The 224,326-nt window shown below is 72.5% G+C and carries 203 protein-coding genes and 3 pseudogenes (1 of these 206 cut by a window edge); 88 read left to right on the top strand and 118 right to left on the bottom strand.

All coding sequences use genetic code 11. The features are described 5' to 3' along the window. From moeZ to ACZ4U4_RS07975, 12 genes are all read right to left on the bottom strand, one after another. Positions 1-205, bottom strand: partial view of an adenylyltransferase/sulfurtransferase MoeZ gene (gene moeZ / locus ACZ4U4_RS08030; RefSeq protein WP_467870209.1) — the start only. Its footprint begins 974 nt before the window's first position; only the first 205 of its 1,179 coding nucleotides appear in the window; it begins with the start codon at positions 203-205; the stop codon falls past the left edge of the window. A 75-nt stretch (positions 206-280) separates the two neighbouring features. Beyond that, on the bottom strand, positions 281-1,096 hold the full coding sequence (locus ACZ4U4_RS08025; protein WP_467870207.1) for a spherulation-specific family 4 protein: 816 nt from the start codon (positions 1,094-1,096) through the stop codon (positions 281-283). Then, the gene (locus ACZ4U4_RS08020) at positions 1,084-2,034 is read right to left on the bottom strand and encodes an NAD-dependent epimerase/dehydratase family protein (protein ID WP_467870204.1); all 951 of its coding nucleotides are present in this window, start codon (positions 2,032-2,034) and stop codon (positions 1,084-1,086) included. The genes ACZ4U4_RS08025 and ACZ4U4_RS08020 overlap by 13 nt, the downstream gene beginning before the upstream one ends. Before the next feature lie 194 nt (positions 2,035-2,228). Continuing rightward, positions 2,229-3,770 carry a hypothetical protein gene (locus tag ACZ4U4_RS08015; protein WP_467870201.1) on the bottom strand — a complete coding sequence of 514 codons (1,542 nt, stop codon included), beginning with the start codon at positions 3,768-3,770 and terminating at the stop codon, positions 2,229-2,231. Continuing rightward, on the bottom strand, positions 3,767-5,356 hold the full coding sequence (locus ACZ4U4_RS08010) for a glycosyltransferase (RefSeq protein ID WP_467870199.1): 1,590 nt from the start codon (positions 5,354-5,356) through the stop codon (positions 3,767-3,769). Before ACZ4U4_RS08010 ends, ACZ4U4_RS08015 begins: the two co-directional genes overlap by 4 nt. 264 nt (positions 5,357-5,620) lie before the next feature. Further along, positions 5,621-7,492: a dipeptide ABC transporter ATP-binding protein gene (locus tag ACZ4U4_RS08005; RefSeq protein ID WP_467870197.1), complete on the bottom strand. Its 1,872-nt coding sequence runs from the start codon at positions 7,490-7,492 to the stop codon at positions 5,621-5,623. Next, positions 7,489-8,478, bottom strand: coding sequence for an ABC transporter permease (locus ACZ4U4_RS08000; protein WP_467870194.1), 990 nt, complete (start codon positions 8,476-8,478; stop codon positions 7,489-7,491). The genes ACZ4U4_RS08005 and ACZ4U4_RS08000 overlap by 4 nt, the downstream gene beginning before the upstream one ends. After that, positions 8,475-9,431, bottom strand: coding sequence for an ABC transporter permease (locus ACZ4U4_RS07995; RefSeq protein WP_467870192.1), 957 nt, complete (start codon positions 9,429-9,431; stop codon positions 8,475-8,477). Before ACZ4U4_RS07995 ends, ACZ4U4_RS08000 begins: the two co-directional genes overlap by 4 nt. A gap of 11 nt (positions 9,432-9,442) precedes the next feature. Next, complete coding sequence (locus ACZ4U4_RS07990; RefSeq protein WP_467870189.1) at positions 9,443-11,191, bottom strand: ABC transporter substrate-binding protein; 1,749 nt, start codon at positions 11,189-11,191, stop codon at positions 9,443-9,445. 194 nt (positions 11,192-11,385) lie between these two features. Continuing rightward, a complete protein-coding gene (locus ACZ4U4_RS07985) occupies positions 11,386-11,478 on the bottom strand; it encodes an Ms4533A family Cys-rich leader peptide (protein WP_342667934.1) in 93 nt (30 codons plus the stop codon). A gap of 284 nt (positions 11,479-11,762) precedes the next feature. Continuing rightward, positions 11,763-13,202, bottom strand: a complete 1,440-nt coding sequence (locus ACZ4U4_RS07980; protein WP_467870186.1) for a DUF3152 domain-containing protein — start codon at positions 13,200-13,202, stop codon at positions 11,763-11,765. 6 nt (positions 13,203-13,208) lie between these two features. After that, positions 13,209-14,216, bottom strand: coding sequence for an alpha/beta fold hydrolase (locus ACZ4U4_RS07975; RefSeq protein ID WP_467870184.1), 1,008 nt, complete (start codon positions 14,214-14,216; stop codon positions 13,209-13,211). A 189-nt stretch (positions 14,217-14,405) separates the two neighbouring features. Between ACZ4U4_RS07975 and ACZ4U4_RS07970 the strand changes: the two genes are divergently transcribed. From ACZ4U4_RS07970 to ACZ4U4_RS07955, 4 genes are all read left to right on the top strand, one after another. Then, positions 14,406-14,621: a hypothetical protein gene (locus ACZ4U4_RS07970; RefSeq protein WP_467870181.1), complete on the top strand. Its 216-nt coding sequence runs from the start codon at positions 14,406-14,408 to the stop codon at positions 14,619-14,621. 148 nt (positions 14,622-14,769) lie between these two features. Then, positions 14,770-15,411, top strand: a complete 642-nt coding sequence (locus ACZ4U4_RS07965; protein ID WP_467870178.1) for a TetR/AcrR family transcriptional regulator — start codon at positions 14,770-14,772, stop codon at positions 15,409-15,411. Positions 15,412-15,529: 118 nt separating this feature from the next. Continuing rightward, on the top strand, positions 15,530-15,757 hold the full coding sequence (locus tag ACZ4U4_RS07960; protein ID WP_467870176.1) for a DUF3107 domain-containing protein: 228 nt from the start codon (positions 15,530-15,532) through the stop codon (positions 15,755-15,757). Positions 15,758-16,108: 351 nt separating this feature from the next. Then, the gene (locus ACZ4U4_RS07955) at positions 16,109-16,378 is read left to right on the top strand and encodes a hypothetical protein (RefSeq protein ID WP_467870173.1); all 270 of its coding nucleotides are present in this window, start codon (positions 16,109-16,111) and stop codon (positions 16,376-16,378) included. A gap of 74 nt (positions 16,379-16,452) precedes the next feature. Here ACZ4U4_RS07955 and ACZ4U4_RS07950 read toward each other — a convergent pair whose 3' ends face one another. Continuing rightward, positions 16,453-17,190 (bottom strand): ferritin-like fold-containing protein, encoded by a 738-nt coding sequence (locus ACZ4U4_RS07950; protein WP_467870170.1) that lies wholly within the window; start codon positions 17,188-17,190, stop codon positions 16,453-16,455. A gap of 327 nt (positions 17,191-17,517) precedes the next feature. Between ACZ4U4_RS07950 and ACZ4U4_RS07945 the strand changes: the two genes are divergently transcribed. From ACZ4U4_RS07945 to ACZ4U4_RS07935, 3 genes are all read left to right on the top strand, one after another. Continuing rightward, positions 17,518-19,686, top strand: coding sequence for a DEAD/DEAH box helicase (locus tag ACZ4U4_RS07945; protein ID WP_467870915.1), 2,169 nt, complete (start codon positions 17,518-17,520; stop codon positions 19,684-19,686). A gap of 155 nt (positions 19,687-19,841) precedes the next feature. After that, positions 19,842-20,693 (top strand): alpha/beta fold hydrolase, encoded by an 852-nt coding sequence (locus tag ACZ4U4_RS07940; RefSeq protein WP_467870167.1) that lies wholly within the window; start codon positions 19,842-19,844, stop codon positions 20,691-20,693. Positions 20,694-20,935: 242 nt separating this feature from the next. Further along, entirely contained in the window at positions 20,936-21,091 is a 156-nt protein-coding gene (locus ACZ4U4_RS07935) for a hypothetical protein (protein WP_169750032.1), read from the top strand. Between the two features lie 83 nt (positions 21,092-21,174). On the opposite strand, the gene ACZ4U4_RS07930 is transcribed toward ACZ4U4_RS07935, so the two are convergent. The 4 genes from ACZ4U4_RS07930 to ACZ4U4_RS07915 all read right to left on the bottom strand — a co-directional run bounded on the left by ACZ4U4_RS07930 (position 21,175) and on the right by ACZ4U4_RS07915 (position 24,293). After that, a complete protein-coding gene (locus tag ACZ4U4_RS07930) occupies positions 21,175-21,780 on the bottom strand; it encodes a MarC family protein (protein WP_345086491.1) in 606 nt (201 codons plus the stop codon). Positions 21,781-21,906: 126 nt separating this feature from the next. Continuing rightward, positions 21,907-22,761 (bottom strand): PHP domain-containing protein, encoded by an 855-nt coding sequence (locus ACZ4U4_RS07925; RefSeq protein ID WP_467870164.1) that lies wholly within the window; start codon positions 22,759-22,761, stop codon positions 21,907-21,909. 152 nt (positions 22,762-22,913) lie between these two features. Further along, positions 22,914-23,552: a DUF6758 family protein gene (locus ACZ4U4_RS07920; protein WP_467870162.1), complete on the bottom strand. Its 639-nt coding sequence runs from the start codon at positions 23,550-23,552 to the stop codon at positions 22,914-22,916. Positions 23,553-23,675: 123 nt separating this feature from the next. Continuing rightward, on the bottom strand, positions 23,676-24,293 hold the full coding sequence (locus ACZ4U4_RS07915) for a suppressor of fused domain protein (RefSeq protein WP_467870160.1): 618 nt from the start codon (positions 24,291-24,293) through the stop codon (positions 23,676-23,678). Positions 24,294-24,865: 572 nt separating this feature from the next. On the opposite strand from ACZ4U4_RS07915, the gene ACZ4U4_RS07910 reads away from it, so the two are divergent. Together ACZ4U4_RS07910 and ACZ4U4_RS07905 are read left to right on the top strand one after the other, a co-directional pair. After that, a complete protein-coding gene (locus tag ACZ4U4_RS07910; protein WP_467870158.1) occupies positions 24,866-25,978 on the top strand; it encodes a magnesium and cobalt transport protein CorA in 1,113 nt (370 codons plus the stop codon). Positions 25,979-26,024: 46 nt separating this feature from the next. Then, positions 26,025-26,564, top strand: coding sequence for a hypothetical protein (locus ACZ4U4_RS07905; protein ID WP_467870156.1), 540 nt, complete (start codon positions 26,025-26,027; stop codon positions 26,562-26,564). Positions 26,565-26,613: 49 nt separating this feature from the next. Here the strand turns inward: ACZ4U4_RS07905 and ACZ4U4_RS07900 are convergent, their stop codons facing one another. Next, complete coding sequence (locus ACZ4U4_RS07900; protein WP_467870153.1) at positions 26,614-27,393, bottom strand: hypothetical protein; 780 nt, start codon at positions 27,391-27,393, stop codon at positions 26,614-26,616. A gap of 295 nt (positions 27,394-27,688) precedes the next feature. Here ACZ4U4_RS07900 and ACZ4U4_RS07895 point away from each other — a divergent pair, with 295 nt between their 5' ends. From ACZ4U4_RS07895 to ACZ4U4_RS07885, 3 genes are read left to right on the top strand one after another with little or no spacing between them, the layout of a single operon-like run. After that, positions 27,689-29,014 (top strand): magnesium transporter MgtE N-terminal domain-containing protein, encoded by a 1,326-nt coding sequence (locus ACZ4U4_RS07895; protein ID WP_467870151.1) that lies wholly within the window; start codon positions 27,689-27,691, stop codon positions 29,012-29,014. After that, complete coding sequence (locus ACZ4U4_RS07890; protein WP_467870149.1) at positions 29,004-29,579, top strand: DUF1003 domain-containing protein; 576 nt, start codon at positions 29,004-29,006, stop codon at positions 29,577-29,579. The genes ACZ4U4_RS07895 and ACZ4U4_RS07890 overlap by 11 nt, the downstream gene beginning before the upstream one ends. A 43-nt stretch (positions 29,580-29,622) precedes the next feature. Beyond that, the gene (locus tag ACZ4U4_RS07885) at positions 29,623-30,783 is read left to right on the top strand and encodes an Mrp/NBP35 family ATP-binding protein (protein WP_467870147.1); all 1,161 of its coding nucleotides are present in this window, start codon (positions 29,623-29,625) and stop codon (positions 30,781-30,783) included. Between the two features lie 75 nt (positions 30,784-30,858). Here the strand turns inward: ACZ4U4_RS07885 and ACZ4U4_RS07880 are convergent, their stop codons facing one another. From ACZ4U4_RS07880 to sigE, 5 genes are all read right to left on the bottom strand, one after another. After that, positions 30,859-31,500 carry a hypothetical protein gene (locus ACZ4U4_RS07880; RefSeq protein ID WP_467870144.1) on the bottom strand — a complete coding sequence of 214 codons (642 nt, stop codon included), beginning with the start codon at positions 31,498-31,500 and terminating at the stop codon, positions 30,859-30,861. A gap of 179 nt (positions 31,501-31,679) precedes the next feature. Further along, the gene (locus ACZ4U4_RS07875) at positions 31,680-32,156 is read right to left on the bottom strand and encodes a sec-independent translocase (protein WP_467870913.1); all 477 of its coding nucleotides are present in this window, start codon (positions 32,154-32,156) and stop codon (positions 31,680-31,682) included. A 113-nt stretch (positions 32,157-32,269) separates the two neighbouring features. After that, positions 32,270-34,057, bottom strand: a complete 1,788-nt coding sequence (locus tag ACZ4U4_RS07870; RefSeq protein WP_467870142.1) for a S1C family serine protease — start codon at positions 34,055-34,057, stop codon at positions 32,270-32,272. 1,010 nt (positions 34,058-35,067) lie between these two features. Continuing rightward, a complete protein-coding gene (locus tag ACZ4U4_RS07865; RefSeq protein WP_467870139.1) occupies positions 35,068-35,961 on the bottom strand; it encodes a zf-HC2 domain-containing protein in 894 nt (297 codons plus the stop codon). Further along, complete coding sequence (sigE, locus tag ACZ4U4_RS07860; RefSeq protein ID WP_467870136.1) at positions 35,958-36,725, bottom strand: RNA polymerase sigma factor SigE; 768 nt, start codon at positions 36,723-36,725, stop codon at positions 35,958-35,960. The genes ACZ4U4_RS07865 and sigE overlap by 4 nt, the downstream gene beginning before the upstream one ends. Before the next feature lie 165 nt (positions 36,726-36,890). On the opposite strand from sigE, the gene ACZ4U4_RS07855 reads away from it, so the two are divergent. Then, the gene (locus tag ACZ4U4_RS07855; protein ID WP_467870133.1) at positions 36,891-37,574 is read left to right on the top strand and encodes an O-methyltransferase; all 684 of its coding nucleotides are present in this window, start codon (positions 36,891-36,893) and stop codon (positions 37,572-37,574) included. A 219-nt stretch (positions 37,575-37,793) separates the two neighbouring features. Here ACZ4U4_RS07855 and ACZ4U4_RS07850 read toward each other — a convergent pair whose 3' ends face one another. Continuing rightward, the gene (locus ACZ4U4_RS07850) at positions 37,794-37,961 is read right to left on the bottom strand and encodes a DUF3117 domain-containing protein (protein WP_003985072.1); all 168 of its coding nucleotides are present in this window, start codon (positions 37,959-37,961) and stop codon (positions 37,794-37,796) included. Between the two features lie 333 nt (positions 37,962-38,294). On the opposite strand from ACZ4U4_RS07850, the gene chcB reads away from it, so the two are divergent. Beyond that, a complete protein-coding gene (chcB, locus tag ACZ4U4_RS07845) occupies positions 38,295-39,095 on the top strand; it encodes a 2-cyclohexenylcarbonyl CoA isomerase (RefSeq protein ID WP_467870131.1) in 801 nt (266 codons plus the stop codon). A 53-nt stretch (positions 39,096-39,148) separates the two neighbouring features. On the opposite strand, the gene ACZ4U4_RS07840 is transcribed toward chcB, so the two are convergent. Further along, on the bottom strand, positions 39,149-39,760 hold the full coding sequence (locus ACZ4U4_RS07840; RefSeq protein ID WP_467870128.1) for a DNA-3-methyladenine glycosylase I: 612 nt from the start codon (positions 39,758-39,760) through the stop codon (positions 39,149-39,151). Continuing rightward, positions 39,757-40,257, bottom strand: a complete 501-nt coding sequence (locus ACZ4U4_RS07835; RefSeq protein WP_467870125.1) for a DivIVA domain-containing protein — start codon at positions 40,255-40,257, stop codon at positions 39,757-39,759. Before ACZ4U4_RS07835 ends, ACZ4U4_RS07840 begins: the two co-directional genes overlap by 4 nt. 161 nt (positions 40,258-40,418) lie before the next feature. On the opposite strand from ACZ4U4_RS07835, the gene folP reads away from it, so the two are divergent. After that, positions 40,419-41,279, top strand: a complete 861-nt coding sequence (gene folP, locus ACZ4U4_RS07830) for a dihydropteroate synthase (RefSeq protein ID WP_467870123.1) — start codon at positions 40,419-40,421, stop codon at positions 41,277-41,279. A 43-nt stretch (positions 41,280-41,322) separates the two neighbouring features. On the opposite strand, the gene ACZ4U4_RS07825 is transcribed toward folP, so the two are convergent. Then, the gene (locus tag ACZ4U4_RS07825; RefSeq protein WP_467870120.1) at positions 41,323-42,081 is read right to left on the bottom strand and encodes an LOG family protein; all 759 of its coding nucleotides are present in this window, start codon (positions 42,079-42,081) and stop codon (positions 41,323-41,325) included. 102 nt (positions 42,082-42,183) lie between these two features. Beyond that, on the bottom strand, positions 42,184-43,275 hold the full coding sequence (dapE, locus tag ACZ4U4_RS07820) for a succinyl-diaminopimelate desuccinylase (protein ID WP_467870118.1): 1,092 nt from the start codon (positions 43,273-43,275) through the stop codon (positions 42,184-42,186). A 41-nt stretch (positions 43,276-43,316) separates the two neighbouring features. Between dapE and ACZ4U4_RS07815 the strand changes: the two genes are divergently transcribed. Together ACZ4U4_RS07815 and ACZ4U4_RS07810 are read left to right on the top strand one after the other, a co-directional pair. Further along, complete coding sequence (locus ACZ4U4_RS07815) at positions 43,317-44,270, top strand: VldE C-terminal domain-containing protein (RefSeq protein WP_467870116.1); 954 nt, start codon at positions 43,317-43,319, stop codon at positions 44,268-44,270. A 316-nt stretch (positions 44,271-44,586) separates the two neighbouring features. Next, a complete protein-coding gene (locus ACZ4U4_RS07810; protein ID WP_467870114.1) occupies positions 44,587-45,033 on the top strand; it encodes an ATP-binding protein in 447 nt (148 codons plus the stop codon). Between the two features lie 75 nt (positions 45,034-45,108). On the opposite strand, the gene dapC is transcribed toward ACZ4U4_RS07810, so the two are convergent. After that, positions 45,109-46,203 carry a succinyldiaminopimelate transaminase gene (gene dapC, locus ACZ4U4_RS07805; protein WP_467870111.1) on the bottom strand — a complete coding sequence of 365 codons (1,095 nt, stop codon included), beginning with the start codon at positions 46,201-46,203 and terminating at the stop codon, positions 45,109-45,111. 149 nt (positions 46,204-46,352) lie between these two features. After that, positions 46,353-46,673 carry a ferredoxin gene (gene fdxA / locus ACZ4U4_RS07800; protein ID WP_004950253.1) on the bottom strand — a complete coding sequence of 107 codons (321 nt, stop codon included), beginning with the start codon at positions 46,671-46,673 and terminating at the stop codon, positions 46,353-46,355. 138 nt (positions 46,674-46,811) lie between these two features. On the opposite strand from fdxA, the gene ACZ4U4_RS07795 reads away from it, so the two are divergent. Together ACZ4U4_RS07795 and ACZ4U4_RS07790 are read left to right on the top strand one after the other, a co-directional pair. Beyond that, positions 46,812-47,822: a GNAT family N-acetyltransferase gene (locus tag ACZ4U4_RS07795; RefSeq protein ID WP_467870108.1), complete on the top strand. Its 1,011-nt coding sequence runs from the start codon at positions 46,812-46,814 to the stop codon at positions 47,820-47,822. Next, positions 47,819-48,664, top strand: coding sequence for a transglutaminase family protein (locus ACZ4U4_RS07790; RefSeq protein WP_467870911.1), 846 nt, complete (start codon positions 47,819-47,821; stop codon positions 48,662-48,664). Before ACZ4U4_RS07795 ends, ACZ4U4_RS07790 begins: the two co-directional genes overlap by 4 nt. Positions 48,665-48,745: 81 nt before the next feature. On the opposite strand, the gene ACZ4U4_RS07785 is transcribed toward ACZ4U4_RS07790, so the two are convergent. From ACZ4U4_RS07785 to ACZ4U4_RS07750, 8 genes are all read right to left on the bottom strand, one after another. Further along, on the bottom strand, positions 48,746-49,351 hold the full coding sequence (locus tag ACZ4U4_RS07785) for a response regulator transcription factor (RefSeq protein ID WP_467870105.1): 606 nt from the start codon (positions 49,349-49,351) through the stop codon (positions 48,746-48,748). Positions 49,352-49,415: 64 nt separating this feature from the next. Continuing rightward, positions 49,416-50,636 (bottom strand): sensor histidine kinase, encoded by a 1,221-nt coding sequence (locus ACZ4U4_RS07780; protein ID WP_467870909.1) that lies wholly within the window; start codon positions 50,634-50,636, stop codon positions 49,416-49,418. A 61-nt stretch (positions 50,637-50,697) separates the two neighbouring features. Next, positions 50,698-51,435, bottom strand: coding sequence for an ABC transporter permease (locus ACZ4U4_RS07775; RefSeq protein WP_467870102.1), 738 nt, complete (start codon positions 51,433-51,435; stop codon positions 50,698-50,700). Then, entirely contained in the window at positions 51,432-52,400 is a 969-nt protein-coding gene (locus ACZ4U4_RS07770; RefSeq protein ID WP_467870099.1) for an ABC transporter ATP-binding protein, read from the bottom strand. The genes ACZ4U4_RS07775 and ACZ4U4_RS07770 overlap by 4 nt, the downstream gene beginning before the upstream one ends. 129 nt (positions 52,401-52,529) lie before the next feature. After that, the gene (locus ACZ4U4_RS07765; RefSeq protein ID WP_467870096.1) at positions 52,530-54,659 is read right to left on the bottom strand and encodes a hypothetical protein; all 2,130 of its coding nucleotides are present in this window, start codon (positions 54,657-54,659) and stop codon (positions 52,530-52,532) included. Positions 54,660-54,877: 218 nt separating this feature from the next. Then, entirely contained in the window at positions 54,878-55,357 is a 480-nt protein-coding gene (locus tag ACZ4U4_RS07760; protein WP_467870094.1) for a DUF6113 family protein, read from the bottom strand. Beyond that, positions 55,354-56,325 carry an N-acetyl-1-D-myo-inositol-2-amino-2-deoxy-alpha-D-glucopyranoside deacetylase gene (mshB, locus tag ACZ4U4_RS07755; RefSeq protein WP_467870091.1) on the bottom strand — a complete coding sequence of 324 codons (972 nt, stop codon included), beginning with the start codon at positions 56,323-56,325 and terminating at the stop codon, positions 55,354-55,356. The genes ACZ4U4_RS07760 and mshB overlap by 4 nt, the downstream gene beginning before the upstream one ends. 318 nt (positions 56,326-56,643) lie before the next feature. Then, positions 56,644-56,838: a hypothetical protein gene (locus tag ACZ4U4_RS07750; RefSeq protein ID WP_030287173.1), complete on the bottom strand. Its 195-nt coding sequence runs from the start codon at positions 56,836-56,838 to the stop codon at positions 56,644-56,646. Positions 56,839-57,112: 274 nt separating this feature from the next. On the opposite strand from ACZ4U4_RS07750, the gene ACZ4U4_RS07745 reads away from it, so the two are divergent. The 7 genes from ACZ4U4_RS07745 (at position 57,113) to ACZ4U4_RS07715 (ending at position 67,511) form a co-directional block, all read left to right on the top strand. Beyond that, a complete protein-coding gene (locus ACZ4U4_RS07745; RefSeq protein ID WP_467870088.1) occupies positions 57,113-59,293 on the top strand; it encodes a prolyl oligopeptidase family serine peptidase in 2,181 nt (726 codons plus the stop codon). A 464-nt stretch (positions 59,294-59,757) separates the two neighbouring features. Then, positions 59,758-60,792, top strand: coding sequence for an ABC transporter permease (locus ACZ4U4_RS07740; RefSeq protein WP_467870086.1), 1,035 nt, complete (start codon positions 59,758-59,760; stop codon positions 60,790-60,792). 101 nt (positions 60,793-60,893) lie between these two features. Next, positions 60,894-62,693, top strand: a complete 1,800-nt coding sequence (locus ACZ4U4_RS07735; protein ID WP_467870083.1) for an ABC transporter substrate-binding protein — start codon at positions 60,894-60,896, stop codon at positions 62,691-62,693. A gap of 114 nt (positions 62,694-62,807) precedes the next feature. Continuing rightward, positions 62,808-63,779, top strand: coding sequence for an ABC transporter permease (locus ACZ4U4_RS07730; protein ID WP_467870081.1), 972 nt, complete (start codon positions 62,808-62,810; stop codon positions 63,777-63,779). Between the two features lie 11 nt (positions 63,780-63,790). Then, complete coding sequence (locus ACZ4U4_RS07725) at positions 63,791-64,852, top strand: ABC transporter ATP-binding protein (RefSeq protein ID WP_467870078.1); 1,062 nt, start codon at positions 63,791-63,793, stop codon at positions 64,850-64,852. 12 nt (positions 64,853-64,864) lie between these two features. Beyond that, positions 64,865-66,022 carry an ABC transporter ATP-binding protein gene (locus tag ACZ4U4_RS07720; protein WP_467870075.1) on the top strand — a complete coding sequence of 386 codons (1,158 nt, stop codon included), beginning with the start codon at positions 64,865-64,867 and terminating at the stop codon, positions 66,020-66,022. 178 nt (positions 66,023-66,200) lie between these two features. After that, the gene (locus ACZ4U4_RS07715) at positions 66,201-67,511 is read left to right on the top strand and encodes an SUKH-4 family immunity protein (RefSeq protein ID WP_467870072.1); all 1,311 of its coding nucleotides are present in this window, start codon (positions 66,201-66,203) and stop codon (positions 67,509-67,511) included. Between the two features lie 112 nt (positions 67,512-67,623). Here ACZ4U4_RS07715 and ACZ4U4_RS07710 read toward each other — a convergent pair whose 3' ends face one another. Genes ACZ4U4_RS07710 through ACZ4U4_RS07690 form a run of 5 tightly spaced genes read right to left on the bottom strand, consistent with a single transcriptional unit; the run spans position 67,624 to position 73,369 of the window. Further along, on the bottom strand, positions 67,624-68,793 hold the full coding sequence (locus ACZ4U4_RS07710; protein WP_467870069.1) for an ABC transporter ATP-binding protein: 1,170 nt from the start codon (positions 68,791-68,793) through the stop codon (positions 67,624-67,626). Continuing rightward, positions 68,780-69,820 (bottom strand): ABC transporter ATP-binding protein, encoded by a 1,041-nt coding sequence (locus tag ACZ4U4_RS07705; protein WP_467870066.1) that lies wholly within the window; start codon positions 69,818-69,820, stop codon positions 68,780-68,782. Before ACZ4U4_RS07705 ends, ACZ4U4_RS07710 begins: the two co-directional genes overlap by 14 nt. A gap of 11 nt (positions 69,821-69,831) precedes the next feature. Beyond that, positions 69,832-70,806: an ABC transporter permease gene (locus ACZ4U4_RS07700; RefSeq protein WP_467870063.1), complete on the bottom strand. Its 975-nt coding sequence runs from the start codon at positions 70,804-70,806 to the stop codon at positions 69,832-69,834. Then, entirely contained in the window at positions 70,799-71,722 is a 924-nt protein-coding gene (locus tag ACZ4U4_RS07695; RefSeq protein ID WP_467870060.1) for an ABC transporter permease, read from the bottom strand. The genes ACZ4U4_RS07700 and ACZ4U4_RS07695 overlap by 8 nt, the downstream gene beginning before the upstream one ends. A gap of 18 nt (positions 71,723-71,740) precedes the next feature. Further along, on the bottom strand, positions 71,741-73,369 hold the full coding sequence (locus ACZ4U4_RS07690) for a peptide ABC transporter substrate-binding protein (RefSeq protein WP_467870058.1): 1,629 nt from the start codon (positions 73,367-73,369) through the stop codon (positions 71,741-71,743). Positions 73,370-73,749: 380 nt separating this feature from the next. Here ACZ4U4_RS07690 and ACZ4U4_RS07685 point away from each other — a divergent pair, with 380 nt between their 5' ends. Next, complete coding sequence (locus tag ACZ4U4_RS07685) at positions 73,750-74,442, top strand: class I SAM-dependent methyltransferase (protein ID WP_467870055.1); 693 nt, start codon at positions 73,750-73,752, stop codon at positions 74,440-74,442. An 84-nt stretch (positions 74,443-74,526) separates the two neighbouring features. Here ACZ4U4_RS07685 and ACZ4U4_RS07680 read toward each other — a convergent pair whose 3' ends face one another. From ACZ4U4_RS07680 to ACZ4U4_RS07650, 7 genes are all read right to left on the bottom strand, one after another. Further along, on the bottom strand, positions 74,527-75,588 hold the full coding sequence (locus tag ACZ4U4_RS07680) for an ABC transporter ATP-binding protein (protein ID WP_467870052.1): 1,062 nt from the start codon (positions 75,586-75,588) through the stop codon (positions 74,527-74,529). Then, positions 75,581-76,615, bottom strand: a complete 1,035-nt coding sequence (locus ACZ4U4_RS07675; RefSeq protein WP_467870049.1) for an ABC transporter ATP-binding protein — start codon at positions 76,613-76,615, stop codon at positions 75,581-75,583. Before ACZ4U4_RS07675 ends, ACZ4U4_RS07680 begins: the two co-directional genes overlap by 8 nt. A gap of 11 nt (positions 76,616-76,626) precedes the next feature. After that, a complete protein-coding gene (locus ACZ4U4_RS07670) occupies positions 76,627-77,538 on the bottom strand; it encodes an ABC transporter permease (RefSeq protein ID WP_467870046.1) in 912 nt (303 codons plus the stop codon). Beyond that, positions 77,531-78,454, bottom strand: a complete 924-nt coding sequence (locus ACZ4U4_RS07665) for an ABC transporter permease (RefSeq protein WP_467870044.1) — start codon at positions 78,452-78,454, stop codon at positions 77,531-77,533. The genes ACZ4U4_RS07670 and ACZ4U4_RS07665 overlap by 8 nt, the downstream gene beginning before the upstream one ends. A gap of 180 nt (positions 78,455-78,634) precedes the next feature. Beyond that, the gene (locus ACZ4U4_RS07660; protein WP_467870041.1) at positions 78,635-80,260 is read right to left on the bottom strand and encodes a peptide ABC transporter substrate-binding protein; all 1,626 of its coding nucleotides are present in this window, start codon (positions 80,258-80,260) and stop codon (positions 78,635-78,637) included. Positions 80,261-80,722: 462 nt separating this feature from the next. After that, complete coding sequence (gene typA / locus ACZ4U4_RS07655) at positions 80,723-82,627, bottom strand: translational GTPase TypA (protein WP_467870038.1); 1,905 nt, start codon at positions 82,625-82,627, stop codon at positions 80,723-80,725. A gap of 242 nt (positions 82,628-82,869) precedes the next feature. Next, entirely contained in the window at positions 82,870-84,888 is a 2,019-nt protein-coding gene (locus ACZ4U4_RS07650) for an ABC transporter family substrate-binding protein (RefSeq protein ID WP_467870035.1), read from the bottom strand. A gap of 394 nt (positions 84,889-85,282) precedes the next feature. Between ACZ4U4_RS07650 and ACZ4U4_RS07645 the strand changes: the two genes are divergently transcribed. Next, positions 85,283-85,576: a hypothetical protein gene (locus tag ACZ4U4_RS07645; RefSeq protein WP_467870032.1), complete on the top strand. Its 294-nt coding sequence runs from the start codon at positions 85,283-85,285 to the stop codon at positions 85,574-85,576. Positions 85,577-85,631: 55 nt separating this feature from the next. Here the strand turns inward: ACZ4U4_RS07645 and ACZ4U4_RS07640 are convergent, their stop codons facing one another. The 6 genes from ACZ4U4_RS07640 to ACZ4U4_RS07615 all read right to left on the bottom strand — a co-directional run bounded on the left by ACZ4U4_RS07640 (position 85,632) and on the right by ACZ4U4_RS07615 (position 92,789). Next, entirely contained in the window at positions 85,632-88,172 is a 2,541-nt protein-coding gene (locus ACZ4U4_RS07640) for a SpoIIE family protein phosphatase (RefSeq protein WP_467870907.1), read from the bottom strand. A gap of 284 nt (positions 88,173-88,456) precedes the next feature. Beyond that, entirely contained in the window at positions 88,457-88,918 is a 462-nt protein-coding gene (locus ACZ4U4_RS07635) for an ATP-binding protein (protein WP_467870904.1), read from the bottom strand. A gap of 171 nt (positions 88,919-89,089) precedes the next feature. Continuing rightward, complete coding sequence (locus tag ACZ4U4_RS07630) at positions 89,090-89,548, bottom strand: (deoxy)nucleoside triphosphate pyrophosphohydrolase (protein WP_467870029.1); 459 nt, start codon at positions 89,546-89,548, stop codon at positions 89,090-89,092. 40 nt (positions 89,549-89,588) lie between these two features. Continuing rightward, entirely contained in the window at positions 89,589-89,768 is a 180-nt protein-coding gene (locus tag ACZ4U4_RS07625; RefSeq protein WP_467870026.1) for an SPOR domain-containing protein, read from the bottom strand. 242 nt (positions 89,769-90,010) lie between these two features. Continuing rightward, entirely contained in the window at positions 90,011-91,762 is a 1,752-nt protein-coding gene (locus ACZ4U4_RS07620) for an APC family permease (protein ID WP_467870022.1), read from the bottom strand. Positions 91,763-92,036: 274 nt separating this feature from the next. Beyond that, positions 92,037-92,789: a GntR family transcriptional regulator gene (locus ACZ4U4_RS07615; protein WP_467870019.1), complete on the bottom strand. Its 753-nt coding sequence runs from the start codon at positions 92,787-92,789 to the stop codon at positions 92,037-92,039. 169 nt (positions 92,790-92,958) lie between these two features. Between ACZ4U4_RS07615 and ACZ4U4_RS07610 the strand changes: the two genes are divergently transcribed. Continuing rightward, the gene (locus ACZ4U4_RS07610; protein WP_467870017.1) at positions 92,959-93,711 is read left to right on the top strand and encodes a PIG-L deacetylase family protein; all 753 of its coding nucleotides are present in this window, start codon (positions 92,959-92,961) and stop codon (positions 93,709-93,711) included. 87 nt (positions 93,712-93,798) lie between these two features. Here ACZ4U4_RS07610 and ACZ4U4_RS07605 read toward each other — a convergent pair whose 3' ends face one another. Beyond that, positions 93,799-94,059, bottom strand: coding sequence for a PLD nuclease N-terminal domain-containing protein (locus ACZ4U4_RS07605; protein ID WP_467870015.1), 261 nt, complete (start codon positions 94,057-94,059; stop codon positions 93,799-93,801). A gap of 387 nt (positions 94,060-94,446) precedes the next feature. On the opposite strand from ACZ4U4_RS07605, the pseudogene ACZ4U4_RS07600 reads away from it, so the two are divergent. Together ACZ4U4_RS07600 and ACZ4U4_RS07595 are read left to right on the top strand one after the other, a co-directional pair. Further along, a pseudogene (locus tag ACZ4U4_RS07600) lies at positions 94,447-94,673 on the top strand (type II toxin-antitoxin system Phd/YefM family antitoxin); the annotation flags it as partial. A gap of 160 nt (positions 94,674-94,833) precedes the next feature. After that, positions 94,834-95,754, top strand: coding sequence for an AIPR family protein (locus ACZ4U4_RS07595; protein ID WP_467870013.1), 921 nt, complete (start codon positions 94,834-94,836; stop codon positions 95,752-95,754). A gap of 43 nt (positions 95,755-95,797) precedes the next feature. On the opposite strand, the pseudogene ACZ4U4_RS07590 reads toward ACZ4U4_RS07595, so the two are convergent. Together ACZ4U4_RS07590 and ychF are read right to left on the bottom strand one after the other, a co-directional pair. After that, positions 95,798-95,998: pseudogene (locus ACZ4U4_RS07590) on the bottom strand (type II toxin-antitoxin system Phd/YefM family antitoxin); the annotation flags it as partial. A 193-nt stretch (positions 95,999-96,191) separates the two neighbouring features. Then, complete coding sequence (ychF, locus tag ACZ4U4_RS07585) at positions 96,192-97,280, bottom strand: redox-regulated ATPase YchF (RefSeq protein WP_467870011.1); 1,089 nt, start codon at positions 97,278-97,280, stop codon at positions 96,192-96,194. Positions 97,281-97,710: 430 nt separating this feature from the next. Between ychF and ACZ4U4_RS07580 the strand changes: the two are divergent. After that, a pseudogene (locus ACZ4U4_RS07580) lies at positions 97,711-98,004 on the top strand (DUF6542 domain-containing protein); the annotation flags it as partial. Between the two features lie 58 nt (positions 98,005-98,062). On the opposite strand, the gene ppgK reads toward ACZ4U4_RS07580, so the two are convergent. Then, the gene (gene ppgK / locus ACZ4U4_RS07575; RefSeq protein ID WP_467870009.1) at positions 98,063-98,947 is read right to left on the bottom strand and encodes a polyphosphate--glucose phosphotransferase; all 885 of its coding nucleotides are present in this window, start codon (positions 98,945-98,947) and stop codon (positions 98,063-98,065) included. Between the two features lie 169 nt (positions 98,948-99,116). Then, positions 99,117-100,202, bottom strand: coding sequence for a 4-hydroxy-3-methylbut-2-enyl diphosphate reductase (locus ACZ4U4_RS07570; protein ID WP_467870007.1), 1,086 nt, complete (start codon positions 100,200-100,202; stop codon positions 99,117-99,119). Positions 100,203-100,320: 118 nt separating this feature from the next. On the opposite strand from ACZ4U4_RS07570, the gene ACZ4U4_RS07565 reads away from it, so the two are divergent. From ACZ4U4_RS07565 to ACZ4U4_RS07550, 4 genes are all read left to right on the top strand, one after another. After that, positions 100,321-101,790 carry an APC family permease gene (locus tag ACZ4U4_RS07565; RefSeq protein WP_467870005.1) on the top strand — a complete coding sequence of 490 codons (1,470 nt, stop codon included), beginning with the start codon at positions 100,321-100,323 and terminating at the stop codon, positions 101,788-101,790. 161 nt (positions 101,791-101,951) lie between these two features. Beyond that, positions 101,952-103,199, top strand: coding sequence for an exodeoxyribonuclease VII large subunit (xseA, locus tag ACZ4U4_RS07560; protein ID WP_467870003.1), 1,248 nt, complete (start codon positions 101,952-101,954; stop codon positions 103,197-103,199). A 10-nt stretch (positions 103,200-103,209) separates the two neighbouring features. Beyond that, a complete protein-coding gene (locus ACZ4U4_RS07555; protein ID WP_467870001.1) occupies positions 103,210-103,512 on the top strand; it encodes an exodeoxyribonuclease VII small subunit in 303 nt (100 codons plus the stop codon). 214 nt (positions 103,513-103,726) lie between these two features. After that, entirely contained in the window at positions 103,727-104,320 is a 594-nt protein-coding gene (locus tag ACZ4U4_RS07550; protein ID WP_467869999.1) for a malonic semialdehyde reductase, read from the top strand. Between the two features lie 101 nt (positions 104,321-104,421). Here the strand turns inward: ACZ4U4_RS07550 and ACZ4U4_RS07545 are convergent, their stop codons facing one another. Then, a complete protein-coding gene (locus ACZ4U4_RS07545) occupies positions 104,422-104,958 on the bottom strand; it encodes a DUF4245 domain-containing protein (RefSeq protein ID WP_467870901.1) in 537 nt (178 codons plus the stop codon). Positions 104,959-105,162: 204 nt separating this feature from the next. Between ACZ4U4_RS07545 and glpX the strand changes: the two genes are divergently transcribed. Beyond that, complete coding sequence (gene glpX, locus ACZ4U4_RS07540; RefSeq protein ID WP_467869997.1) at positions 105,163-106,194, top strand: class II fructose-bisphosphatase; 1,032 nt, start codon at positions 105,163-105,165, stop codon at positions 106,192-106,194. Between the two features lie 92 nt (positions 106,195-106,286). Here glpX and ACZ4U4_RS07535 read toward each other — a convergent pair whose 3' ends face one another. Together ACZ4U4_RS07535 and ACZ4U4_RS07530 are read right to left on the bottom strand one after the other, a co-directional pair. Then, on the bottom strand, positions 106,287-106,646 hold the full coding sequence (locus ACZ4U4_RS07535; protein WP_467869995.1) for a WhiB family transcriptional regulator: 360 nt from the start codon (positions 106,644-106,646) through the stop codon (positions 106,287-106,289). 282 nt (positions 106,647-106,928) lie between these two features. After that, the gene (locus ACZ4U4_RS07530; RefSeq protein WP_467869993.1) at positions 106,929-107,750 is read right to left on the bottom strand and encodes a DUF1707 SHOCT-like domain-containing protein; all 822 of its coding nucleotides are present in this window, start codon (positions 107,748-107,750) and stop codon (positions 106,929-106,931) included. Between the two features lie 283 nt (positions 107,751-108,033). On the opposite strand from ACZ4U4_RS07530, the gene ACZ4U4_RS07525 reads away from it, so the two are divergent. Both ACZ4U4_RS07525 and ACZ4U4_RS07520 read left to right on the top strand, forming a co-directional pair. Then, a complete protein-coding gene (locus ACZ4U4_RS07525) occupies positions 108,034-109,731 on the top strand; it encodes a fumarate hydratase (protein ID WP_467869991.1) in 1,698 nt (565 codons plus the stop codon). A 341-nt stretch (positions 109,732-110,072) separates the two neighbouring features. Continuing rightward, positions 110,073-110,714, top strand: coding sequence for a hypothetical protein (locus ACZ4U4_RS07520; protein ID WP_467869989.1), 642 nt, complete (start codon positions 110,073-110,075; stop codon positions 110,712-110,714). A gap of 74 nt (positions 110,715-110,788) precedes the next feature. Here ACZ4U4_RS07520 and ACZ4U4_RS07515 read toward each other — a convergent pair whose 3' ends face one another. After that, the gene (locus tag ACZ4U4_RS07515) at positions 110,789-110,866 is read right to left on the bottom strand and encodes a 50S ribosomal protein bL37 (protein ID WP_370443954.1); all 78 of its coding nucleotides are present in this window, start codon (positions 110,864-110,866) and stop codon (positions 110,789-110,791) included. Between the two features lie 223 nt (positions 110,867-111,089). Between ACZ4U4_RS07515 and ACZ4U4_RS07510 the strand changes: the two genes are divergently transcribed. The 8 genes from ACZ4U4_RS07510 to ACZ4U4_RS07475 all read left to right on the top strand — a co-directional run bounded on the left by ACZ4U4_RS07510 (position 111,090) and on the right by ACZ4U4_RS07475 (position 122,271). After that, complete coding sequence (locus tag ACZ4U4_RS07510; RefSeq protein WP_467869987.1) at positions 111,090-112,745, top strand: APC family permease; 1,656 nt, start codon at positions 111,090-111,092, stop codon at positions 112,743-112,745. Continuing rightward, positions 112,742-113,764, top strand: coding sequence for an acetamidase/formamidase family protein (locus ACZ4U4_RS07505; RefSeq protein ID WP_467869985.1), 1,023 nt, complete (start codon positions 112,742-112,744; stop codon positions 113,762-113,764). Before ACZ4U4_RS07510 ends, ACZ4U4_RS07505 begins: the two co-directional genes overlap by 4 nt. Positions 113,765-113,908: 144 nt before the next feature. Beyond that, entirely contained in the window at positions 113,909-114,841 is a 933-nt protein-coding gene (gene hemC / locus ACZ4U4_RS07500; RefSeq protein WP_467869983.1) for a hydroxymethylbilane synthase, read from the top strand. A 143-nt stretch (positions 114,842-114,984) separates the two neighbouring features. Next, positions 114,985-116,406: a class II fumarate hydratase gene (locus ACZ4U4_RS07495; protein WP_467869981.1), complete on the top strand. Its 1,422-nt coding sequence runs from the start codon at positions 114,985-114,987 to the stop codon at positions 116,404-116,406. A 121-nt stretch (positions 116,407-116,527) separates the two neighbouring features. Beyond that, positions 116,528-117,259: a cytidylyl-2-hydroxypropylphosphonate hydrolase gene (gene fomD, locus ACZ4U4_RS07490; RefSeq protein WP_467869979.1), complete on the top strand. Its 732-nt coding sequence runs from the start codon at positions 116,528-116,530 to the stop codon at positions 117,257-117,259. Between the two features lie 220 nt (positions 117,260-117,479). After that, on the top strand, positions 117,480-118,163 hold the full coding sequence (locus tag ACZ4U4_RS07485; protein ID WP_467869977.1) for a class I SAM-dependent DNA methyltransferase: 684 nt from the start codon (positions 117,480-117,482) through the stop codon (positions 118,161-118,163). An 85-nt stretch (positions 118,164-118,248) separates the two neighbouring features. Next, positions 118,249-120,552: a SpoIIE family protein phosphatase gene (locus tag ACZ4U4_RS07480; RefSeq protein ID WP_467869975.1), complete on the top strand. Its 2,304-nt coding sequence runs from the start codon at positions 118,249-118,251 to the stop codon at positions 120,550-120,552. A gap of 255 nt (positions 120,553-120,807) precedes the next feature. Next, positions 120,808-122,271, top strand: coding sequence for a catalase (locus tag ACZ4U4_RS07475; protein ID WP_467869973.1), 1,464 nt, complete (start codon positions 120,808-120,810; stop codon positions 122,269-122,271). A 69-nt stretch (positions 122,272-122,340) separates the two neighbouring features. On the opposite strand, the gene ACZ4U4_RS07470 is transcribed toward ACZ4U4_RS07475, so the two are convergent. After that, positions 122,341-124,635 carry a transglycosylase domain-containing protein gene (locus ACZ4U4_RS07470; RefSeq protein WP_467869971.1) on the bottom strand — a complete coding sequence of 765 codons (2,295 nt, stop codon included), beginning with the start codon at positions 124,633-124,635 and terminating at the stop codon, positions 122,341-122,343. Between the two features lie 311 nt (positions 124,636-124,946). Here ACZ4U4_RS07470 and ACZ4U4_RS07465 point away from each other — a divergent pair, with 311 nt between their 5' ends. The 5 genes from ACZ4U4_RS07465 to ACZ4U4_RS07445 all read left to right on the top strand — a co-directional run bounded on the left by ACZ4U4_RS07465 (position 124,947) and on the right by ACZ4U4_RS07445 (position 130,095). Then, entirely contained in the window at positions 124,947-125,912 is a 966-nt protein-coding gene (locus ACZ4U4_RS07465; protein ID WP_467869969.1) for an SPFH domain-containing protein, read from the top strand. Further along, positions 125,909-126,190, top strand: coding sequence for a type II toxin-antitoxin system antitoxin (locus ACZ4U4_RS07460; protein ID WP_467869967.1), 282 nt, complete (start codon positions 125,909-125,911; stop codon positions 126,188-126,190). Before ACZ4U4_RS07465 ends, ACZ4U4_RS07460 begins: the two co-directional genes overlap by 4 nt. 177 nt (positions 126,191-126,367) lie before the next feature. Next, on the top strand, positions 126,368-127,054 hold the full coding sequence (locus tag ACZ4U4_RS07455; protein WP_467869965.1) for an ABC transporter ATP-binding protein: 687 nt from the start codon (positions 126,368-126,370) through the stop codon (positions 127,052-127,054). Next, positions 127,051-129,438 (top strand): ABC transporter permease, encoded by a 2,388-nt coding sequence (locus tag ACZ4U4_RS07450; protein WP_467869963.1) that lies wholly within the window; start codon positions 127,051-127,053, stop codon positions 129,436-129,438. Before ACZ4U4_RS07455 ends, ACZ4U4_RS07450 begins: the two co-directional genes overlap by 4 nt. A 132-nt stretch (positions 129,439-129,570) precedes the next feature. Next, the gene (locus ACZ4U4_RS07445) at positions 129,571-130,095 is read left to right on the top strand and encodes a PadR family transcriptional regulator (protein ID WP_030287975.1); all 525 of its coding nucleotides are present in this window, start codon (positions 129,571-129,573) and stop codon (positions 130,093-130,095) included. A gap of 28 nt (positions 130,096-130,123) precedes the next feature. Here ACZ4U4_RS07445 and ACZ4U4_RS07440 read toward each other — a convergent pair whose 3' ends face one another. Beyond that, positions 130,124-131,326, bottom strand: coding sequence for an RNA-guided endonuclease InsQ/TnpB family protein (locus ACZ4U4_RS07440; RefSeq protein ID WP_467869960.1), 1,203 nt, complete (start codon positions 131,324-131,326; stop codon positions 130,124-130,126). A gap of 152 nt (positions 131,327-131,478) precedes the next feature. On the opposite strand from ACZ4U4_RS07440, the gene ACZ4U4_RS07435 reads away from it, so the two are divergent. Next, a complete protein-coding gene (locus tag ACZ4U4_RS07435) occupies positions 131,479-132,168 on the top strand; it encodes an ABC transporter ATP-binding protein (protein WP_467869958.1) in 690 nt (229 codons plus the stop codon). Next, a complete protein-coding gene (locus tag ACZ4U4_RS07430) occupies positions 132,165-134,501 on the top strand; it encodes an ABC transporter permease (RefSeq protein ID WP_467869956.1) in 2,337 nt (778 codons plus the stop codon). Before ACZ4U4_RS07435 ends, ACZ4U4_RS07430 begins: the two co-directional genes overlap by 4 nt. A gap of 73 nt (positions 134,502-134,574) precedes the next feature. Here the strand turns inward: ACZ4U4_RS07430 and ACZ4U4_RS07425 are convergent, their stop codons facing one another. Next, the gene (locus ACZ4U4_RS07425) at positions 134,575-135,546 is read right to left on the bottom strand and encodes a hydrogen peroxide-inducible genes activator (protein ID WP_467869954.1); all 972 of its coding nucleotides are present in this window, start codon (positions 135,544-135,546) and stop codon (positions 134,575-134,577) included. Between the two features lie 284 nt (positions 135,547-135,830). Here ACZ4U4_RS07425 and ACZ4U4_RS07420 point away from each other — a divergent pair, with 284 nt between their 5' ends. Both ACZ4U4_RS07420 and ACZ4U4_RS07415 read left to right on the top strand, forming a co-directional pair. Next, a complete protein-coding gene (locus ACZ4U4_RS07420) occupies positions 135,831-136,385 on the top strand; it encodes a peroxiredoxin (protein ID WP_030287969.1) in 555 nt (184 codons plus the stop codon). Positions 136,386-136,396: 11 nt separating this feature from the next. Next, positions 136,397-136,930 (top strand): alkyl hydroperoxide reductase, encoded by a 534-nt coding sequence (locus ACZ4U4_RS07415; RefSeq protein ID WP_030287967.1) that lies wholly within the window; start codon positions 136,397-136,399, stop codon positions 136,928-136,930. A gap of 84 nt (positions 136,931-137,014) precedes the next feature. Here the strand turns inward: ACZ4U4_RS07415 and ACZ4U4_RS07410 are convergent, their stop codons facing one another. The 4 genes from ACZ4U4_RS07410 to ACZ4U4_RS07395 all read right to left on the bottom strand — a co-directional run bounded on the left by ACZ4U4_RS07410 (position 137,015) and on the right by ACZ4U4_RS07395 (position 142,327). Next, positions 137,015-138,526, bottom strand: coding sequence for an AI-2E family transporter (locus ACZ4U4_RS07410; RefSeq protein WP_467869951.1), 1,512 nt, complete (start codon positions 138,524-138,526; stop codon positions 137,015-137,017). Positions 138,527-138,663: 137 nt separating this feature from the next. Continuing rightward, positions 138,664-139,368, bottom strand: a complete 705-nt coding sequence (locus ACZ4U4_RS07405; RefSeq protein ID WP_467869949.1) for an aggregation-promoting factor C-terminal-like domain-containing protein — start codon at positions 139,366-139,368, stop codon at positions 138,664-138,666. A gap of 408 nt (positions 139,369-139,776) precedes the next feature. Then, entirely contained in the window at positions 139,777-141,114 is a 1,338-nt protein-coding gene (locus ACZ4U4_RS07400) for a PhoH family protein (RefSeq protein WP_467869947.1), read from the bottom strand. A gap of 433 nt (positions 141,115-141,547) precedes the next feature. Beyond that, entirely contained in the window at positions 141,548-142,327 is a 780-nt protein-coding gene (locus tag ACZ4U4_RS07395) for an isoprenyl transferase (RefSeq protein ID WP_467869945.1), read from the bottom strand. 143 nt (positions 142,328-142,470) lie between these two features. Here ACZ4U4_RS07395 and mgrA point away from each other — a divergent pair, with 143 nt between their 5' ends. Then, positions 142,471-143,508, top strand: a complete 1,038-nt coding sequence (gene mgrA, locus ACZ4U4_RS07390) for an L-glyceraldehyde 3-phosphate reductase (RefSeq protein WP_467869943.1) — start codon at positions 142,471-142,473, stop codon at positions 143,506-143,508. A 304-nt stretch (positions 143,509-143,812) separates the two neighbouring features. Here mgrA and ACZ4U4_RS07385 read toward each other — a convergent pair whose 3' ends face one another. Further along, positions 143,813-144,529, bottom strand: a complete 717-nt coding sequence (locus tag ACZ4U4_RS07385) for a prepilin peptidase (protein WP_467870898.1) — start codon at positions 144,527-144,529, stop codon at positions 143,813-143,815. A gap of 140 nt (positions 144,530-144,669) precedes the next feature. Between ACZ4U4_RS07385 and ACZ4U4_RS07380 the strand changes: the two genes are divergently transcribed. Next, positions 144,670-145,041 carry a DUF192 domain-containing protein gene (locus tag ACZ4U4_RS07380; protein WP_467869941.1) on the top strand — a complete coding sequence of 124 codons (372 nt, stop codon included), beginning with the start codon at positions 144,670-144,672 and terminating at the stop codon, positions 145,039-145,041. Between the two features lie 196 nt (positions 145,042-145,237). On the opposite strand, the gene ACZ4U4_RS07375 is transcribed toward ACZ4U4_RS07380, so the two are convergent. The 12 genes from ACZ4U4_RS07375 to ACZ4U4_RS07320 all read right to left on the bottom strand — a co-directional run bounded on the left by ACZ4U4_RS07375 (position 145,238) and on the right by ACZ4U4_RS07320 (position 155,563). Further along, positions 145,238-145,906 carry an OmpA family protein gene (locus ACZ4U4_RS07375; RefSeq protein ID WP_467869939.1) on the bottom strand — a complete coding sequence of 223 codons (669 nt, stop codon included), beginning with the start codon at positions 145,904-145,906 and terminating at the stop codon, positions 145,238-145,240. Between the two features lie 8 nt (positions 145,907-145,914). After that, on the bottom strand, positions 145,915-146,496 hold the full coding sequence (locus ACZ4U4_RS07370; RefSeq protein ID WP_467869937.1) for a hypothetical protein: 582 nt from the start codon (positions 146,494-146,496) through the stop codon (positions 145,915-145,917). A gap of 67 nt (positions 146,497-146,563) precedes the next feature. Beyond that, the gene (locus ACZ4U4_RS07365; protein WP_467869935.1) at positions 146,564-147,289 is read right to left on the bottom strand and encodes a pilus assembly protein TadG-related protein; all 726 of its coding nucleotides are present in this window, start codon (positions 147,287-147,289) and stop codon (positions 146,564-146,566) included. 41 nt (positions 147,290-147,330) lie between these two features. After that, positions 147,331-147,498, bottom strand: a complete 168-nt coding sequence (locus ACZ4U4_RS07360) for a hypothetical protein (RefSeq protein WP_467869933.1) — start codon at positions 147,496-147,498, stop codon at positions 147,331-147,333. A gap of 476 nt (positions 147,499-147,974) precedes the next feature. Further along, positions 147,975-148,868 (bottom strand): DUF5936 domain-containing protein, encoded by an 894-nt coding sequence (locus tag ACZ4U4_RS07355; RefSeq protein WP_467869931.1) that lies wholly within the window; start codon positions 148,866-148,868, stop codon positions 147,975-147,977. A 13-nt stretch (positions 148,869-148,881) separates the two neighbouring features. Next, positions 148,882-149,829, bottom strand: coding sequence for a type II secretion system F family protein (locus ACZ4U4_RS07350; protein WP_467869929.1), 948 nt, complete (start codon positions 149,827-149,829; stop codon positions 148,882-148,884). Next, positions 149,826-151,163, bottom strand: a complete 1,338-nt coding sequence (locus tag ACZ4U4_RS07345; RefSeq protein WP_467869927.1) for a CpaF family protein — start codon at positions 151,161-151,163, stop codon at positions 149,826-149,828. The genes ACZ4U4_RS07350 and ACZ4U4_RS07345 overlap by 4 nt, the downstream gene beginning before the upstream one ends. Further along, positions 151,160-151,666, bottom strand: a complete 507-nt coding sequence (locus ACZ4U4_RS07340; RefSeq protein WP_467869925.1) for a TadE family protein — start codon at positions 151,664-151,666, stop codon at positions 151,160-151,162. Before ACZ4U4_RS07340 ends, ACZ4U4_RS07345 begins: the two co-directional genes overlap by 4 nt. Beyond that, the gene (locus ACZ4U4_RS07335; RefSeq protein WP_467869923.1) at positions 151,663-152,082 is read right to left on the bottom strand and encodes a TadE/TadG family type IV pilus assembly protein; all 420 of its coding nucleotides are present in this window, start codon (positions 152,080-152,082) and stop codon (positions 151,663-151,665) included. Before ACZ4U4_RS07335 ends, ACZ4U4_RS07340 begins: the two co-directional genes overlap by 4 nt. Before the next feature lie 4 nt (positions 152,083-152,086). Continuing rightward, positions 152,087-153,433 (bottom strand): AAA family ATPase, encoded by a 1,347-nt coding sequence (locus ACZ4U4_RS07330; RefSeq protein ID WP_467869921.1) that lies wholly within the window; start codon positions 153,431-153,433, stop codon positions 152,087-152,089. A 13-nt stretch (positions 153,434-153,446) separates the two neighbouring features. Continuing rightward, positions 153,447-154,163 carry a Flp pilus assembly protein CpaB gene (cpaB, locus tag ACZ4U4_RS07325; RefSeq protein ID WP_467869919.1) on the bottom strand — a complete coding sequence of 239 codons (717 nt, stop codon included), beginning with the start codon at positions 154,161-154,163 and terminating at the stop codon, positions 153,447-153,449. After that, positions 154,160-155,563: a hypothetical protein gene (locus ACZ4U4_RS07320; protein ID WP_467869917.1), complete on the bottom strand. Its 1,404-nt coding sequence runs from the start codon at positions 155,561-155,563 to the stop codon at positions 154,160-154,162. The genes cpaB and ACZ4U4_RS07320 overlap by 4 nt, the downstream gene beginning before the upstream one ends. A 389-nt stretch (positions 155,564-155,952) precedes the next feature. On the opposite strand from ACZ4U4_RS07320, the gene ACZ4U4_RS07315 reads away from it, so the two are divergent. Further along, a complete protein-coding gene (locus ACZ4U4_RS07315) occupies positions 155,953-156,948 on the top strand; it encodes a chitinase (RefSeq protein ID WP_467870896.1) in 996 nt (331 codons plus the stop codon). 102 nt (positions 156,949-157,050) lie between these two features. On the opposite strand, the gene ACZ4U4_RS07310 is transcribed toward ACZ4U4_RS07315, so the two are convergent. Then, positions 157,051-157,968: a S1 family peptidase gene (locus ACZ4U4_RS07310; RefSeq protein WP_467869915.1), complete on the bottom strand. Its 918-nt coding sequence runs from the start codon at positions 157,966-157,968 to the stop codon at positions 157,051-157,053. A gap of 265 nt (positions 157,969-158,233) precedes the next feature. Here ACZ4U4_RS07310 and ACZ4U4_RS07305 point away from each other — a divergent pair, with 265 nt between their 5' ends. Further along, positions 158,234-159,184 (top strand): TIGR03621 family F420-dependent LLM class oxidoreductase, encoded by a 951-nt coding sequence (locus ACZ4U4_RS07305; protein WP_467869913.1) that lies wholly within the window; start codon positions 158,234-158,236, stop codon positions 159,182-159,184. A 48-nt stretch (positions 159,185-159,232) separates the two neighbouring features. Here the strand turns inward: ACZ4U4_RS07305 and ACZ4U4_RS07300 are convergent, their stop codons facing one another. The 4 genes from ACZ4U4_RS07300 to ACZ4U4_RS07285 form a co-directional block, all read right to left on the bottom strand. Then, on the bottom strand, positions 159,233-160,711 hold the full coding sequence (locus ACZ4U4_RS07300) for a GntP family permease (RefSeq protein ID WP_467869911.1): 1,479 nt from the start codon (positions 160,709-160,711) through the stop codon (positions 159,233-159,235). Between the two features lie 293 nt (positions 160,712-161,004). Continuing rightward, positions 161,005-161,415: a RidA family protein gene (locus ACZ4U4_RS07295; protein ID WP_467869909.1), complete on the bottom strand. Its 411-nt coding sequence runs from the start codon at positions 161,413-161,415 to the stop codon at positions 161,005-161,007. A 29-nt stretch (positions 161,416-161,444) separates the two neighbouring features. Next, complete coding sequence (locus tag ACZ4U4_RS07290; RefSeq protein WP_467869907.1) at positions 161,445-162,200, bottom strand: IclR family transcriptional regulator; 756 nt, start codon at positions 162,198-162,200, stop codon at positions 161,445-161,447. Next, on the bottom strand, positions 162,197-163,270 hold the full coding sequence (locus ACZ4U4_RS07285; protein ID WP_467870895.1) for a sugar kinase: 1,074 nt from the start codon (positions 163,268-163,270) through the stop codon (positions 162,197-162,199). The genes ACZ4U4_RS07290 and ACZ4U4_RS07285 overlap by 4 nt, the downstream gene beginning before the upstream one ends. Before the next feature lie 562 nt (positions 163,271-163,832). Here ACZ4U4_RS07285 and ACZ4U4_RS07280 point away from each other — a divergent pair. Both ACZ4U4_RS07280 and ACZ4U4_RS07275 read left to right on the top strand, forming a co-directional pair. Next, complete coding sequence (locus tag ACZ4U4_RS07280; protein WP_467869905.1) at positions 163,833-165,161, top strand: alanine racemase; 1,329 nt, start codon at positions 163,833-163,835, stop codon at positions 165,159-165,161. A 357-nt stretch (positions 165,162-165,518) separates the two neighbouring features. Continuing rightward, entirely contained in the window at positions 165,519-167,141 is a 1,623-nt protein-coding gene (locus ACZ4U4_RS07275; protein WP_467869903.1) for an N-acyl-D-amino-acid deacylase family protein, read from the top strand. Here the strand turns inward: ACZ4U4_RS07275 and ACZ4U4_RS07270 are convergent. Both ACZ4U4_RS07270 and ACZ4U4_RS07265 read right to left on the bottom strand, forming a co-directional pair. Next, positions 167,116-167,310 (bottom strand): DUF397 domain-containing protein, encoded by a 195-nt coding sequence (locus tag ACZ4U4_RS07270; protein WP_467869901.1) that lies wholly within the window; start codon positions 167,308-167,310, stop codon positions 167,116-167,118. The two genes, ACZ4U4_RS07275 and ACZ4U4_RS07270, sit on opposite strands and share 26 nt — an antisense overlap. A gap of 1 nt (position 167,311) precedes the next feature. Further along, a complete protein-coding gene (locus tag ACZ4U4_RS07265) occupies positions 167,312-168,166 on the bottom strand; it encodes a helix-turn-helix domain-containing protein (protein WP_467869899.1) in 855 nt (284 codons plus the stop codon). A gap of 109 nt (positions 168,167-168,275) precedes the next feature. Here ACZ4U4_RS07265 and ACZ4U4_RS07260 point away from each other — a divergent pair, with 109 nt between their 5' ends. Together ACZ4U4_RS07260 and ACZ4U4_RS07255 are read left to right on the top strand one after the other, a co-directional pair. Further along, positions 168,276-168,512 carry a hypothetical protein gene (locus ACZ4U4_RS07260; protein WP_467870892.1) on the top strand — a complete coding sequence of 79 codons (237 nt, stop codon included), beginning with the start codon at positions 168,276-168,278 and terminating at the stop codon, positions 168,510-168,512. Next, positions 168,509-168,643: a hypothetical protein gene (locus tag ACZ4U4_RS07255; protein WP_467869897.1), complete on the top strand. Its 135-nt coding sequence runs from the start codon at positions 168,509-168,511 to the stop codon at positions 168,641-168,643. The genes ACZ4U4_RS07260 and ACZ4U4_RS07255 overlap by 4 nt, the downstream gene beginning before the upstream one ends. Before the next feature lie 57 nt (positions 168,644-168,700). Here the strand turns inward: ACZ4U4_RS07255 and ACZ4U4_RS07250 are convergent, their stop codons facing one another. Next, complete coding sequence (locus ACZ4U4_RS07250; protein ID WP_467869895.1) at positions 168,701-171,163, bottom strand: P-loop NTPase fold protein; 2,463 nt, start codon at positions 171,161-171,163, stop codon at positions 168,701-168,703. Positions 171,164-171,425: 262 nt separating this feature from the next. Between ACZ4U4_RS07250 and ACZ4U4_RS07245 the strand changes: the two genes are divergently transcribed. After that, the gene (locus tag ACZ4U4_RS07245; protein WP_467869893.1) at positions 171,426-172,634 is read left to right on the top strand and encodes a pyridoxal phosphate-dependent aminotransferase; all 1,209 of its coding nucleotides are present in this window, start codon (positions 171,426-171,428) and stop codon (positions 172,632-172,634) included. Positions 172,635-172,944: 310 nt separating this feature from the next. Here ACZ4U4_RS07245 and ACZ4U4_RS07240 read toward each other — a convergent pair whose 3' ends face one another. The 6 genes from ACZ4U4_RS07240 to ACZ4U4_RS07215 form a co-directional block, all read right to left on the bottom strand. Beyond that, positions 172,945-173,667, bottom strand: coding sequence for a type I-E CRISPR-associated protein Cas6/Cse3/CasE (locus ACZ4U4_RS07240; RefSeq protein ID WP_467869891.1), 723 nt, complete (start codon positions 173,665-173,667; stop codon positions 172,945-172,947). Then, on the bottom strand, positions 173,664-174,533 hold the full coding sequence (gene cas5e / locus ACZ4U4_RS07235; RefSeq protein WP_467869889.1) for a type I-E CRISPR-associated protein Cas5/CasD: 870 nt from the start codon (positions 174,531-174,533) through the stop codon (positions 173,664-173,666). The genes ACZ4U4_RS07240 and cas5e overlap by 4 nt, the downstream gene beginning before the upstream one ends. Continuing rightward, positions 174,530-175,858 carry a type I-E CRISPR-associated protein Cas7/Cse4/CasC gene (locus ACZ4U4_RS07230; protein WP_467869887.1) on the bottom strand — a complete coding sequence of 443 codons (1,329 nt, stop codon included), beginning with the start codon at positions 175,856-175,858 and terminating at the stop codon, positions 174,530-174,532. Before ACZ4U4_RS07230 ends, cas5e begins: the two co-directional genes overlap by 4 nt. A 29-nt stretch (positions 175,859-175,887) precedes the next feature. Then, positions 175,888-176,439 (bottom strand): type I-E CRISPR-associated protein Cse2/CasB, encoded by a 552-nt coding sequence (casB, locus tag ACZ4U4_RS07225; RefSeq protein WP_467869885.1) that lies wholly within the window; start codon positions 176,437-176,439, stop codon positions 175,888-175,890. 13 nt (positions 176,440-176,452) lie between these two features. Beyond that, positions 176,453-177,976 carry a type I-E CRISPR-associated protein Cse1/CasA gene (locus tag ACZ4U4_RS07220; RefSeq protein WP_467869883.1) on the bottom strand — a complete coding sequence of 508 codons (1,524 nt, stop codon included), beginning with the start codon at positions 177,974-177,976 and terminating at the stop codon, positions 176,453-176,455. Positions 177,977-178,204: 228 nt separating this feature from the next. Continuing rightward, positions 178,205-178,384: a hypothetical protein gene (locus ACZ4U4_RS07215; RefSeq protein ID WP_467869881.1), complete on the bottom strand. Its 180-nt coding sequence runs from the start codon at positions 178,382-178,384 to the stop codon at positions 178,205-178,207. A 188-nt stretch (positions 178,385-178,572) separates the two neighbouring features. On the opposite strand from ACZ4U4_RS07215, the gene ACZ4U4_RS07210 reads away from it, so the two are divergent. Beyond that, positions 178,573-182,397: a cell envelope integrity TolA family protein gene (locus tag ACZ4U4_RS07210; protein ID WP_467869879.1), complete on the top strand. Its 3,825-nt coding sequence runs from the start codon at positions 178,573-178,575 to the stop codon at positions 182,395-182,397. Between the two features lie 143 nt (positions 182,398-182,540). Beyond that, complete coding sequence (locus ACZ4U4_RS07205; protein ID WP_467869877.1) at positions 182,541-182,969, top strand: SCO4983 family protein; 429 nt, start codon at positions 182,541-182,543, stop codon at positions 182,967-182,969. 171 nt (positions 182,970-183,140) lie between these two features. Here the strand turns inward: ACZ4U4_RS07205 and ACZ4U4_RS07200 are convergent, their stop codons facing one another. Then, positions 183,141-184,961 (bottom strand): phosphoenolpyruvate carboxykinase (GTP), encoded by a 1,821-nt coding sequence (locus tag ACZ4U4_RS07200; protein WP_467869875.1) that lies wholly within the window; start codon positions 184,959-184,961, stop codon positions 183,141-183,143. Between the two features lie 420 nt (positions 184,962-185,381). Here ACZ4U4_RS07200 and trhA point away from each other — a divergent pair, with 420 nt between their 5' ends. Continuing rightward, positions 185,382-186,128 carry a PAQR family membrane homeostasis protein TrhA gene (gene trhA, locus ACZ4U4_RS07195; RefSeq protein ID WP_467869873.1) on the top strand — a complete coding sequence of 249 codons (747 nt, stop codon included), beginning with the start codon at positions 185,382-185,384 and terminating at the stop codon, positions 186,126-186,128. A 5-nt stretch (positions 186,129-186,133) separates the two neighbouring features. Continuing rightward, complete coding sequence (locus tag ACZ4U4_RS07190; protein ID WP_467869871.1) at positions 186,134-186,787, top strand: TetR/AcrR family transcriptional regulator; 654 nt, start codon at positions 186,134-186,136, stop codon at positions 186,785-186,787. 82 nt (positions 186,788-186,869) lie between these two features. Here ACZ4U4_RS07190 and ACZ4U4_RS07185 read toward each other — a convergent pair whose 3' ends face one another. From ACZ4U4_RS07185 to ACZ4U4_RS07175, 3 genes are all read right to left on the bottom strand, one after another. Continuing rightward, positions 186,870-188,234, bottom strand: coding sequence for an amidase (locus ACZ4U4_RS07185; protein ID WP_467869869.1), 1,365 nt, complete (start codon positions 188,232-188,234; stop codon positions 186,870-186,872). A 62-nt stretch (positions 188,235-188,296) separates the two neighbouring features. Further along, entirely contained in the window at positions 188,297-189,301 is a 1,005-nt protein-coding gene (locus ACZ4U4_RS07180; protein ID WP_467869868.1) for a zinc-binding dehydrogenase, read from the bottom strand. A gap of 99 nt (positions 189,302-189,400) precedes the next feature. Beyond that, on the bottom strand, positions 189,401-191,458 hold the full coding sequence (locus ACZ4U4_RS07175; RefSeq protein WP_467869866.1) for a thioredoxin domain-containing protein: 2,058 nt from the start codon (positions 191,456-191,458) through the stop codon (positions 189,401-189,403). 151 nt (positions 191,459-191,609) lie between these two features. Here ACZ4U4_RS07175 and ACZ4U4_RS07170 point away from each other — a divergent pair, with 151 nt between their 5' ends. Both ACZ4U4_RS07170 and ACZ4U4_RS07165 read left to right on the top strand, forming a co-directional pair. Further along, positions 191,610-194,075 (top strand): hypothetical protein, encoded by a 2,466-nt coding sequence (locus tag ACZ4U4_RS07170; RefSeq protein WP_467869864.1) that lies wholly within the window; start codon positions 191,610-191,612, stop codon positions 194,073-194,075. A gap of 213 nt (positions 194,076-194,288) precedes the next feature. Further along, positions 194,289-194,588: a hypothetical protein gene (locus tag ACZ4U4_RS07165; RefSeq protein ID WP_467869862.1), complete on the top strand. Its 300-nt coding sequence runs from the start codon at positions 194,289-194,291 to the stop codon at positions 194,586-194,588. Between the two features lie 244 nt (positions 194,589-194,832). Here the strand turns inward: ACZ4U4_RS07165 and ACZ4U4_RS07160 are convergent, their stop codons facing one another. Continuing rightward, complete coding sequence (locus ACZ4U4_RS07160) at positions 194,833-195,081, bottom strand: RAMP4 family protein (protein WP_467869860.1); 249 nt, start codon at positions 195,079-195,081, stop codon at positions 194,833-194,835. Between the two features lie 4 nt (positions 195,082-195,085). After that, entirely contained in the window at positions 195,086-195,958 is an 873-nt protein-coding gene (gene mca / locus ACZ4U4_RS07155) for a mycothiol conjugate amidase Mca (protein WP_467869858.1), read from the bottom strand. Positions 195,959-196,087: 129 nt separating this feature from the next. Here mca and ACZ4U4_RS07150 point away from each other — a divergent pair, with 129 nt between their 5' ends. Both ACZ4U4_RS07150 and greA read left to right on the top strand, forming a co-directional pair. Further along, complete coding sequence (locus ACZ4U4_RS07150; protein ID WP_467869856.1) at positions 196,088-196,504, top strand: DUF4307 domain-containing protein; 417 nt, start codon at positions 196,088-196,090, stop codon at positions 196,502-196,504. Positions 196,505-196,725: 221 nt separating this feature from the next. Further along, positions 196,726-197,223, top strand: a complete 498-nt coding sequence (gene greA, locus ACZ4U4_RS07145) for a transcription elongation factor GreA (RefSeq protein WP_030287865.1) — start codon at positions 196,726-196,728, stop codon at positions 197,221-197,223. Between the two features lie 131 nt (positions 197,224-197,354). On the opposite strand, the gene ilvA is transcribed toward greA, so the two are convergent. Further along, complete coding sequence (ilvA, locus tag ACZ4U4_RS07140) at positions 197,355-198,614, bottom strand: threonine ammonia-lyase (protein ID WP_467869854.1); 1,260 nt, start codon at positions 198,612-198,614, stop codon at positions 197,355-197,357. Between the two features lie 359 nt (positions 198,615-198,973). Here ilvA and ACZ4U4_RS07135 point away from each other — a divergent pair, with 359 nt between their 5' ends. Then, the gene (locus ACZ4U4_RS07135) at positions 198,974-199,474 is read left to right on the top strand and encodes a MarR family winged helix-turn-helix transcriptional regulator (RefSeq protein WP_467869852.1); all 501 of its coding nucleotides are present in this window, start codon (positions 198,974-198,976) and stop codon (positions 199,472-199,474) included. A 106-nt stretch (positions 199,475-199,580) separates the two neighbouring features. Here the strand turns inward: ACZ4U4_RS07135 and ACZ4U4_RS07130 are convergent, their stop codons facing one another. Then, on the bottom strand, positions 199,581-200,741 hold the full coding sequence (locus tag ACZ4U4_RS07130; RefSeq protein WP_467869850.1) for a cystathionine gamma-synthase: 1,161 nt from the start codon (positions 200,739-200,741) through the stop codon (positions 199,581-199,583). Between the two features lie 136 nt (positions 200,742-200,877). On the opposite strand from ACZ4U4_RS07130, the gene ACZ4U4_RS07125 reads away from it, so the two are divergent. The 4 genes from ACZ4U4_RS07125 (at position 200,878) to ACZ4U4_RS07110 (ending at position 204,620) form a co-directional block, all read left to right on the top strand. Next, positions 200,878-202,017: a hypothetical protein gene (locus tag ACZ4U4_RS07125; RefSeq protein WP_467869848.1), complete on the top strand. Its 1,140-nt coding sequence runs from the start codon at positions 200,878-200,880 to the stop codon at positions 202,015-202,017. A 122-nt stretch (positions 202,018-202,139) separates the two neighbouring features. Then, the gene (gene msrA, locus ACZ4U4_RS07120) at positions 202,140-202,805 is read left to right on the top strand and encodes a peptide-methionine (S)-S-oxide reductase MsrA (protein ID WP_467869846.1); all 666 of its coding nucleotides are present in this window, start codon (positions 202,140-202,142) and stop codon (positions 202,803-202,805) included. 506 nt (positions 202,806-203,311) lie between these two features. Further along, the gene (locus tag ACZ4U4_RS07115) at positions 203,312-203,728 is read left to right on the top strand and encodes a hypothetical protein (protein WP_467869844.1); all 417 of its coding nucleotides are present in this window, start codon (positions 203,312-203,314) and stop codon (positions 203,726-203,728) included. 640 nt (positions 203,729-204,368) lie between these two features. Beyond that, positions 204,369-204,620, top strand: a complete 252-nt coding sequence (locus tag ACZ4U4_RS07110) for a S41 family peptidase (RefSeq protein ID WP_467869842.1) — start codon at positions 204,369-204,371, stop codon at positions 204,618-204,620. 110 nt (positions 204,621-204,730) lie between these two features. Here ACZ4U4_RS07110 and ACZ4U4_RS07105 read toward each other — a convergent pair whose 3' ends face one another. Next, positions 204,731-205,306, bottom strand: a complete 576-nt coding sequence (locus ACZ4U4_RS07105; protein ID WP_467869840.1) for a DUF5919 domain-containing protein — start codon at positions 205,304-205,306, stop codon at positions 204,731-204,733. Between the two features lie 281 nt (positions 205,307-205,587). On the opposite strand from ACZ4U4_RS07105, the gene ACZ4U4_RS07100 reads away from it, so the two are divergent. The 3 genes from ACZ4U4_RS07100 (at position 205,588) to ACZ4U4_RS07090 (ending at position 207,959) form a co-directional block, all read left to right on the top strand. Beyond that, the gene (locus ACZ4U4_RS07100; RefSeq protein ID WP_467869838.1) at positions 205,588-206,250 is read left to right on the top strand and encodes a hypothetical protein; all 663 of its coding nucleotides are present in this window, start codon (positions 205,588-205,590) and stop codon (positions 206,248-206,250) included. A 150-nt stretch (positions 206,251-206,400) separates the two neighbouring features. Further along, a complete protein-coding gene (locus ACZ4U4_RS07095; RefSeq protein WP_467869836.1) occupies positions 206,401-207,048 on the top strand; it encodes a GNAT family N-acetyltransferase in 648 nt (215 codons plus the stop codon). 146 nt (positions 207,049-207,194) lie between these two features. Further along, entirely contained in the window at positions 207,195-207,959 is a 765-nt protein-coding gene (locus ACZ4U4_RS07090) for a GNAT family N-acetyltransferase (protein WP_467870890.1), read from the top strand. A 36-nt stretch (positions 207,960-207,995) separates the two neighbouring features. On the opposite strand, the gene ACZ4U4_RS07085 is transcribed toward ACZ4U4_RS07090, so the two are convergent. After that, entirely contained in the window at positions 207,996-209,186 is a 1,191-nt protein-coding gene (locus ACZ4U4_RS07085; RefSeq protein ID WP_467870887.1) for a DUF2786 domain-containing protein, read from the bottom strand. Positions 209,187-209,529: 343 nt separating this feature from the next. Further along, complete coding sequence (locus ACZ4U4_RS07080; protein ID WP_467869834.1) at positions 209,530-209,943, bottom strand: MerR family transcriptional regulator; 414 nt, start codon at positions 209,941-209,943, stop codon at positions 209,530-209,532. A 120-nt stretch (positions 209,944-210,063) separates the two neighbouring features. On the opposite strand from ACZ4U4_RS07080, the gene ACZ4U4_RS07075 reads away from it, so the two are divergent. Next, positions 210,064-211,137 (top strand): alkene reductase, encoded by a 1,074-nt coding sequence (locus ACZ4U4_RS07075; protein ID WP_467869832.1) that lies wholly within the window; start codon positions 210,064-210,066, stop codon positions 211,135-211,137. Between the two features lie 76 nt (positions 211,138-211,213). Here the strand turns inward: ACZ4U4_RS07075 and ACZ4U4_RS07070 are convergent, their stop codons facing one another. Together ACZ4U4_RS07070 and ACZ4U4_RS07065 are read right to left on the bottom strand one after the other, a co-directional pair. Beyond that, positions 211,214-212,512, bottom strand: a complete 1,299-nt coding sequence (locus tag ACZ4U4_RS07070) for a L,D-transpeptidase (protein WP_467869831.1) — start codon at positions 212,510-212,512, stop codon at positions 211,214-211,216. A 344-nt stretch (positions 212,513-212,856) separates the two neighbouring features. Further along, complete coding sequence (locus ACZ4U4_RS07065; RefSeq protein ID WP_467869829.1) at positions 212,857-213,204, bottom strand: hypothetical protein; 348 nt, start codon at positions 213,202-213,204, stop codon at positions 212,857-212,859. Between the two features lie 107 nt (positions 213,205-213,311). Here ACZ4U4_RS07065 and ACZ4U4_RS07060 point away from each other — a divergent pair, with 107 nt between their 5' ends. Continuing rightward, complete coding sequence (locus ACZ4U4_RS07060; protein WP_467869827.1) at positions 213,312-213,650, top strand: hypothetical protein; 339 nt, start codon at positions 213,312-213,314, stop codon at positions 213,648-213,650. Positions 213,651-213,699: 49 nt separating this feature from the next. On the opposite strand, the gene hutH is transcribed toward ACZ4U4_RS07060, so the two are convergent. The 5 genes from hutH to ACZ4U4_RS07035 form a co-directional block, all read right to left on the bottom strand. Further along, a complete protein-coding gene (hutH, locus tag ACZ4U4_RS07055) occupies positions 213,700-215,238 on the bottom strand; it encodes a histidine ammonia-lyase (protein ID WP_467870884.1) in 1,539 nt (512 codons plus the stop codon). Between the two features lie 197 nt (positions 215,239-215,435). Continuing rightward, positions 215,436-216,680: a GGDEF domain-containing protein gene (locus ACZ4U4_RS07050; RefSeq protein ID WP_467869825.1), complete on the bottom strand. Its 1,245-nt coding sequence runs from the start codon at positions 216,678-216,680 to the stop codon at positions 215,436-215,438. 239 nt (positions 216,681-216,919) lie between these two features. Beyond that, a complete protein-coding gene (locus ACZ4U4_RS07045) occupies positions 216,920-217,708 on the bottom strand; it encodes an enoyl-CoA hydratase/isomerase family protein (RefSeq protein ID WP_467869823.1) in 789 nt (262 codons plus the stop codon). 128 nt (positions 217,709-217,836) lie between these two features. Further along, positions 217,837-219,099 (bottom strand): adenylate/guanylate cyclase domain-containing protein, encoded by a 1,263-nt coding sequence (locus tag ACZ4U4_RS07040; RefSeq protein WP_467869821.1) that lies wholly within the window; start codon positions 219,097-219,099, stop codon positions 217,837-217,839. A gap of 188 nt (positions 219,100-219,287) precedes the next feature. Beyond that, the gene (locus ACZ4U4_RS07035; protein WP_467869819.1) at positions 219,288-220,232 is read right to left on the bottom strand and encodes a biotin--[acetyl-CoA-carboxylase] ligase; all 945 of its coding nucleotides are present in this window, start codon (positions 220,230-220,232) and stop codon (positions 219,288-219,290) included. 130 nt (positions 220,233-220,362) lie between these two features. Between ACZ4U4_RS07035 and ACZ4U4_RS07030 the strand changes: the two genes are divergently transcribed. From ACZ4U4_RS07030 to ACZ4U4_RS07015, 4 genes are all read left to right on the top strand, one after another. Next, positions 220,363-221,952 carry an acyl-CoA carboxylase subunit beta gene (locus tag ACZ4U4_RS07030; RefSeq protein ID WP_467869817.1) on the top strand — a complete coding sequence of 530 codons (1,590 nt, stop codon included), beginning with the start codon at positions 220,363-220,365 and terminating at the stop codon, positions 221,950-221,952. Between the two features lie 32 nt (positions 221,953-221,984). Further along, positions 221,985-222,191, top strand: a complete 207-nt coding sequence (locus ACZ4U4_RS07025) for an acyl-CoA carboxylase subunit epsilon (protein ID WP_467869815.1) — start codon at positions 221,985-221,987, stop codon at positions 222,189-222,191. Between the two features lie 142 nt (positions 222,192-222,333). After that, on the top strand, positions 222,334-222,462 hold the full coding sequence (gene mmpB, locus ACZ4U4_RS07020) for a morphogenic membrane protein MmpB (protein WP_345089951.1): 129 nt from the start codon (positions 222,334-222,336) through the stop codon (positions 222,460-222,462). A gap of 143 nt (positions 222,463-222,605) precedes the next feature. Then, entirely contained in the window at positions 222,606-223,217 is a 612-nt protein-coding gene (locus ACZ4U4_RS07015) for a Maf family protein (RefSeq protein ID WP_467869813.1), read from the top strand. A 65-nt stretch (positions 223,218-223,282) separates the two neighbouring features. On the opposite strand, the gene ACZ4U4_RS07010 is transcribed toward ACZ4U4_RS07015, so the two are convergent. Then, a complete protein-coding gene (locus tag ACZ4U4_RS07010) occupies positions 223,283-223,738 on the bottom strand; it encodes a hypothetical protein (RefSeq protein ID WP_467869811.1) in 456 nt (151 codons plus the stop codon). 492 nt (positions 223,739-224,230) lie between these two features. On the opposite strand from ACZ4U4_RS07010, the gene ACZ4U4_RS07005 reads away from it, so the two are divergent. Further along, the coding region (locus ACZ4U4_RS07005) for a biotin carboxylase N-terminal domain-containing protein (RefSeq protein ID WP_281179312.1) at positions 224,231-224,326 on the top strand (96 nt) is incomplete at its 3' end.

The following is a 224,326-nucleotide window of genomic DNA, read 5'->3' as shown; positions in this document are numbered from 1 at the left end:
TGCCCAGGGTGCCCACGCCGGCCGCGGCCAGGTACATCAGGGCGGGCGAGCCCAGGCCGCCGGCGCCTACGCACAGCACCTTGGCGTTCTTCAGCCGCTTCTGCCCGTCCATCCCCACGTCGGGGATGATCAGGTGGCGGGAGTACCTGCGGACCTCGTCGACGGTGAGCTCCGAAGCGGGCTCGACCAGGGGTGGCAGCGACACGGAAGACCTCAACAAGGGGGTTGGTCGGTGTGGGTCAGTACGGTTGTTCTGTCCGTAACACTGCCACGCCCGTCTTCATTCCAAGACACCCGTTCCGATGCGCGAGACGAAATCGTCCCAGTAGCCGGGCAGCGTCTCCCAGGCGGTGCCGCCGCGGTCCTGCCGGTCGGTGAAGAAGACCGTTCCGGCGCCCTGCCAGCGGGCGATCCGCAGCGCCTCGTCGAGATGGGTGCACGGCAGACCGTGGACGAGGTGGCAGAACCGCTCGGGAGGGTGGTCGGCGGTCCACTCCGCCACCTGTGACCAGCGGTATTCGGTCCACGGTCCGGCGAAGGTGAGGAGTTGGTCGGCGGATTCGGCGTACCCGGGGTGCGGGTGGGTGCCGTGTCCGAAGACGAGGTGGGCGCCGTCCGCGAAGCCGCGCAGGGCGGCGGCGGTGCGGCGGGTGGCGGGCAGCTCCTCGCGGTCGACGGGGGCGCGGTCCAGCAGGAATCCGTCGGTCTTGTACCACTCCAGATAGCGGTGGGCGTCGGTGACCAGCTCCCCGAAGGGCCGGGTGCCGTACCGCAGATCGAGATGTCCCAACAGACGGACACCTGTCTCACGCAGCCGGGCCGCGACGGGCAGACAGTGCGGATCGGGACGCTCCCCCGGGCCCCGGGCGATGTCGAGGACCGCCCAGTGGACCGGGGCCCCCGGGGCGGGGCCGGGCGCCGTGCCCGCCACGCCCCGGAGGGTCTCCCGGGGGTCGGCGAACCCCCGGGAGACCCGCAGCAGTTCGTCCCACTCGGTGGGCGCGAGCAGCGGGTGGGCGATGCCCGGGACGCCGACCCCGAAGGGTCCGGCGCCGGTGGGGGCGCGGGTCGTGCCCGCGGTGGTCAGATGCGGCATGCGGCCTCCATCCAGATGTCGGCGAGTGATTCCTCCAGTCCGATCCGCGGCCGCCAGCCGAGCCGGTCGCGCGCGGTGCGGACATCGGCCTGCTGCCAGGTGCCGCAGCCGTCCGGGTAGGGGTACGTGGGCGGCGCGGCGCCGTGCTCCGGGGACGGGCCCGGGATGATCAACCGGGCGGGCGGCGAGTCCAGTTCGTGCAGGGCGCCGCCGAATCCGGCGACCCGGGCGAGGACGGACGCGGCCTCCCGCAGCCGCACCGCGCGGCCGGTGCCGATGTTGACCACGCCCTGCGCGGCGGAGAGCGACGCGGCGTGCACCGCCCGCGCCACGTCGCGGACGTCGACGAAGTCCCGCTGCACGCCGAGCCCGCCGAGCTTCAGCTCACCGTCGCCGGACTGCATGGCGCGGCGCATCGCCTCGGCGAGCCGCCCGAGCGGGGAGCCGGCGGGGGTGCCGGGCCCGACGGGTGAGAAGACCCGCAGCACGACCGCGTCGAGACCGGAGCCGAGGACGAGTTCGGTGGCGGCGAGCTTGCTGACGCCGTAGGGGCCGCCGGGGCGGGGCACGGCGTCCTCGGCGGTGGACGAGCCGGGCTGCGAGGGGCCGTACTCGGAGGCGCAGCCGAGGTGGACGAGGCGGGCGCCGCAGCCGCTGCGGCGCAGCGCCTCGCAGATGGTGGCGACGGCGACGGTGTTGTGCCGGGTGAGATCGCGGGCGCCGCCGCGGGTGGCGCCGGAGCAGTTGACGACGACGCCGGGGTGGACGGCGTCGAGGAAGCGGGTGAGCGCGCCGGGGCTGCCGCTGGCGAGGTCGAAGCGGACGTCGGCGTCGTCGCCGCGGCCCAGCACGGTCAGCTGGACGGCGGGGTCGGCGAGCAGGCGGTCGGCGACGTAGCGGCCGAGGTAGCCGTTGGCGCCGATGAGCAGAACCCTCATCGGGCGACCCCCTGGTGCTCATGGCGTGCGGTCGGGTGGACGTTCATGTGTCGTGCTCCTCGTCGGACGGGTCGGTGGTGGTGGTTCGGCCGCGGGCGGGCGGCCGCCGCGGGACGGCGGCCCGGAGGGGGTCGTGGTCCGCGCCGATGCCACGGGTGGGGCCCGGGAGGCCGGCGGGCGGGCTATTCGCCGGATCATGGCCGGGCCACCCCCGCATCCGCGGGGGCGAGGTGGGCGCGGGCCCCGGTGAGGGTGCGCAGGGCGTGGCCGAGCAGGGCGAGGGCGGCGGCGGTGCAGGCGACGGCCGGTACGGCGGCCGGGCCCGCGGCGGCGGTGAGCGCCTCCACCGGCCGGGCGAGCGCCGTGGCGCCCGGCAGCCGGGCGAGGAGCACGAGGGCCAGGGCGAGGGCTTCGAGGGCGGCGGCCGCCGCGGGTCCGGCGACGGCCGCGGTGCGGAAGCCGTGGACGGCGAGCAGCCGGGCGAGGAAGAGCAGCGTGCCCAGGGCGGTGGTGGCGACGAGGGCGGCGGGCGGGTCGGCTGGCCCGCCGGTGAGCTGGCGGGCGCCGAGCAGCAGGGCGAGCTGGACGGCGGCGTGGAGCAGGGTGGCGCCGAGCAGCGACGGGCGGATCCGGGAGGCGAGTTCGGCCAGTTCGCGGCTGACCGCGAGGCCGTGCCGGGCGCGCCGGGCGAACCACCGGGCGAGCACCGCGGCGGGCACGACGGCGCAGGTCAGGGCGAGCGCGGTGGCGGCGTCGGGGTGCGGCCACGGCGGCGGGAGGCCGGGGCCGCCGGAGCGGAGTGCGGTCAGCGGTGCGTCGCCGAGGAGGAGGGCGTGGCCGACGGTCCAGGCGACGGCGAGGACGGCGAGGACCGAGGGCCGCCCGGCGCGGCGGACGCGCAGCGGGCCGGCGCGCAGACAGAGCCGGAGCGCGAGGAGCACGAGAACGGCGCCCGCCGCGGCGATGGCGGGCCGGACGGGGACGGGCCCCGGGTGGCCGGCGGCGAGCGCGGCGAGGGTGGCCGCGCAGACCGCGCCCGGCAGTGACTGGAGCACGCCCCGTACGGCCGTCTCGCGCGGGGCGGGCTCCGGCGGCGGCACGGTGGCGGTGCGGGCGCGGGGCACCCGGGCGTACAGCTCCTCGGCGAGGGAGAAGACGTCGCGGTGGCGGAAGCGGGCGGCGGTGCGGTCGGTGAGTCCGTGTGCCTCGAGACCGGCGGCGATCTCCAGCGGGTCGACGGCCTGGGCGCACAGCCGCCGGTGATGGCGGATCAGGGTGCGGACGGGGTCGGCGGGTTGGGGGATGACGGGTTGGCGGGCGGCGGGTTCCGGGGGCGGGGCCGTCTCACGAGGCGGGTGCCCGGCGGCGGGCTCCGCCAGAGGCAAGGGCTCGACGGCGGGCTCCGCCAGAGGCAAGGGCTCGACGGCGGGCTCCGCCAGGGGCAAGGGCTCCGCCAGAGGCAAGGGCTCGGCGGCGGGTGCCTCCTCGGCCGGGTGGCCGGCGGGGTTCGTGCCCCAGGGGGCGTGCCCGGTGGCGGGGAGCGGCCTGGCGGGGGGCGCCTCCCGGGGCGGGTGGCCGGCCAACGACAGCGGCCGGGCCGGGGTCGTCTCCCGGGGCGGGCGTCCCGTGGCGAGGGGGCGGCGGGTGGCGCGCCAGGAGGAGGCCGGGCGGCGGGCGGCGTGGCGGGCGGGGGTGCGGGAGGGCTCGCGGTCCGGGGAGTCGGGGCTCGGGGTCATCGCGCCTCTCCTCTCGTGGCCGCCGCGCGGCGGCGCGGCCCGGCGGCCCAGCTCGGGGTGCGGTCGGTCGGGGGTGTGCGGGGGACGGCGGCGCCGCGGCGCCCGGGGAGATGGGTCTCGGCGGGGCGGGCGAAGGGGCGCGGGGTGCCGGGGTCGGGCTCCGGGTGGGCGTGGGCGAGGAGTTCGAGGTAGATGCCGCGGAAGGCGGTGAGGTGGCGGTCGACGGTGAAGAGTTCCAGGGCCCGGGCGCGGGCGGCGGCGCCGAGGCGGACGCGCCGGGCCGGGTCGGCGAGCAGGGCGAGGACGGCGTCGGCGAGGGCGTGCGGGTCGCCGGCGGGCACGACCAGGCCGGTGGAGCCGATGACCTCGCAGACCGCCCCGGCGTCGGTGGAGACGGTGGCCCGGCCGCTGAACATCGCCTCCACCAGGCCGTACGGGAAGCCCTCGCCGGCGCCGGAGAGCACCACGACGGCGGCGGTGGCGTAGGCCGCGGCGACGGCGGGCGCCCCGGGGGCGACCGGTTCCTCGAAGCGGACCGGGCCCGGGGTCCCGGGGAAGAGCCGGTCGGCCAGGGCCCGGCAGTGGGCGAGGTAGGCGGCGGCGTCCGGGGCGTCGCCGGGCCCGCCGACGATGCGCAGGACGGCGCCGGGGACGGCGGTGCGGACGTGGGCGAAGGCGCGCAGCAGTCCGGCGAGGTCCTCGGACGGTTCGACGGGGCCGGCCCACACCAGGGTGGCGTCGCTGTCGACCATGGCGTCGGATGCCTGGAGGAACGGCCCGGCGGGGACGCCCGGGGGGACGGTGCGCAGCCGCTGCGGCGCGGCGCCGCACCGCTCCTGCCAGCGGCGGGCGTGGGCGGTGCCGGGGGTGATGAGCGTGGCGCGGGCGTACGTCTCGGCGGCGAGGGCGCGTTGGAAGGCGGCGAGGAGGGCGCGGGCGGGGGCGCTGAGCGGGGTGGTGGCGCGGTCGAGGTAGTGGGCGCGCAGCCCCGGGCCGTCCTCGCTGACCAGGAGTGGGGTACGGAAGAAGCGTTTGGCCAGCAGACCGGCGAGGGCGGTGGGACCGGCGGCCGTGGCGTGGCAGAGGTCGACGGTGTCGAGGCCCGGGGCACCGTCGCCGTACCAGTCGAGGGAGAGCGGGCGCAGCGCCTCCCCGAGGTGTCCGGCGACCGCGAGGAGGTCGGGGACCCGGACGGCGCGCGCGGCGGGGAGTGCGCCGGGGGCGCGGCAGGCGCGCTCCAGCAGGCGCAGGGCGGCCTCGGAGCGGAGCAGGGCGGGCAGGTCGGCGCGGTCGCGGGCGAGGTCGGCGAGGCCGTGGAGACCGGCGGCGAAACGGTCCGCCTGGGCCTCGGTACCGACGGGTTCGGCGGTGAGGGCGGCGGCGAGGTCGGTGAAGTGGCGGGCGAAGCGGCGGCGGGCGGCGCGGTCCGGCGTGCGGCGGGCCGCGTCGTCGTACGAGGGGCCCGCGGGGAGGGCGAACTCGGTGAACTCGTGGCCGGGCAGGCCCTGGACGAGCCGGTCGTACCAGCGCGGGGTGCGACGTACCGCACCGGTGCGGGCACCCTCGGTGAGCAGTCCGATGCGCACGTGTCCACTCCTCTTCTCCGGCCTCGGCGGGTATGTCGTCCTCCGGCGGTACGGTGCGGGCCGCCGGTTGCGGAACGACGCTACGCAAAGGGCCCGGTGGCGCGGCGGACGGTTGTCCGTCGCGCCACCGGAAGGGGTGAACGGTCGTAACTTTCCGCCCCATAGGGCGTTCTGGTGCGCTATGCAGTGGGTCCGCCGGCGGCGGGTCCGCGGGGCGGCCGCGCCACCCGGTGTGCGGCACCGGCGCGCGGCACGACGGACGGCTCAGGCGCGGGCGCGCAACGCCCTTCGTTCGGCGGCCACTTGGGGATCGAGGACCGGTACGGCCGCCAGCAGGCCCTGGGTGTAGGGGTGTTGCGGGTGGTCGTAGACGGTGTCGGCGGGGCCTTCCTCGACGATGCGGCCGGCCCGCATCACGGCGACGCGGTCGCTGGCCGCGCGGACGACGGCGAGGTCGTGGGCGATCAGGACGATCGACAGGCCGAGATCGCGGCGGAGTTCGGCGAGCAGGTCCATCACCTGGGCCTGGGTGGTGACGTCCAGGGCGGAGACCGGTTCGTCGCAGACCAGCAGGCGGGGGCCGGGGGCGAGGGCGCGGGCGATGCCGACGCGCTGGCGCTGGCCGCCGCTGAACTCGTGCGGGTAGCGGTGGTACCACGCCGGGTCGAGGCCGACGCGGTCGAGGAGTTCGCGGGCCCGCCGGACGACGGTGGCGTCGTCGAGGCCGCCCGCCGCGCGCAGCGGGTCGGCGATCGACTCCCCGATGGTGCGGCGCGGGTTGAGGGAGGAGACCGGGTCCTGGAAGACCATCTGGAGTTCGCCGCGCAGCGGCCGCAGGGCCCGCTCCCCCAGTGCGCCGAGGTCGCGGCCCCGGTAGCGGAGGGTGCCGGCGGTGGGGTCGAGGAGGCGGACCAGCATCCGTCCGACGGTGGTCTTGCCGCTGCCGGACTCGCCGACGAGGCCGAGCGTCTCCCCCGCGGCGACGGTGAGGGAGACACCGTCGACGGCGACGGTGCGGTCGGCGCCGAGCAGCGTCCCCAGGGGCCCGCCACGGCCGAACTCGCGGCGCAGACCGTGCGCTTCGAGGAGCGGGGTGCCGGCGCCCGCGTCGTCCGTGGCGGGGCGCGGCGCCCGGACGGTGGCGGTGGCGGTGGCGGTGGCGGCCGGGCGTACGGGCCCGTCCGCGTCCCCGGAGCCGGCCGGGCGCCCGGCCGCAGGCCCACGGCACGCGGCACCGGCCCCACGCCCCTCCCCCTCGCTGTCCGCCCCGGCGCGCGCCACGTCCCCGCGCGCCGTCCCGATCCGGGGGACGGCGGCGAGCAGAGCGCGGGTGTAGGGCTCGCGGGGTGTGCCCAGGACCTCGGCGACGGGGCCGTGTTCGACGGCGCGGCCGCCGCGCATCACCAGGACGTCGTCGACGCTGCCCGCGACGACGCCGAGGTCGTGGGTGACCAGCAGCAGTCCGGTGCCGGTCTCGGTGCGCAGGGTGTGCAGCAGGTCGAGGATCTGGGCCTGGACGGTGACGTCGAGGGCGGTGGTCGGCTCGTCGGCGATGAGCAGCCGGGGCTCGCAGGCGAGGGCCATGGCGATCAGGGCGCGCTGGCGCATCCCGCCGCTGAACTCGTGCGGGCGGGAGCGGGCCCGGCGGGCGGCGTCCGGGATGCCGACCCGGTCGAGGACCTCGACGGCGCGGGCGCGGGCGGCGCGCCGGGAGACGCCGGGCCGGTGGACGCGGTGCACCTCGGCGATCTGGTCGCCGAGGGAGTGGTACGGGTCCAGGGAGGAGAGCGGGTCCTGGAAGATCATCGCGGCGGTGGCGCCGCGCAGGGCGCGCAGCTCCGCCTCGGGCGCCGCGAGGACGTCGGTGCCGGCGACGCGGACGGTGCCCTCGGTGCGGGCGCCGGTGCCGCGGTGCAGGTCGAGGAGGGTGGCGGCGACGGTCGACTTACCGGATCCGGACTCCCCCACGATGCCGAGGGCGCCGCCGGCCCGGAGGGTGAGCGAGAGTCCGTCGACGGCGCGGACGGCCTCGGCGCCGCCGGTGGCGGGGAAGGTGACCGTGAGGTCGCGGAGTTCGACCAGCGGTTCTGCGGTGGCCGGTGCGGTGACCGCTTCCTCGGTCGGCGGGGCGGTCATGTCAGCGTCACCCTTCGGTCGGCGAGTGCGTAGAGGACGTCGGCGACGGCATTGGCGAGGACGACGGCGGCGCCGACGCCCAGGACGGCGCCGACGACGACGGGGAGGTCGACGGTGCGGACCGACTCGACGGTGAGCCGTCCGATTCCGGGCAGCCCGAAGAGGGATTCGGTGAGCATCGCGCCGCCGAACATGGTGCCGAGGTCGACGGCGTTGAGGGCGACGACGGGCGGCAGGGCGCCGCGCAGAGCGTGCCGTCCCACGATCCGGCGCTCGCGCAGCCCGTAGGCGCGGAAGGTGCGGATGTGGTCCTCGGCGAGCGTCTCCAGGGTGGCGGAGCGGGTCAGCCGGGCGTACTTGGCGGACTCCAGGAGGGCGAGGGCGGTCCAGGGCAGCAGCAGGTTCCACGCCCACTGCTCGGGGTCCTCGGTGAGCGGTACGTAGGTGGGGAACGGCAGCCACTGGAGGGTGGCGCAGAAGATCATCAGCAGCAGGAGGCCGGTGATGAAGACCGGGGTGGCGGTGCCGGTGAGGGTGAGCACCGTCAGGACGCGTTCGGTGGTGCCGCCGCGGCGCAGTGCGGAGAGCAGTCCGGTGCCGACGCCGAGCAGCAGCCACAGCACCATGGCGCCGACCGCGAGCGAGGCGGTGACCGGCAGCCGGGAGGCGAGGAGCTGGGCGACCGGCTGGTCGTTCTGGTACGAGAGGCCGAGGCAGGGCGCCGGGCAGTGCAGAACGCCGGTGCCGGTGGAGTAGTCGCGGCCGGCCACCAGCCCCTGGAGGAAGTGCAGGTACTGGAGCGGCAGCGGTTCGCCGAGCCGGAGCTGGTCGCGGACCTGGGCGATCTGTTCGGCGTTGCAGCGCGGCCCGCAGGCGAGCTTGGCGGGGTCGCCGGGTGCGACGTAGAAGAGCGCGTAGACGGTGACGGAGAGCAGCAGCAGGACGAGGAGGGCGCCGCCGGTCCGGCGCAGGACGTAGGCGGTCATCGGGTGGCGCCCTTCGGCGGTCGGGCGGCGGCGCGGCGGGTGCCGACCGCGAGGCGGGAGCGTTCGCGCGGGTCGAGGGCGGTGCGGACGGCGTCGCCGAGGACGGTGCAGGCCAGCACGGTGACGAGCAGGCAGCCCGACGGCAGCAGGACGTACAGCGGGTCGGCGCGGAACCAGGTGGTGGCGGTGGAGAGCAGCTGTCCCCAGGAGGAGGCGGGCGGGGTGACGCCGATGCCGAGGAAGGACAGGGACGCCTCGACGACGATGTTGGTGGGGACCAGCAGCGCCGCGTAGGTGAGGACGGGGGCGGCGAGGGCGGGCAGCAGTTCGCGGCGGGCGATCTGCACCGGGGTGCGTCCGGCGAGGCGGGCCGCGGCGACATGGTCGCGCCCGCGCAGCGAGAGGGTCTGGGCGCGCACGATGCGGGAGGTGCCGCCCCAGCTCAGCAGGCCGATGACGAGGATCAGCAGCAGCGGGCGGGGGAAGCCGGCCGGGACGATCGCGGTCAGCGCGACGGCGAAGACCAGCATCGGCAGGGCGAGCAGCACATCGGTGAAGCGGCTGAGGACGGCGTCGAGGAGCCGTCCGCCGAGCCCTGCGGCGAGGCCGATGGTGACGCCGAGCAGCACCTGGACGACGGTGGCGCCGAGCGCGACGGAAAGGGAGACGCGGGCGCCGTACAGCAGGCGGGCGAAGAGGTCGCGGCCGGTGCCGGGTTCGACGCCGAGCCAGTGGTCGGCGCTGATGCCGCCGAAGGAGCCGTACGGGACGCCGCCGCGGGCGGAGTCGACGAGCTGGTCGTGGTACGTGGTGGGGTCCTGGCCCTCCAGCGCCACGAGCAACGGGGCGCCGAGGGCGAGGAGGGCGAGGGCCGCGAGCACGGCGGCGGCCACGACGGCCGAGGGGCGGGCGCGCAGCCGCCGCCATGCTCCGGTGGGGAGGGTGTCGCTCATGGTCCCGGGGCCTACTTGACCGCTACCTGGGAGATGTCGAGGACGCCGTCCCAGTCACTGATCACGACGTTGCGGATCGCCTTGCCGTGCAGCCGCTTGTAGACGGGGTGGAACAGCGGGACGGAGAGGGCCTTCTCGCCGATCCGGTCGTCGAGGGCGCCCCAGCGCGCGGCGGCCTTGTGCAGGTCGGTGAGCTTGTTGATGGCGTCGATCTCGTGGTTGACGGCGGGGTCGTCGAGCTGGGCGTGGTTGAAGTTGTAGGCGTCCTCGACGATCTGGCGGCCGTCGAAGATGGGGGCGAGGAACGGTCCGCCGGAGGGCCAGTCGGCACCCCAGCCGGCGAGGAAGAGGCCCGGTTCGTCCTTGAGGCTGTGGACGGTGTCCTTGTAGTCGTTGTCCTCCAGCCCCTTCAGCTCGACGGTGACACCGGCCTTCTTCAGCGCGTCCTGGACGGCGGTGGCGACCTCGGGGCTGGTCGCGAAGTTCTTGGCGGTGGAGTGGGTGAGGGTGATCTTCAGGCCGTGCGGATATCCGGCCTTCTTCAGCAGCTCCTTGGCCTTTTCCGGATTTCCGGTCCTGCCGGCCGGGAAGGGGTCGGCGCCGGTGTAGCCGAAGGTTTTCTGGTGGGGCAGGAAGGTGGTGGCCGGTTCGGCGAGGGAGGAGCCGCCGGCGGCGTTGACGACGCTGGTGCGGTTGACGGCGCAGGCGAGGGCCTGCCGCACCTCGGGCTTGTCGAAGGGCTTCACCTTCGGGTTGAAGGCGAGGTAATTGGTGTAGCCGAAGTGGCCGGTGCCGACGCGCTTTTCGAGTTCCTTGTCGCCGGCGATCCGGGCGAGTTCGGCGGGCCCGAGGTTGGTGTCGGTGGTGACGGCGGCGGCGTCCGGTCCGGAGCCGGTGGCCAGGCGCTGGTTGATGACGGCGGAGTCGAGACCGGAGCGGACGTCGACGGTGTCCGGGTAGGCGTGCCGTTCCTTGTCGGTCTTCTCCGACCAGTGCGGATTCCGCTTCAGCAGCAGATGTTCGCCGTCCCCGGTGTTCTTGACGACCTTGTACGGGCCGGAGGAGACGGGGTGTTCCTCGTATTTCGTGCCGGTGTCCTTGGCGCGCGGTACGGGCGCGAACTGTGTCTGGGTGGCGAGCAGCGGGAATTCGCCCTCGGGCTTCTTCAGATGGAAGACGAGGGTTCTGTCGTCGGGCGTCTCGATGGACTTCAGCCCGTCCTTGGACTTGTCCTTGTACGGGCCCTGGTATTTCTCGCCGCCGATCAGCCAGTCCCGCAGATAGGGTGCGCCGCCGGAGAGTTCGGCGGCGAAGGACCGCTCGATGCCGTATTTGATGTCGGCGCTGGTGATGGGCGTACCGTCCTCGAACTTCAGGCCGTTCTTGAGGGTGTACGTCCACACGGTGGCGTTCTTGCTCGGCCGTCCGGTGTCGGTGGCGAGGTCCGGGACGGCCTCGGCGCCGGCGGCGCCGTTCGCGCGCTTGCGGGTGGTGAGGGTGCGGAAGACGAGCGTGGGGACCTTGCCGCCGCCGGAGGTGTAGAGCCGGGCGGGGTCGAAGTCGCTCTGCGGCTCGGAGTTGAGGACGGTGAGGGTGCCGCCCTTGTGGGGCGTGGCGTCGGCACCGGCGTCCGCGGCGTTCTCGGGGCCGCAGGCGGTGGCGCCGGCGGCGAGGGTGACGCCGATCGCGGCGGCGACGACGCGGCGCGATCTGAGCAGCAGCCGGCGGGAGCGGGGGGAGGTGCGGGCCGTTTCGGCCATGACGGGTTCGCCTTTCGCAGCAATACCGCGCCCGGCTGCGGGGCGGCGGGCGGGCGCGGTGCGCACGAGGCCACCCCGGTGCGGGCGTGCGGGAGGGAGTCACACGGTTCGCGGGGAGGGGGAGGAACCCGGCCCGGGACCGTGGCCGCGCGGCGGAAGGGCCGGGGCAGGAGGGTCCGTGGCGCGGGCGGGCCTCAGCGACAGTCGATGTCGGCCACGGACTGCACGGACACGCCGATCAGCGCCAGCTCTATGGCGGCGGAGGCGGTGGCGTGACGGTGCGGCATGCGCAGAACTATTGAACGAATGGCCGAATTCTGGCAAAGGTGTCTCGCGATGAGAGACCGTGCATCTCACATACGGGGACGGCGCCCGTCCTAGGGGGTGTCTTTTCGATCTTCGTGGATCAGGGCGTGGCGTCTGGTGCCGTGCATCGCAAGGCGGAGCCCCTCCCGCGGACTGGGTGTCCGTGGGCGGGGCGACAACGCCGCGAGGTGCGGTGCCAGGCGCCACGACCCCACGAAGATCGGAAAGACACCCCCTGGGCGACGGAGCCGCCGCCCCGCTCCGCTCAGCTCTTCCCGGGATACGGCCAGGAGTTGGGGCGGCAGGTGGCGCCGTCCGTCGTCAGGAACTTCGTCTGCTGCATCATCACCGGCGCGAGCCCCCCGGAACGCGAACAGACCTCGTGGTTGCGGCCGAGCCGGTGGCCGACCTCGTGGTTGATGAGCATCTGACGGTAGGCCCACATCTTGTCCGGCCCGTACGTCTTCGCGCCCTGCGCCCAGCGGTACGCGTTGATCATCACGCGCGGGGTCGCCGCCGAGTCGCACGAGACGTTGTCCTCGGAGGTGTCCAGACCCGATTTGGCGCACCACGCGTCGGTGGTGCCGGGGCTGGCCAGCGTGATGACGAAGTCGGCGTCGCCGGAGGCCACCCGCTCGAAGGTCCGGGCGCCGCCGTGCGCCCAACTCCGGTCGTCGTTGAGGGTCTTGTGCACCGCGTCGGCGAACAGCTCACCGTCCAGCGGCAGCCCGGTCTCCAGGTCGACGCGGTAGCGGACGACGTGCCCGCGGCCGGGCGCCTTCGCCGCGCCGCCGACCGGGGTGAACTTCCCGGAGGCGGTCAGCTTCGCGTCGAGCGGGAACGGCTCGGCCATCCGCTGCGCGTACGAGGCGGGCTTGGCGTCCTGCGGCCGGTCCCCGGAGCGCGAGGCGCCCTCGTCCAGCGGGTCGGTGTGGTCGGGCCCACCGCCGGAGTTGGCGGTGGCGTCCGGCCGCTGCTCGGCGACCTGACCGGCCACCACCACGGCGAGCACGGTGGTCACCGCGGCGGCCGCGACACCGGTGAAGGTCCGGCCCAGCCCGCCCTTCTTCGCGGCGGCGGACGGCGGCGCCTCCGGCCCGCCGCCGGCGTTCGGCGTGCCGGTACCGGCGGGGCCGTTCGGCGTTCCGGCACCGGCGGGGGCGCCGCCGTCCGACGGCTCCGCCTCCCGCACGACCGCCACCGACCGGCCGGTCTCCGCCGGGCCGTCGCCCGGCAACGCCCCGGCGCCGGGCCCGCCCGGGACGTCCAGCGCGTCGAACGCCTCCAGATACTCCCGCCGCGGCCCCGCACCGGGGCGGACCTCGGCGGTGGCCGGGTCGGGCAGCCGCATGTCCGGCTCGGCGGCCGCGCGCGGGCGCGGCACCCGGGGTCCGGCGGCGGACGGCCGGGACGCGGCGCGGCGGACGGCGGGCGGCCCGGGCGCCGAGGCCCCCGGGACCGACGGCGGCAGCCCCCAGCCGCCGCCCGGCTCCCGCTGCTCGGGATGGCCGCCGCGCACCCCCTCGCGCGCGGGGCCCGGGTGGGCGGCGCCGCGCGGGCGGGCGGCGGGCTCCGCCGGGTGCGGGTGCTCGCCGTCGCCCGGTCCGCGCCGGCGGCGGCCGGTGCCCGGCCCCTCCGCGTGCGGCAGCGCCGTCTCCGTCGTGTCGTGCCCGTCCTGTGCCGCGCCTCGACTGTGCCGTCCCACGCTCCGTCAGCTCCTGCCCGTACCGGCCGCCGCCGTGTCGTCGATCAGTTCCCGGATGGCCCGCGCCACCGTCCGCGGGTACTCCATCATCGCCACGTGCCCGGCCTCGGGCAGCGTCATCAGCCGCGCCCCGCGGAACGCGGCGGCGGCCCGCCGCGCCATCCGGTACGAGACGAGTTGGTCGCGCCCACCGTAGACGAGGAGCGTCGGCGCCAGCACCCGTTCCGCCTGACGCCACAGGTTGTGCTGCCCGCCGAGGGTGTACGCGTTGACCAGTCCGCGGGCGGAGCGCTCCATCACCTCCCAGAAGTACGGGAGTTCGAGCCGCCGGGCGTACTCGTCGACCGCGTCGCGGAAGCCGTCCGGGGTGACGTTGCGCGGGTCGCCGTAGCAGAGCGCCAGCACCCCGCGGGTGCGCTGCTCGGGCGTCCAGTCGCGGGTGAGGCGGGCGAAGAGGCGGGTCGTGCCGGGCACCGCGAGCAGTGCCGTGGGGACCGCCGTCAGCTGCGGCCGCAGCTCCGGCAGGGCCGGGGAGATCAGCGTCAGGGTGCGGACGAGATCGGGCCGGGCGGCGGCCACCCGCGTCGCGGCGGCGCCGCCCATCGAGTTGCCGACGAGGTGGACCGGACCGCGCCCGGTCGCGTCCAGATACCGGATGACGGCACGGGCCTGAGCGGCGACCGAGTAGGCGCCGTCGTCGGGCGGCGGCGCCTCGCCGAAGCCGGGCAGGTCGAGCGCCTCGCCGTCGACCCGGTCGGCGAGCAGCGGCATCAGCGCCGACCAGTTCCGCGAGGAGCCGCCGAGCCCGTGGACGTAGAGCGCGGGCTCCCGCTCCGCCGCCGCGCCGGGGCCGGGCTCCGGCAGCGGCGCCGGGGTGCGCACCCCGAGCGTCAGCCCGGGGAGCGGCATCAGCCGCAGCGTCTCGGCCGCCTCCTGCGGCCCGGGTCGCCCGGGACCACCGGGCGGCACCGGGAGGGCTGCGGTCCGGGTGTCGGGCGACTCGGTCGAAGACATGCCGTCGATGTTACGAGATGATCACGCACGCACCGATGTGTTCGCGGTCACACACCGCATCGCGCTGCCGCGCCCGCTCTCCTAGGCTCGATACGAAGGGCGCGTCCCCGCCCGCGGCCGGGGATCCGGACCGTCCGGCCCGGGGCGAGGGAGGCGCAGCGCTTCCAGGACCCCTAGAGAGGGAGCAGCATGCCGGTCGATCCGAGCGACCCGGACACCTTCGACGACGAGAACGGCACCGCCTTCTCCGACGAGGCGCCGGAGGCCGACGCCCAGGAACAGCACGCGGACGTCGCGCCCCGCCGCGACGAGACGCTGTCCGGCGCCGACCTCGACGCCGCGAACGAGGCGGACCGCGCCGAACAGTCCCGCGTCGTGGAAATCAACGAAGACGAATACCGATGACCTGGGGTGTTATGTCACCTTCCCACAAGGGTGCGGACCGGATTTTCTCGGCTCCGACCGCCCACAGCCCGGTTACCCAAAAGTACGATGGCGGGCGCGGTGTGCCACCTTGCGCACGCCGCGTACGGAACGACTTCTGGGAGGCAGCGTGAGCGCCATCGAGCAGACCGAGGCGGCTCGCCCGCGGGGCACACGCCTGCCGCGCCGAGCACGGCGCAACCAGCTTCTGGGTGCGGCACAGGAAGTGTTCGTCGCGCAGGGCTACCACTCCGCCGCGATGGACGACATCGCCGAGCGGGCAGGCGTCAGCAAGCCGGTGCTCTACCAGCACTTCCCGGGCAAGCTGGACCTCTACCTCGCCCTCCTCGACCAGCACTGCGAGGCGCTGCTGCACTCCGTGCGCACCGCGCTGGCCTCGACGACCGATAACAAGCAGCGCGTCGCGGCGACGATGGACGCCTACTTCGCCTACGTCGAGGACCCGGGCGGCGCGTTCCGGCTGGTCTTCGAGTCGGACCTGACCAACGAGCCGGCGGTCCGCGAGCGGGTCGACAAGGTCTCGCTGGAGTGCGCCGAGGCGATCTGCGAGGTGATCGCCGAGGACACCGGTCTCTCGCGCGACGAGTCGATGCTGCTGGCCGTGGGGCTGGGCGGCGTCTCGCAGGTGGTGGCGCGCTACTGGCTGGCGGCCGACAGCAAGGTCCCGCGGGACACCGCGGTGGGCCTGCTGACCTCGCTCGCGTGGAAGGGCATCGCGGGTTTCCCGCTGCACGGCATCGAATCCCACTGACCGTGTTCGCTCCCGGCGTGCCCCGGGGGCGCCCTGCACCTCCCCGCACCGGGCTAATGTGTGCTGCGTACGGCGCGGCTGGCCGCGCACCCAACTGACCGTCGGAGGGACATCAGCCGTGGAGGTCAAGATCGGCGTGCAGCACGCGCCCCGCGAGATCGTTCTCGAGAGCGCGCAGTCTGCCGAGGAGGTGGAGGGCGCCGTCGGCGACGCCCTGAGCGGTAAGTCGCCGCTGCTGAGCCTGGTGGACGAGCACGGCCGCAAGGTCCTGGTCCCGTCGGACCGGCTCGCCTACGTGGAGATCGGCGAGCAGGCGGCCCGCAAGGTCGGCTTCGGCGCGCTCTGACCCCTGGGCGCCGCACCGGCGCCCGAGGCCACCGTCCACGGCGGCCGGGATTGCGATCCCGGCCGCCGTCGGCGTTCTCCGGGGGCCGCACCCGGGCGATCCGGGCCCCGCCCCTCCCCCGCTTCCGGCGCCTCCGGTTCCCCTTCCGTTTCCCGCCTTCTCCCCGGCGCCCGCCCGCTCCCCCGCCCGGAACGGTCCGCCCCTCCACGCCCACGTCCTTCCGCTCCCCCTCGCGTTCGGCGGAACGGAGGCATGAGGGTTGCTGAGCGTGGCTGATGGGTACCACCGCCTACGACCGATTTGTTCGTCCGGTCGGTCCGGTCGTCAGCCGTAACGCGGGAGGGAACACGCATGATCTGGGAAGCTCTGGGCGCCGTCGCGATCGGTCTCGCCCTCTCCTTCACCGCCACCCGCCGGCTGCCGGAACGGTTCCCCGTCCGCTCCCTGGCGCTCGCCACCGGCCCGGTCGCCGCACTCCTCGGCGCGCTGCTGACGCACTCGATCCTCGGCCCCGGCCACCCCGTCCAGACCCTCGCCGCGGCCGTCGGCGTCGGCGCCGCGCTCCTGTCGGTGCTGATCCGCCCGGCCCGCGGCGCCCTGCACGGCTCGGCCCCCGCCTGAGACCTCCGCACACGGCGCGGCCCCGGACCTCTTCAGGTCCGGGGCCGCGCCGTCGTCATGTCCGCGGTGCGCGCCTAAGCCGCCAGGCCCAGGGCCGCCATCCGCTTGGTGTGCGCCTCGGTGATCCGGGAGAACATCCGGCCGACCTCGGCCAGGTCGAAGCCGTCGGCGACGCCGCCGACCAGCATCGTCGAGAGCGCGTCACGGTCGGCGACCACCCGCTGCGCCTGCGACAGCGCCTCGCCCATCAGCCGCCGCGCCCACAGTGCGAGGCGCCCGCCGACCCGCGGGTCCGCCTCGATCGCGGCGCGCACCTTCTCGACCGCGAAGGTCGCGTGGCCGGTGTCGTCCAGGACGGTCAGCACCAGGTCACGGGTGTCGGTGTCCAGCCGGGCGGCGACCTCGCGGTAGAAGTCACTGGCGATCGAGTCGCCGACGTACGCCTTGACCAGGCCCTCCAGCCAGTCCGACGGCGCGGTCTGGCGGTGGAACTCGTCCAGCGCGGCGGCGAACGGCTCCATCGCCTCGTTGGGCTCCGCCTCGATGTCGGCGAGGCGCTGCCGCAACCGCTCGAAGTGGTGGAACTCCGCCGACGCCATCTTGGCCAGTTCGGCCTTGTCGTCCATGGTCGGCGCGAGCTTCGAGTCCTCCGCGAGCCGTTCGAAGGCGGACAGCTCGCCGTAGGCGAGGGCGCCCAGCAGATCGATCACGGCGGCGCGGTAGTGCGGCTCGGCGGAAGCCTCCGGCCAGTTCTGGGCGGCGATCCCGGTCGGTTCCGGCGCGTCGGCGGGGGCGGTGTCTGGCGTCTCCATGACCGGCACAATAGCCGCCGGACGGCCCCCGCAGCGCGGGGCCGCCGCCTCCCGTGGCGCACTCCGCCGGCCGGCCGGGAGCCCGCCCGGTCGGCGGCGCGGGCGGCTTGTTCCCTTTCTCACCCGGACAAGCCTTCGGATGTCCCGCTGCATCCGGGGTACAGTGGTAATGCGCCCGCCGAGTATCGGTGGGTCGTTCCACGCATGCGGATGCCCGGTCGGTGGCCCGATCGGCTCCAACCCGACCGCCCTCCCCCGCGGCGCGTACGCGACGTACGCATCAGCAGGAGGGACACCGCTCGCGGCAGGAGTGCCTGAGCGTTGGCAGTGGTCCCGCGCCGTCGGCTTTGCAACCCGGCCCGTACATCCCTCGTACGAAGCGCGGTACGACCCCCTTCGCCGCCTCGTGCCGCGTCTCACAGAAGAGGCAAGATTCTGTCTACGTTCCGAGAGCTCGGGATTTTCCCCGAGACCGCCGAGGCCCTCGAAGCCGTCGGCATCATTTCCCCCTTTCCCATCCAGGAGCTGACGCTCCCCGTCGCCCTCTCCGGCAGCGACGTCATCGGCCAGGCGAAGACCGGCACCGGCAAGACGCTGGGCTTCGGCCTGCCGCTGCTGGAGCGCGTCACCGTCCCCGCCGACGTCGAGGCGGGCCGGGCCACCCCCGAGCAGCTGACCGAGGCGCCGCAGGCGCTCGTCGTCGTCCCCACCCGCGAGCTGTGCCAGCAGGTCACCAACGACCTGCTCACCGCCGGCAAGGTGCGTAACGTCCGGGTGCTCGCCATCTACGGCGGCCGGGCGTACGAGCCGCAGGTCGAGGCGTTGCAGAAGGGCGTCGACGTCGTCGTCGGCACCCCGGGCCGCCTGCTCGACCTGGCCGGTCAGCGCAAGCTCGACCTCTCGAAGGTCCGCAGCCTGGTGCTGGACGAGGCCGACGAGATGCTGGACCTCGGCTTCCTGCCGGACGTCGAGCGGATCATCCAGCTGCTGCCGGCCAAGCGGCAGACCATGCTGTTCTCGGCCACCATGCCCGGCCAGGTCATCTCGCTGGCGCGCCGCTACATGTCGCAGCCCACGCACATCCGCGCCACCGCGCCGGACGACGAGGGCCAGACCGTCGCCAACACCACCCAGCACGTCTTCCGGGCCCACTCCATGGACAAGCCGGAGATGGTCGCGCGGATCCTCCAGGCCGACGGCCGGGGCCTGGCGATGGTGTTCTGCCGTACGAAGCGGACCGCCGCCGACATCGCCGATCAGCTCGCACGGCGCGGTTTCGCGTCCGGCGCGGTCCACGGCGACCTCGGCCAGGGCGCCCGTGAGCAGGCGCTGCGCGCCTTCCGCAACGGCAAGGTCGACGTCCTGGTCTGCACCGACGTCGCCGCCCGCGGTATCGACGTCGAGGGCGTGACGCACGTCATCAACTACCAGTCCCCCGAGGACGAGAAGACCTACCTGCACCGCATCGGCCGCACCGGCCGCGCGGGCGCCAAGGGCACCGCGGTCACCCTCGTCGACTGGGACGACATCCCGCGCTGGAAGCTGATCAACAAGGCGCTGGACCTGGCGTTCGACGAGCCGGAGGAGACGTACTCCACCTCCCCGCACCTCTACGAGCAGCTGCACATCCCGGCGGGCACCAAGGGCGTGCTGCCGCGCTCGGAGCGGACCCGCGCCGGGCTCGCCGCCGAGCAGGTCGAGGACCTCGGTGAGACCGGCGGCCGCGGTCGCGGTCGCGGCCAGGCGGCCACGGAGGAGCGCCCGCAGCGGACCCGTACGCCCCGCCAGCGGCGGCGCACCCGTGGCGGCGCGGCCGTCGACGGCGCGGCGGCCCCGCAGGCGGAGGCCGCGGTGGACACGGCGGAGGGCACCCCGGCCGAGGCCGACGGGCCCCGGCAGCCGCGCCGCCGTCGCCGGACCCGTTCGGGCAGCCGCCCGGCCGAGGCCGTGACGCCGGTCGCGGACGCGCAGCCCGCCGCGCCCGCCGCACCCGTCGCCGAGGAGGCGGAGGCCGCCCCGGCGAAGCCGCGCCGTCGCCGTACGCGCGCCGCCAAGCCCGCCGAGGCGCAGGCCGTGGTGGAGACCGTCGAGGCGCCCGCGGCGCCGGTCGCCGAGGAGGCCCCGGCCAAGCCGAAGCGCACCCGTAAGACCGCCGCGGCCAAGGCCGTGGAGGCGGTGGAGACCGCCGAGGGCACCGAGGCGCCCGCCAAGCCGAAGCGCACGCGGAAGACCGCGGCGGCCAAGGCTGCGGAGGCCGTGGAGGCCGCCGAGGGCGCCGAGGCTCCGGCGAAGCCGAAGCGGACGCGGAAGACCGCCGCCAAGGCCGTCGCGCCGGAGTCCGTCGCCGAGGAGGCGGAGGCCAAGCCGAAGCGCACCCGTAAGACCGCCGCGGCCAAGGCCGCCGAGTCCGCGGAGGCGGCCGAGGCGCCCGCGAAGCCGGTCCGCCGCCGCACCCGTGCGAAGGCCCCGGCCGCCGAGGCGACGCCGGAGAGCTGAGCCGCAGCACCCGTCCGACGGCCCGTTCCCGCCCCTTTGGCGGGGGCGGGCCGTCGGCGTGTCCGGGGCCGCCGGGCCCCGCCCACCGGGCGAACGCCGGGCCGCGGCGGCCGGTGCGCGTGGGTGTCCCCGGCGCGGGCCGATAGCCTCGGGTCATGAGCAGGCCGCCGACACTTACGCTGCCCCCGTGCGCCACCGCGCAGCGCCTCGTCACCGCGCGCGGGGAGTTCGCCGTGCACGACGCCCGGCCGGAGCGGACACCGCTCGGCACGGCGCTGCTGGTCCCCGGGTTCACCGGCAGCAAGGAGGACTTCATCGCACTGCTCGCGCCGCTCGCCGCGGCCGGATTCCGGGCGGTGGCGGTGGACGGCCGCGGGCAGTACGAGTCCCCCGGCCCCCGCGACCTCGCCGCCTACGGGCAGAGCGCGCTGGCGCAGGACGTGCTGGCGCAGGCCCGGGCGCTGGGCGGCCGGGTGCATCTGCTGGGGCACTCCTGCGGCGGGCTGGTGAGCCGGGCGGCGGTGCTGACCGACCCGGCGCCGTTCCGCTCGCTGACGGTGCTCAGCTCCGGCCCGGCGGCCATCGACCCGGCGCAGCAGGCCCGGGTGCGGATGCTGATCGATGCGCTCGGTTCGCTGGAGATGGCGGCGGTCTGGCAGGCGATGCGGGCGATGGACCCGCCGGAGGCGGCGGACGCCGGGACGCCGCCGGAGATCGGGGAGTTCCTGCGGCGCCGCTGGCTGGCGACCGTCCCGGAGCAGCTGATCGCCACCGGGCGGCAGATGCTGGAGGAGCCGGACCGGGTCGACGAGCTGGCCGCGGTGCCGCTGCCCAAGCATCTGGTGTCCGGCACGGTGGACTACGCCTGGCCGGTGCCGCTGATCGACAAGATGGCGGTGCGGCTGGCCGCCCGCCGCACGGTCGTCGAGGGCGCGGAGCACTCCCCCAACGCGGAGCGCCCCCTGGAGACCGCCGCCGCGCTGGCCGCCTTCTGGGGCGAGCACTGAGCCGACCACCGGGGTGCGCGCCCGGTGGCGGCCGATCGTCTGCCGTACGGAGCGGTGTCCGGGCCTGGTGACCAGCCCGGAATTCCCTCCTCACCTGCAAATACTTAGACCATCGAAAATTTTCCTTAGCGTAGGGAATGTTTGCAGGGGGCCAGGACGTTGGACACGTAGAAGCTCGGGCAGCGACGCCCGCGCTCGCATCCATCAGTTCTCCTCAGGAGGATCAGACGAAGGGAAGCCGTATGCGCTTCGAGATCATGCGCCTGGACGATGTCGACGGCACCGCCGTGGACAGCACCGTCGTGGACGCCGCCTCCGTCAACCGGATCGTGCAGCAGGCCGCCGCAATCGGCCAGCGCATCTACATCCGCCCGGCCGACACCGTCGCCGCCCGGTAACACCGACGCCGCCCCGCGCGGTACGCACGGATGCGCCCCCGTACGGAAGTGCCGTACGGGGGCGCGACTGCGTCCGGCGCCGGTCAGGCGCCCTGGACGACCTGGGTGACGCCGTTGATGATCTGCTGCACGGCGAGCGCGGAGAGCATCATGCCGGCGAGCCGGGTCACCAGCACCACACCGCCGTCCTTGATGACGCGGATGATCAGCAGCGAGAACCTCATCGCCAGGTAGAGCACCACATGGATCGCCACGATGGCGCTCCACACCGACAGCTGCGCGGTGAAGCCGTGGGCGTGCTGGACGGCGAGGATCACCGACACGATCGCCCCGGGCCCGGCCAGCAGCGGCATGCCCAGCGGGACCAGCGCGACGTTGACGTCCTTGGTCTGGGTGGGCTCCTCGGACTTGCCGGTGAGCAGGTTCAGAGCGACCAGCAGCAGGAGCAGACCGCCCGCGATCATCAGGGCGGGCGTGCTGATGTGCAGCCGGCCCAGGATCTGGCGGCCGAAGAGCCCGAAGACGGCGATGACGCAGAACGCGACGGTCGCCGCCTGCCAGGCCATCCGGCGCTGGACCTTGGCGGGCCGTCCGGCGGTCAGCCCGAGAAAGATCGGGGTGATCCCGGGGGGATCCATGATGACAAAAAGGGTGACGAAGAGAGTGCTGAAGGCAGCGACGTCGAACACGGTGATGTTGGCCTTGCGGTGGTGGTGGAGCGGAGAGGGATGCGCACCGGCACGGCGGCACGCGGGCGCACCGCACGGACGCGGGCGCCGGGGAGAAAGGGACCGCCGGGCTCCGGCGGTCAGGGGTCAGCCGCCCGCGCCGGGGACGGGGAAGGCGCCGGTGGCCCGGCGCACGATCTCGCCGTAGATCTCCGGGTCGGTGGTGTATTCGCCCAGCTCACAGGTCTTGTGACTGCCGTGGTAGTCACTGGAGCCGGTGGTCAGCAGCCCCAGCTCGGCGGCGAGGCCGCGCAGCCGGGCGCGGGTCGGCGCATCGTGGTCCATGTGATCGACCTCGATGCCGTCGAGACCGGCCGCGGCCAGCTCGACGAGGGCACTCTCGGGCACACAGGCGCCGCGCTTGACGGCGGCGGGGTGCGCGACGACGGCGACGCCGCCCGCACCCTTGATCAGCCGGAGCGCCTCGAACGGGTCCAGTTCGTGCTTGTCGACGTACGCGCGGCCGTCGTTGGCCAGCCACTGCGAGGTGAACGCGGCGGAGACGGTGGGCACGACGCCCAGGTCGACCATGGCGGTGGCCACGTGCGGGCGGCCCACGGAGCCGTCACCGGCGATGGCGGCGACCTGCTCCCAGGTGATCGGGACGCCCAGCTCCCGGAGCTTGGCGACCATGCCCTGCGCCCGCGGTACCCGGTCGTCGCGGAGGAGTTCCCGCTCGCGGGCGAACGCGGACTCCTGCGGGTCGAAGAGGTAGGCGAGCATGTGCAGCCCGGTGCCCGCGATCCGGCAGGACAGCTCGGCGCCGGTGACCAGCGTCAGCCCCGCGGGCAGCGCGGCGCGCGCCGCGGCGTGCCCGGCGACGGTGTCGTGGTCGGTCAGCGCGACGACGTCCAGCCCGCGGGCCGCGGCGTTCGTGACCAGCTCGGCGGGGGTGTCCGTACCGTCGGACGCGGTGGAGTGGGTGTGCAGATCGATGCGCACGACGCTGAACTCCCCCCTGCGCTACGGGACGGTGACCGGACGGCGCCCCGCACGGGCGCCGGAGGCGCGCCACAGGGCGTCCCGCCAAGGATACCGGGCCGTGGAAGACACCTTTCCGCCCCGAGAGGGACGTACGGGGGCCGGGCCCGGGCTCAGGACAGCAACCGCGGGGAGAGCGCCCCGCACGGCAGCAGATCGATCTCGGCGCCCGCCTCGCGCAGATCGGTGAGGACCAGCTCGTCGTACATCAGCAGACCGGACTGCTCGGGCCAGACGATCGCCCACAGCCAGAGCCCGCGGGCCTCCCCGGCGAAGACCACGCGGTCGGCCGGGGAGCCCTCGACGTGCCACATCGGGGTCGGACGGCCGGAGGCGAGGATCTTGGTGTGCGGGGCGGTGTCGACATCCAGGCCGGGGCCGGGGTCCGGGCCATCGATCCCGGCGTAGCGGGCGCCGAGGCCGACGCCCAGCTCCTCGGCGATCAGCAGGAGTTCGCCGGGGCCGCCGAGCGGACCGGGGCCGGAGCAGGCGACGGCGGTGGCGCGGCCGCCGCTGCGGTCGTCACCGGCGCAGGCCACCCCCGTGAAGAGCCAGCCGACCGGGAGCGGCCAGGGCATCCACACCGGGACCTGTGAGCGGTTCACGACGACGCCGAGCGCCTCGACGCTCGGCGGGACGACCGGCTGGAGCGGCTGCACGGTGTCGTGGACGGCGCACTGCCAGGAGTCGGAGAAGAGACCGGGCGCCCGGACGCGGCCACCGCACTTCGGGCAACTGGGTTCACCCCTCATAGGGATCCACGGTCCTCCAGCCGCGCGGCCGCGTCAAGGACGATCACCCGACCGGTCGGGATGTTCCACATGCCGGACCGGGGGCCGCCGGACGCCGGTCACCGGCCCCGGCGGCGGCCCGTCTCACGTCAGGTCCGCACCGCCGCGCAGCGGGTCCCGCAGGTCCGTGCCCTGCGCCAGCCACCGCTCCTGGAGCGCCTCCGCACCGTGCACCCGCTTCCACGCCGCCTCGTTGGGCGTCATCGGCAGCAGCGGCAGGAAGCGCACCGGCTCCAGCGGCGCGTCCAGCTCCAGATCCTCGACGAGGCCGCCGGACGCGGCGACCAGCACGGAGGTGAAACCGGCGCCCGGCCAGAGCGGTTCGCCGGTGTCCAGCGAGGCGCCCGGCGCCACGACGACGCCCTCGACCTGCGGCGATGCGGCGAGCACGGCGAGCGGCCGCAGCACCTTGTCGATGTCGGCGCGGCCCGGCCGCAGCGTGATCAGCAGCTCGGCGCGGGGCCCGGCCACCGGGTCGGCGAAGATCACCGACGGGGGCGCCCCCAGGCCCGGTGCGGCGCCGGAGGGGTCGGTCATCGGGTGGGCGGACATCCCGAGCGTCGCGTAGCGGACCACGCCGTCACCGGCGAAGCGCAGCACCTCGATGCGGTCGGTGCCGAGGAAGGTGACGGCGGCGCGGGCGTCCGGCTCGCCCAGGGCGGTGCGCAGCCGGGCTTCGACCAGCGCGAGAACGTCAGACATGGGGCGAGCATAGAGCGGCCCCGCGCGGCATCCGGAGGGGCCGTCCGGCAGCGCTGCGGTACGGCCCCGGGCCCGGCGGTCGGCCCGGACGCGGGCACGCCGGAAAACAGCGTGGATCGGCTTCGTATCGAACAGGCAAAGCGGCGCGGCGGCACCACGGGCGGCTGATAGCCTGCCATCTGGTCAGGGAATGACGTCGTCCCCCAGCGGGGACCGGCCGGAGGAGGTGGGGCTGCGGTGGATCCGAGTCGACCGTGCAGTACCGATAGTTCTCCTGTCATCCCTCTCGCGCAGCGAATCTTCTGATCGCCGAAGGCTTCCGTACCCCGCAGCCCAGCGGGAAAACCTGTGAAGTTCCTTCGCGTCGGACGGAGATGACGGAAGAGCGCCTTCGCCCCTCTGTTCCGTATCTCTCAGCGAATTCCTCGAATTCTCCGCGCGCCGTCAGTGCTCCGGCACGGAACGCTGCCCGCTTTGCGGACGTACGGCCGATGTCGCCTCGTACGTCCACGTTCCGGGTTGCGTTACGCCCCGCGCACGCCGCTGACGGCCGGCCCGTGAAGGAGCTTGCCATGTCGATGATCCGTGACCTGCGCGCCGCCGTCCGTCCCTCCCGCCGCCGTGACGGCGCCGCCCCCTTCGGCTACGAGAAGTCCGCCCCGTCCTGCGTGAACAGCGCCATCGTCGACTGCGCCGTCTACCGCGAGGGCCGCCGGGTGCAGGAGGCATGCACCCCCGCCGAGGCGATGGCGGCCGTCCGCACCGAGGGCGGTTTCGCCTGGATCGGGCTGCACGAGCCGTCGGAGGCCGAATTCGCCGGTATCGCCGCGGAGTTCGGGCTGCACCCGCTCGCCGTCGAGGACGCCGTCCACGCCCACCAGCGGCCGAAGCTGGAGCGGTACGACGACACCCTCTTCACCGTCTTCAAGACCGTCCACTACGTCGAGCACGCCGAGCTGACCGCGACCAGCGAAGTCGTGGAGACCGGCGAGGTGATGTGCTTCACCGGCCGGGACTTCATCGTCACCGTCCGGCACGGCGGCCAGGGCTCGCTGCGGGCGCTGCGCCACCGCCTCCAGGAGGACCCGGAGCTGCTGGCCAAGGGCCCGTCGGCGGTGCTGCACGCCATCGCCGACCAGGTCGTCGACGGGTACATCGCGGTCGCCGGTGCCGTGCAGGACGACATCGACGAGGTGGAGATCGACGTCTTCAGCTCGGGCGCCGGCCGGGGGGCGACCCGGGGCGGTGACGCCGGGCGGATCTACCAGCTCAAGCGGGAGGTGCTGGAGTTCAAGCGGGCGGTGTCGCCGCTGCTGCGGCCGCTGCAGCTGCTGAGCGAGCGGCCGATGCGGCCGGTCGACTCCGACATCCAGAAGTACTTCCGTGACGTCGCCGACCACCTGGCACGCGTCAACGAGCAGGTGCTCTCCTTCGACGACCTGCTCAACTCCATCCTCCAGGCCAACCTCGCGCAGGCGGCCGTCGCGCAGAACGAGGACATGCGCAAGATCACCTCGTGGGCCGCGATCTTCGCCGTCCCCACGATGATCGCCGGGATCTACGGCATGAACTTCAACAACATGCCGGAGCTGCACTGGAAGTACGGCTACCCGGCGGTGCTGGTGGCGACCGTCGCGCTCTGCTTCGGCATCCACCGCGGCTTCAAGCGCAACGGCTGGCTCTGACGACGCGGCCGGGCCCGAGACAAGCAGGCACATTAGGCTGACGGACATGACATCGACCCCGTCGCAGGCGCTCCAGGACCGCGCGCTCATCGAAGAGGCCACCAAGAAGTCCGGGCTGATCTGGGTGCGGGGGGCCACCGGCCCGTCCCGGGCGCTGTGGCATCTGTGGGTGGACGGCGCGGCGTGCCTGGTCGGGGACGGCGCGGGCGAGCAGCCGCTGGCGGATCTGGGGCTGACCGACGGCGCCACCGCGACGGTCACCGTCCGCAGCAAGGACAAGGGCGGCCGTCTCGTGGCGTGGCAGGCGCGGGTGGTGGAGACCGTGCCGGGCGGCGAGGCGTGGCGCACCGCGGTCGACGAGCTGAAGGGCAAGCGGCTCAACGCGCCGGACGCCGAGTCGATCCCGGAGCGCTGGGCGGCCGAGTGCCGGGTGCTGCGGCTGGAGCCGGTCGGCGGCGCCGAGCAGCGCCCCGGCGCGATGCCGGACGAGTCGCACGCCGTCCCGCCGCTGCCCTCCCCCGCGATCACCCGCCGGCCGGTCCCGGCGGCGCTGCCGAAGCTGCTGCGCCGGGGCCGTAAGGGCTGAGGGCGGAAGGCGGCGCCCCGCCCCTTACCGACGGCCGCGCCCGTGCCGCTCAGCCCTCCGACGCCGTCGAGACCTGCTTGCCGTAGTCGACGATCTGGTCCTGGGACGGCGGCTTGAGGGAGACGCCCTTGTCCCAGTCGTCGAAGCGGACCGTGCCCGCGTCACCGCCGCGCTCCAGGCGCAGCGGGTAGGGCGTGCCCTCCAGGGAGACGTCGAGGGTGCCGCCGGAGCCCGCGCCGCCCGCGACGCGGATGGTCTTCACCCCGCCGACGGTGGCGTGGTCGCCGGTGGCGAGCGTGCCGCGCAGTGCGAGCAGGCTCGCCAGCAGGGTGTCCTTGTCGGTGAAGCCGCTGAAGCGCTTGTAGACGGGGTCGGCGGCGGGCACCTTGACGTACTTGCCGCCGAGCTTGTCCGCCGCCGAGGCGTCGTTCTTGCCGCCGCCCGCCTTCTCCCCGGCCCAGAACGCGGCGTCCGCCTTGAGATAGAGCGCGTCACCGACCCGCAGCAGCGCGAACGTCGACTTGCGGGTGGTGAGTTGGCCCTTGGCGCCGGCGCCGGTGAGGTGCATGTCCAGCTTGTAGGTGGCGCCCTGGCTGACGAAGCTGCCGGAGAGGCGGACCGTCCCGGCGCTCTGCGCCGCCGCCCGCGCCTTCGCCTCGATCTTCTCGGCGGGCAGCTTGCCCACACCGTTCGTCCCGGCGTCCGGATCCTCGGCGCAGCCGGTCAGCGCCAGGGCCAGCCCCGCGCCCACCGCACCCAGGAGCGCCGTCCGCCCGATGCGACGGACGGCCACGGTGCGGGGGCCCGGTCCCGAGGGGGTTGCACTCACGTCGGCTTGCCTCCTGCTAGGGGGTGTCTTCTCGGTCGTCACGCGCCCGCCAGGGATTACGGGACAGCCCTTAGGGGTGACCTCGACAGCAGTACGGCAGCGTACCGGTCGTGCGGGGGCACTTCGGCGCCCCGCGGTCCGTCGCCGTACGGGCCGTTCTCCGGGGCGCGGACGAGCCGGGCGCGTTAGCCTGAACCCGGATTGACGCCTTTGTGCAGATAATCCGTCGTGCCCATGTCCGATGTCCCTGCTCCCGTCCCCCATCCGACCGGCCGGAGGAAAGGAGGCGCGCCGCATGGCGGTGGTGACTCCGCGGGTCTTCGTCTCGCACCTGTCCGGCGTCGCCGTCTTCGACCCCAACGGTGACCAGGTCGGACGCGTCCGCGATCTGGTCGCGATGTTGCGGACGAAGGGCAGCGGCAGCCGTGAGGGCCGCCCGCCCCGGCTGCTGGGGCTGGTCGTCGAGGTCGCCCAGCGGCGCCGCGTCTTCCTGCCGATGACCCGGGTGACGGGCGTGGAGTCCGGTCAGGTCGTCATCACCGGCGTGATCAACATGCGCCGCTTCGAGCAGCGTGCCTCCGAGACGCTGGTCCTCGGCGAGCTCCTCGACCGCCGGGTGCGGCTGGTGGAGACCGGCGAGGAGGTCACCGTCCTCGACATCGGCATCATCCAGCTCCCGGCCCGCCGCGACTGGGAGATCGACAAGGTCTTCGTCCGCCGCGGCAAAGGCGGTGCGCTACGCCGTAAGGGTGAGGCGCTGACCGTCGAGTGGTCGGCGGTGACCGGCTTCTCGCTGGAGGAGCACGGGCAGGGCGCGGAGAATCTGCTGGCCACCTTCGAGCAGCTGCGCCCCGCCGACCTCGCCGGGGTGCTGCACCATCTGTCGCCCAAGCGCCGCGCGGAGGTCGCCGCCGCCCTCGACGACGACCGGCTCGCGGACGTCCTGGAGGAGCTGCCCGAGGACGACCAGATCGAGATCCTGGGCAAGCTGAAGGTGCAGCGCCGGGCCGTCGTCCTGGAGGCGATGGACCCGGACGACGCCGCCGACCTCCTCTCCGAACTCCCCGAGGAGGAGAAGGAGCGGCTGCTGACGCTGATGCGCCCGGAGGACGCCGCGGACGTGCGGCGTCTGATGGCGTACGAGGAGCGCACCGCGGGCGGTCTGATGACGACGGAGCCGATCGTGCTGCGGCCGGACGCGACGGTCGCCTATGCGCTGGCCCGGGTGCGCGACCCTGACCTCTCCCCCGCGCTCGCCGCCCAGATCTACGTCTGCCGGCCGCCCGACGAGACGCCGACGGGCAAGTTCCTCGGTGTGGTGCACTTCCAGCGGCTGCTGCGCGATCCGCCGTTCACGCTGGTCAGCTCGATCGCCGACACCGATCTGCCGCCGCTGCCGCCGGACGCCACGCTGCCCGAGGTGACCCGCCATCTGGCGACGTACAACCTCGTCTCCGCGCCGGTCGTCGACGAGGGCGGCGCGCTGCTGGGCGCCGTCACCGTCGACGACGTGCTCGACCATCTGCTGCCGGACGACTGGCGGGAGACGGAGCTGCACGGCGAGGAGCCGGAGCCGCCCGCGGACGGCGGATGGGCGCGGGAGGTGGACGGTGGGGCCTGAGGAGCGGGACGGCGTCCGGGCGCGGGCGAACGGTTCGTCGGCGCTGCGGCGCGGGGCGAACGAGCGGCCGCGGGTCCGCCTCGACCAGCCGCGGGTGCCGAGGCGCACGCTGTTCCCGGAGTACGACCCGGACGCGTTCGGGCGGCTGTCGGAGAAGATCGCCCGCTTCCTGGGGACCGGCCGGTTCATCGTCTGGATGACGGTGATCATCATTCTGTGGATCACCTGGAACGTCACCGTGCCGGTCCCGCTCCGCTTCGACCAGTACCCCTTCATCTTCCTGACCCTGGCGCTCTCCCTCCAGGCGTCCTACGCGGCGCCGCTGATCCTGCTGGCGCAGAACCGTCAGGACGACCGCGACCGCGTCACCCACGAGCAGGACCGCGGGCGCAACGAGCGGTCGATCGCCGACACCGAGTACCTGACGCGGGAGATCGCGGCGCTCCGGCTCGGCCTGGGCGAGGTCGCCACCCGCGACTGGATCCGCTCCGAGCTGGCGGAGCTGATCAGGGAGCTGGAGATGCAGCGGCCGGACGGCGCGGAGCGTGACGAACGCGACCGCTGAACGGGCTTTCCGCCACCGGCCTACCCCGCCGTAATATCGGGGCATGGCTACCGACACGCCCCCAGGCGCCGCACCGAGCGAGGACGCGATCCGCGACGCGCTCGCGACGGTGAACGACCCCGAGATCCACCGCCCGATCACCGAATTGGGGATGGTCAAATCGGTGGACATCGCGGCGGACGGTGCGGTGGCGGTCGTCGTCTACCTCACCGTCTCCGGCTGCCCGATGCGCGAGACGATCACCTCCAACGTCCGCGAAGCGGTCGCCCGCGTCGACGGCGTCACCGGCGTCAGCGTCGAGCTGGACGTGATGAGCGACGAGCAGCGCAAGGAGCTGGCGGCGGCGCTGCGCGGCACCACCGCCGAGCGCGAGGTGCCGTTCGCCAAGCCCGGTTCGCTGACCCGCGTCTACGCGGTCGCCTCCGGCAAGGGCGGCGTCGGCAAGTCGTCGGTGACGGTCAACCTCGCCGCGGCGATGGCGGCGGACGGCCTGAAGGTCGGTGTCGTGGACGCCGACATCTACGGCCACTCCGTCCCGCGGATGCTGGGCGCCGACGGCCGTCCCACCCAGGTCGAGAACATGATCATGCCGCCGTCGGCGCACGGCGTGAAGGTCATCTCGATCGGCATGTTCACGCCCGGCAACGCCCCGGTCGTCTGGCGCGGCCCGATGCTGCACCGCGCCCTCCAGCAGTTCCTCGCCGACGTCTACTGGGGCGACCTCGACGTCCTCCTCCTCGACCTGCCGCCCGGCACCGGCGACATCGCCATCTCCGTGGCGCAGCTCGTCCCCAACGCCGAGATCCTGGTCGTCACCACGCCCCAGCAGGCGGCGGCCGAGGTCGCCGAGCGGGCCGGGTCGATCGCGGTGCAGACCCACCAGAAGATCGTCGGCGTGGTCGAGAACATGTCCGGGCTGCCCTGCCCGCACTGCGACGAGATGGTCGACGTCTTCGGCACCGGCGGCGGCGAGCGGGTCGCCGAGGGCCTGACGAAGACGACCGGCGCGCAGGTGCCGGTGCTCGGCTCCATCCCGATCGACGTCCGGCTGCGCGAGGGCGGCGACGAGGGCAAGCCGGTGGTGCTGAGCGACCCCGACTCCCCCGCGGGCGCCGCGATCCGCGCCATCGCCGGCAAGCTCGGCGGCCGGCAGCGCGGCCTCCAGGGCATGTCGCTGGGGATCACCCCGCGCAACAAGTTCTGACCCGCGGCGGGCCGCCCGCCGCACCGCCGAGGGGCGGACCGGAAACCTCCGGTCCGCCCCTCGGCGCAGCTGTGCTCAGCCCTCGTACGCGGCGAGGTCCTCGATCACCCCGAAGCCGAGGCCGTACGCGCTCATCCCCCGGCCGTACGCGCCGAGGTGCACCCCGTCCCCGCCGCCCGCCGACCCGGCCAGCACCCAGCCGTACGCGGACTCGCGGTAGCGGAACGGGGTCGGCTCGCCGTCGACCGGCAGCAGCAGTTCGCTCCAGCCCTCGCCGTCGAGGTCGTCCGCCAGCTCCCAGGCGAGCGCGGTCTGCTGGTCCAGCCAGTCCTGGCGCAGCGCACGGTCCATCGTCGTCGGCCAGGTGTGGGCGAGCAGCCCGGAGCCGGCCAGCCAGGCGGCGGTCGAGACGGAGGTGGCGTCCAGCACGCCGGTGCCGTCGCCGCTGCGCCGCACCGGGCGCCCGGCGACCGTCACCACGACGGTGAACCGTTCGTCCTTGGGCGTCTCGGTCTTTATCGTCGGCTCCTCGCCGTGCCCGGTCGCGCCGTGTTCGACGGTGCCGTCGGCGGCGGCGCCGACCCGCATCAGCCAGCGCGGCCCGGTGAACGCCTCATCGAGGCCGTACCAGGGGAAGGCCGCCAGCAGATAGCCGTCGACCTTCCGCCCCGCGTCGGCCGTATCCGACTGGGCCGTAGCCCGACTCACCGTCTCCATCTGCGCGGAGCCTCCTCGTTGCCCTGTGTCATGGGCGGCCCGCCCCCCTCAGGCGTCCTCACCCCGGACACCGGGAGCATAGCCAGTGACCGGGCGGGACAGAGCGCAAGGGCGTGCCCACGGCATGCGACATCCGCCCGGTGGGCGAGCGTGCGCACGACCGGGCGGAGGAGGAGGGCTCAGGTGGCGTCGGTGTCGAAGGGCGGACGCTCGCCCGGGGCCAGACCGCCGGAGGGCTTCTTCGAGAGGTCGACACGGCCGCCGGACGCCGGTCCGCCGTCCTTGGAGAGGTTCAGCCGCCCGCCGCCGGAGGAGGCGTCGTCGTAGCTGCGGACCGCGTCGGTGACGTCGGCCATCTCCTGCTTGAGGTCGAACCCCTCGCGGATCTCCTGGAGGTCCTTCAGTCCGTACTCGTCCTTCTCCAGGACGTGCTTGCGGACGAAGTTCTTCGGGCGCAGGTCGTCGAACTCGAAGTCCTTGAACTCCGGGCCCAGCTCGCTGCGGATGTCCTCCTTGGCACTGTCCGAGAACGCCCGGACCTTGCGGATGAAGCCCATCACGTCCTGGATGACCTTGGGGAGCTTGTCCGGGCCGAAGATGAGCACGCCGAGGATGACGAGAGCCACCAGCTCCAGGGGTCCTATGTCGAAGAACACCTTCAGCTCCTTGGTTGTCCGCAGCCGCTCATGGGCCCGGGGCCAGGCCACCCCTCACGGTACCTGGCCCCGCGCATCCCACGGGAGTCACCCGCGCCAACACCGTGCAAATCTCAGCCGGTGCTCGACGATCCGAGCGTGAGGTGGACGGTACGGTCCTTGCCGCCGCGGCGCACGGTCAGCGTCAGCGCGTCGCCCGGCCGGTGGCTGCGGATCTTGACGATCAGCTCGTCGCCGCTGTGGACGGGGGCGCCGTCCAGCCGGGTGATGACGTCCCCGCCCTTGATCCCGGCCTTGGCGCCGGGGCCGCCCGGGGTGACCGGGTTCCGGCCGTCCTTGGAGACGCCGCTGACCCGCGCGCCGTCGCCCGGGTACTCCATCTCCAGCGTGACGCCGATGACCGGGTGGGTGGCCCGGCCGGTGTTGATCAGCTCCTCGGCGACCCGTTTGGCCTGGTTGATCGGTATGGCGAAGCCCAGCCCTATGCTGCCGCCCTGGGTGGCGCCGTCGGGGCTTGCGCCGTCGGCCGCGCGGATGGCGCTGTTGATCCCGATCACCCGGCCCTCGCCGTCGACCAGCGGCCCGCCGGAGTTGCCCGGGTTGATCGGCGCGTCCGTCTGCAGCGCGTCCACGTAGGACACATCGCTGCCGTCGCCCTTCTCGCCGCCCGCCGTGATGGGCCGCTGCTTGGCGCTGATGATCCCGGCGGTGACGGTGTTGGCCAGGTCGTACGGTGCGCCGATGGCCACCACCGGGTCGCCGACGCGGACCGCGTCGGAGTTGCCGAGGGCGAGCGGGTGCAGCCCGGAGACGTTGTCGACCTGGACGACGGCGAGGTCGTAGCCGCTGTCCCGGCCCACCACGCGTGCCTTGGCGGTCTGCCCGCCGCTGAACGTCACCGAGATCTCGCCGCCGTCCCCGGCGGGCTCCACGACGTGGTTGTTGGTGAGGATGCGGCCCCGCCGGTCGAGGACGAAGCCGGTACCGGTGCCCTGCTCGGCGTTGCCCCGGACATGGAGCGTGACGACGCCGGGCAGCGCGGCCTGCGCGATCCCGGCGACGCTGTGCGGATCGCGGGGCGCGGGCGCCTCGTCGGCCTGCGGCAGGATGATGTCACCGGGCCCGCCGTGGCGTTCGACGTACACGCCGACGGCGCCGCCCACACCCCCGACGAGCAGCGCCAACACCACTGCACCGATGACGAGCGGACCGCGCCGGGCGCGCCGGGCCGGCGGCTGTACGGCCGGAGCGTGCTGCCCCGGCGGGCTCCACGGGTCGTACTGCTGCCAGGCGCCGCCCGGGTGCGCCGGGACGAGGCGGCCGTGGTCCCCGGACCCGTCGGGGTGCGGAACGGGCCGCTCGGGCGGCAGCGGTGCATCCGCCACCGGCAGCGCGGCGGTACGCGCCACCGCGGACCGCGGACCGCCGTCACCGGGCCGCGGCACGAACCCGCCGCCGTCTGTACCGTTCCCGCCCTGCGGATACGGCTGCGGGGCCACCGGCCGCTCGGCGGGGAGCGGCTGGTCGGCATAGGGGGCCTGCGGCGGCAGCGGCGGCGCGGCGGAGCCGTAGGCGGGCGCCGTACCGGGCTGCGGCGGCAACTGGGTGCCGTGCGCCGGGGTGGTCACCGGCCGCTGCACCGGCGGCGCGGGCGCCCACGGCCCGGGGTCGCCGTACGGCGGCGTGCCGTAGGGGTCCTTGGGATGACGCGGCCCCTCGGGAACGCCGGACGCCCCGGCCACCGGCGCGGGCGCCGCCTCGGCCGCGCCCTTGGTGAGCTGAAGCGTCGCGGGCTCGGCGGACGCCTCGGCCGGCGCCGCCTCGGCCGGGGCCGTCGCCACGGGGGCTGCGGCCGGGAGCGGCGCGGCGGCATCGGCCACTGCGGGGGCTGCCGCTGCCATGGGTGCGGGAGCTTCCGCCGCAGGAGCCCCAACGGCAGGTGTCGTCACCGACGCACGCGTGGCCGCCAGCGGCTCCGGCGGGGGCCACTCGTCGTCGGACACCGGCTGAGCTCTGGACGGGACGACCGGCTGCGGACCGGCGGGAGCCACACCCGCGGGCTGCGGACCGGCGGAAGCGGAAGCCTCGGGCTGCGGACCGGCGGAAGCAGGTGCCTCGGGCTGCGGACCAGAAGCAGGCGCCGCGGGCTGCGGGCCAGCGGAAGCAGGTACCTCGGGCTGCGGACTGGGAGAAGCAGGCGCCTCGGGCTGCGCCCCCGCGGAGGCCGGACCAGCAGGCTGCGGCACCGCGGGGGTGACCGGCTGCGGACCCGCGGCAGCCGCGCCCGCGGGCTGCGGCTCGGACGGCACCATCGCGGGTTGCGGACCGCCCGGGGCCGAAGCACCGGGTTGGGCTCCGGCCGCGGCACCGGACTGCGAGCCCCCCGCACCGGAGGCGACCGGCTGCGAGCCCACCTCACCGACCGGCAGCGGCTGCGGACCGGCGGCAGCCGGAGCCCCGGGCCGAGCCCCGTTCGCGACGCCCGGCTGCGGACCGGCGGAAGCCGGGACGCCGGGCTGCGGACCGGCGGCAGCCGGAACGCCCGGCTGCGGACCGGCGGAAGCCGGGACGCCGGGCTGCGGACCGGCGGCAGCCGGAACGCCCGGCTGCGGGCCCGTACCCGCCTCCGGCGGTGCGCCCGCGGCGGCGGGGACCGGCGGGGGCACGGCGCCGCCCTCGGCGGTCACCGGCTGGGGACCCGGTCCGGGGTGGGGCTGCGGGTCGGGGGTGCGCCCCGGCCGGCTCCACCACTTCAGCTTCGGCCCGGTGTCCGTACCGTCGTCCATGCTCTCCCCACCATTCGCCCGCACACCCGCGGGCCACCGCCACCTCGTGGACCGTGCGTGTGTCGAGCACACGCACCGCCCCGCAGCGATTCAACCAGTTCCCGGTGACAGAGCGCAGGCGGCGGTCAGCGCGGAGCAGCGGCAGGCGGGTGGAGAGCGGGGGTGGGAGGCACCGCGGAGCCGACCAGCGGGCGGAGCTCCCCGGCGACGGGGGTGTACAGGCCCGGGGCGCGGGCGGTGCCGGCGGTCGGCGGGGTCGGCTGCCCGGCGCCGTCCTGATCGGGCGGGGCTATCAGCGGACCGAACCGGCCGCCGGACGGTATCCGTACCGGGGGCGAGGGCGGCGGGGCGGCGGGGCCGTACAGGCCGGTGGGCCCGGGCGTCACGGAGGCGACCGGACCGGCTACGCCGCCGGAGGTCAGCAGTCCGGCGTCGCGGAGCGGGTTGCTGCCGGCGACCGGGGTGGCGCTGAGCGGGACGACGGAGGTGCCGGTGCCGTCCTGACGGCTCGGCGGGTCGATCGCGGCCTCCAACGGGAGGGTGCCGCCCAGCGCGAGGGCGGCCAGCGAGACGGCTCCGGCCGCGGCGAACGCGAACCGGCGGCGCGGCGCCGCCGGGCGCTCCCGCTCGCTCTCATGGATACGGAAGCCCCGCTGCCGGGGCGCGCGGAGCTCGCCCGGGTGCGCGCCGGAGGAGGGCTGGTAGCCGAAGCCGCCGCCGTCCACGTCGAACTCGGCGCGTCCGAAGGCGCCCAGGCCGCCGCCGGGGCCGTCCGGATCTCCTCCGGGCAGCCCCTGCAACCGCGCCAACAGCCCCTCCGAGGGGCCGGGTGGCGCGGTCTGCGCGAAGACGCTCTTGAGCCGACGCTGGGCGTCGGCCTCCGCCTTGCACCGTCCGCAGGTCGCCAGGTGCGCGAGCACCCGCTCCCGCGCGTCATGTCCCAACTCGCCGTCGACCAGGGCTGCGAGGCGGTCACCGAGATGCTGCTCGGCGGGGGAAGCACCGCCAGTGGGGCTCACGCGATTCCGACCTCCCCGGTGGACACCGCGGCCAGCGCCCGCTGCTCGCGCTCCTCGGCCCGCACCTGCGGGGAGCGGTGCTTGAGCGCCTTGCGCAGATGCGAGCGGCCGCGGTGGATCCGGCTGCGGACCGTGCCGAGCTTCACGCCGAGCGTCGCGGCGATCTCCTCGTACGACAGGCCCTCGATGTCACACAGGACGACGGCGGCGCGGAACTCCGGCGCCAGGGTGTCCAGCGCGTGCTGTACGTCGGCGTCGAAGTGGGTGTCGTTGAAGTGCTGCTGCGGCGACGGCTCGCGGCTGGGCAGCCGCTCGGCGGCGTCGTCGCCCAGCGCGTCGAAGCGGATGCGCTGGCGGCGGCGGACCATGTCCAGGAAGAGGTTGGTGGTGATCCGGTGCAGCCAGCCCTCGAACGTGCCCGGCGTGTACGTCGAGAGCGAACGGAAGACCCGGACGAAGACTTCCTGGGTCAGGTCCTCGGCGTCGTGCTGATTGCCGGTGAGGCGGTAGGCGAGGCGGTAGACCCGGGCGCTGTGGGTGCTGACGATCTCCTCCCAGCTGGGGGGAGTCCACGCCTGCGCATCCGCGTCTGAGGCGAAGGTCGCGGTAGGAGCGGAGTGGTGGGTGCGGAGACGGTCAGCGGTGTCGGTCACGGATTTCGGCTCGGCGAACGGCCGTCGTAGGCGTCTGCGCCCTCGGCGGTCACCCGTCGCAGCCGCACCTCCCCTGGTGGCTCTGGTGGTGTCCAGTAGAGCCCCTACCATATCCACCTCGCCCGTTAGCTCCGGATAAGCAGTTTTGACCTGCATTTGGTCCTGCTTCTGTGTGCGCTCCGCGTCTCCGTCGGTCTTCACCCGCGCATCCCCCCTGTCCCCCGTTAACGCCCGGTCCCATCTGCGGGTTCCCGCACGCAGCGGATACAGTCACCGTTGCGTCAACTACGGGGACAGGAGAGGGCCATTACCGGCAACCGGCAGACGGGCCTGGCATTCGCCGAGGCGTACGGCGCCGGGACCATCGACGACGCCACCGACATCGCCCTGCGCTGGTCCCGTACCTGCGCCCGCGACGCCGGAATCCCCACGGTGTCGACCGCCACCGGAGCCGCCCTGCGAATGCTCGCCGCCACCGCCGGCGCCAAGGCCATCGCCGAGATCGGCACCGGCACGGGCGTGTCGGGCATCTACCTCCTGCACGGCATGCGGCCGGACGGCGTGCTCACCACCGTCGATCTCGAACCGCAGCGGCAGACCTTCGCCAAGCAGGCGTTCCGCGAGGCGGGCTTCGCCGGGAACCGCGCGCGGTTCATCCCGGGCCGGGCGCTGGACGTGCTGCCGCGCCTCGCCGACGGCGGCTACGACCTGGTGTTCTGCGACGGCGATCTGGCGGAGTGCACCGACTATCTCGCGGAGGCGCTGCGGCTGCTGCGCCCGGGCGGGCTGGTCTGCTTCGCGGGTGTCTTCGCCGACGGCCGCACCGTCGACTCCGGCGAGCAGCCCGACGAGGTGCTGCGCCTGCGCGAACTGCTGCGCGCCGTCCGGGACAGCTCCGCGCTCGTCCCGTCGCTGCTGCCGGTCGGCGACGGTCTGCTGTGCGCGGTCAAACGCGGCTGACCCGCCCTTGCACCGGGCCGCCCGACCGCCCGCGCCCGCCCCGGGGCGCACCGTCACCGCTGATCCACGCCCCGCCGCCCGTACGATCGGCCGGCCGCCCCCGTACGACGAAAGGCCCCGGCGGGGAGCGCACGAGGCGCGCCCGCCGGGGCCTTGATCATCGGCTGGGGGTACCAGGGGTCAGCGCCCCGGGGAACCGCAGCAGTTCGGGCCGCCCTCTCAGACGGTGACCTTCTCCAGGGCCTCACCCAGGGCCTTTGCTTCGTCGGGTGTCAGCTCGACGACGAGTCGCCCGCCGCCTTCGAGCGGAACGCGCATGACGATGCCCCGCCCCTCCTTGGTCACCTCGAGCGGGCCGTCACCCGTCCGCGGCTTCATGGCCGCCATGCTCGTTCCCCTTCCTGAAACCAGCTCATCCTCAGCCGACCGCCGACGGCCGCATCTCGGCACGCGTCACCGGCATCGAACACATTGCTTCCAGGCCATTATCCCGCATCGAACGACCCGATGACCAACATCGGACAGCTTCCCTTCGGCAACGCGCTCCCCCAAACCGCCGCAATTCGGTGAGTGGCCTGCGATACTGCGCCACCCTGCGCACCTCGGGTAGCCCCCATTCTTTGACGTACGTCACATGCCGGGGGCCGATGATCTCCGGCATCCTGAGCGCTGACCGCCCCCGAAGGGCGGCGCCACCCGCGACGGAGGGACCCTTAACTCATGGCCGACAGCGTGCTCTACGACGTCACCGACGGACTCGCCACGATCACCCTCAACCGGCCCGACGCGATGAATGCCCTGAACATCGACGCGAAGGTGGCGCTCCGGGACCGGCTGCGGGACGCGGCGGCCGATCCCGCCGTCCGCGCCGTCCTGCTGACCGCCACCGGCCGCGCGTTCTGCGTCGGCCAGGACCTCAAGGAGCACATCGGGCTGCTCGCCGCGGACCGGGAGAGCGGCGACGGCGCCACCATGAGCACCGTGCGGGAGCACTACAACCCCATCGTCACCGCGATCGCCGGGATGCCGAAGCCGGTGGTGGCGGGCGTCAACGGCGTCGCGGCGGGCGCGGGCTTCGGCTTCGCCCTCGCCGCCGACCACCGCATCGTCGCCGACTCGGCGTCCTTCAACACCTCCTTCGCCGGGGTCGCGCTCACCGCCGACTCCGGGGTGTCCTGGACGCTGCCGCGCGTCGTCGGCCCCGGGCGCGCCGCCGACCTGCTGCTCTTCCCGCGCAGCATCGATGCGCAGCAGGCGTACGCGCTGGGCATCGCGAGCGAGGTGGTGCCCGCCGCGGAGCTGGCCGACCGGGCGGCGGCCGTCGCCCGCAAGCTCGCCGCCGGGCCGACCCTCGCCTACGCCGCGCTCAAGGAGTCGCTGGCCTTCGGCGCCGGGCACACGCTGGCCGAGGCGCTCGCCAAGGAGGAGGAGCTCCAGGCGCGGGCCGGTGCCTCCGAGGACCACCACATCGCCGTCGAGGCGTTCGTGAAGAAGGAGAAGCCGGTCTACCTCGGGCGCTGACCCGGGCGCGCCGCCCGGCCCGTCCCGGGCGGCGGGCGGGGCGGCCCCGGGGCTCAGCCCGTGGCCGCCGCCCGCTCCGTCGCCTCCCGGGCGTGGCAGTCGGCGAGGTGGTCGTTGACCAGGCCGCACGCCTGCATCAGCGCGTAGGCGGTGGTCGGGCCGACGAAGCGGAAGCCGCGCTTCTTGAGGTCCTTGGCGAGCGCCGTGGACTCCGGGGTGACCGGCAGGATGTCGGCGACGGTGCGCGGCGCCGCCCGCCCGGCCCGCTCGGGCGCATACGACCAGATCAGGTCGTCCAGCTCGCCGGGGGCCAGCTCGGCGGCGAGGCGGGCGTTGCCGAGGGTCGCGGCGATCTTGGCGCGATTGCGGATGATGCCGGGGTCGGCGAGGAGCCGCTCGGCGTCGGCGTCGGTGAAGCGGGCGACCTCGGCGATCCGGAATCCGGCGAAGGCGGCGCGGAACGCCTCGCGGCGGCGGAGGATCGTGATCCAGGAGAGCCCGGACTGGAACGCCTCCAGGCACATCCGCTCGAAGAGCGCGTCGTCACCGTGGACCGGGCGGCCCCACTCGGTGTCGTGGTACGCCCGGTAATCGGCCATCTTCTCGGACTCCATGCCCCAGGGGCAGCGCGGGACGCCGTCCGGGGCGCTCACCACACCCGTCATGACCGGCCCTCCGACTCCGGCGCCGCGGTGGCGCCACCGCGCGCACCCGGCTCCTCGCCGTCCGGCCGCGGCTGCTCCGGCGCCCGCACCGGCCGACCGCTTCCGTCGGCCTCCTCCGCCTGGCCGGAGTCCCGGTCCTCGGCGGGCGCCTCGTCCGTGGGCCCCTCGTCGCCCCGGATCAGGCCCGGCGCGCCCATGGAGGCGGCGTGGAAGCCGGCCAGTGCGGCCTCCAGTTCGGCGATCCGGGCGTCCCGCTCGGCGAGTTCGGCGCCGATGCGGTCGAGGGCGTCGTCGACGTCGTTCATGCGGTAGCCGCGGGCGGTGACCGCGAAGCGTACGGCGTCGATGTCGGCGCGGGTCAGCGGGCGTTCCTGGGGCAGCGGGTCGTACAGCTGCTCCGGCTCGGCGTCGCGCAGCCCGCCGCGCTCGCCGCCGACGACGACAAGAGTGACCACGGCGACCACCACGACCATGGCGATCAGCAGAAACCAGAACACGACCAACTCCCCGGAAGATGCACCTGCCCCGATCGTGCCATGCGGGGGTGACAGTCACCGTCCTTGCCGGCGGCGGCGCCGGAGGGGCCGGGCACCGTGGCGCCGCTGCCCGTCGCGGCGAGGACGTAAGGTCGCTGCCGGACCACCGAGAAGGAGTGAGAATGCTGCGGCTGGGGAATCGCGAGTTCGACGCGCACGAGCCGGTGATCATGGCGATCGTGAACCGGACCCCGGACTCCTTCTACGACCAGGGGGCGACGTTCCAGGACGAGGCGGCGCTCACCCGGGTCGAGCAGGCCGTCGCCGAGGGCGCCGCGATCATCGACATCGGCGGCGTCAAGGCCGGTCCCGGCGAGGAGGTCACCGCCGAGGAGGAGGCGCGGCGCACCGTCGGCTTCGTCGCGGAGGTGCGGCGACGCCACCCGGACGTGATCATCAGCGTCGACACCTGGCGGCATGACGTCGGCGAGGCGGTCTGCGAGGCCGGTGCCGATGTCCTCAACGACGCCTGGGGCGGGGTCGATCCGAAGCTCGCGGAGGTCGCCGCCCGGTACGGCGCGGGCCTGGTCTGCACCCACGCCGGGGGCGCCGAACCGCGCACCCGTCCGCACCGGGTCGCGTACGACGACGTGATGGCCGACATCCTGCGCGTCACGCTGGGCCTGGCGGAGCGCGCCGTGGAGCTGGGTGTCCGGCGCGACGGGATCATGATCGACCCGGGGCACGACTTCGGGAAGAACACCCGGCACAGCCTGGAGGCGACCCGGCGGCTGGGCGAGATGACGGAGACAGGGTGGCCAGTACTGGTCTCACTCTCCAACAAGGACTTCGTCGGCGAGACCCTCGACCGGCCGGTCAAGGAGCGCGTCCTCGGCACCCTCGCGACCACCGCCGTCTCCGCCTGGCTGGGGGCGCAGGTCTACCGCGTCCACGAGGTCGCCGAGACCCGGCAGGTGCTGGAGATGGTCGCCTCCATCGCCGGGCACCGGGCACCGGCGGTCGCCCGGCGCGGGCTGGCCTGACCGGCCCGGGCGGGGCCGCACCCCGGCGGCCCCGCGGGCGGCGTCACCGCACGCCCGGTCCGACTTCCTTCGTCACCAGCGCGACCGCTTCCTCCACGTCGTCGCTGAGGTGGAACAGCTCCAGGTCGCGCGGGGACGCCTTGCCCTCGGCGATCAGCGTCTCGCGCACCCAGTCGACCAGTCCGCTCCAGTAGGCGGTGCCGAAGAGGACGATCGGGAAGCGGGTGACCTTCCGGGTCTGGACGAGGGTGAGCGCCTCGAACAGCTCGTCCAGGGTGCCGAGCCCGCCGGGCAGGACGACGAAGCCGCGGGCGTACTTCACAAAGCAGGTCTTCCGGACGAAGAAGTACCGGAAATCGACCCCGAGGTTCACATATTCGTTCATGCCCTGCTCGAAGGGGAGCTCGATGCCGAGGCCCACGGAGGTGCCGCCGGCCTCGCGGGCGCCGCGGTTGGCCGCCTCCATGGCGCCGGGGCCGCCGCCGGTGATCACCGAGAAGCCGGCCTCCACCAGCGCCCGGCCGAGCTTCACGCCGGTCGCGTACTCGGCGGAGTCGCGGGAGGTGCGCGCGGAGCCGAAGACACTGACCGCGGGGCCGAGTTCGGCGAGTGCGCCGAAGCCCTCGACGAACTCCGCCTGGATGCGCATCACCCGCCACGGATCGGTGTGCACCCAGTCCGAGGAGCCCTCGGAGTCCAGCAGCCGCTGGTCCGTGGTGCTGTGCTGCACCTGGTCGTGACGGCGCAGTACGGGACCCAGCCGCTGCTCCTCGGGGGCCGCTGCTCCTTCGGGACTGGCCATGTCGTGCTCCCTCCGCTGACAGATCGTTGCGGCTTCAGCGTAGATCCCGCGGCGGGCGGCGCGGACCGGTGTGCCGCCCGGTCCGGCGCCGCCCGGGCCGCGTCAGCTGGTCAGCCAGGCGCGCAGCCGCTCCTCGCAGTGGCCGATGCGCTCGGCGAGGACGCGCTCGTCGCGCTTGTGGGCGAGCAGCGGGTTGCCGGGGCCGTAGTTCACCGCGGGGACGCCGAGGGCGCTGAAGCGGGAGACGTCGGTCCAGCCGAACTTGGGGCGCGCGGTGCCGCCGACGGCGTCCATGAACGCCTTGGCCGCCGGGTGGGAGAGGCCCGGCAGGGCGCCCGGGGAGTGGTCGTCGACGATGAACTCGTCCACCGGGCAGTCCGCGAAGACCTCCCGGACGTGCGCCAGCGCCTCTTCGGGGGTGCGGTCCGGGGCGTAGCGGAAGTTCACGGTGACGGTGCAGGCGTCCGGGATGACGTTGTTGGCGACGCCGCCCTCGACCCGGACGGCGTTGAGGCCCTCGCGGTACTCCAGACCGTCGATCATGGCGCGGCGCGGCTGGTACGCGGCGAGCTTGCCCAGGATCGGGGCGGCGGCGTGGATCGCGTTGGCGCCCATCCAGCTGCGGGCGGAGTGGGCGCGCTCACCGGTGGTGCGCAGCAGGACGCGGAGCGTGCCCTGGCAGCCGCCCTCGACCTCGCCGTCGGAGGACTCCAGCAGGACGGCGAAGTCGCCGGCGAGCCAGTCCGGGTGGGCGTCGGCGACGTGGCCGAGGCCGTTGAGGTGGGCGGCGACCTCTTCCTGGTCGTAGAAGACGAAGGTGAGGTCGCGGTTGGGCTCGGGGACGGTGGCGGCGACCCGGAGCTGGACGGCGACACCGGACTTCATGTCGCAGGAGCCGCAGCCCCACAGGTAGCCCTCGTCGTCGAGGCGGGAGGGGACGTTGTCGGCGATCGGCACGGTGTCGAGGTGACCGGCGAGCACCACCCGCTCGGCGCGGCCCAGCTGCGTGCGGGCGACGATGTTGTTGCCGTAGCGGTCGACCGTGAGGTGGTCCAGCGCGCGCAGGGCCTGCTCGACGGCGTCGGCGAGGTCCTTCTCGTTGCCGCTCTCGGACGGGAAGTCGACGAGCCGCGCGGTCAGCTCCGCGGCGTCGAGCGAGAGGTCGAGGGCGGGGTGGTCTGTGGAGCGGTCCATATCGTCAACCCTATCGGCCGGGCCTCCATTACCGTGGGCCCGTGCAAACCTCCCATCCTGCCCATCGGCGGCGTCCGTGGCGTACCGCCGTCGCCGTGGCCGCGTTGCTGGGTGCGGGGGCGTATCTCGCGGTGCAGCAGCTGGGTGCCGGGCCCGGGGAGCCGCGGTGCACGGTGGTGGCGGCGGACGGTGGGACGGCGTTGGAGCTGACCCCGGAGCGGGCGGCGAACGCGGCGACGATCTCGGCGGTGGCGTCCGCGCGGGGGCTGCCGCCGCGGGCGGTGGCGATCGCGCTGGCGACGGCGATGCAGGAGTCCGGGCTGCGCAACCTCGACCACGGCGACAAGGACTCCCTCGGCCTCTTCCAGCAGCGCCCCTCGCAGGACTGGGGCACCTCCCGGCAGATCATGGATCCGGTCTACGCCGCCGGGGAGTTCTACGCGCACCTGGTGGAGGTGCCCCACTACGAGCGGCTGCCGCTGACCGAGTCGGCGCAGCGGGTGCAGCGCAGCGGCTATCCGCTGGCGTACGCGAAGCACGAGGCGGACGCGACGCTGCTGGCGGACGCGTTGACCGGGCGCCGGGGTGCTGCCGTGTCGTGCGTGGTGCCCCGCCCGGCGAAGGGCGCGGACACCGGGGGCGCCGCGGGCGCGCAGGCGGCGGACGCCAAGGGCGCCACGGGGGTGCGGGAGCGGCTGGTGCGGGAGTTCGGCGCCGGGGTGCTGCCCGGTACGGACGCCAAGGGCGCCGGGGACGCGAAGGGTGCGCGCGGGCGGACGGTGACGGTGCCGGTGGCGCGCTCCGGGGACGGCGGGGCGCGCCGCGGCTGGCAGGTGGCGCTCTGGTCGGTGGCCCACTCCGCCGAGCTGGGCGTCGAACAGGTCTCCTACGCCGGACGGAAGTGGCAGGCGTCCGACGCCGCGGCGGGCTGGCGGCACGCCTCGGACGCGGGCGGTTCCGGCGCGGCGGCCGTACGGATCACCACCGGGCAGTAGTCCGGCACTTCCCTCCATCGGGGCACGCCCGTCAACCCCCGGCGCACTCCCGCGTGTTGCTCCACCACGGGTGACCGGAGAAGCCTGATTCCCTTACGTCACAAGGGTTGCGGCCGTATCGCGAGAGGCAGCCGAATGCGTATATTGCCCGCCTTTCGGCACGGCGGATTATGTGACGCGTTATCAATTCTTTACCGGACTTCACCGCAACCTTCGGAGGGCTGACGCGGTAGTCAGGGCGTCCGTCGGCCCGGCGGACTCGGCACCTCGGTGTCCAGTTGTCAGAAGTACGCGCCCCCTCCGTCGAAGGAGCACCATGTCCCTCCCCGTTACGCGCCGGATCGCCCGAGCCGCCCTGCTGGTCGCGGCGAGCGCGGCACCCGTGGTCGGCGCGGCCGGTGCCGCGACCGCCGCGCCCCTGCCGAGCGCGACCGACCTGGGCGGACTGACCACCCTGGACTCGCAGCACACCAGCGAGACCCTCGACACGGTCGCGCACGAAGGCGTCGGCGTGGTGAACGAGGCCGGTGGCGCGGCCGCGCAGGAGCTCGCCCCGGCGCTGGCGGACACCGCGGCTCCGGTGGTCCAGCGGGCCGCCCCGACCACCCAGCGCACCGCCGACTCCCTCGGGAACGTCCTCCGCACGACCGGCAAGGACGGTCTGTCGACCGACACGCTGCCCACCAACGCGGTGAAGGGTGTCGCCGGCAACCTCCCGACCCAGGGGAAGGGCCTGCTCGGCGGGCTCCCCGTCGGCGGCTGACGGTCGGCGCACCGGCGCCAGGCACGGCGAAGGGGCCCGGGGAGTTCACGCTCCCCGGGCCCCTTCGCGTACGTGCTAGCCGAGCCGGCGGACCGCCGCGTCGACGCGTTCGTCGGTCGCGGTGAAGGCGATCCGGACGAAGCGGTCACCGGCCGGTCCGTAGAAGTCACCGGGGGCGACGAGGATGCCGCGCTCGGCGAGGTGGCCGACGGTGTCCCAGCAGGGCTCGTCACGGGTGGCCCAGAGGTAGAGCGACGCCTCGCTGTGCTCGATGCGGAACCCGGCCGCCTCGAACGCGGTGCGCAGCGCGGTGCGGCGGCGGGCGTAGCGCTCGCGCTGCTCGGCGACGTGCGCGGTGTCGCCGAGGGCGGCGACGGTGGCCGCCTGGACGGGCGCGGCGACCATCATCCCGCCGTGCTTGCGGATCTGCAGCAGCTCACCGAGGACGGCGGCGTCGCCGACGAGGAACGCCGCGCGGTAACCGGCGAGGTTGGAGCGCTTGGAGAGCGAGTGCACCGCGACCAGGCCCTCGTGGGAGTCGCCGCAGACGTCCGGGTGCAGCACGGAGACCGGGTCGGCCTCCCAGCCCAGTTCGAGGTAGCACTCGTCGCTGACGACGAGGATGGCGTGCTCACGGGCCCAGGCGACGATGCGGCGCAGCTCGTCGGCGGTGAGGACCCGGCCCGTCGGGTTGGACGGCGAGTTCAGCCAGAGCAGCTTGATCCCGGCCGGGTCGAGGTCGGTCGGGTCGTCGTAGGCGACCGGTTCGGCGCGGGCGAGGCGGGCGCCGACCTCGTACGTCGGGTAGGCCAGGCGCGGGTGGGCGACCTTGTCGCCGGGGCCCAGGCCCAGCTGCGTGGGGAGCCAGGCGACCAGTTCCTTGGAGCCGACGACCGGCAGGACGTTGGTGTGCGCAAGGCCCCGGGCGCCGAGGCGGTCGGTGGCCCAGCCGGTGAGGGCGTCGCGGAGCGCGGGGGTGCCCCAGACCGTGGGATAGCCGTGGCTGTCGGCCGCGTCGGTCAGCGCCGCGCGGATCAGCTCGGGCACCGGGTCGACGGGGGTGCCGACGGAGAGGTCGACGATGCCGTCGGGGTGTGCGGCGGCCGTGGCCTTGTAGGGCTCCAGGCGGTCCCACGGGAAGACCGGAAGGAGGGAGGAGACTGCGCCCACGATGCTCTCTTTCTGGTGCGGGGTGACGTCGGGGACGTCGGCGCGGGGGCCGGGTCCGGCCACGGTATGCGTGCCGGACCCGGAAATGCGCGAAGGCCCCGTACGGCGTCGGTGCCGTACGAGACCTTCGGGGCGCCGCGGTGGACCGCTTACTGGTTCTGCGGCGGCAGCGCGGCGATGAAGGGGTGGTCGCGCTCGATCAGGCCGAGCTTGCTGGCACCGCCGGGCGAGCCCAGCTCGTCGAAGAACTCCACATTCGCCTTGTAGTAGTCCTTCCACTCGTCAGGGGTGTCGTCCTCGTAGAAGATCGCCTCGACCGGGCAGACCGGCTCGCAGGCCCCGCAGTCGACGCATTCGTCCGGGTGGATGTACAAGGACCGGGAGCCCTCGTAGATGCAGTCGACGGGGCACTCCTCGATGCATGCCTTGTCCTTGACGTCGACACAAGGCTGCGCGATGACGTAGGTCACGCTGTCGTTCCTCCTCGGTAGGGCCGGCGGACCGATTGGCAGGCCGCCGCAGGGCGCGCGGGAGCGCGGCGTCGTCGATGCCCGCACCTAGTATCTCCGTTCCCGGGCACGAGACGAACAAGAGGGGCGGGAAGAGCGGTGGAATTCATGACCGACGGTCGTGCTGAAGTTCGCATCACCCATGCTGACGTGGGCAAAAGGGTATCGGTCCGGCGCCGTACGGACGACAGTGCAGGTCAGTGGGCGTTCACGGACGCGGTCGGAACGCTCACATCCTGGACCGAGGGTGTGCTCATCATCACACGCAGGAATGGCGAGCAGGTCAGGATCGGGGAAGAGCTGCTGGTCGCCGCCAAGGTGGTGCCCCGGGCCCCGGCCCGGCGGCGGGGCCCGGCGGCGGACGTCCGGGAACTGACCGAGGTGGCCGCCCGCGGCTGGCCGGCCGTCGAGACCGAGCGTCTCGGTGGCTGGACGCTGCGGGCGTCCGGCGGCTTCACCCGGCGGGCCAACTCGGTGCTGCCGCTCGGCGACCCCGGCGTCCCGCTGGACGAGGCGCTGGCGCACACCGTCCGCTGGTACGCGGCGCGCGGTCTGCCGCCGGTCGTCGCCGTCACCACCGGCCGCCCGGACACCGCCGAGGAGCTGGCCGGCGAGCTGGAGCGGCGCGGCTGGACGGCGTCCGGCCACACCCTGGTGCGGACCGGTGCGCTGGCGCCGCTGGCCGACACCGGCGCCGACCTGAGCCGGGTGCGGCTGGCCCGGGAGCCGGACGCGGCCTGGCTGGCGCGCTACCACCGGGCGGCCGGGCCGGCGCCCGAGGCGCGGGCGGTGCTGACCGGCGGTCCGTCGGTCTGGTTCGCGACGGTGACGGGTGCGGACGGCGGTGCGGAGGCGATCGGGCGCTGTGTGGTGGACGGCCGGTGGGCCGGGTTCGCGGCGGTCGAGGTGGCGCCCGGGGCGCGGCGCCGGGGGCTGGCCCGTCTGGTGATGGCGGCGCTCGCCGCCCGTGCGCTGGACGAGGGGGCGTCGGCCGCGTATCTCCAGGTCGAGGCGGACAACGCGGCGGCGCTCGGACTCTACGACGGGCTCGGCTTCACCGACCACCACGGCTACCACTACCGGACCGCACCCGCGGCGGTGGCGCCCTGAGCGGGGCCGGGCCCGGCGGGTCCGAAGAGGCGGCGCGGGCGCGACGGCGGCGGTTCGCCGAGGAGGCCCGCGCCGAGCGGCCGGACCTGGTGCTGCTCTGTCTGCTGGTCGCGGCGGAGGGCGATCCGGCGCTGGACGAGGCGGGCATGGACGCCGTCCAGATCGAGCTGGACGAGCTGGCCGGGCAGCTGCCGTTCGCGCCGGAGGGCGGCCCGGCGGCGTGGGCCCGTAACGTCGGTGAACTCCTCGGCCGCCGCCTGGGGTTCGGCGGGGTGCCCGCCGACTACCGGCGGCTGGAGTCGTCACTGCTGCACGAGGTGGTGCGGCGGCGGCGCGGGCTGCCGATCCTGCTGTCGGTGGTGTGGACGGAGGTCGCCCGGCGGGCCGGGGCGCCGGTGTACGCGGTGGCGCTGCCGGGCCATTTCGTCGTCGGGTTCGGCGATCCGCACGGGGCGCATGTGCTGGCCGATCCGTTCGCCGGGGGCCGGTTGCTGTCCGAGGCGGAGGTGGCGGGCGCCGGGGCCGCCCTGGAGGCGCCGATGCTGCTGCCGGCCGATCCGCTGGAGATCGTGGCGCGGATCCTCAACAACATCCGGGCCTGGGCGCAGGCCCGCCCCGAGCACGGCCCGGTGGGCCTGTGGGCGGTCGAGCTGGCCCTGCTGCTCCCCAGCCATCCGGCCCGGCTCCGCCACGACCGCGCCCAGGCGCTGGTGAACTGCGGCCGCTTCCTGGAGGGCGCGGCCGAGCTGGAGGAGTACGCGCGGGTGGTCGAGGCGGTGGACCGGGCGACGGCGGAGACGGTACGGGGGCGCGCGGCGGAGATCCGGGCGATGCTCAACTGAGGCCGTGAGGGCGGGAGTTGGGGCAGAGGGCCGCTACGGTCCCGGCCCCCGTACGGCGGGGTCACCCGGACGCGTCCCCGCTCAGAGCCACCCCTTCTCGCGGGCCGTGCGGACCGCCTCGGCGCGGTTGCGGGCGCCGGTTTTGCGGATGGCGTTGGAGAGGTGGTTGCGGACCGTGCCCTGCGAGAGGTGGAAGTGGCGGGCGAGTTCGGCCTGGGTGCCGCCCTCGTCGGCGCGGATCAGGATCTCGCGTTCGCGGTCGGTGAGCGGGCTGACGCCGTCGGCGAGGGCGGCGGCCGCGAGCGCCGGGTCGATGACCCGCTCGCCGTCCAGCACCCGCCGGACGGCCTCCGCGAGGCGGGCCGCCGGGGCGTCCTTGACCAGGAACGCGGCGGCGCCCGCCTCCATGGCGCGGCGCAGATAGCCGGGGCGCCCGAAGGTGGTGAGGATGACGATCCGCACGCCGGGCAGCGCCGCGTGCAGGGCGGCCGCCGCGTCCAGACCGCTCATGCCGGGCATCTCGATGTCGAGCAGGGCGACGTCGACGGCGTGCTCCCGGGCCAGCTCGACGACCTCGTCGCCCCGGGACGCCTGGGCGACGACGCGGAGGTCGTCCTCCAGCTCCAGCAGCGCGGCCAGCGCCTCGCGGACCATGGACTGGTCCTCGGCGAGCAGCAGTCGGATCATGCGGCCAGCTTACGGGGAGCGCGGCGGCCGGCCGGGGCGAAGGCCGCGCCCGGGGCCGCCCCGGCTACCGCGCCGTGCCGGGGGCGGGCGGCGCCGCAGGGGTTTCGTCCGCCGGGCCGTCCCCACCCCCGTCGGGGGCGGCCTCCTCCTGTGGCACCGGCACGATCGCCGCGAGCCGGAAGCCCCGGCCGTCGCCCGGGCCGGTCTCCAGCCGGCCGCCGCTCAGCGCGAGGCGTTCGCGGAGACCGCCGAGACCGTTGCCGTCGACGGTGCCGCGGGCCGCGCCGACGCCGTCGTCCGCGACCGTCAGGCGCAGCGCGGGCGCGCCGTCCTGCTCCTTCTCCGCCGTGAGCCGCAGGGTGCAGCGCCGGGCGCCGCTGTGCCGGACGACGTTGGTGACGGCCTCCCGCAGCGCCCAGGCCAGCACGGACTCGGCCGCCTCCGGCAGCGGGCGGCCTTGCTCCAGGGCCTCGTCGGCGTCCACCGCGATCTTGGCGGTGCGCAACGCGGCGCGGGCCCCGGCCAGTTCGACGGCGAGGCGGGGCCTGCGGTAGCCGGTGACGGCCTCGCGGACGTCCACCAGGGCCTGTCTGCCGACCCGTTCGATGTCGGCGATCTGCGCCGCGGCGTCCTCGGGGCGGGCGGGCAGCATCCGGCCCGCCAGCTCGCTCTTGAGCGTGATCAGCGAGAGCGAGTGGCCCAGCAGATCGTGCAGGTCACGGGCCATCCGCAGGCGTTCCTCGTTGGCGGCGAGGCGGGCGACCTCCTCCCGTGCGGCGCGCAGCTCCTTCGTCGTACGGATCAGGTACTGCACGCCGATCATCGTGTAGCCGGTGCCGACCGCCGGGAGGCCGTACGCCAGGAGGTAGTAGCCGCGGACCTCCGGGAAGCGGAAGCCGACGGTCAGCAGGACGAGGGTGACGGCCGGGACGGCCCAGCGGGCGTGCTCCCACGGCAGGACGACGCCGGCGGCCACCGAGGTGAAGATGAACAGCACCAGCCAGTTGGCGCCGAGGTTCCAGGCGAGGGCGACGGAGAGCGCCAGCAGCGCGACGAGCAGCGGGTAGACGGCCCGCAGCGTGACGCCCCGCCACATGTGGCGGAAGACCAGCGCGAAGTAGAGCACCACGTACCCCGCGAGGCCGACGGCGCCCAGGATGCGGGTGGTGGGCGGGGCGGCGCCGGTGAAGAGGTCGGCGACCGGGCCTGCGAGGTAGAGCATCCAGACGCTGATCCACAGCGCCTTGGAGACCGCCTGCCGCCAGGTGCGGGACGGCTGCCCCATCCGGATCGGGTTGTAGTCCTCCGTCCCGCGCCCCTGTGTCCCGCGCTCCGTCGTCACGTCGTCATGCCTTCCGGGTGTCCTTGCGGTACAGCCAGGCCGCGCCGCTCACGAAGAGCGCCAGGTATACCAGGAGGACGGCGACGTCCTTCGGATGCGGTCCGCCGCCGCCCTCGATGGCGGTGCCCAGCGCGGCGTAGGCGTGGGTGGGGACGTACTCGGCGAGGTTCTGCACCCACTGCGGCAGGATCGTCAGCGGCATCCACAGGCCGCCGAGGAAGGCGAGGCCGAAGTAGCAGAGCATGCTGATCGGGCGGACCGCGTCGCCGGTGGCGAGGTAGCCGATGGCGACGCCGAGGGCGGCGAAGACGAAGCTGCCGAGCCAGGTGGCGAGGGCGATGGCTCCCCACTGCCAGGCGGCCAGTCGGACGCCCTTGACGAAGGCGCCGGTCAGCAGCGTCAGCACGATCGACGGCAGGCTGACGGTGGCCGCCGCGGCGATCTTGGCGCCGACGTAGCCGCGGCCGGGCAGCGCGGTCAGCCGCAGCTGGCGCACCCAGCCCAACTCGCGCTCCTTGGCGATCTGTTCGGCGTTGCCGAGGAGGACGGCGGTCATGGCGCCGAAGGCGGCCATCGCGACCATGTAGTACATCCCCATGTCCAGCTGCATCCCGGGCATGCGGTTGCCGCCCGCGCCGCCCGCGATGATCAGGTAGAGCCCCGGCGGATAGATCACCGAGAAGAACATGAACTTCTTGTTCCGCAGGGCGCGGCGGATCTCCAGCGTGATCAGGGTGGTCATCGTCCCGCCTCCCCGGCGGTGGTGGTGGCGTCGGTGGCGGCGGTCAGAGCGAGGAACGCCTGCTCCAGGCCGAGCCCGGCGACCTCCAGGTTCCGCGGGTAGAGGCCGAGGCCGTAGAGCGCGTGGACGGTCGCGTCGGCGTCGTGCGACTGGATGCGGACGGTGCGGCCGGAGACCTCCAGCGCGGTGAGGGCGGGCAGCGCGCGCAGCGCCTCGCCGTCCACGGTGCCGTCCAGGTCGAAGACGATCCGGCGGGCCCCGGCGCGGGCCTTGATCTCGGTGGCGGTGCCGTCGGCGAGGACGGTGCCGCGGTGCAGCACGATCACCCGGTCGGCGATGGCGTCGGCCTCTTCGAGGTAGTGCGTGGCGAAGAGGACGGTGCGGCCCGCCGCCGCCTGGGCGCGCATGGTGCCCCAGAACGCCTGCCGGGCCGAGACGTCCATACCGGTGGTCGGCTCGTCCAGCACGATCAGATCGCTCGCGCCGGCGGTGGCGAGGGCGAAGCGGACCCGCTGCTGCTGGCCACCGGAGAGCTTGTCGACCATGCGGTCGGCGATGTCGGTGAGGTCGGCGGCGCGCAGGATCTGATCGAGCGGGTACGCGCGGGGGTGCAGGTCCCGGACGAGGCCGACCAGTTCGCGGACCTTGACGCCCTGCATCAGGCCGCCGCTCTGCAGCATCGCACCGACCCTGCCCTGGGCGATGGCCCGCTGCGGGGTGGTGCCGAAGAGGGCGACGGTGCCGGAGTCGGGGGTGCGCAGCCCGAGGAGCAGGTCGAGGGTGGAGGACTTGCCGGCGCCGTTGGGGCCGAGCAGGGCGACCGTCTCGCCCGGGTGCAGCTCCAGGTCGATGCCGTCCACGGCGCGCACCGCGCCGTACCGCTTGGTGACCTCGCGGAAGCTGACCACAGGGGCCGGCTCCGTCCGGCGCCCGGCGGCCGGGGCGGTGGTTGAGGTTGTCGTCATGCCCTCAAGCATCGCGGCAGGAGGGGGGTCGGCGGCAGTGTCGGCTGTCCGCAGTCCGCCATGACATCTGTCATGGGCGAGGCCCCCGGAGCGCGCGCTCCGGGGGCCTCGATGCGGGGGTACGGGCTGTCAGCCCTCGCCGATGGTCTGCACCCGGTCGGCGGGCGTGGTGCCCTGGAGCGCCATCTGCACGGCGCTGGCCACCTCGGCGGGCGTGACCGGCTTCTTGCTGCCGTCGCCCTTGGTCAGCAGGACGCCGTTGAAGGTGTCGCCGTAGAGCGCCTTGAGGGCGTCCCTGTCGTAGTACGGGACGAGGCTGCCGTCGGGGGCCGGCCGGAAGGAGAGGAACTTCGGGATGGACTTCTCCGGGCTGAACGACACGGTGTGCGCGGCGTCCGTACGGACGGTGATCAGGCCGGACATCGCAGGCTCGGCGAACTGCTTGAGCGCCTTGTCCACCGCCTCCTTGGAGACCTTGGGCTCCTGGGTGGAGGCGGCCAGCGTCAGCGTCGGCTGGGCGCCGGTGGTGACGCGCTCGCGGTAGGCGTCGGCGACCTTCTTCTTGGACGCGGCGACGTCGACGGCCTTGTGGGGCTTGCCGTAGTGCGGCACGGCCCGGCCGCCGGAGAAGGTGATGCCGCCCTCGCCCGCCTCCGTACCGCCGGAGCCGCCGGCGACCTGCCGCAGCGCGATCTCCAGCTTCTCGTCGTCGGTGGTCATCGCGGGCTGCGCGGTACGGGCGACGCCGAAGAGCGAGCCGATGACGGAGACCGGGTTGTAGTCCCGGCCGGAGGCGCCCCGGACGGTGGCCTGCACATCGACGCCCAGGCCCGCCTTGACCGGATCGAGGCTCCGCTCGGCGCCGTCGACGGTGAGCTTCAGCGGCTCGTCGGTGCGGTCCTTGAGCGCCGTCTCCAGCTTCTTGACCGCGTCCTCCCTGGCCTCTCCGCCGATGGGCACACCGAGCGCGGTGGTGTTGTTGGGGACGTCGGCGTGGTCGAGGAGCAGCCCGGCGCCGTAGGCGACCGCGGCGAGGACGACGACTCCGGCGCCCACCAGGACCAGCTTGTTGCGGCCCTTCTTCTTCGGCGGGTTGATCGGCTCGGGGATCTTCGGCAGCGGCGCCGGGGCCGCTGCCTCGCCGTCCTTGCCGGACTTCGGCGGACCGTCGCCCGCCGGGACCTTCGGGATGCCGCCGACGAGCGTGTCGGCGGCGCCCCGGCCGCCGGAGCGGGGGCCGGAGCCCTTGGGGCCCTTGGCCGGTGCGGCCTTCGGGCCGCCGGCCGGACCTGCGGAGAGGCCGCCGGTGATCCCGGCCGGGGCACCGGGCCCGGCCGGCGCGGTCTCGCCCGCGCCCGGGTCGCTGAAGCCGGGCGGCAGGGTGACCGCGCTCTTGCCGCGGGCCGGCCCGGTGGTGGGACCGCTGGGCGCCTTCGCCGCAGGGGCGTCGAACGGGCTCAGGTCGGCGGCGGGCGCGTCGAACGGCGAGGCGGCGCCGGGCGCCGGGGCGTCGAACGGCGAGGGCTCCCGGGCCGGGCGGCCACCGCCGTCGAACGGCGAGAGCCCGAGCGGGTCGCCGCCGGACGGCTCGGCGCCGCCGGCCGGGGCGTCCGAGAAGTACGGCAGGTCGGGCCCGGACGGCGCGCCGCCCGCGTCCGGCGCACCGGGTGCGCGGTGCGAGCCGGTGGGGGACGAGGTGCCGGGCGCGGGGTGCGAGCCGGTCGTCGAGGAGACGTCGGGCGCCGGGTGCGAGCCCGTCGTGGACGAGGCGCCGGGCGCCGGGTGCGAACCCGTCGTCGAGGACGCGCTCTGGCCCTTGCGCGGGGCGAACCAGGAGCTGGTGCCGTCGCCGGAGCCGGACGAGGCGCCGGGCCGGGCCGCGGCGCCGCCGGGGCGCTGGGCGGCGGGTGAGCGGCGCGGGAGCCGGGGCGGGGCGCCCGCCTCGTCCGCCGCCGCGTCGGGAGTGGGCGCGCCGCCCTCTCCTGACGCACCGTTCGCTCCGGTCGTCGCACTCATGCCGGACTCCTCACCCACGGGCTTGCGCACGACGACGGGCGGGATGGGCCGCGAACCCGGAATGTTGATCTTGATGCGCGTCGTCAGCGTGGTCTCGGTCTTCTGCTCCTCCGGCTGCGCGGCGGCACCGGTCGCCGCCTCACCTTCTCCCCTGGGCGTGCCGTACGGCGGCGTTCCCGAGGGGTAGACGGCGTTGCCCCGGCCCTGGGGGCCGGAGGACGAACTGTCAGATTCACGACTCAAAGCAGGTTCTCCCGGTTGGCTCCGCCGCTCGTCAGAGGTGATCTCGGGTCTCGTCCCGGGGGGCGCCCCGAGGGCGGCGCGGCGGCGCGCACCACCATACTGGCCGCCGCACAGGGGTACTCGTGGAGCACGGCAGGACCACGACGACGAGGCAACCCCCGGCGCACGGCCAACTCACCCCGTGCGCCACGACATATGTCCAGGTATGGGCCCCGTGATCAGGCGGCCCGGCCGGGCGGTACGCCCAGCGCACGCCGCTGCGCCGCGGTGGCACAGATCACAGCCACCAGGATCCCGCCCAGCAGGAAGAGGTACGAGCCGAGCCCGGCACCGAAGAGAAAGTCACCCTCCGGACGGGTGGTGCCCAGCAGCAGGAAGACGGTGACGAGCCAGGCGGCGCCCGGCACCAGCACCCCGGAGACGGTCTCGGTGGCCCGCCCGCCGCCGTACAGCAGACCGGTGAGCCCGGCCAGCGCCAGCAGCAGTCCGCCGGGGAACCACGCGGCCTGCAGCAGCGCCCCGGCGGGCGCGACCAGCACCCCGCCGATCAGCAGCAGGACGTACAGCGCGATCCGGCCCGGCGTCACCGGCCGGGCCATCGCCGCCGCGGCGCCGCCGCCCGCGCCGGGCCCCGCGGGGCGCACACCGGAACCACCCGCGCGGGTCCGCGGTGTGCCGTTCTTCTTCTCCTCGCTCATGCGCCCGCCTCCCGGTGGCCGTCGGTGGAGTGCGCGCCGGTGGCGTCGCCGGAGACCCCCGCGAAGAGGTCGTCCTCCCGGCCGCCGGCCGCCGGGAGCGGCGTGCCCCGGACGAGCCGGTAGTACTCGGTACCGAAGAGCGGCTGCCCGAGGTCGTTGGAGAGGGCGAAGAACGGGCCGTCGACCGCGATCTGGGTGGCGTGCGCCCGCATCGCGGCGGTCTTCGCCGCGCGGTGCGCCTCCATGCCCGCGATCTCCGCGGTGACCTCGTCGTCCGCCACGACACCGGGGACGTCGTCGACGGCGGCGATACCGGGGAAGGAGCGGCCCGCGGCGCGCAGGGCCGCGAAGCCCTTCTCGACCTCCGAGCGCGGACTGCAGTTCCAGTAGATCTTTTCGATCGCACACGGTGCGCCGAGGTCGGGCCGGAAGGCGGCGTCGGCGGCCAGCTCCGCGGCGCGCATCGCGACCCGGTGGGCCTGGATGTGGTCGGGGTGGCCGTAGCCGCCGTCGGGGTCGTAGGTCACCAGGACCTGCGGGCGGACCTCGCGGACCACGGCGACGAGGTGGGCGGCCGCCTCGTCGACCGGCGTCGCCCAGAAGGCGCCGGGACGGTCGTTCTGCGGAGCGCCCATCATCCCGGAGTCGCGGTAGCGTCCCGCGCCGCCCAGGAAGCGGTGGTCGGTGACGCCGAGCGCGGCCATCGCGTCGGCCAGCTCGCCGACGCGGTACGGGCCGAGGGTGTCGTCCCGGTCGGGCGCCAGCTGCGCCAGCTCGGGCGGGATGACCTCGCCCTCCTCGCCGCGGGTGCAGGTCACGAGCGTGACGTGGGCGCCCTCGGCGGCGTACCTGGCCATCGTGACACCGTTGTTGATGGACTCGTCGTCCGGGTGCGCGTGCACCAGCAGCAGACGGCGGGGCCGGTCGGCGCCGGGGGGCGCGGGCGGGGTGGGGGCGGGCTCCGTCATGGGAACAGCCTACGAGCCCGGGCCCCGCGCCCGGCACACGCGCCCGGCGGCCGCGCCCACCCGGGTGCGGACATGCCGCCGCCCGGCCCCGGGGAGTGGTCCGGTGGCCGGGCGGGCGGCGCGGGCGGTGTTCGCAGGCCCTAGGGGGTGTCTTTCCGGTCTTCGTGGGTCAGGGCGTGGCGTCTGGTGCCGTGCATCGCAAGGCGGAGCCCTGCCCGCGGACTGGGTGTCCGTGGGTGGGGCGACAACGCCGCGAGGTGCGGTGCCAGGCGCCACGACCCCACGAAGACCGGGAAGACACCCCCTACGCGCTGTACGTCAGAATTTGATACCCCCGAGCATCCCGGCGACGTTCGTCGTCAGCTGCTTGATCGTCGGGGCCACGGACGAGCTGGCGAGATAGAAGCCCAGCAACATGCACACAAACGCATGCCCGCCCTTCAGCCCGGCCTTCTTGACCAGCAAGAAGACGATGATCGCCAGCAGCACCACCGCCGAAATCGAGAGTGCCACGGCGGTTCACCTCCAAGTACGCACGGACCTGACAGTTATGAGGGCGCCGAGCCGTCGTCACGGCCCAACTCCCACGTGTGCAAAGGGCTCTTTACCCCGTACCCACCACGCGCAAGGGATCATAACTTTCCGCGCACGCGCATATGTCGGTGCACGGGAGCAGACGAGGGGCGCACACCGAATTCGCTGCTGCGACGAGTGCCGTTCCGACCGCCGGACGGGCGGTGTCCCGAGTTCCGTCCGCGAGGTGGACGGACGCCATAGGCTCGGGCCCATGACCGGACAGCCTGCCTCCGTGCCCTTTCCGCGCCAGCACGCCCGTACGCAGCGCTTCACCCTGGGCGCTCCCCGTGGCTACACCGTCTCGCCGGACGGCGCCCGCGTCGTCTTCCTCCGCTCCGGCTCCGGCACCGACCGGACCCAGCGCCTGTGGGTCCTCGACGTCGCCGAGGGCCGGGAGTTCACCGCCGCCGATCCGCTCGCCCTGCTCTCCGGCGCCGAGGAGGAGCTGTCGGCGACCGAACGGGCCCGCCGGGAGCGCACCCGGGACGGCTCGGCGGGCGTCGTCGGCTACGCGGTCGACGCGGCGGTCGAGGTGGCGGCGTTCGCCCTGTCGGGCCGCCTGTTCGCCGCCGAGCTGCGGGCCGGCACCGCCCGCGAACTCCCCGCCACGGGCACGGTCGTCGACCCGCGCCCCTCCCCCGACGGCCGGTACGTCGCGTACGCCGCGGACGGCGCGCTGCGGGTGGTGCGGGCCGACGGCGCGGGCGACGGCGGCGACCGCGCGCTGGCCACCCCGGACGGCCCCGAAGTGACCTGGGGGCTGGCGGAGTTCATCGCGGCGGAGGAGATGGGCCGCCACCGCGGCTTCTGGTGGTCGCCGGGGAGCGACCGGCTGCTGGCCGCACGGGTCGACACCACGCCGGTGCGCCGCTGGTGGATCGCCGACCCGGCGCACCCGGACCGGCGGCCCGCCGAGGTCCCGTACCCGGCGGCGGGCACCCCCAACGCCGAGGTGACACTGGCCTTCCTGGGCCTGGACGGCTCCCGGACGGACGTGGTGTGGGACCGCGAGCGGTTCCCGTATCTCGCGCGGGTGCACTGGTCGGCGGCGGGCCCGCCGCTGCTGCTGGTCCAGAGCCGCGACCAGCGCACCCAGCGGTATCTGGCGGTCGACGAGGAGACCGGCGCGACGCGCACGGTCCACGAGGACACCGACCCGGTGTGGAACGAGCTGATCCCCGGCTCCCCCGCGTGGACGCCGGACGGACGGCTGGTGCGGGTCGCGGACACCCCGGACGGCGCGGAGCCGGGCGCCCGGCGGCTGTTCGCCGGGGACCGCGCGCTGACCGCGGCGCCGCTGCACATCCGCGCGGTGCTGGACATCGGCGACGACGACATCCTCGTCGCGGCGAGCGGCCCCGAGATGCACGACATCGGCGTCCACCGGGTGCGCCACCGCGGCGACGGTCCGGCGGCGGTGGAGCGGATCGGCGCCCGGCCGTACCCGACGGTGACGTCGGCGGTCCGCGGCGGCGACGTGGTGGTACTGACGCAGGCGAGCCTGGCGCGGCCCGGGGCCTCGGTCGAGGTGGTGCGGCTGGGCGCGGACGGCGCCGAGGAGCCCGTCGCGGCGATCGGCTCGTACGCCCAGCAGCCGGTGCTCACGGCGCGGCCACGGCTGGTTCTCGCCGGGGAGCGGGACATTCCGTGCGCGGTGCTGCTGCCGGAGGGCTACACGGAGGGCGACGGTCCGCTGCCGGTGCTGATGGATCCGTACGGCGGGCCGCACGGGCAGCGGGTGGTCGCGGCGCACCACGCCCATCTGACGTCGCAGTGGTTCGCGAACCAGGGTTTCGCGGTGGTCGTCGCGGACGGCCGGGGCACCCCGGGCCGCTCCCCCGCGTGGGAGAAGTCCATCTCCCGGCGGGTGGCGGAGCTGGCGCTCCAGGACCAGGTGGACGCCCTGCACGGGCTGACCGGCCGCTTCCCGCTGGATCTGACGCGGGTCGCGATGCGCGGCTGGTCGTTCGGCGGCTATCTCGCGGGGCTGGCCGCGCTGCGCCGCCCGGACGTCTTCCACGCGGCGGTCGTCGGCGCCCCCGTCACCGACCTGCGGCTCTACGACACGCACTACCAGGAGCGCTACCTGGGCCACCCGGACCAGGAGCCGGCGGCGTACGCGGCCAACTCCCTGCTCACCGACGAGGGACTGTCCGGGGCGCGGGAGCCGCACCGCCCGATGATGGTGATCCACGGGCTGGCGGACGACAACGTCGTGGTGGCCCACTCCCTGCGGCTCTCCTCCGCCCTGCTCGCGGCCGGCCGCCCGCACGAGGTGCTGCCGCTGTCCGGCGTGACCCACATGACGCCGCAGGAGCAGGTCGCGGAGAACCTGCTGCTGCTCCAGGTGGACTTTCTGCGGCGGTCGTTGGGCATCGCCGACGCGGGCTGACGGGAGCGGCGCCCGGACCGGGAGCGCGGTCCGGGCGCCGGTGCCGTACCGGCGTCCGTCCGCGTCCCCAGCATCGATTTTCGGCCACCGCGCGCGGGCGGCGTACGGCCGGTGACCCAGGATGTGCTGGGGGTGACGTTCGCCCACCGGACGGCCCGTGACATCCCCGTGGCCGTACGCAGTTCAGCAAGGTGCGTCCGCATACCGGTGAGGCGACGGTCAAGTTGCCGTCATGTTACGGCAATTGAACAGACTATGTCCCTTATTTCGCATATCTCTTTTGGGTGTCAAGCACGCCCTTGCGTCGATCTGCGCAATCTTCGCTCAAGAAGCGAACGACCTGCGCATCAGCCCACCCGATCCCCTTGACTCCGCCATAAATCACTTGCGAAAGTCCGCTCATCCAGCGGTGCGACCGGCGCCGCTTCACGTTCCAAGAGAACTCGGCGCGGGGGCACTTCGCGATGACTAGTCCATCCCAGACCGCGGCTGCACAGTCCGATTCCCCAGGGCTGGAGCCGGAGGGTCTGAAGAAGGAGAAGAACCGCAAGGGCGGTGAGCTCGTCGGCCGTTCCCCCGGCCAACTGATGTGGGCGCGGTTCAAGCGGGACCGCACCGGCATGTTCTGCGGCATCGTCGTCCTGGCGTTCTTCGTCATCTCGGCGCTCGCCCCGGTCATCGCCTCGCTGTACGGCAAGGACCCCTACACGTTCTACTCCAACAGCGACCCGAACCTCCTCGACGAGTTCGGCTTCCCGTCCGGCGCGAACGGCGGCGTCTCCGGCGACTTCTGGTTCGGCATCGAGCCCCAACTCGGCCGTGACCTCTTCACCCAGCTGCTGTACGGCATGCGGACCTCACTGGGCATCTCGGTCGCCGTAACGATTCTGGTGGTCATCACCGGCACCATCCTGGGCGTCACCGCCGGCTACCTCGGCGGCCGCACCGACTACTGGCTCGGCCGGGTCATGGACTTCCTGATGGCCTTCCCCAGCCAGCTGACGTTCGTGGCGTTCATGCCCGTCGTCGTGGCGCTCTTCGTCCCGCCGGGCGACGAGACCCCCACCTACATCCGGGTGGTGGCGCTGATCCTCGTCCAGTGGGCACTGGGCTGGATGGGTCTGGCGCGACTCCTGCGCGGTCAGGTCCTCTCGCTCCGCGAGCGGGAGTTCGTCGAGGCCGCGAAGATCACCGGCGCCTCGCCCTGGCGGATCATCCGCAAGGAGCTGCTGCCGAACGTCGTCACCCCGATCCTGGTCCAGAGCACCTACATGCTCCCGCTGTTCGTGACCGCGGAGGCGGGCCTGTCCTACCTCGGCGTCGGCATCATGGAGCCGACCCCCGACTGGGGCCGCCTCTTCCGCACCGCGGGCAACATCTACGAGAGCGACCCGACCTTCCTGCTCTTCCCCGGCGCCGCGATGGTCATCTTCGTTCTCTGCTTCAACCTGCTCGGGGACTCGGTCCGGGACGCCTTCGACCCCAAATCCGGGCGCTGAGCGTCCATTTGATGGGGGCCGCTGTCGCCCCCGCCGCCGGCTCGCACCGGATACGTCAGACAGCACATCTGGATACCAACTGACAGGCAGGTGCTTGGACCATGAACGCACTCTCCCCGCGCAGAGCACGCGCAGTCATAGTCGCTCTCGCGGCCGGCTCGCTCGCGCTCACCGGATGCAGCGCCGGCAGCAGCAACGACAAGGACAAGTCCCAGACGGACGCCGACGCGGCGTCGCAGTCGGGCACCGTCCCGCTGGGCACCGCGGCCGACTCCACCGGTCCGGCCAAGGAGGTCAAGGGCGCCCAGTCCGGCGGCACCATCCGCGTCTACCAGCGTGACAGCTACAACCACCTGGACCCGGCGCAGATGTACGTCAGCGACATGAAGTCGCTGTCGCAGCTGATCTTCCGCGGGCTCACCAGCTTCCAGCAGGACGACAGCGGCAAGCAGAAGGTCGTCGGCGACCTCGCCACCGACGCCGGGCAGATGTCCGACAACGGCAAGACCTGGAAGTACACGCTCAAGGACGGCATCAAGTTCGAGGACGGCACGCCGATCACCTCGAAGGACATCCGCCACACCATCGAGCGCACGTACGCGAAGTTCATCACCGACGGCCCCACCTACATCCAGCAGTGGCTGTCGGGCGGCGGCACCACCTACCGCAAGGCGCTGCCGGACGGCCCGTACAAGGGCGACCACCTGCCGAAGACCGTCCTGGACACCCCGGACGAGAAGACCATCGTCTTCCACTTCAAGCAGCCCCAGTCGCAGCTGCCCTACGCGCTGACCATGCCGGGCTACAGCGTGGTCCCGGACGGCGCCAAGGACACCAAGGACAACTACGACGTCAAGCCGGTCACCTCCGGCCCGTACAAGATCGCGTCGTTCAAGGCCGGCAAGTCCATGCAGCTGGTGCGCAACACCAACTGGGACCCGAAGACCGACGCGATGCGGCACCAGTACCCGGACGGGTACAACATCACCTTCAACCACCAGGCGTCGGACTCCACCAAGCGTCTGATGGCCGACCAGGGTGAGGCCAAGAACGCCATCAGCCTCACCAACGCGGTCGAGCCCACGACGACCAAGCAGGTGCTGGACAACCCCAGCGCCAGCAAGCGCCTGGTGCAGGGCTACCAGCCCTACGTGTGGCAGATGAACTTCAACATGGACCGCCTCAAGGACAAGAAGATCCGCGACGCGATCACCTACGCGCTGCCCAGCAGCCAGATCGTCCGGGTCAACGGCGGCAGCTACGGCGGCGAGGTCGCGGGCGGTCTGCTCGCCCCCACCGTCGCGGGCTACAAGAAGGGCTACGACCCCTACGGCAAGCTGTCGCACCCCAACGGTGAGCCGGAGAAGGCCGCGAAGCTGCTGAAGGAGGCGGGCAAGAAGGGCATGAAGCTCGTCTACGCCTACTCCAACACCGAGGCGCGCCAGAAGGAGGCCGTCCTCATCGAGGACGCGCTGAACAAGGCCGGCTTCAACGTGCAGAAGAAGGAGGTCGACGCGGCCTCCTGGTACCAGCAGATGGGCAAGGTCGACAACGGCTTCGACATCTACATGACCGGCTGGGGCCAGGACTGGCCGGACGCCTCCACGGTGATCCCGCCGTCGTACGACGGCACCACCATCCAGGACGGCTCGTCGAACTACTCGCACGTCAACGACAAGCACGTGAACGAGGAGATCGCCCGCATCGGCAAGATCGCCGACGCGAAGAAGGCGACCGAGGAGTGGGAGAAGCTGCACCAGTACATCGTGGAGAAGGTCAACCCGGCAGCCCCGGTCTTCTACACCAAGACGCTGCAGCTCTACGGCTCGAACATCGGCGGCGCCCGTTACAACAACGACGTCAGCTACATCGACCCGAACACGCTCTTCCTCAAGAAGTAAGCGTCCGGAAGGCACTCCGGAGAGCGCGCGCACGGCGGAGCGCGCGCTCTCCGGGGCCTTCTTGCCACCCCTCATCGCCCACAGCCGCCGCCGTCCTGAGAGCAGCGAACTGTCATGCTTCCCTTTCTATTTCGCCGGACGTTCGGCGCGATCGTCACCCTCATCCTGCTGAGCGCCGTCACCTTCTTCGTGTTCTTCGCGGTCGGCGACCCGGCCCTGATGGCCTGCGGTAAGAACTGCACCGCCGACAACATCGCCCTGATCCACCAGAACCTCGGCCTCGACAAGCCCCTGCCGACGCAGTACTGGGACTTCCTCTCCGGCATCTTCGTCGGCCGCGACTACAGCATCGGGCACTGCAGCGCCCCCTGCTTCGGCTACTCGTTCGCCACCAAGCAGGACGTCTGGTCGACGATGATCGACCGGCTGCCCACCACCGCCTCGCTGGCCCTCGGTGGCGCCGTCGCGTTCCTCGTCATCGGCATCGGCGCCGGTCTGCTGGCCGCGTGGAAGCGCGGGACCTTCCTGGACAAGGCCGTCACCAGCATCTCGATGGTCCTCAGCTCGGTGCAGATCTACATCCTCGGCCCCATCGTCCTGGGCATCTTCGTCTACAGCGGCATCATGGACTCGCCGAAGTACGTGGATCTGACCAGCAACCCGGCGGGCTGGTTCATGGGCCTGCTGCTGCCGTGGCTGGTGATGTCGACGATCTTCACCGCGCAGTACACCCGTATGTCCCGCTCGACGATGATCGAGCAGCTCCAGGAGGAGCACGTCCGCACCGCCAAGGCGAAGGGCATGCCGGCGCGTTACGTCTTCCTCCGCTACGCCTGGCGCGGTTCGCTGATCCCCATCGTCACCATCCTCGGCATGGACCTCAGCTCGCTGTTCGGCGGCGCCATGATCACCGAGTTCACCTTCTCGCTCGCCGGTATCGGCCGGCTGGCGATCGACTCCGTCACCACCCTCGATCTGCCCATGGTGCTGGGCGTGATGCTCTTCAGCGCCGCCCTGATCCTGGTGTTCAACATCATCGTGGACGCGGCGTACGCCTTCATCGACCCGCGCGTGCGCCTGTCCTAGGAGAGCCTGAAGTGACCACACTCCCCACGACCGAAGGCACACCGGCCCCGACCGGGTCCGACCCCTTCCTGTCCGTGCGCGACCTGCACGTGCAGTTCTCCACGGAGGACGGCATCGTCAAGGCGGTCGACGGCCTCTCCTTCAACCTGGAGCGCGGCCAGACCCTCGGCATCGTCGGCGAGTCGGGCTCCGGCAAGTCCGTCACCAACCTCGCCGTCCTGGGGCTGCACAACCCCAAGTCGACGGCGATCAGCGGCGAGATCCACCTGGACGGCCAGGAGCTGACCGGAGCCCGGGAGAAGACCCTGGAGAAGCTCCGCGGCAACAAGATGGCGATGATCTTCCAGGACGCGCTGACCGCCCTGTCGCCGTACTACACGGTCGGACGGCAGATCGCCGAGCCGTTCATGAAGCACACCGGCGCCTCCAAGCGCGAGGGCCGCCAGCGTGCCATCGAGATGCTGACCAAGGTCGGCATCCCGCAGCCGAACCTGCGGGTGGACGACTACCCGCACCAGTTCTCCGGCGGTATGCGCCAGCGCGCGATGATCGCGATGGCGCTGGTCTGCAACCCCGAGCTGCTGATCGCGGACGAGCCGACGACCGCGCTGGACGTCACCGTCCAGGCGCAGATCCTCGACCTCCTCAAGGACCTCCAGCAGGAGTTCGGCTCCGCGATCATCCTGATCACCCACGACCTCGGCGTGGTCGCCGACACCGCCGACGACCTGCTGGTGATGTACGCGGGCCGGGCCGTGGAGCGCGGCTCGGTCAAGGAGATCCTGACGCAGCCGCAGCACCCGTACACCTGGGGTCTGCTCAGCTCCATGCCGCGGCTGTCCTCCGACGTCAACGAGGCGCTGTACCCGATCCCCGGGTCGCCGCCGAGCCTGCTGAACCCGCCGTCGGGCTGCGCCTTCCACCCGCGCTGCGCCTTCCCCGCGGAGGTCGCCGGCGGGCTGTGCACCGAGAAGCGTCCGGCGCTGCCGGACGGGCGGGCCGCCGCCTGCCACCTCAGTGCGGAGCAGCGCCAGACCTTCTTCACCGAGCAGATCAAGCCCCGGCTGGGCTAGGGAGCCATCACCATGACAGACAACGTCACCCTGCCCTCGCCCCGGGACGCCGCGCCCGCCGCGGGCGAGCCGCTGCTCGTCGCCGAGGGCGTCACCAAGCACTTCCCGATCTACGGCGGCTTCCCGTTCAAGCGGAAGGTCGGCGCGGTCAAGGCGGTCGACGGCGTCGACCTGACCGTGCACGCCGGCGAGAGCTTCGGCCTGGTCGGCGAGTCGGGCTGCGGCAAGTCGACCACCGGCCGACTGCTGACCCGCCTGATGGAGCCGACCTCCGGCAAGATCACCTACGCGGGGCAGGACATCACCCGGGCCAAGCGCAAGGAGCTGGCCCCGGTCCGCTCCGAGATCCAGATGATCTTCCAGGACCCGTACGCGTCGCTGAACCCGCGGCAGACGGTGGGCACCATCATCGGCGGCCCGATGGAGATCAACGGGATCAACCCGCCCGGTGGCCGGGAGAAGCGGATCCGGGAGCTGCTGGAGACCGTCGGTCTCAACCCGGAGCACTACAACCGCTTCCCGCACGAGTTCTCCGGCGGTCAGCGCCAGCGCATCGGTGTGGCGCGGGCGCTCGCCCTGGAACCGAAGCTGATCGTCGCCGACGAGCCGGTCTCGGCGCTGGACGTCTCCATCCAGGCGCAGGTCGTCAACCTGCTCCAGGACCTCCAGCGGGAACTGGGCATCGCGTTCCTCTTCATCGCCCACGACCTGGCGATCGTGCGCCACTTCAGCCAGCGGGTCGCGGTGATGTACCTCGGCAAGATCGTCGAGGTGGGCACCCGCGACGAGATCTACAGCCGGCCGCGCCACCCGTACACCCACGCGCTGCTGTCGGCCGTCCCGGAGGCGAAGCTCACCGAGGGGGAAGAGGAGGAGAAGCAGCGGATCCGGCTCGCCGGTGACGTGCCCTCGCCGGTCAACCCGCCGTCGGGCTGCCGCTTCCGTACCCGCTGCTGGAAGGCGCAGGACAAGTGCGCGACCGAGGAGCCGCCGCTGGTCCAGATCACCGGGAACGCGGCGGGCCACCTGACGGCCTGCCACTTCCCGGAGGAGCCGACGATCGCGGCGCGCGGTGAGGACATCGTCCTCGACCCCGCACTGGCCGCGGTCGAGGAGGCAGCGCAGGAGGGCCCGGCGGACGACGCCGGCTCCTCCGGCAAGACCCGTTGACCCGGTCTCAACCGCCTCCGCTCGGAGCCGGAGCCCGCTTCCCACACCCCAGCTTCACGGGAGGCGGGCTCCGGCCTTTTCGTGAGCGGGGCCAAGTCCCTCAGGGGACAGGGGTGGTGAAGCAGGGGCGTCCTCCCCGTCCGGCCGGATTGTCAGTGGTGGGTGCGAGGATCTCCGCATGACCACCGATACGCCGTACGCGGCCGGGGCTCTGCTGCCGGACACCGCGCTCGACACCGTTCTCGCCGACCCCGCTCTGCTGCTCCGCGCCGATCGCGCGGAGATCCGCGAGCAGTTGTCGTCACGGCCGCGCGCCGACGCCGGTGCGGAGGACGGCCGGGCCGTGTTCCGGCAGGCCGAGGCCATATTCGGCGGTGCGCCGGTGGTGCGCGCCGAGTTCGCGTCCTGGCTGCACTTCGCCGCCGTGGTGCTGGGGCGCACCGGGTACGCCGAGCGGATCGCGGCGGCCGAGCCCGGGATGCCGTGGCGTACGGAGTGGGCCTGGTGGCGGCCGGTGGGGCACTACACGGCGCATCCCAATCTCAGCGGCGACAGCGGCGCGGTCGCGTATGTCCACGAGGGCCGGGAGCTGGTGGGGGTGTCCGGCATGTGGTGCCCGAGCCGCTGGTTCGACCTGGGCACCGGCGCACCGGCGGCGGCGCCGCCCGCGGACACCTCGCGGCGGCTGCGCGCCGATGACGCCGCCGAGGATCTCCCCTACCTCTTCGGCACGGAGGACGAGGATCCCGCCCTGGCGGTGCCGCCCACCTGGGAGGAGCCCGAGCTGCTGGATGCGGCGGGCCGCCATCTCCTCCAGGAGGCGCGGGGCGTCGCCGTGGTGCGGGCCGATGCCGCCGTGCTGAAGGAGTGGCCGACCGGCGGCGCGTCGTACGCCTCCGCCGAGGAGGGCAGTCCGGGCGGGCTGGACTCCCCGGAGGAGGGTCCGCTCACCGCCGCGCGAATGGACGACGCCTTCGGCCCGGACGGTGTGCGGCGCATACCGGAGGAGGAGCTGCCCGCCGCCCTGGAGCACGGCCCGACCCGGGCGTTCCTGCGGGAGGTCGGGCTGCCCTCCTGGTGGGCCGGTGGCGTCTCCTGCTTCAACGCCGCCGAGGCCCTGCGGCCGCTGCCGGACGATGCCGAGCTGCTGGTCCTGGGCACGTTCGAGCTGGGGTACGCGGAGACGGGCACGGTCTGCGTGCACCGCACCACCGGCGAGATACGCCTGCTCCTCACCGGCGGCGACACCACTCCCCCGCCCTTCTACTTCTCGCGGGACGCGGAGACGTTCACCGTCTTCCTGGAGTCCCTGCGCCGCTACATGGGCGCGAGTTGGGATCCGTATCCGGACGAGGCGGGCGCGGAGTACGACTACGAGTCCCGGATGGCGGAGCTGGACCCGCGGGCGTTGGACGAGGAGGCGCCGTCCCGGGAGGTCTGGGGTCATCTCTTCGCGACGATCACGGTGTTGGGGGTGTACGGGTACTGACAGCGGGTGCCGGCCGGGGCGGGGCCGGAGCCCCGGGCCGAGCGGCGCCCGGAGCCGAGCGGGCCCGCGCCCCGAGCCGAGCGGCGCCCGCGCCATCCAACCCGCGCCGCCCTCACTCGCTCGGTACGACCCGTCGCTCCTCCGCGAAGTAGCAGGCCGAGGGGTGGGCCGCCGGGCCCGCGTCCGGGGTGGCGAAGCGGGGCGGGACCTCCAGCGGCGGGACCTGCTGGGCGCAGAGTTCCTGGGCCTTCCAGCAGCGGGTGCGGAAGCGGCAGCCGGAGGGCGGGTCGGCCGGGGACGGCACATCCCCGGTGAGCAGGATCCGGGTCCGGCTCTCCCGCGCCTCGGGGTCGGGCACCGGCACCGCGGAGAGCAGCGCCTGGGTGTAGGGGTGCGTGGGGTGGTCGTAGATCTGCTCGTCGGTGCCGGATTCGACGATCTTGCCGAGGTACATCACGGCGACGCGGTCGGAGATGTGGCGGACGACGGAGAGGTCGTGGGCGATGAAGACGTAGCTGAGGTCGTACTCCTTCTGGAGCCGGTCCATCAGGTTGATCACCTGCGCCTGGACGGAGACGTCGAGGGCGGAGACGGGTTCGTCGGCGACGATGATCTCGGGGCGCAGGGCGAGCCCGCGGGCGATGCCGATGCGCTGGCGCTGGCCGCCGGAGAACTGGTGCGGATAGCGGTTGAGGTACTCCGGATTGAGCCCGACGACGTCGAGCAGTTCCTGCACTTTGCGTCGCCGGTCGCCCTTGGGCGCCACCTCCGGGTGGATGTCGTACGGCTCGCCGATGATGTCGCCGACGGTCATCCGGGGGTTCAGGGAGGTGTACGGGTCCTGGAAGACCATCTGGATGTTGCGGCGGACGGCCTTCAGGGCGCGGCCGGACAGCTTGGTGATGTCCTCGCCGCGGTAGCGGATCTGCCCGGCGGTGGGGCGTTCCAGGCCGACCAGCAGCTTGGCGACGGTCGATTTGCCGCACCCCGACTCCCCCACGATGCCGAGGGTTTCGCCGCGGTGGAGGTCGAAGGAGACACCGTCGACGGCCTGGACCGCGCCGACCTGCTTCTTGAAGAGGATGCCGCGGGTGAGCGGGAAGTGTTTGACCAGCCCCCGGATCTCCAGCACCGGCTCGCCGCGCCCGGGCCGTCCGCCGGCGCCGTCCGCCACCGCCTGGGCCACCGGGTTCCCCGTGGCGGGGCCCGCGGCCGCCGCGCTCCCGGCGGGGCCGCCCGGTGGGCGGGTGACGTCGGGGGTGGGCAGCTCATCGGGCTCCATCGAGGGTCTCCTTCCAGAAGTGGCAGGCGCTGGTGCGGCCGGGGGCCACGTCGTGGAGCGGGGGCCGTTCGCTGCGGCAGATGTCCTGGGCGAGCGGGCAGCGGGGGTGGAAGGGGCAGCCGGGCGGGATGGCGGTCAGGTTGGGCGGCAGGCCCTTGATCGCGTACAGCTCCTGTCCCTTGTGGTCCAGGCGCGGGATGGAGTCCAGCAGACCGCGGGTGTAGGGGTGGGCGGGGGCCCGGTAGAGGTGGTGGACGGGGGCGGTCTCGACGATGCGTCCGGCGTACATGACGGCGATGGTGTCGGCGACGTCGGCGACGACGCCGAGGTCGTGGGTGATGAGGATGAGGCCCATGTGGTACTCGCGTTGGAGTTCCGCGAGGAGGTCCATGACCTGGGCCTGGACGGTGACGTCGAGGGCGGTGGTCGGTTCGTCCGCGATGATGAGGTCCGGTTCCAGGGCCAGCGCCATCGCGATCATGATGCGCTGGCGCATCCCGCCGGAGAACTGGTGCGGATAGTCGCCGACCCGGCTCGTCGCGGCCGGGATCTTGACGCGGTCCATCAGCTCGACGGCCTCGGCGCGGGCCGCCTTGCGGGACATCCCGCGGTGGACCTGGAACATCTCGCCGAGCTGGGCGCCGACGGACATCACCGGGTTCAGGGCGGAGAGCGCATCCTGGAAGATCATCGCCATGCCGGTGCCGCGGATCCGGCGGCGTTCCTCACGGCCGAGGGTGAGCAGATCGCGGCCCCGGAAGCGGATCTCGCCGCCGGTGACGTAGCCGGGCGGGGAGTCGACGATGCCCATGATCGCCTGGGCGGTGACGGACTTGCCGGAGCCGGATTCGCCGAGGACGGCGAGGGTCTGTCCGGCGGCGACGCGGTAGCTGACGCCGTTGACGGCGTTGGCGATGCCGTCGCGGGTGCGGAACTCCACCCTCAGATCGCGGACGTCGAGAAGGGGCGGCCCGTCCGTGCCGGTGGTCTCGGGGCGGGGTGCGGTGGCGCTGTCGCTGCTGGTCATCTGCCCGCTCCTCAGCGCAGTTTGGGGTCGAGGGCGTCGCGGACCGCGTCGCCGAGCATGATGAACGCCAGCACCGTGATGCTCAGCGCCCCCGCCGGCCACAGCAGCATGTGCGGCGCGTTGCGGATGGAGGTGGAGGCGGCGGAGATGTCGATGCCCCAGGAGACGGTGGGCGGTTTCAGCCCGGCGCCGAGGAAGGAGAGCGTCGCCTCCAGCGAGATGTACGTACCGAGCGCGATGGTCGCCACGACGATGACCGGTGCCACGGCGTTGGGCGCGATGTGCCGCAGCAGGGTGCGGGTGTTCCCGGCGCCGAGGGCGCGGGCCGCCTGGACGTAGTCGTTCTGTTTGGCGGTGACGACGGCGCCGCGGGCGATCCGGGCGATCTGCGGCCAGCCGAGCAGCACGATGAAACCGACGACCGGCCAGACGGTGGAGCTGGTGACGACGGAGAGGAAGACCAGTCCGCCGAGGATGACGGGGATGCCGAAGAAGATGTCGGCGATCCGGGAGAGCAGCGTGTCCCACCAGCCGCCGAAGAAACCGGCGAACCCGCCGAGGAGGCCGCCTAGCAGGGCGGCGCCGGCGGTGGCGCAGACGCCGACGGTGATGGAGGCGCGGGCACCGTAGACGACGCGGGTGTAGACGTCGCGGCCCTGGGTGTCGTAGCCGAACGGATGGCCGGGCTCCGGTCCGTTCTGGGCCTTGGCGAGGTCGGCGTGGTACGGGTTGCCGTCCGCGATCAGCTGCGGCCAGACCGCGATGACCAGCAGGAACAGGATGATCAGCGCGGAGAGCAGGAAGACCGGGTTGCGGCGCAGATCGCGGGCGGCGTCGCTCCACAGGCTGCGGGGCTTGCCGGTGGGGGCGCCGCCGGGTCCGGTGCCGGGGGCCCGTTCCAGGGATTCGGCCTCGCCGATGGCGAGCGCGGCGGGTCCGCCGTCGCCGTGGGTGATGGCCTCTTGGGACGCATAGGGGTCAGGCATAGCGGATCCTCGGGTCCAGGACCGCGTAGAGCAGGTCGACGAGGAGGTTGGCGACGAGGAAGACCAGCACGAGGATGGTCACGAAGCCGACGACGGTGGGTGAGTTCTGGCGCAGGATGCCCTGGTAGAGCTGGAATCCGACGCCGTGGATGTTGAAGATGCGCTCGGTGACGATGGCGCCGCCCATGAGCGCGCCGATGTCGGTGCCGATGAAGGTGACCACCGGGATCAGCGAGTTGCGCAGCAGATGGCGGGTGACGACGCGGCGGCGTGGCAGCCCCTTGGCGACGGCGGTGCGGACGTAGTCGGCGCGGGCGTTCTCCGCGAGGGAGGTGCGGGTGAGCCGGGTGACGTAGGCGAGGGAGACCAGTGCCAGGACCAGCCCGGGGAGCAGGAGTTCGCCCAGCGGGGCTTCGCTGGAGACGGCGGGTTTGACCCAGTTCCATTTGACGCCGAAGAGGTATTGCAGGACGTAGCCGCTGACGAAGGTGGGGATGGAGACCACCACGAGGGTGAAGACCAGCACGGTGGTGTCGACGGTGCGTCCGCGCCGCAGTCCGCTGAAGACGCCGAGGACGATTCCGGCGACCATTTCGATGACGATGGCGACGAGGGTGAGCCGCAGGGTGACGGGAAAGGCGGCGCCCATGAGTTCGGTGACGGGCTGGCCGTTGAAGGCGGTGCCGAAATTCCCCTGGAAGATCTGCGCCATGTAGTGCAGATACTGCTTCCACAGCGGCTGGTCGAGGTAGAGCTCGCGGCGGATCTGGGCGGCGGTGGCCGGGTCGGGCGCCCGGTCGCCGAAGAGTGCGGCCACCGGGTCGCCCAATGCGTACACCATGAGGAAGATCAGGAGCGTGCTGCCGATGAACACCGGGATCATCTGGAGCAGCCGCCGGATCACATAGCGTCCCATGAGGGCTCCGGTTCTGGGTCAGTGGACCGTGATCTCGTTGTAGACGGGGACGCTGAAGGGGTTCAGCGCCACATTCGCGATCCGGTCGGAGTAGCCGCCGTTGCCGTTCTGGTACCAGAGCGGAATGGCCGGCATGTCCGTGGCGAGAACGCGCTCGGCGTCCTGGAATTTCGCGATGGCCGCCTTGCGGTCCGTCGCGGCGTTCGCCTCGTTGACGAGCTTGTCGAATTTCGGGTTGCTGTATTTTCCGTCGTTGGAGGATGCCTTGGAGTAGTACATCGGCTGGAGGAAGTTCTGGATGAGCGGGTAGTCCATCTGCCAGCCGGCGCGGAACGGGCCCGTCATCTTTTCGGAGGAGATGCGGTTGCGGAAGTCGGCGAAGGTGCCGACGGGGGCGCCGACGCATGCCTTGTCGTTGCCGAGGGCGTTGTTGATGCTGTTGCAGATCGCGTCGATCCAGTCCTTGTGGGAGCCGGTATCGGCGTTGTAGGCGATGGTCATATGGCCGCCGGGGAGTCCGCCGCCCTCCTTGACCAGCGCTTTCGCCTGGGCGGCGCGGAATGTGCAGGCTTCGCCGCAGATGCCGTCCTGGAAACCTCCCTTGGCGCCGAGGACGGGTGAGGTCCAGTCGCCGGCGGGGGTGCGGGTGTTCCGGAAGATTTCCTTGGTGATCGAGGCGCGGTCGATGGCCATGGAAATGCCGCGGCGGAGCTTTTCACTGTTCTTCCCGTTCCACCGTTTGTCGTACATCGGGAAGGTGAGGGTCTGGATGACACCGGCGGGCTGATTGATGTAGCGGTCGCCGAGGTCGGCGTGGACGTTCTTGAGCTGGGTGGCGGGGATGTCGTCGACGAGGTCGAGGTTGCCCGCCTGAAGATCGGTGTAGGCGGTGTTGTTGTCGGTGTAGACCTGGAGGTCGATCCCGCCGTTCCTGGCCTTGTCGGGGCCCGGATATCCGCCCCATTTCCGCAGCTTCATCGCGGAGCCCTTGATGTAGGACTCCACGGCGTACGGACCGTTGCCGACGGGTTTCCTCACCCAGGCGTCGTGGTGGGTGTAGAAGGTCTGCGGCAGCGGCATGAAGGCGGTGTAGCCGAGGGTGTCGGGCCAGCTGGAGAATTTCTGGTTCAGTGCGACGGTGAATTTCGTGGGGCTGACGACCTTGAGGCCGGAGAGGGTTTTCGCGGTGGGTTTGCCGTTGTCCGGGTGGACGGCGTCGAAGCCCTCGATGTACTGGAAGAACGGCGCGTTCTTCTGCCGGTGGTCGATCAGCGCCCCGTAGTTCCAGGCGTCCACGAAGGATTTCGCGGTGACCTTCTCGCCGTTGCTGAAGGTCCAGCCGGGTTTGAGGGTGACGGTGTAGTGCTGGGAGTCGGTGGTCTCGATGCGGTCCGCGATGACGTTCTCCGCGGCGCCGGTCCGCGGGTTGTACCGCTTCAGCCCCCGGAAGATCATTTCGAGGACCTTGCCGCCCTGGACCTCGTTGGTGTTGGCCGGTTCGAGGGGATTCTGCGGGTCACCCCAGGAGGAGCTGACGATTCCGGCGGCGCCCGATCCACGGGTGTCGACCCCGCCGCCGCAGGCGGTCGCCACCAGGGCGACGGCCACGGCACACACGCCCCATGTCGCGCGCTTGGCTCCCCGCATGCGGTGCCTCCTCAGCTCTCCGGCCACCCGTAAACGACATAAGAGCCCAAAGCGGAAAGTGCTGCACTCCGGCGGCCCTGCGCATTGCTCCGTGGGGCGCGGAATCCGCCCATGTGCGCGGCGACCGGGCGGCGGGCCGAGCGGGTGTACGGACCCCGGGCGGGCCCGCCCCCGCTCCCCGGCCCACGCGCCGGACCGCCGCCCCGTCACCCGTCCGGCCGCTGGTCCCGCACCCGGACGGACCGGCCGAAGGCCCCGGCGCCCGCCGCCCCTCCCCCGTCCGCGCGCGTCCGCATACGCCCCCGCGCGCTCCGGAGCGCGGGCCGCCCTGTCCGGAAAGGCCCCTTTCGCCGCCGGTGGCGCTGTGCTCCGATGAGGCGATGGAACAGCGGGTGCGCGAGGGATACAAGGGCAGTGGGCCGGGGCCGATCACCCCGGACGGCTGCGCGGTCGAGCTGTACGAGCGGCTGCCGGTGGGTGAGGAGCCCGACATCATCGCGGGCGCGGTCCGCCCCGCGTCCAGCATTCTCGAACTGGGCTCCGGCGCCGGGCGGATGACCCATCCACTGGTCCACCGCGGCTTCGCGGTCACCGCCGTGGACGAGTCCCCGCAGATGCTGGAACGTATCAGCGGCGCCGGGACGGTCCGCAGCGCCATCGAGGAACTGGCCCTGGACGCCCGCTTCGACGTCGTGCTGCTCGCCTCGTTCCTCGTCCACGCGGCGGGCCCGGGCGTGCGCGAGGGGATCCTGGCGACCTGCCGCCGCCATGTGAAGGACGACGGCTGTGTGCTCATCCAGCGCGAGGCGCCCGGGCGGCACGACGGTCTCCCGGCCGAGCGCCGCGTGGACGGCGGGCTGATCCGGGTGGTCTCCTCCGAGCCGGTGCGCCCGGGCGTGCGCTCGGTGCACGTCGAGTACGACTTCACCGACGCGCGCTGGACACAGACGTTCCTGTCCTGCCCGCTGACCGACGAGGCGTTCGACGCGGCGCTGGCGCAGGCCGGGCTCGGCGTCGACCGCTACCTCACCGCCGACCGCACCTGGGTCCGGGCCGTCCCGCGCGACAACTGAAGCGGGGCCGGCCGCCCCCGCACACACCTCGGGCCGGGCCCCGCGGAGCACGCGGGACCCGGCCCGAAGCCGTACGCGGCCGTGCTACGCCGCGCCCACCACGTCCCGGACCTCCGCGAAGTGGCAGGCCGACGGGTGGGCCGCCGGGGACGCCTCACCGCGGAAGCGGGCCGGCACGGCCAGCTCCGGCGTCTCGGTCGCGCACCGCTCCTCGGCCTTCCAGCAGCGGGTGCGGAAGCGGCAGCCGGACGGCGGGTCGGCCGGGGAGGGCACATCCCCGGTGAGGATGATCCGGTCGCGGCCCTCGCGCGCCTCCGGGTCGGGCACCGGCACCGCCGACAGCAGCGCCTGGGTGTACGGATGCGTGGGGTGGTCGTAGATCTCGGCGTCGGTGCCGATCTCCGCCATCCGCCCCAGGTACATCACACCGACCCGGTCGGAGATGTGCCGGACGATCGACAGGTCATGGGCGATGAAGAGGTAGCTGAGGTCGTACTCCTTCTGGAGCCGGTCCATCAGGTTGATCACCTGCGCCTGGACGGAGACGTCGAGCGCCGAGACCGGCTCGTCGCAGATGATGATCTCCGGGTTGAGCGCGAGCCCGCGGGCGATGCCGATGCGCTGGCGCTGACCGCCCGAGAACTGGTGCGGATAGCGGTTGAGGTACTCCGGATTGAGCCCGACCACGTCCAGCAGTTCCTGCACCTTGCGCCGCCGGTCACCCTTGGGCGCCACCTCCGGATGGATCTCGAAGGGTTCGCCGATGATGTCGCCGACCGTCATCCGCGGATTGAGCGAGGTGTACGGGTCCTGGAACACCATCTGGATGTTGCGGCGCACCGCCTTCAGCGCGCGCCCCGACAGCTTGGTGATGTCCTCGCCGCGATAGAAGACCTCGCCGGCGGTGGCCCGCTCCAGGCTCATCAGCAGCTTGGCGACGGTGGACTTGCCGCACCCCGACTCCCCCACGATGCCGAGGGTCTCGCCCCGGTAGAGGTCGAAGGAGACACCGTCGACCGCCTTGACCGCGCCGACCTGCTTCTTCACCAGCACGCCGCGGGTCAGCGGGAAGTGCTTGACGAGGCCGCGGACCTGGAGGATCGGCTCACGGGCGCCTGCGGCAACCGCCTTGACCGGCTCAGCCATTGACCGTCTCCTTCCAGAAGTGGCAGGCGCTGCGGCGGCCTTCGCCGAGGGTGTGCAGCGCCGGGGTGTCGGTGCGGCAGAGGTCCTGCGCCTTGGGGCAGCGCGGGTGGAAGGCGCAGCCCTGCGGGATGTTCAGGAGGTTGGGCGGCAGGCCCTTGATCGCGTACAGCTCCTGGCCCTTGTGGTCCAGGCGCGGGATGGAGTCCAGCAGGCCGCGGGTGTACGGGTGTGCCGGGTTCCGGTACAGCTCGTGGACGGGCGCGGTCTCGACGATCCGGCCCGCGTACATCACCGCGATCTTGTCGGCGACGTCGGCGACGACGCCGAGGTCGTGGGTGATGAGGATCAGGCCCATGTGGTACTCGGCCTGCGACTCCGCGAGGAGGTCCATGACCTGGGCCTGGACGGTGACGTCGAGCGCCGTCGTCGGCTCGTCCGCGATGATCAGATCGGGCTCCAGGGCCAGCGCCATCGCGATCATGATGCGTTGGCGCATCCCGCCGGAGAACTGGTGCGGGAAGTCGCCCGCCCGGCTCTTCGCGGCCGGGATCTTGACCTTGTCCATCAGCTCGATGGCCTTGGCCAGCGCCGCCTTCTTCGACAGCCCCTGGTGGACGCGGAACATCTCGCCGAGCTGGTAGCCGACGGTCAGCACCGGGTTCAGCGAGGAGAGCGCGTCCTGGAAGATCATGGCGATCTTGGCGCCGCGCAGCCGGCGGCGGGCGTCGGCGGACATCGCGAGCATGTCCTCGCCCCGGAAGCGGATCTCGCCGCGCGGGATCTTCGCCGGGGGCATGTCGAGGATGCCCATGATCGCCTGGGCGGTGACGGACTTGCCGGACCCGGACTCGCCGAGCACGGCCAGCGTCTCGCCCGCGGACACGCTGTAGTTGACGCCGTTGACGGCCTTGACGACGCCGTCGCGGGTGTGGAATTCGACGTGCAGATCGCGGACCTGGAGCAGCGGCGTGTCCGCCTGCTGTCCGGTGCGCGGCGCGGGGACGGCCTGCTTCTTCTCGGTGGTCATGTACGCCTCCCTCAGCGCAGTTTGGGGTCGAGGGCGTCGCGGACCGCGTCGCCGAGCATGATGAACGCCAGCACCGTGATGCTCAGCGCCCCCGCCGGCCACAGCAGCATGTGCGGCGCGTTACGGATCTGGGTGGCGGCGGACGAGATGTCGATGCCCCAGGAGACCGTCGGCGGCTTGAGGCCGACGCCCAGGAAGGACAGCGTCGCCTCCAGCGAGATGTACGTACCGAGCGCGATGGTCGCCACGACGATGACGGGCGCGAGCGCGTTGGGCGCGATGTGCCGCAGCAGCATCCGCGGGGTGCTCGCCCCGAGGGCGCGGGCCGCCTGGACGTAGTCCTGCTGCTTGGCGGAGATGACCGCGGAGCGCGCGATACGGGCGATCTGCGGCCAGCCCAGGACCGCCATCAGCAGCACGACGGTGAAGATCGAGCCGCCCTTGATGACGGAGAGGAAGACGATGCCGCCGAGCAGCACCGGGATGCCGAAGAAGATGTCGCCGATCCGCGAGAGCACCGCGTCCCACCAGCCGCCGAAGAATCCGGCGAGCCCGCCGAAGACACAGCCGAGGAGGGCGGCGAGCAGCGTGGTGCAGATGCCGACGACGACGGAGGCGCGGGCCCCGTACACCGTGCGGGCGTACACGTCGCAGCCCTGGGTGGTGAAGCCGAAGGGGTGGCCGGGCGCCGGGCCCTGCTGGGAGCGGCCGAGGTCGCAGGCGTAGGGGCTGGTGCCGGTCAGCAGGCTCGGCCAGATCGAGAGGACGACCAGGAAGAGGATGAGGACGGCGGATATGTAGAAGACGGGGTTGCGGCGCAGGTCCCGCCAGGCGTCGCCCCACAGGCTGCGCGGCGCGGCCGCCGCCTCGGGGACGGCCGCCGCGGCCTCGGTCACGGGGGCCTGTTCGGTGATCTCAGGCATAACGGATCCTCGGGTCCAGGACCGCGTAGAGCAGGTCGACGATCAGGTTGGCGGCGAGGAAGACGACCACGAGGATGGTCACGAAGCCGACGACGGTGGGCGCGTTCTGCCGCAGGATGCCCTGGTAGAGCTGGTAGCCGACGCCCTGGATGTTGAAGATCCGCTCGGTGACGATCGCGCCGCCCATCAGGGCGCCGATGTCGGTGCCGAGGAAGGTGATCACCGGGATCAGCGAGTTGCGCAGCAGATGCACCCCGACGACGCGCCGCCGGGGCAGGCCCTTGGCGGTGGCGGTGCGGATGTAGTCGGAGCGGATGTTCTCGGCGATCGACGTTCGGGTGAGCCGGGCGACGTACGCGAGGGAGACGCCGGCCAGCACGATGCCGGGCAGCAGCAGTTCACCGAAGGCGACGTCGCCCGAGACCGCGGGCGCGGCCCAGGCGAGCTTCACGCCGATGAAGTACTGGAGCAGATAGCCGGTGACGAACGTCGGGATGGAGATCACCAGCAGGGTGAAGACCAGTACGCCGGTGTCGACGAAACGGCCCCGGCGCATCCCGGCGACGATGCCGAGCCCGACGCCGACGACGACCTCGATGGCGAAGGCCACCAGCGTCAGCTTGATGGTGTTGGGGAAGGCCGAGCCCATCAGTTCGGCGACGGGCGTGCCGTTGAAGGCGGTGCCGAAGTCGCCGCGGAAGATGCCGGCCATGTACTGCAGGTACTGGCTCCACAGCGGGTCGTCGAGGTGCAGGGATTCCCGGATCTGGGCGGCGGTGGCCGGATCGGGCGTCCGGTCTCCGAACATCGCGGCGACGGGGTCGCCGAGTGCGTAGACCATGACGAAGATCAAGAAAGTGGTGCCGATGAAGACGGGCACCATCTGGAGCAGGCGTCGGATGACGTAGCGCCCCATGTGTCCTCCAGTAAAGCGCCGACGCGGGGGCGGCCGGGCCGCGCCCGGGACCGGGGGGTCGCGGACGTGGCCGGCTGCTCTCGCCGCCGTGTGCGGGTGTGTTCTCGCGCGCGGGGCCAACCCCGGGAGGCCGACGGGCGGTTGTCGCCCGTCGGCTTCCTCACAGGGGGCCGCGTCGGGTCAGCCCTTGACCTTGATCTGGGTGAAGACCGGGAGGCTGAAGGCGTTCAGCTGGACGCCGGAGACGTGCTCGGACCAGCCGGCGGTGCCGTTCTGGTACCAGAGCGGGATGCTGACGACCTTGTCGAGGACGATCTTCTCGGCCTGCTTGTAGAGGTCGGTGGCCTTCTTGACGTCCGGTTCGGCGCCGGCCTGCTGGAGCAGTGCGTCGAACTTCGGGTCGCTGAACTTGGCGTCGTTGGCGGCGCCGCCGGTCGCGTACAGCGGGGTCAGGAAGTTCTCGATCTGCGGGTAGTCCATCTGCCAGCCGGCGCGGAACGGCTGGGTCATCTCCTGCTTGGTGATCTGGTTGCGGAAGTCCCCGAAGGTGCCGACGGGGTTGCCGACGCACGCCTTGTCGTCGCCCAGCACGGTGTTGATGCTGTTGCAGACGGCGTCCACCCACTGCTTGTGGGAGTCCTTGTCGGCGTTGTAGCTGATGGTCATCTTCCCGCCGGGAAGGCCGCCGCCCTCCTTGATCAGCTTCTTCGCCTGGGTGGGGTCGTACGTGCAGGTGTCGCCGCAGACGTCCTTGCTGTAGCCGTTGGCGTCGCCGAGGACGGGCGAGGTCAGGTCGGTGGCCGGGGTGCGGGTGCCGTTGTAGACCTTCTCGGTGATCGCCTTGCGGTCGATCGCCATGGACAGGCCCTTGCGGACCTTCTCCATGCCCGGCTTGTTCCAGCCGTCCTTGTAGAGCGGGAAGGTGACGACCTGGTTCACGCCCGCGGGCTGTGAGAGGTAGTTGCCCTTCAGGTCCGACTTGGCGTTGCGGATCTGCTCGGCGGGCACGTCGTCGTCGACGTCGAGGTTGCCGGACTGCAGGTCCGCGTAGGCGGCGTTGGAGTCGGTGTAGACCTTGAGCAGCACGCCCTTGTTCTGCGGCTTGTCGTCCCCGGTGTAGTGCGTGTTGGGGACGAGCTTCATCTGCTTGCCCTTGTCGTACGAGTCCACGGCGTACGGGCCGTTGCCGACGGGCTTGGCGAGGTAGCCGTCGTGGTCGCTGAAGAACGCCTTGGGCAGCGGCGCGAACGCCTTGTAGCCCAGGCGCAGCGGCCAGGTCGACATCTTCTCGTTGAGCGTGACGGTGAAGGTGTGGTCGTCGACGACCTTGAGGCCCGAGAGGGTCTTCGCGGTCGGCTTGCCCTCGGCGGGCGCGACCGCGTCGTAGCCCTTGATGTCGGCGAAGAAGTACGAGTTCTTCTGGGCGTTGGTGGCCAGCGCGCCGTAGTTCCAGGCGTCGGTGAACGAACGGGCCGTCACCGGCTCGCCGTTGGAGAACTTCTCACCCTTCTTCACCTTGATGGTGAAGGTCTGCTGGTCCTTGGTCTCGATGGACTGCGCGACGTCGTTCTTCGCCTCGCCGGTCTTCGGGTCGTAGCTCTTCAGATTGCTGAAGATCATGTCGAGGACCTTGCCGCCGAGCACCTCGTTGGTGTTGGCGGGCTCCAGCGGGTTCTGCGGGTCACCCCAGTTGGCCCGGACGACGCCGGCTTCGGCGCTCGCACTGCTGCCGCCGCCACAGGCCGTGGCTCCCAGGGCCACGACTATCGCTCCTGCGACCCAGGTGGCGCTCTTGGCACCGCGCATGGGATTGCCTCCTCATGAGTCCATCTCTCGATATGGAAAGGAGCCGGCGCGACTGACACCCCTGACAGTCCACAACCAGCCCCCGATGCTCGTGAGTCGGCGCTTCTTACGGCGCGTGACCCATTGACCCGAGCTCAATACCGCCCAGTCTCAGTCACGTTCCGGCCATAAACCACGCGTAAGCGGTCTCGATTAGGTCACATCTCCCACTTATGGAGTTCGAAATTCGGACAAAGCAAACTATCCACACGTGCAGGAAAGGGACGAGGTGGGCAATGTCACTGGGAAAGCGTTCCGAATAACGGACACCTCGCCAACTGGTCAGGACCAAGCCACCATTGACAAGATCAATTCCCCGCGATAAAAGCCGCAGCGGCCCCGGCCGGACGGCCGTCCCCGCACACGGCGAAGCGCCCCGCCGGACCGGAGTCCTGCGGGGCGCTTCGGGGAATCAGCGGTGCGTCAGCGCTTGGCGCGCGACGCGGTGCGGCCGCGCTCCTTCTGGTCGAGGACGACCTTGCGGATACGGACCGCCTCCGGGGTGACCTCGACGCACTCGTCGTCGCGGCAGAACTCCAGCGACTGCTCCAGGGAGAGCTTCCGCGGCGGCACGATCGCCTCGAAGGAGTCCGCGGAGGAGGAGCGCATGTTGGTGAGCTTCTTCTCCTTGGTGATGTTGACGTCCATGTCGTCGGCGCGGGAGTTCTCGCCGACGATCATGCCCTCGTACACCTCGGTGCCCGGCTCGGTGAAGAGCACACCGCGCTCCTGGAGGTTGGTCATCGCGAACGCGGTGACCGCACCGGAGCGGTCGGCGACCAGCGAACCGTTGTTACGGGTCTTCAGCTCGCCGAACCACGGCTCGTGGCCCTCGTGGATGGAGTGGGCGATACCGGTGCCACGGGTGTTGGTCAGGAACTCCGTGCGGAAGCCGATCAGACCACGCGAGGGGACGACGAACTCCATGCGGACCCAGCCGGAGCCGTGGTTGGACATGTTGTCCATCCGGCCCTTACGGGTGCCCATGAGCTGGGTGACCGCGCCCATGTGCTCCTCGGGCACGTCGACCGTCATGCGCTCGACCGGCTCGTAGGTCTTGCCGTCGACCTGCTTGGTGACCACCTGCGGCTTGCCGATGGTCATCTCGAAGCCCTCGCGGCGCATCTGCTCGACCAGGATGGCCAGCGCCAGCTCACCGCGGCCCTGCACCTCCCAGGCGTCGGGGCGCTCGGTGTCCAGGACGCGGAGCGAGACGTTACCGATCAGCTCGCGGTCGAGACGGTCCTTGACCTGGCGGGCGGTGACCTTGCGGTCCTTGACCGCGGCCTTGGCGTCCGCGCCCTTACCGGTGCCGCCCCGGCCGACCAGCGGCGAGGTGTTGGTACCGATGGTCATCGAGATCGCGGGCTCGTCGACCGTGATCAGCGGCAGCGCGACCGGGTTCTCCGGGTCGGCCAGCGTCTCGCCGATCATGATGTCGGGGATACCGGCGACCGCGCAGATGTCACCGGGGCCGGCGACCTCGGCGGGCTTGCGGGTCAGCGCCTCCGTCATCATCAGCTCGGTGATGCGGACGTTGGCGATCGAACCGTCGCGCTTCATCCAGGCCACGGTCTGGCCCTTGCGCAGCTCGCCCTGCTCGACACGGAGCAGCGCGATACGGCCGAGGAAGTTGTCCGCGTCGAGGTTGGTGACGTGGGCCTGGAGCGGGGCGGTCTCGTCGTACTCCGGCGCCGGGACGTGCTGGAGCAGCGTGGTGAAGAACGGCTGCAGGTCGGTGGAGTCGGCCGGGACGGTGCCGTCCTCCGGCTTGGTCAGCGACGCGATGCCGTCACGGCCGCACGCGTAGACGATCGGGAACTCGATCTGGTCCTCGTCGGCGTCCAGGTCGAGGAAGAGGTCGTAGGTCTCGTTGACGACCTCGTCGATCCGCGAGTCCGGGCGGTCCGTCTTGTTGATGCAGAGGATGACCGGCAGACGCTGGGACAGCGCCTTGCGGAGCACGAAGCGGGTCTGCGGCAGCGGGCCCTCGGAGGCGTCGACCAGCAGCACGACCGCGTCGACCATCGACAGACCACGCTCGACCTCGCCACCGAAGTCGGCGTGGCCGGGGGTGTCGATGATGTTGATCGTGATCGGGTCGCCACCGTCCTTGGGGTGGTACTTGACCGCGGTGTTCTTCGCGAGAATGGTGATGCCCTTCTCGCGCTCCAGGTCGTTGGAGTCCATGACCCGGTCGTCGACGGAGTCGAGCTGGTGAGCGGCGAAGGCCCCCGCCTGCTTGAGCATGGCGTCGACGATGGTCGTCTTGCCGTGGTCGACGTGGGCGACGATGGCGACGTTACGGATGTCGTGGCGCGTGGGCACTTGCGGCGCTTCTCCCGGAATCGTGGTGGGCGGCGCGTACGGTCCGGCACGCGCGCCTGCCGGGCATGAGAAGCCACGGCCTCACCCCATGGTACGTGGCTGTCGCGCCTTCGGCCGCCCCAGCCCGCCCACACCGGTCCTGACCTGGGCATTCTCACCGATTGTCCGGGCCAGCGCCGACCAGATTTCGCCCGCCCGCCGCCGCGCCGTCAGCCGGGTGCGGCGCGGCGGCGGGCCCGGGCTCACTTCGCGTAGCCGATGTCCTGGAAGCGCGGGGCGGCGAAGCCGAAGGAGCCGATGTTGACGAGGGACTTCTTCGTGGCGACCAGCTCGGGCCGCTGGTAGAGCGGGATCGAACCGGCCGCCGCCCAGATCCGGGCGTCGGCCTTGTTCAGCGCCTCCCGCGCGGCCTTCGGGTCGAGGTCGGAGACCGCCTCGTCGAAGAGCTGGTCGACGCGGTCGGAGCCGACGCGGGTGTAGTTCTGCCCGACGCTGAGCGAGCCGTCCGGCGCGGGCTGCGGCTTGGCGTAGACCGGCCGGGCGTCGGTGGACGGGTAGGCGGAGCCCGGCCAGGAGTAGAGCGCGAGGTCGTAGTCGCCGGCCTCGATGTGGTCCTGGAAGTAGCGGTCGTCGGCGACCTTCTGGACGGCGGTGGCGATACCGATCCGGGAGAGCATCGTGGCGATCCGGTGGCCGACGGTGCGCAGCTCCGCGGAGGCGGGGCCGTCCGGTACGACGAAGCGCAGGGTGAGCGGTCGGCCGGCCTTCTTCACCACGGGCGCCCGCGCCGCGATCTGCTCGCCCGCCTCCGCCTTCTGCCCGCCGCCCGCGGCGGCGTCACCGGGGGCGCCGCCGTGACCGGCCTGCGCGTCGCCGTGGGCGGGCTGCGACGACGCCTGCCCGCCACGGCCCGAGCGCCAGCCGGCGTCCGCGAGCAGCGTCTTCGCGGCGTCGGTGTCCGTACCGCCGACGGCGTCGCTGTGGTCGGCGTACCCCTCCTGCCCGGCCAGCAGCAGATGGCTGCCGGGCGTCGTGGCGGGCAGCCGCAGCGGCTTGAGGACGGTGTCGGCGAGGGCCTGGCGGTCGATGGCGCGGGCCACCGCGCGCCGCACCCGGTTGTCGGCGAGCGGCCCGCTGCCGCCGTTCAGCGCGAGCTGGGTGTACGCGGGCTGCAGGGCCCGGCGGACGGTGTAGCCGCGCAGCGTCTTCAGCGCGGCCGCGGCCCGGGCCTCGGCGGCGGCCGCCTCGGAGCCGCGGGCGGCGGCCTGGGCGCGTACGGCGTCGGCGGCGACCTCACCGCGCGGGGTGTCCTCACCGCCTGCGGCCTGGGCGCCCGCGTTGCCCGCGTGGACGCTCTTGGGGACACCGGCGGGGCCGGCGCCGCCGCCCGCCTCGTCGATCTTCTTCGCCACCGTCGCGTCGACCGCCGCGACGTCGACGGCCCCGGAGCTGAGCGCCTCGGCCCGCTTCGCGCGCGGGACGGCGCGCAGCTCCAGCCGGTCGAGCTTGGCGGGCGCGCCCCACCAGTGGCGGTCGCGCTCCAGGGTGAGGGTGCCGTCGTCGGAGTTGCGGTCGCCGACGGCGAACGGTCCGGCGGTCACCGGGAGCCGGTCGCGGGCGCCGTCGTTGAAGTCATCGGCGTTCTCCATGACGGACTTCGGGTAGAGCGGGGTGAACAGCGCCTGCCAGTCCGCGTAGGGCCGGGCGAAGGTGACCTTGACCTCGTGCGGCCCGGCGCCCTGCTCGACCTTGGCGATGCGGTCGTAGCCGGTGTTGCGGGCGGTCCAGTACGCGTGGTCGGTGCCGCGCAGCGCCTTCCACTGGGCGAGGAAGTCGGCGGCGCCGATCGGGCGGCCGTCGCTCCAGCGGGCCTTGGGATTGAGCTTGTAGACGACGACCTGCCGGGGCTCGCGCCTGGTGACGTCGGCGGCGGTGAGGTAGTCGGCGTTGCGCTGCGGGGTGCCGGTGCGGTCGAGGGTGAAGAGGGACGGCAGGACGGCGCCGGTGACCTGGGTGGTGGCCGCGTCGGCGTCGGTGTGGAACGCGTTGAGGGTGCCGGGCAGCGTGTCGACCGCCCAGCGGACGGTGCCGCCGTTGGCGACCCGGCCGCGGGGCGCCGCCGCGATGTCCTGGGCGAGGCCCGCGGCGCCGCCCCCGTCGTCGTCCGCGCAGCCGGCCAGGACCGGCAGCGGCAGCAGCACCCCCGCCGCGAGGAGGGCGGCGCGGCGCACGGCGCGGCCTGGTCTGACGTGGTCGGTCATGGCTGTTACCTCCGGGGCTCGCCGGCGCCGCGCCGAGCGCCGCGACACGTCCGGCCCACTTGGCGGCTCATCACATCTATGGCACCCCCACTGAAAGCGACCGGGGACGGCCCGGCCGCCCGACACGGCGGCGCCCCGGGGCAAGGCCACCCGCCCGGCGGAAGAGCCCCGCGAGCGGCGCGGGAGCGGGCTCCGGCCCGGCGGACGGCGCCCCGGAGGTCCGGCCGACGACCCCGTTTACGCGGGCGGCCCGGCCCCGCCCCGGCTCCCCGCCTTTCCCGCCCCACCGGGACGCGGGACACTCGGGACGTAGGAGGTCGTCCCCGCGCTCCGGAGACCTCGCCCCGGCGCCGACGGCCCTTCTGGACGACGTTTTCGGCAGAGAGGGCGGACCATGTCCCTTCACGACGAGCTGACGGCGGCCGAACACGCCCTGGACGAGCTGGCCCGTGCCGTGGAGCGGCTGGAGCGGCGGCTCGGCGACGGGCTCGACATCCGCCGGGTGCGCACCGACACCGACCACCTGGGCGACAGCCTGCGCCTGCTCCGCGCCGGGGCCGGCACCGCCCACACCACCCGGACCGACGGCGACCGCGTCGTCCCCGTCCCCGACGCCCCGTACGACAGCGCCCTGTGGTCCGACGCGGAGGACGAGGGCCTGGGGGCGAAGGACCGGCACGCCCCCTGAGCGGGCGCCCCGCGGGCACATACGGGACGGGCCCCGCAGCTGCGGGGCCCATGACTCAGAACATGCTCAGCAGCGCCTCGGTCGGATCCGGCGCCGGATGGTCGCCGTCGGGCAGCGCGAGTTCGAACCAGACCGTCTTGCCGCGCGGGGTGCGTCTGCTGCCCCAGCCCGCGCTGAGCAGGCCGACCAGCTGGAGGCCGCGGCCGCCCTCGTCGGTGTCGCGGGCGCGGCGGCGGCGCGGCTGGGCGAGGTCGGCGTCCCACACCTCGCACACCAGTGACCGGTCGCGCAGCAGCCGCAGCCGGATCTCGCCGTGGCCGTGCCGCAGCGCGTTGGTGACCAGCTCGCTGACGAGCAGCTCGGTGGTGTCCACCAGCTCCTCCAGGCCCCAGTCGGTCAGCTGGTCGCGGGCCAGCTCCCGGGCCCGCGCCACCGACCGGGCCTCCGGCGCCAGGCTCCAGTCCCCCACCGCGTCCTTGGGCAGCCCGTGCACCCGGGCCATCAGCAGTGCGATGTCGTCCTCGCCGTGCGAGGTGTCCAGGGTGGACAGGACGTGGTCGCAGGCGTCCTCCAGCGGCCGGTCGGCGTCGAGCGCCCCGCGGAACGCCTCCAGACCCTCGTCCAGCGGATGGTCGCGGGACTCCACCAGACCGTCGGTGTAGAGGGCGAGCAGCGCGCCGTCCGCCAGCTCCACCTCGGTCTCCTCGAACGGCTCGCCGCCCACGCCCAGCGGCATGCCCGGCGGTACGTCCAGCAGCACCGCGTCCGCGCCCTCCTCGACCAGCACCGGCGGCAGATGCCCGGCGTTGGCGAAGGTGCAGTGGCGGGTGATCGGGTCGTAGACGGCGTAGACGCAGGTGGCGAGGTAGACCTCGGAGAGGTCGGCGGCCCCGGCGGCGTGCGGGACGCCGGGGGCCGGGGAGCGGCCGGCCGCTCCCCGCTTGCCGCCGCGGCCCTCGCCGCCGCCCAGCCCGCGGGCGACCTCGTCCAGCGCGGCCAGCACCTCGGCGGGCTCCAGGTCGAGGAGGGCCAGCGTGCGGACGGCGGTGCGCAGCTCGCCCATGGCGACGGCGGCGCGCAGCCCGCGGCCCATGACGTCGCCGACGACCAGCGCGGTGCGGTGGCCGGGCAGCTCGATGACGTCGAACCAGTCGCCGCCGACCTCGGTGGCGGTGGTGCCCGGCAGATAGCGGCAGGCGATGTCGAGACCGGCGGCCTCCGGGTCGCCGGGCGGCAGCAGGCTGCGCTGGAGCATCAGCGCCCGCTCGTGCTCACGGCGGTAGAGCCGGGCGTTGTCGATACAGACCGCGGCGCGGGCCGCCAGCTCCACGGCGAGCGCGGTGTCCCGCTCGCCGAACGGTTCGCTGCCCTTCGTCCGGGAGAACTGCACCAGGCCGACGACGGTGTCCCGGGCGACCATCGGCACGGCGAGCGTGGAGTGCACCACGGCGCCCAGCTCGCGGCCCTCCTCGCCCTCCCGGCCCGGGACGATCTGCGCCTGGGCGGTGCGCAGCGCGCCCGCGCACGGGGAGTTGAACGGGTAGCGGTGGACCGCGCCGACCGCGACCGGCCCGCCCTCGGGCGCGGCGGGCATGGTGGCGAGCGGTGCGTCGGAGACGGCGCTGGAGAAGGCGACCCGGCGCAGCTCCGCGCTGCCGTCGCTCATCCCGGGCGGCGCCTCGTCGCCCGCCAGCAGCCCCTGGTAGAGGTCGACGGCGGCCAGATCGCAGAACTGCGGGACGGCGACGTCGAGCAGGGTGCGGGCGGTGGTCTCCAGGTCGAGGGAGTTGCCTATGCGGGCGCCCGCCTCGTTGAGCAGCGCGAGGTTGCGCCGGGCGTTGGCGGCCTCGCGTTCGGCGCGGCGGCGCCCGGTGACGTCGGAGGCGAGGGCGGCGACGCCGATGGGGCGGCCGCTGGCGCCGTGCAGCCGGTAGAGCGAGACCGACCAGCGGCGCCGGTCCTCCGCACCGGGCACCACACCGACCAGCTGCATCTCGGTCACCGGCTCACCGGTGTCCAGCACCCGCCGCAGCGCCACCGTCATCCGCTCGGCCTCGGCCCGCGGCAGGAAGTCGTACGGGGTGCCACCTCGGTACTTGCTCGCCGGACCGCCGAAGACGGTGGCGAAGCGCTCGTTGACGCGGAGCAGCCGCAGCCGGGTGTCGAAGAGGGTGAAGCCCATCGGGGACTGGCCGAAGACCGCCTGTGCGGCGGCGAGGTCGGTCTCGATGCCGCGCAGCGCCTTGACATCGACGACGAGACAGAGCGCGGCCCGCTCGCCGTCCTCCGTCGCGGATGGCATGACGTAGATCTCCGCGAGCCCGTCGGCCTCGCCGCCGTCGGCGCGGCGGTAGGGCACCAGGCCGGTCCACTCCCGGCCGTCCAGGATCCGGGAGACCGTACGGTGCCCGCTCTCGCGCAGCTCGTGGGGGACGAACGCCTCGACGGGATCCTTGCCGACGGCCTGGGCGGCGGAGATGCCGAGCAGGTCGGCGGCCCGCTCGCTCCAGCCGTCGATGCGGCCGTCGGGCCCGAGGGAGAAGGACGCGAGGCGGATGTAGTCGTAGATCGAACCGGGCCGGCTGGACTGCCACACCGGCGGCTCCTGCACCACACGCTCAGGCGGGACGAGGACCGGGTCGGCCTGCCCCTTTCCGCCGTGGCCTACGGCCTGCGCGGGAACCGTCCCGCCGGATGACAACTCGCTCACGAGCCCCGTCCCCTCCAGCTCATCGTGCCCGGACCGGACCTGCCGAGTAAATCAGCACCTCGGCACTTCGGAACACGGTCTTCACGATCACAGCACAGTCTCGATCGCGGCTCCGGCACGGTTTGTCGACGAATGGGCAACGACGCGTGTCGACCGGATCCACCTGTCTCCTAACCAGCCACCGCCAGCTCGAACCACACGGTCTTGCCGCTCTTGCCGTGCCGCGTCCCCCAGCGCCGGGAGGCGCGGGCGACCAGTTGCAGTCCGCGTCCGCCCTCGTCATCGGGGGTGGCGGCGCGCTCCAGCGGCGGATCGGGCAGCGGATCGGAGACCTCGACGAGGAGTCCGCCGCCGAGCCGTTCCAGCCGGACGCCGATCGGGCCGCTGGCGTACGTCAGCGAGTTGGTGACCAACTCGCTGACGAGGAGGACGGCGATGTCGGCGACGCCCTCCAGCCCCCATTCGGCGAGGGTCGAACGGACCGCGGCCCGCGCGGTGCGGACGGCGCCGGGCTCGGCGGGGAAGCTCCAGCCGGCGACGGCGGACGCACCGGGGACCGCGCCACGACGGCGGACGGCGGCGTGTGCCGAATCGGGGGCTCCTGCCGCTGCGCTGTCGCTCACGCCGATCACTTCCCATGGCGCGGTGAACCACCGCACCTGCCTACAAGAGGTTCATTCAGGACATACCCGATAATCGCCTGCCCGTATCGCCGGTGCGCGGCCGCCCACGCCACCCGGACGAACGCCTCGCCCGGCCGGGTCCACCACCACGGCCCGCGGACCGCCCGTGGCCCGGCGCGCTCAGAGCGGGGCCCGCCCGCCGGGCACCGTGCCGCGCGACGGCGGACGCGACGCGACGCCCTCGCCCTCCCGCAGCAGCCGCATCGCGGCGGCGACGGCCGGCCGGTCCTGGTCGAGCCAGTCCACCGACAGCTCCTCGTCCGGCTCCAGCCAGCGCAGCTCGTCGTGGTCCTGGAGCGGCCGCGGCTCGCCGGAGACCAGCCGGGCGACCCACACCCGCAGCACGAAGCCTGGACGCAGCGCCCACTCACCGGCGATCGGCGCCAGCGGCTCGGCCTCGACGCCCAGCTCCTCGCGCAGCTCACGGACGAGCGCCTGCTCGGGGCTCTCGCCGTCCTCCACCTTGCCGCCGGGCAGCTCCCAGCGACCGGCCAGCGCGGGCGGCGCGCTGCGCCGGGCGGCCAGCAGCCGCCCCCGGTCGAGCACCGCACCGCCCACCACCACACGCACCGTCGTCATACGCGGCAGCCTACGGCGCACGCCACACCCCGCAACCCGCTCAGCCTGCCGTCACATCCATCTTCTCCACCACGTAGAGCTCCTGGTCATCGCCGCCGCCGAGGCCGCCGATGACCCGCTCGGCCTCCGCGCGGGTGGCGTACCGGCCCACCCGATAGCGGTGGCCGCCTTCGTCCTGACGAATGACCTGCCAGGGCAGTGGCGTCTTGCCGTCAGCCATCACGCCACCCCATCCGCAGCACCGCGCGTCATCCCGTGCCCCTCCCGGGCCGTTACCGAATCCGCATTCTGCATATGCCCGAGCCTACGCCCGACCTTCACTCAGCGGATATGGAATGGCACAAAGAGAAACCGAACCGGCCACCCGCGGGCCCCGGCGAACCGGGAGGGCCTGCGAGTGGCCGGTGGAGCCGTACGGCTCGGTGGTGCGGAACCGGGGACGGGCCCCGGGCGCGGCGCCGGTCAGGCGTCGCTGCGGAGCTTGCCGTCCGAGGGGCGGTCGTCGTCCGGGCCGTCGCCCGCACCGGAGCGCTGGGCACCGACGGTGGCCGTACCGGCCGACTCCTCGGCCTGCTCCGCCGCCTCGATCTCGGCCTCGACCGCGACCAGCGAGGGGTTCCGCCACGAGCTGCGCACGCCCCAGAAGTAGAACGCGAGGCCGATGACGACGACCACGGCGATGTCCACGCCCTCGGGCAGGTAGCCCTTGCCGCCGAACTCCTTGCCGCCCGCGTACGAGACGAGGGCCATCACCAGCAGGTACGTCACCATCCAGGCGCCGGCCTTGAGGTGCGGGCGCAGCTCGGCCCACGGCTTGCGGCCCTGGGTGAGCGGCTTGCCGATCTCGTACCAGGCCCAGACCGGCAGACCGACGGCCATGATCAGGATGACCTTGCCGGTGAGCGGCCAGCGGCCCCAGTAGAGGACCAGCGAGCCGAAGACCATCGCGATCGGGGCGATGACCGGCATCACCTTCAGCTGCACCGGCCGCTTCAGACCGGGCGCGAGGCGGCGCAGCGACATCACGGCGACGGGGCCGGTGATGTACGAGATGACCGTGGCGACGGAGACGATCTCCGCCAGGGAGCCCCAGCCGCGGAAGACCGCGAGGAACAGGAAGGCGATGACGAGGTTGAGCACCAGCGCCGGGCGCGGCACACCGGTCTTCTTGTCGACCTTGCCGAAGATGCCGGGCAGGTGGCCGTTCTCCTGCACGCCGTGGATCATGCGCGAGGTGGTGGCGGCGTAGATCATGCCGGTGCCGGACGGCGAGATGAAGGCGTCCGCGTAGAGCAGCATCGCGAGCCAGTTCAGGCCCCAGGCGATGGCGAGGTCGGCCAGCGGGGAGTTGTAGCCGAGACCGGCCCAGCCGCCGGCGGCGGAGAGCTTGTCGCCGGGCACCGCCATCAGGAACGCGACCTGCAGGGCGACGTAGATCACCAGGGCGATGACGATGGAGCCGATGACGGCCTTCGGCAGCGAGCGACCCGGGTTGCGCGCCTCACCGGCGAGGTTCAGCGGCGACTGGAAGCCGTTGTAGGCCCAGACGATGCCGGAGACCGCGACGGCGGTGAAGACCGAGCTCCAGCCGTTCGGCGTGAAGCCGCCGGCGTCCTTGATGTTGCCGGTATCGAAGTGCGCGATCATCAGCGCGCTCGCGGTCAGGATCGGAACGACGACCTTGAAGACCGTGATCGCGGTGTTGGTCTTCGCGAACAGCGTGATCGCGAACCAGTTCAGGAAGAAGTAGAAGATCAGCAGCACGCTGGCGAGGCCGACGCCGCTGCCGGTCAGCTCCTTGCCGTCGTACAGCGCATGGGCCCAGTCGAAGTCCCACGAGCTCATGTACTGGACGGAGGCGGTGGCCTCACCGGGGATCACGGAAACGATCGCGATCCAGTTGGCCCACGCCGCGAGGTAACCGGCGAGCGAGCCGTGGGAGTACTGGCCGTAGCGGACCATGCCGCCGGCCTTCGGGAACATCGACCCCAGCTCGGTGTAGGTCAGGGCGATGGTGAGTGCGACGACCGCACCGATCACCCAGGCGAGGATGGCGGCGGGACCGGCGATGGCAGCGGCCCGCTCGGCCCCGAAGAGCCAACCGGAGCCGATGATGGACCCGAGACCAGTGGCGGTCAGGGCGATGGTCCCTAGGGACCGGCGGTAATTGGAGTGCGAGCCCTGCTCCGCGCTCGGGGTCTTCGTCGTGCTCACGTGCTTGGTCTCCTGGTCTTCCCCCGTGCCGTGCACAAACTTCGCCATCGTAAGAGCGAATCGGATGATCGGATTCCCCCACCCGGCGAAAAGCCCCGCCACAGCGAGCGGGTGTGACTATTCCCACGGCACAGTGCAGCCGACAAATAAGAATGAATACGGACAACGAGTCCGCATGAAACCGGTGTTACGGGCGGTACGAGGACCCGTCCCGAGGCCCCATATCCGCACCCCCGTCCCCTTTTCGCTTCCTCCCGCCCCCGTCACGCCGGATCTATCTGACCGGCAGGTGATACGTCACGCGGTGCCGGTCGGCGAGGGTGACCACATCGGCGGTCTCCACGGGCCGTCCCCCGGCGAAGTACGTCCGCGAGATGACGAGCACAGCATGGCCCGGCACACCGCCCAACGCCATGACTTCTTCGGCCAGCCCCGGGCGGGCGCCGACCTCCTCCACGACGTTGTCCACCACGACGTCGATGGCGGCCATCCGCTCGACCACCCCGCGCCCCGCCAGCGGCCCCTCCTCGGGCAGCATCACGGGCGTACGGCCGGTGATCTCCAGCGGCTCCCAGGACGTCGACACCATCACCGGCTCGCTCTCCGACCGGAAGACGTACCGCGTCCGCATCACCCGCGCGCCCGGCTCGATCCGCAACCGCCCGGCGACCGCGCCCCCCGCCTCCTCCTGCCGGCTGCTCGACTCCCAGCTGCCCGTGACCCGCTCGTCCGTCTGCTCCTGCCGGAACGGCGTGCAGGACGCCCCGGCGTGGTGCCCGGCGCGGGCGATACGGCGGTGGGCCGGGCGCTCGCGCACATACGTACCGGAGCCGGACCGCCCCTCGACCAGCCCCTCGGCCATCAACACCTTGCGCGCCTCCAGCGCGACGGTGTCCGAGACGCCGTACTGGGCACGGATACGGGCCTGCGAAGGGAGGCGGGTGTGCGGCGGCAGCACGCCGTCGACGATCTTCTGGCGCAGGTCGCCTGCGACACGGAGGTACGCGGGCTGCTCACCGAAAGGCACGTGCCCCTCCCAACAGCTTGGCAGTCGGTAACAGCGTGACAACTGCGCGTGGCCACCCGCAACCTTGGGCCAGGAAATCACTCAATGTGATGACGCCCAGCTCACCCCGCATAACGATCAAGGAATCGGGTGACGGGGACGCCGCGGGGGCCGCACCCGAAGGAGACCCATGACCGCCACCCCCACCCCGCTCCCCGCCCTCCCCGACGACTGGCACCGCGCACTCGCCGTCGTCGCCCACCCCGACGACCTGGAGTACGGCGCCGCCGCCGCGGTCGCCGAATGGACCGCCTCCGGGCACACCGTCACCTACCTCCTGGTGACCCACGGCGAAGCCGGCATCGACGCCCTGCCGCCCGCCGAGTGCGCCCCGGTCCGCGAAGCCGAGGAACGCACCGGAGCCGCCCTGGTGGGCGTCGACACCGTCGAATTCCTGAACCACCCCGACGGCACCCTCACCCCCGGCCCCGCCCTCCGCCGCGACCTCTCCGCCGCCCTCCGCCGCCACCGCCCCGACCTGCTCCTCACCCTCAACCACCACGACACCTGGCCCGGCGGCCACTGGAACACCCCCGACCACCGCACGGTCGGCCGCGCCGTCCTGGACGCGGCCATGGACGCGGGGAACCGGTGGATCTTCCCCGAACTGGCGACGGAGAAGGGCCTGCCGCCTTGGAACGGCGTCCGCCGGATCGCGGTGGCCGGATCGCCCACGCCTACGCACGCGGTGGAGGTACCCGACGGCTTCGAGCGGGCCGTCAACTCGCTGGCCGCCCACGACAGCTATATAAGGGGGCTCTCCGCCCCCGGCTCCCCCGCCCCCGATCCCCATACCTACGCGCGGGAATTCCTTGACCGGGTCTTGAATCCAGCGGCTGACGGGGCGGCCCGGGTTGTCCGGTTGGAGGTGTTCTCCCGGTGAGGGGCGGAGGGATCAGGGCACGCATAAGGGCCATGTGACGCTTGCCAGATGGCTGGTTTCAGCCCCTGCGCCACGACATCCGGTGCCCTAGGCGCGCCGGTACCCGGGAAGGCTGCGTCGGCCGATGAGGAACCACAGCAGGCTGCCCAGGAAGGGCGCGACGAAGGCGAACACCACCCACACCAGCTTCATCCCGGCATCCATCCGAGCCTTCAGGATGCTGACCAGAGCACCGATGAACAGCACGACGAACGCCAGCACCACCGCGGCCATGACGGCGAGGCCGGCATAGCCCACGGCACTCTCGGACAGACCGAAGATCTGCTGACCGGCGAGAACGACATGCATGAGGAGATGACCACCTTTGTGGGGGGGGAAGAGGGAACGCGCGGCACTCAGGCACCACCAGCCCCGCTCCGGTTCGCGGCCCTCGCGTGAGGCCACCTGAACGGCGGGACTCCAGAAATCTATGTCCGCGCCGACCGGAAAACGTTCACCCCCAGCACGAGACAACCGTCAACCCCAGGTGGCACGGACCTCCTACTCAAGAGGTACTCGGTCGTCCTCGACCGGTACGGCAAGCGGGGCCTGCCTCCGTCCAGGGCCGGCCCCGCTTGCTCCGCGTGTGCCGCCGGGTCGTTATCTCAAAGCCACGGTGGCGTCAGACGCTGCGGCGGAACGTTCAGCACACGGCTCCGACCCGCAGAAAGCTCGTCCAGCACGGCGTGAGTCCATTTGATCCCCCGCGACGTACGCGCGCATCTCACGAGGTCGTGGAGCGCGCCGATCGGAACGACCTGCCCACGGTGATCACTCGCCGCGGCAAGGAAATCGCCGTCGTCGTTTCCATCGAGGTGCTGCGCAAGTACCAGGAGAGGGAGGAGCGTGAGATCAATCGGATCATCGACAACCGCATGGCCAACCCCGCACCCGGCATCCCGGTCGAGGACGTCATGGGAGAGGTTCCATCCCCGCTGCTCCAGCGCATCGAGGCGCTGGTCGGCGCCGACGGAGTGTCGACTCGGACCTCAACAGCCAGAGCCCGACAGCTGCGCCGCCCGCGATCGGCTTTTCTCGCAGAATCTACGCAAGTCACTCGGCAATACCGAGGTAAACGAAGGCTTGACCCACACGCTGCTCACCCAGGGTGAGAACTTCTGGTATTTCAACAATGGAATCACCACACTCTGCGAATCCGTCAAGAAGACGCCTCGCGGTGGCTCTACCCACGCGTATGGTGACTTCACGATCGAGGGTGTGAGCGTGGTCAACGGGGCACAGACCGTGGCGAGCATCCACCGGGCGGCTAAGAAGGACGAGAAGCCCCTCGAAGAGGCCCGCGTATGGGTTCGATTCATCTCGCTCGAGGGGTGTCCACCCGATTTCGCCACGGATGTGACCCGGGCAACTAACACGCAGAACAGTGTCGAGAGCCGCGACTTCGTCGCACTTGATCAACAGCAGGAACGCATTCGTCGGGACATGCTTCTATCACTACACAAGCAGTACTCCGTCAAACGCGGAGAAAGCGTACCCACAGCGAGTGACGGATGCACAGTCGAAGACGCAATCGTTGCCCTCGCCTGCGCCCACAACAATCCGTACTACACGGTTCTGGCAAAGAGCGCGGTTGGTCGGCTGTCCGAAAACACCGAACGAGCACCGTACACAAACCTTTTCAACAACGGGACCAGCGCGCATCGAGTGTGGCGTTGTGTTCAGGTGATGCGTGCGGTCGAGGCAAACTTGGCCGATCGCCGGAAGAAGCTCGTCGATAGGGAGTTCGCCGTGGCCGCACACGGGAACCGGATCGTGCTGCAGCTGGTGTTCAACCAACTCAGAATGGACAAAATCAACGATGCGAAATACGACTGGGATAAGGAGATCAAGCAGATCCACAAGGTAACCGGCATCGCTCTCGACCACCTGACCGAGGCCATCGAGAGCACCTACTCGAACAACTATCTCGCGCCGCTTTTCAAGAACACCACGAAGTGCCGCGACCTGGTCACCCAGGTCGAGGCCAAGTTGGGTTCCGGCTGATCGACGGCGCCCGGCAGAATAGCTCTTAGCCGGGCGCCCTAAAGGCTGTCTCGTACGCCAAGCGACGTGCGTTCGCAGGCGAGCGCAGCAGGTACGAGCCCTCGCGCAGCGCCGCATTATCCTCTGCCTGGACGAGTACAGCGTTGCCATGCTTGGACACGACCTCGATGGCCTCGTGATCGTCGTTGTCTTTCTTGATCAGGGGAAAGAGAGCCTTGCAGGTTTCGCTCACGGTTATCGACATGGATTCAATCCCTCCACCAAATGGTACCGAATAACGCACCATTGATGAACCACTCAAAGTGAGGCTCAATGAGTGACACCCCGTCAGGAATCCCAGCATCATCCCAGCATGGGAAAGATCCAGGGGCCCGACTTCGACGAGTCGGGCCCCTCTGACCTGCACATTAAGCAAAAGCGACGTGGCGAATTTGCACCTAAACGTTGAACCGGAACTCCACCACATCCCCGTCCTGCATCACATAATCCTTCCCCTCCATCCGTGCCTTGCCCTTGGCGCGGGCCTCGGCGACGGAGCCGGTCTCGACGAGGTCGGCGAAGGAGATGACCTCGGCCTTGATGAAGCCCTTCTGGAAGTCCGTGTGGATGACGCCGGCGGCCTCGGGGGCGGTGGCGCCCTGCTTGATGGTCCAGGCGCGGGATTCCTTGGGGCCGGCCGTCAGGTAGGTCTGGAGGCCGAGGGTGGCGAAGCCGGCGCGGGCGAGGGTGGCGAGGCCGGGCTCCTCGGCGCCGACGGACTGGAGGAGCTCCATGGCGTCCTCCTCGTCCAGCTCGGCGAGGTCGGCCTCCAGCTTGGCGTTGAGGAAGATCGCCTCGGCGGGGGCGACCAGGGCGCGCTGCTCGGCCTTGAACGCCTCGTCGGTCAGCTCGTCCTCGTCGACGTTGAAGACGTAGAGGAAGGGCTTGGTGGTGAGGAGGTGGAGGTCGTGGAGGAGCTCTTCGTTGCCGGAGCCCTGGACGATGCCCTGGGAGAAGAGGGTGTCGCCGCGCTCCAGGATCTCCTTGGCCTCCTCGACGGCCTTGACCTTCGGGACGACGTCCTTCTTGATGCGCGACTCCTTCTGGAGGCGCGGCAGGACCTTCTCGATGGTCTGGAGGTCGGCGAGGATCAGCTCGGTGTTGATCGTCTCGATGTCGTCGCGGGGCGAGATCTTGCCGTCGACGTGGACGACGTTCTCGTCGGCGAAGGCGCGGATGACCTGGCAGATCGCGTCGGACTCGCGGATGTTCGCGAGGAACTTGTTGCCCAGGCCCTCGCCCTCGCTGGCGCCGCGGACGATGCCCGCGATGTCGACGAAGTCGACGGTCGCCGGGAGGATGCGCTCCGAGGAGAAGATCTCGGCGAGCTTGGCGAGGCGGGTGTCGGGGACGCCGACGACGCCGACGTTCGGCTCGATGGTGGCGAACGGGTAGTTGGCCGCCAGCACATCGTTCTTGGTCAGGGCGTTGAACAGGGTCGACTTGCCGACGTTGGGCAGTCCGACGATTCCGATCGTGAGCGACACGGTGGCGACATCCCGGGGAGCGAGGCGGTAAGGGCGGCGGCTCCCTTGAGGGGCCGATCCACCAGTTTACGGGGCTCCCGCGGTGGGCCGCCCGGCCCCGTGACGAGGCGTGCGCGGTGGGCCGCCCGGCCGGGTGCGGGCCCCTCGAACGCAGCACCGATCTTGAACCCTGGCGTGTCCCGAAGCCTGTTAATACCACTTAGCGGCCTACCGTTGGCGGGTGGAGCAACGAGATGCGCGCGCACCCCAGCACCGTCCGGCCGCGAGCGGCGGTCCCTCCGCGGTCCAGGATCCCCGCCTGCCGCGGCCGGCCGCGGCACGGTCCGGCCCCGGCCCGGGGGACGCCGAGCGGCGGGCCGCCGGTACCGCGACCGTCTACCGGGCCGGGCGTCGCCCGCTGCCCGCACGGGTCGCGGCGGCGAAGCGGCGGATGCCCGCGCCGAAACTGACCGGCCTGGGGTGCGGCCTGCTGAGCACGCTGGCGCTGCTCGCCTTCGCCGCCCTCGACGAGCTGCTCCTCGACGGTGCGCAGACCCCGTACGGCGTGTTCTTCGTCCTGGTCTCGTGCTGCGCGGGGCTGTGGGTGCGGCCGTACGACCTGATCGCGGCGCCGGTGGCGCTGCCCATCGCGTTCACGCTCGGGGCGGTGCCGATCGAGCACGGCACCAAGGGGTTCGGCGGGCTGGTGATGGGCGTCTTCAGCGTGCTGGCGCTGAACGCGGGCTGGCTCTACGCGGGCACGGTGGTCTGTGTCCTCCTCGCGCTGGTGCGCAAGGCGGTGCTCACCGTGCGGCGTCGGGCCAGCCGACCGGGGACGCGACCGGAGCGTCCGGGGAATCGGCGTCCGGCGGAGCGTCCCGGCGCGGAGGGGCGGGGGCCGGGGCGGGCTCACGGGAACCGTCCGCGGCAGGTGGCGCCGCAGCCCGAGCGGCGTGAGCGGCCATCGCGGCACCCACGATCCCCGCGTCGTTCCGAAGCCGAGCCGGCACGATCTCGGCCCTGATGCCGTCGAGCAGCGGCAGGAACTTGTCGGCCTTGCGGCTGACCCCGCCGCCGAGCACGAACAGCTCGGGTGAGAAGAGCATCTCGACATGGGCGAGGTATTTGCGCAGCCGCCGCGCCCAGCGCGTCCAGCTCAGGCCCTCGGTGTCCTTGGCGCTGGTGGCGGCGCGGGTCTCGGCGTCGTGGCCGTTCAGCTCCAGATGGCCCAGCTCCGTGTTGGGCACCAGGCGGCCGCCGGTGAAGACGGCGGAGCCGATGCCGGTGCCGAGGGTGAGGACGATGACGGTGCCGCGGCGGCCGCGCCCGGCGCCGTAGCGCATCTCGGCGAGCCCGGCGGCGTCCGCGTCGTTGAGGAGGGTCACCGGGCAGTCGCCGCCGAGGCGTCCGGTGAGCAGCTGGGCGGCGTCGGTGCCGATCCAGCCCTTGTCGACGTTGGCGGCGGTACGGGTGAATCCGTCGGTGATCACACCGGGGAAGGTGGCGCCGACCGGGCCCGTCCAGCCGAAGTGCGCGACGACGTCACGGACGCTGTCGGCGACCGCGCCCGGGGTGGCGGGCTGCGGGGTGAGGACCTTGTGGCGCGGCTCGGCCAGCTCGCCGCGCTCCAGGTCGACCGGGCCGCCCTTGATACCGGATCCGCCGATGTCCACACCGAAGACCTTCATGGGAAAAGGCTAGGCGCGGTGGGCGCGGGGCGCCCCGGGAACGGGGAATCGGCGGACGGGCCGGGCGGGTCCGCCACGGTCCGGAACGCTCCGGGAAAGCTCCGGGAAAGCGGAACCGGCCGCCGGTACGGAGGTCACGGCGGCCGGTTCCCGGGGGCTTTTGCGGTGCTCAGCCGTCCGTCGCCGCCTTGGCCTCCGCGCGCAGGTCGCGGCGGAGCTCCTTGGGCAGCGAGAAGGCGATGGACTCCTCCGCCGCGGTGACCGTCTCGACGTCGTCGTAGCCGCGCTCGGCGAGCCAGTCGAGGACGCCGTGGACGAGGACGTCGGGGACGGAGGCGCCGGAGGTGACGCCGACGGTGGTGACGCCGTCGAGCCAGCTCTCGTCGATCTCGTCGGCGTAGTCGACCAGGTGGGCGTCCTTGGCGCCGGCGCCGAGGGCGACCTCGACGAGGCGGACGGAGTTCGAGGAGTTCTTGGAGCCGACGACGATGACGAGGTCGGCGTCGGCGCCCATCTGCTTGACCGCGATCTGGCGGTTCTGAGTGGCGTAGCAGATGTCGTCGCTGGGCGGCGAGAGGAGGTTGGGGTAGCGGCCCTTGAGGGCGCCGACCGTCTCCATGGTCTCGTCGACCGAGAGGGTGGTCTGGGAGAGCCAGACGACCTTGTCCGGGTCGCGGACCTCGACGTTCTCGACGTCCTCGGGGCCGTCGACCAGCGTGATGTGGTCGGGCGCCTCGCCGCTGGTGCCGATGACCTCTTCGTGGCCCTCGTGACCGATGAGGAGGATGTCGTAGTCCTCCTTGGCGTACCGGACGGCTTCCTTGTGGACCTTGGTGACCAGCGGGCAGGTCGCGTCGATGGTGGCGAGCTTGCCGCGGCGCGCCTCCTCGTGGACGGTCGGGGCGACGCCGTGGGCGGAGAAGATGACGATGTTGCCCTCGGGGACCTCCGCCGTCTCGTCGACGAAGATGGCGCCCTTCTTCTCCAGGGTCTTCACGACGTACTTGTTGTGCACGATCTCGTGGCGTACGTACACGGGAGCGCCGTACTGCTCCAGGGCTTTCTCGACGGCGATCACCGCGCGGTCCACCCCCGCGCAGTAGCCGCGGGGGGCGGCGAGCAGGACCCGCCGACGCTCGCGCGGGGCGTCCGCGCTCGGGGTGCTTGCGGGCTGCGGGGTGTCACCGTGACGCGGGGCGTCTCCGCTCGCGGCGGTGGCGGGTGACGGGCCGGGCGTAGCAGTCATGCGTCCCATCGTACGGGCGTAGCGCACCGCACAGAGATCGCTCCGGTGGCCCAGACTGAGGGCCGCGAGGGTACGTACCGGGCATCGCGCGCGGGCCGGACGTCGCGGACACGAGCGAGGAGGCGGTATGCCGGGGACGAACGACACGGCGAGCGGGACGGCCGGGGGTCCGGCGGGCGGGGAAGGCGGCGCGGTGGCCGCCCCGGAGCAGGGCGCGAGCAGCGCTCCGGGGCTGCGGCGGACGCTCAGCTTCCGGGATCTGATCGTCTACGGGCTGCTGTTCATCGCCCCGATGGCGCCGGTCGGGATCTTCGGCACGCTCCAGGCCAAGTCGGGCGGGGCGGTCACCCTCGTCTATCTCGTCGCGACGGTGGCGATGGCGTTCACGGCGTACTCGTACGCCCAGATGGTGCGGGTGGCGCCGCAGGCGGGGTCGGTCTACACGTACGCGCGGGTGGGGCTCGGCGAGGGCGCCGGGTTCGTCGCCGGGTGGATGGCGATGCTGGACTATCTGCTGATCCCGGCGGTGGCGTACCTCTTCTCCGGGATCGCGATGCATGCGCTCGTCCCGGGGGTGCACCAGTGGGTGTGGACGGCGCTGGCGGTGGTGGTGACGACGCTGCTGAACCTGTGGGGGGTGCGGACGGCGGCGGTCGTCGGGTTCGCGGTGCTGGCGATGGAGATCGCGGTGCTGGCGGTGTTCGTGGTCGCCGCGGTGGTGGAGCTGGTGGCGCACGGCGCGCAGCGCGGCTGGGCGACGCCGCTGACGGGTGAGGGTTCCTTCTCGATGACGGCGGTGCTGGCCGCGGTGTCGGTGGCGGTGCTGTCGTATCTCGGCTTCGACGCCATCGCGGCGTTCGCGGAGGAGGCTCAGGGGGCGCACGGACCGGCGGCGGGCGCCGGGCGGCGGGGCGCGGACCGGGTGGCGCGGGCGGTGCTCACCTGCCTGGTGGTGGCCGGTGTGCTGTTCGCGGTGCAGACGTATCTGGCGGCGCTGCTGGCCCCGATGTCGGCGGCGGAGCTGGCCGCGAAACCGGGTGAGCAGGGCGCGGCGTTCTACACGGCGGTCGACGCGTCGGTGGGCGGCTGGCTGCACGATCTGGTGGCGGCGAGCAAGGCGCTGGGCGCGGCGTTCGCGGCGCTGGCCGGGCAGGCGGCGGCCGGGCGGCTGCTCTTCGCGATGGCCCGGGACCGGCGGCTGCCGGGGGCGATGGCCAAGGTGGACGTGGGCAGCGGGGTGCCGCGCCGGGCGCTACTGGGCGCGGCGGTGGTGACGCTGGTGGCGGCGGTGTGGGCGGCGCGGCGGGCCGACGGGCTCGACCATCTGTCGTCGATCGTGAACGTGGGCGCGCTGACCGCGTTCGCGCTGCTGCACGCGTCGGTGATCGGCTGGTTCCGGGTGCGGCGGCGCGCCGAGGTGCCGAGCGTGCTGCGGCACGTGGTGGTGCCGGTGGTGGGTCTGGCCGTGGTGGTCGCGGTGATCGTCGAGGCGTCCCGGACGGCCCAGCTGGTGGGCGCGGCGTGGCTGGCGGTGGGGCTGGGGGTGCTGGCGTTCCAGTACGGGAGGGCCCGGCGGGAGGGGAAGGCGGGGCGGTAGGCGGGGGGGCCGGGGGCGGCCGGGGGCGGGGCTTCGTTGCCGGGTGCGGGGCGCGGCCGCCGGGCGCGAGGCCGGGCCGACGGGCGCGGCGCCGGCCCCGCCGCCGGAGCGGCCGTCGTCGGAGCCCGCCGTTGTCACCGGTCGCCGATACTCTCGCTCGTATGGCTCTCTCCACGTCTCCCGAAGCGCCGATCCCGGTCGGTCAGGTGTCGCGGCTGATCGGCGGGTGGATCGACCGGCTCGGCGCCGTCTGGGTCGAGGGGCAGATCACCCAGCTGTCGCGGCGGCCGGGCGCGGGCGTGGTCTTCCTGACGCTGCGCGACCCGTCGCACGACATCTCGCTGAGCGTGACGTGCTATCGCCGGGTCTTCGACCAGGTGGCGGACGTGGTCGGCGAGGGCGCCCGGGTGGTGGTGCACGCCAAGCCGGAGTGGTACGCGCCGCGCGGCCAGCTGTCGCTGCGGGCCGCGGAGATCAAGCCGGTCGGGGTGGGCGAGCTGCTGGCGCGGCTGGAGCAGCTGAAGAAGTCCCTGGCGGCCGAGGGCCTGTTCGCCGCGGGCCGCAAGAAGCCGCTGCCGTTCCTGCCACAGCTGATCGGCCTGGTCTGCGGCCGGGCCAGCGCCGCCGAGCGGGATGTGCTGGAGAACGCCCGGCACCGCTGGCCCGCCGTCCGCTTCGACGTGCGGAACGTCCCCGTCCAGGGTGCGCGCGCGGTGCCCGAGGTCATCGCGGCGGTGCGGGAGCTGGATGCGCTGCCCGAGGTGGACGTCATCATCGTGGCGCGCGGCGGCGGCAGCGTGGAGGATCTGCTGCCGTTCTCCGACGAGCGGCTGGTGCGGACGGTCGGCGAGGCCCGCACCCCGGTCGTCTCCGCGATCGGCCACGAACCGGACACCCCGCTGCTCGACCTCGTGGCCGACCTGCGGGCCTCCACCCCGACCGACGCGGCGAAGAAGGTCGTACCGGACGTCGGCGAGGAGCTGACGCGGGTGCGGCAGCTGCGCGAGCGGGCGCTGCGCGCGGTCGGCGGTTTCCTGGAGCGGGAGGAGCGGGGGCTCGCGGCGGCACTGAGCCGCCCGTCGATACGCCATCCGCAGCGGATGGTCACGGAGCGCGCCGAGCAGATCGATGCGCTGCTCGGCCGCGGCCGCCGGACCCTCGGCCATCTGCTGGACCGCGCCGACTCGGAGCTTTCGCACACCCGCGCCCGGGTCGTCGCGCTCTCCCCGAAGGCGACGCTGGAGCGCGGTTACGCCGTCCTGCAGCGGGGCGACGGTTCGGCGGTGCGCTCCCCCGCCGAGGTGGCCGGCGGCGAGGAGCTGCGCGCGCGGGTGTCCGAGGGCGCCTTCGCGGTACGGGTCACCGACGGTACGGACGACGGCAACAGCGCTGTCACACCCAGCGCATAGTCTGGACGGCATGGCGAAGGCGGAGACGGACGAGATGGCGGACGCGGAGCACGGTGCGGCCGAGGAGCAGACCCCTGAGCCCGTGGCGCCCGTGGACTCCACCCTCGGCTACGAGCAGGCGCGGGACGAGCTGATCGAGGTCGTCCGCAGCCTGGAGGCCGGCGGTACGACGCTGGAGGAGTCGCTGGCCCTCTGGGAGCGCGGCGAGGAGCTGGCCAAGGTCTGTCGCCGCTGGCTGGACGGCGCCCGCGCCCGGCTGGACGCGGCCCTCGCCGATTCCGATGCGGCCGACGGGAACGGCGACCGGGGCTGAGCCTCTGAAGCCGCGGGCCCGGTCCCGTACCCGGCGGCGGAGCCGCAACGGCGCGCCGCCCGGCTTCGTGGCGCCCCCGCACACCCCACCGTGAATCCCCTCACACCCACGGGGCTTTAGTTGAATATTAATCTAATTCGGCTACAGTGGAGCACCTAGACACACCGGTTCGGCAGCCCCGACCCTCCCCTATCTGACTCACCGAGGTGCTTCCATGTCTCTCGCCCTTGACGCCGCCGCTCAGGACCTCCTCTTCCGCGAGGCCCAGACCGCCAACACGTTCACGGACGAGCCGGTGACGGACGAGCAGGTCCAGGCCATCTACGACCTGGTGAAGTTCGCCCCGACCGCGTTCAACCAGTCGCCGCTGCGCCTCACGCTGGTCCGCTCCGAGGACGCCCGTAAGCGCCTGGTCGCCCACGCCATGGGCGCCAACGGCCCGAAGACGCTGGCCGCGCCGCTGACCGCGATCCTCTCCGTGGACCTCGACTTCCACGAGAAGCTGCCGCAGCTCTTCCCGCACGCCCCGGGCGTCAAGGACACCTTCTTCTCCGAGGCGGCCGTCCGCGAGGTCGCCGGCACCCAGAACGCCACGCTGCAGGCCGGTTACTTCATCCTCGGCATCCGCGCCGCCGGTCTGGCCGCCGGCCCGATGACCGGCTTCGACTTCGCCGCCCTCGACAAGGAGTTCTTCGGCGACGGCAAGCAGAAGTCCTTCCTCGTCATCAACTTCGGCAAGCCGGGCCCGGACGCCTTCTTCCCCCGCTCGCCGCGCCTGGAGTACACCGAGGCCGTCACCACGATCTGAGCCCGGACGGCCGCCGCACCCGGCGGCCCCCGGCACACGGAAGGCCGCCGCTCCCCTCAGGGGTGCGGCGGCCTTCGTCGTCTCCGCGGGCGCGGGCCCGGTCAGCCCTTCTTCGCCACCAGGGCCGCGGCCAGCTCGGCGAGCCGGCCGTACGGCGCGGTACCGGTGACCACCGTCGTCACACCGGTCTCCTTGCGCACCAGCGCGTTGTACTTCTCGCCCTTGTAACGTTCCCACTTCTTGCTGCCGACGGCCTGCTCGCCCTTGGCCCGCTCGGCGCCGAGCGTGACGTCCTTGATGAACTGCTCCGCGGGCGCGTCGCTCTGCTCCACCGCCGCGTACTGCTCCTCCGGGTCGAGCATCCCCAGATGCCAGGCGCCGCCCTTGCCGTCGTCGCTCGCGCGGTACGACACGGAGGTGGCGCGCCAGGTCTCGGGCAGCCCCTCCGGCGCGGCGATCGGATACGGCGCCGCGCGGCGGGCCGTGATGACCTCGACGCGGGTGTCGACGGTCTTGACCGCGTTCTGCTCCGCGGCGCCGCTGTCGTCGTGCGGGATGAAGTAGTAGATCGCCGCGACGAGCACGCCGATCACCGCCAGCGACAGGACCATGTCCCGAACCGTTTGTCTGCCTCGCATTCCAGCCACGTCCCTATGGTCCCCCATGGCCCGGACGAACAGGACACGGCCCCCGGGACGCCGCGGCGCCGCCCCGGACGCGGCCTGTCACCGCCGGGCACCGCTCCGCTCATGCGAAGGGCCGCCTGCTCACTTTCGCGATGTACCGATAAAATCGTGAACACCCTCAGACCTGCGGCAGTAGCCGTACAGAAAGGTGCGCTCGTGTCCGAGCATCAGCTCCCGTCCCCCCTGGAAGTCAGCCCCGAGGCCCCCGACCGCAACCTCGCCCTGGAGTTGGTCCGGGTCACCGAGGCCGGCGCCATGGCGTCGGGCCGGTGGGTCGGGCGCGGTGACAAAAACGGCGCCGACGGTGCGGCGGTCAAGGCGATGCGCGCCCTGATCCACACCGTGTCGATGAACGGCGTGGTCGTCATCGGCGAGGGCGAGAAGGACAACGCCCCGATGCTCTACAACGGCGAGCGCGTCGGCGACGGCACCGGCCCCGAGTGCGATGTGGCCGTCGACCCGGTGGACGGCACCACGCTGACCGCCAAGGGCATGGCCAACGCCGTCTCCGTGATGGCCGTGGCCGAGCGCGGCTCCATGTTCGACCCGTCCGCGGTCTTCTACATGGACAAGCTCGCCACCGGCCCCGAGGCCGCCGACTTCGTCGACATCAACGCGCCGGTCGCGGTGAACATCAAGCGCATCGCCAAGGCCAAGCGCTCCGCCGTCGAGGACGTCACCGTCGTCATCCTGGACCGGCCGCGCCACGACGGCCTGGTCAAGGAGGTCCGGGAGGCCGGCGCCCGCATCAAGTTCATCGCGGACGGCGACGTGGCCGGCGCGATCATGGCGGCCCGCGAGGGCACCGGCGTCGACCTGCTGCTCGGCATCGGCGGCACCCCCGAGGGCATCATCGCGGCCTGCGCGCTGAAGTGCATGGGCGGCTCCTTCCAGGGCAAGCTGTGGCCCAAGGACGACGCGGAGCGTCAGCGCGCCCTCGACGCCGGGCACGACCTGGACAAGGTCCTGGCCATCGACGACCTCGTCAAGGGCGACAACGTCTTCTTCGTCGCCACCGGCATCACCGACGGTGAGCTGCTGCGCGGCGTCCGCTACCGCGCGGACACCGCCTTCACGCAGTCCCTGGTGATGCGCTCGAAGTCCGGCACGATCCGCCAGATCGACTCGCAGCACCGGCTGTCGAAGCTGCGCGCGTACAGCACGGTGGACTTCGAGCGCCCCAGCTGATCGACGCGGGCGGGCGGGCGGCGCGTGCGTCCCGGCGGGGCCGTTCCCGGCCGCTCCGGGAGGCACACGCCGCGCCGCCCGCTCCGAAAAACTCAGCCCGCGGCCGGCATCCGGGGCTGGCGCGGGATGTCGGCCTCGCGGCGGCGGCGCCGGGTGAGGACGACGCGGCGCTCGGCGGCGGTCAGGCCGCCCCAGACGCCGTACGGCTCGGGCTGGAGCAGGGCGTGCTCACGGCATTCGAGCATCACCGGACAGCGGGCACAGACCCGCTTCGCCGCCTCCTCGCGCGCCAGCCGGGCGGCGGTGGGCTCCTTGGACGGGGCGAAGAAGAGTCCTGCCTCGTCCCGGCGGCAGGCCGCCTCGGCGTGCCAGGGACCTGCCTCGTCACGTGAGGGGACTCGCTGGGACGGGACGGCAGCGGCGGCCTGCAGGGGCTGTTGCGGTAGCAGCACGGTCTACTCCTGACGACGGCTTCGGCGAAGTGGGCGGCACCCTGGTCCGTCCCTCTGCGCACGGCCCTTCGCAGCCCGCCGCCGTACGAGAGACGATGCCCCAGCCCTACCCGCTGTACCCGCGCTTATGCACACCGTGGTGATCGGGAAGGGGGCCCGGAGCGGCGTCGTACGCCGGTCCGGGAGCCGCCGTACGCGGGCGGTCCGGACGGCCCGGCGGACGCCCGCCGGCCAGACCTACGCCGCGCCGCGCCCGACCCGCGGGCCTCGTCCCGTCCCTCGTCAGTCGCCGTCCTTGCGGAAGCGGTCGTGGCGGTCGTACCGCTCCGTGCGCCGGGCGGCGTGGCGGTCGCGGCGGTCCTCGCGGAGCTGGTCGCGCAGCTGTTGGCGGTCGTCGCGCAGCTTGCCTATGAGGTCGCGGACCCAGGCGCCGCGCTTGGGCCTGGCCTCCACGCTGCCCAGCAGGGCGTAGCCGTTGACCTGGACGACCGGGGCGTCCGGCTCGACCGCGTCGTTGGTCGCCACCTCGAAGGAGCCCAGCACTCCGGAGCCGCTGCTGCGCAGGGTGAGGTTCTCCGGGACGCGGATCTCGACGCTGCCGAAGATCGCGGTGACGTTGATCTGCACATGCTGCTGCGGGAAGAGCGCCTCGGTCAGGTCGATCTCCACGCTGCCGAAGATCGCCACGGCGTTGATCCGGCCCGGCACCCGCCAGCGGCCCTTGCGGGTCGAGGCGCTGAAGACCGCGACCAGGCTCTGGTCCGGCACCGGCGCGGCGTATGCCTCGGCGGTGGCCCGCGGGGGCGCCGCACGGCCCGGTGCGGGCAGATCGCGCACCATCGGCTCCAGCTCGCCCAGGGTCTTGGCGCGGTAGACCGCGTCGATCCGCTCGGCGTGCTCCTCGGCGTCCAGCCGCCCCTCGGCCAGCGCCTCGCGCAGGATCTCGGCTATCCGGTCGCGGTCCGCGTCCGACGCCCGGAGGTCCGCCTCGGCGACGGGCTTGGTCATGTCGACCGGCCGCCGTTCCCCAGGCGCGGGCTGCCGACCGCTCTCGCGCGGTCCGGCGGGGGTCGCGGGGTCGGTCCCCCGGTTCTCAGCATCCACGCGCCCAACATACCCAAACGCGATACATCGCGAACAGGGATTCGAGGCACCGGATCGCCCCGGACACAAACTTCCGGGGTACGTCAGGGTCGGCCTCCGGGACGTCTCAGGGTGGGGCTCAGGGACGTATCAGGGGCGGACCCCGGGGCGCACCGCCGCCTTCCGCACGCCTCCCGGGTAACTGAGCCTTACCTCACAACCGTCGCGCCGCGCCAGGGTTCTACGCTGGTCGGTGCTGCCGCAGATGCCAGCGGAACCCCCTGTCGAGTGAGGAATGGCCCCCATGTCCCCCGTCTCCCGCCCCTCCGGCCCCGCATTCGCCTACACCGACCTGCTTCCCGTAGGCGCGGACACCACCCGGTACCGCCTGGTCACGTCGGAGGGCGTGAGCACCTTCGAGGCGGACGGCCGTACGTTCCTCAAGGTCGAGCCGGAGGCGCTGCGCAAGCTGGCGGCCGAGGCGATGCACGACATCGCCCACTACCTGCGCCCCACGCACCTCGCGCAGCTCCGCAAGATCCTCGACGACCCGGAGGCCAGCGCCAACGACCGGTTCGTCGCGCTGGACCTGCTGAAGAACGCCAACATCGCGGCGGCGGGCGTGCTGCCGATGTGCCAGGACACCGGCACCGCCATCGTCATGGGCAAGCGCGGCCAGCAGGTGCTCACCGAGGGCGGCGACGAGGAGGCCCTCTCGCGCGGCATCTTCGACGCGTACACCCAGCTCAACCTGCGGTACTCGCAGATGGCCCCGCTGACCATGTGGGACGAGAAGAACACCGGCTCCAACCTCCCGGCGCAGATCGAGCTGTACGCGAACGACGGCGACGCCTACAAGTTCCTCTTCATGGCGAAGGGCGGCGGCAGCGCCAACAAGTCGTTCCTCTTCCAGGAGACCAAGGCGGTCCTCAACGAGACCTCCATGATGAAGTTCCTGGAGCAGAAGATCCGTTCGCTGGGGACGGCCGCCTGCCCGCCGTACCACCTGGCGATCGTCGTCGGCGGCACCTCCGCCGAGTACGCGCTGAAGACCGCCAAGTACGCCTCCGCGCACTACCTCGACGAGCTGCCCGCCGAGGGCTCGCCGACCGGTCACGGCTTCCGTGACAAGGAGCTGGAGGAGAAGGTCTTCGAGCTGACGCAGAAGATCGGCATCGGCGCGCAGTTCGGCGGCAAGTACTTCTGCCACGACGTGCGCGTGGTGCGTCTGCCGCGGCACGGCGCGTCCTGCCCGGTCGCCATCGCGGTGTCCTGCTCCGCGGACCGGCAGGCGGTCGCGAAGATCACCGCCGAGGGTGTCTTCCTGGAGCAGCTGGAGACCGACCCGGCGCGCTTCCTCCCGGAGACCACCGAGGAGGAGCTGACCGAGGGCGCGGGCCCGGACCTCGACGCGGTGAAGGTCGACCTGAACCGCCCGATGGACGAGATGCTCGCCGAGCTGACCAAGCACCCGGTCAAGACGCGGCTGTCGCTCACCGGCACGCTGGTCGTCGCCCGTGACATCGCCCACGCGAAGATCAAGGAGCGGCTGGACGCCGGCGAGGAGATGCCGGAGTACCTGAAGAACCACCCGGTGTACTACGCCGGTCCGGCCAAGACGCCCGAGGGCTTCGCCTCCGGTTCGTTCGGCCCGACGACCGCGGGCCGGATGGACGCGTACGTCGAGCAGTTCCAGGCGGCCGGCGGTTCGAAGATCATGCTCGCCAAGGGCAACCGCTCCCAGCAGGTCACCGACGCCTGCGCGGCGCACGGCGGCTTCTACCTCGGCTCCATCGGCGGCCCGGCGGCCCGCCTCGCCCAGGACTGCATCAAGAAGGTCGAGGTCCTGGAGTACGAGGAGCTGGGCATGGAGGCGGTCTGGCGGATCGAGGTCGAGGACTTCCCCGCCTTCATCGTCGTCGACGACAAGGGCAACGACTTCTTCCAGGACCCGGCGCCCGCGCCGACGTTCACCAGCATCCCGGTGCGTCAGGGCGCCTGATATGTCGGGGGCGCGCGCGGATACCGCGCGCGCCCCGCACCGCCCTGGGCACGCGCCCGCTCCGGTCCGGCCGTCACCCCGCACGGGTGGCGGCCGGACGCGTTCCGCCGGCATTTCCGCCGGGCTGACGGCTTTCCCCCGAGCGTACGATTCCGGGGAATTCCCCATTTCCGTACGGGAGTTGGACGTAACGGCGCGGGCGCGGTGGTGATTCGCATGAGTGCGAGAGGCGTCGCCTTCGAGATTCCGTCGGTCTTCCGGGAGGTCGTTCCCGGGGTCTCCACCGCGGGGGTGCGGGACGGGGCGCCGACCGGTGGTGGGGCCGGATGGGAGGATGCGGCATGACCGTTCTGATCATGCTGGGTGTCGCCGTCCTGGCGCTCGGTGCCGCGGCCGCCGTCGCGGTCTCCGGCTGGAGCGACCTCGTGGGCACCGCGTCCCAACAGCGCAGACGCCGGGAGGAGATCCTCCGCTCCTTCGACGGGCGGCCGGAGGCCAAGGTGCGGACCACCGGGGCGGGCATGACCGCCGAGGAGACGGCGCTGCTCGGCCACCGGCACGGCTACGCCGTCGTCCGGTGGGAGACCCGGCGGGGCGCGCCGCCGTGCCTGGTCATGCAGCGCGCCACGGGCCCCGCACCGACGCCCGGCTTCGGCCCGCCGCCTCCGGTCGGCCCCCTGTCGAAGGCACCGAACCCCGGGGCGCGGAAACGGCAGATCGGCACCCTCGTGGCCCTGGGCATCGGAAGCGGCGCCGCGACCGTCAGCGAGGTCCGCGCGGGCGATTCCGCCGTCGTCCCGGGCCTCTGCGCGGTCGCCCTCCTCTGCGGGGTGGCGGCGCTGGCCTTGTACCACGCCCGGTCGGACAGGCGACGGGCCGCCGCGCCGGCCCCGGGCATCGCCGCGGGCCCGCAGGCGCCGCCGTACGGCCTTGCGGACCCGCGGACGCCGTACGCGCCGCCCGGCGCACCACCCGGCGCGTAGGCGTCCGCACACGCCGATGCCCCGCCCTCAACGGAGGTGCGGGGCATCGGCGTTGCCGGGACGGAGCCGACGGCTCAGGACTGGGGCCTGCTGCCGTGGTTGGCACCGTTCTTGCGGCGGGCCTTCTTCTTGCGGCGTCGCTTCGAGGACATGCGCTTCTCCCTTCACCGAGATGCTTTGGACGAGATTCCACCCTTGCACACCGGGGGCCCGCGGCGCGATTTCGGTCGTCGGTGCAGGTCCCGGGGCGCCTGCCGGGCCCGCCGGCGTGCCCCGGGGAGCGTCGGCAACGCTGACCGTATGGCCTCTTCCGTCACCGGAGCGGGCCTCCCTACGCTGCGGAGGTCCGTAACGTCATGAGGTCCGGGAGCGGCCGTGGCACAGCAGGGACACACGGGGCGGCAGGGGACGGGCGGGGGCGGTCCGGGGCTGCGGCGGGACGCCGTGGGGCTGCGGGAGGTGCTGTTCCAGAGCGTGACGTCGATGGCTCCGGCCGCCGCCGTCGCGGTGTCGATCCCGGCGGGGGCGGCGTACGCGGGCGGCGCGCTGCCGCTGTCGGTGCTGATCGCGCTGGTCGCCTGCCTGTTCACCGCCTCGTCCGTCGCGGAGCTGGCACGGCAGCTGCCGTCGGCCGGTTCGGTGGCGACATACAGCGCCCAGGGGCTGCACCCCGTCGTCGGCTTCCTGGTGGCCTGGACGTATCTGCTGGTCGAGGCGCTCGTACCGGGGCTGCTACTGCTCCAGTTGGGGTTCACGGTCGCGGACACGCTGCACCAGGAGTGGCCCGGTTACCCGGCGGGCCTGTGGTGGCCGTGGGCGGTCGCCGGGGCGGTGCTCATCGTGGTGACGGGGTTCTACGGGATAAGGGCGTCGGCGCGGTTCGGCACCGTGCTCGGCGTGTTCGAGGTGCTGGTCTTCGTGGTGCTCGCGGTGCTGCTGATCGCGGCCGCCGGGCGGCACAACACCTTGACGGTGTTCGGCACCGCGCACACCCCGCCGGACCACCCGGGGCTCTCCGGTGTCATCGCGGGGTCGGTCTACACGGTGCTGGCGTTCGCCGGGTTCGAGGCGGCGGCGCCGCTGGCCGAGGAGACCCGCGATCCGCGCCGTACGCTGCGCCGCGCGGTCCTCGGGGCGGCGCTCTCCGTCGGGCTGCTGTTCGTCCTGACGACGTATGCGATCACGGTGTACGTGGGGCCGGACGCGTTCGCCTCCTTCGGGCCGTCCGGGGCGGCGTCCTGGGACGGGGTGGCCCGCGCCTCCTACGGGATCTTCTGGGTGCTGATCTTCCTGGCGGTGGTCAACTCCACGGTCGCCAACGCCAATGCGGCCACCAACGCCTCGACCCGGACCGCCTTCGCGCTGGGCCGGGACGGGCTCTTCCCGCGGGCCTTCGCGCGGCTGCACCCGGTGCACCGCTCGCCCGTGGTGGGGCTGGCGGCGCAGTTCGTGATCGCGCTGGGCGCCGCGCTGCTCCTGGGGGCGGCGTACGGCCCGCGGACCGCGTTCCTGCTGCTGGCGACGGTGGTGGTGGTCGCGATCATCGCGGTCTACCTGCTGACCAACGCCGCCTGCACGGGGTACTTCCTGCGCCGCCACCGCACCGCGTTCCGCCCGGTGCGTCATCTGCTGCTCCCGCTGCTGGGCATCGCCGCGTTCACCCCGGCGCTGCTCACCGCCGCCGGGATCCCGGCGTTCCCGTTCGTCGCGAAGCTGACCCCGCCGGTCTCGTACGCGGGGGCGGTGGTGGCCGGTTGGACGGCCGTCGGGCTCGCCGTGGTCGCGGTGGTGCGGCGCCGGCGGCCGGACGCGCTGGCGGCGGCCGGACTCGTCGGGATCGAGGCGGCGGACGGAGCGGGGGCGGCGGGCGCGTCCGGCCCGGCGGCGCGCCCCGGCGCGACCGCACCCGCCGCGCGCCCCGGCGCATCCCGCTCCCCCGCACGCCCCGGCGCGTCCGGGCCCGCCGCACGTCCGGACGCGCCCCGGCCCGCCGTCCCGTCCGATCCACCCCACGATGAGGAGTCCCGATGACCGACCGCGCCGACGCCCCGCGGGTGCTCACCGTCCGGCCCACCGCGCAGGAGTACGCCTGGACGTTCGGCGGTGTGCCGCCCGTCGCGCGGATCGCGCCCGGCACCGCCTTGGACGTGCACACCGAGGACTGCTTCGGCGGCCGGGTGCGCACCGCCGACGACCTGGTCTCGCGGGTCTGCGAGTTCCCCTACGTCAATCCGCAGACCGGGCCGTTCCACGTCGAGGGAGCCGAGCCCGGGGACACCCTGGCGGTGCACTTCGTCTCCGTCGAGCCGCGGCGGGACTGGGCGGCGTCGACGACCGTGCCGCTCTTCGGGGCCCTGACCGCGACGCACGCCACCGCCGCGCTGCATCCGCCGCTCCCGGAGGCGGTGTGGATCTGGGAGCTCGACCGGGAGCGGCGGCTGTGCCGCTTCACCGCCCGCGACAGCGACCACACGCTGACGCTCCCCATGGAGCCGATGCACGGCACGGTCGGGGTGGCTCCGGCCAATCTGGAGGCGCGGTCCGCGCTCGTCCCGGATGCGCACGGCGGCAACATGGACACCCCGGAGATGCGCGCCGGTGTCACCTGCTACCTCGGGGTGAACGTCGAGGGTGCGCTGTTCAGCCTGGGGGACGGCCATGCGCGCCAGGGCGAGGGCGAGACCTGCGGTGTCGCCGTGGAGACGGCGATGCACACGGTGGTGATCGTGGAGCTGCTGAAGGGCGTGGCGACGCCCTGGCCGCGGATCGAGTCCGACACCCATCTGATCTCGACGGGTTCGGCGCGCCCCTTGGAGGACGCCTTCCGCATCTCGCAGCTGGACCTGGTGCAGTGGCTGGCGCGGGACTTCGGGCTGAGCGAGCTGGACGCGTACCAGTTCGTGACGCAGGCGGTGGAGTCGCCGCTGGCCAACGTCTGCGACAGCAACTACACCTGCGTCGCCAAGCTCCGCAAGGAGTGGCTGCCCCCGGCCGAGGTGCACGGCGGGCTCCACGCCGAACTCCGCAGGCGGGCCGCGGCGCTGCGCTGACCACCGGGTGCGACCGGGCGGCGCGGGCGTGCGGGACCGGCGCGCGGGGGTGTCCCGCGCGCCGGGTGGCGGCGCGGCCGGGCCGCCACCGAGACACGCCCCGCCCCCGTCCGGCTCCCGGGGCCGACGGCCTATCGTGGAGCCATGTCCGCCCCTGAGTTGATCCGAATCGTCTCCCGTGACTCGCCGATGGCGCTCGCCCAGGTGGAGCGGGTACGCGCCGAACTTGCCGCGCTCCATCCGGGGGTGCGGACCGAGGTCGTCCCCGTGAAGACCACCGGCGACAAGTGGCTGGGCGATCTGTCGCTGGTCGAAGGCAAGGGCGCCTTCACCAAGGAGGTCGACGCGGCGCTGCTGGCCGGGGAGGCCGATCTGGCGGTGCACTGCGTCAAGGACGTGCCCGCCGACCGTCCGCTGCCCGCCGGGACGGCGTTCGCCGCGTTCCTCAAGCGGGACGACGTGCACGACGCCCTCGTCCACCCCGGCGGCCTCACCCTGGACGAGCTGCCCGCCGGGACCCGTATCGGCACCTCCTCGGTGCGCCGCCGCGCGCAGCTCGCCGCCTCGCACCCGCATCTGGAGTTCGTGCCGATGCGCGGCAACGCCAACCGCCGGATGGAGAAGCTGGCCGCGGGCGACGCCGACGCGCTGCTGCTCGCCGTCGCCGGTCTGGAGCGCATCGGCCGCCCGGACGTGATCACCGAGGTGCTCTCCACGGACGTGATGTGCCCGCCGATCGGCGCCGGGATCCTGGCGCTCCAGTGCCGCGAGGGCGACACCGAGCTGATCGACGCCATCAGCCCGCTCGGCGACCCGGCGACCCACCGGGAGGCGACGGCGGAGCGGATGTTCCTCCACGTCCTCCAGGGGCACTGCAACTCCCCGATCGCCGGGTACGCCCGCGCCCGGGGCGGCGATCTGTCGCTGCGGGCCTGCGTGTTCTCGCCGGACGGCAAGACGGTCCTCAACGCCCACGAGTGGGCCGGGCGGCTGGACCCGGCGACGCTGGGCACGTCGGTGGCGGTGGCGCTGCTGCGGCAGGGCGCCCGCGAGCTGATCGACGGCATCGCGCACTGAGTCCGGCATCCGCCACAGCCGTTTCCGGCGCTCCCCAGGGGGCGCCGGAAACGTAGCCCGCACGGGGCATTACCCGCGGTAACTCTCCGTCGTCGGGAACACCGCGGAGCCGCCGGACGCTGTCCCGTTCGGAGGTGGCGAAGGTGAGCGACAGGACGGACCGGCAGGACGGCACGGCGGGCGCGGAGTTCCGCACCGAGCACGACTCCATGGGCGAGGTGCGGGTGCCCGCACACGCGAAGTGGCGGGCGCAGACCCAGCGGGCGGTGGAGAACTTCCCGATCTCCGGGCAGCGGCTGGAGCGCGCCCACATCGAGGCGCTGGCGCGGATCAAGGCCGCCGCCGCCGAGGTCAACGCCGAGTTGGGGGTCCTCGACCCCGAGGTGGCGCGGGCCGTGGCCGAGGCGGCGGAGGAGGTCGCGGCGGGCCGGTGGGACGACCACTTCCCCCTCGACGTCTTCCAGACCGGCTCCGGCACCTCGTCCCACATGAACGCCAACGAGGTCATCGCGACGCTGGCGAGCGAGCGGCTGGGCCGGGGCGTCCACCCCAACGACGAGGTCAACGCCAGCCAGTCGTCCAACGACGTCTTCCCGTCGTCGATCCACATCGCGGCGACGGCGGCGGTCACCCGCGATCTGATCCCGGCGCTCGACCACCTCGCGGCGGCGCTGGAGCGCAAGGCGGCGGAGTTCGCCGAGGTGGTGAAGTCCGGGCGCACCCACCTGATGGACGCGACGCCGGTGACGCTCGGGCAGGAGTTCGGCGGGTACGCCGCGCAGGTACGGTACGGCGTCGAGCGGCTGCGCGCCTCGCTGCCCCGGCTCGCCGAACTCCCCCTGGGCGGCACGGCCGTCGGCACCGGCATCAACACCCCGCCCGGGTTCTCCGCCGCGGTGATCGAGCGCGTCGCCCGCGCCACCGGCCTGCCGTTCACCGAGGCGCGCGACCACTTCGAGGCGCAGGGCGCACGCGACGGCGTGGTGGAGATCAGCGGTCAGCTGCGGACCATCGGCGTCGGCCTGACGAAGATCGCCAACGATCTGCGCTGGATGGCCTCCGGGCCGCGCACCGGCCTCGCCGAGATCGCCCTGCCCGATCTCCAGCCCGGCTCCTCGATCATGCCGGGCAAGGTCAATCCGGTGATCCCGGAGGCGGTGCTGATGGTCGCCGCGCAGGTCACCGGTAACGACGCGACGGTCGCCGCGGCCGGCGCGGCCGGGAACTTCGAGCTGAACGTCATGCTCCCGGTGATCGCCAAGAACGTCCTGGAATCCATCCGGCTGCTGGCCAACGTCACCCGGCTGCTCGCGGACCGCACCGTCGACGGCATCACCGCCCACACCGAACGCGCCCGTGAGTACGCCGAGTCGTCCCCCTCGGTGGTCACCCCGCTCAACAAGTACCTCGGCTACGAGGAGGCGGCGAAGATCGCCAAGAAGGCGCTCGCCGAGCGGAAGACGATCCGTCAGGTCGTCGACGAGGGCGGCTATGTGGAGCGCGGACTGCTGACGGCCACCCAACTCGACGAGGCGCTGGACGTGTTGCGGATGACACACCCGTGACACCGCGGACGTCCCCCCTCGGGGCGTACGCCGGCACCCTCGCGGCACGCCCTCGCGCCACCGCCCGCGCGACCTTGCGGGCGGACGGCGGAAGGGCCGCGGCAGGCCCTAAGATCTGGCCATGACAGCGGAGAGGACGGGGACCACGGCGGGCACGCCGGCCGGGCACGGGACTCCCGGGCCGCGACGGGCGGCGGCAGCGACCGCGCGGTGGGCGCCCGGCACCCACATCCTGTGGCGCTACCGCGACAACGCCGACGGCGCGCGCTTCCACATCTGCCGCCCGGTGACCGTGGTCCAGGACACCGAAGACCTGCTGGCGGTGTGGATGGCACCGGGCACCGCCTGTGTGAAGCCGGTGATGGCCGACGGCACCGCGGTGCACCGCGAGCCGCTGGCGACGCGCTACACCAGGCCGCGGCGGATCTCGTACGACCGCTGGTTCGGCACCGGCGTGCTGAAGCTGGCGCGGCCCGGCGAGCCGTGGTCGGTGTGGCTGTTCTGGGAGCGCGAGTGGCGGTTCAAGAACTGGTACGTGAATCTGGAGGAGCCGCGCGTCCGTTGGGCGGGCGGCATCGATTCCCAGGACCACTTCCTCGATCTGTGCGTCTACCCGGACCGCAGCTGGGAGTGGCGGGACGAGGACGAGTTCGACCAGGCGCAGCGGGACGGGCTGATGCCGCCGGAGCAGGCGGCGCGGGTGCGGGCCGCGGGCCGGGCGGCGGTGGAGCGGATCGCCGAGTGGGGCGCGCCGTTCCGGGACGGCTGGGAGGAGTGGCGGCCCGATCCGGCGTGGGAGCTGCCGTCACTGCCGGCGGACTGGGACCGTGTCCCCGAGCGTTTGCGGTCGTGAGCGGGCGAAGAGAGGAAAGGCGGAGTCGGGCGAGTGAACGGGGCGATGGGTGGAAAGACGCGCCTGGGGGCAACTCCTCCGGTTGCTCGGTGGACCGGGTGCCGAGCCCCCTTGCTGCGCCCTGGGCCACGAACCGTAGGATCGTCCTCCGCGAGACTGCACAGGCGCAACTCCACCATCCACCACAGAACTTGACCGCGGGCGCAGGAGAGGCGAGGTCGTGAGCGCTGACAGCTACGACAAGTACGAGGGCCTGAACCGGTTAGCTCTGGACCGGGCGGGTCAGGCCGAGGCGTTCGACGCGATCGGCGACCGCTACGACGAAGCGTTCCCGCACAAGGACGGACAGGTCTCGTCCGCCGCATGGCTGGCCGGTGAACTGCCGTCCGGCTCGCGGGTGCTGGACGTCGGCTGCGGCACCGGTCTGCCCACCTCCCGTCAGCTCGCCGAGGCGGGCCACCGGGTGGTGGGCATCGACCTCTCCCCCACGATGGTCAAGGTGGCCGGGGAGAACGTCCCCGAGGCGGAGTTCCACCGGATGGACGTCGCGGAGCTGCGGCACGGTTCGCTGGGCGACCCCGGGTCGTTCGACGGGATCACGGCGTACTTCACCCTGCTGATGCTGCCGCGCGCGGAGATTCCCTATGCGCTGCGGATGCTGCATGATCTGCTACGGCCGGGTGGGGTGATGGCCCTGTCCATGGTCGAGGCCGATGTGGACGACTTCACGATTCCGTTCCTGGGCAACTCGATCCGGGTATCGGGTTTCCTGCGTGAGGACCTGCGCCGTGTCGTGCGCGACGCCGGTTTCGACATCGCCGGGGAGGATTCCTACGCGTACGCCCCGGCCAGTACGGACGTACCACCTGAGATCCAGCTCTTTCTGCACCTGCGACGCGCTTGAGACGCAGCGGGTCAGGCGCGTCGCACCGGCGCGCTTGACACGCGGCGCGTCGGGCGCGCAGCCCCGGACGGATGGAATCCCACGCGTGACGGAGCACCCAACCTCCCACCACCTGCGGCAGCCGGTCCCGCCTGCCGCTCCTTCGGCGTCCCCTGCGCGGGGCCCGGGCTCCTCGCCGCTCGGCGGGGTGCCGGATCCGCGCAGCGCCCTCCAGCAGCCGGGGGCGGCGGGCTTCGCCCCGCTGCCCGGGGCCGGTTTCGCCGTACGCGGTGAGAACGGCGCGGCCGCCGGGCCGCCGGACGCCCCGCTGGTCACGGCAGGTGCCGGGCCGGGCGGCGGCGAGCCGGTCGGGGGCCACGGCCGTCCCCGTACGGCCGGCGGTCACGCCCCGTACGACGACGGGCTGGCGGCGCGCGGTGCGGTCGGCGGGACGCAGCCGCCGGAGCAGGGTGAGCCGCGCCCCGGTGAGCCGCGGCCGGGCACCGGCCACGTACCGGCCGAGGGCATCGGGCGGCCACGGGAGGGCGGCCGGTCGCGGCCGCCGGGTGACGGCGGGTCGTCCGGCGCGTTCGTGCCGCCGCCCGCGGGTGCGGTGGGCGGCGCGGCGCCGGTTCCTCCGGCGCGGGCGGACCATCCGGGCGAGAGTGACGAGGCGGCGGCCGCCCGGCAGGCGGGCGGGGACCGGCTGCGGTTCATCGGCGCGGCCACCCGGCGGATCGCCCGCGGTATCGATCTCGACGAGATCGTGCTGGGGCTCTGCCGGGCGACGGTCCCGACGTTCGCCGACGCCATCCTGGTGTATCTGCGCGATCCGCTGCCGGTGGGCGACGAGCGGCCGACCGAGCCGATGGTGCTGCGGCTGCGGCGCACCGACCGCATCCCGGAGGAGCCGGACACCAACGGCATCCGGCTGCCGGTGCTGCCCGCGCAGCCCGATCTGGGTCCGGCGATGGGCGGCAGCGCGGCCGAGCTGGCCGAGGTGCTGGCCGGCGGGCCGCTGGCGGAGGTGTTGCGCGGGGTGCGGCCGCTCTTCGGCGACGTCCCGGCGGCGCGGACGGCGCTGCCGGAGCTGCTGGGTGACGGCACCCAGCTGCCGGGTGGGCGCCGGGTGATCCTGGCGCCGCTGCGCGGCCGCCGCCGGGTGATCGGCGCGGCGGTGTTCCTGCGCCGCCCGGACCGTCCGGCGTTCGAGGGCGACGATCTGCTGGTGGCGGCGCAGCTGGCGACGCACACCGCGCTCGGTGTGGACAAGGCGGTGCTCTACGGCCGCGAGGCGTACATCGCCGACGCGCTGCAGCGCACGATGCTGCCGGACTCGCTGCCGCAGCCCACCGGCGTCCGCCTGGCCAGCCGCTATCTGCCGGCCGCGGAGACGGCGCGGGTGGGCGGCGACTGGTACGACGCGATTCCGCTGCCGGGCAGCCGGGTGGCGCTGGTCGTCGGGGATGTCATGGGGCATTCGATGACCTCGGCGGCGATCATGGGGCAGCTGCGGACGACGGCGCAGACGCTGGCCGGGCTGGATCTGCCGCCGCAGGAGGTCCTGCACCACCTCGACGAACAGGCGCAGCGGCTGGGTTCGGACCGCATGGCGACCTGCCTGTACGCGGTGTACGACCCGGTGGCGCACCGCATCATCGTGGCGAACGCGGGACATCCGCCGCCCGTCATGCTGCACCGCGGCGGCCGGGCGGAGGTGCTGCGGGTCCCGGCGGGTGCGCCCATCGGGGTCGGCGGTGTGGACTTCGAGGCGGTGGAGCTGGACGCCCCGGCCGGCGCCACGCTGGTCCTCTACACCGACGGTCTGGTGGAGTCGCGGATCCGTGACGTGTGGACGGGCATCGAGCAGCTGCGGGAGCGGCTGGCGGAGACGGCGCGGCTGACGGGCCCCAACCCGCCGCCGCTGGAGCCGCTCTGCGACGAGGTGCTGGACATGCTCGGGCCCGGCGACCGCGACGACGACATCGCGTTGCTGGCGGCGAGATTCGACGGGATAGCACCCAGCGATGTCGCCTACTGGTATCTCGATCCGAAGGCCCAGACGGCGGGGCAGGCGCGCCGGCTGGCCCGGCGGGCGCTGTCGCGCTGGGGCCTGGAGGAGCTGACGGATCAGGTGGAGCTGCTGGTCAGCGAGGTGGTGACCAATGCGGTGCGGTATGCGGAGCGGCCGGTGACGCTGCGGCTGTTGCGGACGGATGTGCTGCGCTGCGAGGTCGGCGACGACGTGCCGCAGCTGCCGCGGCTGCGGCAGGCACGCCCGTCGGACGAGGGCGGGCGCGGTCTGTATCTCGTCAACCGCATGGCGCGGCGCTGGGGCGCCACCCGGCTGAGCATGGGCAAGGTCGTCTGGTTCGAGCTGTCGATGCCGCCGGGCGCCGGTCCGCGCTGATCACCCGGCCGGGCGCGTGGTGCGTGCGGCGTGCGGGAGCCCCGTCCGGGCAGCCGGGCGGGGCTCCGTCGTGTGCGGCGGCGGGCCGGGGCCGGGTGCCGGGCGGGGCCTTCGTACGTGTGGGTGCGTCCTGTGCGGGGCGGCTGGGGCAGGGTTGCCGACATGCCGTCGGCGGAGTTGACTGCTTGGGTGGACAAAAGGGACTGACTGACCCCCCACTCCCCCACTTCCCAGTCGAAACGGAGGCGCTCCTCCATGTCCAGGCCCGCGCAGAACGTCCCGCACACAACGAACAACGCCGGTATCGCCGTCGGGAGCGACGAGAACTCGCTGACCGTCGGCCCCGACGGTCCGATCCTGCTGCACGACCACTACACGATCGAGAAGATGGCCCAGTTCAACCGGGAACGGGTCCCCGAGCGGGTGGTGCACGCCAAGGGCAGCGGCGCGTACGGCTTCTTCAAGGTCACCAACGACGTCAGCCAGTTCACCAAGGCGGATCTCTTCCAGCCGGGCAAGACGACGGAGATGCTGGCCCGCTTCTCGACCGTCGCCGGTGAGCAGGGCTCCCCCGACACCTGGCGTGACCCGCGCGGTTTCGCCCTGAAGTTCTACACCGAGCACGGCAACTACGACCTGGTGGGCAACAACACCCCGGTGTTCTTCGTCCGCGACACGATCAAGTTCCAGGACTTCATCCGCTCGCAGAAGCGCCGCCCGGACAACGGGCTGCGCGACAACGACATGCAGTGGGACTTCTGGACGCTGTCGCCGGAGTCCGCCCACATGGTCACCTGGCTGATGGGCGACCGCGGCATCCCCAAGAACTACCGGCACATGAATGGCTACGGCTCGCACACGTACATGTGGGTCAACGCCGGAGGGGAGAAGTTCTGGATCAAGTACCACTTCAAGACCGACCAGGGCATCGACTTCCTCACGCAGGCGGACGCCGACCGGCTGGCCGGGGTGGACGCCGACGTCCACCGCCGGGACCTCCATGACGCGATCGAGAGCGGCAACGCCCCCTCGTGGACGCTGTATGTGCAGGTCATGCCGTTCGACGACGCGCCGGACTACCGCTTCAACCCGTTCGATCTGACGAAGGTGTGGCCGCACGGCGACTACCCGCTGATCGAGGTCGGGCGGATGACGCTGAACCGGAACCCGGAGGACTACTTCATCCACATCGAGCAGGCGGCGTTCGAACCGTCGAACCTCGTGCCGGGCATCGGCCCGTCGCCGGACAAGATGCTGCTGGGACGGCTGTTCTCGTACCCGGACACGCACCGGTACCGGATCGGCCCGAACTACGCCCAGCTGCCGCCGAACCGGGCGCACGTCCCGGTCCACTCGTACGCCAAGGACGGGCCGATGCGGTTCGACCCGGCCCGTACGGCCCGGCCGTACGCGCCGAACTCCTACGGGGGCCCGGCGGCGGCCGCGCAGGAGGGCACGGACCCGGTGGGCTGGGAGACCGCCGGTGAGCTGGTCCGGGAGGCGTACACCAAGCGCCGGGAGGACGACGACTTCGGGCAGCCGGGGACGATGGTCCGCAAGGTGCTGGACGACGCGGCGCGCGACCGGCTGGTGAGCAATGTTGCCGGGCATCTGCTCAACGGCGTGAGCAAGCCGGTGCTGGAGCGGGCGTTCCAGTACTGGCGCAACGTCGACAAGGAGCTGGGCGACCGGATCGCCAAGAAGGTCAACGGCGGCTGACCCGCCGCCGCACGGCCGCGGCCCCCGCCCCGTGGGTACGGGGCGGGGGCCGCGGGCTGTGCGGGCGGGTCAGTTCAGTCCGTTGAGGCCGTCGGTGGCACCGCCGGCGCCGTTGCCCGCGCCGCCGGCACCGGTGCCGTTGTTGCCGCCGTTGCCCGCGCCGCCGTTGGCGCCGCCCGGGCCGCCGGTGGTGCCGCTGTTGGTACCGCCGGTGCCGGGGTCGGTCGGGGCCGAGCCGGTGTCGGTGGGCGTCGGGTCGCCGGAGTCGGTCGGCGTCGGGTCGTCGGTCGGCGTGCCCGACGGGCTCTCCGTCTCGGTCGGGGTGCCGGACGGCGTCTCCGACGGCGGGGCGGTGTCGGTCGGCGGGGGCGGCGGGGCCACGCCCATGCCCGAGTCGGCGTCCAGGTCGAAGGTGGCGCCGGCGTCGGAGCCGAGCGCGCCCGCGTTGTAGGCGGCCCACACCTGTGCCGGGTACCCGCCACCGTTGACGCGGCCGCCGCCACCGGCGCCGCGGAGGGTGACCTGCTTACCGCCCTCGGCCTCGCCGAACATGCCGACGGCGGTGACCAGCTTGGGCGTGTAGCCGACGAACCACGCCGACTTGTTGTCGTCGGAGGTGCCGGTCTTGCCCGCCGCCTGGTACGAGGTGGCCCGCACCGCGGTGGCCGTACCGTCGTCGACCACACCGCGCAGCACGGAGGTGACGGTGTCGGCGGTCTTGCGGCTGAGCACCTGGTCACCGATGGGGTCGGGCAGGTCCGGCTCCGGGTCGGTGGCGTGCTCGGCCTTGGTGACCAGGGTCGGGGTGACCTTCCGGCCGTGGTTGTCGAAGGTCGCGTAGACGCCGGCCATCTGGACGGGGCTGGCGCCCATGGAGCCGAGGGTCATGGCGGGCTGGACGTCCATCCGGGCGCCGTTCATGCCCAGCGAGGTCGCGGTCTTCTTCAGGCTGTCGAGGCCGACATCGGCGCCCATCTGCGCGAACACCGAGTTGACAGAGTTGTTCATCGCCTTCTGGACGGTGATGTTGCCGTAGCTGCGCTGGTCCTCGTTGGGCGGCGCGAACGGTGCGGTGCCGCCGGTGACCGGGCGCCGGCTGGTGCCGTCGTAGACGGTGTCGGGCGTGATCGGGCGGCCGTCCTGGGTGGTGGCGTGGTTCTCCAGGGCGGTGGCGAGGATCAGCGGCTTGAAGGTGGAGGCCGGCTGGTAGTCCTGGCGCGTCGCGTTGTTGATGTAGTGCTGGGTGTATCCGGCGCCGCCGTACATCGCGACGATGTGGCCGGTGCTCGGGTCGACGGAGGCGGCGCCGAGCTGGGCGTTCCGGTCGGCCTCGCGCAGCTTGGGGTCGAGGTCGGCGGTCAGCTTCTGCTTGACGGCCTTCTCCAGGGCGAGCTGCTTGTCCTTCTCGATGCCGAGGGTGACGGTCCAGCCGCCCAGCTCGAACTTCTTCTCGTCGACGCCGTGGGCGAAGAGTTCGTCCTTGGCGGCCTTGACGAGGTAGCCGGTGCGGCCGGTCAGCCCTTCCTGGGGCTTGGGGTCCTTCGGCACGTCGAACTTCTGCTTGTCCCGCTCGGCCTGGCTGAGCCACTTCATCTCGACCATGTTGTCGAGGGTGTAGTTCCAGCGGGCCTGGGCGCGCTTCTTGCCGTCCGGGGTGGCGATCGCCCAGTCGTACTGGTTGGGGGCCTGGAGCAGCGAGGCGAGGTAGGCGCCCTGGGAGACGGTCAGCTGGCCGGCGTCCTTGCGGTAGTACGCCTGGGCGGCGGCCTGGATGCCGTAGGCGCCGCGCCCGTAGTAGCTGGTGTTGAGGTAGCCGTCGAGGATCTCCGACTTGCCCTTCTCGGCGTCGACCTTGAGGGAGATCACGATCTCCTGGAGCTTGCGGGAGACCGTCTGCTCCTGGGAGAGGTAGTAGTTCTTGACGTACTGCTGGGTGATCGTGGAGCCACCCTGCTTGCCCTGGCCGCGGAGGGTGTTGTAGATGCCGCGGAAGGTGCCCTTGAGGTCGACGCCGGAGTCGTCGTAGAAGGTCTTGTTCTCGGCGGCGACGAAGGCGTGCTGCACCTTCAGGGGCACCTGGCTGAGCGGGACGCTCTCGCGGTTGAGCTTGCCGGTGCGGGCGAGCACCTTGCCGTCGGCGTACTTGTAGACGTTGCTCTGCGCCGTGGCGATTTCGGTGCCCGCCGCGGGGACGTCGACGTAGAAGTACAGGCCGAAGGCGCCGGCTATGCCGAGCAGGCATATCCCGAAGAAGGTGCCGAGCATCTTCTTCCAGGTGAAGAGGCGGCGTATCCGGCCCTTCGGGCGCCGGGGTCCGGTCCCGCGGCTCCCCTGCCGCGTTCGTGTCGCGTCCGCTCGGCCCATGGCTCCTGTCACTTTCGTCGTACCGCCCCCAGTTGAGGGCTGCCCCCGTGATCGCCGGTGGGACAGCCGTTGGGTCAGCTGTTGAAGCTAACACCGCATCTGCCCCCAAATGCTCATCGATCAAGGGGTTTTCCTACGTGACAAAGAGCACCTGACGCGACGGAACCGCGGACGGGGTTGCGCATCGGCCGGACAGGGGCGTTAAAGTGATATCACTTTGATGAGTCGGTGAGATCGCACCGGGGACCGCCCGGGCGCGCCGCCGACCCCGCGTCCGGCGCTCCGGGCGCGTCACGAGAAACGGGGCTCCCATGTCCGAGACCACACCCGCCACCCCGCCCGAGGGCGGGGCACCGCTCGCCGATACGCCCGAGATGCCCGCCCCGCAGGTCCGCGAGAAGGCCGCGCACAGCATTCCGGGCGGCCTGGCGCTGCTGCTGACGACGATCGGTGTCTTCCTCGGCATCGCGATGATCATCGGCGGCGGGGTCGCCGGTTCGGGCGGCAGCTCCGGGCTCGCCGCCGCGCTGATCATCGTCGGCATCCTGACGCTGCTGACGTCGATCTTCTGCATGACGGGCGTGAAGATGGTGGCGCCGGGCGAGGCGCGGGTGATCCAGCTCTTCGGCCGGTACGTCGGCACCATCCGCACCGACGGTCTGCGCTGGGTCAACCCGCTGACCAGCGCCCGGAAGATCTCCACCCGGGTGCGGAACCACGAGACCGCGGTACTGAAGGTCAACGACGCGTACGGCAACCCGATCGAGCTGGCGTCGATCGTCGTCTGGCAGGTCGAGGACACCGCGCAGGCGCTCTTCGAGGTGGACGACTTCCTGGAGTTCGTCTCGACCCAGACCGAGGCGGCGGTCCGCCACATCGCGATCGAGTACCCCTACGACGCGCACGACGAGGACGCCCTGTCGCTGCGCGGCAACGCCGAGGAGATCACCGAGAAGCTCGCCGCCGAGCTGACCGCCCGAGTGCAGGCGGCCGGTGTACGGATCATCGAGTCCCGCTTCAGCCACCTCGCCTACGCACCCGAGATCGCCTCGGCGATGCTCCAGCGGCAGCAGGCCGGTGCGGTGGTCGCGGCGCGGCAGCAGATCGTGGAGGGCGCGGTCGGCATGGTCGAGCAGGCGCTGGTGCGCATCAGCGAGCAGGGCATCGTCGAGCTGGACGAGGAGCGCAAGGCGGCCATGGTCGGCAATCTGATGGTGGTGCTGTGCGGTGACCGCGCCGCCCAGCCGGTACTGAACACGGGCTCGCTCTACCAGTGAGTGACGAGAGCCCCGCGGGCCCGGGCGGCGACGCCCGCAGGCCCGCGCGACGGCCGCAGCAGCGCAAGCAGGTGCTGCTGCGGCTGGACCCGCTGATCCACGACGCCCTGACCCGCTGGGCCGGTGACGAGCTCCGCAGCACCAACGCGCAGGTCGAGTTCCTGCTGCGGAAGGCACTGGCGGACGCGGGCCGGCTGCCGCGCGGCGCGGGCGGACCGCCCCGGCGGGGACGGCCGCCGAAGGCACCGGAGACCGGGGCGGACGGGGCGGCGGGCTGACCGGTCCGTCACCCCGTCCGCCCGGCCCGCTCCCGGGCCGGACCGATCGCCCACGAGCCCACCGGCCCCCGGAATCCCACCCCACCTCCCTCTCTATACACGCGATGTATACACCTCGTGTAGAGTGCGGCGCATGCTCCACGGACGCCCCTTGCCCGCACCCCCGGAGGCCCGCCCATGACCCCGTCCGGCTCACTGCTCCACGCCGGTGGCCTGCACAAGACGTACGGCGCGACGCCCGCGCTGGACGGCGCGGAGTTCTCCCTCCACCCCGGCGAGGTCGTCGCCGTCCTCGGCCCGTCCGGCTCCGGGAAATCGACGCTGCTGCACTGCCTCGCCGGGATCGTCCAGCCGGACCGCGGCACCGTCCGCTACGGCGACCGCGACCTCACCGCCATGAGCGACGCCGAGCACAGCGCCCTGCGCCGCAGCGACTTCGGCTTCGTCTTCCAGTTCGGCCAACTCGTCCCCGAACTCACCTGCCTGGAGAACGTCGCCCTGCCGATGCGGCTGGCCGGTGCGGCCCGCAAGGCGGCCGAGGCGCAGGCCCGCGACTGGCTGGCGCGGCTGGAGGTGGACCCCGTCGCCGGGCGCCGCCCCGGCGAGGTCTCCGGCGGCCAGGGCCAGCGCGTCGCCGTCGCCCGCGCCCTCGCCACCCGCCCCCGCGTCCTCTTCGCCGACGAGCCGACCGGCGCCCTGGACTCCCTCAACGGCGAACGTGTCATGGGCCTGCTCACCGACGCCGCCCGCGAGACCCGGGCGGCCGTCGTCCTCGTCACCCACGAGACCCGCGTCGCCGCCTACTCCGACCGCGAGGTCGTCGTCCGCGACGGCAAGGTCAGGGAAACGGTGGCCGCCGTATGACGCACCCACCGCACCGGCCGCCCGCACCGCCGCACGGCCCGGCGGTCTGGCTGCGCGACCTCGGCATGGGGCTGCGGTTCGCCGCCGCCGGGGGCCGCGAGGGCTGGACCCGTACGCTGCTGACCGCCGTCGGCGTCGGCCTCGGCGTTCTGCTGCTGCTCGGCGCCGCCTCGGTCCCGCACCTCATGGAGGGCCGCCACGAACGCGCCATGGCCCGGCAGATCCTCAACGGCGACGAGCCGCCGCCCGCCTCCGCCCGCACCGTGATCGCCACCGACGCCGGCACCACCTTCCGCGACCAGCGGGTCTTCGGCCTCCGACTGCACCCCGAGGGGCCCGGGGCCCCGCTCCCGCCGGGCGTCACCGCGTACCCGCGCCCCGGCACGATGGCGGTCTCCCCCGCCCTGCGCTCCCTGCTCGCCTCGCCCGACGGGGCCCTGCTCCGCGAGCGGCTGCCGTACGTGATCACCGGCACCATCGCCGACAGCGGACTCGTCGGCCCCAAGGAGCTGGCGTACTACCTGACCAGCGACGTCCCCCTGAAGGCGGAGGACGGCTTCCGGCTGACCCACTTCGGCGTCGACGCCTCGGGCGACCAGCCGATGAGCCCGACACTGCTGATGCTGATCTTCATCGCGTACGTGGTGCTGCTGATGCCGACGGCCGTCTTCATCGCCACCGCGATCCGCTTCGGCGGCGACCGCCGCGACCGGCGGCTGGCCGCGCTCCGGCTGGTCGGCGCGGACCTCGCCACCACCCGCCGGATCGCCGCGGGCGAGGCCCTCTTCGGCGCACTGTGCGGACTGGCGCTGGGCACCGTGCTGTTCCTGATCTGCCGGATGTACGCGGGCTCCCTCACGCTCTGGGACATCAACGCCTTCCCCTCCGACGTGACACCGCTCCCGGCGCTGGCCGCGCTGATCGCGGTGGCCGTGCCGGTCGCCGCCCTCGCCGTCGCCCTCGTCACGCTGCGCGGCGTCGCCATCGAACCGCTCGGCGTGGTCCGTGGCCGTACGGTCCGGCGCCGGCGGCTGTGGTGGCGGCTTCCGCTGCTGATCGGCGGCCCGGCGATCCTGCTGCTGGGCGGCCCCCTCGACCCGCGGGACCGCGGCGCCGGCGCCTATCCGGCCGCGGCGGGCGCGGCGCTCACGCTGTGCGGGGTCACCGCGGTGCTGCCGTGGGTGATCGAGGCGGTCGTGGGCCGGCTCGGCCGCGGGCCGGTCGCCTGGCAGCTCGCCGTCCGCAGGCTCCAGTTGAGCGGCGGCACCGCGGCCCGCGCGGTCAGCGGCATCTGCGTCGCGGTGGCCGGGGCGCTGGCGCTGCAACTGCTGGTCACCGCGCTCCAGAGCGACTTCGTCCGCCGCACCGGGCAGGACCCCGGCCGCGCCCAGATGTCCGTGTCGCTGCCGGAGTCCTCCGGCGCCGCGCTCCGCCGCGCCGCCGACCGGCTGACGGCGGCGGAGGGCGTCCGCACCACCCGCACGCTGGTCCATGCGACCGTGACCCGCCCCGGCCCGCCGCCCAAGGGCGAGGAGTATCCGCCCGTCGCCCCGGTGATCGTCGGCGACTGCGCCGCGCTGCGCGAGGTGGCGGACACCGGCCCCTGCCACGACGGCGACACCTTCCTCGCCGTCCGCGGCGGCCCGGCGGTCGACGCCGCGACGGTCCGCCGGACCGCCCACCCCGGCGGCCAGGTCCAGCTCAACGCCGACGGGGACACCGGCAAGCCGCACGGCACGCCCCGCCTGTGGACCGTCCCGGAGCGGACCCGCGAGGTCACCGCCCGCAAGGACCCGACGGGCGCCCTCTCGGTCGGCGTCCTCGCCACCCCCGGCGCCCTCGACACCGCCCGGCTCCAGGCGCCGTGGGCGCACGTCCTGATCCGTACGGATCCGGGGGTGCCCGACGCCGAGGAGCACGTCCGCAACGCCGCCGCCAGGCTGGGCCCGGACGTGTCCGCCTCGACGCTGCACGACACCGAGAGCGACGCCCAGTACGCCAGCGTGCACACCGGACTGCTGCTCGGCTCGACCGTGACGATGGCGCTGGTCGCCGCCGGATTGCTGGTCACCACCGTGGAGCAACTGCGCGAGCGGCGGCGGCTGCTGTCGGTGCTGGTCGCCTTCGGCACCCGCCGCTCCACCCTCGCCTGGTCGGTGCTGTGGCAGACCGCGGTGCCGATCGTGCTGGGGCTCGCCGTGGCGGTCGCCGCCGGGCTGGGGCTCGGCGCCGGGCTGCTGCGGAACGCCGGCAAGGCCGCGTACGACTGGTCGGCCATCTGGCCGCTGCCGCTCGCCGGGGGCCTGCTGGTCCTGTTGGTCACGCTGCTCAGCCTGCCGTCGCTGTGGCGGCTGATGCGCCCGGACGGCCTGCGGACGGAGTGAGCCCGCCGCCGTACGGACACGCCCCGCGCGGCCCGGTCACCCGGGCCGCGCGGGGCGTTCCGGTGCCCGCGACGGGTACGTATAAATCGAGCGTATACACCCCGGATACACCCACGACGTAAGGTGGTCGCCATGTCAATCGGTCATACGCTGCTGGGCCTCCTGGAGTCCGGTCCCCGCCATGGCTACGACCTCAAGCGGGCCTTCGACGAGCACTTCGGGCACGACCGTCCGCTGCACTACGGGCAGGTCTACTCGACGATGTCCCGGCTGCTGAAGAACGGCCTGGTCGAGGTGGACGGCGTCGAGGCCGGCGCGGGCCCCGAGCGCAAGCGGTACGCGATCACGGACGCCGGCGTCACGGACGTCGGGCAGTGGCTCAGCCGCCCGGAGAAGCCGGAGCCCTATCTCCAGTCGACGCTCTACACCAAGGTCGTCCTCGCGCTGATGACCGGCCGCGACGCCGCCGAACTCCTCGACACCCAGCGGGCCGAGCACCTGCGGCTGATGCGCGGGCTCACCGAGCGCAAGCGCCAGGGCGACCTCGCCGACCAGCTGATCTGCGACCATGCGCTCTTCCACCTGGAGGCGGACCTGCGCTGGCTGGAGCTGACCGCGGCCCGGCTCGACGGGCTGGCCCAGACGGTGCACGGTTGACGCTCTCCCCCCTGAAGGAGGGAGATTCCTACGGCTCGCGCCGTGAGACTTCCTGTTTCATCGCCGACTGCCCGCCCGGAGAACTCCGTTGAGGTCTTACACCAGCTCCGCAGGCCGAAACCGCCCGTCCGGCGGCCAGAAGATTGTTCGCTGCGTTCACGTCCCGGTCATGGGTCGTGCCGCACTGCGGACACGTCCACTCCCGGACGCTGAGCGGCATGCCGCTGTTGAGGTGCCCGCACCCGGGAGTGGAACACAGTCTGGACGAGGGGAACCACCTGTCCACAGCGATCACCTGCCGCCCGTACCAGGCCGCCTTGTACTCCAGCATGCTCCGGAACTCGGCCCATGCCGCGTCGCTGATGGCGCGGGCCATGCTCCTGTTCCTGACCATGTTGCGCACGGCCAGATCCTCGATCACGAGCGTTTGGTTTTCGCGCACGAGCCGAGTGGTCAGCTTATGGAGGTGGTCACGGCGCCGGTCGGCGATCCGGGCGTAGACCTTGGCGACCTTGCGCCGGGCCTTGGCCCGGTTCGCCGACCCCTTGGCCTTCTTCGCAAGATTGCGCTGAGCCTTGGCGAGCCGGGCCCGGTCACGACGCTCATGCCTGGGGTTGGCGATCTTCTCCCCGGTGGAGAGCGTGAGCAGGTGATCCAGGCCGACGTCGATACCGACGGCCGTACCAAGGGCGGGGAGAGGCTTGACGCCAGGGTCCTCGCACAGCATCGAAACGAACCAGCGTCCCGCCGCATCCTGGGACACGGTCACCGTCGAAGGGCCGACGCCCTCGGGCAGTGGCCAGGACCAGCGGATGTCCAGCGGTTCGGACATCTTCGCCAGCGTGAGCTTCCCGTCCCGGAAGCGGAAACCCGAGGTGGTGTACTCGGCAGACTTCCGGGATTTCCGCTTCGACTTGAAGCGCGGGTACTTGCTCCGCCTGGCGAAGAAGCTGGTGAACGCTGCCTGAAGATGCCTCAGCGCCTGCTGGAGCGGAACACTGGAAACCTCGTTCAGGTAAGCCAGTTCCCCGGTCTTCTTCCACGCCGTCAGCATGGCGGAGGTGGCGTGGTAGTTGACCCGTTCCTGCCGCGCCCACGCCTCGGTGCGGGCGGCGAGCGCCAAGTTGTAGACCTTCCGCACGCATCCGAACGTGCGGGACAGCTCGGCTGCCTGCGCGTCGGTCGGATAGAAGCGGTACTTGAACGCCCGCTTCACGTGAGCGTTGGCCACGCTCACAAACTAGCGACGCTACTACTTAAGGCCAAAGCTGCCGGTGAGAGCAGTGCAATCCGCCCCGGCGGCGAATCCCGGCCCGTTGCCCTGCTCCGTAGGAGCCCGTTTCCTCTCCGCCCTGAAGGGCGGAGTATCCACGGAGGAATCAGATGACGCCGGAGGGTTCGCTGCTCGCCGCGAGCGACCTGCACAAGACGTACGGCGCGACGCCCGCGCTGGACGGCGCGGAGTTCTCCATCCATCCCGGTGAGGTCGTCGCCGTCCTCGGCCCGTCCGGCTCCGGCAAGTCGACGCTGCTGCACTGCCTGGCGGGGATCATCCGGCCGGACCGCGGCACCGTCCGCTACGGCGACCGCGATCTGACGACGATGAGCGACGCCGAGCGCAGCGCCTTGCGCCGCAGCGACTTCGGCTTCGTCTTCCAGTTCGGCCAACTCGTCCCCGAACTCACCTGCCTGGAGAACGTCGCCCTGCCGCTCCGCCTCAACGGCGCCCGCCGCAAGGAGGCCGAGCGGCAGGCGCGGGAGTGGCTGGCGCGGCTGGAGATCGAGGACGTGCACAAGCAGCGCCCCGGGGAGGTCTCCGGTGGCCAGGGCCAGCGCGTCGCCGTCGCCCGCGCGCTCGCCACCCGCCCCCGCGTCGTCTTCGCGGACGAGCCGACCGGCGCGCTGGACTCCCTCAACGGCGAGCGTGTGATGACGCTGCTGACCGACGCCGCCCGCGAGACGCAGGCGGCCGTCGTCCTCGTCACCCACGAGACCCGCGTCGCCGCCTACTCCGACCGCGAGATCACCGTCCGCGACGGCAAGGTGAAGGACCTGCTGGCGGGCTTGCGATGAGCGACCCGGGCCCGCCCGTGCCCGCCCGGGCGCGGGGCTGGTGCCGCGATCTGGCCCTGGGGATGCGTTTCGCCGCGAGCGGCGGCCGTGAGGGGTGGACCCGTACGGCGCTGACCGCGGTCGGGGTGGCCCTCGGCGTCGCCGTACTGCTGATCGGCGCGTCCGTACCGACGCTGATGAACGCCTGGCACGGCCGCGAGAAGGCCCGCGAGAACCTGGGCCAGCTGCACGAACCGCCGCGCGGCGACACCACGGTGCGCTACGGGAGCGCCGACACCGTCTTCCACGGGGCGCCGATCCGCGGCCGGCTGGTCCGGCCCGACGGCGCCCACCCGCCGGTGCCGCCCGGTATGGACCGGCTGCCCGGACCGGGCGAGATGCGGGTCTCCCCGGCGCTCAAGGAGCTGCTGGCCGAGCCGGACAGCGCCCTGCTGCGGCAGCGGCTCCCGTACAAGGTCATCGGCGTCATCGGCGACGCGGGGCTGAAGGGCCCGGCGGAGCTGACGTACGTCGCGGGCAGCGCGACGCTGCGCCCGCCCGCCGGGTACCGCATCGACCACTTCGGCAAGAGCTGGACCTCACGGCCGCTGACCTCGCAGGCCACCCTGCTGGTGATCATGACGTGTGTGGCGCTGCTGACGCCGGTGACGGTCTTCATCGGGACGTCCGCGCGGTTCGGCCACGACCAGCGCCAACGGCGGCTGGCGGCGCTGCGGCTGCTCGGCTCGGACATCGCCACCACCCGCCGGATCGCCGCCGGGGAGGCGCTGTTCGGCTCGGTGCTGGGGCTGGCGGGCGGCGCCGCGCTGTTCCTCGCCGCCCGGCAGTGGGCCGGGGCGTTCACCCTGTGGGACATCAACGTCTTCCCCGCCGACGTCCGGCCCGGCGCCCTGCCCGCCGTGCTCATCGCCGTCCTCGTCCCGGCCGTCTCGGTCCTGGTGACGCTGTTCGCGCAGCGCGGGGTGACGGTCGATCCGCTCGGTGTGGTGCACCGGCGGCCCGCACCGCGCCGCCGGCTGTGGTGGCGGCTGATCCCGCCGGCGCTGGGCGCGGCGCTGCTGCTCCCGATGCTCCGGCAGCGGCTCTGGGACGACTCCGCCGTCAACACCACGAAGCTGGCCGCCGGTTCGATGCTGGTGCTGTTCGGCGTCACCGCGCTGCTGCCGTGGCTGGTGGAGGCGGTGGTGAGCCGGTTGCAGGGCGGTCCGGTGCCCTGGCAGCTGGCGATCCGGCGGCTCCAGCTGTCCGGCGGTTCGGCGACCCGCGCGGTCAGCGGCATCACCGTCGCGGTGGCCGGGGCCATCGCCGTCCACATGCTCTTCACCGGTATGCAGTACGGCTTCACCCAGGCGTACGCGCGCTCCGGCGCCCTGCCCCGGATCGGCTACACCACCCACGCCGAGAGCTGGCAGCAGACCGAACGGGCGCTCGCCGCGGTGCGCGGTACGCCGGGCGCGACCGACGCCCACGGCGTCATCGCGGCCACCTTGGACACCCTGCCGACCAGCGACAGCTTCCTGAACCTCGCCATCGGCAGCTGCGCCGAACTGCGCCGGGTGGCCGCGCTGGGCTCCTGCCGCGACGGCGACGTCTTCGTGGCGCAGGGCCGCGACCGGGCGGCGCGCCCGGGCGCCACCCTCGACCTCAATCCGTCGTTCGACCCGGACGACCGCCCGACCCCGCGCCCGTGGACGGTCCCCGCCGACGCCCGCGAGGTCCCGCTCCGGCACCTGGGCGACGGGCCGGACGATCACCGGTACGAGATCCTCGCCACCCCCTCCACCGTCGACGTCCGCCGTCTGGCCATGGCCGACATGGCGCTGCGGGTCGGCTTCGACCGCTCCGTCCCGGACGCCGTCGAACAGATCCGCACCTCGTTGGCGCAGGTCACTCCGGCGCTGTACGAGGCATCGGCGGTGGACAACCCGCACGACCGGGCGTACTCCGGCGTGCGCAACGGCCTGTTCGCCGCCGCCTCGGTCACCCTGCTGCTGATCGGCGCGGGCCTGATCATCTCGACGGTGGAACAGCTCCACGAACGCCGCCGGGTCCTCTCCTCGCTCCACGCCTTCGGTGTCCGCCGCTCCGGGCTGGGCTGGTCGGTCCTGTGGCAGACCGCGGTCCCGGTCGTGCTCGGGCTGGCGCTCGCGGTCGGCTGCGGTCTGCTGCTGGGCACCCTGCTGCTGCGGATGATCAACTCCGAGGTGCGGGTCGACTGGCCGGTGGTGGCCGGTATGGCGGGCATCGGCGGCGGCGTGATCCTCTTCGTGACGGCGCTGAGCCTGCCGCCGCTGTGGCGGATGATGCGCCCGGAGGGGCTGCGGACGGAGTGAAGCGGACGGAGTGACGAGGGGCGACGGGCCGGTCGCGCCGCCGCCGGGCGCGGAGATCCGGCGCCCGGCCCGCCTACGCCGCTTCCGCCCCCGGCTCCACCATCCGTACCGGCAGCCCCCGCAGCGCCACCCGCAGCGCCGCCGCGAACTCCTCGAACTCGCGCTGGCGCGCCGCGCCGCTGCGCATCGCCAGCGCGATCCGCCGGGCGGGCGCCGGATCGGCGAAGTACCCGGTGGTCAGCTCGTCGTTGCGGGCGGTCTCCACGCGCAGCGCGGTGCGCGGCAGCAGCGTCACCCCGAGTCCGCCGGCCACCAGCTGCACCAGCGTCGACAGGCCGGCCGCACTGGTCGTGACCGGTGCCCCCTCCTCGCGCCCGGCCTCCCGGCAGATGTCGAGGGCCTGGTCGCGCAGGCAGTGCCCCTCGTCGAGCAGCAGCAGATCCAGCTCCTTGAGCGCCTCGCGGGGGATGTCACCGCGCCCGCCCAGCCAGTGTTCCTTCGGCGCGACCAGTACGAAGTCCTCGTCGAACAGCGGGAGTTCGGTGATCTGCGGGACGCCGAGCGGCACCGCGAGCAGCAGCAGGTCGAGCCGCCCGTGCCCGAGCCCGTCCAGCAGTGAGGCGGTCTGCTCCTCGTGGACCTGGAGGTCGAGGTCGGGGTAGGTGTCGTGGACCAGCCGCAGGACCGTCGGCAGCAGATACGGCGCGACGGTGGGGATCACCCCGAGCCGCAGCGTCCCGGTGAACGGCGCCCGGGCCGCCTCCGCCTCCTCCAGCAGGTCGCCGACGGCCGCCAGCACCGTCCGCGCCCGTGCCGCGACGCGCTCCCCGGCGGTGGAGAGCAGCACCTTGCGGGTGGTCCGCTCCAGCAGCTGTACGCCGAGCGTCTCCTCCAGCGCCGACACCGCTCCGGACAGCGCGGGCTGGCTCATCCCGATCTCCGCCGCCGCCTCCCGGAAGTGCAGCTGCTCGGCGACCGCGACGAAGGCCCGCAGCTGCGCCAGGCTCGGCTGCCGCGCCCGCCCCCCGCTCACCGGCGACACCACTGATAACCACCTCCGATCAACACCATCCAGTCTACGGAGCCCCCACCCGAACCCACCGACTCCGCTTTCCCACGGCGGCTCCCCGCCCCCGTGAACCGATTTCCGGCGCCCCGACACCGCTCACCGGCACCTGGCACACCACCCGAACAGCACTGATAACCGCACCCAATCAACATCAACAACTCTGGCTATTTCCCTGATCAATGCCGTGTATGGCACTGTGTTATCCGTCCAACCCTCAAGGAATGCCCCAAAAGGGACTTCCGGTGTTGCAAGGAGAGCGCGTGCTCACTGTCGGTGACAAGTTCCCCGAGTTCGACCTGACCGCCTGCGTTTCGCTCGAATCCGGTAAGGAGTTCGAGCAGATCAACCACAAGACCTACGAAGGCAAGTGGAAGATCGTCTTCGCGTGGCCGAAGGACTTCACCTTCGTGTGCCCCACCGAGATCGCCGCCTTCGGCAAGCTGAACGACGAGTTCGCCGACCGTGACGCCCAGATCCTCGGCTTCTCCGGTGACTCCGAGTTCGTGCACCACGCCTGGCGCAAGGACCACCCGGACCTGACCGACCTGCCCTTCCCGATGCTCGCCGACTCGAAGCACGAGCTCATGCGCGACCTGGGCATCGAGGGCGAGGACGGCTTCGCGCAGCGCGCCGTCTTCATCGTCGACCAGAACAACGAGATCCAGTTCACGATGGTGACCGCCGGCTCCGTCGGCCGTAACCCCAAGGAGGTCCTGCGGGTCCTCGACGCCCTGCAGACCGACGAGCTGTGCCCCTGCAACTGGTCCAAGGGCGACGAGACCCTCGACCCGGTCGCGCTCCTCTCGGGCGAGTGAGCTGATTCCCCATGGCTCTCGATGAACTGAAGTCCGCAGTTCCGGACTTCGCCAAGGACCTGAAGCTGAACCTCGGCTCGGTCATCGGCAACAGCGACCTCCCGCAGCAGCAGCTGTGGGGCACCGTCCTGGCCTGCGCGATCGCCTCGCGCTCGCCGAAGGTGCTCCGCGAGCTGGAGCCGGAGGCCAAGGCCAACCTCTCCCCCGAGGCGTACCAGGCCGCCAAGTCCGCCGCCGCCATCATGGCGATGAACAACGTGTTCTACCGGACCCGGCACCTGCTGTCGGACCCGGAGTACGGCACGATGCGCGCCGGTCTGCGGATGAACGTCATCGGCAACCCGGGCGTGGACAAGGTCGACTTCGAGCTGTGGTCGCTGGCCGTCTCGGCCATCAACGGCTGCGGTATGTGCCTCGACTCGCACGAGCAGGTGCTCCGCAAGGCCGGTGTGGACCGCGAGACGATCCAGGAGGCCGTCAAGATCGCCGCCGTCCTCCAGGCCGTCGGCGCCACCCTCGACGCCGAGGCCGCCCTGGCGGAGTAATTCCGCCCGCGCACCCGCGCATGCGAAGAAGCCCCGTGAACCGGTCGGTTCACGGGGCTTCTTCCTGTGCGTCAGAGCGCCCGGTCACTTCCCTGACGGTGGCCGCGCCGGCGGCGTCGGCGCCACCCCGATCGCCGTGGCCCCCCGCGGCTGCGGCGCCATCCGTACCGCCTGTTCCAGGGAGTACGAACGGAGGTAGCCGACGACGGTGTTGGTGACGGCCACCAGCGGAACGGCGACCACCGCACCGCCGATCCCGGCGATCAGCCCGCCCGCCGCCACCGAGAGGATCACCGCGAGCGGGTGGACCCGGACCGCGCGCCCCAGGATGAACGGCTGCAGGATGTGGCCCTCGATCTGCTGCACCGCCAACACCACCGCGAGCACCATCAGCGCGGTGAACATGCCTTGGGTGACGAGCGCGACAACACAGGCCAGCGCGCCCGAGACGACCGCACCGATCAGCGGGATGAAGGCGAACAGGAAGATGAAGACCGCGAGCGGCACGGCCAGCGGCACCTTCAGGAAGTACAGCCCGATCCCGATGAAGAACGCGTCGATCATCGCGACCAGCACCGTGCCGCGGACGTACGCGGTCAGCGTCCGCCAGGCCCGCGGCCCGGCCCCGGCCACGCCCTCCCGGGCGGCGAACGGGACCAGCTTCAGCATCCACTCCCAGATCCGCCGGCCGTCGTAGAGCAGGAAGAGTGTGGTGAACATCGCCAGCAGGATGCCGGTGAGCACCTCCAGGACGACGGTGACGCCCTCCAGACCGGCGGAGGTGATCGCCTCGGTGTTGGCGCCGACCGCGTCCTGAAGGTTCTTGGCGATGTTGTTGATCTGCCCCTCGGTCACATGGAACGGACTCTTGAGCAGCCAGCCCTTCAGCTCGGTGATGCCCTCCTGGATCCGGTCGGAGACCGAGTCGATGTTGGCCTGCACCTGCCAGACGACGAACCAGCCGACGAGTCCCATGATCACGAAGCCGCCGATGAACGTCAGCGCCGTGGCGAAGCCGCGCGGCAGCCCCCGGCGCCGCAGCCAGGCCACCGTCGGCTGGAGCAGCGCGGTGATCAACAGCGCCGCGACGAAGGCCAGCACGACCAGCTCGATGGTGGTGATGACCTGGGCCAGCACCCAGAGCGTCCCGGCCAGCACCAGCAGCCGCCACCCCGCCTCGGCCGCGACCCGCACCCCCCACGGCACCGCGGACGCCGGATCGGGCCGCGCACCGACGGCCGGAGCGTACGCGGGCGGCGCGGGCACGGACGCGGCCACCCGGCCCTCCTCCGCACCGGACGGCACCGCAGTGCTCCCGGACGCCGCGGCCACCGGCACCACCGGCTCCGGCCCGGCGGCGGCCACGGGCTCCTCGGCCGCCGCGGACTCCTTCCCCGCCGCAGGCACTTCGGGCTCCGCACCCGCCGCACCGGAGGCTTCCGTACCGCCCGAGGACCCGGAGCCCTCGGCACGCCGCAGCGCCTCCGCATCCTCCGCCGCCGCGGCTTCGGCCCGGCGGCGCTGTTCCTCCAGCCGCTGCGCGAGCCGCGTCAGACCGGCGCCGAGGCCACCGACCCATTGAGGCAATCTGGACATGTCGTTCCTCTTCCCCTCCCGCCCCCCACTCCTGACGGGACGACGTTACCTGTGCGGGACGCACGAAACCCCCGACGCTGACGCGGTCGGGGGTTTCGGTGTACGTGCAGTACTGCCGGGGGCCGGCGGGGTACGGCCTAGTACCAGCTGTTGGCCTGCCAGAAGCTCCAGGCACCGCAGGGGCTGCCGTACCGGCTGTTCATGTAGTTCAGCCCCCACTTGATCTGGGTGGCCGGGTTGGTCTGCCAGTCGGCGCCCGCGGAGGCCATCTTGGAGCCGGGGAGTGCCTGGACGAGACCGTACGCGCCGGAGGAGGCGTTGGTGGCCTGGTAGTTCCAGGTGGACTCGTGGTTCACGATGTTGCTGAAGCACTGGAACTGGTCGGCCGGGACCATCTGTCGTGCGATGGCCTGCGTCTCGGCAACCGTGTACGAACCCTTGGAGACGAAGTCGCTGGCGTCACGGGTCGCGGAGCGCGACACCTCCAGCTTCTTCTGACGCTCCTCGGCGTCGGCCTTGGCCTTCGCCTCCTTCGCCTCGTCGGCGGCGGCCTTCTTCTCCTGCGCGGTCTGCGCGGCGGCCTTGCGTGCCGACTCCTGCGCGGACTTGAGGGCTGCCGCATCGGCCTGGGTGGACTGGTCGTCCGCCTGCTGCGTCAGGGAAGCCGTCTGCACCTGGGCCTGCTGGCCCGCAGGGAGGTCGGCGATCGTCGCGTCGGCTGCCGCGGCCTGGGTGTTGTCCAAGCCCGGCTGGTTGCCTGCAGCGACGCCGACCACGGCGCCGACGGTGGTGACCGCGGTGGCGGAGGCCACGGCGAATCCCCGGACCGAGATCCGGCTCACACGATTTCCTTCCAGCATCGCCCGCATAGGTGACCTCGCGGACGCAATCGTGCCCCTGGCGCTGGCTTCCCTTGTTCCGCCCCCTGTTGAGCGGCGGGGTCGGCTGGTCACGGGAGGCACGGGCCCGGTACGTCCCCCTCGGGGGCCGCGTGGTGCTCGGGCGGCATACGGCGGTCGCTATGAAGTTCGGGTTGGTACCGCACCTCTGAGGATGCTGGTGGTGCCGTATGCGGGGCCTGACAGGACCCAGACTCTGCCCGACGGGGCCACCGGGAATCAATTCTCCACCGGGTGTGAAAGCTCACACCCGGTTTGCCCCCTGAGATTCCCGGATATTCCCGCGCATCAGAACGCCGCCCGGTTAAGCTCCTTGGCTTCTCCGGGCGGCGTCCCCTCGTACACACCGGGTCAGATGCTGCCGTCCTCCAGCATTTCGGTCACCAGCGCGGCGATCGGCGAGCGCTCCGAGCGGGTCAGCGTGACGTGCGCGAAGAGCGGGTGCCCCTTCAGCTTCTCCACCACGGCGACCACCCCGTCGTGCCGTCCGACCCGCAGGTTGTCCCGCTGCGCGACGTCATGCGTGAGCACCACCCGGGAGTTGGCCCCGATCCGGGAGAGCACCGTCAGCAGGACGTTCCGCTCCAGGGACTGGGCCTCGTCGACGATGACGAACGCGTCGTGCAGCGACCGGCCGCGGATATGGGTCAGCGGCAGCACCTCCAACATGCCGCGCTCCACGACCTCCTCGATGACCTCCTTGCTCGTCACCGCGGAGAGCGTGTCGAAGACCGCCTGCGCCCAGGGGCTCATCTTCTCGGACTCGCTGCCCGGCAGATAGCCCAGCTCCTGCCCGCCCACCGCGTACAGCGGCCGGAAGACCATCACCTTGCGGTGCTGACGGCGCTCCAGCACCGCCTCCAGGCCCGCGCAGAGCGCCAGCGCCGACTTGCCCGTACCGGCCCGCCCGCCCATGGAGATGATGCCGACCTCCTGGTCCAGCAGGAGGTCCAGGGCGATGCGCTGTTCGGCGCTGCGGCCGTGGATGCCGAACGCCTCGCGGTCGCCGCGCACCAGCCGCACCGCGCCGTCCTCGGTGACCCGGCCGAGCGCCTTGCCGCGCTCCGACTGGAGGACGAGCCCGGTGTGGACGGGCAGTCCGTCGGCCTCCGGCACGTGCGCGACCTCGTCGGCGAAGAGCGCGTCGACCTGCTCGGCGGTGACGGCGACCTCGCTCATGCCCGTCCAGCCGGAGTCGGTGACGGCGAGTTCGGCGCGGTACTCCTCGGCGAGCAGTCCGACGGACGACGCCTTGATCCGCATCGGCAGGTCCTTGGAGACGACCGTGACGTCGTACCCCTCGGCCTGGAGGTTGCGGGCGACGGCGAGGATCCGTGCGTCGTTGTCGCCGACGCGGCTGTGGCCGTTCCAGAAGGCGGCGGGCAGGATCCCCGGGTCGGAGTGGTTGAGTTCGACTCTGAGGGTGCCGCCCAGATCGCCGATGGGCAGGGGCGCGTCCAGCCGCCCGAACCGTACGCGGTACTCGTCCAGCAGGCGCAGCGCCTGCCGCGCGAAGTACCCCAGCTCTGGATGGTGCCTCTTGGCCTCCAGCTCCGTGACCACCACGACCGGCAGGACGACCTCGTGCTCGTCGAAGCGGGACATGGCGCCTGGATCGGCCAGCAGGACGCTGGTGTCGAGGACGTAGGTGTGCCGGCCGCTCTCACGGCGCTTGTTGCTGTTCACCACGGGTGGACGAACCCCCTCGGATGAGGTCGGGGTGCGACGGCGTCGCGGGGGACAGGACCGGGTTCTGGCCGCGCTGCGCGGGCCGAACACCGGCCCTCCGCGTCGTCCGTGCGGGTCGCACGGGCCTCCGTGATGCGCAAAGGGCCTCCCGGGCGGACGGCCCCATGCCGTCCGCTGAGATACGGCGCCCGTGTCTGATTCCGGACGCCGACCTGCCAGGAACATTCCCGCGTTGGGGTGCGCCCATGCCCGGCGCGCGGGCGCACAGGCGGTGAACCTTGGGTGACGCGCGCCGGGTACGGCCGCGCCCCGGCCACCACCTGGGGTGACCGGGGCGCGGAAGAACCCGGGGCCGGCGCCGCGCCGGGCCGCCCACAACGGGGACGTACCCGGACACACGGGAAAAAGCGGGCCGGAAGCGGAGTGCGGCGGGCTAGCAGCCGTAACGCCGGTGGCGGGCCGCGTAGTCGCGGAGCGCGCGCAGGAAGTCGACCTTCCGGAAGGCGGGCCAGAAGACCTCGCAGAAGTAGTACTCGGAGTGCGCCGACTGCCAGAGCATGAATCCGGACAGCCGCTGCTCGCCGCTGGTGCGGATCACCAGGTCCGGGTCGGGCTGGCCGCTGGTGTAGAGGTGGCTGGAGATGAGGTCGATGTCGACGGTCTCGGCCAGCTCCTCGAAGGAGGTGCCGCGGTCGGCGTGTTCGAGGAGGAGCGAGCGGACCGCGTCGGCGATCTCCTGGCGGCCGCCGTACCCGACGGCGACGTTCACCAATATGCCGGTGTTGTCGAGGGTGTCCTCCTCCGCCTTCTTGAGGACGAGCTGGGTGTCCGACGGCAGCAGATCACGGTTGCCGACGTGGTGGACGCGCCAGCGGCCGTCGGCGGCGAGATCGCGCACGGTGTTCTCGATGATGCCGAGCAGCGGGTTCAGTTCGACCTCGGGCCGGTCGAGGTTGTCGGTCGACAGCAGCCAGAGTGTGACCACCTCGACATCGGTCTCGGCGCACCAGCCCAGCAGTTCGCCGATCTTGACGGCACCGGCCTGGTGGCCCTGCTCGGGTGTCCGGCCGTCGGCCCGTGCCCAGCGGCGGTTGCCGTCGAGGATGACGCCGATGTGCTTGGGCACCTGGCTGTGGTCCAGCCGTCCCTCGACCCGTCGTGCATACAGCCGGTAGACCAGATTCCGCAGTGCCTGCGGATACGGGATACGCATCCCCGAAGATCGCAGCATGAGTGTGGACCAGCCCCTCCGTGCCCTTTTGGCGGTCGCCCCGTCGCCTAAGGCCATAACTTTACGTCTCGGGCGTGTCGATGGCCGCATCAGGTGTCCGCGAGGGCCGTGATAGGGAGTTGACCATGACTGATTCTTCTCCGTACGGCGCCATGGATTCGCGCTACGACTCCATGGAGTACCGGCGCACCGGACGCAGCGGCCTGAAACTTCCGGCCATCTCTCTGGGACTCTGGCACAACTTCGGCGACGACCGCACCTTGGCCTCCCAGCGCGCGATCCTGCGCCGCGCCTTCGACCTGGGTGTGACCCACTTCGACCTGGCCAACAACTACGGTCCGCCGCCCGGATCCGCCGAGCTGAACTTCGGGAAGATCTTCGCCCAGGACTTCCGGCACTACCGCGACGAGATCATTCTCTCGACCAAAGCGGGATATCGGATGCATCCCGGCCCGTATGGGGAATGGGGTTCGCGGAAATATCTCCTCTCCTCGCTCGATGCCTCGCTGAAGCGGATGGGGGTCGATTACGTCGATATTTTCTACTCGCACCGCTTCGACCCGGAAACCCCGCTGGAGGAGACGATGGGCGCCCTCGCGTCCGCCGTCCGCCAGGGGAAGGCGCTTTACGCCGGCATCTCCTCGTACACCTCCGAGCAGACCCGCGAGGCGGCCCGGATTCTGCGCGGGATGGGCGTTCCGGCGCTGATCCACCAGCCGTCGTACTCGATGATCAACCGCTGGACCGAGGACGACGGGCTGCTGGACACCCTGGAGAGCGAGGGCATGGGCTGCATCTCGTTCGCGCCGCTCGCGCAGGGGCTGCTCACCGACAAGTACCTGCACGGCGTCCCGGAGGGCTCGCGCGCCTCGCTGGGCAAGTCGCTCGACCCGGGGCTGCTCTCCGAGGACGTGGTGCGGCGGCTGCGGGGGCTCAACGAGATCGCCGCCCGCCGGGGGCAGTCGCTGGCGCAGCTGGCGCTGGGCTGGGTGCTGCGGGATCCGCGGATGACGTCGGCGCTGATCGGGGCGAGCAGTGTGGCGCAGCTGGAGGCGAACATCGCGGCGCTGGGCGCTCCGGAGCTGACGGAGACGGAGCTGGCGGAGATCGACGAGTTCGCGCAGACGACCGACGGGGTGAACATCTGGGCCCGCCGGAGCTGATCCCGGCGGAAGGAGCGGCGGCCGGGGCTGCGGGCCGGTCCGGCGTCCGGGAGGCGGTGTGCGCCCCCGTATGCCGTGTGCTCCTGGCGTGCGCCGGGGGCTGCCGAATGTTCAGGAACGGAGCCTGAAGGAAACCCCGGACAAAAAGCGGGCCGGTCCGTGGGGGGGGATACGGACCGGCCCGAGGGGGGGCTTCCACCATAACCCCATGAGCCCTGTGGTGTGCGCAACATCGGAGAACCGGTGTGCCCCGGTCGCGCGCCGGGGCGCACCGCCGCCGTCGGGGAGGCGGTCGCGGCCCTCGTCAGGCGGCTGCCGCGGCCGCCGGGAGCAGCCCGCAGAGCGCCCCGGCGATCAGATACGGGCCGAGCGGCATGGCTTCCCGGCGCCGCCCGGCGAGCAGCAGCCAGCAGCCGCGGAGCGCACCGAGCCCGATGCCCGCGGCGGCGCCGATGAGCAGGGTGTGCCAGCCGTACCAGCCCAGGGCCGTGCCGAGGCCGACCGCCAGCTTGGCGTCGCCGAGGCCGATGCCGCCGGGGTTGGCGACGAAGAGCAGCAGGTAGCAGCCGCCGAGCAGCAGCCCGCCGAGGACCGCGCGGCGCCAGGACCCGGCCGCGCCGCCGAGCTGTGCGGCACCCCCCAGCCCGGCGGCGGCGAGCACGGCGAGCGTCGCCGTCAGGGCGTCCGGGAGGCGGCGTACCCGGAGGTCCACGGCGGCGAGGAGCACCGCGACGGGCGCCATCAGCAGCCAGGCGGCGAGTTCCGGGCGGGGCCCGGTGGCGGCGGCCAGCGCCGCGCAGACCAGTGCGGTGACGGCCGCGGTGGCGGCTGCCCCCGGCCCGTACGCGGCACCGCAGGGGCGGCAGCGGGCGGTCCCCAGCCAGCCACGGGCCGGGCCGGTGAGGGGGTGTCCCCGGGGGCAGTCGGTGCGCCGGTCGTGGTCCGGCTCGACGCTCAGCCGGTGGGCGGGCCGGGGCAGCAGCACTCCGGCGGCGGCGCCGTAGAGGGCGGCGAGGATCATCAGCGTCGGGGACACCCGACGACCATAGAGCGCGGGGGCCGGTCGGGTGGAGCGGTGCGAGGGCGCGGTCCGCGGTGTGTACGCGGGTGGGGCCGGGGCGCCCGTACCGGCAGGGGCGGGCGGCTGGTAGAACGGCGGCCATGGCGCGTTGGCGGGACGGTACGGGGACGGTGCACGGGGCGGACATGCCGGTCGCGGTGGAGATCGCCGCGTCCTACCGGGCCCGCAGGCGGGGGTTGCTGGGCCGGGACGGGGTGGCGGGCGCACTGCTGCTGACACCGGCGAGCGGGGTGCACACCTTCGGGATGCGGTTCGCGATCGATGTCGCCTACCTCGACCGGACGTTGCGGGTGCTCGCGGTGCGCACCATGGCCCCGGGCCGGCTGGGGATGCCGCGCCCGCGCGCCCGTCACGTGCTGGAGGCGTCGGCCGGGGCGATGGCCGGGTGGGGGCTGCGGGCGGGCGTCCAACTGACAGTCCGTACGGGGGAAGAAGTGGACCGGGGGAAGTGAGCCGGGGCACGTAAGACCATCCGTGAACGGTCGGCTGCCTCCTCTGATGCAGCGCCACACGGCGTCACGTCACATCACCACCTTCAGGAAGCCTTCCTGATAACTCAGCCGTCGCGATGACTCAGCCGCCGCGGCGCGCGAACCATCAGGAACCCTCCCTGAAAACTCGCCCCCTCAGAGACCCGCCCCCTCGCTCTCACTCCTCCCGGGGAAAGCTGACCTCCACCCGGCGGTTCTTCTTGCGGCCCGCCTCCGTGGAGTTGTCCGCGATCGGGTACTGCTCGCCGTAGCCGCGGATCTCGAAGGTGACGCCGGAGCCGAGGTCCTGGGCGAGGCCGCGCTGGACGGCGCCGGCGCGTTGCCGGGAGAGGGTCAGGCCGTGGGCGGCGGAGCCGAGGTTGTCGGTGAAGCCGAAGACCCGCAATTTCCGGGCGTGTTGTTTGGTGACCTCGGCGGCGATGGCGGAGATACGGGAGCGGGCGTCGCCGGTCAGCTCGGCGCTGTCCTTGCCGAACAGGACCTCCGCCTGGAGCGCGAACGTCACGTTGTCGTTGGTGTCCTGGCGGCGTTCGGCGCCGTCGTCGGTCTCCACGACGGACTTGATGTTGAGGACCTTCGCCGGGGCCAGCGTGGCGCCCTGCACCATCCGCAGATCGGGGTCGCGCGGGTCGATGGCGACCGGCGGTGTGGTGTCCTCGGTCAGTCCGGGCGGGGTGTCGGCGTGTGCGGCGGGGGCGGCGAGTCCGGTGGCCAGCAGCAGGGCGGCGGCGGTGACGGCGCGTCCGGTGCGGGCGGCGCGCGGCGGGTGCGTACCCGTGGGGCGGGTGCCGGTCGGGTGGGGGCGGGGCGGGTGCGTCGCGGGCATGGTCGCGGTCACTCCGTGATCCGTACGTCGGCGGGCGGCATCGTCGGGAGCTGGAAGTCGACCTCGGTGACCTTGGCGGGCGGGGCGGGGAACTGCGCGAAGATCGGGCGGCTCTCGCCGGGCCGCAGCCCGCTCAGGCCCGTGGTGCACAGGCATTCGCCGTCGGTGTCGCGCAGGACGAGGTACCGCTTCTTGCCCGCCTTGTCGACGAGGGTGGCGCCGGAGAGGGAGGAGCGGGAGCGGAGTTCGGATTCGTTGGAGCGCCAGTCGATGGCGTTGAAGACGTGGGTGCCGTGGTTGACGACGGTGCCGTTGACGGTGACGAAGCCACCGGAGTCGCGGATGACGGAGTGCAGGGTGATGGTGACGCCGTCCGGGCCCTTCATCTCGCCGATGGCCTTGTCGACGTCGGCGGCGGGGGCGGTGGGCTCGGCGGTTGCGGGACCGGTGTTGCGGGCCGGTGCCCGGTCGTCCGTCGTTCCTCCCCCGGCGTCACCGCCTCCGCAGCCGGCGACGAGGAGCGCCAGGCCGACCGCTGCGGCCGTGGCGGCCGCTCCTCGGGCGGCTTTCGTCGTGCGCCGCATGCTCATGGGTGCCAGTCCTTCGGTCGTCAGCGATTCGGTGGGCGGTCGGCCGTGCCCGGGACCGGCGGCGCGGTCATCGGGCGAGCCGGACGGCGAACAGGTCGGTGGCCCCGGGCAGTCCGCGGCCGTCGTGCAGGTCGCCGGGGACCAGGTGCCATGCCTTTCCGTCGCAGACGAGCCCGGGGAGGGGGGCGTCGTCCGTGCCGTCGGGACCGTGCTTCCCCTTTCCCGCACCGGCGTCGCCGGTGCCGGGTCCGGGGGTGCTGGAGGGTACTCCCCCGGCGGGGGTGTGCGGTCCGGTTGTCGGGGGTGTGTCGCCGGACGCATCCGCATGGCAGCGGGGTTCGACGACGGCGGTGGCGCGGGCCTCGGCGTGGGCGGACTCCGTACCGGGCACGACGGAGTGGCCGACGGCGGAGCGGGAGCGGACCTGGACGGCGAAGGAGGTGGGCCAGGAGTCGGGGGTGCAGTCGGTGAGGTCCGCGCCGTTGCGGCCGGCGAACCAGCCGGCGCTGTCGCAGGCGGTACGGGAGTCGGCGCCGCGGCCCTCCAGCAGATCGCGCCAGTCGGCGCCGGAGCGCAGCGCGTCGAGGAGGCCCTCGGTCAGCCGGTCGCGGTACTTCTGGCCGGCGGCGAGGGCGGCGGCGTCGGCGGCGGTCTGGGCGCCGCCGCGGCTCGCGGCCGCCTGGCCGACGGCGAAGAACGCGAGGGCGAGGAAGAGCAGCCCGGCGACCGCCACGATGTAGACCGGGAACGCCTGTCCGGCATCGCGCGGCGGACGGGCGGCGGGGGCGGTCATGGCGGGGGCGCCGGGCGGGGCGGGAGCGGGGGCGCGGCCCGCTAGATGCCGACGACTTCGGAGATCTTGTCGGCGATGGCGTTCGCGATCTGACTGCCGAAGTCCGTGGTGGACAGCACCAGGACGATCGCCACGACCACCGCGATGATGCCGAGGTACTCGATCGAGGTCTGCCCCCGGTCGTCGTGCCTCACGATCCGCTTCGCCATCGTCTTCTCCTCCAAGGGCCCCCGCACCGCTCTGGTCCGGTAGGGCTGTTCCCGTGGTGTCGGCGCGTAGCTCCGCGGTCACGACACGAGAAAAGTACGCCGCGAAAGCCCTCCTGGAACAGGGAATCTCTACCCCAACCTGTTCGGAGGACACGGCGAGGAGCCGGAGCGAACGAATCCGGCCAACCGGCGCGTTTGGCGGAAGCGGTGCACCTCGCATTCCGTTCACCCCCGATCCCCCTGCGCTCCCCGCGCGGGACATCCCGTACCCCGATGGCGGCTCCACTGTGACACAACTCGTTGCTGTTGCGAAGGAGTTGGCGGCAAGCCGTCGGCGACCGCGAACGGTTTCGGTCGCCCGCCCGCATCCGGTACGCGACGCTCCGCCGGGAACCCGGAGCAGAGCGGCGAACCGGCCACCGGGGCGCGGCGCGCGGCGCGTCCGGGTGAATCCGGCGGCGGCAGTTCGGCGACTTTCATTTCCCCATCAGGGAGCCGAAATCGGTGCCGGAGCCGAGGAAGAAACCGGCGATCAGCAGGATCATGGTCGCCGGCACCATGAAGGTGGTGACCACCATGGTGGCCTTGGGGACGGCGCGGGCGGCCCGGCGGCGGGCGTTCTGCGCATCGGTGCGCCGCATGTCGTCGGCGATCTGGATGAGCGTGTCGACGATCGGCGCGCCCAGCTCCTCGCCCTGCTGGAGGGCGGTGACGAACTGCGCGACCTGCTCGGAGTCGTTGCGTTTGCGCAGTTCCTCGAAGGCGGTACGGCGGCTGACGCCCATGTCCATCTGGCGCAGCGTGATGCGCAGCTCGTCCGCCCAGGGCCCTTCGTAGCGGTCGGCGACGCGGTCGAGGGCCTGGCGGAAACCGAGCCCCGCACTGACGACGACGGCGAGGACGTCGAGGAAGTCCGGCAGGGTCCGTTCGATGGTGTCCTTGCGCTGGCGGATGGCGGCACGGATGCCGACCTCGGTCCAGAAGCAGGCGAACGCCACCATCAGGACGCCGAGCAGCGGCTGGCCGCGCAGGAACATCACCAGCGCGCCGAAGAGCCCGAGCCCTCCGTAGACCGCGCGCCGGGCGGCGTAGCGGTCGACGGTGAGCCCGCCCGGGTTGCCCGCCAGGTCGATGCGGCGGCGCAGCCGGGAGACCCGGTCGGGGCCCATCAGCCGCAGCACCAGCGGCGCGTAGCGCATGCCCGTACGGTCGACGGCGGAGCCGACGGCGGTGGTGCGGCGGGCGCCGACCTCCAGGGAGAGGGCGAGGTCGGGCGGGAGTTTCGCCTCGCGGCGGTAGAGCGCGAGGCCGCCGCAGGCGCCCGCGACGGACAGCGCGGCGAGCAGCGCCAGCAGGATTCCGGTGCCCATGCGTTGCCGTTCCCTAGACGTCGATCTTGGAGAGCCGTCGGATGAGAAAGAAGCCCAGACCGTAGAGGACGAAGGCGGCGACGACGGCGAGTTGGCCGAGGAAGGAGGAGGTCATCCGGTCGATGGCGCCGGGGGCGATGCGGTTCATCAGCAGCAGGGTGCCGATGCCGAGCAGCGGGACGACGTACGCGGTGACGGTGACCTGGGAGAGCTGGGTGCGGACCTCGCGGCGGGTCTCCTTGCGCTCCTCCAGAGTGCGGGTGAGGTTGCGCAGCGAGCCGACGACGGTGCCGCCGGCCCGGTTGGCGAGGACCAGGGTGGTGACGAGGACGACGAGTTCGCGGGAGGGAAGACGTTCGGCGAGCTCGTCGAGCGCCTCCTCGACGGAGTGGCCGACGGCGAGTTTGTCGGACACCTTGGCCAATTCCTGACCCGCCGGTGCCTCCAGCTCCTCGGCGGCCATGCCCAGCGCCGTCCGGAGCGCCAGACCGGCCTGGGTGGCGTTGGCGAGGATGCGGGACAGCTCCGGGAGCTGGTTGATGAAACGCTCGGTGCGCTTGCGGCGCTGCCAGTCGAGGAAGGCGAACGCGGCCCAGACGGCGGTGAGCGCGGCGATCGGCCCGAAGAACGCGGCGAGGACGGCGTGCGCGAGCAGCCAGAGGGCGACGACCGTCCCGGCGAGGTAGGCGGTGAACTCGCCCGGGGTGACGTCGAGCCCGGTGGCGGCGAGCCGTTTCTCCAGGCGGCGGCCGTAGCGGGTGCCGCGGACCGCGCGGTCGAGGGCGGCGAGGCGGCGGCCGCGCCCGGCCACCGGCAGCCGGCGGTCGTCGGCGAGCCGGTCGACGACGGCGCGGCGCCGGTCCCGCCCGGACGCGTAGAGCTGGAGCCCGGCGACCGCGAGGACGCAGCTGAGCAGGGCGGCGCCGACGGTGAGGAGCGCGGGGTCGAGGGCGCGCGTCATCGGGCCTCCCGGGTGGCGAGCTGATCGTCGGTGGCGGCGACGCCGAAGGCGGGCGGTACGGATTCGCCCGCCATCCGCAGGCGGTCGGCGGTGCGCTGCGGCAGCGGGAAGTGGCGGATGCGGCCGTGGACCTGCCGGTCGGCGGTCATCGGTTCGGTCTCGAAGCGGCAGACGGTGGCGAGGCGGTACGCCTGGTGGCCGCGGGAGTCGAGGAGGGCGACCTCGGTGATGCGGCGGGCGCCGTCGGCGCCGCGCCCGAGCTGGACGAGGCAGTCGACGGCGCTGTTGATCTGGTCGCGCAGCGCCTCGAAGGGGATCTTGACGTCGGACATCGAGGCGAGGGTCTGGAGCCGCATCAGGGCGTCCTCGGCGCTGTTGGCGTGGACGGTGGCGAGTGAGCCGTCGTGGCCGGTGGACATCGCCTGGAGCATGTCGAGGGTCTCGCCGCCGCGGACCTCGCCGACGATGATGCGGTCGGGGCGCATCCGCAGGGAGTTGCGGACCAGGTCGCGGATGGTGATGCGGCCCTTGCCCTCGACGTTGGGCGGGCGGGACTCCAGGCGGATGACGTGGGTCTGCTGGAGCTGGAGTTCGGCGGCGTCCTCGACGGTGATGATCCGCTCGCCGTCCGGGATGAGCCCGGAGAGCGCGTTGAGCAGGGTGGTCTTGCCGGCGCCGGTGGCCCCGGAGACGACGATGTTGAAGCGGGCGCGGACCAGCGCGGCGAGCAGCAGCAGGGTCTGTTCGTCGAGGGTGCCCATGCCGAGGAGTTCGGCGAGGGCGTAGGCGCGGGGGAAGCGGCGGATGGTGAGGACGGCGCCGTTGAGGGCGAGCGGCGGGATGATGACGTTGACGCGTTCGCCGGACGGCAGCCGGGCGTCGACCATCGGATTCGACTCGTCGACCCGGCGGTTGACGGTGGAGACGATCCGCTCGATGGTCTGCATCAGCTGCTCGTGGGAGGCGAAGCGGACGGGCACCGGCTCGACGCGGCCGTGGCGTTCGACGTAGATCCGGTCGGGGCCGTTGACCATGATCTCGGTGATGGAGGCGTCCTCCAGGAGCGGTTCGAGGACGCCGAGGCCCAGCGCCTCGTCCACGACACGGCGGATCAGCAGATCGCGTTCGGCGGTGGAGAGGACCGGGCCCTCGCGGCTGATGATGTGGCCGAGGACGCGCTCCAGGCGGGAGCGGCGTTCGGCGGCGGTCAGCGCGGACATCTCCGCGAGGTCGATCTCCTGGAGGAGTTTGGCGCGGTAGACGGGCACCAGCCGTCCGTCGGAGCGGGCCTCGCCCTCCGGTTCCGGGGCGGTGATCCGGCCTTTGAGGCTCATGGCGCGAGGACTCCTTCCGGGGCGGCGCCCGGTGCGTGCGCGGCCGCGGGGCGGGGCATCGTCGCGCTGCGGCTGACGGTGCCGAGGGAGACCCCGGGGATGACGGAGGGCAGGGTGACGGTCGTGGTGGCGCGGACCGCGTCGCCCGCGCCGCCGACGCCGATCCGGGCACGCTCGGCGACCCATCCGGTCATCGCGGCGCGCCCGGCGGCGGCCGGGTCGCGCTGCCGGTCGAGCGGGTCGAGCGAGGCGGTCCGGGCGGCGGCGCGGGCGCCCGTACCGGCCTGCTGCACGGCGAACGCGGCGATACCGAGCTGGACGACGGCGAGCGCGACGATCAGCAGCAGCGGGAGGAACCCGAGGAATTCGATGGACGCCTGACCGCGGTCGCGGGCGGGTCCGCGGAGGCGGCGGGCTCGCCGTGCGCCAGGGGCGCGGGCGGCGCCGGACGCGCCGGGTCCCGGACCCGTACGGCGCGGCCCGCGCCACCTGGTGCGGCTCATCGGCCCTCCTCGTCGACGGCTCCGGCGGTGCCGCTGACCGTCCAGGGGAAGGCGGCCGCGCCCGGGAAGAGGACCGGGACCTTGAGGCGTACGGTCGCGTGCCACAGGCCCGCGTCGGCGGCGCAGGTGGTGGTCGCGGCGGCGCGCCAGGAGGCGGGGAGTTCGCCGGTGGCGGCGGTGCGGCAGGCGCCGGGGCCGCCGTCGCGGAGCGCCACGGCGGCCCGCGCGCCCCGGTCGGCGGCGTGCGCGGCGAGCGAGAAGGTGTAGCCGACCAGCACGAACTGCCACAGCAGCACGAGGACCAGCAGGATCAGCGGCAGCATCCCGGCGAACTCGACGGTGACCTGACCGCGGTCTGCGGCGTACGTGCGCGCCGCGCCACCGGCCCCGTCCCGCCCCGTGCGGGCCCGCCCCATCCGCTCAGCCCTCCTCGTACGGGGCGGGGCCCGCCGGGGTCTGCGGGGCGGCCGGTCCCGGGGCAGTCTGGGGCGGGACGGGGCCCGCCGTGAGGGCCTTGCGGCGGCGGCCGGTCAGGGAGGGGAGGGTGCGGTGGCCGGACTTGAGCCGGGGGACGCCCGACGACGCCACCAGGCCCAGCTCCCCGGCGAGCGCCCACAGGGCCGCGCGGACCGTGGAGCGGGCGTCCAGGTCCTGCATCCGCCCGGAGTCGACGCAGGGCTGAAGCTCCTTGAAGGCCGCGGGGACGGTGGTGGCGGCGACGGTGGTGCCGGTGGCCTTGGCGATCAGCGGGGGCTGGATCTCGGTGTGCCGGGTGAGGCGGTTGACGACGGTGAGGGTGGATTCGGCCTTGCGGATCCGCAGCCGGTCCCAGAGCCGGACCTGGCGTTTGGCGGCGCGTACGGCGACGACGTCCGGGGTGGTCACCAGCAGGGCGGTGTCGGCCAGTTCCACGGCGGCGGCGTTGGCGGACTGCATCTGGGAGCCGCAGTCGGCGATGACGACGTCGTAGCGGGCGCGCAGCGCGGTGACGATCTGCCGGGCGGCGTGGTCGTCGACCTCCTCGCCGCGCTCGCCCTCCTCCGGGGCGAGCAGCAGCGCGAGGCCGGTGGGGTGGTCGTGTATGGCGTCGGCCAGCACGCGGGCGGAGAGGTCGGCGATCCCGGCGAGGTCGACGACCGAACGGCGGAACTGGACGTCCAGGTAGGAGGCGATGTCGCCGGACTGGAGGTCGAGGTCGACGAGGGCGACCCGGCGGCCGGACTGGCGGGCGGCGAGGGCGAGTTGGACGGCGGTGACGGTGGTGCCGGTGCCGCCCTTGGCGCCGGTGACGGTGAGCAGCGTCCCGGCCGGTCCCGGCGGGGCCTCCCGCCCGCCGCCGAGGTGGACGCGGACGCCCGCGGCCCACTGGGCGGCGGCCCGGACGCGGGCGGTGAGTTCGTCGTGGCCGAGCGGCAGCCCGGCGACGCCGCGGGCGCCCGCGTCCATGGCGGCGGAGTAGAGCGCGGGCCCGGCGTCCGCGGTGAGCAGGACGACACCGACCGCGGGGAAGCGGAGCGCCACCTCGCGGATCAGGTCGAGGGCGGGCAGCGGTCCGATGCGTTCGTGGACGAGGACGACCTCGGGCAGCGCCTCGACGGCGGCGGGCCCGGCGGCGTCCGGCGGTGCGGCTCCGGCCAGTGCGTCCAGGAGCGCGGCGGAGTCGGCGACCGGTGGCGCCACGGCCGCGTCGGGCACTCCGGCGAGCAGGGTGGTCAGGGCGCGGGCGGCGTCGGGGTCGCCGACGGCCGGCAGGATGCGGATGGTCACCGGTGCCTCCGGGTCACTTGTCGCCGTCCAGGGTGTAGGTGCGCTCGCCCGGCGGGATGGCGCGGTCGGATCCGGGGGCGAGCAGGGCGAGGCGTACGTGGGAGGCGAAGGACTCGGCGTAGGCGACGCGTTGGGCGTCCTTCGTGTCGAGCGAGAAGGTGATCGGGACGGCCTCGCCCTCGCGGCGGGCGCCGGTGGCGTCGCCGGGGTCCTGGGCGGCGAGCGGGGTGAGCTTGCCGACGTCGATGACCTGGGCACCGGCCACGATGACCTTGGAGACCGGCTTGTCCTCAGGGCGCTTGCCCTCGAAGGTGGCGTAGATGTTGACCCGGGCACCCGGGGTGATCTTCCCGGCGACGCCGGTGGCCGCGTCGATCATGATGGCGATCTCCTGGCGGCCGGGCTGGAGCGCGGGCCGGGCGACGATCATGTCGTTCTGGAGCAGCGAGCCCTTGTGGAGGGGGGTGACCGCTATTTTCCCGCTGAGGGCGTCGAGGTGGGTGACGGCGGTCGGCGGCAGCCAGCGCTCGGGCATCGTGACCTTCTCGAACTGCCCCGGGTCCAGCGGGGTGTAGGCCGCCACATCGGACTTCAGCCGGTACGCGGTCCGCTCCGGGCCGACCTTCGACTCGACGTTGCGGATCACGGAGAGCACCCCGGCGAAGGCGCCGGCCGCGCAGAGGACCGACAGCAGGAGCAGGATCAGGCCGCGGCGCTGACGTGCGTTCATGGGTGGGGGACCTCGATCGGGGCGGGACGGGGCTGCTGCGGACGGGGAACGCCCCCGGGCACGCCGGGCGGCGCCACCGGGGAGAGTCCGAGGGCGTACGGGGGCCCGGCCGGCGGCGGGGCCACGGGCGGCGGCCCGGTGGGCGGCCGGCCGGCGAACGGGCCGCCGGGGAGCGGCCCCGGCAGCGGCGCGCCGCCCGGGTGCGCGCCCGGGTACGGCGGCCCGGTGGGCGGCGCGTCCGGGGGCAGCGGGGCGGGGGCCGCGGGGAACCCCGGCGCGCACGGCGTTCCGGTGGCGCCCGGCATCCCCGGCGCGCCGAACGGCCGGGCCGCGGGCGGCGCCTCCCCGGGCGGCACGGCACCGGGCGGTGCGGAGGCGGGCGGCGGGGCGGCGGGCGGGGGCCCCGCGGGCAGCGGGCCGGGCGCCGTACCCGGCAGCGGCGCGGGCGCTCCGGCGGGTGCGGGCGGTCCACCGGCGGGCGCCTCCCCGCCGCCCGGGGGCAGCGCGGCAGGCGCACACCGCGCCCCCACGGCCCCACCGGTCACCGCGCGTCCACCTGCGGCGACGTGTTCCGCGCCACGGCACGGCGTACCGCAGAACGCACAGCGGTCGCCGAGGAGTTCGAGGCCGCACCAGGCGCACTCCTCGCGGCGTACCGAGGAGACCAGGCGGTGCAGCAGCGCCGGGTCGGGGATGGCGGCGGCGAACTCGACGAGCTTGCGGGTGCCCCACCACCGGGCGGACTCGGCGGGCAGCGGCACCTCGTGGGTGCCGCGCACCTGCCAGGCGGGGGCGAGGACGGAGCCGACCCAGTCGCCGCTGAAGTGGCCCCGGGCGAGCACCAGCTCCGTGGCGTACGAGGGGGCGGGCAGGGCGGCGTCGGCGCTGTGGCGCTCCACCCTGACCAGGTGCGGTGCGGGCGCGGCGAGGACCGCGTACTGCACGCCGGGCAGCCAGGACGTCATATGGGCGCGGAGGTCGACCGCGACGCGGTCCAGTCCGCCGACGGTGGCGAGCAGCGCCCCGGCGTGGATGTAGTGCGCCAGCAGCCGGGCGGCACAGGCGAGGACGCCGGGGCTGAGCGCCGAGCGGGAGAGTTCCCGCAGCTGACGGGCGAGGACGGCGAGGCCCAGCGGCGGCAGGTCCACCTTGACCAGGGCGATGCGGTCGCTCTCCAGCAGTCCGCGGAGGGTGTGCAGCCGCCGTACGTGGTCCGCCGGGCAGGCGTCGGAGTAGAGGACGACGAGGTGGCCGTGGTGTTCGAGGACCGCGGCGGTCTGTGTCAACGCCTCGTCGAGCGGCTGGAGGTGCGGGGCGGGGAGCACGACGGCCGCGGGGGTGGTGCGGTCGGCGGCGGGCAGCGCGAGATCGGAGCCGGTGACGGCAATCGCGGTCGGCACGCCGCTCCCTCCCCACTCCCTCCGGCCTCCGTTTTCCCGGGGCCGCTGTCTGCACTGCCTGCGTCTGCACTGCTTGCGCACTCGGCGCCGTACGTCCAGCACTTTATCCGCGAGATACGTCCGGGAGAACACGTTCCGGGCGACCGAACCCGCGTCTGCGGCCCCTGGGGTAAGGCCACTTCACCTCCTGGCCATCGTCACGCCCGCCACCCGCAAGGGGCAACGGGTGGTGTCGGAAACCTTGACAGGGGTATTGGTCTGGACCACGTTGTACGGCAGCGCAGGGGCCCCTGCGCGCGCACCGCACACCCCCAACTCCCCCACAGCCGGAGGCAGTCGTGGTTGGCGCACGAAGCAGGAAGACACGTTCGGGTACGACGAGGAAGGCGCTGCCGGCCGTGGTCGCCGTGGCGGCGTTGTTGACGGGCGGTGCGCTCTCCGCGGGCACCGCCCAGGCGGCGCCGGTAAGCCACCGGCAATCCGTTCCGGCCGCGGGCGCGTCCGCCGTCGCCAAGCACGCGGTGACCGGCTACTGGCAGAACTTCAACAACGGCGCCACCGTCCAGAAGCTGAAGGACGTCGACAACGCGTACGACATCATCGCGGTCGCCTTCGCCGACGCGACGGGCAAGCCGGGTGAGATCACCTTCAACCTGGACCCGGCGGTCGGCTACGGCTCCGCGGACGATTTCAAGGCCGACATCAAGGCGAAGCAGTCGGCGGGGAAGTCCGTGATCCTCTCCGTCGGCGGCGAGAAGGGGTCCGTCTCGGTCAGCGACTCGGCCTCCGCGGACGCCTTCGCCGCGTCGCTGAACAAGCTGATGGACGAGTACGGCTTCAACGGCGTCGACATCGACCTGGAGAACGGCCTGAACTCCACCTACATGACGCAGGCGCTGAAGGCGGTGCACGCTGAGCACCCCGATGTGGTGGTGACGATGGCGCCGCAGACCATCGACATGCAGTCGCCGCAGAACGAGTACTTCAAGACGGCGCTGGGGATCAAGGACTTCCTGACCGTCGTGAACATGCAGTACTACAACAGCGGGTCGATGCTGGGCTGTGACGGCAAGGTCTACTCCCAGGGCACCGTGGACTTCCTGACCGGGCTCGCCTGCATCCAGCTGGAGAACGGTCTCGCCCCCTCCCAGGTCGGCCTCGGCGTCCCGGCGTCCTCCAGCGCGGCGGGCGGCGGCTACACCGCGCCGTCGGTGGTCAACGCCGCGCTGGACTGTCTGACGAAGGGCAGCGGCTGCGGCACGTTCAAGCCGTCGAAGACGTATCCGGGGCTGCGCGGTGCGATGGCCTGGTCGACCAACTGGGACGCGGCGAACGGCAACGCCTTCGCCTCCCAGGTCGGCAAGCACGTACACGAACTGCCGTAGTCACCCGGTGCGGGCCCGGAGGTGACGGGCCCTGCCATCCCCCATACGGGCCGGGCCCCGCGTAGCGTGCGCGCGGGGCCCGGTCTCTTCGTATGTGCGGGGTCAGTGGCGGACGCCGGACGGCTTGGGCAGCTCACAGCCGGAGGCGTTCAGGTCGAGCTTGTTCCCGGCGGTGAAGCACTTCGGGATGCCGTAGGTCTCCTGGCCGTACGGGGTGCCCTTGTGCACGGTGACCGCGCCGCTCTCGTCCACCTCGCAGGGGTTGTTGAGCGTGCACTTCTCACCGTCCTCGTTGACGGTGTTGTTGATCGCGGTGACCTTGCCGGTCTCGTCGTCGATCACCGGGGAGCCGGAGGTGCCGCCGATGGTCTTGCAGTCGGTGGTGTAGCGGACCGAGTCCTTCCAGGTCCAGTCGCCCTCCTTGAGCTGGGGGACGAAGCCGTCGATGGCGCAGGAGTAGGTCTGCTTCCAGTAGCCCGACACCACGGTGATCTTGTGGCCGTCGGTGGGGTGCGCGGTGTCCAGCTCCAGCGGCTTGATGCCGTACTTCTGCTGGATGTCGGCGTAGGTGGAGCCGGTTTCGTAGAGGGTGACGTCGGTGTCGGTCATCGTCGCGTAGACGACCTTGGTCGCCTTGACGGTGCCGAGGCTGCCGGCCTTGGCGTCCAGGACGGTGAAGCTGCGGGTGGAGGGCTGGTCGGTGATGACCTCGCCCGCGCCCGGCATCCCGGACTCCAGGCAGTGACCGTTCGTCATGACGAGCGCCGGGTCGGTGTCCTTGGAGGTCGGCATCTTGACGATCGAGCCGGAGCAGTTGCTCAGCGCCACCGTGCCGGCGAAGTCGACCGCCTGGGTGTGGACGCCGTGCTTCGCCGGGGCGGATATGGGCGCGGTCGCACGGAACGTGTTGGGGGTATCCGTGCCGGACTTCGGGGCGGCACCGGCCGTTCCGGCGGTGCCCACCAGGGCGGCGGCGCCCAGCACGACGGTGGCGAGGGTGCCGACGAGAGGTCGGTTCATTGTGGGGTCCTCTCACGCTGCGTACCGCAGGGCGAACAGCCCTTCGGTTTGTCGTGCGCATTGTTGGCGGACCCGGGCCCCAGGGCAATGAATCGGCCCGAATCGAGGGGAAGTTGGCGCACCGTGCCACCTTGCGCCGCCCGGACCGCCGGGGTCGTCCCGTTCCGTCCCGGGCGGGCGGCGCCATCCCGCGAAGCTCCCTCGGGCCCGTCCGCCCCTCGCGAAACGGCGGTGGGCGCCGGGCCGCCGCGGGCACCGTGCCGTCATGACCGCTTTCCGTTTCTCGGCCAATCTGTTCGCACCGTCCGGGCCCGCCGACCTCGCCGCGACCTGCCGCCGGATCGAGGCGTGGGGGTACGACACCCTCTTCGCCGCCGACCACCTCGGGGCGGCGGCGCCGTTCCCGCTGCTGGTGGCCGTGGCGGCGGCCACCGAGCGGCTGCGCGTGGGGACCCTCGTCCTCAACGCGCCGCTGTGGAACCCGGCGCTGCTCGCCCGGGAGATCGCCACCACCGACGTCCTCACCGGCGGGCGCCTCGATGTCGGGCTCGGCGCCGGGCACATGAAGTGGGAGTTCGACGCGGCGGACATCGCGTGGCGCCCGCTGCCCGAGCGGCTGCGGCAGCTGACCGCGGTCCTCGACCACCTGGACGCGGCGTTCGCCGCCACCGACGGCTTCCCGCAGCAGGCGGCGCTGCACGAGGCGGGGCTGCCGGTGCTGCGCCCGGTGCAGCGGCGGGACTTCGGCGGGTACGGGCCTCCGCTGATCATCGGCGGCAGCGGCGAAGGGGTGCTCGGCCTCGCGGCCCGCCGGGCGGGCACGGTCTCCGTCGCGGGCATCCATCAGGTGCCGGGCGCCGAGCCGGGGACGCTGCGGATCGGGACGGCGGCGGAGGCCGCGGACCGGGTCCGTTTCGTACGGGAGCGGGCCGGGGCGCGGGCGGCGGCGCTGGAGTGGCACGTCCTGGTCCAGGCGGTGGTCGAGACCACCGACCGGCGGGCGGCCGCCGCCGCGCTGGTGGACACGTACGGCCCCGGGGTGAGCGCCGAGGATCTGCTGGAGACGCCGTTCCTGCTGGTCGGCACCGTCGAGGAGATGGCGGATCAGGTGCTGCGCAACCGCGAGCGGTTCGGTTTCACGTACTACTCCGTGCAGCAACCGCACACGGAGGCGTTCGTGCCGGTGATGGAGCGGGTGCGGGCGCTGGGCGGCTGACGGGCCGGGCGGCCGGGGCGGTTGGCGCCCCGGCCGCCGTCCGGCCCGCTAGACCACCAGGCTCACCAGCGCCGCCACCGCGAAGCCCGCGACCGAGAGGACGGATTCCAGGACCGTCCAGGACTTCAGGGTGTCGCGCTCGGAGATGCCGAAGTACTTCGCGACCATCCAGAAGCCGCCGTCGTTGACGTGCGAGGCGAAGATCGAACCGGCCGAGATCGCCATGATGATCAGCGCCAGGTGCGGCTGCGACATGCCCTGGCCCTGGACGAGCGGCAGGACGATCCCGGCGGTGGTGACGATGGCGACGGTCGCCGAGCCCTGGGCGACGCGCAGCACCAGCGAGAGCAGCCAGGCCAGCACGATGACCGGCAGACCGACGCCGTGGAAGGTGTCGGAGAGCGCGGTGGCGACGCCGCTGCCTTGGAGGACCGCGCCGAAGACGCCGCCGGCGCCGACCACCAGCAGGATGTTGCCGATCGGCTTGAGGGAGGCGGTGGAGACCCGCTCCAGCGACTTGCGCGACCAGCCGCGGCGGATGCCGAGCAGGTAGTACGCGGCGAGCAGCGCGAGGGTCAGCGCGACGAACGGGTTGCCGAAGAACTCGACGACCGAGCGGAAGGTGCTGGGGTCCAGCGCGATGGAGGAGAACGTCGACAGCAGGATCAGCACCAGCGGTATCGCGATGATGGTGAGGACGGCGCCCAGGGACACCGGCTTCTCCTGCGGGGTGACCCCGGCGGCGCGCTGTTCGGCCAGGACCGCGGCCTTCGCCTCGTCGGCCGCCTCGGCCATGTCCTGCGGCAGTTCGACGAAGATCCGCTTGCCGATCCAGGCGGCCCACGCCCAGGTGGCGAGGACGGCGGGGATGCCGCAGACCAGGCCCATCAGGATGACCCAGCCGAGGTCCACGTGGAAGAGGCTCGCGGCGGCGACCGGCCCGGGGTGCGGCGGCAGGAAGGCGTGGGTCATCGACAGCGAGCCGAGCAGCGGCAGGCAGTAGAGGAGCATCGACTTGCCGCCGCGCTTGGCCGCCGCGTAGACGATCGGGGCGAGGACGAAGATGCCGATGTCGAAGAAGACCGGGATGCCGAAGAGGAGGCCGGTCAGGCCCATGGCGAGCGGGGCGCGCTTCTCGCCGAAGAGGTTGAGCAGGCGGGTGCTGAGCACTTCACCGCCGCCGGAGACCTCCAGGATCGAGCCGAGCATGGTGCCCAGACCGATGATGATCGCGATATGGCCGAGGGTGCCGCCCATCCCGCTTTCGATCATGGACTTCACGTCGGACTTCTGGACCGTGCCGAAGAGTTCGGTGACGGAGAGTCCGGCGCCCAGGCCGACCGCGATGGAGACGGTGAGCAGCGCGACGAACGGCTGGAGCCGGAACTTGATGATCAGCAGGAGCAGCAGGGCGATGCCGAGGACCGCGACGGTCAGCAGGCCCGGGGTGCCCGGTATCAGGGCGAGCAGCCCGCCGGTGTGCGGCGGTGGCGGCGGCGCGGGGGCGGTGGCGGCGGCGAGGAACATCGTGTGACTCCGTTGTCAGCGGGGCCCGGAGGTCCGGGTGGCTCCCCTGGAATGCGTCTCGGGGCAGGGCGGACCGCGGCACGGCGCCCCGGAGGTGCGGGGCGCCGTGCCGTGCGGCGGATGGTGCGGGTGAAGATGCTTTAAGAGCAAGGCAGTTGCTCGTGGGGGTTGTGCGGCCGGGGCCCTGCGAGGGGTTCCCCGGCGCGGGCCCGTACGGCGGCCCCTGCGGTGGGTGCCGTACGGACGGCCGGTGCGGCGGTGGACGGTGGCCGGGTGCGGCCCGGGCCGTCGGTTCAGCTCAGGACGGCGAGGGCGTCGATCTCGATGAGCAGGCCCTTGGGCAGACCGACGTAGACGGTCGTCCGGGCGGCGGGCGGGGCGGTCAGGCCCTGCTCCTCGAAGTAGGCGTTGTAGATCTCGTTCATCTCGGCGAAGTGGTCCACATCGGTGAGGTAGACGCGCATCATCATGACGTCGTCCCAGCTCGCGCCGCCCTCTTCGAGGATCGCCTTGACGTTGGCGAAGGTCTGGAGGGTCTGCTCACGCAGGGTGGGGCCGGCCGGGGTGGGGGCCTTGCCCTCCTCGGCGGGGAGGAAGCCGACCTGGCCGGCGACCTGGAGGATGTTGCCCTTCTTGACGCCGTGGGAGAACTTCGCCGGCGGGGTGGTGTGGGTGGCCGGGGTGAGCGCGATCTTCTCGGTCATGGTGTTCAGGCTTCCTGTGCGGGTCCGGCTCAGGGCCGGGGGATTGCTGTTCCGGAGTACTCCCGGCTGATGGCGTCGGCGGTGCGGCGCACCAGCGGGAGGAGGGTGAGGAGTTCCTCGGCGGTGACGACGACGTTCGGCGCGGAGACCGACATCGCGGCGACCACCCGGCCGTCGGCGCCGCGGATCGGGGCACCGATGCAGTTGATGGACTCCTCGTGGCCGCCGAGGTCGGTGGCCCAGCCCTGTTCGCGGACCTTGGCCAGTTCGGCCAGGAAGGCCGCGGCGTTCGGTGTCGAACGGGACGTGTAGAGGGGGTAGTCGAGCTTCTCCGCGATGCTGCGGCGCTCGGGGTCGGACAGGTCCGCGAGGAGCAGCTTGGCGACCGCGGCGACGGTGATCGCGACGGGCTTGCCGATCCGCGAGTACATCCGCACCGGGTAGCGGCTCTCGACCTTGTCGATGTAGAGGACCTCGTTCTCCTCGTAGACGGCGAGGTGGACGGTGTGTCCGCAACTCTCGTTGAGGGCGACGAGGTGGGGGTGGGCGATGTCGCGGACGTCGAGGTTCTCGACCGCCTGCTGGGCGAGGGCGAAGAGCCGGGCGCCGAGGCGGTAGCGCTGGTCGGGCTGGCGGTAGACGATGCCGTGCTCGTGCAGGGTGCGCAGCAGCCGCAGCGCGGTCGACTTGTGCACGCCGAGGCGGACGGCGACCTGTTCGAGGTTGGCCGGGCCCTCGGCGAGCAGCGGAAGGATGCTCAGTGCGCGGTCTACTGTCTGGCTCATGTCTGGGGGACCTCCACCCGTGTGTCGTGCAGCCCCGTCGTCCAGCCGGGGCCGAGACGCAGTCTCCCCCAGTCGCCGGCGGGAAGGGCGGCGAGGCGGTCGGCGAGGGCGCGTGGCGGCGGTCCGGCGAGGTCGCCGGGGACGGTCAGCGCGGCGGCGGCCATGAGGTGCCCGTGCCGGATCCGGTCGGCCATCGGCAGCCCGCGCAGGGTCCCGGAGAGAAAACCGGCGGCGAAGGCGTCCCCCGCACCGACGGAGGCGACGACGTCGACGGTGAGGGCGGGGACGTAGGTACGGGTGTCGGCGGCGGGCGTGTCGGCCCCGGCACCGGCGGGCGCGGCGCCCTCGGGGCGCGCGCCGTCCGCGCCCTCCCGGTGGAGCACCGTGACGCCCTCCGCCCCCTGCTTGACGACGAGGACGGCAGGTTCGGGCAGCGCCGCGCGGATCGCCTCGGGCCCGTGCAGATCCCAGGCGGCCGCGGCCTCGTCCTCCCCGACGAACACGACGTCGGCGCCGCGGGCCAGGTCGAGCAGGGTCTCGGGGCCCTGCGGGCGGCCCTGCCACAGGCCGACGCGGTAGTTGACGTCGAAGGAGACGAGCGGGCGGTCCGGGGTGCGGCGGGTGAGGGTGCGCAGCATGGCGAGGCAGCTGTCGGAGAGCGCCGCGGTGATGCCGGTGAGGTGCAGCACCCGGGCGCCGGTGAGGGCGGCGGGCCCCGGCGATCCGGGGGTCATGGCGGAGGCGGCGGATCCGGCGCGGTAGTAGACGACCTCGGCGGTGCCGGGCTCCGCACCGTCCGCGCCGGTGGCCCGCTCCCCCGCCGTACGGAAGTAGATGCCGGTCGGGCGGTGCGGGTCGCGGGCGACGTGGCCGGTGTCGACGCCGTGGGCGGCGATGGCGGCGACGAGGTGGTCGCCGAAGCCGTCGGTGCCGACCCGGGAGACCCAGCGGACGCGGTGTCCGGCGGCGGCCAGCACGCAGGCGACGTTGGACTCGGCGCCGCCGATGGCGCGGTCGAAGGACGGCACGTCGGCGAGGCGCCCGGGGCGGGACGGCAGGAAGGTGACCATGGACTCGCCGAGGCAGACGACGTCGGCGCCGCCCGCCGGGAGCCCGGCGGCGCCGCCGTCCTGGCCTGCGGTGCCGCTGACGTTCGAGAGCCTGGTCACGAGGGTGGTGCTCCTTAGCTGTGCCGTGTGGGGGAAGCCGCGCCCGTGGACCCGGCCGGACCGGGCGCCGAGGCCGTCCGTCCGGCGCGCGTCGTGGCGGAGACGTACCGGGCGGCGGCTCGGAAGACGAGGGCCGGGCGGCGGTCGCGGCGCGTGCGGGCGGCGGGTGCCGGGCCTCCGGCGGCGGTGCGGCCGACGACCGCGGGACCACCGGATGTTCCGGCCCGGGACACGCCGTGCGCGGCGGCCCCGACGACCGCCGACACCCGTCATTGACCCGGTGCTGGCTCGGATGTTAGACAGCATTAAGCGATATACGCAATGGGTGTTGCAGATAATGCAACGCACGTGGAGAGGTCGCCCCGCCCCGGCCCGTCCTTGCCGCCCGGCGCATACTTCGCCCAGCATCGACCGGCACGCCGCGGCGCAGCCCGCGCCCGGCGCCCAGCTCTGAGGAGGCCCCATGGCCGACGACCGGCTCACCGACGACCGGCCCGCCACGGACCCGCACGCCCCCGCGACGGCGGCGGCCCGGGCCCTCGCGGACGAACCCGTCGACCACCGCTTCAAGGCGCTCCCCCCGGACGCCGAGGGCCGCACCGTCGGCGAGCTGGCCGCCGAACGCCGCAACCTCTTCGACGGCGGCTTCACCACCCCGGTCCTCGCGCTCTCCGCCGAGTCCGTGGAGCACAACCTCGCGCTGATGGAGACGTACTCGGAGCGGCACGGCCTGGCCTTCGCCCCGCACGGCAAGACCTCCATGGCCCCGCAGCTCTTCGCCCGCCAACTGGCGCACGGCGCCTGGGGCATCACCGCCGCCGTCCCCCACCAGGCCCGCGTCTACCGCGCCTACGGCATCGCCCGGATCTTCCTCGCCAACGAACTCGTCGACCCCGCCGCCCTCCGCTGGCTCGCCGCCGAACTGGACGCCGACCCGGGCTTCGGCTTCATCTGCTACGTCGACTCCGTGCGCGGCGTCGAGCTGATGGACGCCGCGCTGCGCGAGGCCGGGGCCCGCCGCCCCGTCGACGTCGTCGTGGAGCTGGGCGCCGGCGAGGGTGCCCGCACCGGCGCCCGCACCGACGCCGACTGCCGCGCGGTGGCCGACGCCGTCGCCGCGACCGCCACCCTGCGCCTGGTGGGCGTCGCCGGTTACGAGGGCGAGGTGCCCGACGCCGACCACACCAGGGTCACCGCCTGGCTGCGCCGCCTGGTGGCGCTCACCGCCGCCTTCGACGCCGAGGGCCGTTTCGCCGGGGTGGACGAGATCGTGATCAGCGCGGGCGGCAGCGCCTGGTTCGACGCGGTCGCCGAGGTCTTCGCCGAGATCCCCGCGCTGTCCGCGCCGGCCCTGAAGCTGCTCCGCTCGGGCGCGTACGTCTCGCACGACGACGGCCACTACCGCCATCTCACCCCGTTCAACCGCGTCCCCGAGGAGGGCGCCCTCCAGCCCGCGTTCCGCCTCTGGGCGCAGGTCGTCTCCCGCCCCACCCCGCACCAGGCGTTCGCCAACGCCGGGAAGCGGGACGCCGCCTACGACCTGGACCTCCCGCAGGCCCAGGTCATCCGCTCCGCCCGGGACGGCGCCGAACGCCCCGCCGCCGGCGTCACCGTCACCGGCCTCTCCGACCAGCACACCTGGCTGGCCACCGAGTCCGCCGACGCCCTGGAGATCGGCGACTGGGTCGGCCTGGGCCTCTCCCACCCCTGCACCTCGTTCGACAAGTGGCAGCTGATCCCGCTGGTCGAGTCCGACGGCACGGTCGTGGACTTCATCCGGACGTTCTTCTAGGACGGCAGCGCCAAGGGCCGGGCGGCGTTTCGTTCAGGAACCCTTCCTGAACGAAACGCCGATCCAGGGCCCGGGCAACGCAGCGCTTCCATCAGGAACCCTCCCTGAACGAAACGCCGCACCAGGGCCCGGGCGGCCGCTTCCATCAGGGACCCTTCCTGAACGAAGCCCTGCACCAGCCCCCGGGCAGCGCAACGCTTTCTTCAGGAACCCTCCCTGAACGAAACGCCCCCAGGCCGCCCCCATCCGCCACCACCCAGCGACCTCCCCCCACCCGAAGGGCGCACCGCCCCGGACACCGGCCGCTCACTCGACCACTCGCTCGACCACCAGGCCGAAGTACCGAAAGGCAGCTCCATGGACACCGTGTTCCGCGACGTACGCGTCATCGACGGGTCGGGGGGCCCGTCCTACCGCGCCGATGTCGCCCTGGCCGACGGCCGGATCGCCGCCCTGCACCGCGAGGGCGACGGCGGCCCGCGCCCGTCCGCCCGCCACACGGTCCCCGGCGATGGCCTAGCCCTCGCCCCCGGCTTCATCGACATGCACGCCCACAGCGACCTCGCACTCCTCCGCGACCCGGCGCACGAGGCGAAGGCGGCGCAGGGCGTCACCCTCGAAGTCCTCGGCCAGGACGGCCTGTCGTACGCGCCGGTGGACGACCGCACCCTCGCGGAGGTCCGTTCGCAGATCACCGGGTGGAACGGCGACGGCAGCGACATCGACTTCACCTGGCGCTCCGTCGGCGGCTACCTCGACCGCCTCGACCACGGTTTCGACGGCGCCGGTATCGCCGTCAACGCCGCCTACCTCATCCCGCAGGGCACCGTCCGGATGCTCGCCCTGGGCTGGGAAGACCGCCCCGCCACCGCCGACGAGCTGACCCGGATGAAGCAGCTCGTCGCCGAGGGCCTTCAGCAGGGCGCCGTCGGCCTCTCCTCCGGCCTCACCTACACGCCCGGCATGTACGCCTCCGACGCCGAACTGACCGAACTCTGCCGCGTCGTGGCGGAATACGACGGCTACTACTGCCCGCACCACCGCTCGTACGGTGCCGGTGCGCTCCAGGCGTACGAGGAGATGGTCGCCCTCACCCGCGAGGCGGGCTGCGCCCTCCATCTCGCCCACGCCACCATGAACTTCGGCGTCAACAAGGACCGCGCCCCCGAGCTGCTCGCCCTGTTGGACGCGGCGCTCGACGGCGGCGCCGACATCTCCCTCGACACGTACCCGTACACCCCCGGCTGCACCACGCTCGTCGCGATGCTGCCGAGTTGGGCGAGCGAGGGCGGGCCGGACGCGATCCTCGCCCGCCTGCGGGACGACGAGAGCGCCGCCCGCATCCGCCACACCATGGAGGTCGAGGGCGCCGACGGCTGCCACGGCGTCCCCATCGAGTGGGACACCATCGAGATCTCCGGGGCGACGGACCCGGCGCTCGCCCCGTACGTCGGCAAGACCGTTGCGCGCAGCGCCGCCGAACGCGGCGAGGAGCCGTGGACCGTCGCCCGCCGCCTGCTGATCGAGGACCGCCTCGGCCCGACGATCCTCCAGCACGTCGGCCACGAGGAGAACGTCCGCCGCATCATGCGCCACCGCGTCCACACCGGCGGCTCCGACGGCATCCTCCAGGGCGCCAAACCGCACCCCCGCGCCTACGGGACGTTCCCCCAGTACCTGGGCCGCTACGTCCGTGAGCTGGGCGTTCTCTCCCTGGAGGAGTGCGTCGCCCACCTCACCTCGCGCCCCGCCGCCCGGCTCCGCCTGCCGGACCGGGGCCTGATCCGCGAGGGCTACCGCGCCGACCTCGTCCTCTTCGACCCGGAAACGGTCGCCGCCGGCTCCACCTTCGACGCGCCGCGCACCCTGCCCACCGGCATCCCGCACGTCCTCATCAACGGCCAGTTCGTCATCGAGAACGGCCACCGCACGGAGGTCCTGGCCGGACGGGCGATCAGGCGCGCAGCGCCTCGCCCTTGACCGCCGTGACGAAGCGGTCCCAGGCACCGGACCCGAAGATCAGGGTGGCGCGGCTCCGGTCCTTGGTGTCGCGGACGGGGATGATGCCGGGGAGGTCGTCGGCGATCTCTACGCAGTCGCCGCCGTCGCCGTTCGCGTAGCTGCTCGTGCACCACACAGCATCGGGCAAATCAATTCCGTTGCTTGCCGTTTCGGAAATCCTCTGCCGCTTCCTGAAGCATCGACAGGGACACTGCCGGTGGCAGCGCGGCGGCCCTCACCAGATCGTATGCCTTGAGGTACTGGTCCACGATCTCCGGATCATCAATGGTGTCACCGCTGTACGCGGACTCGATGTAGATCAAAGGCGGCTCATCCCGGAACCGCATTGTCTTGACCGAGCCCGTCATCAGCGGGTGCGGCCCGCTGTTACACGGAAGGATCTGTGGAACGATCCGGCGACGCCGACCCAACTCCGCGATGTGGTTCAACTGTTCGGCCATCTCGCCCAGCGGAAGCAGGGGATGATCCAGCACGGACTCGTGCAGAATCATCCAGAACGACGGAACCTTGTGATCTTCTTCGAAGAGCTGCGCCCTCTCCAACCGTGCGGAGACCCTCTCCTCCACTTCCTCTTCGGTGGAAAGCGGATTCGCCCCCAACACCACGGCCCGCGCATACGAGGCTGTTTGCAGCAACCCTGGCACGAGGCCGGGATACCACTCCTCCATAGCCGTAGCCTTCTTCTCCGTCTCCAGCACCCGCTCGAAGTAATGGGCATGGCCGCCTCGGCGTGACCTTCGGACGTCATCGCATCGCCGCGTGAAGAATCCGTCCGTGCCGAGCACACGGTCCACATGCGGGGCCAATTTCCTCGGCATCCGCCGGTATCCGCGCTCGATCTCACTCAGATAACTCACCGAGAAGTAGCAGTCCTCGACCACTTCCTTGAGGGTCAGGCCCGCCTGTTCCCGCTTATAGCGCAGCTCCGCGCCATAGAAAGCGAGCACACTCTCCGAACCGTCAATATCTTTGCTCGCAGGCATAGTTCACCGCTCCACAGATTCCGCACCGAAAGGGAAGTGCCTTCCACGCTACGCCGATCCGCGGCACGCTGTGAGCAGTTCCTCACAGACCGCACAGGAAGCCGACGTCATGCCGCACGCCCACCACTCCCCCCACCACGACGACATCGACGACTGCACCGAGGAGCTGCGCGCCGCACTCGCCGCGCACGGCATCACGCTGCCGTCGCTCGGGATCGATCTGCCGTCGTTCGCCGGGAGTTACAGCGCCCCGCTGATCTCCCTCGGCAACTGCAACGCCGCCACCGCCCGCCGCCTCTCCGCCGTCCTCCACCAGGCCGTTTCCGGTTCGGACAGCACGCGATGAGCAAGCCGCGGGACGGGGAACGCGCCCCGAAGGAGCCGCCCGCCCGGCCCGAGCGGACCCGGCGGGAAGAGCTGACCGAGGAGGTCCGGCGGCTCAACAAGTGGTCGTCCGGCGGGGGCGGGCGCCGCTGAACCGCGCGCCCCGCACACCTCGATGCGCGGGGCCGCCCGCCTCACTCCGCGTGACCGTCACCCCCGGCTCGCCGCCAGCGCCTCCTCGATCCAGTCGAGCAGCACCCAGAGCCGGTCGGTCACGCCGAGCGCCCCGATCTCGGTGGCCCGGCGCTCGATCTCGGGGGTGACCCGCCCGCTCAGGAAGCCGACCGGTCCGGCGTACCGCTCCTCGTCCCGCAGGCGGCGGACGAAGGCGAAGCCCGCGTCCGGATCGCCGCCCCGGGAGCAGTCGGAGAGGAACAGGTCCACCCGGTGGGCGGCGACCCGGGCCAGCGCCTCCGCCTCGGTGGCCGCGACCCACACATCCACGCCCGGCCCCTGCACCCGCGCGACCAGCGACGACAGCGTCTCGGGGGTCTCGTCCAACCACAGGACGGCCAGCTCCGGGGCAGAGGCGCTGCCCGACCGCTGCGCCGGAAGGGGCTCCGACCGCCGCGCCCGCGCCCCGGGATCGGGCGCCTCGGCCCGCTCCTCCGCGACCTCCCGCACCATCTCCCGCAGCTCCTCCAGCTGATTGGTGATGCGCGCGCCCAACGACGCGGCGCGGTCCTCGCGTTCGGGGCTCTGCCGGATCGTGTAGAAGATCACCGGGCCGTCGTACCGCTGCCGCCCCCGGAGGCTCTCGACCATCGCGAACCCGGATTTGTGGTCACGGCCACGGCTGATGTCCGAGATCAGCAGATCGGGCCGGCGCGTCCGCAGCGCGTCGACCGCCTCCCGGCTCGACCCCACATGCCGCACCCGCGCCCCCATGTTCAGCAGCATCTCCGCCACCTCGCCCTTGCGCTCGGGCTGATCGTCCACCCAGAGCACATCGAGCCGCACCGGCAGGGAGTTCCCGTACTGGGCGCGCAGGTTGCTGAGCCTGGACTCCTCCGGCCGTCGCCCCAACCATCCGAAGCCCCCGGGCTCGGTCCCGGAGCCGCTCACCGCGTTGGAGTCCCCCATCGCCATCACCCCGCTGACGGAACCGATCCGGCGGGAATCGGCGTCCCGCCCCGGCGGCTCCGGCGGAGCGTCCCGCTCCGGGGCGGCGCCCGGCCGGCTTCCACCCGACGGAGGCGCCATCGCCCAGGCGAGCGGCGACCCGTCCGCGTCGAGCCCGTCGCGCATCCCGCCCAGGGCCTGCCGCAGCGGCTCCCACGCGGCAGACATCCGGGAGGGGCCGTCCCCGGAGAGCACCGGCCCCTCGCGGAGCCGCAGCAGCAGCCGCGCCGCATCGTCCAGCTCGACCAGCTCGTCGATCAGCGAGGTGAACCCGGCATTGAGCACCAAGTCCGGGAATTCCCTGGGGAGTTGCCGCTCCAGCGCGGCCAGCACGTCCGGGCCGGGCGCGTCCGGCCCCTCCGGCAACACCAGGTCGTACCGGGCGACGAACCGCGCCGCCTCCGTCGCCTCCGCCTCGGCTACCGACCCGCGCGGCGCCATCAGCGTCCGCCGCACCGTCCGGTACGTACGGAACTCCGCGACCACATCACCGTCCACCGTCCCCGACGGGCCGGTCATCATCCGGTAGAAGTCCGGATAGAAGTACTGGAGCAGCAGCGTGCGCAGCACCGCGTCCGGGCCGAAGTCGCGCCAGACCGGGTTCAGCGTCGCCTCCAGGACGAAGCCGTTGACCAGGCGTTTGATGCGTCGCGGATTGCGCGCGCTGCGCTGCGCCAGCAGCTCCACCAGCGCATCGTCCACCAGCGGCGCGACGCCCGCGGTCCGGGCGCACCAGCGGATGTACTCCTCGACGCCGCGGCCGTCCGGCGCCGGTATGCGGTAGCTCGTCTGGAAGATCTTCTCCATGAACGCCGACCCGGCGGGCGACAGATCGCGCAGCAGCCCGTTCGGGCCCATCGCGGAGCGGTCGCAGCCGACGACGAAGGCGAGCCCGGGCACGTCCAGATAGACCTTCACCGCCTCGCAGACCGCCAGCACGGTCTCCTCGGAGCAGCGGTCCAGATCGTCGATGAAGACGACCAGCATCCGCCGCAACCCGCCGGAGTGCTGCGCCCACTCCCCCACCAACTCGCCGATGGCGGTCCGCATCTCGTTCCTGGCCTGCGAATTGACGGACAGGCTCTTCCACAACGCGTCCACCAGACCGGCGACGCCCAGCGGCCCCGCGGCGACCGTCGTCACGGCGCGGGCCATCCGCAACAGCGCCCGCTGCTCACTGACGCGCCGCAGCCCGCGCCGCAGCACCCGCCGGTCGAACCGCATCAGGACCGACTTGATCAGCCCCTCCAGCGCGTCCGCACCGGTCGAGGTCCAGGCGTTGTACCAGACGGTGTGCACGTCGGGCTGCGCGGTCAGCTCCGCGTCGACCAGCCGCATCAGGCTGCTCTTGCCCATCCCCCAGCCGGCGTCCACCGCGAGGGTGAACGGCGTCGCGGGCCGCGAGGCGACCAGCAGCCCCGCCAGCCGCCGCGCCGCCGCCTGCGCCCCGAGCAGATCCCCGCCCGCCTCGGTCACCGGCTCATCACTCAACAACGAGAACGGTGTACTCCCCGCACCGCCGCCGTCCCCGCCACTCCCACCGACCCGCCCCGCCGCCATCCGGCCCCCCCCCGCGTTCTCGCCCCGGTCCGGCGGAACGGGCCCCTGGCCGGACGCGCCCCGCCGACGAACGCCCGGAGCGTACCGCCGCGCCGCCACGCCCCGCAGCCGCTCCACCCGGCCGCTCCCCCACCGGCCCAACGTGGGCAAAAACACCGCGCCGGGGCCCCGGAGCGGCCGTAAAGTGGCGGACATGCAGGTCATCCAGTCAACGAAGCTCGCCAACGTCTGCTACGAAATCCGTGGCCCGGTGCTGGAGGAGGCGATGCGGCTGGAAGCGGCAGGCCACCGCATCCTCAAGCTCAACACCGGCAATCCGGCGGCGTTCGGCTTCGAGTGCCCACCGGAGATCCTGGAGGACATCCTCCGCTCCGTCGGCACCGCCCACGGCTACGGCGACGCCAAGGGCCTGCTCTCCGCCCGCCGCGCGGTCATGCAGCACTACCAGACCAAGGGCGTCGAGGTCTCCGTCGACGACATCTACCTCGGCAACGGCGTCTCCGAGCTGATCCAGATGTCCATGCAGGCGCTCCTCGACAACGGCGACGAGGTCCTCGTCCCCGCACCGGACTACCCGCTGTGGACGGCGTCCGTCTCCCTCTCCGGCGGCACCGCGGTCCACTACCGCTGCGACGAGCAGGCCGACTGGATGCCGGACCTCGCCGACATCGAGTCCAAGATCACCGACCGCACCAAGGCGATCGTCGTGATCAACCCGAACAACCCGACCGGCGCGGTCTACGACAACACCCTCCTGGAGGGCATCGCCGAGCTGGCCCGCCGCCACAATCTCATCGTCTGCGCCGACGAGATCTACGACAAGATCCTCTACGACGGCGTCACCCACACCCCCTTCGCCGCCCTCGCCCCCGACCTGCTGACCCTCACCTTCAACGGCCTCTCGAAGGCGTACCGGGTCGCCGGCTACCGCAGCGGCTGGATGGCGGTCTGCGGCCCCAAGGCCCACGCCACCTCCTACATCGAGGGCCTCACGATCCTCGCCAACATGCGCCTCTGCGCCAACATGCCCGCCCAACACGCCGTAGCCACCGCCCTCGGCGGCCGCCAATCCATCACCGACCTCGTCCTCCCCGGCGGCCGCCTCCTCGAACAACGCGACACGGCGTACGACCTGCTGACCCAGATCCCCGGCGTCACCTGCGTCAAGCCGAAGGGCGCGTTGTACGCCTTCCCCCGCCTGGACCCCAAGGTCTACAAGATCACCGACGACCGGGAGTTGGTCCTGGACCTCCTCCGCGCGGAGAAGATCATGATTGTGCATGGGACGGGGTTCAATCACCCGACGCCGGATCATTTCCGCCTCGTCACGCTGCCCAATAAGGATGATTTGACGGAGGCGGTTACGCGGATCGGGGCGTTTTTGGAGGGGTATGGGAAGTAGGGGGACGGGGGCAGGGGTGCGCGTAATGTCGGGGTCGCCGGGCAGGCGGGGTGGGTAGAACCGCAGGTCGGGAAGGGTGAGCCCCGCGGGTGCGGGGATGGTCCCACGCTGACTCTCACCGTGACCGGCAAGAATGCGTGAGCCCCGCGGGTGCGGGGGTGGTCCCATGTCGAGGCCCGTGGTTTCCGTATCGAGCGCGTGAGCCCCGCGACTGCGGGGATGGTCCGTGCGTGCCGTATTCGTTCACAGTATCCAGGAGGCCCCGCAAGCGCGGGGACAGCGGCGACGGGGCGGCGCCCCAGCCTGCCCCCTACCGCACCACCACCAACCCACACCCATAAGCCCGCCCATGCCCAACCCCCCTGGTCAGAACGCCCACGAACGTCTCCGGATCCGTCACCGTCAGCTTGCCGCGGATTTCGGCGCGGGTGAGGCGGAGGCCCTTGTGGGGGGCGGGGCTGGAGATGCGGGGGAGCATGCGGATGCCGAGGGTGTCCGGGTCGGTGTGGGCGCCGAGGCGGGTGAGGCCGTCGGGGGCGACGGGCGGTTCGCCGGGCGGTTGGAGGCGGCGGGTGAACCAGGTCTTCACGTGGTCGGGCCGGGTGTGGGCGACCCGTACGCCGCGGGTCTTCGGCGGGGCGCCCGGGGGCGGCGGCTTGCTGTAGACGGGGTTGACGACGGTGCGGAAGCCGACCGTCTCCCCGACGCTGAACGTCCGGTCCAGCGTCAGCGTCTCCGGTTCCGCGGCCAGCGCCTGCCGCGGGATGCGGCTCCAGTCGCCGGGGACCTGGGACTGCACGACGAGGGCGAGCCGCGCCTCGCGGAGGTTCAGCGTCCAGGTGGAGAGGATGCCCATCTGGGCGCGGGGGTCGCGGCTGCCGTCGTCGACCCAGCCGGGGAAGCCGCTCATGACCGTACGGTGCATGTCCTGCGCGTCGATCAACGACTTGGCGGCGTACGGGTGTTTGGCGTCGAGCGTCAGCAGGGTCTGGGTGGCGACGAAGCGGGCCGCCGCGGGGCGGGACGCGTTCACGGGATGATGTTCCAATCGCGGGCGAGCGGGTGGATGTCGACGCGGGTGCGGGTCTCCCAGCGCGGGGCGTGGCGTGCGCCGTCGGCGTGGAAGTGCACCGGCTGGTCGGCGACCGGCGCGGCGCCCGGCAGCGGGGTCCGGCTCTCGATCCAGGCCCACGGCCGGTCGTCCCGTACCCGCGAGGGCGCCTCGGTGGGCGACGGCAGCAGCGCCACCGACGCGAAGACCTCCGCGAGGGTGCCGGGCACGACGTCCAGCGTGATCTGCCCGGACGGCGGGCAGGACTTCCGGCCCAGCCAGAGCAGCCGCTCGGGGTGCTCCAGCGCATGGCCGATCCGCTCCAGCCACGTACGGTCCGGGCCCTCCAGGCCCACCAGGAACGCGGCGTCGGCGAGGTACCAGCGCTCGGTGATCATCGCGTTCCGGCGCACCTCGCCCGAGACGAGCACCCCGGAGCGCGGGTCGGCGGCGATGCGCTTGGGCGCGCCGTACCAGTCCTCGACCTCGTGGTGTCCGAAGGAGTCGCCGCCGTCCGCGTCCGTCGTGGGCGCCGCGGCGGCCGCGCGCCGGTGGTCGGTGACGAGGTCACGGGGCCGCAGCGGATACCGCCCGGCGCCGACCGTGTGGTAGTCGCGGACCGGTTTGCCCGGGTGGTCGGCGCGTACGCCGAAGAGCAGCGGGGCGAGGCCGGACAGCGGGTCCGGCTCGCCCGGCCCCGCCTCGCGCGGCAGGCCGAGCGCGGCGGCGCACATCCCTATGACACCCGACTTCGTGGGCCGGGTGTGCGTGTCGCGCCGCCAGAACCGGCTGGCCACGCCCCACGACTGCAACGGCGCCGCGAGCCGGATGAGCAGGACGTGACTCACCGCGTCAGCTCCCCGATCGACGTCACGGACGCCACGCCCGCCGTCTTCAGTACGGCGTCGATCCGCGGGTCGTACGTGAGGAAGCGGGCCGATTCCAGGTCCGGGCGGCGGTCGCTGACGAAGGTGTGATGGTCGAGGAGGCGCCGGACGGCCGCAGGCCCGGCCGGGCCCTCGCCGCCGGGGCTCTCGTCGATGGGGAACTGGAAGGCGGCGGCGTAGTTGTAGGGCCGGTCGCCCTCGAAGGCAAGGACGAGGGCGGGCAGCGAGCCCGTCGACGCCGTGGAATTCTTCTTCGCCTCCGGGAACGCCTCCACGAACGCGTTGACGAACTCCTTCTCCGCGGCGACGGCCGCCTCCTCCGCTTCCTCTTCCGTCATCCCGGCGGCCCGAAGGTTGTTCCGCAACTGGACGCGGTCGAGGACGGCATGGCGGTAGAAGGTGCCGGAGATCAGCGACTGGTAGCCGGTCATTCCGGCGCCGGCGTCATCGGCGGAGTCGAGGAAGTCCAGTGCGTTCCGCTTACGTTCGAGCTTGGCGTCATCTGCGGCCGCGTAGAAGTCATCCATCTGCTCGGCCTCGTGGACGGTGAACGCGTGCCCGCTCTGGACCGCGCCGTCCACGTTCGGAGAGTCGGCGATTTCGGCGAGGAAGCGGCCGTAGAGGGCGATGTCGATGGCGTCGCGCGGCGCGATGGCGAGGAGAACAGCGTCGCGGTGCTTCTTGGGCAGGGCGGGAAGCGATGACTCGGACGACTCCGCGGCCGCCGAAGCCTCCTCTTCCGGTTCCGCATCCGCCTTCCGCTTGCCCTTACGGGACGCCTTCTTCGCCAACTCGGCCTGGGCGCGCAGGTAATTGTCCCGCCACTCCCGTACCTCGTCGGCGTACGCCTGCACATGGGCGGCGATCCGGGCACCGGTGTCGGCGGGCGCGAAGAGCAGCACCTTCGTCAGATTGGCGACCGTCTTCTTGGCCGGATCGCCGAACTTCAGCCCGGTCGCCTCGATGACCGCACGGGCGGTGGCGATGGCCTCGTCCCGCTCCCAACCATGCTCGCTCTCCAGCGCCCTGGCGGCGATCAGCGCCCACTCCCGGGTACGGAGCCCGGTACTCCGTCCCTCCAGCGCCCCGACCCCGGCATTGGCACGGTTACGGGCATGCACCCGCTCGGCCCGCCGCCGCGCCTGGCTGCTGATCATGTGCCGCTCCACACCGCCGTAGACGAAGCTCTTCGGCGACCCGTTCTCGTCCCGCACGGGCAGCACGGCGACCAGCGTCTCCAACAGATGCAGAGAGAGAAACTGGCGGCTTCGGGGATCCTCGGTCACGTACTCGCGTCCTTCCGCGTCGTCCACGTCTACTTGCTCGTCCCGCTCCAGGCACCGGGCCCGCTCCGTCGCCGCGTCTGCGGCTCGTGGAAGTCCACCGACCACCCGTAGGCGACCCGCGCCCGACGCTCGTACCACCTGGTCAGGTCATCGGTGAGCCGCGTCCAGGAGGGCGGTGCCTGCTCACAGGAACGCAGCCGGGTCACCGTGTGCTGAAGGTGCCGCCAGGGGATCCGTCGACTCGCCACCACCCGCGCCAGCAGCCGCTGCGCCCCCGGGTTATCGGGCCCACGCCCGACCCCGTCCCCGATCCGCCGCGCCGCGGCCCCGAGACTGCCCGAGCCGTAGGAGGGGATGGAGCGGCCCTGGTGGTAGATCCCGAAGAGGAAGGCGACCTTTTCGAAGGTTTCGCGGTGCTCCGGCGACGCGAACCATCCGGCACGGATGTGGGTGTCGGTGGGCCGGGTGCGGCGGAGGTCGGCGAGCTGCCCGTATTCGCGGTTGTGCACGAGTTGCACGAGCCAGGCCGTCAGCTGTGCGCTGCCCTGCTGCTCGGATACGTGCTCGGTCCATTCCGTCATGGGCGTCCCCCGGTCACGTGTACGTCTCCCCTCGGAGTTCTACAGGCCCCTTGGGCGAATCCATGTCGTCCTGGAAACTCCGCTCGGCACGAGCGCGGGCGCGCAGTCCCCTGTCGTCGTGCGGCAGTGAATCGAGGCGGTTGCGGAGGAACTCCTCGGCTTGGGTGCGTAGTTCTTTCGCGTAGCCGATCAGGAGGGGCGGCACCGGTTCGGCTTCCGCAGTCGCGTCGAGCAGCCGCAGGAACGGCTCCTCGGCGGCAGGCCAGAACTCCCGTCGAGCGTCGAACCGGGCCTGCTGCGCGGGCCGGTCGGACGGCTTGGGGTTCGGATACTGAATCTTCCATGCCGCGTACGCCGCCCGCTCCAGCGCCCAGGCCACCCGTTCAGCGATGATCGACCCACGCTGCGAGGCCACACACAGCTCTTCGCCCAGGCTGGGCGCGTAAGGAAAGGAGCCCTCTGTCCAGGACGAGGCGATGGTCTTGTCGGCGAGGAGGCCGACGGCCCACAGTACGCACTCCGTGCGGCCCTCCTGCTCCGAGAACGTGAGGTCACGCAAGCGCCCGAACAGCCCTTTCGTCTCTCTCCTGGCCGCGCTGTAGAGCGCGTGGGCGTCGCGCCACAGGGCGCGGGTGGGCGACGGCCACAGCGGCTTGAGGTGACCGTTCGCCTTCCGCATGGGGACGGCGTCCTCAAGGTCGCGCTCGGGGTCGAGGTCGAGGAGTTCGCCGGCGCCGATCAGCACTCGATCGACCATGACAGTGCCGTCCGCTGCCACCGGCCCCGGGCTCAGCAGGACGGATCGGCCGAGGTAGCTGTGCAGGTCGGCTGGGCCAGAGGTGGCCCGCGGCGGCGGCTTCACCTTGAACGTGCGCCGCTCTACGCCGTTGCCGCCCGTCCAGGAATGGTTGAACCTCCCCACGACGCCTCCCGCCGGGGGATAGAGATTCATCCGTAAGGTGTCCCCGAGCGTGCGCCCCTGCACCACGACACGAATCCGACCCTGGAGACGCCCCGCGGCGAGGTTGGTCAGCTTCGGACCCAGTTCCTCACCGGAGACCCGGGCGCGCCCCGACAGCCCGTAAACATGCTGGACCAGCATTGCTCGGAAGGCATCCGCAGCGGGCAGCGGCGCCGGGTGCTCGAGGTGATGGTGATCAAAAAACTGGGCATAGTCACCAACGCGTTCGAGCACCAACTGCGCAGCCCCGGTGCCCTTTTTCTTCATCAACGGTTCCAGCAGGGCGTTCTGCCCCAACGGCCGCTCCGGGTGGAAGAGATCCCACGCATCGGCCGGCTCCCCGGCCAGCCACTTCGCCACCCCGTCGAGACTGTGTCCGTCTGCGGCCCAGGCACGCCACTCCTCGGTGGAGGCCGGGAACGTCGCCGCGGCGAAGCAGAGTGCCAGCAGATAGTCGAGAAGGGCGACGGTCTCGCCAGGGGTGGGGCAGGAGAGGTGGCTCAAGCCCTCGGCGCCACGCAGGACGTCGAGCAGCGAAAGGTCGACACTCTCGCCCTTCACGGTGATGACGGGCACGCACGGTTGATACCGCGGATCCCAGGAGGGACGCCGCTCGGCGGATGGGCTCAGGGCGGGCAAAGCGCGGATACCACTCTCATCGTTGACCACCTAGGGTGACCGAAGCGACGCTAGCAGTGGGTGAGTTGACGGGCGACGCGTTTACGGAATTGCCCGGGGCGGCGGGGTGCCGGCGAACCCGCCCCGCCCTCGTACACCCCTCGGCGGGATACCCCGCCGCAGCCGTCACCCCCGCGGTCGGCGCCCCACCATGATCCGCAGCGTCTCGCGGGCATCGCGACGGCGGTCGCGGGGCCGCGCCAGGACCGAGGTGAGGGCGACGACGGCGAGGACGGCGGTGTACGTGGCCGTTCCCACGGCGGCCAGAGCCGTGGCGTCATGGAGCAGGGCGGAGAGGACGGGCATGGCGGGAGCCTTTCGGTTGTGCCCGGGTTCGATTGCCGGGCTGTGGCTGTGGCACCACCTTGGCCACCGGGCCCCACCGCTATCGATGTCGGCTCAGGCCGCTCGCCAAGGTTTCCGCAGGCCAGAAGAGCCCCTCGATGGCGAAGACAACGGGAAATTGAACAGTGGGTGAAGATATGGGGAAAGCGGTGGACTCTTCGGAGAAGGGCCGGGAGGCGCGGCGCGAGTTCGGTGAAGAGCTCAGGAAACTGCAGGTCAAGGCTGGGGCGGCGGGCAGTGCCGCCGCCTGTGCTCGGGCGATCGGGCTGAAGCCGCAGCAGCTTGGGACCTGGTTCAGAGGGGAGGCCGCGCCGGGCCGCGAGAGCACGTCCGCCGCGCGGCAGCTGGTGGAGTACCTCCAGCAACAGGCCGGTGAGCCACCGCACTTCGACGAGTTCTGGGCCCTGCTGCTCGAAGCGGCGCAGCGCGAGGGCGGCAGGCGGCAGGGCGTCTCCGGGGCCCTGCGGCATCGCGCCACGGAGATGGGCGTCGAACGCTATCTGGCGGCCCCCTTCGACGCTCAGGCCGAACTGGCGGCCACTCGGAAGTTCCTCCGGAACAAGGCGCCCGACGCGCCCTCGTACCTCTGGTGGCAGGGGCCGCCCGGCTCCGGGAAGTCGGCCCTGCTGAGCCGGGTGGCGACACGGGAGTCGCCCGACGCCACCGACACCGTGGTCTTCTTCCTCTCCGCGGCCGAAGGGCGGGACAACGCCGGCGCCTTCGTGCAAGCGATGGGGCGGCAGTTGGCGGGAATCCTGACGGGGAAGGCCCTCGAAGGGCCGTGGCGCCGTTCTCCGGACGAGTTGCAGAAGCTGTACGTGGAGGCGGCGGCGTGTTCGGCGCGCAAGGGCCGCACGTTGCTGATCGTGGTGGACGGACTGGACGACGACGCCGCATGGCGCGACGGGGTCGTCAACCGCCCGCGGCACAGCATCGCCTCGCTTCTGCCCCAGATCCCGGCCCGCGGCCCTCTGGAGTCCGGGGCCACGATCCGCGTCCTCGTCGCCAGCCGTGCCGTCGCACAGCCGCCCTCCGGTGTTCTGGAGGACCATCCGCTGCGCGCGCCGGGCACCGTACGCCTGATCGGCACGAGGGAGTCCGGGGCGGGCGCGGACCACGCGGTGCGGGAGGCGCTGGAGCGGTGGGGAATGTCCCCTGCGGAACGGACCGTTCTCGAGCTGATCGCGGTGGCCGGGGCGGGACTGCGGGCGAGCGACCTGGCTGAGCTGGCGGGCGTCGGACAGACAGAGGTGGAAGGACTGCTGAGGGCAGCCGGCGGCCGCTACCTCGTTGCCCCCTACAGGCCGGGCGTACCGTCCGACGAACCCGCCGTCGAGGCGACCGTGCGCGCCGCCCGGGAGCGCACCGACGCCGCGACCCTCGCCCGGTGCACCGAACAGTTCCGCAGCTGGGCCGCTACCTGGCAGAGGAAGGGCTGGCCCCCGGACACGCCGCCCTATCTGCTGTCCCGCCTCCCCCGCCTGCTGCGAGGCACCAACCGTCTCGTCCCGTACGTTCTCGATCCGCGCCGGCTGTCGCGGATGGTGGTGCGCGGGCAGGGGGACGAAGCGCTGACGCAGCTGGCCTCCGTCGCGGAGGGGTACGGCGCCGATCTGGCGGTGTCCTTCCAGGTAACGGTTGCGCGGGCGTTGCTCGCCTCGCGTCTGCGGCGGGTGCCGCGGGAGTTCTGCGGGCTGTTCGTGCAGGCGGGGGACGTGCCGCGGGCCCGGGAGTTGGCGCTGTCGGCGCCGCGGGAGGCGGACCGGGCGGTACGGCTCGCTGACGCGGCCAGGGCGCTCGGCGACGGCCGGGAGGCCACAGGTCTCGCCCAGGAGGCCGCGGAATGGGCGGTTCGGGCACTGAAGGGCGCATCGCGTGCCGCCGAGCCGGACGAGGGACTGGAGGCGGTGGCCCGGGCGGGGCGCGGACTCCGCACGATCGGGTGGCGAAGGGGAGGCGACGCCGCACTACGGGAGGCGGGCGAGGCCGTGCTGGAGGCCGCTGTCCGCTGCGAGGCGCTGGCGTGGTCGACCCGGGTCCGCGCCGCGCGGGACTTGGAGCCGGAGTCGAAGCGGGGGCAGGAGCAGGCGACGCTGTTCAGTGAACTGTCCTCCTACGCTGCAGAGTTGTCGGCACGTGGCCTCGAAGAGCGGTTCGAGGCGCTGGAGATCTGGACGGAGGTGGCGCGAGGCCGCAAGGGAGCGGCTGCCATCAGGGCACGGGCCGACGTGGTGGCGTTCTGCGCCGACCTGGAACCGGAATCCGACCTGACGCATATCGAGCTGCTCGCGCTCGGCGCCTGTGCGGTGCTTCCGGAAAGCCCGGAGAAGGGCGCGGCGCTGGCGCTCCGGGCGCAGCGTGCACTGCTCGACGCCTTCGCCTCCCCCGAGGCCCTGCCGGACGCCGCCCGCGCCCAGCTCACCCTGGAGATGGGCCCGGCGCTGACGCATACCGTCCAGGCGCTGCACAAGGCGGATCGACTGTCCTATGCAACGGAGTTGCTGAAAGCCGTACCGCCTGCGATGTACCGCGATCTGTTCGGCGATGACATCAAGGGCAAGGCGGATTGCGCGGCCGAGAAGGCCGCGTTGGAGCTGACCGACATCAAGAGCCAGCGGGCCGAGAGGAAAGACGAGGAAATGCGGCGGGCCAAGGAGAAGGCCGCGCCGGAAGGGGAGGCCAGGGAGCCGCGGCAGGCCGAGCAGAAGGCCCCACCGGGCGATGAGGCGACGGCGAAGAGCCCGGCCGAGGAGGCCGAACCGGTCGACGACGATGCCAAGAATCCGCCGCCGACCGAGTATCTGGCACCCGAAGAACTGCACTCCCTGTCAGAGGATTTGCACGCGTCCAACGCTGCCGGTCGGCGACGCCTCGCCGAGGCGTTCGACCGCTGGGAAGGGCACGAGGCAGTGGCCGACACCGCCGGGTGGGGCCTCGCCCTGGCAGGTGCGCTCGCCACGACCGGGCATGCCGAAGCGGCGGCGCAGCTCGCCGGGTACGCACGGGGGCCGGCCGATCTGGCGGGCGTGCGGGCCATCGTCGCCCTACACAGCGCGCTGGGCGGGCACGCGGCCGCCGCCGAGAAGTACGCGCAGACGGCCACGGAACACGCCGATGGAGCGGTGAGCGGGCTCCTCGCCCAGGCGTTCGCGTACGCAGCACAGAAGGAGGCAGCCCGGAGCTGGGCGGACCAGGTCGGGCAGGAGCCCCACGACCCGAACGCGCAGGAGTGGGCGGCCGTGGCCGTAACCCTGGGGCTCGCCCGGTACGCACCCCAGGGCACCGAGGATCTCGTCGGGGAACGGATGGAGATCGCACGGAAACAGGCGGCGAGGCCCCTTCCGGCTCTGCAGAATCCGGCCCTGCAGAGGATGGCCGCCCTGATCCCCGCACTGCCCGATCCGCGCGATCCGGACACGGCGGTGCATGCGGCGCTCCGGAACCGTGCGCGCGATTGGGACTTCAAGAAGAGGGATCCGCATACGGCGTTGCTCTTCTTCCTGCTGGCCGAGAGCGGCTGCTCCCCCGACCTCGTACCGCAGGGCCAGATCCTGGCTTGGGAGCAGTACATGACCTCCACCCGCCTAGCAAGCGGCCGCCCGATCGCCGAATGGTCGGTCCTCCAAGCCGTCCGGGGCGATATCCGCGCAGCGCGGGCCACGGCGGAACTCGCCGAGACACCGGACGACCGGGCCGCGGCCCTCGCGGCGGTGGCGACCTATCTGGCGGGCGTCCCCGTGATCGCCCCGCTCGTGGAGGGCTGGTCGCCGCAGCGGGTTCCCGTGCTGCGCTATCTCGCGCTCGCCGACGCCGTCGGCCCGGAGTCGTCGCGCGACGAGGCCGAGGCCCGGCGCCTCGCACAGGAACTGCTGGCCGGTCCCCATTGGCGGTACGCGCTCCCGCTGCTGCCCCGGCTGGCGCCGGAGAGCGCCGCACCGCTCGCGGAGGCGGCGCTGGCGCATACGCGGCCGTGAGGGCGGGGGCGGAGGGGGTGCCGGCGGCGGGGGTGCGGGGGTCCGGCAATGCGGGGCACCCACACCTGTCTCCCAAACCCATCCCAACTTTAGACTCAATCTAAGCTAGGATGGTTTCCTAGTCGCACTCAGGAGGCCACCCCATGTACGAACCGATCCGTTCCAAGTCGGTCCACACCATGGCCGCCGCCGGGGAGTTTCCGCACCGTTCGCGGGCGGAGGAGTTGGATATCCGGCTCGCCGGGCACCTGACCGCGCTGCTGACCGTCACCGATGAGCTGCGGGCGCTCACGCCCGGGGCGGGTGGGGAGGCGCTGGCGGCGGCTGCCGAGCGGATCGCCGGGCAGGTGGCACGGCTGCGCGGTGGGCGGTATCCGCTGCGGGCCGAGCCGACCGGTGGGGAGACGGCGCGGGCGGGGGCGCTGCACCGGCGGGCGTACACGCTGGCCGGGCATGCGCTGACCGTCGCCACCTCGCGGAACGACACGGCGGCCATCGCGCTCGCCGCCGAACGCCGCGCCGCCCACGAGGCGCCCGCCACCCCGACCCATCCGCACCTCGCCACGGCGTAACCGAGGACGTACGGATTCAGACGTATGCAGACGTACGGATACGAGGGGACGGATACGGAGGCGTCGGGCCGGTAGGCACGTGAACACACGGACCGAGGGGTCCCGCGTCAGCTGACGCGGGACCCCTCGGTCCGTTCACTCACCGTGTGCCGCCGGGCGGCACCACGGCTCTCAGCCCAGTCGCCGCACCAGCGCCCGGTACTCGTCCCACAGTTCCTTCGGGGTGTGGTCGCCGAAGGTGTTGAGGTGCTCGGGGATGAGGGACGCCTCGTCGCGCCAGACGTCCTTGTCGACGGTGAGGAGGAAGTCGAGGTCGGCGTCGGAGAGGTCGAGGCCGTCGGTGTCCAGGGCGTTCTTCGTCGGGAGGATGCCGATGGGGGTCTCGACGCCCTCGGCCTTGCCGTCCAGGCGCTCGACGATCCACTTCAGGACGCGGCTGTTCTCGCCGAAGCCCGGCCACACGAAGCGGCCCTTGTCGTCCTTGCGGAACCAGTTGACGTAGTAGATCTTCGGCAGCTTCGACTGCTCCTTGTCGGCGCCGACCTCGATCCAGTGGCCCATGTAGTCACCCATGTTGTAGCCGCAGAACGGCAGCATGGCGAAGGGGTCGCGGCGCAGCTCGCCGACCTTGCCCTCGGCGGCGGCGGTCTTCTCGGAGGCGACGTTCGCGCCGAGGAAGACGCCGTGCTGCCAGGACATCGACTCGGTGACGAGCGGGACGGCGCTGGCGCGGCGGCCGCCGAAGAGGATCGCGGAGATCGGCACGCCCTTGGGGTCCTCCCACTCGGGCGCGATGATCGGGCACTGGCCGGCGGGGACGGTGAAGCGGGCGTTGGGGTGGGCCGCCGGGGTCTCGGACTCCGGGGTCCAGTCGTTGCCGCGCCAGTCGGTGAGGTGCGCGGGCAGCTCCTCGGTCATGCCCTCCCACCACACGTCGCCGTCGTCGGTGAGCGCGACGTTGGTGAAGACGGAGTTGCCCCACATCGTCTTCATGGCGTTGGCGTTGGTGTGCTCGCCGGTGCCGGGCGCGACGCCGAAGAAACCGGCCTCGGGGTTGATCGCGTAGAGGCGGCCGTCCTCGCCGAAGCGCATCCAGGCGATGTCGTCGCCGATGGTCTCGACCGTCCAGCCGGGGATGGTCGGCTCCAGCATCGCGAGGTTGGTCTTGCCGCAGGCCGACGGGAACGCCGCCGCGACGTATTTCGCCTCGCCCTGCGGCGGCGTGAGCTTGAGGATCAGCATGTGCTCGGCGAGCCAGCCCTCGTCACGTGCCATGACGGAGGCGATGCGCAGCGCGTAGCACTTCTTGCCGAGCAGCGCGTTGCCGCCGTAGCCGGAGCCGTACGACCAGATCTCGCGGTCCTCGGGGAAGTGCGAGATGTACTTCGTGGTGTTGCAGGGCCACGGCACGTCGGCCTCGCCCTCGGCGAGCGGGGCGCCCAGGGTGTGCACGGCCTTGACGAAGAAACCGTCCTCGCCCAGCTCGTCCAGGACCGCCTGGCCCATGCGCGTCATGGTGCGCATCGAGACGGCGACGTACGCGGAGTCGGTGATCTCGACGCCGATCGCGGAGAGCGGCGAGCCGAGCGGGCCCATGCAGAACGGGACGACGTACATCGTCCGGCCGCGCATCGAGCCGCGGAAGATGCCCTGGTCACCGGTGAAGATCTCCCGCATCTCGGCGGGGTCCTTCCAGTGATTGGTCGGGCCGGCGTCCTCCTCCTTGGCGGAGCAGATGAAGGTGCGGTCCTCGACGCGCGCGACGTCGCGGGGGTCCGACGCGGCGTAGTAGGAGTTGGGGCGCTTGACCGGGTCGAGCTTGGTGAACGTGCCCTTGTCGACGAGCTCCTCGCACAGCCGCTCGTACTCCGCCTCCGAGCCGTCGCACCAGACGACCCGGTCGGGCTGGGTGAGGGCGGCGATCTCGTCGACCCAGGCGATGAGCTCCTGGTGACGGGTCTGGGTGGTGGGAGCCGCGTTGTCGCGCGCCACGATCGCTCCTAGATGAGGGTGTGGACGGACCCCGACGGGCCGGGCCGGGGGCTGCCGGTCCGGGCGGGGAATCCGCTTCTTTGGTTGATGCCCCTTGGGGGCTGCGACCCGGACGCTTCGTGACCGCTCATCCGGTGCCGACCGCACTCATTTGATCATCCGACCCCGACGGGCTTCTGTCCAGGGGGCCCCGTGGTGACCGTCACCACTCGCCCCCGTACGTACACCCGCGGCGAAAAGCCCTCGTCAAGCGTGTGCCAAACGTTCACCAAGCGCCTCCGGAGCGGGCGGCGGCCCGCGGCTCCCGCCGGGCCGCGGCCCTCACCCGACCGCGTCCGGCACCCCGCGCATCCGGGTCCACCACCCCCAACGGCGGCCGTCCGACCGGGAACTTACGGTGCCGTAGATAGCATGACCGGCATGACTTCCGCGCCCGATGCCGCAGTGAGCCAGCCCCCCTCCGCGCCCGCGGCTGCCGAAACGGTCCCCGTGACCGGAGCGGCCTCCGCCGCCGGCCCGGAGACGGCCGCCCCGGCCAAGCCCCGGCTGCGGGGCTGGCTGCACGCCGGGATGTTCCCGGCCGTCCTGCTGTCCGGCGTCTTCCTCACCGCACTCGCCGACAGCACCCGCGGCCGCGTGGCCTGCGCCATCTACACGCTCACCGCCTGCCTGCTGTTCGGCGTCAGCGCGCTCTACCACCGCGGCAACTGGAGCCCGCGCGTCGGCGGTGTGCTGCGGCGGCTGGATCACGCCAACATCTTTCTGATCATCGCCGGTACGTACACCCCGCTGACGATGCTGCTGGTCCCGGGCAGCCGCGGGCAGATCCTGCTGTGGGCGGTGTGGGCGGCGGCGCTCGCCGGGATCGCCTTCCGGGTGTTCTGGGTCGGCGCGCCGCGCTGGCTCTACACCCCCTGCTACATCGCGATGGGCTGGGCCGCCGTCTTCTTCCTCCCCGACTTCCTGCGCACCGGCGGCATCGCCGTCCTCGTCCTGGTGATCGTCGGCGGACTCCTCTACAGCGCGGGCGGCGTGATCTACGGCATCAAGCGCCCCAACCCGTCCCCGCGCTGGTTCGGCTTCCACGAGGTCTTCCACTCGTTCACGCTGGCGGCGTTCGTGGTCCACTACGTCGGCATCTCGCTGGTCGCCTACTCGCACGGCTGACGCCGGTGACCACCGCACCCGCGGGCGGCCGGGCGCAGCCCGCCGTACCGCGCCCCGCCGCGCCCGCCGACGGGCTGCGGGAGCGGAAGAAGCGCCGCACCCGCCAGGCGATCCGCGACGCCGCCTTCCGCCTCTTCGACTCCCAGGGGTACGACGCGACCTCCGTCGACCGGATCGCCGAGGCGGCCGACGTCTCCCCCAGCACCGTCGCGCGGTACTTCCCCGCCAAGGAGGACATCGTCCTGCGGGACGCCTACGGGGAGCTGCTGGTGGCGGAGCTGCTGGCCCGGCCCGCGGCGGAACCGCTGCCCGGAGCGCTGCGCGCCGCCGCCCTGGCGGTCTCCGCGCAGCTGTCCGCCCGGGACCTGCGGGAGCTGCGGCGGCGGGCCCGGCTGATCCGCGACGTCCCGGCCGTACGCCGCCGTACCGCCGACCACCACGCCCGCGCCGCCGCCGACCTCACCGCCGCCCTCGCCGCCCGGACCGGCCGCCCCGCCGACGACCTGGAGATCCGGGTGATCGGCACGGCGCTGCCCGCCGCCCTCCAGGAGGCGCTGCTGTACTGGGCGGAGGGGCCCGCCCGGGGCGCGGAGCTGGAGGCCGCGGTCGGCCGGGCGCTGGAGGTGCTGACGCGAGGACTGGCGCTGTCACCGGAGTGAAGCCCAGGTCCCGGGAGGGAAGGCCCCAAGGAGTGACGGCCCCTTCCGACGCGAGGGCCACTTCGGAGTGAACGGCCGGGCCCTATGTTGACGTGCCACCGCCGGGCACCTCCGCCCGCAGCGCCTCCTCGATACCCGCCGCCCAGGCCAGCACCGCCGGATCGGAGCCGTACGGGCCCACCAGCTGGAGGCCGAGCGGCAGGCCGTTCGCGGCGTACCCGGCGGGCAGGCTCACCGACGGCAGACCGGCGTTGCTCCACGGCAGGCACATGATCGACGAACCGGTGGAGCCCAGGCCGAAGGGGGCCGGGCCGGTGGCCGCGGGGGCGAGCCACAGATCGGCGCCGACCGCCCGCCGGGCCGCGTCCAGCTGCTCGCGGAAGGCGGCCCGCCGGGCGCGCGCCGCCTCGTAGGCGGTGTCCGTGACGGCGTGGCCCTCGTGCAGGGCGGTCGCGGTCTGCTCCCGGTAGAGCTCGCCGAAGCGCGCGTACCACTCGGTGTGGGCGCGGGCGACCTCATAGCGGTTCATGGTGAACAGCTGGGTGACGATCTCCTCGAAGGCCGCCATCACCGGCACCTCGACGACGGTGTACCCGGCGCGCCGCAGCACCTCCCGCTGCGCCTGGAGGGCGGCCAGCGCCTCGTCGTCCGCGCGGCGCAGATATGGGCCGACCGGCACGCCCAGCACCGGCCGTCCGGGCGCCGCGTCCGGGTGGTCCGGCCAGCCGTCGCAGAGCACCGGGGCGGCCAGCGCGGCGCCCGCGACGTCCTGTGCGTACCAGCCGACGGTGTCGAAGCTGACCGCGTTGGGGATCACCCCGGCGGTCGGGACGCGGTCGAAGCTCGGTTTGAAGCCGACGATGCCGCAGTACGCGGCCGGGCGGATCATCGAGCCGACGGTCTGGGTGCCGAGGGCCAGCGGCACCAGGCCCGCCGCGACGGCCGCCGCCGAACCGCTGCTCGAACCGCCGGGCGTGTGGGAGACATTGTGCGGGTTACGGGTCGGGCCCGGCGCGGTGACCGCGAACTCCGCCGTCACCGTCTTCCCCGCGATCAGCGCACCCGCCGCGACCAGCCGGTCCACGACGGCCGCCTGCGGACCGGCGAGCACCCCGGGCGGCAGCACGGAGCCCGCGCGGGTGGGCAGTCCGTCGACCCGGATGATGTCCTTCACCCCGACCGGCACGCCGTAGAGCGGCGGTTTGGCGGGGCGGCCCGTGAGGTCCGGGGCGCCCGCCGTCGCGCTGTCCCATGCGGCCACGGCGCGCTCGGCCGCGGCCGACAGCCGGGCCCGCCGGTCCGGTTCGGGGACGAAGGCGAGGAGGTGCGGGTCGACGGCGTCGATGCGGTCGCAGGTGCGGTGCGCCGCCGCCACGGGATCGTCCGCACCGGACCGCAGCGCCGCAGCCTCCCGGACGAGTGAGCAATTCCGGAGCAAGTTGTCCACGGCGGCAGGCTACAACCGCGGACGGCGGGGGCGAGGGTGGAAGCCGGAAGCCCCTGCCCGGCTCACAACTCCACGATCACCGCGCCCATGTGACGTCCCTCGGTCAGCCCCCGCAGGGCGGTCGGGGCCTGCTCGATGCCGTGCAGTCGACTGTGCGGGAAGGTGAACGTGCCGTCCCGCAGGCCCTTGCCGAAGCGGGCGTTCCACTCCGGGATCAGGTCCAGGTGGTCGTGGAGGGCGAGGCCACGCAGCGTGATGCCGCGGCCGAGCAGCGAGAGCGTGTCGATCTCCAGCGGGGCCGCGCCGTGCCCGCCCATCTGCGCGGCGAGCGAGCCGACGACCGCGATCCGGGCCCCGCGGTTGGCCACCGCGAACGCGGCACGCAACTGCTCCCCGCCGACGTTGTCGAAGACCGCGTCGACGCCCTCCGGGGCGAGGCGGCGCAGCTGCTCCTCGATGGGCCCGGCGCCGCGGATCACCACGGCGTCGTAGCCGAGGTTCTCGACCAGGCAGTCGGCCTTGGCCTGCGAACCGGTGCTGCCGATGACCCGGGCGGCGCCCTGCGCCCGGGCGATCTGCCCGGCCAGCGAGCCGACGCCACCGGCCGCGCCGCTGATGAACACGGTGTCCCCGGGCCGTACTTCGGCGCCCCGGACGATGCCCATCCACGCGGTGGGCCCCTGCGAGAGATGGGCGGCCGGGTCGGGCAGCTCCGCCGGGTCGAGCCGCTGCACGGCCGCGGCGTCCACCAGCGCGTACTCGCGCCAGCCGAGGCGGTGCTGCACCAGAGCGCCGACGGCCACCTCGCCGCCGGGCGCGGCGACGACCTCGCCGATGGCCGGTCCGCTCATCGGCTCACCCAGCGCGAACGGCGTGAGCGGCACCACGCTGGACTCGTCCATGAGGGTGCGCATCACGGCCGCGACGCTCATCAGGGTGTTACGGACCAGAACCTGCCCGGGCGCGGGCTCGGGGACCGGCACCTCCACGATCTCGAAGAGCGCGTCGGTGACCGGCCCCTCGGGACGGGCCGTCAGATGGACTTCACGTGCGGTGCGCTGCGTCATGTATCGATCTCACGCCCGATTACCCACCGGAGTCAACTCCGTCCTTGGGCGGAGCACTTCCGACCGAGCGGGCGCCGACCGTACCGTCGGACCGCCCGCTCACCGCACCGTTCCGCGCAGCCGTCCGCTCAGTTCGTCCGGGTCCGTGACCGGCTGTTCGCAGGCGAAGTGGCGGCAGACGTACGCGGCGGGGGCGCCGTCGACCAGCGGCCGGTCCCGGAGCAGCGCCACCGCGCCCGCGTCGTCCGTGTCCGGAGCACCGAGCGCGACGACCGCGCCGGGGGTGTTGCCGAGCAGCGCGGTGCGGTGCAGCGCCCGGGTGGCCGCGCCGTCCGGCGGGCCGACGACGGCGATCTCCCGGGGCCCGTCCAGCGCCGCCTCGGCGACGGCCAGCCCCCAGCCGATGAACCGCGGCGCGCGCCCGGCCAGCGCCGTCACCACGGCGAGCGCCTGCTCGGCCGCCTCCCTATGGGGGGCGCTGCCGGTGAGCGCCCCGTAGGAGAGCAGGGCCCCGGCGGCGGCGGTCCAGCCGGACGGGGTGGCGTTGTCCGTCGGGTCCTGCGGGCGGCGGATCAGCGCCTCGGCGTCCGCCGCCGTGTCGTAGAGCGAACCGTCCTCGGCCCGGAACTGCACCAGCACCGTGTCGAGGAGGAAGCCCGCGAAGTCCACCCAGACGCCCTCGCCGGTGACGGAGGCGAGGGTGAGGAAGCCCTCGGCGACGTTCGCGTAGTCCTCCAGGACGCCGTCGTTGTCGCCGGGCACGCCGTCCCGGGAGGTGCGGTGCAGCCGCGCCTGCCAGTCCATGTGGACGCGGACGAGCAGGTCGGCGGCGTCCGTGGCGGCCTGGACGAGGTCCGGCCGGTCGAAGTACGCGCCGGTCTCGGCGAGCGCGGCGATGGCCAGCCCGTTCCAGGACGCGACGATCTTGTCGTCCCGCCCGGGGCGCGGCCGCTCGTCCCGGGCCGCCAGCAGCCGCTCGCGCACCGACCGGACCCGCTCGGCGTCCACCGGGCCGACGCCGTCCGGGAGTTGCAGCACCGAGGCGCCCTCCTCGAAGGTGCCGTCCTCGGTCACCCCGAAGTACGCGGCGGCGAACTCCGCATCCGCCTCCCCGAGCACCGCCCGCAACTGGTCAGGGGTCCATACGTAATACGCGCCCTCGGCGTGGCGCCCGCTGCCCGACCCGTCCTCGCTGTCCGCGTCCAGCGCGGAGGCGAACCCGCCCTGGACGGTGCGGAGTTCCCGCACCATGAAGTCGGCGGTCGCCAGCGCCACACGGCGGGCCATGCTGGAGCCAGTGGCCCGCCACAGATGCGCGTACACGCGGCAGAGCAACGCGTTGTCGTACAGCATCTTCTCGAAGTGCGGCACCGTCCACGTCTCATCGACGGCGTACCGCGCGAAGCCGCCGCCGAGCTGATCGTGGATCCCGCCGCGCGCCATCGCCTCGCACGTCGCCTCGACCATCTCCACGGCGCCCTCGGAGTCCGTCCGCGCGTGGTGCCGCAGCAAGAACTCCAGCACCATCGCCGGCGGAAACTTCGGCGCTCCGCCGAACCCGCCGTGCACCGCGTCGAAGTCCCTGGTCAACGCCATCAGGGCACTGGCCAGATCCCGCGGCCCCGGAGGCGCGTCGGCCGACAACGACCCGGCCAGGGACCGCCCGGCCAGATCCGCGGCGATCCGCCCCGCGACCTGACCGACCTCCCCGCGCCGCTCCGCCCAGGCGCTGCGCACGCCCTCCAGCACCTGCCGGAACGACGGCATCCCGTGCCGCGGCTCCGGCGGAAAGTACGTCCCGAAGTAGAACGGCTCCCCGTCCGGCGTCATGAACACGGACATCGGCCACCCGCCCTGCCCCGTGGCCGCCTGTACCGCCTCCATGTACACGGCGTCGACGTCGGGCCGCTCCTCCCGGTCCACCTTCACCGACACGAAGTGCTCATTCATGAACGCGGCCGTCGCCTCGTCCTCGAAGCTTTCGTGAGCGAGAACATGACACCAGTGACAGGCGCTGTACCCGACGCTCAGAAAGACGGGGACATCGCGCCGCCGCGCTTCCTCGAACGCCGCGGCCTCCCAGGGCCACCAGTCGACGGGGTTGTCGGCGTGCTGAAGCAGATAGGGCGAGGTGGCATGCGCGAGTCGGTTGGCCATGGGGCCATCCTCGCGCACGGGGGCGGGGGCGCGGGGGCAGTGGGGTAGGAGGCGTGGCGGGGCGGCGGAACGAGCATGGGTCGAGCCTGCCGGCCCTCTCCATCACCATCAGCCCGGCAGTCGTCCGGCAGTACTGAAATACCATTTCCTCATGGCTGACCACACGGGAAAGCGGAAGTTCCGGGAGCATCTGGAGTCGCTTTTCACTGCAACCGGTTCCCCTAAACCAACCGCTATATGCGCTGCGAGCAGGGATCGCCTTGGGCGAACTTCCTTGTCGGTACAGCGCATCAGCGACTGGCGGAGCGGGAAGCACATACCGACGAATAAGCTCTTCCGGGAGTTTCTCCGCGCCGTCGACATCTTGGCGCGGCAGCGAAACATCACCCTCCCCGCAGCACTCGCCGACCCGGCGGTCTGGGATCGCCTGCTGCGCGCCGCGCGAGCCAGGAGTCGCACCCCCACTCAGGAAGAACCGCATCACATCACGGTGGGCACCGCCCGGATTCCGATCCATCCGGTGACTGACGCCGACCCCTTGAAACTGGGCGTACACCGGACAAGCCGCTTGAAGGACGCTCCCCCGCTCCCCGTCTATGTGCCACGGGATGCGGATGATGCAGTCGCGGCTCAACTGGCAGAAGCCGGAGAGGACGGTGGCCTCGTTCTGCTGGTCGGCGAGTCCACCGCCGGAAAAACACGGTGCGCCTTTGAGGCGGTACGACGCGAACTGTCCGATCACTGGCTCATCGCACCGCCCGCGGCAAGCGACCTGAGCCCCGTGCTCTCACACATCTCTCTACCGAGGGTCGACCGCCGGAAGTGGGTGCTCTGGCTGGATGACCTCGACCGTTTCCTCCTCCCCGGTGGCCTCGACCAAGGCATGTTGTCCGCACTCCTGGAGCAAAAAGTTGTGGTGATGGCGACCATGCGCTCCGAGAGGTACAGCAATTACAGTGAGCGCGCGTTGAGGAACGCGGAAGCTGACACAGCGTCCGCACGCCGCCTGGGGTCCCGGGTGCTGAACCTCATCGAGCCTCTTGTGCTGGACCGGCAGTGGTCCGCGGCAGAAATGAGCAGGCTCCACACACACCTTGCAGACCCGGACCCCGATATGCGTCTCGCTGATGCAGCCCGCCACCACGGCATTCACGGCATCGCAGAGTACCTCGCAGCCGGACCGAAACTGCTCGAAGAATTCCTCACCACCAAACGTCAGCCGAACAGCCGTCCTCGCGGCGCGGCCTTGGTACAGGCCGCCGTCGACCTTGCGCGAGCAGGCATCTCCACCCCGCTGCCCACCGAAACCCTGCTCACGTTGTCCACGTGCTATCTCAGCGCCGGGGACGCCTCCCGCCTCCGGGCCGAGAGTGCCGAACAGGCTCTGCTGTGGGCAACCGAGATCCAGTTCGGTGTAGCGGGAATGCTGGTCGGCACGGATGCCGCGGAAGCCTGGCGGCCATTCGACTACCTCGTGGACGCTGCTGCCAGCGCCGCGGACGCAGCGGATATTCCTGACGAAGTCTGGGAAGCGGCAGTCACGCACGCGAACGGTGGCAGCGAACTGCTGCCTGTCGGACGGTCCGCTTTCCGCTTCGGTCGCCTTGCGCTCGCCGAACGCTGTTTCTCCCCTCTGGCAGCTGGCGGTGACCATGCCGCAATGCACGACCTCGGGTTTGTACAGCGCGAACGACGCCCGGAACACACCTGGCCCTCGTGGTACCAGACGGTGTCCGAGACAGGGACCCCATTGCAGGCCCGAGCCCTTGGCGCCTTGCACGAGATCGAGAGGCGGTGGGACGAGGCAGCGGCCTGCTACGAAAGAGCCGCAGCGCAGGGTGATGCTCTTTCCATGCGACTCCGCGGTGTGATCGCCCAGCGGCAGGGGCAACACGACGTAGCCCATGAGTGGTACATCCGCGCCAGTAAGGGCGGCGACCCAGTAGCGACCGCCTCCTTCAATGTCCCGAGCATCTACCTACCCCAAGAGGGACACGAGCTGGGTTCGCAAACCTGGGACCTAGACGCTGATTGGGATGAGGAGGAAGAAGAACCGTGGCAGATGACACCCCGGACATCTCGCATCCTCAGCTGCAATCTGGAGATTCTCGCTGATATGGCTCACGACGAGTTGAATGAACTGGGCGATCGCCCCATCTCCCCGGACGCCTTCGGGATCTTCTTCGCATGCTTGCCGGCATCCACCTGGAGCCAGCCACGGTCTTGGCGACGCAAGATGCTAAGGGCCCTGGACGATCTCAACGAAGACATCTCCCTCGGCCATTCACCTGAACCACGCTGCGCAGCAGAGGAACTGGCACTCCACTTCGCCCTGCAGAGCGCTTCCGCAATGACATGTGACGAACCTGACCTGGTGGCCGAATTCACCCAAGGAATCCCGGAGCAGCGGGGCGACTACGACTGGGACACCTGTTTGGATCTGCTCTTCCAGGACCACGATGTGCTTTTCCTCTACAACCCTGCGCTACAGGGTTTGGAGCACCCCGACGCCTCGCTCAACCGGCACATGGGCATCGGAGACCTGCGGCCCGAAGGGTGGTTCAAGGAGTTCGGGAACGTGCTACCCCGCGATCCGACCCGAGGATTCGTGCACTGACACGCCCCTGCCAAGCCGTGTACCGCAACCAGTGGCGTGCTCCGTCGACGGCAGTTCCTCGCACATCCGGTCCGGAAGTCCGGTCATCATCCATCTGACCAGGCGCTTCAAGCCTCCTGCCGCATAAGAGGTCTCGGAGTTCCGGTACCACGCGGCCTTGTATGAGCGTCAGCGCACCAAGCGGTGCGCTGACGCTCCGAAAGGACCCTCGCCATGACTGTGGTACTGCTGCCCCCCGTGATCTGCGCTTGTGCACTCGCCTTCCAACGCGCCATCCATCCGCTGGTCCTGCTGATCGGTTTCTTCGCAGCACTGCGCGGTCTGAGCTCCCCCGAGCGGGCATTGGCCTTCCGTATCCTCGCCCAAGCAGTCGCAGACGTGAGCAACCGCCCCCCGCGCGGTTCTGCTCGCCCGCCCCTCCGCTCGCTTGCGCTGACGAGGCATGCACATGTCCAGCGTGCCCCCGAGGTCGACACACTCGAACCGAACGAAAACGGGGCCGAGCACGGCTAGGGATGTGCCGGCCGGGAAGTGTGTACTACCTCACAGGTTCGGGGATGCCCCGGCTACGACGCGCGGTCACTGCAGGTACGCGTGTAGGCCCCGCGGAGGTGGCGGGGGGGGTCGCCACCCGGACATCGGGAGGTCACCTGCTCCAGACCCCCTGGGGGAGCAATGGCCCACGGAACCGGGCACTCCAAGACCGGGCCCGGGCTCTCCGCCCAGGCACCGGCCGAGGAATCAGCCGGTCAGGAAATCAGCCGGCGTTCGCCTCCCCCTTGGAGGCGGAAGCGGTGGAGGAGGAAGCCGCCGTCGCTGCCTCCTTCTCCTCGAAGTCCACCTTGCCCATGTGGCGGTTCATGGACTTCATCAGCAGCCATACGGCGCCGCCGATGACCGCGAAGACGATGAAGCCGAGGATGCCGGGGGTCACCTTGTCCTTGTCGAACGAGTCGGCAAGGGTGACGAAGTGCGTCAGGGCGAGGGTGCTGGTCGCGCTCATCATGAGGTCAATTGTTGCGGATGCCCGCGAAGAGGTCGTCCTCGGGGAGGGAAGTGTCCACGAGCGACTTCGCCAGCTCGTACTCCTCCGTCGGCCAGACCTCCTGCTGGATGTCCATCGGGACACGGAACCAGCCGCCGTCGGGGTCGATCTGCGTGGCGTGGGCGATCAGTGCCTTGTCACGGACCTCGAAGAAGTCGGCGCAGGGAACATACGTGGTCAGGGTGCGTTCGCGCTGTTCGAACTGCTTCCAGCGCTCCAGCCACTCGCCGTACGGGGACTCCAGACCGCGGGCCAGCAGCGCCTCGTGGAGGGCGATGGTGCGCGGCTTGTTGAAGCCCTGGTTGTAGTAGAGCTTCTGCGGCTGCCAGGGCTCGCCGGCGGTGGGGTACTTCTCCGGGTCGCCGGCCGCCTCGAAGGCCACCATCGTGATCTTGTGGGTCATGATGTGGTCGGGGTGCGGGTACCCGCCGTTCTCGTCGTAGGTCGTGATCACCTGCGGCTTGAACGTACGGATCAGCTTCACCAGCGGCTCGGCCGCCGCCTCGACGTCCTGAAGGGCGAAGCAGCCGTCCGGCAGCGGCGGCAGCGGGTCCCCCTCGGGGAGCCCGGAGTCGACGAAACCGAGCCACTCCTGCCTGACGCCCAGGACCTCCCGGGCCTCGTCCATCTCCTTCTTACGGACCTCGTGAATGTGCTCCTCGATGTACGGGTCGCCCTGGAGCTTGGGGTTGAGGATGGAGCCCCGCTCCCCGCCCGTGCAGGTGGCGACCAGCACGTCCACCCCCTCGGACACGTACTTGGCCATGGTGGCCGCACCCTTGCTCGACTCGTCGTCGGGGTGGGCGTGGACCGCCATCAATCGCAGCTGCTCAGTCAAGACTCGATCCTCAGTAAAGGCTGGGAGAAGATGCCTCCTATAGTGACCGAAGCGAGGGGGCCGTGTATTCCCCGTACGGGAACCCACGAGGCCGGACGTTTCCCGGCCCCGGTAGCAGGAGGACAGAGCATGACCGCGGTACGCGACGGGCTTCCCGAAGGCCGCTACGGAAGGTCCTCGAACGGCCGGAACGACCGCGGACTGAAGATCGTCGGCGGGGTGCTGGGGGTGGCGCTGCTCGGCGTCGTCGCCTGGTGCGGAATCTCGTACATCGGCGGCGAGAAGGTCAGCGGACGCGTGATCACCTGGGCGGCGGTGCCGGACGGCACGGTGAAGGTGCATCTGGAGGTCGTCAAGGACCGGGATGCCACGGGCGTGTGCACCCTGCGGGTGCTCTCCGCGGACAAGGCCGAGGTCGGACGCAAGGACGTCACCGTCGGCGGGCACGGCGAGCAGATCGACACCGAGGTGACCTTGCGGACGACGGGCCGGGCGACGGCGGCGGAGCTGGTCGGCTGCTCGTCCGCGTCCTCCGGCGGTCACTGAGAGCGGGGCCTCCGGCCCCCGGCATGCCCGGGTGAACGCCGAAGCGACGGGCGGGCACCCCTTCCGACCAGGCAATTCATCGTTCAGGGAGGCTCCCTGAAGATTTCCTCTTCCCCGTTTTGTGCCGGAATTGTTAGGCTCGTGGTTTCGCCCACCCGTGAAGGCGCAATCCTTCCCTGGTAGGGCGTTTGATTTATCCCCAGTACCGACGAGGAGCACCTGTGACCCAGACCAGCGAAAGCGTCACCTGGCTGACCCAGGAGGCGTACGACCAGCTCAAGGCCGAGCTGGAGTACCTGTCTGGTCCCGCACGCGCCGAGATCACCGAGAAGATCGCGGCAGCCCGCGAGGAAGGTGACCTGAAGGAGAACGCCGGGTACCACGCGGCCAAGGAGGAGCAGGGCAAGCAGGAGCTTCGCGTGCGCCAGCTCACCCAGCTGCTGCAGACCGCGAAGGTCGGCGAGGCCCCTGCCGCCACCGGTGTCGTCGCTCCCGGCATGGTCGTCACCATCGCGTTCGACGGAGACCCGGACGACACCCTGGAGTTCCTGCTCGCCTCGCGCGAGTACGCCAGCGCGGACATCGAGACCTACTCGCCGCAGTCCCCGCTCGGCGAGGGCGTGAACGGCAAGAAGGTCGGCGCCGACGCGGAGTACGAGCTCCCGAACGGCAAGAAGGCCAGCGTGAAGATCCTCGACGCCAAGCCGTACTCGGGCTGATCACGCCGTATGCGCGGCTGATACACGACATACATAGGGAAGCGGCCCGGAGCGCGATGCTCCGGGCCGCTTCCCGTGTCCGGGGCCGTCCGCGGGCGGGACCTGCGGGAACGTCCGGGGCCCGCCCCGTCTCACTCCGCTTCCGCGACCGTGTAGCCCGCGTCCCGCAGCGCCGCCGTGACCTCGGCGCAGTGTTCGGGTCCTGAGGTCTCCAGCTGGAGTTCCACCTCGACCTCGGTCAGGCCCAGCCGCGGGCCGGTGCGGACGTGCCCGACGTCGAGGACGTTGGCGTCGGCCTCCGACAGGACGCCGAGCAGCGTCGCGAGCGCCCCGGGGCGGTCGGTCAGCCGCAGCCGCAGCGAGAGGTAGCGGCCGGCGGCGGCCATGCCGTGGCGGAGGATCCGCTGCATCAGCAGCGGATCGACGTTGCCGCCCGACAGCACCGCGACGACCGGACCCCCGAACGCCCCCGGGTCGCTCAGCAGCGCCGCCACCGGGCTCGCCCCGGCGGGCTCCACCACCAGCTTCGCCCGCTCCAGACAGAGCAGCTGCGCCCCGGCCAGCGCGTCCTCGGAGACCGTACGGACCTCGTCCACCAGCTCCTCGACGATCCGGAACGGCACATCGCCGGGGCGCCCGACCTTGATGCCGTCGGCCATCGTCGACAGCCCCTCGACCGCCACCGGGTGCCCGGCGGCCAGCGACGGCGGATAGCAGGCCGCGCCCGCCGCCTGGACGCCGATGATCTTGACGTCCGGGCGCAGCGCCTTGACCGCGACGGCCACCCCGGCGGCCAGCCCGCCGCCGCCGACGCCGACCACGACGGTGCGCACCTCCGGGCACTGCTCCAGGATCTCCAGCCCGACGGTGCCCTGGCCGGCGATGATGTCGCGGTGGTCGAAGGGGTGGAGGAAGACCGCGCCGGTGCGGTGCGCGTACTCCTGGGCGGCGGCCAGCGTCTCGTCGACCACCTGGCCGTGCAGCCGGACCTCGGCGCCGTAGTCGCGGGTCGCGGCGACCTTCGGCAGCGGGGCGCCGACCGGCATGAAGACCGTCGACCGCACCCCGAGCAGCGAGGCGGCCAGTGCCACGCCCTGGGCGTGGTTCCCGGCGCTCGCCGCCACCACCCCGGCCGCCCGCTCGGCCGCCGTCAGCCGGGCGATGCGCACGTACGCGCCACGGATCTTGAAGGAGCCGGTGCGCTGGAGGTTCTCGCACTTGAGGTGGACCGGGGCGCCGACCAGCCGGGAGAGGTGGCGACTGCTCTCCAGGGCGGTGGCCCGGGCGACGCCGGAGAGCAGTTTGTGGGCCTCGCGGACGTCCTCGACGGTGAGCGCCGCCGCGTCGCCCGGGGCGGACGCGGGGTGCGGAGACGACGTGTGGTCGGGCATGTCGTCAGTCTGGCAGTCCGGCGGCCACCTGACCTTTTCCGGCCAAGGTGTGGACAGGTCGGCGGAACGGGGCCGCCCCCACCCGGCGCGCGGCGGGCCGCCGGGCCTCGTCCGGAGCCGGGCGCCGGGGCGGCCGTGGGCCTGCACCTGGGAGCACGTCCAGGCGCAGGAGCCTGCCGCCGGACGGGTGTCAGGGGCGGCATCAGGGCGTACGTCAGGGGCGCCCGGTGCATGCCCGCACGCCCTTACGGGTCGGGCCCGGCCCGGGTCGTAGCGGCTTTCGGCGGCCGGTCTCCGGCCACTTCCGCGTAACCTTGTCCACCGGTCCCTCAGCCCCCCCATGAAGCGAGCTCCCGGCCATGCCCACCTCTTCGGACATGACGACACCCACCGATCCCGCCGTTCTGGACGCGTTGCAGCACCAAGTGGCCGTGTTCGCCCGGCGTGCCGAACAGAGCCGCCTCGGCGGGGTCGGCCAGGCGCGCAACTCCATGGACCGCGCCGCATATCTGCTGCTCAACCGCTTGGACCAGGAAGGTCCGATGGGCGTCAAGGCGCTCGCCGCCGGGATGGGCATCGACTCCTCGACCGTCACCCGACAGGTCGCGCCGCTGGTCGAGTCCGGGCTGGTCAACCGCGCTACGCACCCCGAGGACGGCCGGGCGGTCGTCCTCCAGCTCTCCGAGCGCGGCCGCACCCGCCTCGGCGAGGTACGGGCCTCGCGCCGCGCCCTGATGGAGCTGGTCACCGACGAGTGGACGGAGGAGGAGCGCGCCGTCTTCTGCACGCTGCTGACCCGTTTCAACGTCTCCCTCGCCGCCATCACCGCGACGCTGCCGCCGGCCGGCGCGGCCTCCTGAGCCCGCGCCCCCAGGGGTGATTCCGGGGCGCGCCGGAGAACGGCGCGCCCCGGGTGCGGTGCCCGTACGGCTCTCCCCTACGGGTGGCCGTACGGGCACCGCAGGCTCAGCCCAGCGCCTGGGTGAGGTCGGCGAGCAGGTCGTCGATCGACTCGATGCCGACGGAGAGCCGGACCAGGTCGGCGGGGACCTCCAGCGCGGATCCGGCCGTCGAGGCGTGCGTCATCCGGCCCGGGTGCTCGATGAGCGACTCGACGCCGCCCAGCGACTCCCCGAGGGTGAACAGCTGCGCGCGGTCGCAGACGTCGACGGCGGCCTGCTCGCCCCCGGCGACGCGGAACGACACCATGCCGCCGAAGGAACGCATCTGCTTGGCGGCGATCTCGTGCCCCGGGTGCTGCGGCAGCCCCGGGTAGTAGACCTGCGTCACCTTGGGGTGCGCGGTCAGCAGCTCCGCCACCCGGGCGGCGTTGGCGCTGTGCCGGTCCATCCGGATGGCGAGGGTCTTGATGCCGCGCATCACCAGCCACGCGTCGAACGGCCCGGCGACCGCACCCATCGCGTTCTGGTGGTAGGCCAGCTCCTCACCGAGGGCGTCGTCACCCACCACGAGGGCGCCGCCGACCACGTCGGAGTGGCCGCCCATGTACTTGGTCGTGGAGTAGACGACGACGTCCGCGCCGAGCGCCAGCGGCTGCTGGAGGTAGGGGCTGGCGAAGGTGTTGTCGACGACAAGACGGGCGTCGGCCTCCCGGGCGACGGCGGCGAGCGCCGCGATGTCGGTGATGCCGAGCAGCGGGTTGCTGGGCGTCTCCACCCAGATCGCCTTCGTACGAGGGCGCAGCTCGGCGCGGACCGCCTCCGGGTCGGAGGTGTCGGCGACCGACCATTCGACGCCCCAGCGCTCCGCGATCTTGGCGAAGAGCCGGAAGGTGCCGCCGTAGGCGTCGTCGGGGATGACGACGTGGTCGCCGGGGGTCAGCAGGGCGCGCAGCAGGCAGTCCTCGGCGGCGAGGCCGGAGGCGAAGGCCAGACCGCGGCGGCCGCCGTCGAGGGCGGCGAGGTTCTCCTCCAGGGCGGTGCGGGTCGGGTTGGCGCTGCGGCTGTACTCGTAGCCGCCGCGCAGACCGCCGACGCCGTCCTGCTTGTAGGTGGACACCTGGTAGATGGGCGGCACCACCGCGCCGGTCGCCTCGTCGGGCTCCTGACCTGCGTGGATGGCGAGGGTTTCGAAGTGCTGGTGGCGCTGGTCGCGCTGTTCGCTCATGGAAAGCGAGGGTAGTCGCCCCAGGGCGGGACGATCTGCGGAACTTTCTGGTTCGCTGGGGAGTGGAAAGAGCAGGACGTGCACACCCCGCCCGTCCGCCGCTCCGCCCGCCCTGCCTCCGACCGGGACACACCTCATGGACGCTCTGCTCGTACTTTTCGCCGCCACCGCGTTCGGCGGTCTCGTCCTCCTGCCCTGGCTGCGGCGCCGCAGGGCCGCCGGGCAGTTCCGGCAGCAGGGGCCACCGCAGGTCTCCGACCCGGTGGCGGGTTACGGCTTCGTCCCGCTCGACTCGCTCGACGTCCGCCTGCCGGGCCCCGACGAGGAGCTGGAGCACGTCCTCGCCGAGATCCGGCGCAGCCCCGACTGGCGCCCGGCGGCGGCGCTGCTGCGGGCCACCCCGGAGGACGACGAGCGGCGCTGGCAGCGGGTCCAGACGCTGGCCGGGGCGGCCGCCTTCGAGCTGGCACGGGAGCAGGACGCCCCGGATGCCGCGCCCGGGGCGCCGCGCAGCGGCGGGGTGTGGCTGCGGCGCTGGCGGCTGGAGGACCCGAAGGACGCCGGGGGCGCGCAGACGCACGCCCAGTTCCTCGTCCTCCAGGCGCTGCGGGACCCGGGGTCGGAGGACTTCCGGATGATCCTGGAGGAGGCCCGGACGGTCTGCGGCGAGGCGGCCCTGCTCGCCCCGGGCAGCCCGATCCCGTACGTCATCGAGCTGGCCGTCGCCCGGGGGCTGCACGACCGGCCCGCCGACTACGCCGAGCTGTGGGAGAAGGTCGCCCGCCGCGCCCCGCACCACATGGGCGCGCACCTCGCGGCGCTCCCCTACTGGTCGCAGAAGTGGCACGGCTCCCGCGAGGAGGCGGAGGCGTTCGCCGAGCGCGCCGCCTCCGGCGCCCCCAAGGGCAGCCTCCTGCCGGCCCTGCCCCTCTTCGCCGTCTACGAGCACCTCCCCGAGGCCAACATGGTCCGCGGCCTGTACCAGAGCGCGGTGATCGAGCGGGCCGTCGAGGGCGCCCACTACGCCCTCCGCGAGGCCCCCGCGGACCACCCGATGGCGCCGCACGTCCGCCACCTGCTGATCTGGTTCCTGGTCCGCGCCGAACGCTACGGCGAGGCCCTGGACCAGCTGCGCGAGGTCGACGGCCACGTAGGCGCCGTCCCGTGGTCCTACGGCCACAGCCCCGCGGCGGAGTACGCGGCCTACCGCGCCCTGGCCGTGGCCGGCTGGGAGCGGAGCGGGGGGACGGCTACGGGGGGTGTGCGGCCGGAGTGAGGGCGGGCCGGGGGCTTTCCCCGGAATGCCACCGCCCCGTCCGGTGTTGGAGCTGAGGCCACGGTCCTCACGGCAGGCGGCCGCCTGCCACCACCCGCCGTCGACCCCGGAGCCTGATCTCGATGCTGTTCTCCCGCTTCAAGAACCACCTCCCGAGCCCCGAGGAAGCCCTCAAGGGCCGCCCGGAGCGTGAGTTCGCCGTGCCCGAGCGCCACACCGTCCTCGGCACCTGCCTGCTCGGCCCGTACCCGGAGGGCACCGAGATCGCCGACTTCGGCCTCGGCTGCTTCTGGGGCGCCGAGCGGAAGTTCTGGCAGACCGAGGGCGTCCACACCACCCTCGTCGGCTACCAGGGCGGCCACACCCCGAACCCGACGTACGAAGAGGTCTGCAGCGGCCACACCGGCCACACCGAGGCCGTCCGCGTCGTCTACGACCCGGCGGTCGTCCCGTACACCGCACTCCTGAAGCTCTTCTGGGAGTCCCACAACCCGACCCAGGGCTTCCGCCAGGGCAACGACGTCGGCACCCAGTACCGCTCCGCCGTCTACACCCACTCCCCCGCGCAGCAGCAGGCCGCCGAAGCCTCCCGCGACGCCTACGCCGAGGTCCTGCACTCCCGCGGCTACGGCGACATCACCACCGAAATCCTGCCGGCGGCTGATCTCCCCTTCTATCCGGCCGAGGGGTATCACCAGCAGTACCTGGACAAGAACCCGGCGGGGTACTGCGGGATCGGGGGGACGGGGGTTTCCTGCCCGGTCGGTGTGGCTGAGGCGGACGGCTGAGCTCCCTTCACTGCCCGGCAACGTCTCGGCACTCCTTCCGCAGCCATGACACCCCGGAGGGAGCCGGAGTGCTCTTCTTCGCCGCGGACGGCAACCTGTCCTACCTGGGGGTGTACTCCGTCTCCGATGTCCCGTCGAGACGTGGCCTGGCCCGCGCTCGCTCACGCTCGATTCCGATCACGTGCCCCACACCGGGTAAACACGGGAGCCTCTTCACGGACACCAGGTGGGGCCCATGGCGGAGGCAGTCTTGCGCAAGCAACTGGTGACACCAGGTGGGGGTGGCACCGGCCGACGGCTAACGGCTCGGGACCGCACTGAAGGCGTACCTCCGCGGTGCATACGTAGATTGCCGCTGTCCGCGGGCGCGCGTTCTCACGAGCTCGGGGCAGGTTTTCGAACCACCCTGCCTCGAGCTCATGGCGCGTCAGCCGTCTTGGAACCCGTCTCGGCCATAAGCCGCAGAGCGAGCGTGGCTCGTCCGGCCCCTCGCCACGGTTGAGGGCATGGCAACTTCGGGGGCTGGGAACAGCCGGTTCGGTGGTCTGGGGCAGTGGTGGGGCGTCTTGGCCGGCGGTGTACTCATCGCCGCGTGGATCAACAGAGCTGCCGGGCCTGCGGTGATCATCGGCCTGTCCGCCGTCGTTCTTCTCTGGTCCTTCTTTCACGCACCAGTGACGTGTGGGGCCCCGGTCAGAGGGCGGAGCGACGGCTGCCGCAACAACGCGACCGGCCTCCTCATGGGCTGCCATATCCGGCAACACCGTTGGCAAAAACTCAGGATGCTGATCGTTCGGCGGCAAGTGCGCGCGTTCTGTTCCGGACTGTTCTCGGACGGCAAGGCGACACTCGTCACACTCGCAGCAGTAGGCAGCTTCCTCTCTGGACTTGTCGCGTTGGTGCCTGGGGTGGCCGTCCAGTGAGCGGACCCGGCAGAGGGGTGCAGTTTTCCCGTTGCAGGCGACTCGCCGGGTGTCCCCCGCCCCGGCCGCACAGCCCCACCCTGGCCGCGCCGACTTGCCGATGACACTCCCGCCCGCCCCTCCCGGTGGGGGTTTCCCCCCGTGTGCTCGGGCCCGGCAGCCGGATTCCGGGCCGAGCCTCCTTCTCAGATCCTGGAGCGACGGACTGAGGAAGGCCGACGGGGAGAAGCAACATGCGCATCAGAGGTGGAGCAGCGACCGAAGCACGTACCGGGCACGGTAGCGGTCGAGGGCGCAGGAGCACGGCGGTCGCGGTGCTGCTCGCTGTGGCGGCCGGTGCCGTGATGGCCGGGGGTCCCGTCGCCGCCGCGTCGTACGGAGCCGACCGGCTGGACGGGGTGTGGCGCACCGACGGGTACGGGACCGTGTACGCCCTTCATGACGGGTGGCTTCAGGAGTACCGGACGACCACCACGAGCTGCCTGCCCGGCGCCACCGCCCACCGCACGAGCGGCAACGGCGGCAGCAACACCGGCAGCGGCTCGGTGATCTACACCGGCGACGACGCGACCGTCTACCGGATACGCCCCGGCGCGGGCGGCACCCGCGCGACCCTGCACCTCGACGGCTCGGTCCCCTCATGCAACGCCCGGGCGACACCCTCCGGATCGGCCGGAACACCCAGGGCGTCTTCTCGGACGTCCTGGAGCGCACCCTCCCCAACGGCTGGACCTTCGGCCTGCCGAACGAGGAGTACCTCACCCCGTCCGGCACCACCTTCGACGGCCCTGGCATCCCTCCGGACCTCCGCACCGGCAACTTCCTCCAGGAGGTCGCGACGGGCGACCGGGACTCGGCCTTCACCTGGGCTGTTGCGGTCCTGGGGCGGTAGGGCCGGTAGCGGCTCGTACCGGCGCCGAGCGTGGCCCACTTCCGTGACACCCGGGCTGGGCACGCACGGCCGCGCGGAGCGTCATACGTGCCTATGGCGCCCCGCCCCACTCAGACAGCCCTCCCCCGCCCCCACAACTCCTCCGCATGCTCCGCGAACCGGTCGAACATCCCCCCGTCCCCCTGGCGGCGGAAATGCAGCAGCGGCGAATCATGGCCCGCCAGCCGGGCCAGATGGGGTGTGACCAGCGCGTCCTGGTCGAAACGGAAGACCGACAGCGACACATGGTTCATGGCGTCCGCGGCATCGGAGAACCGCGCCTCGACGCCCGGTGTCGCGGACAGCTTCGCCAGATGCTCCAGCGTGATCCGGATACGCGTGGAGACCGACAGCGCCACCCCCTCGATCCGCTCGCGCTCCCGGGTGACCTCGCCCTCCGGATCGCCGAGCAGGAACCGTACGCGGCACCCCTGCTCGGCCTTGCCTCGCAGGGTCTCCACGAACGCGGGTTGATCCAGCCACAGGAAGTAGTTGGTGTACCCGGCCAGAAAGATGTGCTCCGAGGCGGCCGCGACCTGCTCTCCCCAGACCGACGAGGGGCAGGCGGAACGGTACGGATAACTCCGCACGAGTTCGCCGCCGGCGCCCGCCTTCGCTCTGTTCCGTACGGCCTTGGGCCACAACATGTCTGCCTCAACTCCCAACGCTGCTGCGGTGTCTTCCCTGTTTCTGGCATGAGGGATCAAGGCATCGTCGGCCAGCCAACGTTCGACCGTCTTCCCCGTCACCCCCACGCGCAACGCCAGTTGGCGTGCGGAGACACCGGCGTCAGCCATAGCAGTACGTAACGAACCGTTCAAGATGCCCTCCGTGGACATTTGGGCGTTCTTCAAGGTACCGCCGCGATGCCCCAAATCACCCTTCTCACGGGAAGATTCGTCCCTCACGGGTGACGAACCTGGTGGCCATGACGACCGACAGCGGGTTCGCCCCGCAACACCGTGAAGGCTTCTCCCGCCAGGCACCCCGGTCAGGTCCGGTCCCCTACATCACCCGGTGGAGTGCGGAGCAGCATCCGCCCCTACGCATGGTGGAGAAACGCGGAGGCATCGGTTACGCCGACGAGAAGCCGTACGACCGTGACACCCGGGGCGTGCTGTGGTCCCGCACTCCGTCCCTGCCGGGAAAGGGCCGTCCACAGTTCGGTGAGGTGCACGCCCTGAGGCAGCACCGGGCCATGACGGAGCTGCTCTGCCAGGTGTGCGGTGGCCCCGCGGACCGCAATGCGGACGGTGTGCTCTGGCTGCTGGGCGAAAACTCGCACGACCGCGCGTCCTGGCCCGCAGAGCTACTGACGACCCACCCGCCGCTGTGCCGGCCCTGCGCAGCCGTGTCCCTGCGCGCCTGCCCTCATCTGCGGGCGGGGTGCGTGATGTTGCGTGTCCGAGCCTTCCACCCGGTCGGTGTGCGCGGCGCCCTCTACCGTCCGGGGGCTACGGCGCCGGCTCCGGTCCGGGCGGTGGGTGTCGCCTACGACGACCCCAGGATCCGTTGGGTGCGAGCCGGGCAACTCATCGTGCGGCTCGATGACGTGGACGTGGTGAGTCCTGCGTCGTGGGATCACGGGTGACGTAGTTCCCTGCCACTCGGGGAACACCCTCCGTGGGATCATCCGCCTTCCGCGGGATGAGAACGGGCGGGCCTGCCCACGGATTTCGCGTCTTCCTGCCCACCGGAAATTGGTGGCCGGCACGTCACGGAGAGGGAAGAATCCCTGGTCATGACCTTACTGACCCACTGGCCGCTCGCCGGGCTGCGGTTGTCCACGCCGCGGCTGGAGCTGCGGTTGCCGGATCCGGACGAGCTCGCCGCGTTGGCTTCGTTGGCCGCCGAGGGGGTGCACGATGCGGCGGTGCAGCCGTTCACCGTGGCGTGGACCGATGCCGGGCCCGAGCAGCGGGCGCGGAGTGTCCTCCAGTACCACTGGCGCAGCTTGGGCGCGTGGCAGCCGGAGGACTGGGAGCTGAACCTGGTCGTCGTACGGGACGGCACCGTCGTGGGGACGCAGGGCATCAGCGCCCGGGACTTCTCGGTCCGCCGTGAGGTGGACACCGGCTCCTGGCTGGGCAGGGCCCACCACGGCCAGGGCCTGGGCACCGAGATGCGTGCGGCCGTCCTCCATCTGGCCTTCGCCGGGCTCGGTGCGCAGTACGCCGTCTCCGGGGCGTTCGCGGACAACGCGGCCTCGCTGGCGGTGTCGCGCAGGCTCGGCTACGAGGACGACGGCGTGGAACGCCATGCCGTACGCGGCGAACCGGCCGTACTGCGCAGGCTCCGCCTCACCGCCGAGCGGTGGCAGCAACACCGGTCGGTCCCCGTGGAGATGGCGGGGCTGCCGGAGTGCCTGCTGTGGTTCGGGGCGGTGTGAGGGCGTAGCGGCTGCATCGCATGTGCAGGTCGCCGGCGCGACGCTGTCGGTGGACGACCAAAATCCCGTGCGGTCTCCGCCTGACCGTGCTGTGCTCATGTGCCATGAACACCCATCTCCTCAATGAGGCCGACTTGACGGACAGGATGGAGAGGAACCTGGCGGAGCACGCCTGTCACCTGCATCGGAGCATGACCGGTGCGGCCGTCACGGAGACCGGTGATCTCCTGGTCGCCGACAGCGGCTTGGACGACGACACGTTCAACATCGTTGCCGCGGCCCGCTTCACCGCCGCCACCGCACCGGCACGTATCACCGAGACCGCTCGGGCGCTGGCGCGGACCGGCCGCCGCTTCTCCTGGTGGGTGGGGCCCGCCTCGACACCACCGGACCTCACCGCCCGCCTGGCAGCGGCCGACCTGCCGGCGTCCGAACGCGAGACGGCCATGTGGGCCGAGCTGGACGACACCCTGCCACCGCCCGCCGTCCAAGGGCTGGACATCCAAACGGTGGTCACACCCGAACAGCTCGCCGACTACGCCGCGGTTCTCGCTGCGAACTGGGACCCGCCTGCGGACACCGTGTGCCGCTTCCTCGCCCGAGCGGCCTCGCAGGCGCTGGCCGCGCACTGCCCGGCCCGGTACCTGGTCGGCTATGTGGAGGGCCGTCCGGTCTGTTCGGCCGAAGTGTTTCACCACGCGGGGGTTGCCGGGATCTACAACATCTGCACCCGCGCCGCCCACCGCCGCCGTGGCTACGGAGGCGCCATCACCCTCGCCGCACTCCGCGTGGCCCGCGACCGGGATCATCACATCGCGGTCTTGCAGGCGTCAGCCGACGGCGAGCCCGTCTACCGGCGCCTGGGTTTCCGCTCCTGTGGCCAGTTCACCGAACACACCGTCACCCCCTGACCTCTCGAACCCCACGAGCCCCCCACCCTGTGCTCCTCACCCCTCCCCCCACCGCGCCCGATCCGCCGCCGCCCGCCCCTGGTGCCACCCCTCCGCGTCGTTCAGGCCGCGGAGGCGGACCGGCGCCGTGTCCGGGAAGAGCGCACCGGTGGTTTCCTCGACGGCCAGGGCGCGGGCGGCGAGGACGGGGAGGAGGCCGGCGGCCGTTCCGGCGCCTCCGGTCGTCGTGGCCTCGGTGGTGGCCGTCTCGGTGGCGGTGGTCAGGCAGGTGCGGACGCGGTCGGCGTAGGCGACGAGGAAGGTCTGGCGGAAGTCGCGGGTGCGGCGGGCGCGGCCGCGGGTGTGGTGGGCGTCGGCGGCGCGGTGCATGGCGGTGGTGGCCTGGAGGAGGAGGGAGGTGTAGAGCAACTCCGCGGCTTCCAGGTCGGGTTCGTAGCCGACGAGGGTGGAGAAGGCGGTGTCGGAGGACCAGACGGCCTGGCAGCGGTTGGCGGTGGCGACGGCGTCGAGGAGGAGGGCCTTGGCCTGTTCGTACGGGCCCTCGATGCCGATGCGGATCGCGGTGGGGCCGCCGCTCGCCGCGTCGGCCCCGGTCAGCAGGGCCTCGTCGATGCTGTGCCGGGCCATCAGCTCCTGGGCCTTGGCGGACAGCGCCTCGGCCTCCTCGGCGTAGCCGGTCGCCTCGGCCTTGGCCAGCAGGCCGCGGATCCGGCCGAGGGCGCGGGAGGCGCCGGGGGACGCGGCGCGCGCGGCGGGCGGCGGGGCGGCCGGGAGCGGGGCGAGGCGCGGCAGCCGGGCGAGGGCGCGCAGTGCGAGAAGGACGGTGTAGACGGTCTCGAAGCGGGTGGTGCGGCGGCGGGCGGCGAGCGCGTCGAGGTAGCCGCCGTCGGAGGGCCACCAGACCTCGGCGCCGAGCCGCCGCAGCTGGGCGTCCCAGCGGTCGGTGGCGGTCGGCGGGCGGGGGCCGCGGCGGGCTTCGGCGGCGATGGCGTCCACGACCGGCCCGACGTGTGCGGGGTCGGTGGCGTCGCGGCGGATGATCCGTTCCAGGTCGGCGGGTTCCCAGCCGCCCGCCCAGCAGCGGCGGACGGCGTCGGTGGCGGCGCGCAGGAGGGCGGCGGAGACGGCCTCCCCGCCCTCGGGGGCGGCGGCGAGCCGGGAGGCGCCCGCCTCGGCGGCGTCCTCGGCGGGCCCGCCGTCGGCGGCATAGCGGACGGCGCCGAGGATCTCGCCGAGCAGGGCGTCGGCGCCCGGGGCGCTGGCGTCCCGGACACCGGCGCTCCGGGCGCCGCCCGCACCGGCATCCCGACCACCGGCGGCCCGGCCACCGTCCGCACCGGCATCCCGGCCCCCACCCGCGCCGCCGCCCGTACGGGCCCGCCGGCCGCCACCCGCACCAGCCCGCTGGTCGGCCCCCGTACGGGACTGCCGGTCGCCGCCCGCAGCGCGTCCCGGCCGTTCCCGGCGACCGCCGTCGCTCCCGGAACGCCCGTCCCCGTCCACCCGCCCGCTCTCCATACGCCCACTCACCAGGTCACTCGCCCACTCGCCCGCTCACCCACTCACGCGGTCACTGTACGGAGGACCCGCAGGCACCGGCGGCCGCGTCGTCCCCCTGGCCCGTCCGTAGCTGCTCGCGATAGGTGCGTGCCGTGGCCATCACCGTGTCGAGGGCGTCGCGGGTGCGGATGAGGTCGGTGATGTGGGCGGTGAGGCGGTCGCGTTCCTGGGCCATCCGGATCAGGGCGGAGTCGGAGTTCTCCGCGCTGGGCGCGTCGGCGCAGGGCAGCAGTTCGGCGATGACACGGCTGGAGAGGCCCGCCGCGTACAGCTGCTGGACGAACAGGACCCGCTCGACGTGGATCTCCTCGTAGTGCCGCTGGCCGCTGGGGCTGCGCACGCTGTGGAGCAGGTCCTGCTCCTCGTAGTAGCGCAGGGACCGGACGCTGACGCCGGTCCGTGACGCGAGTTCCCCGATTCGCACGACAGCCTCCACCCCGCCTGTGACCTGCGCCACGACGCTTGCCTCTCACATAGATGTCAGGTTTTAGCGTAGCCGCCGTGCCCGATGCGCGGGCACCGCAGGTTACGAAGGAGCCCGGACGTGACAACTCTTTTCTCCGGTTACCGGTTCGGCGGACTGACGCTCCCCAACCGGGTGGTGATGGCCCCGATGACCCGGGTCCGGGCCGCCGCGGGCGGGCTGGCGACACCGTCGATGGCCGCCTACTACGCCCAGCGCGCCACGGCCGGGCTGCTCATCAGCGAGGGGGTGCAGCCGAGCCTGATCGGGCAGTCCAACCCGGGGACGCCCGGGCTGTACACCGACGAGCAGGTCGCCTCGTGGCGCCCGGTGACCGACGCCGTGCACACCAACGGCGGCCGGATCTTCGCCCAGATCATGCACGGCGGCCGGGTCTCCCACCCCGAGACCATCGGCACGCAGCCGGTCGGCCCCTCGGCCGTCCCCGCCGTCGGCAACGTGTTCACCCCGTCCGGGCGGCAGCCCGCTCCGATGCCGCGCGCCCTGGAGACCGCCGAGGTGCCCGAGCACGCGCGGTCGTACGCGCTGGCCGCCCGGCGCGCGGTCGACGCCGGCTTCGACGGGGTGGAGCTGCACGGCGCCAACGGCTATCTGATCTCGCAGTTCCTGTCGTCCAACGCCAATCTGCGGACGGACCGTTACGGCGGGCCGGTGGCGCACCGCATCCGGTTCGCCGTCGAGGCGACCGCCGCCACCGTGGAGGCGGTGGGTGCGGCCCGGACCGGCATCCGGTTGTCGCCGGGCACCCATTTCTGGGGCGTCGAGGACCGCGACGTACCGGAGCTCTACACCGCCCTCCTCGCCGAGTTGGCCCGCCTCGACGTGGCGTACGTCCATCTGGAGGCGACCGCCGACGAGGAGCTGCTGCTCGCGCTGCGCCGGTCCTGGCCGGGCGCGCTCATCATGAATCCGACGCTGCCGATGGAGCCGAAGCAGACCGGGCGGGCGGACGCCGACCGCTGGCTGGGGCTCGGCGCCGACCTGATCAGCTTCGGCCGCGCCTTCATCTCCAACCCCGACCTCGTCGAGCGGTTGCGTGCCGGTCACCCGCTCGCGCCCGCCGACGAGGCGACGTACTACGAGGGCGGGGACCGGGGCTATCTGACGTATCCGGCCTACCCGTACGCGGCCTGACGCGGCCCGGGAAACGGCGGAGCGGCGACCGGTCCGTGCCGGTCGCCGCTCAGAGGTGCTCACGCCCCCAGGGGCGTCAGGAGGCCGAGCCGCCCAGGGCGCTGCCCGCCACCCACTGCTGCCAGCTCATGTTCCAGCCGTTGAGGCCGTTCTCCGGCTTGATGGTGCGGTCCGGGGAGTTGACGACCTTCACCACGTCGCCGATGAGCGAGTGGTTGAAGAACCAGGCGCCGTCCGTGGACGGGTCGCCCGCGCCCTTCGCGTCCGGCAGGCCGATGCAGCCGTGGCTGGTGTTGACGTTGCCGAAGATGCCCTTGCCCCAGTAGTTGCCGTGGATGAAGGTGCCGGAGGTCGACAGGCGCATGGCGTGCGGGACGTCGGGGATGTCGTACTCGCCCTTGCCGTCGTTGTTGGTGAAGCCGACGGTGGAGCCGTCCATGCGGGTCTGCTCGTACTTCTCGGAGATGACCATCCGGCCGTTGTAGGTCGGGTGGTCGTCGCTGCCGGCCGAGATCGGGATGGTCTTGATCGTCTTCCCGTCGCGCACGACCGTCATGAGGTGGGTCTTCGCGTCGACGGTGGAGACCTGGGAGCGGCCGACGTGGAAGTGGACGGTCTTGTTCTGGATGCCCTGCACACCGGGCGACGCCTGCACACCGCCGAGGGCGAGCTTCACGGTGATGTCGGAGTTCGCCTTCCAGTACTCCTGGGGGCGGAAGTCGAGGCGGGTGTCGTCGAACCAGTGGCCGACGACCTTCTGGTTGCTGCTGGCGGCGACGGTGATCGCGGACTCGACGGCCTTCTTGTCCTTGACCGCCTTGTCGAAGTGGATCGAGACCGGCATGCCGACGCCGACGGTGGCGCCGTCCTCGGGCGTGAAGTTGCCGATGAAGCTGTTCGCCGGGGAGACCGTGGTGAAGGTGGAGTTCTCGACCGCCTTGCGGCCCTCGGAGTCCACGGCGTGCGCGGTGATCTTGTACTTCGTCGCGCGGCTGAGGTCCTGCGAGGGCTTCCAGGACGAGCCGTCGGCGGCGAGCGTGCCGGCGACGGTCTTCTTGGACTCGACGGCGGTCATGGTGACCGAGGTGAGCTTGCCGCTCTTGACGGTGACCTTCGCGTCCTTGCTGATGCCCGCGGTGGACGAACCGTCCTTGGGGGTGATCTTGATCTTGGCGTGTGAGGCGTCCTGCGCCGCGGCCTCGTCGACCTGCCGGGCCCTGTCGTGCGCTGGGGTGGCGGCGCCGCCCGCGTGACCGTCGCCCCCCACGCCGCTCGCACTGCCGCACGCCGAGAGCACGACCACGCCCCCGGCCAGCGCGGCGGTGGCTATGAAGCCCTTGCGGCGCTTGCTGTCCGTCATCACACGCGTCTCCATTGATCGGATAGGAATCCCCGAGCAGCAGACCGGGTGCAGCCTCCCCGGCCGACGTCCAGGAAACGCCATTTTCCCCGCGCCACGCGCCGGATCCGGACAAAGTGTGGGCAACGACACCCAACGCGGGCACACACCCTGGAGCCCCCGTGGATCAAGGCCCGACGCCGCCTCGGGCCCACGATTCCGGGCCCGTACGGGGTACGCCTCCGCCCTCTCGGGGGAAGAAAATCGGCCCTCGTACGACGGGTGTCGTACGAGGGCCGTGCGGGGCGCCGGGGCGGGGGCACGGGGGCTCCCGGAGGGGCGCGCGGACAGCGGTCACGCTCCGTGCGGGCGGGGCCGGATCAGACCTCCTCCTCGACGGGGACGACATCGCTCGCCAGCTCCCACTCGTCGGCGTCCCACGCCGCGTCGGGGTCGTAGTCGGCCCGCTCCTCGCAGCTCCAGGACGCCTGCGCGAGGGTCGTGCCGGGGACCGCGGTGACCAGGTCGGACGGGTCGACGAGGTGGGCCAGCGCCTCGGCCGGGTCCTCGCGTACCGCCTCCTGGGCCTGGTGGCGTCCGCCGTCCGGGAGGGAGGGGTCGGCGGCGACGTGGTCGAGCGCCGCGGCGGTCAGCAGATCGGAGTCGGTGACCTCCAGGACCAGTTCGATATGAAGCCGTACAAACCGTGATGTCTCGCCATTGTTCATGGGACGGAGGGTAAGCACTGCGGGGCCTGACTTTCCCGCGACCCGCGGCGGTCATTAACATCTGAGGTCAGCGGCCAATTCGCCGGACCTGCAAGGGGGATTGTTCTGTGACCGCACGCCGACCACTGCTGACCGCCGCAGCCGCGGGGTCGGTGCTGATCGCCCTGTGGTTCGTCCCGTCCGCACATGCGATCGTCGACGCCCCCGACACCGGCCCGCGGACCACCGCCGCCACCGTCCCGAACGGCGGAACCCGAGCCTCCGATGCGGTGACCGCCGATCGGAGCGCACCGGGGCCGCACCCCGACGGCGCGTCCGCCCACTCCCTCGCCGACACCGGCTCCCCGGACACCACGCCGTACGTCATCGGCGGCGCCGCCTGCCTGGCCCTCGGCGCCGGACTGGTCAGCTACTCGGTACGGCGCAGCAACGGCGGGGCGCTCTAAGGCGTACGGGTACGGTGGCCGCCCCCGGGGACGGCCACCGTGGTCGTACTTACGCCAGCGGGCCGGTGACCGTCTCCGCTGCTGTGATCAGCGCGCCGGAGCGGACGAACGCGCAGGCGCGCTCCAGGTCGGGGGCGAGGAAGCGGTCGCCGCCGGGGCCCGCGACACCGGCCTCGCGGGCCGCGGCCACGACGGCGCGGGTGGCGGGCGACAGCCGGTCGCCGTCCCGCAGTTCCACCGCGCGGGCCGCCGCGTACAGCTCGACGGCGAGGATCCGGGCGAGGTTGTCGACGGCGGTGCGCAGCTTGCGCGCCGCCGACCAGCCCATGGAGACGTGGTCCTCCTGCATCGCGGAGGACGGGATGGAGTCGACGGAGGCGGGCGCCGCCAGCCGCTTCATCTCGCTGACCAGCGCCGCCTGCGTGTACTGAGCGATCATCAGACCGGAGTCGACGCCCGGGTCGTCGGCGAGGAAGGCGGGCAGACCGTGCGAACGGTTCTTGTCCAGCAGCCGGTCGGTACGGCGCTCGGCGATGGAGCCGAGGTCGGCGGCGGCGACGGCGAGGAAGTCCAGCGCGTACGCGACGGGCGCACCGTGGAAGTTGCCGTTGGACTCGACCCTGCCCCCTGGCAGGACGACGGGGTTGTCGACCGCCGCGGCCAGTTCGCGGTCGGCGACCAGCCGGGCGTGGGCGATCGTGTCCCGGCCGGCGCCCGCGACCTGCGGGGCGCAGCGGACCGAGTAGGCGTCCTGGACGCGCGGCGCGTCGTCCTGGTGGTGGCCGGTGAGCCCGGAACCGGCCAGGATCTTGCGCATGTTGGCGGCGGCCGCGGCCTGGCCGGGGTGCGGCCGGATGGCGTGCAGCTCGGGCGCGAGGACCTTGTCGGTGCCGAGCAGCGCCTCCAGGGAGAGCGCGGCCGTGATGTCGGCACCGGTGTAGAGCCGGGCGAGGTCGGCGCAGGCCATGACCAGCATGCCGAGCATCCCGTCGGTGCCGTTGAGGAGCGCCAGGCCCTCCTTCTCGCGCAGGGCGACGGGGGCGATGCCGTGCGCGGCGAGGAGGTCGGCGGCGGGCGCCACGGTGCCGTCGGGGCCCTCGGCGTCACCCTCGCCCATCAGCGTCAGCGCGCAGTGCGACAGCGGCGCGAGGTCGCCGGAGCAGCCGAGCGAGCCGTATTCGTGGACGCGCGGGGTGATGCCGGCGTTGAGCAGCGCGGCCATGGTCTCGGCGACGACGGGGCGGACGCCGGTGTGGCCCGAGGCGAGGGTCTTCAGGCGCAGGAACATCAGGGCGCGGACCACCTCGCGCTCGACGTAGGGGCCCATTCCGGCGGCGTGCGAGCGGACGATGTTGCACTGGAGGCGGGCGCGCAGATCGGGGCTGATGTGGCGGACGGCGAGGGCGCCGAAGCCGGTGGAGACGCCGTAGACGGGGTCGGGCCGGGCGGCGAGGTCGTCGATGACGGCACGGGAGGCGGCGACGGCCGTGAGGGCGTCCTCGGAGAGCGCGACCCGGGCGGCGCCGCGGGCCACGGCGAGGACGTCCTCGGCGGTCGCGCCGGACGTCCCGAGCACCACAGTGTGCATATCCATATTCACGAACAGTAGAGAGTGAATCTGGGGATGTCACCACCCCGCGTCCCGCCGCCCCCGCGCCACCCCGGAGCCCCAACCGTCACCTGCGGCCCGGCCGTTACGAGGTCGGACCACCGGCCTCCGGTACAGGCCGGGGCCCGCCCACGACCGGGGCACGCCACCCCGCACCGGCCCCCACCTGCGGACCTTCACCTGCGGAACCGCCGACGCTCCGTCCCCGGCCGCCGCTCCGGCGTATCCGCGAGGCGGACGATCGGATCGTCCGCGCCGCCGTGCCGGCCCGCCACCACCGGCTCCCGGGCGCGGGCGGCCTTCGCGCGGTACTGGGCGGCGTCGGCGAGGCGGAAGAGGCGGCGGGCGGTGCGGACCGGGCCGATCGGGTCACCGGTCGACGCGACACCGACCGCGACACCGTCCCCGAGCCCCAACTCCGCGGCCCGTACGCAGAGTTCGGCGGCGACCTCGACCACGTCGTCGGGCGGCGGACCGACCGCCAGGAGGCAGAACTCGTCGCCGCCGAGCCGGGCGGCGAGCGTGCCGGGCAGCCGTGCGCCGCAGAGCGAGAGGATCGAGCCGAATCGTTCCAGCAGCCGGTCGCCGACCGCATGGCCGCGGGAGTCGTTGACCTGCTTGAGGCCGTTGAGATCGCAGACCACCAGGCTGACCACGGCCGCCTCCCGGCGGTGCGCCTCCAGCGCCTCGTCCAGCCGCATGTCCACGGCGCGGCGGTTGGCGAGCCCGGTCAGCGCATCGGTGAAGGCCAGCCGCCGCGCCTCCGCCAGCCGCTCGGTCTGCGCGATCCCCGCGGCGGTCACGGCGGCCAGCACCGTCGCGAACTCCGCGTCCGCCGCCCCGAACACCGGCTCCCCCGCCGCCCGCGCCACGTACAGCTCGCCCCACGCCCGCCCGCGCAGCACCAGCGGCGCCACCACGCAGCAGCCCCGGCCCCGGCGGCGCAGCGCCGCCACCCGCCGCCGGTTGGCGCTGCCGGTGTACCCGCCGCCCTCCGGCGCCACGGCCGTGACCTGCGCCGGGGCGGAGAGCGGCGCGCCCTGGGGGCGGGCCGCCGCGGGCACCGCCGCCAGCGGTGCGCCGCTCGTCGCGCAGGGGCCGTCGGCGCGCTCCACCCAGGCGTCGGGGCCACCACCGGGCGTCCGCCGCTCGTGCGGGAGGCCGACGATCTCGGGGAACTCGTGCACCGGGTACGACTCGTCCTCCGGGAATTCCCGCTCATCGCCGACGAGTTCCCCGACGTTGACCAGCACCCGCAGCTTGCCCCGTTCGCGCTCCCATTTCGAGAGCGCGGCGAAGGAGCCCCCCAGGGCCAGCCGCACGCTCTCCGCCGCGGCGTGCGCGGATTCGCGTGGTGTGTGCGCAGCCGCCATCGCCTGCGCCAGCTCCACCACGGCCCGCAGCCTCGCATCATCCGTCACCGGGCCCTCACATTCCGTCACCGTGAGCACACTCTGTACTACAGCGTAGGAATGTTTAACCCGTTTCGCCCCTTACGCGCGACTCCCACACGGAGAAGCCATCGAGGTCGTCCTCACCCACGGTGATCTGCGCCGCCCATGGCGACGGCGGGGCGGACCGGGCGCGAGGCGGCGGGCGCCGGGGGCACGGAGCGGCGGGCCGGGCGCCCCCGCGCGGCGCCGCGCCCCGGGCCCGTGTCTCACTCCCCGGGCCAGTCCGGGTCCCGCTTCTCGTTGAACGCCGCGACGCCCTCGGCGCGGTCCCCGGAGAAGGCCACGGTGCGCCAGGCGGCGTCCTCGACCTCCAGCCCGGCGCGCAGGTCGAGACCGTGCCCCAGCCGCATCGCCCGCTTCGCGGCGCGCAGCCCCACCGGCGAGTTCCGGGCGATCCGCCCGGCCAGCTCCAGCGCCTGGTCCCGGTCCGCGCCGACGTCCGTGAGCTGGTCGATCAGCCCCAGCCGGACGGCCTCCTCGGCGCGCACCCGGCGCGCGGTGAAGACGAGTTCCGCGGCGCGCGCCGCCCCCACCCGGCGCGGCAGCAGCTGCGTCCCGCCGCCGCCGGGGATGACGCCCACCGACACCTCGGGCAGCCCGACCACCGCACTGCCGTCCGCGACGATCAGATCGCAGGCCAGCGCCAGCTCGAAGCCGCCGCCGAGCGCGTAGCCGTGCACCGCGGCGACGGTGGGCTGCGGCAGCTCCAGGACGCCGGTGTAGGCGGCGCGGGTGCGCGGACGCTGGCGCCGCAGGTCCGCGTCGGTGAAGGAGTTGCGCTCCTTGAGGTCGGCGCCGACGCAGAACGCCCGCTCATGGGTGGAGGTGAGGACGACCGCCCGTACGGCGGCGTCGGCGGCGAGCGCGGTGCACGCCTCGGACAGCGCGTCGGCCATCGCCGTCGAGACCGCGTTCATCGCCTCGGGCCGGTCCATGACCAGCTCCGCCACGTAGCCGTGCCGCTCCACGCGGACCCATTCGCCGAACCTCTGCATACGACCCTCCCAGTGTTAACGACCGTTGATTCGGTTCCGCCGGGATCATGCCAGCTCGGGACGGGCGGGAACAGGGCCGACCGGCCCGAAAAGGACACGCGGGCACCCGGGCCGTCCGGGCGCCCGCCTCACCCGCGCCGGGTCAGCTGCCAGGGCTCGATGACGCCCAGCCCACGCACCGGGCGCTGGTACATCGGCTGGAGCGCGAAGCGGTACGTCGGCAGGTCCGGTGTCAGACCGCTCGCCGCCGCCTCCGCCGCCGCCTTCTCGGCCGCCGCGGCGGCCGCCTCGGAGACCGGGGCCTCGCCGGTGCGGCCCAGCTCCTCCGCGAACGCCTGGTCCACGAAGACGGCGTCCTTCGGCGCTATCGACGTCAGCCGGCTGGCCAGATTGACGGTCGTGCCGAACACATCGCCCATCCGCGTCGTGACGGTGCCGAAGGCGATGCCGACGCGCAGCTCCGGCATGGTCTCGTCGTGCGTCATCGTCTCGATGAGCCGCAGCCCGATCTCGGCGGCGACCCCGGCGTCGTCGGCGGAGAACAGCACCTCGTCGCCGAGCGTCTTGATCAGCCGGCCGCCGTGCGCCGCGACCAGGTCGGAGCAGGTGGTCTCGAACGCCTCGACCAGCTCGCCCAGCTCCTCCTCCTCAAGGCGCCGGGTCAGCCGGGTGAAGCCGACCAGGTCCGCGAAGCCGACGGCGAGCCTCCGGTCGACCATCTCGTCGTCGTCCTGCGCCCGCACGACGCGCCCGGTGGCGGCCGCCAGCTGGCGCCGCCAGACGTACACCAGGAACTCCTCCAGCTCCGGCAGGAGGAGTTCGACCAGCGGATAGGTGATCTCCGTACGGGTCATCCCGGAGTCCTGGGGCTCGGTGAGGCCCTCCAGGAAGGAGTCGATCTGCCAGTCGGCGAGCCGGGCGGTGGTCTGGCCCGTGGACCGCGCCACCTGGACGGCCATCGCCTCGCTCAGCAGCCCGGCCTCGACGAGACCGGCCAGCCGCCGCAGCGCCAGCACATCGGCCTCGGTGAGCGCCTTGACCTGCCCGATGTCGGCGAAGCCCATGGCGCGCCAGAACCGGGCCGCCAGATCCATCGAGACCCCGGCGCTGCGGGCCGCCTGGAACGGTGTGTAGCGGCGGTCGGCGCCCAGGATCAGCTGTTCCAGGCGGATGGCGATGGTGTCGTCGGAGTCGGCGACCCCTGCGCCCGGTGCGGTCGGCGTCCCGGAGCCCGCCGCGGGCGGCGGCTCGTCCGTGGCCGCGGGGGTCGCCGCGCCGCCGGAGCCCCGCTCGCCGGGGCCGTCGTCGGATGCGCCGTCGCCGGAGCCCGTGGCGGGTCCGTCCGGCGTGGCCGCGCTCTCGGGCGGTCCGCCCGCGTCGCCGGCGGTCACCGCCCGCTCCCTGTCCGCTCCCTGCGCACTGCCCTTCCGATCACTGCTCGCCGGTGGCCCGCTCCCCGGCGGGCCGCCTCAACGATACGGCAGGTGTGCTCTGGCTCACTCTCCCGTGCCCGGTCGGAGCCGTCCGGCCGGCGGCACCGCTCGGCGTTTCGGTCACCGGCGCCACCCCGCGGGACCGGTCAGCTGTAGCCGCCACCCTCCGTGTCCGGCCGCAGATGGACGATGTCCCCGGCGCCCACCGGCTGCTGCACACCGTCCTCGGTCGCGAGGATCAGCCGCCCGTCGCCGTCGAGGGCCACCGCCTCCCCGCGGAGCGCCCGGCCGCCGGGCAGTTCGGCGCGGACCGCGCGCCCCAGGGTGGCGCAGCCCGCGGCGTACGCCTCCTGCAGCCCGCTGGCCGCCGGGTCGCCGTCCGCGTCCTGCCAGGCGGCGTACCAGGTCTCCAGGGAGCGCAGCACGGCCCGCAGCAGGGTGTCGCGGTCGGTGGTGTGCGCCCCGGCCAGGGCGAGGGAGGTGGCGGTGGGCACCGGCAGCTCGTCCTCGTGGAGCGACACGTTGAGGCCGATGCCGAGGACGACGCCGTCCCCGGCGCGCTCGGCGAGGATGCCGCCGGCCTTCCGCTCGGCGCCGTCCACGGTCAGCAGGACGTCGTTGGGCCACTTGAGTGCGGTGTCCACGCCCGCCGCCCGGGAGAGCGCGGTGGCGACGGCGACCCCGGCGAGCAGCGGCAGCCAGCCCCAGCGCTCCAGGGGGACGCGCGGGGTCAGCACCACGGAGACGAAGATCCCCGAGCGCGGCGGCGCGCTCCAGCGGCGATCCAGGCGCCCGCGGGCCGCGGTCTGTTCCTCGGCGACGAGCACGGTGCCCTCGGGCTCACCCGCGGCGGCGCGCAGCGCGAGGTCGGTGTTGGTGGAGCCGGTGGCGTCGACGACGTCGAGCGCGGTCCACAGCGAGCCGGGCCGCAGCAGCGCCCGCCGGAGCGCCCGGACGTCGAGCGGCGGCCGCTCCAGATCGCTCCAGCGGCCGCTGCCGGACGCGGCGGACGCGCCCGACGCGCCGGGGCCGTCCCCGGGCTCCGGCGAGCGGCCGTCTTTGTCCTGGTTTTCCGGCGGTTGAGGTGTCATGGGACCACCCTAGGTGTGGTCAACGACGCACTGCCGCGGAGCACCCCCGCCGATACGCTACGAAGCGGTAGCAAGGCCGTACGTCCCCCCGTACGCGCACCAGTCCAGGACGAGCAGGAGCCGCATCCCGATGTCCGAGCCGGAAGCACACCTCACCACCACCGCGGGCAAACTGGCGGATTTGCAGCGGCGGATCGACGAAGCCACGCACGCCGGTTCCGCCCGCGCGGTGGAAAAGCAGCACGCGAAGGGCAAGTTGACCGCGCGTGAGCGGATCGGCCTGCTCCTCGACGAGGGCTCGTTCGTCGAGCTCGACGAGTTCGCCCGGCACCGCTCGACCAATTTCGGGCTGGCGGACACCCGCCCGTACGGCGACGGCGTGGTCACCGGCTACGGCACGGTCGACGGCCGTCCGGTCGCGGTGTTCTCGCAGGACTTCACGGTCTTCGGCGGCGCGCTCGGCGAGGTCTTCGGCGAGAAGATCGTCAAGGTGATGGACTTCGCGCTGAAGAACGGCTGTCCGGTCATCGGTATCAACGACTCCGGCGGCGCGCGCATCCAGGAGGGCGTGGTCTCGCTCGGCATGTACGGCGAGATCTTCCGCCGCAACACCCATGCCTCCGGTGTGATCCCGCAGATCTCGCTGGTCGTCGGCCCGTGCGCGGGCGGCGCGGTCTACTCCCCCGCGATCACCGACTTCACGGTGATGGTCGACCAGACCTCGCACATGTTCATCACCGGCCCGGACGTCATCAAGACCGTCACCGGTGAGGACGTCGGCTTCGAGGAGCTGGGCGGCGCCCGCACCCACAACGCCACCTCCGGCGTCGCGCACCACATGGCGTCCGACGAGAAGGACGCCGTCGAGTACGTCAAGGCGCTGCTGTCGTACCTGCCGTCCAACAACCTCTCCGAGCCGCCCGCCTTCCCCGAGGAGGCGGACCTGGAGACGTCGGACCACGACCGCGAACTGGACACGCTGATCCCGGACTCGGCGAACCAGCCGTACGACATGGTCGCCGCGATCGAGCACATCCTGGACGACGGTGAGTTCCTGGAGGTCCAGCCGCTGTACGCGCCGAACATCCTCACCGGCTACGGCCGCGTCGAGGGCCATTCGGTGGGCATCGTCGCCAACCAGCCGATGCAGTTCGCCGGCACCCTCGACATCAAGGCGTCCGAGAAGGCCGCCCGCTTCGTGCGGACCTGCGACGCGTACAACATCCCCGTCCTGACCTTCGTGGACGTGCCCGGCTTCCTGCCCGGCACCGACCAGGAGTGGGACGGCATCATCCGCCGCGGCGCCAAGCTGATCTACGCCTACGCGGAGGCGACGGTCCCGCTGATCACCGTGATCACCCGCAAGGCGTTCGGCGGCGCGTACGACGTCATGGGCTCCAAGCACCTGGGCGCGGACCTCAACCTCGCCTGGCCGACCGCGCAGATCGCCGTCATGGGCGCCCAGGGCGCGGTCAACGTCCTGCACCGCCGCACCCTCGCCGCCATCGAGGACCCCGAGGCCCAGGACGCCCGCCGCCGGGAGCTGATCCAGGAGTACGAGGACGCGCTGCTCAACCCGTACGTGGCGGCCGAGCGCGGGTACGTCGACGCGGTGATCATGCCGTCCGAGACGCGGCGCCACATCGTCCGCGGGCTGCGCGCGCTGCGCAACAAGCGCGAGTCGCTGCCCCCGAAGAAGCACGGCAACATCCCGCTGTAGCCCGCGCATCACCGTCGCAGGAGGTCGAGACCATGATCAAGGTCGTACGGGGCAACCCCACGCCCGAGGAGCTGGCCGCCGCGCTCGCGGTGGTGCAGGTCCGCGCCGCCGCTGCCGGGAGCGCCGAGCCGGACGCGGCGCCGGTCTCGGAGTGGTCCGATCCGGCGGCGCGCATCCCGTCCCGCCGGACCCCGCACCCGGGCCCGCGCGCCTGGCGCACCAGCTACTGGCCGCGCTGAACCGGCCCCTCGCGGCGGTATGTGAAGTACGCCGCACACGCCGCGTTCGCCCCGGTCGTCCAAGTGCGGGACCCCCGTGCGTACGGGCGCCTGAGTACGCGTACTCAGGCGCCCGCGGCGTCGCGGGCGCAGGATCGGAACCATGCTGTGGTCAGATCCGCCCGACGAGCCTCCCGAGGAGCTGCGCCATGCGCAAAAACGGCTCCGTCGGCTGGGCCTGGTGATGGCGGTGGCGTCGATGCTCACCATGGTGTTGGTGGCCGGGCGCTGACGTGTAATCGTTCCCGCTGACCGGAGCCGGGACCGCTCCACCACCCTGGACGCGCAGCGGCCCGCGGATGGTTCCACCGCCCGTCCCCCGCGGTTGTCCACAGGCCCCGCCGCTCCGCTGCGCCGCTCCGTACGATGGCGGGCATGACCGAAGAGCCCCGCCCCCGCCGTCTCGTCCTCGCCTCCCAGTCGCCCGCGCGCCTGGGCCTGCTCCGCCAGGCCGGGCTGGCCCCCGAGGTGATCGTCAGCGGGGTCGACGAGGACGCCGTCACCGCACCCACCCCCGGTGAGCTGGCCCGCGTGCTGGCCGAGGCCAAGGCCACCGCGGTCGCCGCGCGCCCGGAGGCCGCCGGGGCGCTCGTCATAGGGTGCGACTCGGTCCTGGAGCTGGACGGCCGGGCGCTGGGCAAGCCGGTCGACGCCGAGGACGCCACCGCCCGCTGGAAGTCGATGCGCGGCCGCTCCGGCGTGCTGCAGACCGGCCACTGCGTCATCGACACCGCGAGCGGCCGCCGCACCTCCGCCACCGCCTCGACCACGGTCCGCTTCGGCGAGCCGGACGACGCCGAGATCGCCGCCTACGTCGCCAGCGGCGAACCGCTGTACGTCGCCGGTGCGTTCACCCTCGACGGCCGCTCGGCCCCGTTCATCGACGGCATCGACGGCGACCCGGGCAACGTCATCGGCCTCTCCCTCCCGCTCCTGCGCCGCCTCCTGGCGGAGCTGGAGGTCCGCCTCACGGACCTCTGGGCGTGAGAGGGGCGAAGGGTTAGGGGCGGCGGGCCGCCGGGTTCACACCGCGGCGCCCGCGACCGCCGGGCTCACACCGACGTGGGCGCCGCCGGGGCCGGGCCGTCCGGCTCGGTCCGGACGTCCGGGGCGGCGGGCCGCTCCTCGTACGCCACCAGCGTCAGCACCAGCAGCGCCAGGACGACCATCAGCGCGGCGAAGGCGGGCCAGCCGACCATGCCGACGGAGAAGGCGCCGAGGACCGCGTGCACCACCGCGCAGGCGATCAGCGCGATCCGGGCGAGGGTGCCGGGCGGGCGGTCGCGGAGGGCGGTGCGCAGCAGCACGGCGGCGCAGCCGAGGAGGTAGAGCGCGGCGAGGGCGCCGGCGACCAGGGCGCCCGTGGTCATCGCGCCGGGCCGCAGCCCCGCCAGGGACATCTGCTGCCGGTCGACGACGATGCTCAGGATCCAGTTCAGCAGGACGATGCCGCCCGCCTCCAGGATCAGCACCACGGCCGCCACCACCGCCACCGGTCTCCGCGCCACCGCCGCCACCTGCTTCCGTCCGTACCGAGCCGCCCTTGCCGGCGGGCCGTACGCCCGCCGCCGTGCCCCGCGCGCCGCGGGCCGTGCCTGTTACCGCGAGTACAGAAGACAGCGCGCACGCTACTAACGGGTAACGGCGGGGGCAAGAGGTGTGCGCACCCCGAATGGCGGACGGCCGACGCGCCGCGCGGGCGATCGCGGGCGCCGCTCCGGGCGCAAACTTTCCTTCGCCCATTCGTAGGGACTCCACAAAGAATTGACGGTCCGCCGCGCGTGGCGGCGCAGAGACCTAGACCACACGGAGGAGCCCGCCCGCCGCCGTGAAACCGGGCCTACCCTGGGCTGTCAGGGGGCTCCGCACCCTCACTGGCGCACGTGCCACGCTCCGTGTGGGGAACGTCACCTCGGGGAACGGGTCGGCATGCGGTGTCGCCAGTCCCTAAACTCGCTGCGTTCAGTGTGTTGCGGCGTAGCGCCAAGGAAGGACCCATCGTGCGCAAGGTGCTCATCGCCAACCGTGGCGAAATCGCTGTCCGCGTAGCCCGTGCATGCCGGGATGCCGGAATCGGGAGTGTGGCGGTCTACGCC

It is taken from the genome of Streptomyces sp. NPDC029159 (assembly GCF_055564055.1).
This window is presented reverse-complemented; position numbering and strand designations above follow the sequence as displayed.

What these genes read in the sequence shown, in the direction of transcription:
- ACZ4U4_RS08025 (WP_467870207.1), bottom strand. Translation starts at nt 1,096, where the DNA reads ATGCCGCATCTGACCACCGCGGGCACGACCCGCGCCCCCACCGGCGCC.
- ACZ4U4_RS08020 (WP_467870204.1), bottom strand. Translation starts at nt 2,034, where the DNA reads ATGAGGGTTCTGCTCATCGGCGCCAACGGCTACCTCGGCCGCTACGTC.
- ACZ4U4_RS08015 (WP_467870201.1), bottom strand. Translation starts at nt 3,770, where the DNA reads ATGACCCCGAGCCCCGACTCCCCGGACCGCGAGCCCTCCCGCACCCCC.
- ACZ4U4_RS08005 (WP_467870197.1), bottom strand. Translation starts at nt 7,492, where the DNA reads ATGACCGCCCCGCCGACCGAGGAAGCGGTCACCGCACCGGCCACCGCA.
- ACZ4U4_RS08000 (WP_467870194.1), bottom strand. Translation starts at nt 8,478, where the DNA reads ATGACCGCCTACGTCCTGCGCCGGACCGGCGGCGCCCTCCTCGTCCTG.
- ACZ4U4_RS07995 (WP_467870192.1), bottom strand. Translation starts at nt 9,431, where the DNA reads ATGAGCGACACCCTCCCCACCGGAGCATGGCGGCGGCTGCGCGCCCGC.
- ACZ4U4_RS07990 (WP_467870189.1), bottom strand. Translation starts at nt 11,191, where the DNA reads ATGGCCGAAACGGCCCGCACCTCCCCCCGCTCCCGCCGGCTGCTGCTC.
- ACZ4U4_RS07985 (WP_342667934.1), bottom strand. Translation starts at nt 11,478, where the DNA reads ATGCCGCACCGTCACGCCACCGCCTCCGCCGCCATAGAGCTGGCGCTG.
- ACZ4U4_RS07975 (WP_467870184.1), bottom strand. Translation starts at nt 14,216, where the DNA reads ATGTCTTCGACCGAGTCGCCCGACACCCGGACCGCAGCCCTCCCGGTG.
- ACZ4U4_RS07970 (WP_467870181.1), top strand. Translation starts at nt 14,406, where the DNA reads ATGCCGGTCGATCCGAGCGACCCGGACACCTTCGACGACGAGAACGGC.
- ACZ4U4_RS07955 (WP_467870173.1), top strand. Translation starts at nt 16,109, where the DNA reads ATGATCTGGGAAGCTCTGGGCGCCGTCGCGATCGGTCTCGCCCTCTCC.
- ACZ4U4_RS07950 (WP_467870170.1), bottom strand. Translation starts at nt 17,190, where the DNA reads ATGGAGACGCCAGACACCGCCCCCGCCGACGCGCCGGAACCGACCGGG.
- ACZ4U4_RS07940 (WP_467870167.1), top strand. Translation starts at nt 19,842, where the DNA reads ATGAGCAGGCCGCCGACACTTACGCTGCCCCCGTGCGCCACCGCGCAG.
- ACZ4U4_RS07935 (WP_169750032.1), top strand. Translation starts at nt 20,936, where the DNA reads ATGCGCTTCGAGATCATGCGCCTGGACGATGTCGACGGCACCGCCGTG.
- ACZ4U4_RS07920 (WP_467870162.1), bottom strand. Translation starts at nt 23,552, where the DNA reads ATGAGGGGTGAACCCAGTTGCCCGAAGTGCGGTGGCCGCGTCCGGGCG.
- ACZ4U4_RS07915 (WP_467870160.1), bottom strand. Translation starts at nt 24,293, where the DNA reads ATGTCTGACGTTCTCGCGCTGGTCGAAGCCCGGCTGCGCACCGCCCTG.
- ACZ4U4_RS07910 (WP_467870158.1), top strand. Translation starts at nt 24,866, where the DNA reads ATGTCGATGATCCGTGACCTGCGCGCCGCCGTCCGTCCCTCCCGCCGC.
- ACZ4U4_RS07905 (WP_467870156.1), top strand. Translation starts at nt 26,025, where the DNA reads ATGACATCGACCCCGTCGCAGGCGCTCCAGGACCGCGCGCTCATCGAA.
- ACZ4U4_RS07895 (WP_467870151.1), top strand. Translation starts at nt 27,689, where the DNA reads ATGGCGGTGGTGACTCCGCGGGTCTTCGTCTCGCACCTGTCCGGCGTC.
- ACZ4U4_RS07885 (WP_467870147.1), top strand. Translation starts at nt 29,623, where the DNA reads ATGGCTACCGACACGCCCCCAGGCGCCGCACCGAGCGAGGACGCGATC.
- ACZ4U4_RS07880 (WP_467870144.1), bottom strand. Translation starts at nt 31,500, where the DNA reads ATGGAGACGGTGAGTCGGGCTACGGCCCAGTCGGATACGGCCGACGCG.
- ACZ4U4_RS07870 (WP_467870142.1), bottom strand. Translation starts at nt 34,057, where the DNA reads ATGGCAGCGGCAGCCCCCGCAGTGGCCGATGCCGCCGCGCCGCTCCCG.
- sigE (WP_467870136.1), bottom strand. Translation starts at nt 36,725, where the DNA reads ATGGTAGGGGCTCTACTGGACACCACCAGAGCCACCAGGGGAGGTGCG.
- ACZ4U4_RS07850 (WP_003985072.1), bottom strand. Translation starts at nt 37,961, where the DNA reads ATGGCGGCCATGAAGCCGCGGACGGGTGACGGCCCGCTCGAGGTGACC.
- chcB (WP_467870131.1), top strand. Translation starts at nt 38,295, where the DNA reads ATGGCCGACAGCGTGCTCTACGACGTCACCGACGGACTCGCCACGATC.
- ACZ4U4_RS07840 (WP_467870128.1), bottom strand. Translation starts at nt 39,760, where the DNA reads ATGACGGGTGTGGTGAGCGCCCCGGACGGCGTCCCGCGCTGCCCCTGG.
- folP (WP_467870123.1), top strand. Translation starts at nt 40,419, where the DNA reads ATGCTGCGGCTGGGGAATCGCGAGTTCGACGCGCACGAGCCGGTGATC.
- ACZ4U4_RS07825 (WP_467870120.1), bottom strand. Translation starts at nt 42,081, where the DNA reads ATGGCCAGTCCCGAAGGAGCAGCGGCCCCCGAGGAGCAGCGGCTGGGT.
- dapE (WP_467870118.1), bottom strand. Translation starts at nt 43,275, where the DNA reads ATGGACCGCTCCACAGACCACCCCGCCCTCGACCTCTCGCTCGACGCC.
- ACZ4U4_RS07810 (WP_467870114.1), top strand. Translation starts at nt 44,587, where the DNA reads ATGTCCCTCCCCGTTACGCGCCGGATCGCCCGAGCCGCCCTGCTGGTC.
- ACZ4U4_RS07785 (WP_467870105.1), bottom strand. Translation starts at nt 49,351, where the DNA reads ATGATCCGACTGCTGCTCGCCGAGGACCAGTCCATGGTCCGCGAGGCG.
- ACZ4U4_RS07780 (WP_467870909.1), bottom strand. Translation starts at nt 50,636, where the DNA reads ATGGGGCAGCCGTCCCGCACCTGGCGGCAGGCGGTCTCCAAGGCGCTG.
- ACZ4U4_RS07775 (WP_467870102.1), bottom strand. Translation starts at nt 51,435, where the DNA reads ATGACCACCCTGATCACGCTGGAGATCCGCCGCGCCCTGCGGAACAAG.
- ACZ4U4_RS07770 (WP_467870099.1), bottom strand. Translation starts at nt 52,400, where the DNA reads ATGACGACAACCTCAACCACCGCCCCGGCCGCCGGGCGCCGGACGGAG.
- ACZ4U4_RS07760 (WP_467870094.1), bottom strand. Translation starts at nt 55,357, where the DNA reads ATGAGCGAGGAGAAGAAGAACGGCACACCGCGGACCCGCGCGGGTGGT.
- mshB (WP_467870091.1), bottom strand. Translation starts at nt 56,325, where the DNA reads ATGACGGAGCCCGCCCCCACCCCGCCCGCGCCCCCCGGCGCCGACCGG.
- ACZ4U4_RS07745 (WP_467870088.1), top strand. Translation starts at nt 57,113, where the DNA reads ATGACCGGACAGCCTGCCTCCGTGCCCTTTCCGCGCCAGCACGCCCGT.
- ACZ4U4_RS07740 (WP_467870086.1), top strand. Translation starts at nt 59,758, where the DNA reads ATGACTAGTCCATCCCAGACCGCGGCTGCACAGTCCGATTCCCCAGGG.
- ACZ4U4_RS07735 (WP_467870083.1), top strand. Translation starts at nt 60,894, where the DNA reads ATGAACGCACTCTCCCCGCGCAGAGCACGCGCAGTCATAGTCGCTCTC.
- ACZ4U4_RS07730 (WP_467870081.1), top strand. Translation starts at nt 62,808, where the DNA reads ATGCTTCCCTTTCTATTTCGCCGGACGTTCGGCGCGATCGTCACCCTC.
- ACZ4U4_RS07720 (WP_467870075.1), top strand. Translation starts at nt 64,865, where the DNA reads ATGACAGACAACGTCACCCTGCCCTCGCCCCGGGACGCCGCGCCCGCC.
- ACZ4U4_RS07715 (WP_467870072.1), top strand. Translation starts at nt 66,201, where the DNA reads ATGACCACCGATACGCCGTACGCGGCCGGGGCTCTGCTGCCGGACACC.
- ACZ4U4_RS07710 (WP_467870069.1), bottom strand. Translation starts at nt 68,793, where the DNA reads ATGGAGCCCGATGAGCTGCCCACCCCCGACGTCACCCGCCCACCGGGC.
- ACZ4U4_RS07705 (WP_467870066.1), bottom strand. Translation starts at nt 69,820, where the DNA reads ATGACCAGCAGCGACAGCGCCACCGCACCCCGCCCCGAGACCACCGGC.
- ACZ4U4_RS07700 (WP_467870063.1), bottom strand. Translation starts at nt 70,806, where the DNA reads ATGCCTGACCCCTATGCGTCCCAAGAGGCCATCACCCACGGCGACGGC.
- ACZ4U4_RS07695 (WP_467870060.1), bottom strand. Translation starts at nt 71,722, where the DNA reads ATGGGACGCTATGTGATCCGGCGGCTGCTCCAGATGATCCCGGTGTTC.
- ACZ4U4_RS07690 (WP_467870058.1), bottom strand. Translation starts at nt 73,369, where the DNA reads ATGCGGGGAGCCAAGCGCGCGACATGGGGCGTGTGTGCCGTGGCCGTC.
- ACZ4U4_RS07685 (WP_467870055.1), top strand. Translation starts at nt 73,750, where the DNA reads ATGGAACAGCGGGTGCGCGAGGGATACAAGGGCAGTGGGCCGGGGCCG.
- ACZ4U4_RS07680 (WP_467870052.1), bottom strand. Translation starts at nt 75,588, where the DNA reads ATGGCTGAGCCGGTCAAGGCGGTTGCCGCAGGCGCCCGTGAGCCGATC.
- ACZ4U4_RS07675 (WP_467870049.1), bottom strand. Translation starts at nt 76,615, where the DNA reads ATGACCACCGAGAAGAAGCAGGCCGTCCCCGCGCCGCGCACCGGACAG.
- ACZ4U4_RS07670 (WP_467870046.1), bottom strand. Translation starts at nt 77,538, where the DNA reads ATGCCTGAGATCACCGAACAGGCCCCCGTGACCGAGGCCGCGGCGGCC.
- ACZ4U4_RS07665 (WP_467870044.1), bottom strand. Translation starts at nt 78,454, where the DNA reads ATGGGGCGCTACGTCATCCGACGCCTGCTCCAGATGGTGCCCGTCTTC.
- ACZ4U4_RS07660 (WP_467870041.1), bottom strand. Translation starts at nt 80,260, where the DNA reads ATGCGCGGTGCCAAGAGCGCCACCTGGGTCGCAGGAGCGATAGTCGTG.
- ACZ4U4_RS07650 (WP_467870035.1), bottom strand. Translation starts at nt 84,888, where the DNA reads ATGACCGACCACGTCAGACCAGGCCGCGCCGTGCGCCGCGCCGCCCTC.
- ACZ4U4_RS07645 (WP_467870032.1), top strand. Translation starts at nt 85,283, where the DNA reads ATGTCCCTTCACGACGAGCTGACGGCGGCCGAACACGCCCTGGACGAG.
- ACZ4U4_RS07630 (WP_467870029.1), bottom strand. Translation starts at nt 89,548, where the DNA reads ATGACGACGGTGCGTGTGGTGGTGGGCGGTGCGGTGCTCGACCGGGGG.
- ACZ4U4_RS07625 (WP_467870026.1), bottom strand. Translation starts at nt 89,768, where the DNA reads ATGGCTGACGGCAAGACGCCACTGCCCTGGCAGGTCATTCGTCAGGAC.
- ACZ4U4_RS07610 (WP_467870017.1), top strand. Translation starts at nt 92,959, where the DNA reads ATGACCGCCACCCCCACCCCGCTCCCCGCCCTCCCCGACGACTGGCAC.
- ACZ4U4_RS07605 (WP_467870015.1), bottom strand. Translation starts at nt 94,059, where the DNA reads ATGCATGTCGTTCTCGCCGGTCAGCAGATCTTCGGTCTGTCCGAGAGT.
- ppgK (WP_467870009.1), bottom strand. Translation starts at nt 98,947, where the DNA reads ATGAAGGTCTTCGGTGTGGACATCGGCGGATCCGGTATCAAGGGCGGC.
- ACZ4U4_RS07570 (WP_467870007.1), bottom strand. Translation starts at nt 100,202, where the DNA reads ATGGGACGCATGACTGCTACGCCCGGCCCGTCACCCGCCACCGCCGCG.
- ACZ4U4_RS07565 (WP_467870005.1), top strand. Translation starts at nt 100,321, where the DNA reads ATGCCGGGGACGAACGACACGGCGAGCGGGACGGCCGGGGGTCCGGCG.
- xseA (WP_467870003.1), top strand. Translation starts at nt 101,952, where the DNA reads ATGGCTCTCTCCACGTCTCCCGAAGCGCCGATCCCGGTCGGTCAGGTG.
- ACZ4U4_RS07555 (WP_467870001.1), top strand. Translation starts at nt 103,210, where the DNA reads ATGGCGAAGGCGGAGACGGACGAGATGGCGGACGCGGAGCACGGTGCG.
- ACZ4U4_RS07550 (WP_467869999.1), top strand. Translation starts at nt 103,727, where the DNA reads ATGTCTCTCGCCCTTGACGCCGCCGCTCAGGACCTCCTCTTCCGCGAG.
- ACZ4U4_RS07545 (WP_467870901.1), bottom strand. Translation starts at nt 104,958, where the DNA reads ATGCGAGGCAGACAAACGGTTCGGGACATGGTCCTGTCGCTGGCGGTG.
- ACZ4U4_RS07525 (WP_467869991.1), top strand. Translation starts at nt 108,034, where the DNA reads ATGTCCCCCGTCTCCCGCCCCTCCGGCCCCGCATTCGCCTACACCGAC.
- ACZ4U4_RS07520 (WP_467869989.1), top strand. Translation starts at nt 110,073, where the DNA reads ATGACCGTTCTGATCATGCTGGGTGTCGCCGTCCTGGCGCTCGGTGCC.
- ACZ4U4_RS07515 (WP_370443954.1), bottom strand. Translation starts at nt 110,866, where the DNA reads ATGTCCTCGAAGCGACGCCGCAAGAAGAAGGCCCGCCGCAAGAACGGT.
- ACZ4U4_RS07505 (WP_467869985.1), top strand. Translation starts at nt 112,742, where the DNA reads ATGACCGACCGCGCCGACGCCCCGCGGGTGCTCACCGTCCGGCCCACC.
- hemC (WP_467869983.1), top strand. Translation starts at nt 113,909, where the DNA reads ATGTCCGCCCCTGAGTTGATCCGAATCGTCTCCCGTGACTCGCCGATG.
- fomD (WP_467869979.1), top strand. Translation starts at nt 116,528, where the DNA reads ATGACAGCGGAGAGGACGGGGACCACGGCGGGCACGCCGGCCGGGCAC.
- ACZ4U4_RS07475 (WP_467869973.1), top strand. Translation starts at nt 120,808, where the DNA reads ATGTCCAGGCCCGCGCAGAACGTCCCGCACACAACGAACAACGCCGGT.
- ACZ4U4_RS07470 (WP_467869971.1), bottom strand. Translation starts at nt 124,635, where the DNA reads ATGGGCCGAGCGGACGCGACACGAACGCGGCAGGGGAGCCGCGGGACC.
- ACZ4U4_RS07465 (WP_467869969.1), top strand. Translation starts at nt 124,947, where the DNA reads ATGTCCGAGACCACACCCGCCACCCCGCCCGAGGGCGGGGCACCGCTC.
- ACZ4U4_RS07455 (WP_467869965.1), top strand. Translation starts at nt 126,368, where the DNA reads ATGACCCCGTCCGGCTCACTGCTCCACGCCGGTGGCCTGCACAAGACG.
- ACZ4U4_RS07450 (WP_467869963.1), top strand. Translation starts at nt 127,051, where the DNA reads ATGACGCACCCACCGCACCGGCCGCCCGCACCGCCGCACGGCCCGGCG.
- ACZ4U4_RS07445 (WP_030287975.1), top strand. Translation starts at nt 129,571, where the DNA reads ATGTCAATCGGTCATACGCTGCTGGGCCTCCTGGAGTCCGGTCCCCGC.
- ACZ4U4_RS07435 (WP_467869958.1), top strand. Translation starts at nt 131,479, where the DNA reads ATGACGCCGGAGGGTTCGCTGCTCGCCGCGAGCGACCTGCACAAGACG.
- ACZ4U4_RS07430 (WP_467869956.1), top strand. Translation starts at nt 132,165, where the DNA reads ATGAGCGACCCGGGCCCGCCCGTGCCCGCCCGGGCGCGGGGCTGGTGC.
- ACZ4U4_RS07415 (WP_030287967.1), top strand. Translation starts at nt 136,397, where the DNA reads ATGGCTCTCGATGAACTGAAGTCCGCAGTTCCGGACTTCGCCAAGGAC.
- ACZ4U4_RS07410 (WP_467869951.1), bottom strand. Translation starts at nt 138,526, where the DNA reads ATGTCCAGATTGCCTCAATGGGTCGGTGGCCTCGGCGCCGGTCTGACG.
- ACZ4U4_RS07395 (WP_467869945.1), bottom strand. Translation starts at nt 142,327, where the DNA reads ATGCGTATCCCGTATCCGCAGGCACTGCGGAATCTGGTCTACCGGCTG.
- mgrA (WP_467869943.1), top strand. Translation starts at nt 142,471, where the DNA reads ATGACTGATTCTTCTCCGTACGGCGCCATGGATTCGCGCTACGACTCC.
- ACZ4U4_RS07385 (WP_467870898.1), bottom strand. Translation starts at nt 144,529, where the DNA reads ATGATCCTCGCCGCCCTCTACGGCGCCGCCGCCGGAGTGCTGCTGCCC.
- ACZ4U4_RS07380 (WP_467869941.1), top strand. Translation starts at nt 144,670, where the DNA reads ATGGCGCGTTGGCGGGACGGTACGGGGACGGTGCACGGGGCGGACATG.
- ACZ4U4_RS07375 (WP_467869939.1), bottom strand. Translation starts at nt 145,906, where the DNA reads ATGCCCGCGACGCACCCGCCCCGCCCCCACCCGACCGGCACCCGCCCC.
- ACZ4U4_RS07370 (WP_467869937.1), bottom strand. Translation starts at nt 146,496, where the DNA reads ATGAGCATGCGGCGCACGACGAAAGCCGCCCGAGGAGCGGCCGCCACG.
- ACZ4U4_RS07365 (WP_467869935.1), bottom strand. Translation starts at nt 147,289, where the DNA reads ATGACCGCCCCCGCCGCCCGTCCGCCGCGCGATGCCGGACAGGCGTTC.
- ACZ4U4_RS07360 (WP_467869933.1), bottom strand. Translation starts at nt 147,498, where the DNA reads ATGGCGAAGCGGATCGTGAGGCACGACGACCGGGGGCAGACCTCGATC.
- ACZ4U4_RS07355 (WP_467869931.1), bottom strand. Translation starts at nt 148,868, where the DNA reads ATGGGCACCGGAATCCTGCTGGCGCTGCTCGCCGCGCTGTCCGTCGCG.
- ACZ4U4_RS07350 (WP_467869929.1), bottom strand. Translation starts at nt 149,829, where the DNA reads ATGACGCGCGCCCTCGACCCCGCGCTCCTCACCGTCGGCGCCGCCCTG.
- ACZ4U4_RS07345 (WP_467869927.1), bottom strand. Translation starts at nt 151,163, where the DNA reads ATGAGCCTCAAAGGCCGGATCACCGCCCCGGAACCGGAGGGCGAGGCC.
- ACZ4U4_RS07340 (WP_467869925.1), bottom strand. Translation starts at nt 151,666, where the DNA reads ATGAGCCGCACCAGGTGGCGCGGGCCGCGCCGTACGGGTCCGGGACCC.
- ACZ4U4_RS07335 (WP_467869923.1), bottom strand. Translation starts at nt 152,082, where the DNA reads ATGGGGCGGGCCCGCACGGGGCGGGACGGGGCCGGTGGCGCGGCGCGC.
- cpaB (WP_467869919.1), bottom strand. Translation starts at nt 154,163, where the DNA reads ATGAACGCACGTCAGCGCCGCGGCCTGATCCTGCTCCTGCTGTCGGTC.
- ACZ4U4_RS07310 (WP_467869915.1), bottom strand. Translation starts at nt 157,968, where the DNA reads ATGAACCGACCTCTCGTCGGCACCCTCGCCACCGTCGTGCTGGGCGCC.
- ACZ4U4_RS07305 (WP_467869913.1), top strand. Translation starts at nt 158,234, where the DNA reads ATGACCGCTTTCCGTTTCTCGGCCAATCTGTTCGCACCGTCCGGGCCC.
- ACZ4U4_RS07300 (WP_467869911.1), bottom strand. Translation starts at nt 160,711, where the DNA reads ATGTTCCTCGCCGCCGCCACCGCCCCCGCGCCGCCGCCACCGCCGCAC.
- ACZ4U4_RS07295 (WP_467869909.1), bottom strand. Translation starts at nt 161,415, where the DNA reads ATGACCGAGAAGATCGCGCTCACCCCGGCCACCCACACCACCCCGCCG.
- ACZ4U4_RS07290 (WP_467869907.1), bottom strand. Translation starts at nt 162,200, where the DNA reads ATGAGCCAGACAGTAGACCGCGCACTGAGCATCCTTCCGCTGCTCGCC.
- ACZ4U4_RS07285 (WP_467870895.1), bottom strand. Translation starts at nt 163,270, where the DNA reads ATGGTCACCTTCCTGCCGTCCCGCCCCGGGCGCCTCGCCGACGTGCCG.
- ACZ4U4_RS07280 (WP_467869905.1), top strand. Translation starts at nt 163,833, where the DNA reads ATGGCCGACGACCGGCTCACCGACGACCGGCCCGCCACGGACCCGCAC.
- ACZ4U4_RS07275 (WP_467869903.1), top strand. Translation starts at nt 165,519, where the DNA reads ATGGACACCGTGTTCCGCGACGTACGCGTCATCGACGGGTCGGGGGGC.
- ACZ4U4_RS07265 (WP_467869899.1), bottom strand. Translation starts at nt 168,166, where the DNA reads ATGCCTGCGAGCAAAGATATTGACGGTTCGGAGAGTGTGCTCGCTTTC.
- ACZ4U4_RS07260 (WP_467870892.1), top strand. Translation starts at nt 168,276, where the DNA reads ATGCCGCACGCCCACCACTCCCCCCACCACGACGACATCGACGACTGC.
- ACZ4U4_RS07255 (WP_467869897.1), top strand. Translation starts at nt 168,509, where the DNA reads ATGAGCAAGCCGCGGGACGGGGAACGCGCCCCGAAGGAGCCGCCCGCC.
- ACZ4U4_RS07245 (WP_467869893.1), top strand. Translation starts at nt 171,426, where the DNA reads ATGCAGGTCATCCAGTCAACGAAGCTCGCCAACGTCTGCTACGAAATC.
- casB (WP_467869885.1), bottom strand. Translation starts at nt 176,439, where the DNA reads ATGACGGAATGGACCGAGCACGTATCCGAGCAGCAGGGCAGCGCACAG.
- ACZ4U4_RS07215 (WP_467869881.1), bottom strand. Translation starts at nt 178,384, where the DNA reads ATGCCCGTCCTCTCCGCCCTGCTCCATGACGCCACGGCTCTGGCCGCC.
- ACZ4U4_RS07205 (WP_467869877.1), top strand. Translation starts at nt 182,541, where the DNA reads ATGTACGAACCGATCCGTTCCAAGTCGGTCCACACCATGGCCGCCGCC.
- trhA (WP_467869873.1), top strand. Translation starts at nt 185,382, where the DNA reads ATGACTTCCGCGCCCGATGCCGCAGTGAGCCAGCCCCCCTCCGCGCCC.
- ACZ4U4_RS07180 (WP_467869868.1), bottom strand. Translation starts at nt 189,301, where the DNA reads ATGACGCAGCGCACCGCACGTGAAGTCCATCTGACGGCCCGTCCCGAG.
- ACZ4U4_RS07175 (WP_467869866.1), bottom strand. Translation starts at nt 191,458, where the DNA reads ATGGCCAACCGACTCGCGCATGCCACCTCGCCCTATCTGCTTCAGCAC.
- ACZ4U4_RS07170 (WP_467869864.1), top strand. Translation starts at nt 191,610, where the DNA reads ATGGCTGACCACACGGGAAAGCGGAAGTTCCGGGAGCATCTGGAGTCG.
- ACZ4U4_RS07165 (WP_467869862.1), top strand. Translation starts at nt 194,289, where the DNA reads ATGACTGTGGTACTGCTGCCCCCCGTGATCTGCGCTTGTGCACTCGCC.
- ACZ4U4_RS07160 (WP_467869860.1), bottom strand. Translation starts at nt 195,081, where the DNA reads ATGATGAGCGCGACCAGCACCCTCGCCCTGACGCACTTCGTCACCCTT.
- ACZ4U4_RS07150 (WP_467869856.1), top strand. Translation starts at nt 196,088, where the DNA reads ATGACCGCGGTACGCGACGGGCTTCCCGAAGGCCGCTACGGAAGGTCC.
- ilvA (WP_467869854.1), bottom strand. Translation starts at nt 198,614, where the DNA reads ATGCCCGACCACACGTCGTCTCCGCACCCCGCGTCCGCCCCGGGCGAC.
- ACZ4U4_RS07135 (WP_467869852.1), top strand. Translation starts at nt 198,974, where the DNA reads ATGCCCACCTCTTCGGACATGACGACACCCACCGATCCCGCCGTTCTG.
- ACZ4U4_RS07130 (WP_467869850.1), bottom strand. Translation starts at nt 200,741, where the DNA reads ATGAGCGAACAGCGCGACCAGCGCCACCAGCACTTCGAAACCCTCGCC.
- ACZ4U4_RS07125 (WP_467869848.1), top strand. Translation starts at nt 200,878, where the DNA reads ATGGACGCTCTGCTCGTACTTTTCGCCGCCACCGCGTTCGGCGGTCTC.
- msrA (WP_467869846.1), top strand. Translation starts at nt 202,140, where the DNA reads ATGCTGTTCTCCCGCTTCAAGAACCACCTCCCGAGCCCCGAGGAAGCC.
- ACZ4U4_RS07115 (WP_467869844.1), top strand. Translation starts at nt 203,312, where the DNA reads ATGGCAACTTCGGGGGCTGGGAACAGCCGGTTCGGTGGTCTGGGGCAG.
- ACZ4U4_RS07110 (WP_467869842.1), top strand. Translation starts at nt 204,369, where the DNA reads ATGCAACGCCCGGGCGACACCCTCCGGATCGGCCGGAACACCCAGGGC.
- ACZ4U4_RS07105 (WP_467869840.1), bottom strand. Translation starts at nt 205,306, where the DNA reads ATGTTGTGGCCCAAGGCCGTACGGAACAGAGCGAAGGCGGGCGCCGGC.
- ACZ4U4_RS07100 (WP_467869838.1), top strand. Translation starts at nt 205,588, where the DNA reads ATGACGACCGACAGCGGGTTCGCCCCGCAACACCGTGAAGGCTTCTCC.
- ACZ4U4_RS07095 (WP_467869836.1), top strand. Translation starts at nt 206,401, where the DNA reads ATGACCTTACTGACCCACTGGCCGCTCGCCGGGCTGCGGTTGTCCACG.
- ACZ4U4_RS07090 (WP_467870890.1), top strand. Translation starts at nt 207,195, where the DNA reads ATGGAGAGGAACCTGGCGGAGCACGCCTGTCACCTGCATCGGAGCATG.
- ACZ4U4_RS07070 (WP_467869831.1), bottom strand. Translation starts at nt 212,512, where the DNA reads ATGGAGACGCGTGTGATGACGGACAGCAAGCGCCGCAAGGGCTTCATA.
- ACZ4U4_RS07065 (WP_467869829.1), bottom strand. Translation starts at nt 213,204, where the DNA reads ATGAACAATGGCGAGACATCACGGTTTGTACGGCTTCATATCGAACTG.
- hutH (WP_467870884.1), bottom strand. Translation starts at nt 215,238, where the DNA reads ATGCACACTGTGGTGCTCGGGACGTCCGGCGCGACCGCCGAGGACGTC.
- ACZ4U4_RS07045 (WP_467869823.1), bottom strand. Translation starts at nt 217,708, where the DNA reads ATGCAGAGGTTCGGCGAATGGGTCCGCGTGGAGCGGCACGGCTACGTG.
- ACZ4U4_RS07035 (WP_467869819.1), bottom strand. Translation starts at nt 220,232, where the DNA reads ATGACACCTCAACCGCCGGAAAACCAGGACAAAGACGGCCGCTCGCCG.
- ACZ4U4_RS07030 (WP_467869817.1), top strand. Translation starts at nt 220,363, where the DNA reads ATGTCCGAGCCGGAAGCACACCTCACCACCACCGCGGGCAAACTGGCG.
- ACZ4U4_RS07025 (WP_467869815.1), top strand. Translation starts at nt 221,985, where the DNA reads ATGATCAAGGTCGTACGGGGCAACCCCACGCCCGAGGAGCTGGCCGCC.
- mmpB (WP_345089951.1), top strand. Translation starts at nt 222,334, where the DNA reads ATGCTGTGGTCAGATCCGCCCGACGAGCCTCCCGAGGAGCTGCGCCAT.
- ACZ4U4_RS07015 (WP_467869813.1), top strand. Translation starts at nt 222,606, where the DNA reads ATGACCGAAGAGCCCCGCCCCCGCCGTCTCGTCCTCGCCTCCCAGTCG.